The following is a 230,686-nucleotide window of genomic DNA, read 5'->3' as shown; positions in this document are numbered from 1 at the left end:
GCATTTCGGTCAGGCTGTCGCACTGAGCGGTTCTGAAACTGAGCAGAGGTGTTGCCTGGGGATCCACAACAATAAAATCCGCTTCTTTTCCAGGCAGAAAGTTGCCAATCAAATGATCCAGGGATAAGGCACGGGCACCACCCAAAGTGGCCAGATACAAAGACTGGTGCGGGTGTAAAGAGTGCTGTTGCAGCTGTTGAATCTTGTAGGCCTCAGCGAGGGTGCGGAACATGGAAAAACTGGTACCACCGCCGACATCTGTCCCCAGGGCATAGCGGATGCCCGCATCACTGATGCGTTGCATATCAAATAAGCCGGAACCCAGAAACAGGTTGGATGTGGGGCAGTGCGCCAGTACGGTAGCCGACTCGGCCAGGCGCTCACAGGCGGATTCACTCAGGTGGATACCATGCGCATAAACACAGCGAGATCCCAGTAGGCCCGCTTGTTCATAAGCATCCAGATAATCACGCGCCTTGGGGAATAGCCGGGCAACCCAGGCCAGTTCATCATGGTTTTCAGCCAGGTGGCTTTGCAGATAAACGTCAGGGTAGGTTTGCAGTAACTGGCCTGCACTATGAAGCTGTTCCGGCGTACTGGTGGGGGCAAAACGGGGTGTCACGGCATAGGATAAGCGCTGCTTGCCATGCCACTTTTCAATCAATTCAGCTGACTCGACATAGCCTGATTCTGCCGTGTCGCATAAATCAGCAGGCGCATTACGGTCCATCAACACCTTGCCTGCGATCATTCGCAGGTTCTGAGCGGCGGCGGCTTCAAAAAAAGCATCGGCTGATGCCTTGTGCACGGTCGCGAAGACCATAGCGGTGGTTGTTCCATTGCGCAGCAGTTCATCAATAAACAGCTCGGCGATGGACTTTGCATAGCTGGCATCAGAAAATTTGGCTTCAGTTGGAAAGGTATAGTTGTTCAGCCAGTCCAGCAGTTGTTTGCCATAGGATGCAATGATTTCCGTTTGCGGATAATGAGTATGCAGATCAATAAAACCGGGCATGAGGAGTTTGCCCGAGTAGTCCACCAGTTTGACTGAAGGCTCCAGCTTGTGGCGCAGTTCAGCATAAGGCGCGAGCGCCTTGATTTTGCCATCCTCGACCAGCAGTAGTGCATCTTCGATAAACTCACTGGCGTGTTCGGCATGGGTAAGAGGATCTTCCAGATAGTGCAGAGCAGATCCACGAAAGGCATGCAGGGTCATGTCTCAGGAACCTCGATAGGTGGTATAGCCAAACGGGCTGATCAACAGGGGAATGTGGTAATGATCGCCAGCACCACTCAGGTTACACTCTATATCGACCTGGGGATAAAAGGTGGGCTGATCCTGTGAGCTGAAATAGCCCTCCAGCATAAAGCGCATACGGTAACGGCCTGCGGCTAAAGTGATGCCATCCGCCAGCAGGTCGGCAATTCTACCGTCCTGGTTAGTGACTCCCTGGCTGATTTCAATCCAGTTGCCCTTGTCCAGATGAAAAAGGCTGATGGGAATGCCTGCGGCGGGGTGGCCTTTGGCTGTATCCAGTACATGGGTTGTTATTTGGCTCATACTTGTCCTGCTTGTCTAGATCAATTTTGAAGTAATTTTTGTAAGCGGATCTGAGTGATTTTGTTTTGCTCTGCAGCCGCCAGGTGAATTTCTGTTTCCGTATCGTTGTGTAATCGCTCTGTCAGTAGTGCCAGCATTTCCTCAGCTGACTTGCCTGTAGCACAGACAATAAAAATATAGCCAAAGCGGGCTTCATACTGCTGATTACCTTCAGCCAGTGCGTTGATCGTCGCTTCATTGGCACTGTCCACAGAGGATTGTTCGCCTGCAGCCAGCGCTTTGGTGTCGGCATATTTTGCTCGCAGAGAGCTGACGTCGCCAATTTTCGGGTGGCCTTCAAAGGCTTGTAGATAATCATTTCTTTCGAGTCCCGCCCAGATGCGCGAGGCCTCAGCAAACAATGATGCTTCACTGCTGAAAGGCCGCGCCTGAAGCATGCCCTGCACCCAGGCCTCACTGACGCAGCATTGACGGAAGCAGGTAGCCGCCGCCTGCGGATCGAGTTGATTGAGTTCATTCAGTGTCATGGTGGGTCTCTTGTAATTGCCTGTTCAGTTCGGCCTGCTCTGTTCTTGATAGACCTTGATGGATGCTCTCATCGGGTAATTGGCTGCGGTAGTGCTGAATGACACGTGCGGCAATGGACACCGCGACTTCCATGGGGCGCTTTCCCCCTATGCCAGTCACCCCGACCGGGCACTCGATACGGTTAACTTCATCGGTGCTAAACCCGGCATGCCTGAGGCGATGACGAAAGCGAGCGGCTTTGGTATCTGAGCCAATTAAACCGATAAACCCTTGATGCTGTTGTGTTAAGGCCGCTTCACACAGGCGGTAATCCAGATCATGCGAGTGGGTCATGATCAGCAGAGAGTCGTTGGGCCTCATCTGATTAAACACATCGGTGGGCGCTTCTGGGTGGTGCTGGATAATATCAGCCGCTAAATCGACTGGAAATTGCGCTGGACGATTATCAACCCAGTTAAGCCTGAGCGGCAGGTCTTGCAATATCTTGCTCAGGGCATGTCCGACATGACCGGCACCAAATAGCCACAGCGAGTGGCTGACGTGACAAAAGCACTCAAACAGCAGCGTGGCATGGCCGCCGCAACACTGTCCCAGCGCCGCCGCCAGTGGAAATTTCTGCAGGCGTTGAACGTTTTTTCCCTCAGACAAGAGTTGGCGCGCGTATTCCAGGGCATGCCACTCCAGATTGCCTCCGCCCAGGGTGTCTATCAAAGTGTCTTCAGTCACCAGCATTTTGCTGCCGGGGTTGCGCGGTACGGACCCTTCGGTACTGATGACACTGACCAGTACATGGGATTGACCAGTGCGCTGACATTCAGCCAGGGCATCGCTCCAACGGATCATCAGCTAGCCTCCTGTTGTTTTTTTAATGCCTCAATGGCAGCCAGTACCCGCTCCGGTGTGGCGGGGGTATCCAGATCCGGACTGATGCGGTAATCACTGAGACTGCTAATGGCATCGCGCAGCGCTGACCAGACAGAGATTGCCAGCATAAGTGGTGGCTCACCGACCGCTTTGGAGTGATAAATCGTGGCTTCAGCATTGGCTTGCTCAAACAGCCTGACATTAAATATTGGCGGGGTGTCACTGATCGCCGGAATTTTATAGGTAGCAGGTGAATTACTCAGTAACTGCCCCTCTGCATTCCAGACCAGCTCCTCGGTGGTCAACCAGCCCATACCCTGAATAAATCCACCTTCAATCTGGCCAATATCGATAGCCGGGTTCAGGCTCTTGCCGACATCATGAAGAATGTCAGTCTGAAGTAGCCGATACTCGCCGGTCAGGCTGTCGATAATAACTTCGGATACGGCGGCACCTGTGGCGAAATAAAAGAAAGGACGGCCTTGGGCTTTTTCCCGGTCATACCAGATTTTCGGGGTACGGTAATAGCCGGTAGCCGAGAGTGAGATTCTGGCCAGATAGGCCTGTTGCACCAGCTCAGCAAAAGTCACTGACTGATGATCATCCCACCAGACCTGATTGTCAGAAAAACGTATCTGCGACAGTGGTACAGCCTGTTGTTCGGCAAGAAAGTCACTCAGTCGCTGCTTGAGTGTCAGAGCGGCCTGTTCGGCGGCTTTGCCATTCAGATCAGAACCACTGGAGGCGGCGGTGGGTGAGGTGTTGGGGACTTTGTCCGTGCGTGTAGCAGTAATGCGTATCTGCTGCAGATCCACCCCCAGCGTACTGGCCACCACCTGGGCTACCTTGGTGTGTAGCCCCTGACCCATTTCTGTGCCACCGTGGTTAAGCTGGATACTGCCATCGGTGTAAATGTGTAGCAAAGCCCCCGCCTGATTCAGGTGCTGCAGGGTAAAGGAGATGCCAAACTTCACCGGCGTCAGTGCCAGTCCACGCTTGAGAATCGCGCTGCCGTTATTCCACTGGGTAATCGCTTTGCGCCGCGCCCAGTAATCACTGCTTTGTTCCAGTTCCGTCACCAACCGCTGCAGCGTGGCAAACTCCACCTGCTGATGATAAGGGGTCAGATCCCTTTTCTCAGCGTAGAGATTGCGCTTGCGGATATCCAGTGGGTCACAACCCAGGTGCCGGGCAATATCATCCATGGCACGTTCAATAATCAGCATGCCTTGCGGGCCACCGAAACCGCGAAATGCTGTATGCGAGACAGTATCGGTGGCGACCCGGTGGCCACGAATATCGGCATTGGGCAGGAAGTAGGCGTTATCGGCATGAAACATGGCACGATCGACGATGGCGTCAGTCAGATCGGGAGAGTGCCCCCCGTTTCCGATCACTTCTATATCGGCTGCCAGCAGTCGACCCTGCTCGTCACAGCCGATATGGTATCGGTTCACAAACGGATGACGCTTACCGGTCATGACCATATCGTCTTTGCGCGGCAGACGCAGCTTGACGGCCTGTCCGGTTTTAGCCGCCATCAGTGCGGCGAGACAGGCCCAAGGCGCCGCTTGGGTTTCCTTGCCACCAAAGCCACCGCCCATGCGGCGCATATCCACAGTGACCTTGTGCAGAGGTTGGTTTAATACCTCTGCCACCAGTTTTTGTACCTCACTGGGGTGTTGGCTGGAGGTGTAAATGAGCATGTCGCCATCTTCACCCGGTACCGCCAGGCTGACCTGGCCTTCCAGGTATAGATGTTCTTGCCCTCCAACCTGCATCTTGGCGCTCAGTTGAATAGGGGCCTGCTGCAAGGCGGTTGCACAATCCCCCAGTTGCATACGGTGGCTGGGCCTTAATAGCTGCTGGTTAGCCAGCGCGGTTTCAGCATCCAGTTGTGGTGTCTGGGCGTCGTAGTCAATCTGAGCCAGCAGTGCGGCCTGACGGGCGGCTTTTTCACTAATGGCAGCCACCAGTGCGATAGGCTGGCCAGCATAACGTATGTCACTCTGAGTCAAAATGGGATCGCCGGGGAATACCGGGCCAATATCGGTATGACCGGGTACATCATCCAGTGTCAGCAGAGCAACTACTCCGGGGGCTGCAGCAACCGCTTTCAGGTCGAGTGAACGGATACGCCCCTTGGCGATCCGACTGCCGATAACCGCTGCGTAAAGTGTGCCCTGGGGTTCAGCGATATCATCCACATAGCGTGCCGTTCCCATTACATGTTGTCGGGCACTGTCATGGGGTACCGTGGTACCTACACCGCCGAATGATTGTTCAGTCAGTGTTGTTGGAGGGGTTTCAGCCAGTGTGCGCATGATAACTTACCTCCAAAGATGAATGACCCTGATATTCCAGGACGGCCCGCAGCAATAAATTGCTGGCGCTACGTAACCGGTATTCGGCACTGGCGCGCACATCAGTGAGCGGGGTAAAGTCAGCAGCTAACGCCCTTTGCGCCGCGCGTATCCCTTCGGGGGTGAAAGGCTGGCCAATCAAGGCGGCTTCTGCCTGATACGCACGTGCCGGTGTGGCTGCCATACCACCCAAACCCAGTCGGGCGCTGACAATACGGTCCTGATCCAGTTGCAGATGCATGGCCAGGCACACTGCGGAGATATCATCATCCAGACGTTTCGATAATTTGTAGATACGCAAAAAACTGTCAGGCTGAAGGCGAGGTAGGATCAGCGCTTCAATAAAGCCTCCAGGTGGTAAGCGGGTTTGTCGATAACCAGTGAAAAATTCACGGATCGGCATGTCGATGACACCCTCGGCATCGCGGATACGTAATTGGGCATCCAGCGCCAGCAGTACCGGTGGCATATCACCGATCGGAGAGGCATTGGCAATATTGCCTCCCAGCGTGCCCTGATTACGTACCTGCAGAGAGCCCAGACGATGCAGCAGGCCAGCTAACGCCGGAAAGGCATGTGTCAGTATCGGCTCGGCTTCGCTGTAGGTAACGGCGGCACCAATCACCAATGCATCTTCCCGTTCACTGATCTGGCGCATTTCAGCCACGCGGCCGGTGTAAATTAATTGGGGCAGACTATGCAATTGCTGTGTGCTTTCCAGTGCCAGATCGGTGCCTCCCGCAACCAGTCGCGCTTGCGGATAGTGTGCTAAACAATTCAATAGCGCCTCACTGCTACGAGGACTGGCAAAGACACGGCTTTCACCCGCCTTGAGTGTTATGCAGCCGTCCTCGTTGATTGCAGTCCAATCATTGAGTTGGCGGTGTACATGGTCTTCCCGTTCATTGAAAGCATCTGGCAGCGGGACCGACAATAAGCTTTTGGCGGCATCGATGATAGGTCGATAGCCGGTGCAACGGCACAGGTTGCCGCCGAGCGCCTGATGAATCCGCTCGGTAGGTGTGGTGTCGTGTGGCTCTTGCGGCTGATGTGTGAGGGCGAACAGCGACATCACAAATCCCGGCGTACAAAAGCCACACTGTGAGGCATGTTGATCCACCATCGCCTGTTGCACCGGGTGCAACTGCCCAGACTGATGACTTAACCCTTCAACCGTAATCACCTGACAGCCATCGACAGCTCCCAGATAGGTAATGCAACTGTTGATAGCGCGGTAGCGCAAACCGTCTCCGCCTGATTCAGCCAATACCACCGTACAGGCGCCACAATCACCCGATGCGCAGCCTTCTTTGGTGCCGCGTTGCACCAGATGGGTGCGAAGATACTCCAACAGGGTGGTATCTGGTGCACACTCATCCAGTTGGATGTGTGTTTGATTCAGCATAAATTGCATATCAATGCTTCCTAAATGCGTGTTTTCTGGCCTTAAGTAACTGACTAACAATGGATTTGTGTGAATCAAATGCTAATAGTCTTTCCCGACCGAGGAAAAAGTCCAAGTGCTTTAATCAACTATAGATCAAATAAAACCTGACTGTACAGTCAAGAAATGCAGGAAGCTTGCCAAGTTTGCTATTTCAGCTATGGAATATCCAAGGTTAATCTACAAACCGAGTCAGTAGGGGATACTAGCGTTAGGTGTTTCAGGTGGATTAAGAAAAAGTGCGAAGCATCAGGGCTGCAGTCAGTCGTTGCCAGACTGCAGCCCGCGGGACTCAAGGAAAGAATATAAATTTAACCACAAAGAAGACTGCCAGCGCATAGACGCTAATGCTGACCTGCTTACCCTGTCCAGAGAAGAGCTTGATGGCGGCGTAGCTGATAAATGCCAGCGCTATACCATGGGCAATGGAGAAGGTCAGTGGCATGGTCAGGGCTGCAATCAGTACCGGGGCGGCTTCAGACACGTCGTCCCAGTCGACTTTGGATAGACTGCCTGTCATCAATACAGCCACGTACAACAGTGCACCCGCTGTGGCGTAAGCGGGAATGGAGCCAGCTAAAGGTGCAAAAAACAAACTCACCAGAAACAGTATCGCAACCACTACGGCCGTCAGGCCGGTGCGCCCACCCGCAGCAACACCGGCGGCGCTTTCGATGTAGCTGGTGGTTGATGATGTACCCAGTGAAGCGCCGACAACGGTTGCTGTAGAGTCGGCCAGCAGGGCTTTTTTGATCCGGGGTAGTTTGCCGTCTTCATCCAGTAATTTGCCGCGCTCGCCGACACCGATGAGTGTACCGGCTGTATCAAACAGATCGACAAACAGGAAAGCAAAAATCACACTGATCATGCCTACTTCAAAAGCACCGGCAATATCCATGGCTAAGAAAGTTGGTGCAATGGACGGCGGCATGGAGACAAGTCCGCCAAATTCATTGTGTCCTAAAATGATGGCAAGCACCGTGATGCTCAAAATACCGATCATGACTGCACCGGTTACCCTCAGATAAGCCAGCGCTGCAATCACAAAAAAGCCGAGAAGGCCATAGATGGCTGGTGGTGTAGACAGATCACCGAGCGTAACCAGCGTGGCCGGATGCTCAACTACAATACCGGCATTTTTCAGGGCGATGATCGCCAGGAACAAACCGATGCCGGCTGCAATACCGAGTTTCAATGAGGCTGGAATGGAGTTAATGATCCACTCGCGAATCTTGAAGATGCTGATAAAAACGAATATCACACCCGAAAGGAAGATGGCCCCCAGTGCGACTTCCCAGGAATACCCCATGCCGAGAACAACGCCGTAGGTGAAGAAGGCATTTAAGCCCATTCCTGGTGCAAGTGCGATCGGGTAGTTCGCATAAAGCCCCATAATTAAACAACCTATGGCGGCTGCAAGGCAGGTGGCGACAAAGACGGCTCCCTGATCCATACCGGCTTGCGCCAGCATCGCCGGGTTGACGAATATAATATACGCCATGGTCAGGAAAGTGGTTATGCCACCGATTATCTCGTTTCGAACCGAGGTATTGTGGGCTTCAAGTTGGAAAAGACGTTCAAGCATAAGGGTTACCTTTTCATGTTTAGCCAGCATAATTCATTTCAGAGACGTTAACTGTTGCTGACGTCTGAATAGAGTGTCACGGTACTATCACGAGACTTGGTGGCAAGTCTTGTGCCAAAAAATTGATCAATTGGTCAACTTAATGGTTTCTGCGCTGTAAGTATAATATAAAATAATAAATAATTGATTTGTTGATCGTCTTTGTCAAAATCGATCAATCCCTCTAACCTAAGTCGTCACAATTGCGACTCGGAGAATGCACCATGACTGAACACCACTACCGGATGGACTTTCCTGTCGGCTGGGAAGAGCTGCACCGTAATGCCCGCGCACTAGCCTGGCGACTCTTGGATAAGGGCCAATGGAACGGCATTATTGCGATTACCCGTGGTGGCCTGGTCCCCGCAGCAATATTGGCACGTGAGATGGATATCCGCATGATTGATACCATCTGTGTAGTGAGCTATCAGAAAAGTGACACTTACGGTACCGCCGCCGCCCAGGGTGATCTCACGGTGCTCAAGGGCGTTGCTGGTGATGGTGAAGGAATGATTCTGATTGATGACCTGGTGGATACTGGCAAAACGGCGCGTCATGTTCGCGAGATGTTGCCGAAAGCACACTTTGCCACCCTTTATGCCAAGCCAGCCGGAAAGCCGCTGGTGGATACGTTTATTACTGAGGTTAGCCAGGATACCTGGATACGGTTTCCCTGGGATATGGAGCATACCTTCTCTACGCCTTTGGCAGAGCGCCCTAAAATGCTTGGGTAAGGGGCATAGCCCTTTACTTCAACTCAGAGAGCTCTTCACTGAACGAGATTTTGCGCTTAAAACGAGGGTTTTTAGATGACATATCAATTTTATAGGGGTTAGCTTCCTGTTGTTGAACTTGGGGTAAGTTGAGAAGCGTAAGTAGCTCTTGCGCTAACCACTTTTCTACTTTTAAAACCACCATTTTTTTACGTAACCGCCCTTGTTCATCACGGTTCAAAATTGTTGGTAATGTATTCAGCGTTAAAATTTCATCAATAGTTGGGTGGGCCATACGTTCCCGCCCTTCGTCACTGGCATAAAAATGAGTGACAGCAAATACCATGCGTTGCGGCTTTATTTGCTGTAGAAATTGGCAGGATTTCACCACTGTAGATCCCGTCCGCACCATGTCATCAAATAATATGATACTGGAACCCTCTAAGCCGTCGAAGGTGTGTTCGCTTTCTTTATGCAAGGTGATTTCCACCTTTCGCTCAGCGGTACGCTCTTTGTCGAGCATGATAAATTTTGCTTTGCTTAAGCCCAGGGATTTATACATTTCTTTTACGAATTCACGCGCACCTTTATCCGGCGCGCAAAGCACCAGCCCTTCACCGTCATCGCCGTAGGTCAGTATGTTTGAATTTAACAGATAATGTGCATAGATCTGATAAGGGATTAAGTTATGAAAATCACCTTCAAACACATCGGAAAAGATTTTTTGCACTGACTCGGAATGGTTATGAACGGTCATGACGGTATCTACACCAGAAAGCTTCAGCACCTGGGCGTAAAGTTTGGCCGTAAAGGGTTGGCCGTCGAATTTCTTTATGTCATGGATATCTCGTTCAAGATGGGTTTGACCTGAATCCTGATAGGGGCCACGGTCCTGAGCACTGTAGAACAAGTCCGGCTCAACCAAAATCACCCGCTTCGCACCATTTTCTTTCGCAGCCCTCGCGATAATTAAATTTGCCATGGCCAATTCCTGCCGGCTTTTTATATGGCTCCCGGTACTGACAATGATGACACTCTTCCCCTTGAGGGTACGACCGATATGATCAAAATCCGCTTCGTCAGAAATAAATCGAGGGCAAAACTCAGTATTCATGAATTGCTTCATGCTGATCAGGTCGGCAATGTCTTCGCGTTGATTCATGGCATAAGCGACATCAATAGCAAAGGGATTATCTGAAGAATTGCTTACAACGATGACTTGCGTTGACTGTGTGGTCGGCAAATTCATGGATGATCCTTAACCAAGGGGTGAGTGATTGTAGATTTTAATAGGTGCGCTAGCATTTCGTAACAGATTAGTGAGTTTTTTATCACATAATGCAATAGTTTTCTCTTCAACGCTTATGCCAAACTCGTCAGAAGTCTTGAGTATGCCTCCGTAAATACCCTACTGGAGCATATTGCTCGCTGTCAGTTACGCTGGCTTTAGGCTACTCTGAGCGTTTATTAGACTTAATGCGGAGTTTTCAGTGAGCTTATCCCCTCATCCATTCGAAACCCTGACCCCGGATTTTATTCTGGATGCCATCGACGCGCAGGGCTTTCTCACGGATGGACGCATCCTGGCACTGAACAGTTATGAAAATCGCGTGTATCAGGTGGGCATTGAAGAAGAAATACCACTGATTGCCAAATTTTACCGTCCAGGGCGTTGGTCGGATACACAGATTCTGGAAGAGCATCAGTTTTGCTATGAGTTGGAAGAGCAGGAGCTTTCAGTGGTAACGCCGCTGAAAAATAGTCAGGGTGAAAGTCTGCTGCACTATCAGGACTTTCGACTGGCACTCTTTCCTCGCCGTGGCGGACGCGCACCGGATCTGGATAACCCGGACCATTTGTATCAGTTAGGGCATACCTTGGGGCGCATGCATCGTGTTGGTGCGGCGCGTCCTTTTATTGAGCGTCCGGTACTGGATCTGGCTTCATTTGGCTATAACAGTATCGAGCTGATCGCTCGGGATTTTATGCCAGCCTCTCTGCGTGAAGCTTACCTGTCGCTGACCCGTGATCTGATGCTGAGAATCGAAACTGCCTTTACCCTGTTCGATGATCTGAGCTATATCCGTGTTCACGGCGACTGCCATGGTGGCAACCTGTTGTGGCGTGATGATGTGGCTCATTTTGTCGATTTCGATGATGCACGCATGGCACCGGCGATGCAGGACTTGTGGATGTTGCTGAGCGAAAACGAGCGTCATTTGCGTGAGTTGCAACTAGCTGAGGTATTATCTGGCTATCAGGAATTTGCCGATTTTGATCCGCGCGAACTGCATCTGGTCGAGCCTTTGCGAACCCTGCGTATGCTACATTACAGTGCCTGGCTGGCGCGTCGCTGGCAGGATCCGGCGTTTCCACTGAGCTTTCCCTGGTTCAACACCGAACGTTACTGGGGCGAACACATACTACAACTGCGCGAACAGCTTTCTGCCCTGCAAGAGCCGGTGTTGCGCGTGCTGTAACCAGGATGATGGGACGATGTCATTCAGTAAAACCCTTGAACATCCGGTAGAAAGTGATTTTGAAATTAAGAAATCACGCTTTATCGGACGCATCGAAAGTATATACAGCCAGGAAGAAGGCCTCGCTAAAGTGGCGGCCCTTTGGCAGCAGCATCCGGAAGCGCGGCATGTTTGCTACGCCATGCTGGTAAACGGACAAGTGCGTCAGTCCGATGATGGTGAGCCATCCGGCACGGCTGCGCGCCCCATGCTTAATGTGTTGCAGCACAAAGGCCTGGATAATGTGCTGGCAACCGTAGTGCGCTATTTTGGTGGCATTAAGCTGGGCGCTGGTGGCCTGGTAAGAGCTTACAGTCAGGCGATCAGTGATCCGTTAAATACTGCCGAGTTGATTGAGGTACGTCCTCAATCCACAGCGGTTATCCATTTTCAGTATGAACATGAATCGCTTGTCAGGCATTTAGCAGATCAATATGGTGTAAATCTGGATGTTCAGTATGCACAGAGAGTCACCGCTCAAGTCACTGGAGAAACAGAGTGTCTTGAGCAGTTTCTGGAGATGACCAACAGCCAGTTACGGGGTGAGTTGATCCAAGATTCGGCTGAACAAACCTTCTAATTAGTACCCATCTATACATGACTCCCGCCATTACTTGCTGACTGCGAATGCAGCCATTAACGCTGCCTGATCAACTCCAACACCGCCTGGTTAGCAAAGCCGTCAGCCACTAACCCTTGGTCCTGTTGGAAGACTCCCAAACCCTTACGTGTATTCGGCCCCAAAATCCCATCGGGCTCGCCGACGCTATAACCCAGTGCATTCAGCCTTTGCTGAAGCTCACGCACATCGGCACGGGTTAAGGGTAGCTGATCACGCGGCCAGGGTTGTTGAATGCCTGCACGCCCGGCAATCGCATCACTCAAGGTGGCTACGGCCAAGGCATAACTGGTGGCGTTGTTATAGCGCAGGATAGTGCGGAAATTGGCTCCGACCATAAACGCTGGCCCCTGAGCACCTGCCGGGACGATCACGGCGGCACTGTCGAAGGTCGGCAGTGGGCCGTTCAAAGCCTGTACCCCTTGAGTGGCCCATTCGGCGCTGCTAAGACGCTCGGTTTGGGCATAGTCAAAGCCTGATGGTAACTTGACCTCTACTCCCCAAGGCTGTCCAGTCTGCCAACCGGATCGAGCCAGATAATTAGCCGTCGACGCCATCACATCGGCAATACTGCCCCAGATATCTCGACGACCATCACCATCACCATCCTGGGCATAGGTTTCAAAACTGGAAGGAATAAACTGAGTGTGGCCCATGGCACCTGCCCAGGAGCCAATCATCTCGTCTGCAGCAATATCACCACTGTCGATGATACGCAGCGCGGCCAGCAACTCTCCGCGGGCAAAGTCACTACGCCGACCGTCGTAGGCTAGGGTTGCAAACGAACTGAGTGCTGAAAAACTGCCGAAGTTGCCGCCATAATTACTTTCAATACCCCAGATAGCGACGATAATTTCAGCAGGCACACCATAACGTTGCTGCATTTGCATCGCCGTTTGACCATGCTCGGCCAACTTCTCTCGACCGTTGCTGACCCGGGTGGGGGATACGGCACTATCCAGGTATTCCCAAATGGGACGAACAAATTCAGGCTGGTAACGGTCGAGCTCGATCACGCGTTCCAGATAGCGCACATTATCCAGTGCCGAGAGTGCCCGGGGACTAATCCCTTGAGTCGCTGCATCACGACGGAATGCCTCGAGCCAGGCGTCAAAGCTTTCCCGCTGGTTGATTTGTTCTACCGCCTGTGGGATTCCCTGGCTGGTGTTAGATGCCATAATCGGTGAAGACTCTGATTGCGTCGAAGCGCAGGCCGAGAGCAGGGTAAGGGGCAGTAACAAACTAACACCCACCAACAGTGAACGGCAATGACGCAGTGTACTTGTATAACGTGTCATTCTAAATTCCTTTAAGAAGTCCAAGCCATTCTACTCTCCTGACGGCGCTGTTTGAATGCTGATTATCACAGATAGATAGGCATAAACTTCTAGTGAGATGGTTGCTTTAATGCTTTTGCTATGTCAGCTAGTTGCACTACAACCTGTTGGCCTGTATCTGAATCCGCCCCGCCAAAGGCATTGTTGCGAACAAAGTCCAGCTTTATCTGCTGCCATCGCTGAGCTTGTGCTGCAGTTAAAGTACCACGTAATTCAGCGAGCTTAAGTAAGTTTTCTTCTGCGCCGGTGGTTAGTAGCTGGGCTTCACCCTGGTAGAGGTCATCAATGGCTTGCTGTAACTCATCATCGTTCATTACCGCCGTAACTTTCTCAGCCAGTTTGTTCATGTTGCGATAAGAACCCTGCAGTCTGAATGGAGGTTCAGTTCGGTATTCATCAGCTTGTGCAGCACTGGCAATATATTGTTGATTCACTTTCAAAATGATCGTTTGAGCTATGCGTAACTTCTGCAACACAGATATCATTTCATTGAGCTCGGCATTGGAATAGCTGTGCTGAAGCTCCGCATTGGCAATTTGTTCTCCACGAGACATGGCGTCAATTTTGTAAAAGTCACTTAACTCTCGGGTCGCCAAGGGCGCTAATATTGGGTTCGAGGTCAGACAGTTTTCAATATACGACAGTTCAAACGCGTTTTGCTGGCCACCCAGGATATCACCCAGGTTATAAATATCCGCTCGGTTAGCCAGCATATCCGGGATTTTAAAGACTTCACCCGATTCCGTATAAGGGTTACCCGCCATGACCACACAAAACTTCTTACCGCGCATATTATAGGTTCTGGTGCGGCCCTTCCAGACACCTTCAATGCGCCGACTGCCATCACAGAGTGAGATGAATTTCTGCAAAAATTCCGGATGAGTATGCTGAATATCATCCAAATACAGCATCACATTGTTGCCCATCTCTAAGGCTAAGTTCAACTTATGCAGTTCCTGCTTTGCTGTTGCATTTGGGGCTTGCTGGGGATCAAGAGACAACACATCATGCCCTAAAGACGGGCAGTTAATTTTCATGAAAATTAATCCAAGCCGATTAGCAACATACTCCACTAGGGTGGTTTTGCCATAACCGGGTGGTGAAATCATCATCAATAGCCCCATCAAATCTGTGCGGCCACTATCTCCCACGGTACCCATTTGCTTAGCGAGGTTGTCGCCGATAATGGGTAGATACACTTCGTTAATTAATCGATTGCGAACGAAAGAACTCAGCGGTTGTGCTTTAAACTCATCGACACGTATGGTTTGACGTGCTTCACGAACGACCTCAGCCCGATCGAGAAGGTATTGTTGATAAGCCGGTAACCATTGCTGTCTAAAGGTACTTAAGCGCGCATTAAAATCATCAAGGCGCATTAGGAGTTGTTGCTCAGCAATACGCGGATGTTCACCTAACAGCTCAGTAACCCTGAAGCTGAGATCCACCTGCAAAGCCTTTATGGGTTCGCGGTCTTGGTTCAGTATCAGTAAAACAGCTTCGGGTATGTAGGGGCGTAATTCGTCAGCACCGCTATACTGAACCAGCGCACTTAGCCAGGCTTCAACCAGAGCCCATTGATCACCAATATCCCCGTCTAGCTCTGCTAATGCGGCTTGAAAACCTTGCCAGCTTTGATCATCTACACTGGCTTCAAGTTGTTTCGTTAATTGCTCTGCATATTTAGAGACCACATAGTCAATATGAGGGTGACTTAATGTCGCCACCAGAAACTCGGCACCCTGTCTGATACCCTGCTGCTGCAGGGGTAAGCGCTGCGCATCGACATAGGCACCTAAGTGTTGTGCTATTTCAGTTTCCAGCAATTGAATGGCTTGAGTGGTGTTAAACAGGCGACGCAACTGCGCCGCAGAGCGTGCTGATTGGGGCCAGCGTAGCTGGGCGGTTTCATGTTGAGTTTGCCACCAGAACAACAGTGTAATAGCACGTGCATCGGCGGGTAAGTACAACACCCCCGCGGCTTCACGGGCAGGGATGAGCTTATGTAAAATACGGGCCGCATCATGATCATGAATGCCTCGTTCATAGCCTTCTCTGTATCTGGACCCGCTGTACTCTCGAACCTTGGCCAGCAAGGTTTCAAATTGAGTGCTTGCTTCCACTAAGACGGCCCAACTCAAACCTTCTGTTTGGCTGTGTGCCGCGTGCAGAATGCTATCAGCCAAAAACTCTGCGCGATAAACCTGTTCATTTTCAGATTCCAGTGCTTGCTGCCAATAGGGTTTAGCTTTGACTAAACGCTGGTCATCGATAGTTTCGTAATAGTCAGTACCTGTCAGGTGTAAAACTAACGCATCACCTCTTGGAATTAGAGTGAGTTCGGGCTCTTGGGTATTAATACTGAAACGATGGCGAGGACCCAGTTTGATGACTGTTCCATTCTCTTCAAATAGATCTACCTGGTCGCGTAGTGCTCTAATGGCTTGCTCTTTTGCCATTTTAAGCCGGGATTCAATGTCGTCAGCCTTAACACTGTCATCCAGCTGGCGAAGCTCTTGAGCTAAGGTTATCAGCTTAAGCACCATGGGGTCAGATGCAAAATAGGTATTTAACTCATCGGCACGTTTAAACCGTGAAGAGCGTCGAGACAGGTTCACCAAAATACGGCTGCCCGCATCAAAAATTGACTGAGCGCGTTGGTTTCGTGAGTCAGTTAAACGTTGGCGGTGTGCTTCAAAGCTCTCTTGAATTTCCTCACGCTTGGTGAGAATGTCATTTAAAAATTCATTGTATTCCGAGAACTGTCCTTCAAGTTCTTCTAACTGAACAAACAGTCGAGACAGCTGCTCATCGCATTGATCCGGGGTTTGTGCCAAAGCGAGGGCATTGTTAATCGACTGGCTAAACAGTTTGAACTGGGCTGCAAATTGCGCCCGCGCTTCATCACTGCCAAAACTCTGTGCTCGGTTGCGTGCACGCGCTCTAATCTGGTTGGTTTGTGCGTAGATCTCACTGATTGAGTCAATGATGCGGGTGTGTTGATTGGCATCATCAATTTTTAACCCGGCAATTAACTCTGAAAGCAGATCCAGGCTTTCTGAGAGAGCTTTCAGCTCATTGAGTGTGGGTTGTAACTCGATGCTAGAGTTGGCCTGATCAACTGCTTCTGTCAGTAATTTGATTTGTGCGTAGTAAGGTTCCAGTGCCGTGTCTTGCTGCAGGAAGTTGGCAGTAGCATTTGTTATTCCTACTTCTGCCTGTATGACCTCCGCTTCCATTTCATCTACCTGAGCGACGTCTATGTAGCGTAACTCACGTATGGTTAACAGATGCCCGCGTTGCTGTCTTAGCTCCGATAAGGCTTGCACAAAAGGTTCTGGAGTTTGCCAGTTGTCAGGGCGCAAAGATGACAGTAATTGTTGCTGCCGTTGCTTGGCTTCTACTAAGGCCGCTTCAGCATGTGACTGAATGCTTTTAACTTTTTCATACTCATCGAGCACCAGCTCGGCTGTAGAGGAGACCTCTTTAAGTAAGCCTGCGATCTGCTCCAACTCAGGGCTGGATAACCAGTAAAAGTGATCAAATAAACGTGCAGCGGCTTGTGACAATGAATTGTAATGGTGGGCGCTGGCATCTTGTTGCAGGATTAAACGTATAGTCGAGTAGATTTCTGATATGCCACGTACCAGCTCGGGATTACCAATACGACCATAAAATGATTGGCTTGTAGGTTGCTGACTGGCGTAGCTTTCAGAGAAAAAAGGTGTGTGCCATACCTGCATGGGATGAGTGCGAGACGGCTCTTCTTCGGCGGTAAAGACAATTAAACGACCATCATCCGCCAAAGCATAGCCATGACTAATAATCGGGTTGCTCAAGGCTTTATTAATCATATTGTATGGGTATAAAGCTACGACCCCATCAGTCGCTTGGTAAAATACATAAAGCACATCCTCACCATTAGGTGAGCGAACAAATCGTTGGAAAACCAGTCCTTTTTGGTCATTGCTAAAGTAGCGCAAGCCGCCCTGGACTAAATAGCAGCCACCAGGAAAAATGATGCCATGGTTTTCAGGTAGTTGGATACAGGCTTCGCCTATATCATCAATACGTTTGACTTCCTGGTTAAAGCTGTTGAATACAAAATAACGGACGTGCGTTTCGCGATAGGGTAGTACACGTAGGAGTATAAGGTCGCCGAGCAAAGCATACCCTAGCTCAATATCGTTAAGCGATTGATTAGTTTCATCAACTGGCTCAGAGTATATCCCTTTCCCTGCTTCAGTATTGTTTTCAATTTTTACCGTCAGGTCTCCGCCCAGGGTATCAACAAAAATACGATCCAGAACTGAAAAATGAGGGTATTTACCATTCACCATGTGTTCGCGGCCTAGCATTGTCCACTCAAAATCCTGTGAGGGTGGTAGCTTAATGTCGCGTTCACCTCGATTGTCTATGTAGGTGACTGATTTAGCATCAGCACTTATCTGCCAACGAAAAACGCGTATATCGCTGCTGCGTTCACCTATCTGGAAAGAGGCTAATAAGCGGTTGTTGCGTACCTGTAATTGAAGCAGGCGCGCATTATTGTAGTAGGTGTACAGCTCGGTAAAGTCGTTTACAAAAGCGACTTCAGATAGAAATGTGCCCTCTAGCGCCACCTCTGCCATTTCAAACGAATCAGCTTCGGCATTGTGCCGATATAGAGCAAACACATCATTGACGGCAGTAGTGTTCTTTAATCCAATAAAGACGTTGTAACCAAATAGCAGATACTCTCCCACCTGAACAATGTCACGGGCAATGCAATTGTTCTCAGTTCGGACTCTAAATCGATGAGCCACTGCTAAATCAATCTGGCCAAACTCAGATAAGCGCGCTTGGTTGAGTGCCTCGACTTGTGATTGCAGTTGCTCTCCCTGCGTCAGCAATCGACTTCGAATCACATCATACGCTGCATTTTCAGTAACGCTTGGTGACTCGGCAGATGGGTCGAGTTCACTCTGAATGGAATCCTGAGAGTGGCTGGATTCTGACATCTTCACTATCCTTATGGTTTGCTAGATGAGCAGCGCTCAGCCTAAGCTAAGCGCTGTTTAATAAATTGATGCTATTTACGCCGCCTCAACTATCCGCTCTTTCTTTGCTTTCATTACCAGTTGGAAGCTGGCCGGATAAGAACTTGTTCAGTAAGGCCTGAATGTTAGGACTTTTTCCAGCCACGCCTTCGATTGCTTTACCCAAGGATAATGATTTAGCAAAGGTATCAAAATAATCACCCTGGCCACCGACAATATCAATGTTGGCATTACCCAGTGCGGAGGCGAGAACTGTGGCTTGATCGGCGGCGATGTCTTTATTAGCCGCAATAGAGGCCAATGCTTGCTCGAAATCCTTTTCAAGTTTCATGCGGAACTCTTCATGCTCGCGAGAATTTTCGGTCATAGAGTTCATCGCTGTAAACTTCTCAACCAGACCATCGGCTTCGGCTTTGAAGCGTTCTCGAATGACGGCCGCTTCGGCGAGACCTTGTTCTTTATTCGCTTTAGCACGTGCCATGCCTAATTGTTCTTCGCCTTGAGCCTCTGCTGTCAAACGCTCTTCTAACACATGGACCTCAACCAGACCCTGTTTTTCCGTTGCTTCGGCATTCGCTGTTTTAACGCGTGCTTCAGCCAATCCTCGCTGTTCCATACCCTGCGCATCGGCAAGTGCTTTTAGTTCTAATACACGCGCTTCAGCCGCACCCTCTTTTTCAATCGCCTGGGCATTCGCTATTTTGACTTTGGCAATGGCTAAGCCGCTTGCTGCTTCTTCTGCCTCAATCCCTTCGGCGAGCTTTTTCTTGGCTTCTGCGGTTTTGCTGGCTGATTCCAGTTCAGCCTGTGCCAAAATATTGACTTCCTGGCCACGATGTTTCGCTGTAATTTCAGCGGCTTCAGCCGATTTTACTTGTTTAACCAATTCTTCTTCTGCTTGAGCTGTCGCATGTAAGATAGTCACATCTTTCAGACGTTCAGCCTCGGAAATTGCCCGCACAGCTTTAGTAAGCTCTTCTTCCTCGGCAACGGTTTTTTCAACCGCGACACGTTCTCGTACCACAGCAGCAATGTTTTTCTTCTCAATTTCTAACGCTTTTTCTTTTTCAATTTGCTGTAGTGCCACCTCTTTTTCACGAGCGACTTGTTCTAGCTCTCTGGCTCTTTTTACTTTTTCTTCTTCAACGGCAATAGCGCGTTCTCTATTTTGTTGTGCAACTTCGATTTCACGTTGTTTGTTTTCTTCCTGGATACTCAAGCGTAAGTCAGTTTCAATTCGAGCGGTTTCAGCTCTTAGTCGTTCTTCCTCAACTGTTTTTTGTGTCTCAGCGGCTTCTCGTGCTTTGATTGTGTCGATTTCGCGCTTTTGTCGTGCTTCGGCATCGGCTTGTTGGCGTTCTAACGCCAGCATGGCTTCACGTGTTTCAACATCTTTTTTGGTTATTGCTAATTGTTTATTACGTTCTAACTCATTAGTAATAACATTTTGTCTGGCAGTTAACTCCGTAATCTTACGAATACCCTCGGAATCAAGGATATTGTTTGCATCAAGTGCTTCTCGTGGAGTTTGTTCCAGATAATCAATTGCCACATCTTCCAGCACATAACCATTTAAGTCATTACCAATGGTTTCGATAATTTTGTCGCGGAAAAATTGGCGATCCTCAAATAGCTTAACAAAATCTATTTGCTTACCTACAGTTTTTAATGCTTCTGAAAATTTAGCTGAGAAGAGCTCGTTAACGGCTAGACGATCAGATGCTCGATCAACACCAATTGCTTTAGCAACCTTCAAAACATCTTCGGCGGTTTCATTCACTCGAAGATAGAAATGAACATTAATGTCAGCCCTCATGTTGTCCGCACAAATTAAACCTTCTTTGCCCCGTCGATCAACCTCAAGTGTTATTAAAGATATTTTCATACCTTCTTTTTTATGTATTACAGGTAATACCATCCCGCCTGTAAAGTACACTTTGGGTGTTTTTGACATATCATTAATAATTAACGCCCAACCCTGAGGTACTTTGACATAAAATGCCTTGAATAAAGCAAGCACTCCAAGGATAAATATGACAAAAATTGCAACGCCTGTTAGTAAAGGCATCAAGAGTGACAAATCCATTCTAATTCTCCAATTTTTTAATAAAAGTCCCTTTCGGGGATTACCAGATAGACATGATCTTTTTCAAGGTATTCAAGTAGTATGACACGATCATTTTTTTTGAGCTGATTGGGTGTTTTTGCACGAATATTTAAGATCAAACCGGCTCCAGCATCGTTGAACTCAGCTTGTCCGAAATGCTCGTCAACGCGGGAGCTTCGTATGACAACAGCTTGGCCTAAAAAACTTCTCTTGCTTCTTGCTGTGTTTTTTCTAAATAGCGGCTTTAAAGGGATCACTAAAAATCGAGTGATCAAGAGCGCAAAAATAAAGGAAGTGATTAAGATGGCAGTGCCTAATACCAATTTCCAAATGCCATTTAAAGCAAAAGGAAGTAGCCAGACACAAAAATAGGAAGTCCACCAGGCTACCAGTGTCAGTAGACTCAATATAACCATCACCGGAATTCCCTGAAAGCCAAGCTTTATAAGAAAGCCCGCAACACCTGTTAACCCTTCCAGGCTATCAAGTTCTGCATCAGCATCGATCTCTGGGAGATCCAGAGTGTCAATATCAATTAATCCGAGAATTGCTATTAACCAGTAGATTACAACTACCAATAGGAGAGAAGTAAAAACTGCCACGGGATAGCTGGCAATAATTAAAATAAAAACGTCCATTGTTAATTACTCCTATTGAATGATCGCTTAATCTATATTTTAAGCATTATTCTGCTTGGTTTGTTGTTTTTCCTTTAACCGATTTAGAACATTGGTAGCGCTTGTTTCCTGTGGCGTAATACCGGCTGCTCGTAATTTTTCGGTTAACACATCGCCTCGACTTTCGGCTTCTAATTCCTGAGCAGATTCCATTCTGGCCGCATTTTCGGCTTGTTTCATTTTAATTCGCTCCAGCGAATCCATAGCGGTTTGTAACTTGGCTTGACCGCCGGCATAGCGGCTGGCAACGGCGGCTTGGGCGCGTTGAACCGACTCAGTAGCAAGCACCGTATCGGCTTGTTGACGTAAGCGCTTTAAGTTACCTTCTGCAGATTGGACAGCAGTGCGCAGTTGATCAACACTTTTACCGTAGTGATCGACGATTTCTTGCTGTTGCGCTAATTCAGTTTCAATATTGGCAATTTTTAGGGCCACTTCTTGTGCTAAGTCTTCTTTGCCTTTTTCCAGTGCGGCAAGTGCATAGTCTTCATACTCTGTAACCTGGCCTTTAAGCACCGTTAGCTTATCAGTTGCAACACGGTGCTTGGCCATGATTTCTGCTAAAGCGAGTTTGGCTTGATTAAGCTCTGTCCCGGCATTGCGAATCTCTTCATCCAGTATCACCATTGCCTGGCTGTCGACTATGGACTCACCGAGCGCATTAGCATTGCCACGCAAAGCTGTCATTAACTTACTCCATACGGCCATGCTACACCTCCACCATCATTTGACTAGGCAAGAATTTTGAATAGGCATCCGCTGCCTTGATGACATTGTCTGCTAATAACTCAATTTCAAAAACAACATCGAAGAGTGATGAAAAAGCACTCAGCGCGCCGAACATGGTGTAATAACGCTCACCTGTCGGTAAGGTATCCAGACTGATTGTCGATAGGGGGAAAATTTTATGGGTAACGAGAACTTCATCATTGAAGGCCACGACATCATTAACCATATCCTGGGGCCATAAAAGACTTTCAGCCAGAATCTGTTCACCGGCGACGGTAACATAAACAGGAAGATCTCCCATGGAATGCAATACCATGTGGATCGTTGCTTTTGTACTCTCTTCCAGCTTTATACTAGCTTGATTCGACGACACCATTTCTGTTTCAAGCAGGGCTTCAAACAGAGAATGTGTAGTCCATGTGTTCTTTTTGTTCATACTTACCTCTATTTCCTTAAGTTGGGTATTGCATGTTTTACCGCTAGTAATCAAAGGGTTGCGAAAAACCTGCTCGTATTGAGACAAAATCCTAGCGTGGTTCGGATGAATCCATACCTCCTTTTTAACTAGGCCTTGATCGCGTAGACGTTTGCGATACTCACGTTGGTAGTCGGCTGATGTTTTTGGTTTTTTCATGGTGATAATATTTAGTCATTACATGTAAAATGTCAAGCTTACATGTAATGGTTTTTCGTGTTAATGCATCATAGCAAAAGTGGTCGGCATGATGCTATTCGATTCTCATTTCTATTTGATGAAAAATTTCTTAGAGTCATGTACCAATCCATAGTGGGGCGAGTTAGCCTTGGGTTCCCCGGCCTCGTAGATGTGTTTTGCCACATTTTAGTGCGTAGATGCACCGATTGAATTCAGAATACTAGCCTAGATATTCGTCATACCGGCATAAGTTTTTTTCATTTAGTTGATCTTAAGCATATTTTCACTCTTTTTTCTTTGCGGTTTGGTTTTGGCACTTTTGTTGCAGAAGCTATTTTGTGTGAATCAAAAGTTGCAATAACGACCAACCTGACTGAGGATAGCTAGATGAAGAAAACCTTTAAAACATTTAAGCGCGGACTGCTCGCCAGTGTGGCGGCGGTGGCTGTAACCCTGTCGATCAGTGCCCAGGCAAACCTGCTGAGTGAGATTGAAGAACGTGGTGTGATTCGGGTGGCGGTACCCCAGGATTTTCCACCTTTCGGCTCTGTTGGTACCGATATGCAGCCGCGTGGCTATGATATCGATATGGCCAATTACATCGGTGAACAGCTGGGTGTGAGTGTTGAATTGATTACCGTGACCAGTGCCAACCGCATACCTTACCTGCAAACTGGACGTGCCGACCTGGTGATCTCCAGCCTGGGTAAAAACGAAGAGCGTGAACGGGCCATAGATTTCAGCGATGCTTATGCGCCTTTCTTTCTGGGCGTTTTTGGTAACCCGGACATCGCTGTAGCCGCGCCAGAAGATCTTAGTGGTCATGTCGTAGGGGTCACCCGCGGCGCGGTAGAAGATATGGAGCTGGAAAAAGTCCTGCCAGCTGATGCCACACTGCAGCGTTTCGAAGACAACAATACCACTTTGTCAGCCTATCTCTCCGGACAGGTTCAGTTGATTGCCACTGGCAACCTGGTAGCGGCAGAAATTGCCGAGCGTCGCCCTGAGCAAGCGCCAGTGACCAAGTTCATGCTGCGTGACTCACCTTGTTATATCGGCCTGAACAAAGGTGAAGCTGAGCTGCAGGCACGGGTGAATGAAATCATTGCCCAGGCATTGCAAGATGGCACCTTGAATAGTATTTCAGAAACCTGGTTGCGCGCGCCTTTGCCTGATGGCTTCGGTTCTTGAGGACGGATTGATGCTGAATTTCAGTGACCTGTTGCCCTATAGCAACCTGCTTCTGCAGGGGCTTTGGGTCACCGTGGTGCTGACCTTGTATGCCACGCTGGGAGGCGTGGCTATAGGTACGGCCTGTGCGGCAGGCCGTCACTACGGTGGCAAACTGTTACGCGGAGCGATTGGCAGCTATGTGGAATTGATCCGTAACACGCCCTTTATTGTGCAGTTGTTTTTTATCTTTTTTGGTTTACCTGCACTCGGTATCAAGCTGACCGCTTGGGAGGCGGGGTTATTGGCCATGTTGATCAACCTCGGAGCCTATAGTACCGAGATTATCCGTGCCGGTTTAGCGGCAACACCCAAGGCTCAGGTCGAAGCGGCTCGCGTGCTGGGGTTGAGTCCTCGCCAGGTGTTTTTTCGCGTGGTACTGATTCCGGCGTTTGAGAAAATTTATCCTGCGCTGACCAGTCAGTGCATCATCGTGATGTTGGGATCGGCGGTGGTGTCGCAGATATCTGTGATGGATCTGACCTACGCCGCGAATCTTATTCAGTCACGCAGTTTCAGAAGCTTTGAGGCTTACCTGGTCGTTGCCGGGATGTATTTGCTGTTTGCCATCCTGATGCGTCAACTATTTGAGTGGGTGGGGCGGCGCTTGTTTCGTCACCGGAGGGCTGCGGTATGATCGAATTTTCTAACTGGGATTTGCTCCGTAATCTGTTATTGGCAGCTCGGTGGACGATTGCGTTGTCACTGACGGCCTTTATCGGAGGAGCATTGGTTGGTCTGTTGCTGACAGCCTTGCGCTTGAGTGGCCGTCGACCGTTACAGTGGCTGGTGCGGTGCTATGTCGAGCTGTTTCAGGGAACGCCCTTGCTGATGCAGCTGTTTCTGGTGTTCTTTGGTCTTTCACTGCTGGGGTTTGATATCTCAGCCTGGGCGGCGGCCGCCTTTGCGCTGACCTTCTTCACCAGTGCCTTTTTGACTGAGATCTGGCGTGGCTGCATTGATACCTTGCCTCGTGGTCAATGGGAAGCGTCCCGTTGCCTGGGGTTGAATTTCAAGCAAACCTTGAGCCGGGTGATACTGCCGCAAGCGGTACGTGTGGCCTTGGCGCCCACGGTCGGGTTTTCCGTACAGGTAGTCAAAGGCACTGCTTTGGCCTCTATTATCGGTTTTGTCGAGCTGACCAAGGCCGGTACCATGCTGAACAATGCCACCTTTGAACCCTTTAAAATTTTTGCCATGGTTGCGTTGATCTATTTTGCGCTCTGTTATCCGCTGTCCCTGGCGAGTCAACGTTTGGAGAAAAAATTCAATGGCGCTGGTTAACATTGATCAGGTACATAAGTATTACGGTGACCTGCATGTACTCAAGGGTATCGATCTGAAAATTGATGCCGGAGAGGTGGTCTCCATTATTGGCCGCAGTGGTTCGGGAAAAAGTACCCTGTTACGTTGCATGAATGGACTGGAAGCCTATCAACAAGGCGTCATCACGGTAGATAATAAGGAGGTCAGCAGTGATGAAAAGCAGGTGCGCCTGCTGGCACGCAGTGTCGGCATGGTGTTCCAGAGCTTTAATCTGTTCCCGCATCTGACTGTAGGCGAAAACATCATGCTGGCACCCAAGCTGGTGTTGAAACTATCCACCCAGGAGGCGCGTGCGCTGGCTGAGGATAAACTGGCGAAAGTGGGGCTGGCTGAAAAAATCGACGAATATCCAGATTGTTTATCCGGCGGGCAGCAGCAACGTGTTGCGATAGCGCGCGCTCTGGCGATGTCACCCAAGGTGCTGCTCTGTGATGAGATTACCTCGGCACTGGATCCTGAACTGGTCGGCGAAGTGCTGCGAGTATTGGAACAACTGGCGGCAGAGGGTATGACCCTGGTACTGGTTACCCATGAAATGAATTTTGCCCGCGATGTTGGTGATCGGGTGGTGTTTATGCACCAGGGTAAGGTTTGGGAAAGTGGGCCAGCCAAGGCTGTTTTTGATCAGCCTTCTACACCGGAACTGCAAAGCTTTATCAACGCGGTATTATAACCAGGAAACAGCATGCGCCGGATTACCGAGACGATACGCCAGAACTATGATCAGCTCTCCCCCAGTGAGCGGCGGGTAGCGGGGTTTATTGTTGACCATCTGGATGATCTGGCGACCTATAATTCGGTTGAGCTGAGCCGTCAGTGTGATACCTCCAAGGCGACCATTAGCCGTTTGTTTCGCCGTTTGGGTTATGCCAGCTTCAAAGAGGCTCGAGAGGAATTGCGGCGTTTACGTCAGTCCGGCGTGCCCATGCCCGGGCCTAAGCTGCAAGCTGGAGGGAGTCTGATTGATCGCCATCTGGCCAGTGAATTACAAAATCTGCAACGGGTCACGAGGCTGGCGCAGTCGCCGCTCTTGGCCGATATCACCGAACATCTGGCTGATGCCGGGCGTATCGCCGTGATCGGTTTTCGCAACAGTTATCCGGTCGCTCTGCACCTGCGCCAGCAACTGATCCAGATTCGCTCAGCGGTTCAACTGCTGCCCCAGCCAGGGCAGACGCTGGGTGAAGAGCTGGCCGATCTGACACCACAGGATCTGGTGGTGTTGATGGCGTTTCATCGGCGCCCGGCTGGCTTCAAAGCCCTGGTGCGTACGCTGATACAGCGGCAGATTCCGGTATTGCTGCTGTGTGAGCAGGACAGTGGCCTGGCAACGCTAAAACCCAATTGGCTATTGGAGCTACCCCTGGACAGTGTCTCGGCGTTTGATAGTTATGCTTTGCCGATGAGCCTGGTCAGCCTGATCAGTAACCTGTTATTACACCACCAGTTGGATCGGGGGCGTGCACGGATTGAACAGATCAATCAGCTGTATGAGCAGACCGAAGAACTTGACCTGAATCTTAATGTGTAACATTTTGTAACTAATGATGAGAGACGATGATGCAAGCCGCTGATAATCCTTATAAACGCAGTATTAACCTCGCCGATGCCCGTTTGGGCACCCGGGCTGTTTTTGTCACCGATGACTGGTTTGCCGATGTTAACCGCATGCTGCAACCCGAGCCACCTGTGTGGAAAGATGGGGTGTTTGATGACAATGGCAAATGGATGGATGGCTGGGAAAGTCGGCGCAAGCGTTTTGAAGGCTATGACTATGCAGTCATTCGCCTGGGTGTACCGGGGTATGTTCAGGGTGTTGATATTGATACCTCCTTCTTTACCGGGAATTATCCACCGTCGGCCTCCTTAGAGGCTTGTTTCTGTGAGCGCGGTGATCCGGACGAACAAACACGCTGGACCCAGATTTTAGCGTCTGTTGATCTTCAGGGTAATAGCCATCATTTGCATGCCACCACACTTAACGATCAGGCATGGACGCACCTGCGCTTTAATATCTACCCCGATGGTGGCATCGCACGCTTGCGTGTTTATGGTATTCCCTACCGTGACTGGTCTTCTGTGAGTGAAGCTGAACAGTTAGATTTAGTCTCGGTATTAAATGGTGGTCGGGCACTGGCGTGTTCTGATGAGCATTATGGCAGTATCAGTAACCTGATCAATCCGGGTCGTGGTATCAATATGGGCGATGGCTGGGAAACCGCACGTCGTCGTACGCCGGGCTATGACTGGGTGATTCTGTCACTGGGGCATCCGGGTGTGGTGGAAAAAATTATCGTGGATACATTGCACTTCAAGGGTAACTACCCGGATAGCTGCTCGATTCAGGGTGCCTATGTTAAAGGCGGCACTGAAAGCCAGATTGAGACGCAAAGTCTGTATTGGAAGGAACTGCTACCCTCGCAAAAACTGGAAATGCATCAGGAACATGTTTTTGCAGCAGAATTGCAGGATCTCGGGCCCATTACCCATGTGCGGTTGAATATTTTCCCTGATGGCGGTGTCAGCCGATTACGCCTGTTAGGACACATTGCGAGGTGCTGAAGATGTCAATGCAACTGCAACCTACAGCGCTGACGGCTGAGAATTTTGCCGCCTTTGGGCAGGTAATTGACCGCCAGGTTCACAGCCATTTCCTCATCAATGGCGGTAGCACCGAGCGCTATCACCAAATGGCACAGGTCGAAACGGGTCCGGCAGATGGTCGGGCCATTATCAGTGTGTTTCGCAAACCCCTGGCGGATCAGTTCCCTCTGACGATTCAGATGCTGGAACGTCATCCACATGGCTCGCAGGCGTTTATTCCACTCAAGGGGCATCCCTTTCTGATCGTCGTCGCACCACCGGGCAAACAGCCTGATCCACAGCAGATGCGCCTGTTTATCAGTGATGGCTCTCAGGGTGTCAACTATGCGGCCGGCGTCTGGCACCATCCATTGATTGTCTGTGTGGATGGCGATGAATTGTTGGTGGTGGATCGCAGTGGTCAGCTCGCCAATTGTGACGAATATACCTTTGCGGCTGATCAGCTCCACTGGGTTGACCAGCCCTGAAACAGAACAGGATAGAACGATGCAAAATAACGCCGAGTATCCCCGCGATCTGATTGGCTACGGGGCCAATCCCCCTGATCCACGCTGGCCGGGCAAGGCCAGGTTGGCTTTGAATTTTGTCCTTAATTACGAGGAAGGCGCTGAAATGTCAGTGCTGCATGGCGATGCCCATGCGGAAACCTTCCTGTCTGAGATTGCGGGTGCATCACCTTACCCTGATCGCCACCTGAGTATGGAATCCATCTATGAATATGGCTCACGGGCGGGTGTCTGGCGGATATTGCGTGAATTTGAACGCCGTGACCTCCCCATGACTATTTTTGGTGTTGCTATGGCGTTGGCACGCCATCCTGATCTGTGTCATGAGTTCCAGCGCCTGGGGCATGATATCTGCTGTCATGGCTTGCGTTGGATACATTATCAGGAAATGCCAGAAGCCCAGGAACGTGCCCATCTTCAGGAAGCAATGCAGATCTTCAATACGTTGACCGGGAACCCACCACTGGGCTGGTACACAGGTCGTGACTCACCCAATACCCGGCGACTGGTGGTGGAGCAGGGTGGTTTTCTCTACGACTCCGACTATTATGGTGATGACTTACCTTTCTGGACTCAGGTGGATACGGCCAAAGGAGAGCGTAAATCCCACTTGGTGATTCCTTATACCCTGGACTGTAACGATATGCGCTTTTCGTCACCCACAGGTTTTGCAGATGGCGATAATTTCTTCACCTACCTGCGTGACAGTTTTGATGTGCTCTACGCCGAAGGCGCTGATGCACCGAAAATGATGTCAGTGGGTTTGCACTGTCGTTTAATCGGTCGTCCCGGCCGCTTTCGGGCGTTACAGCGCTTTCTTGATTATGTGCAGCAGCATGACGACGTGTGGATAACCCGGCGAGAGGATATTGCCCGTCACTGGATAGCTGAACACCCCGCGCCTTAAGCCGCGAGCTAGAGATAACAACATGAAACTGCGTACTAACATGACCGTCAATGGACGCTTATACCAGAAGGGTGATGAAATTCCCTGGTATATAGTCTATCCATTTTTTCTGTTTCACATGCTTATGTTTGGCGGCTCAGGTTTCTTTCTGGCCTATGCCGAAGACTCCCCTGATATAGTATTTCTGTATATGCATGGTGGTATCGCGATTTTGGTATACACCATTTTCTACCTGGTCATCTTTGGCCGTGATCAGGTCAAATGGATGTTCATCAATGCCGGACTCGGGCTACTGGGAATTTACACGCAAATGGGTTGGTTATTATCCTTGTTCGACCGGGATATCAGCGATTATCCGATCCAGGTACATGTCATCCCTTTTCTGTACTTTGTGCTTTATACCTTCCTGCTTCATCAGGCTGTGCTCGATATTACCCACTCCCGAGAAAGTGACATCAAACGCAGGCGAGTAGAGATGAGTTATCTTGTGATCCTCACGGGGGGCTATTTGATGTCTTACTTTCTAACCAAGTAGCATCACACAGAAGGTTGTTGCTCTGTTGGTTTGCGCATTAGATGCCAAGCCAACATCCCTGCCAATAATCCCCAGAAAGCACTGCCAATACCAAACAATGTCATCCCCGATGCGGTGGCCAGAAACGTGATTAAAGCTGCTTCTCGACCCTCTGTGTTCCCTAACGCGACAGCCAGACTGTTTCCGATCGTTGACAGCAAGGCCAGTCCGGCCAAGGTCAATACTAAGGCTTGCGGAAAGGCGAACATTAAGGTCGCCACTGAGGCTGCGAGCAGGCCACTGACAATATAGAAAATGCTGGCGGATACGGCAGCGGTGTAACGGCGCTGCTTATCAGGATGCGCTTCTTCACTCATGCAAATAGCGGCCGTAATCGCCGCTAAATTGAGGGCAAATGCACCCAATGGAGCCAGTAACAGGGTGGTGATACCTGTCCAGGTGATGATGGGAGATAAAGGTGGGTTATAACCTGAGGCTTTAATCACTGCGATGCCGGGCATATTTTGAGAGGCCATGGTAACGATAAACAATGGAATACCGACACCGATGAGGGCGGCAAATGAAAAAGACGGCGCGGTAAAAACAGGGATGGCAAACTGAAAAGCCAGTGTATCCAGATCAAATTCCCCCATCCAGGACACCATCGCCACCGCACCCGTTAATACGATTAAGATTGCATAGCGGGGTAACAACCGTTTGCTGATTAAATACACAAGAAACATGCTGATCACTAAGATCAGGTGAGTTTCGGCGGACTTAAAGGCCGCTAATCCAAACTGTAAAAGAACGCCTGCCAGCATCGCCGTTGCCAATTCCTGGGGTAAAAACTTCATCAAACGTTCAAACCAGCCAGTAATACCCGCAAGTGTGATTAAAGCACCGCAAAAAATAAACGCACCTGTCGCTTCAGCCATCGACAGTCCAGGTAGGCTGGTCACTAACAGTGCAGCGCCAGGCGTAGACCAGGCTGTTAAGATCGGGGTTTTGTAATACAGCGATAACCCCAGCGTGGACAGGCCCATCCCGATGCCCAGCGCAAAAAACCAGGAGGTTACTTCTGCTTGTGATGCCCCTGCAGCCGCCGCCGCTTGAAAGATGATCACGGCCGAGCTGGTGTAACCGACCAGCACGGCGACAAAGCCTGCCGTAATGGACGAGAGCGAAAAGTCTTTCATTAGTGCCATGGTCTGATCCTGATAGCTCTGGTTATGCGTTCTGTTTGTGCGTTATAGCGCATTATTTGGCGAGCATAGCATTGTGCGTTATAGTGCACAAATCATATTCTTGATAGCAGGCGGGTGGATGGAGAAGGTAACTGTGGCATTAGGTAAACGTCTGCGCGAATTGAGACGGTCACTGGGCTGGAGTCTGGATCACGCGGCAGCACAAACGGGTGTCAGCAAGGCCATGCTGGGACAGATAGAACGCGGTGAATCCAGTCCGACCATTGCCACCCTGTGGAAGGTTGCAACCGGTTTTCAGATCTCTTTCACCCGCCTGGTCGGAGGGTTATCTTTTAATCCGCTAGCCTTGGCTGACAATGAGCATTTACATGCGCTTGAATCTGATCCGGGTATTGAGGTGACGGTACGCTTTGCCTTTGATCCCAGTGTTAACTTTGAATGGGTGGAGCTACGACTGGCACCGGGCAGTGAATCACACTCAGATGCACACCAGACGGGGGTTACGGAGCGTTTACTGGTGCTGGAAGGTGAGTTGGAGTTGTGGCTGGCGGGTGAATGGCAGTGTTACCAGGCGGGGGAAACTGTGTGTTTTGATGCCGACCAACCGCATGGTTATCGCAATGCCGGTCAGGGTCTACTGGTGTTTGAGGATGTGATTCATTATGCGTGATGAGGGTCGAATTAATCCCAGCGAGCATCACTTTCCGAAAGTTTAAAGTACACATCGCGGCCGTCTGCACACAGTTGAGTGACAGCCTTCGGCGAGCCATCATCATTAAGCGAAACCAAGCCTATGCCTGACGCATTCAGGAGTCTTTCACCCTTATCGGCATGATCTGGTTTATGCGGTATGACGCGCATTCGACGGCGTCGAGTGAACCAGTTTAGTGGTGATTTAGGTGAGTATAGCCAGCGATTTAAGCGATCAAACACATCTAACAGGCGTTTGGGAAATTCGTTTTTAATACCACTGCTGGTGATTTGCCAGACATCAGGTCGGCTGTTGATCCCGCGTAATTGCACTTTATAGACAAACGAGTAATGCACATCGCCGGATAATATAATGAAATGTTTGGGTGTTTTAGCATGACGAAACATATTCAATAATGTAGAGGCAGATCCTGGGTGAGCCATCCAGTTTTCTGCATCTACCAGCAAGGGTTTACCAAACCAGGTGAATACGCGTTGAATATTCTCAATTAACTTAACGCCAAAAATCGGTGCGGGAGAGACCAGTACAACGGCATCCAGGTTCATCAGCTGTTGTTGCAAGTCAGTTAAGGCCTCCCAGTCCATCAGGCCAGACGGTTTAGCCAGGGACTCTTCCGAACGCCAGCGATGGGTGCGGGTATCGAGTACCAATAGCGTAGGGCTTGTTGGCCAAAGGTAATGCCATTGGGAAAAGGCTAATAACTCCTGTAACAAATGGTCATGCTGCTCTGATCCGGGTTTTTCCAGGGCATGTTGTACGCGATCCATTAACTCATCAGAAAAGTGCTCAGGGGCATTGCCCCAGCCCTGACAGAGTAAATAACCTAAAAGCGCATTACCAATAATGCGCGCTGAGAAGGGATGGCCATAGGCGGTCTGTTCCCATTCAGCGGTTAGATTCCAGTCATCAGTGACATCATGATCATCGAAAATCATGGCGACCGGCAGATGGGCCATGGCACGTCGAATCTGAGGTAAAGAGCGAATAAAACCCTCTAGCACTCGCCGTTCTCGACGAAATTGCTCTTCTTCAGTTGCACTTAAGCCATTCGGAAGTGCTTTTTGTGTGTCATTATTTAGTTTTTTCCAGCCTTCCGGCGACCACACCAGTAGATACATCGCAAGAACTTCTGCTATGGATATCAAGTGGTTATGTGCAGAAGCAGAGGTGAAAACTGGCTTGCGAGCACCGCCAAAAACTTGCGATAACATTTTTTGGCTGGCTTCGGTATTTGGCAGTAATGATTCTCGATAATAATAGCAAGGGGTATCATTGTGCAGACGTGAGGCTTGTTTAACGTCTACACAAGGTAAGGTTTCATCAGGCATTCCCAAATGTGGGATTAAATGATGTATAGCCCAGAGCATGGGTCCGGCAACATCATCGGCATAGATTTGATCACCGTTCATGATCAGTAAACTCGGCCATTCTTCGGTGGGCGTGGATGCTAACAGAGTGTCTACACGCACTAATCCATCACCAGAGTCATGGTGGGGTTTTCGACAAGAACCATGCAAGATATGGCTCAGTTTTGGCTTTATCACAAAGAATGGTTTTTTATGGCCGGGATAAACCAGATCTTCTGCCCAGTGATTCCAGCCTAAACCATTCAGACGCAAGTCATACTCAATTTCTTTGTCAGTTGGTAATTCGCGAGCCGGCGTGACTTTCAATAAATGAATATACAGGGAGTCACCGGCTTGCATTTGTTGATGCGCTAGAGTGCAGTCAACAGCTATTGCCGTGTTCGAATCAGGTGTCAGAGGAATAAGATTTAGGCTGGGCTCGGCTGGCGCATCTGTGACCCACCAGAATACCACCTCTGATGGTGTCGTGCGCCTTAGAATTGGCCCAGCTAATAGAGTAATAGTCTCGTGCACTCTTATCAAACTCCTGTGTTTCTTTTAATTATTGAGAACATCCCAGACAAAGAAGTTCCATTTCTATTAATTTTTATAGCTTGCGGTTTTTTACGCATCTACTCTATCTTACAGTGCTTTTTGGAGCACATTTGAACAATACAAATGATGATTGATTCCTGTAGCAAAATCTTTGGCAACTCTCTAAAAAGAGTATTCAGGTTATCTTAGCCTCTGATGTGCCGAATACCGAAGACAACAACGTGTTTCGTTTTCATGGCGAGAAACTCTGGTTCTACCAGCTAGGGTATTCGCAAAGACCCGCTGGGTATCTTTATTTTGGAGAGAGCCTGGCCCGAGCAGTTAATCACACTCAGATGCGCACCAGATGGTGTTATTGAGCGTCTGCTGATGTTGAAGGATGTAATTCATTACAAAGGCCTCTGGTCAGGAACTAGTTTTGTATCGTTATTCTCAGTCGCCTGACGTAGCTGAGAAGGGGGCATACCTCTTGATTGACGAAAGCGGTTTGAGAAGTGGCTGGATGAACTGAAACCACATTGCTGGGCTATCTCAGTCAACGAAAGCGGGCTATTCTGCAATAACTGTTCGGCACGCCGTAAGCGACGCTGTAAAACATATTGATGGGGCGCAATGCCGAGGCTTTGGCTGAACATTCTGGAAAAGTGGTATTCACTCAGGCAGGCCTGCTCAGCCAGATCGCGCAACAGCAGGGGTTGATCCAGATAGGTTTCGATATATTCCTGAATGCGTTTCAGCAGGCTGGGTGCCAGGCCGCCCGTCACACGTGGCAAGTGCCATTGGCACTGGGAAAAGCTCCGGAGCAGGTGTATCAGCAACAGGTTACTGGCGCTGCTAAGTGCTAACTGGTGACTGCGTTCTTGCCAGTCAAGGCTAAGCAGGAACTGCTGATAGAGTGCGGTAATGCTGGCATCTTCAGCAAAGTACTGCTCATTCAACTGCAGACTGGCGGGTGATCTATCCCATATCTGCTCTGCCAGACTGAGTAGATGCTGATCGGTAAAGTACAGATGCACAAACTCCAGCGGTCCCCGTACATCCCAGGCACTCTCCAAACCTTTGGGCATCAGGCAGAAGCGTCCCGGAGCTCCGCCATTCTTCCAGCCATTTTGGGTGCGTCGATAACACTCCAGCCCTTCGGCAACGTAGAGGCTCAGGGTGTGATGACTAGGACAGTCCAGTTCGATCAGGTCATGACTGTTGTACCAGCGAGCTAACCCCATGTCATTGCTCAGGCTGCCAGTGGCCCTGAGGTCTGCTTTATGCATAAGCATTTGTTCAACGACTTGGTAATGGGATGACATGCCGACTCCTGATAGGTATCTCTATGGATAGTAAGCAGCAATGCGGTGCTTGCCAAGCTGTGCAGACGCTGCCGTGATAAAAAAGCGCAAGAATGTGCAAGTGTTAACCGCTAATCTACAAGCAGTTTAGTCGTTATCTGGGCAAAATGAATGCATGAACCCGCTAGCTTAGCGCTCGGAGAGCCTTGATGAATGCCATACTCTATATCACCACTGTACTGATTTGGGGCACTACCTGGATTGCCATTGCCTTTCAACTGGGCGAGGTTCCTGTGGCCTTGTCGGTTTTCTACCGTTTTGCCCTGGCTGGTGCGACATTGCTAATCTGTCTGGTGCTATCAGGGAGGCTGCGACGCATTGGCACCAGGGATCACCTGTTTTGCCTGCTGCAAGGTATGTGTGTCTTTTGCTTCAATTTTTTGTTGTTCTACACCGCCACTCAGTACATCACCTCGGGCCTAATCTCGGTGGTGTTTTCCATGGCGGTACTGTTTAACGCGGTCAACAGTGCGTTGTTCTTCCGGGTAACGATTACCCCGCGTATCTATCTGGCCAATGGCCTGGGCCTGTCAGGTATGCTGCTGTTGTTCTGGCCAGATCTCAGTGGTGAGCAACTGGACCTGGAGGTGTTTTTCGGCATGGGATGCGCCTTGCTGGGTACCTATGGTTTTTCGCTGGGCAATATGATCAGTTTGCGTCACCAGCGAAAAGGCCTGGATCTGCTATCCACCAATGCCTACGCCATGAGTTATGGAGCCCTGACGCTGTTGTGTATTGTGTTGGTCAGCGGTACGCCCTTCGTGCTGGATACCCGTATGAGCTATCTGGGCGCATTGTTTTATCTGGCGATTTTCGGTTCGGTTATTGGCTTCGGTGCCTACTTTGCTCTGATAGGGCGGATAGGGGCTGGACCCGCCGCCTACGCCACCTTGCTGTTTCCGTTGGTCGCACTCGGTATTTCAACCTTCTATGAAGGATATGTCTGGACCCTCCCAGCCTTGGCCGGTCTGGTCATGATTTTGATCGGCAATGCGGTGATGTTTATAAAAACGACCCTGTGGCACCGCGCTGTAAAGCCGTCTGATATAAAAGCCTCGGTATGAAGACATGAATATGCTTGCGGTTGGCTGGCAACGCATTTCTGTGCTATCGAGTCGGTGTTTAAGATGCTCAGACGGCTCTGCTAAATTGAGTGAACTCATCGCTGCGCAGTTGTTCCCTGGCAAGGGCGGTAAGGAGACTGCATAGCGGGCTGCAATTCTGATGGAATATGCAGCTTGAGATAGCGAGCAGGATCATGTGATTGCCCAGCCGCCAAACCGTGCTGAAGGGCACCTAAGTTTTGCCTATTATCAGGTGGAGGCTCTTCACCAATATACAAATACACCACCGGGTTCCTTCGAAACGTTGTACCTAACTCAATGGCTTGAATGCCTGAACTTGTGAGATTGGTGCGATAGCGGTAAAGATAGGCAGACATCAACTCATCACCATCTTGAATCACATAACGAAAATTGAATTCATCGTTACTTCGGTCATACCCTGGCGACCTGTGAGAAAAATATCGAAAGCCACTGCGTACCAGCGCTTCTATACCATTATGTGTGCCTTCATCTTTGGGAAATTGCAGGTTCACGCTCGGTTCTAAATAGAGCTGCATCTGCATTTTGGGAGAGTCGGGAAAGTTAATCATCTCCGTCCAATACACTCTCACGGCCATCAAACCAGGGTCTAACTCAACCGCATCATCTGGCTCTAATGAAAACACCCGAGCAAATTCAGCGTTATATATCAGGCCGTCGTTAAATTCCTGGCAGGTCGTTGTGCTTACTGCTGCATTGTGGTCGGTAGTAGCAACGGCAAGATCAGGCTCAGTACTTGCCTCCTGGCAGGCACTGAGCAGGAGGGTAAGACAGTTTAAGATTAAAAGCCGTACAGACGGCTTTGCTAAATTGAGTAGGTTCATCGCTGCGCAGTCGTTCCCTGACAAGGGCGATAAGGAGATTGCATGACTGACTGCAATTCAGACGGGATACGCAGCTTTAAAAACTCATCAGGGTTATGCCGCTTTCCCTGAGACAAGTCATTCGCTAATAGTGAGTCTCGTCTTCGATCAACTGGCTCTTCACCAATATACAAATACACCACCGGGTTCCTTCGAAATGTTGTGCCTAGCTCAATGGCTTGAATGCCTGTACTGGTCAGATTAGTACGGTAGCGATAGAGATAGGCTGACATCAGCTCATCACCATCCTGAATCACATAGCGAAAATTGAATTCATCGTTATTATCAGGATAAGCATAAGGGCGATGTGAAAAGTATCGAAAACCACTGCGTATCAGCGCTTCTATACCATTATGGGTGCCTTCATCTTTGGGAAATTGCAGGTTCACGCTCGGTTCTAAATAGAGCTGCATCTGCATTTTGGGAGAGTCGGGAAAGTTAATCATCTCCGTCCAATACACTCTCACGGCCATCAGGCCAGAGTCCAGCTCAACCGCATCATCTGGCTCTAATGAAAACACCCGAGCAAACTCAGTGTTATACACCAGGCCATCATTAAACTCCTTACAGGCGGCACTTAAGTCCCCTGCAGAAACCCCAGGTTCAGTGCTGACTTCCTGACAGGCGCTGAGCAGAAGCGTAAGGCTGCCCAGCACCAATAGCCGTTTAAATTTTATGACCATTCGAGAGGCTCCTGATAGATGGGATCACGTTCAAGGACTTGCACCAGGTTACGGATGCTATGCGCGCACAGGGCTGTATAGGTTCTGAGTTGCAGTGTGGGAACCATGCCTAATTCTGAGCGATGACGATGGGTTTCGGGGAGCGTTTCTCGTGCTCTTGATTCACACGCCAGGTTTGGTAGAGTTAATAACTCCCGCATGGTCGGTGTACCAAAATTGGCAACTGGGTCGCCTTCCGTTTGTACATGCAGCGATTTTCGGTGGCTATTGTAATATGTGTCCAGCCCATTCATAACACGGTCTCGAGCAAAGCGCACAGAGCCTTTGCCCCACAAATGGCGCGCACTTCGCGTGACGCCGGGGGCATTAAACGTGACTGTTGGCAAATCGCGCCTGCCTCGACGCCATTTATCCACAGAACACAGGGCAGCCAAACCACCCCCTAAGGAGTGGCCAGTGATATAAAGCACATGACCTTCACTTCTTTCCAGCGCATCGCGTAGTGCAGCAAATGCATCGGGGAACTGCCTGACCATGCGCCCGCGGAGAATGTCACGATTGCTGGCCATATCGCCATCCAGAAGGCCATCTGTACCACGGTAGGCTAAAATATTCTCAAAAATACCATTGTCTAATTGTCGCCTGAAAAGTACGCCAAAAAAACCACTGGTTCGGGGGCCGTAACGCTGAAGTCTTGTCCATCCTTCAAGTTCCGGGATATTTTGATAACTGGCTTCACATGCTTTTGCGAGATCTAACAGACTGGGCATCTTTATTTCCTTATTCCTTGATGATTCACTCTGCTATACATCCTTGCAGAGGCTTTTAACTTCACTCCGGTTATCGATTCTAAAATAAACCCCTTTTTTTGTAAAATATCGCACCTGAATACAATATGAAGTGAGTTTGGTACCGGGTAATGAATCACAACAAGATGCGTATCAGGTAGGGGGGGCTGCGGGTGTTCGAGGAGGTGTTTTGTTATGGGCCAGATAGATAACTCAGGTTGCCCAGATCCGTGGCAGACAAGCCGGACGGCCCATAACGTTGGGTCGTACCGCCTGCCAGATAGCTATCATCTGCTTTAATAACGGTTCGGTTTGATGGCCCAGCAGACGCACCACGATCAGGCTGTCGAGTCGGGTGGCACCGGCCAGAATAGTGGCATCGGCTGATTGGGTAAATACCGCCCTGACCTGCTCCAGTAGAGCGTCATCAGCGGGATGGATCAGCAGGGTGGCTTGCATGGGGTAGCCTCTGAGGCCTGCTGACGCCTGCTGCAACTGGTCAGCCTCAGAGTTGAAGTGCTCAATCAGCAGTGGCTTTGCATCGATACTGAGCTTTAGCGATGAGCGTATCTGCCCTCGATCAAAGCATTCGTTGATCACCGGACGTCCCAGGCATTGCATCTCCCAGCCGATAAAGCGTGACTCGCTGTGCAGCTCAATGTGCGTCTGCATTGCCAGTCGGCTGTCCGGAAAAAAGATATTCTCCTGGGGCAGCCATTCAAGTGCGGCCTGTTCGGCGACCTGAAAATGCTGGCGATACTGTGCCAGACGTCCTCCGGAGCGATAAAACTTGGTCGCACCGGGGGTGGTGATCAGCGTATGGGCTTCGGGCTGTACATGCACCGCCACTTCCAGCCGGTCACCCCCGACAACCCCACCGGGTGGGTGCAGCAGATAGCTGTGACAAACCGGGCCTTCCGGATAGAACGCCCGCTGCACAGATAACGGCCCGATGCGCTGGCAGTGGATCAGCCGGGTACGCTCACGACGAGGACTGTAGGCCAGTGCAATGCGTGCGCGCCAGCCATCCTGGGTATCCGGTTCTATACTGGGCTGGCTCAGGTCGGTCATACAGGCATATCCTTATCAGGCCGCATCCAGCATGCCCTGTTTGATCACAAAATCGATAATCACATCCAGACCGATGCCTTCCTTGAGGTTGGTGAACACATAAGGGCGGTTTGGACGCATGCGTTGGGTATCGGCTTCCATCACTTCGAGACTGGCGCCGACATAGGGTGCCAGGTCGATCTTGTTGATCACCAGCAGGTCGGATTTAGTGATGCCGGGGCCACCTTTGCGCGGAATTTTTTCACCCTCGGCGACATCGATGACATAGATGGTCAGGTCGGCCAGTTCCGGACTGAAGGTAGCGCTGAGGTTATCACCGCCACTTTCGACAAACACCACATCCAGATCTTTATGCAGTCTGGCGAGCTCTTCAACGGCCGCGAGATTCATCGAGGCATCTTCACGAATCGCGGTATGTGGGCAGCCGCCGGTTTCAACCCCGACGATGCGATCCGCGGGCAGTGCTTCGGCACGGGTCAGAATCTTGGCATCTTCCTGGGTATAGATATCATTGGTCACCACAGCGATGCTGTATTGGTCGCGGATTGCCTTGCACAGTACTTCTAACAGTGCGGTTTTACCGGAACCTACCGGGCCACCGACACCGATGCGTAAAGGAGATTTGTAGTCACTCATGATGTGGTCCTGTTAACAGATTAGGAGCGAAATAAACGCGTATATTGTGTTTCATGGCAGGCGCTGGCGATGGCCAGTGCCGGGGTGCAACCGGCTATGGACTCATCGGTAATAGCCAGCGCTTGCTGTTGTAATTCGGGCAGGGTTTCAGACAGGCTGAGCAGTAGTTGCTGGCCGCTGGTTTGCCCCAATGGCACCAGTTTAACTCCCGCCATTACGCTGTTTTCCAGCCAGCTCCATAAGTAGCCACTGCAGAGCTCATCCAGCGGAATCTGCCAATGCTGTGCGGCCAGCGCCATACCCGCCAGCTGTGTCGACTTGACGGCATCGATACTGGATGGCGGAATTTCTATGCCCAGCGACGGTAGCAATACCGCTAACGCCTTACCGCGCTGCGACTCTTCCGCACGCAGTTCGGCTGTTTCCCGGCTGGCACAGAGGTACTGGCACCAGTAATCGATCTGCTGGCTATCGGCCTGTGCAAAACCCTGATGCAGCCGGATTAATACCGGTAACTCCAGGGTGCCGACACTGTGCTTGAGTACACTTTCCAGCCAGGCATACAGGCTTGGCTGATCTGTGACCCAGCCCGCCTCTATGGCCCACTCCAGGCCTTGCGAATAGGTGAATGCACCGATAGGCAAAGAGGGGCTGATGAGCTGATAGAGGCGCAGGCTGGGTAGCATGATATTAACCCAGCAGAGTAATCAACAATGCCGCTGCACCACTGCCAGCGCCCAGCCACTTGGGCTGAAAGGTCTTACCCAGGGCGAAGCCTGCCGCCAGGATCAGCGCCGCCATGATCAGCATGCCAGGCATAAAGGTAAAGACACCGCCTGCGGGCATTTCCAGTCCATGGGCCCAACCGTGGAACATTACCAGCGCCAGTGCAGCGATCATCGGCAGCAGGCCACGGGCGGCAAAGAACAGCGCAACAGCAATCAGGAACATGGAGGCTACAATCATCACTTCGATTCCGGTGCCAAACCCAGTCAGCAGTCCCAGCATCGCACCGGCAAACAGGATGCCTAAAGTGCCGGTATACAACTGGGTACGTTGTTTTACCGACTGCCAGGCGCCCAATGCGCCTATCCCCAACAGCATGGTCAGGTGGTCAAGACCGGTGAGCGGATGCAGCAGGCCGGAAATAAAGCTGCTGTGGCTGTGATCCTGACCGGAATGCGCCAGCAGCATGGGCGAAACCAGCATCAGAGCGGCCGTGATAGCGAAGGTGTAGGTGGTTTTCATGGGACGTTCCTTTATCAGTCAGATTAATGCGTATGCGAGTGGTCATGAGCATGGCTGTGACCATGATGGTGACCGCTCTCACTGCTATAAGCACCGGCTTCGGGTTCAAAGGGTTGTTGTTCGCAGATCACACTCACGCCCAGGCCCTCGACCATGGCATCCAGCACATGGTCATGCTGGTAGCGCACAAAACCAAGTGCTATCTGCAGGGGGACATGGCGGTTACCCAGGTGATAGCTCACGCGAGTTAACAGTAAAGTGTCGTCACAACGCACGGTTGAAACGGTTTCTGGTGAGGCTTTCACTAGCACTATGAGCCCACATTCGCTACGTAAGCAGTCTCCACCTCGCAGAATCAGACCGCGTGGCAGAAACAGTCCGGCATCACGGCCATCATCCAGCTGCACCTTGAGGCGGCTGCGGATACGCTGATCGATACTCAGGCTCAGGCTGACATCAGTCGGTTGCGGGCTGTCCAGTTTTTCAGTGAGTCGAATCATGTTCTGTCCGTTGAGTTGCTGTGGTGCGATTAAAAAAGGAAATAGCGCTGCGCCATCGGTAGCTCCGTGGCTGGCTCACAGGTTAGCAGTTGCCCGTCAGCCAACACCTCGTAGGTTTGTGGGTCGACACTGATCACCGGCTGATAGCTGTTGTGAATCATCTTGTCCTTGCTGGCTGTTCGGCAATCACGCACTTCACCTATCAGGCTTTTCAGCCCCAGCTGCTGAGGCACCCCAGCGCCAATGGCCGCTTTGGACAGAAACAGCATGGAGGTCTGCTGGCAGGCTTTGCCGTAGCTACCAAACATAGGCCGGTAATGCACAGGTTGCGGTGTCGGGATGGAAGCATTGGGATCACCCATCGGGGCCATGGCGATAAAGCCGCCTTTGAGGATCAGGCTGGGCTTGGTGCCGAAAAAAGCGGGTTTCCACAGCACCAGATCGGCAAGTTTACCCGCCTCAATCGAGCCGACTTCATGGCTGATGCCATGGGCGATAGCCGGGTTGATAGTGTATTTGGCGATATAGCGCTTAATACGGAAATTGTCGTTTTCGCCAGTATCTTCAGACAGTGCCCCACGTTGCACTCTCATTTTGTGGGCGGTCTGCCAGGTGCGCATAATCACTTCACCAACCCGACCCATCGCCTGTGAATCGGACGATATCATCGAAAAAGCGCCCAGATCATGCAGGATATCTTCAGAAGCGATGGTTTCACGACGGATGCGGGATTCAGCAAAGGCAACATCTTCAGCAATGGAGGGATCCAGATGGTGGCAGACCATCAGCATATCCAGATGCTCGTCTACGGTATTCACCGTATACGGGCGGGTGGGGTTGGTAGAGGAGGGCAGTACATTGCTTTCGCCACAGGCCTTGATGATATCGGGCGCATGGCCACCCCCGGCCCCTTCGGTGTGATAGGTGTGAATCACCCGACCGTTGATCGCGGCGAGGGTCGACTCAACAAAACCGGATTCATTCAGCGTATCGGTATGTATGGCGACCTGCACATCCATTTCATCAGCCACACTAAGGCAGCAGTCGATGGCTGCAGGTGTAGTGCCCCAGTCTTCATGCAGCTTAAGCCCCATGGCACCGGCCAAGACCTGTTCGCGTAGTGCTTCCGGCAGGCTGGCATTACCCTTGCCCATAAAACCGAGGTTCATCGGAAATTCATCGGCTGCTTCGAGCATGCGATGAATATTCCAGGGACCGGGCGTACAGGTGGTGGCATTGGTGCCGGTAGCAGGACCTGTCCCGCCACCGAGCATGGTGGTGACACCGGAGCAGAGCGCTTCTTCGATCTGTTGTGGGCAAATAAAATGAATATGTGCGTCGATACCACCCGCCGTGAGAATCTGACCTTCGCCAGCAATGACTTCCGTGCCTGGGCCAATGATGATATCCACCCCGGGCTGAGTGTCAGGGTTGCCGGCTTTGCCGATCTTCAGGATACGCCCTTCTTTAATGCCTACGTCGGCTTTGATAATGCCCCAATGATCGACTATCAGTGCATTGGTGATCACCAGATCCGCTGTTTTGGCGCTGGGACACTGAGCTTGGCCCATGCCATCACGGATAACCTTGCCGCCACCAAATTTAACTTCATCACCGTAGATCGTCAGGTCGTCTTCCACCTCTAACCACAGCTCGGTATCGGCCAGTCTAAGTCGATCACCCTTAGTTGGACCAAACATTTCGGCGTAGGCCTGTCGTGAAATCGTTGCCATGTGCTGCTCCTGACTTGGTTATAGATCGCCCTGTATTTTGCCCTGAAAGCCGAACACCCGTCGCTCACCGGCATAAGCCACCAGTTCCACGGTACGGCTCTGTCCTGGCTCAAAACGAACCGCTGTGCCAGCGGCGATATTGAGTCGAAAACCCCGTGTGGTTTCGCGATCAAATACCAAGGCGTTATTGGCTTCGTAAAAGTGATAGTGCGAGCCAATTTGAACCGGTCGATCACCGGTGTTCGCCACGCTGACCTGTCGCGTCTCACGCCCTGCGTTCAGTTCAATATCGCCTTCAGCAACTTTCATTTCTCCAGGAATCATATCGGGCTCCCTTAAACAATCGGGTCGTGAATAGTTACCAATTTGGTGCCATCTGGAAATGTCGCTTCGATCTGCACTTCCGGCAGCATATCGGGAATGCCATCCATAACGTCATCACTGGTTAGCAGGGTACGACCGAAGTCCATCAGTTCAGCGACAGTACGCCCATCCCGTGCACCTTCCATAATGGCGGCACTGATATAGGCAACAGACTCGGGGTAGTTGAGCTTTACGCCACGCTCCTTGCGGCGTTCGGCAACCAGTGCAGCGGTAAACAGTAAAAGTTTATCTTTTTCGCGGGGTGACAGTTCCATACTCAGTGTCTCTTGTTAGTGCCTGTCTTGGAGGCTGAAGCGCATTTAACAATCAGTGTCAGTTTGACAGGATTGCATGCCTTTGTTTAAAGACATTTTGCAAGGAGTGTGCCATTCATCAAATATCGAAAACTGTGCAGTGACGTTCGTTTGGAGTGCAGTCGAAGCACCAAATTGGTGCTTCGGAAATGGGAGGGCATTAAGTTGGTGCGATTATACTGGCGGCAAGCCAAGCTCTTTCAAATATTTGTTGTGTGTCTCGGCAGCCTTGGCAATACGCTCTTCTAAGTCAGTCAGTTGTGAATAAACAGCTGTCAGATCTATGTCTGGTTCGGTTTTGGCCGTGCTGACATAGCGGGTGATATTAAGGTTGTAGTCATTCCTCTCTATCTCCGCCATGCTAACTCGACGAGCATAGCGCTCTGCTTCTTTACGGTATTGGTAGGTATCTATGATTTTGTCGATATCTTCCTTCCGTAAATAATTCTGCCGTTTGCCTTTCTCAAAATTATCTTCGCTACTGGCATTAATAAAAAGCACATCATCCGGCTTTTTGCATTTTTTTAGTACCAGAATGCAGACTGGGATTCCGGTGGAGAAAAACAAATTGGCAGGCAAGCCAATTACTGTGTCGATGTGCCCATCCTTAAGCAATTTGGTACGAATTCGCGCTTCTGAGCCACCCCGGAACAATACGCCGTGGGGTAGGATGATCGCCATGGTGCCTTCGTCGCTCAGGAAGTGGAAGCCGTGCAGCAAAAAGGCGAAGTCTGCTGCAGACTTAGGTGCAAGACCGTGGCTTTTGAAGCGGAAGTCTTCAGCCATTACCTCGTTGGGTTCCCAACGGTAGCTGAAGGGTGGATTCGCCACGACAGCATCGCATTGGAGTTTCTTGGCCGGGTTCATCTCATTAAGAATGTCCCAATCGTTTTCCAGTGTGTCACCATGATGGATTTCAAACTCAGTATCCTTCATGCCGTGTAGCAGCATGTTCATGCGGGCAAGGTTATAGGTGGTGATGTTCTTTTCCTGGCCATAGATCATGCCGATGCCATGCGGTCCCATCTGTTTACGTACATTCAACAGCAGGGAACCAGAGCCACAAGCGAAGTCCAGCACACGGTTTAGCTTTTTCTTTTTACCCGTGGAGGGGTCTTGGCTATCCAGGGTGACAATGCGAGACAGAATGGTAGAGACGGTTTGCGGTGTATAAAATTCTCCGGCCTTCTTGCCTGAGCCCGCAGCAAACTGGCCAATCAGGTACTCATAAGCATCGCCTAGCATATCGCTGTCTGTTGAAAACTTAGCTATGCCTTCCGCGATCTTGCTAATGATAGTGCAGAGTTTTTTATTGCGATCAGTTGCACTTCTGCCCAGCTTTTCAGAATGTAAATTGATTTCCGAGAACAACCCCTGAAATGTACTGGCAAAAGACTCGTTTTCAATGTACTTGAAACCGCGTACCAGGGTTTGCAGCAATTCAGCATTTTGGGTGCGAGCCTGCTCGGCAATACTGCTCCATAAGTAATCCGGGTGGATGACATAGTGCATCTTACGGCGCATCTGTTTTTCAAATTCAACAACATCCTCAGCATTCTCTTGATACCAAACTACCAAGGGTGCACGACGGTCTTCTTTTTCCAGCTTAGGGTAATCAGACCCTAGTTCTTTTTTGGCAGCCGTTTCGTAATTATCAGACAGGTAGCGCAAAAACAGAAACGACAACATGTAGTCGCGAAAATCGTCGGCGTTCATTGCACCGCGCAGGTCGTCGGCAATACCCCAGAGGGTTTTGCCTAATTGGCTGAGCTGTTCTTTGGTCATGTATTCGCATTCTCTTGATCAGATACCGGAAAAAGTTCCGGGTTAAAGCGGTAGTTGTTCATAAAGCCCCGCAGAATTTTACGGAAGTATTCCTTGTTTTCAGACAACATCTGCTGCGGCTCATAAAGGGAATAATTGCCATGGCTTAACACATTCACCAGTCGTGTGTGAAGTATGCCATCAGAGTCATCGTTATCCTGCTTGATGCAATCTGAAAAATGTTTGAAGCCATGAAAAGTGGCTGTTTTCTCTAAAATACTTCGGAGTATGTTGAAATGGTAAGTGTAAATCTCGCCAGACTCAGCAACCTTGTGCAGCTGTTTTAGCAAAGCAATATGATGGTAGCGCGGTGTTTCACCGGTATTAGTCAAAAGGTAACTACTTGCTTCTTTGCTCAGGAAGTATTTTTCGGCTTTGCCTAACTCATTACACATCACATTAAAGAACAGGTGGTGATGGGAGGAAATGACAGTTCGAATCTTCTCATTGCTTCCCTTTAGCAACTGGGCCAAATGACTGGCAACCGCAATGGCATTGTTGTCGTCTAACGATGAAATGGGATCGTCGATATAGAGATACTTCACCCAATCATAGGCTTCTTGCTCGTCCACAGCCAATTGAGCGACAGCGAGAAAAAAGCACCAGATAAAGATATTTTCCTCGCCGCGTGAAACTTTAATGTGCTCAACCATTTCAGTACCTTCTACAGAGGGCACTTCACGAACAAAGTTCACCACATTCATTTCGTAATCGATGAAGAAATCAAAATCCGCATAGCGGCGTAACAGTGGGCGGATTCGGTTTTCCATTTCCAGCTCTTGAAGGCCACTAAAAAAACGTGAATCGGTATTCATGCGAAGCAATCGGTGTGAATTGCCATCCAGATCGTTATCCCAATTGAACAGGTCTTCAGTAAATGCGTTGAAGTATAAGGTATCGCGGGCTGCTGACTCCTCCTCGCCTTGCTTGCACTGATCCTTAAAAGCCATGGACAAGCGTGTTTTGCCTGTCCCGTTGTAAGCGAACAATAGAACATATTTCTTCTGCTCAAGCTTTTCACGTAGATGTTCAGCAACACTTGCCAAGCTGACAAATTCAAAGGTTTGGCTACTCATTTATCTCCCGGTCTGCGTTTGAGTTTGTCTTCCAGCGCTTTTAACGCAGTTTCATCTGTTTGATCAGCGACGATCGCTTCTTGTGCTTTTCGGCGTTGATCAAAGTCAGAGTAGAGTTCGCTGGTGGTTAGCTCCATCTGTGTATGGCTGATTGTTCCAGCATCTGTCAGTAACGGAAAGCCATTTTGACTAATAATGTCGCCAACACGTGCCTGCCAGAAAGCCATGCGAGTTTCGATACGACTCTTGGCACGCAGCTCGGCGGTTTCCAGGAAGATCACCACTAACCGGTTAAGGGTATCTATTTCATCTTCGTTCAAGTAATTCTTGGCAATCAGAATATCTTGTTTGCGCACTTTCGATCCCTTCCAGCTCAACAGGCCAAAATGTGAGTCATCAGGATTGGCGCGCTCAGTAATTAATTCGGCTGCGGTCTTCTGGGTAACAGCATAGAGCAACAAGTTCTGTACAGTAGCAAAAAACTGCTGGGTACTTTTATCTGTTTTATCGTAATCACTACTAAGGGCAAATAGTTCACGCACTTTTTGGTAAAAACGTTTTTCCGAGGCACGAATATCCCGGATGCGTGACAGCATTTCATCGAAGTAATCCGGACGGCCATCAGGATTCTTGAGTCGATCATCATCCATCACAAAGCCTTTGCGCAGGAACTCGCTAAGTACTGTGCTGGCCCAGCGGCGGAACTGCACTCCACGCGGTGAACGTACCCGATAACCTACGGCCAGAATGGCATCGAGGTTATAATGCGCAACGCGGTAGCTCTTGCCGTCAGCGGCAGTTGTCAACCAGTGGTTGACAACTGAATCCTGGATTAACTCTTCCTCGGAAAAGATGGCTTTAAGGTGCTTGGCAATGTTCTGCTTAGAGGTCAGAAATAATTCCGCCATTTCCAACTGAGTAAGCCAGACAGTGCCATTATCAGCCCGTAATTGTATTTGGCTTTGGCCGTCTTCGGTGGTGTAGAGGATCAGCTCATTCATAGGTTCACAGCTTCTGAACTGGGTAACGGTTGTAGCATCAGTTCTGTTATTGGGATCTTGTATTCGTTGATGTTGGAAAGACAATCCACCCTATCCCACAGGGTATTGCCTAATTTCTCTTGATCTCGACTGATCATGGTTTTACTCAATTCCTAATTTGTTAAATATAAAAATCAAGGTGTAACGCCAATAACGGTGCACATGGATGTGTAATGCTGGGGGTCTTTGTCTTTTAGAGCTTTAAGGACCTTCTTGACGGTGTTCTGTGCATTGGAAATGAAGTCTGGCTGTTGCAGTGCACGATTTAAGCCTTGCAGGTGTGATGCATCATCTGAGAATTTTTGTATTTCAGTCCGATTAATATCAGAGTCAAACAACAGATCCAATTTTCTGGACCACTGTGATATACACGGTTTTTTGAAACCGAGGTAGGCTTCAAGAAATTTGCGCAGCAAGTTGGGAGCAGTGTATGCCTCATGAAGCGAGGGAGCCTGAGATGATGAAAATTTATGTAGCTGTTCAAAAATAAACTGATATTCAGATTTGTATTTCCGCAGTAGATCAGGAGTATCTTCCAGCGTTGAGTTCCATTTGTGATTGGCGCTATCAAGGAATCGTCGTGTGTAATATGTGCAGGCATTATCTCGATTGGAAAACTGTTGCCTTGCTTCGAACCAGTGGTCTTTAAGTAGAGTGTAAAGCTCGTTGTTATGAGTGGCTACGAAAATTTGCAGGCACGGGTCCAGCCGCTTGGTGATCAACGCGTAAATGGCGTAGATATGATTTGAATCTAGGCTTGAGATAGGGTCGTCGATGAAGACGATGGTCTGACTCAATGATGAGCCATTGTTTTCAAGAGTAGTGAGAAAGTAAGCGAAGGTTATCGCAGTTTTTTCGCCTTCGCTAAGATTATTGGCTAGCGAGCTACCACGTCGGAACTCAAAGGAACCACCCTGTACTTCTGCAACTGAAATGTTATTGTCGGGTAAAAGAAACTGAACCGTTTCATCAATTTTTTGTGCAGCGATGGACTGCTGCTGAATCTGCACTTCGATTGCAGCCTTTTTACCGGCGATACGCATCAATAAATTTTGGGCCTTAGTTACCTTGTCATTGACCTTTTGGATCTCTACCTCTCTGTCTGAAATATTATTGTTTTGATAAAAACTCGCCGCTTGATGCTTTTCGATAGCATCTTTGGCGGCAACTTTTTCTTTTTCAATTTGCATGCACTTTTGATTGTGAGTTTTGACAAGCGAGTTAATGTCCAAAATGATTTGAGTAATCTCAGAGGCTCGACCAGTATCCACAGCACAACTAATTTGTGATTCAAGGGATAGCTGCTTGTGTTTAGCAAGTGTTGTGAATTCGGCGATGACAGTATTGGCCCAAGTAATCCAATCTGTAATTCTTGATTTGAGCAAAGCAAACGGCGCTTTGAGGTCAGGCATGAAATCACGTTCGTCAGGGAGTGTGATAATGAACTCTGTATTTTCAATCCTTGCCAATTGGGATGCCACTTCTGATGTCAAATCTTCATATGCTTTGGAAAAGTGTCTTTGCAAGGTCGACAGTCGCTCATCAGTGATAGCTGAACCACAAAACTCGCATTCTGCAGAATCCGTGTGGTGCGTCAGACCCGCACGAATCCAGGACTCCAGTTCACGATTCTCTTTTAGTTTAGCTATAGCCTCATTAGTGGCCGTCTTTTCCAGCACAACAGAGAGCTCCTGACGCAAAGCCTCTAGGTTGATTGCCAAGCTTGCTACCTGATTGATGCTTTTCCAATCTTGTGTACTGCGCAGCAGTGATACCTTGGCTTGGAGGCAATCCTCTGTCAGGATAAAAGTGTGGGGTGTTGCTTTGATCCGGTTTATTTCGACATTCAGTTTGGTGCGGTTATATGTTTTGTCGCCGGTCAGTGTGGCAACAGCACGGGCATGCGTTGTTCCAAGCGAATCAAGCTCCCTTATGAGCTGCTGGTAAGTATCGTTTCGCTTTTTTTTGATAGTGGTTGTTTTTGCCTCACTTTCGTTCAGGCGAGTAATGCGATTGCGCAAGTGGATGGTGTTTCCGCCCACGATGAATACAGCCGGCGCTTTGTGCTCTTGCTGGAAATTACTTTGGATGAAATCGCGGTTGAAGACTTTAACGCGCGGGGTGTTGGCAAGATTGCTTTGCGTCAATCTTCTACCGTCTTGAAGCTCAACATCGAATTGGCACCCCTGCCATTGAGATAGCTCGCCTGGATCTTCCAGAACTTGAAATAGCCTTGAAAGTGTTGTCTTTCCCGAATAGTTCCAACCGTAAATGAGGTTTCGTTTGGTAAAGTTGGTGTTGGCTCCCCATTGAAATTGTCGATAATTGGCAAAGTTGTTCAGTCGGTTGATTTTAGTGATCACGCTTCAACCTCATCCATAGAGGGAAAGAGCTGCTGCATCAGCCCTTTTTTGTGGGTTTTGAGAGCATCGATTTTTTCCGTCTGTGCGGTAATCAGAGCATCTAGAGATGATAGGCAATCGGCGATTTTTTGTTGTTCTTTTATTCCAGGTACCGCAACTTTTATTTTTTCGATATTTGCTTTAGACAGACTTGGAACACCGCCCGCTTCGTTGTGTTTTTTCCAATCAATATTTTGGAATATAGAATATACAAATCGCGGAAGGCATTTTTTAAATGCATACGTATAGAATAGTGTATCAACAGTCCAGAATTTACCTACAAGAAATACTGGCTTGTCGATTGTTCCTTTACGACCGATACATACGCTTTCACCTTCATAAAGATAGTCATTGACCGAGCGCATATAACCACCAGTTCCATAGACTGGAATATCACCATCAGGAAGGTGTTTATGATCTCGCCCGTTGCCTATAGATAACATATTTCCAAGAAGCTTCTCCTCCCACTCCTCCGTATCCCGAAACTCGGGAAAACGTAGGCGTGGGATGGTTTCGCCTTCGCGAGGGAAGAGTTGTTGCATCAGCCCCTTTTTATGGGTTTTGAGGACGTCGATTTTGTCTGACTGCGCAGCGAGCAGCTCATCGAGGGATGATAGGCAGTCGGCGATTTTTTGTTGCTCTTCCTTCTTGGACGGAACAAGAATTGATGAAGAAGAAAACAAAGACTTATTGATAATAGGTACTGCTTGCTTTCCAGCGAGCGCTGCTATCTTGGTAGAGTAAAAATATAACGCGTAGTAAATAAAGTTTTTAACATAGCCATTAAATGGAACAATTGAGTTAATTTGTTGATTTGTAGCGCAATAATTGGCGTTTTGCGCTACTTTTCCGATGGTCGATCCAATACAAACAAAAAGTATGCTGAGTGCAGGAATTTTGCGTGCATTGGCCAACCCATGACTCGAAAGTGTTTTTGATGTTTTAGAAACAAAACGGTGCTCCGATATATCTGCCGGAGAGGCAAACATAATATCTCCACCATAATATTCCCTGTTAGTCGTACTGGGTGTATTTCCAGTAACAACTTCACCAATATCCCCAATTGGCTTCTCCACCCACTCCCCCGAGTCCTGAAACTCAGGAAAGCGCAGTCGAGGCACTAATGCTTGCTTTTCACTCATTACTCTTCCAGTCCATCAGGGTTTTTAATCGCTTTTTTCTCTGTGGCGGCCAAACGTCGTTCTACCTTTTTAACATCTTCAGCGGATGGCAGGCTTTCTGGGCGAATGCCACGACTCAGCAGGGTCTGGCGCACTGCGTCATTGTTAGTGACGTGCTCATGTGAAATCTGCGGTTCGCTTTGCATCGCCTGTTCACGGGCATTGTGAATGGTGATCTCGGTGGCAAAATCTTTGGCTTTGAGAAGGATGGTGGGGGCAAAGTCTGCCAATGGCCGCTTATCTGGCACTTGCCACTGTACTTTCATCGCCTGGGTGCTTTTGCCAAATAGCGCTGTATCGCCTTTACTGCGGATCAGAGCAAAATTCTGATTGTCGCCAGTTTGATCAAAAATAATTCCTGAAAGTTCTTTCTCGGTAGCGGACAGTTTTTTGCGTGCTGAAACCCGTTCTGCTTCCAGTAAACGCTGTTCAATTAGCTCCGCCTTGCGAGTCTGCATGGCAAAGTAAGTTTGGGCGAAAGCAATCTCCTGCTTAACTGGATCACCGTTTTGGGCTATCAGATAGCAGGCTAGCCGAGTTAGCATGATATCGCTGATTTCTCGCTGGCTACCAGAGCCAAGTTCGACCATTTTCCTGACATCGGCAAAATGGTCGGCAATTTTGTGCTCCGATACTTCACAAGCCGTCTTTGCTTTAGAAATTACGTTGAGAAAGTTATCCCACTTCGTATAGCCCAGCAGGTGCTGCACATCACGCGCGAGCCAGTACTCCACGCCATTTTCCGTCTCTTGTGCGTGGCTTTCGAAGCTCTCTGTCAGGGTATGAACCAGTTCATTTTTCATATTGCGCTCCTTGCATATTATTCATAAGCAACCAATCCGGAAATCTCGCGCCCTTGTGCCTGCTTTTTCAAAAAGGGTACCAGTTCTTCCATTAATGCCAGCTCGGCTTTGCTGCGTGCTTTCCAACCCAGGTCCAGGGGGGCAAACAGATCACTAAGTTGTTCGCCATCGAAGATCATACGATCAAGAATGGCATCGACAAAGGCTTTCAAACGGGTGGCTTGCAAGCCATGCCTGCTAGCCATATCGCCCAATTCACCGTCGGCCTTTTGTGCTTTAAAGGATTGATAGCCGTTGCGGATTTCTTGCTCTTTTAAGCCTTCACCCGCTTTCAAACTATTGATGTATGCAATAATCTCGTCGCGTTCCTCTATGAGATTACTGTTGGAAGCAAGCATGTTGACCAACTGCTCACGACTCATGGTTTGCTTGCCAGGTTTGTTTTGGCTGTAGCGAGTGATCAGTCCCATGATGTAGTCGTAGTCGATCAGCGCCGAGGAGAAGAGCACAAATTCAAAATCAAGCTGTTCGATGGCTTCTTGGGCGTCACTGGCTTCTTCGCCAGTTTTACCTTGTTGGGCTTTGAGGCGTTGGGCCGTTTCCAGATAGGAACTTCTCAACGAAAGCAGCTCATCCTCAGGCAACAGGGTATTGATTTTATCCCTTTGTGCTTCGTCAAGATCAGTGTATTGATCTAGCTGTGTTTTAAGACGCTGTACTTCCTTAAAACGATTGATAAATTCGATGCGTGCTGTATCACCCTTTAGGTTGTAGACGCCTTGAGGTTCAGAAATCAAGCCACTTTGGGTCATAAACTCTGCCATGGCAGCCACCGCTTTTTCGTAATTCTCTATGACCTTGGGAGCCGGATCGACCAGCCAGATTTCGCGCGAACGGTTGGTGTCCTCACCAGAGAAGAGGGCGATGGCAGCATCTACGGCTTCTTCCTGCCCACGAAAATCAAGAATGTTGCCGTAGGGCTTGGTGTCGTTAAGTACGCGGTTAGTGCGTGAAAATGCTTGAATAAGGCCGTGGTGTTTGAGATTTTTATCCACGTACAGGGTGTTGAGATATTTGGAGTCAAAACCTGTGAGCAACATGTCCACTACAATGGTGATATCGATCTTGTTTTTATGCGGATAATCGCTGTTGGGGTATTGCTGATCTTTGATACGTTGTTGCACATCCTGATAGTAAAGATCGAACTCATTAATGTTGTGGTTACTACCATAGTGCGCGTTGTAATCGGCAATAATAGTTTTGAGCGCGGCTTTCTTTTTTTCCGGCTCTTGCTGATTGTCGGCCTTTTCTTGCGGCAGGTCTTCTTGCAACTGCTTAACGTCTTTGTTGCCTTCAGCGGGTGGTGAAAACACACAGGCGATATTTAGCGGAGTAAAGTCTGGGTTTTCGGTTTGTCGCTCAGCTTGCACCTGTTTGAACAGTTCATAGTAGGCAATCGCATGGTTGATAGAAGCTGTCGCTAAAATGGCGTTAAAGCGCCGTTGATTTGTAGCAGCATTGTGCTTGTTCAGTATTGCCTCGACCACGCCTTGCTGAGTGATGGTCTCATCGATTTTTAGCTTGGCTTGCTTGTGAGTAGCCTTGTCGTCAACCTTGTTATTATCTTCATTTTTCTGTGCAGCTTCAGGTTTAAAGTAATCGATATGAAAGCGCAGCACGTTGTGGTCATCAATGGCATGAGTGATGGTGTAGGCGTGCAGTTGTTTTTCAAAGATGTCTTTAGTGGTTCGGTAAGAACCGACCGTGCCATCGAATTGTTTGTACGTGGCGTTGTCGTCAAAAATGGGCGTGCCGGTAAAGCCAAAGAGTTGTGCTTTCGGGAAAAACGCTTTGATGGCCTTATGGTTTTCACCAAACTGCGAGCGGTGGCACTCATCAAAAATAAAGACGATACGTTTATTACGTAGCGGTTCAAGTCGCTCTTTGTAGGTGAGCTTGCCGTTTTCTTTGTGCTGCTGGTTGCGCTTGCTGTTTTCATCCAGCGCCAGGCCCAGCTTCTGGATGGTGGTGACGATCACCTTGTCGGCGTAGTCCTCGGAGAGCAGGCGGCGCACCAACGTCTCGGTATTCGTGTTTTCCTCCACACAGCCTTGCTGGAACTTGTTGAATTCCTCTCGGGTTTGGCGGTCGAGATCTTTGCGGTCTACCACGAACAGACACTTTTCAATGTCTGGGTTGTCTTTGAGTAGGGTTGAGGCCTTGAAAGACGTCAGTGTCTTGCCACTGCCGGTGGTATGCCAGATATAGCCGTTTCCTCGGTTCTGGTGGATGCAATCGACAATCGCCCTGACCGCATAGATTTGATAAGGGCGCATGACCATCAGCTTTTGTTCGCTGGCAACTAGCACCATATAGCGACTGATCATCTGGCCCAGGGTACATTTGGCCAAGAACTTGTCTGCAAAAACATCCAGATGGGTGATTTTGTTGTTGTCTTCACTGGCGAGTTGGTAAATGGGCAAAAATCGCTCATCAGCATTAAAGGCAAAGTGCTGGCTATGGTTGTTGGCAAAATAGTAGGTGTTACTGCGGTTGCTGACAATAAACAACTGCATAAAGCACAGCAGGGTATTGGCGTAGCCATTGCCGGGATCGTTTTTGTACTGAACAATCTGTTCCATGGCGCGGCGTGAGTTGATACCGAGGGTTTTCAGTTCGATTTGCACCACCGGCAGGCCGTTGATCAGCAGAATTACATCATAGCGGTGATGACTGTTGTCGGTGTTGATGCGTAGTTGGTTAATGACTTCGAAGTCATTTTTACACCAGTCCTTGAGGTTGACCAGCATGTAATCTAACGGTGTGCCATCTTCGCGCTGGAAGTGACCGTATTCGCGCAAGGATTTGGCGGCCTGGAAAACATCAGCGTTTATGATCTCATCGCGCAGTCGGGCAAACTCAGCATCGGTCAAACGGACATAATTCAACGCCTCGAATTTTTCGCGGAAATTTTGTTCCAGCGTTACCTTGTCACGGATGTCGGGGCGGTAGGTGTACTTAAGCTCTTCGAGTTTGCTGATTAATTTTTGCTCGATCTCGCTTTCTTTTAAGGCCATTAGAAGAACTCTTTTTCTGCATTCCTGCTCGATTGTGTTTTTCCAACAGTGAGTTTACCATCTTGTTCATGATTCTACAGTTTTAATGATCCATGACCATACTGTTTATCTTTACGCTGGCACAAGGATGTGGGCGGGGTAATGGTAGCGTTTTGGAGTGACCGTCTGCCGCCAAGGCCGAAAAATGCGCCTGCATTTTCGGCATTCCCGCCGCCCATGGCGGCAGTCGAGTGTGTCATGGACGACGAATAGCGTGTCACACCAAAGCGATACCACTACCCAGCATGGCACCAACGGTTGCCGTTAGTTCGGTTACTTTGGCGGTGTCGTAGGCTATTTACCCCTGTTACGAAACTTATTTAAAACTGGCTTTTCAAGAACTGTTATCCCTAATATTAATAACAATATTGTAAATGCATAGTTTTGAAAGTATGAGAAAAAAATCCACGCAAGCCCCGCACAAATCAATCCAGATATTAGAAGAAGCATATTGTTTTTCATTACCTGATTACCCATAAGTGTTAGCCATCTGCGGCGTTCTCGATGCCATCCAACAGGATGCGTAGATTAAATAGTTACTAACCCTGCTCTGCTTGTGTTTTTTGCTTTTCCCGCAAATACCGATGGGCCTCTTCAAGGATTAGCTGATTATTTTTGCCGTATTGCAACATGATTCGTTGTAGATGGTCGTCATAGCAATCTACCTCTTCTAGCACGAAGGCACCACGGAAACGATCTTTGAGTCTTAGGCTGCCGCAGTAGTAATAGCCTTTTTGTGTTATTTGATATTTGGTGAGAAAATGACCCCCAATTGTTATTGGGGCCATTAAAAAAAAAGCGGCTATAAAGCAAGCTACTAATATTTTTTCAGTTTTAACATAGAGAGCCATTTTATTACATTCAAAAACTTTCCATAGTGTAGAGTTAAGTAGTATTGAGGCTAATATAAAAATACCAAATGCACCAATTAAAAAACCATAAGTGGTTGTGTGTGTGATTAATAAAGGTTCAAGAGAGTTTGCTGCTTCATAATACCTATTGGTGTCATTGAGATAGATGTTAAAGCCCCACGAAGCCGTTAGAAAAAAAATTAGGGATGAGCATAGTCCTATTAAGAGAAAGTTAATAATTGACTTACCATTGATTAATCGAGGCTCTTTTGTCATTAATAGAACCTGTGAATTGGGTTAATATATGGACGAATAGCACGATTAATATTATCCTGTATAATGATATCTATTCTTTCAATTGCGGCGTCAGCAGAGCAAATTAAAATATCTTTGGCTCGTTCGCCTGTTTCTGTTATTACACCTACTGGATTTGAGATAGCACCATAAACCTGAACATAGGTTTGTGCTATATCTTGAGCCATTTGAGAAGACGCTTCTTGAATGCTTTCATTTGAAACCCTTCCAGCGCCATAACCTGCAACGAACCCAATGAATAAACCAGCACCTTTTGCTAAAATTACCCTGGAGGTGTTTATTTTAACAACATACATTGTGGCCACCCAAGCCAGCACCGCCAAGGCCGCCTTCATCAAATCAATTGAAATATTCGAAATAAAGTGCGTCCAGATATAGGTCTCATCAAAGATCCACTTGAACCCATTGCCGCTGCTAGAAATAATTAGCGTGATGTAAGCATTGTTTTTTGCAGCGCCTTTAAGCATTTCTGCTGGCGAGGCAATACCCAGTTGAATCATCAGGGGGTTGCTGACTAAATAACGGGTCCCTTTTACTAGGGTTCGGAGTTTGTGATTGCCTTTAAAAATGACATGGTAGCGTCCATTGCCTTGTGTAATACGATAATCACCCAATAGATTACCTGAGCGTCTGAAGTCTTCAATCATGACTCTCAGTACACGGCTGTCCATAGCCGTGCTTATCAAAGTTCCCAGATTGTCCTGAACCAGCTTATAGCCAGATGATTCAAAGATCAGCTGTGGTAAGGATGGATTGTTGGACTCTAATTGGGCGAAGGCTTCTGAGATTTGATCATTACTAAGCCCTGTTTGACGCTTGGATTCAACCCATACTGAAAGCATATGAGGCAGGTTCAGCACAATCAAGGTACTGGCATTCAGGCGAAATTCTTCAATGAGTTGACGTTCTAGCCGTTGCTGAATCGAGCGATGAAGTTGGCGTGACTGGGTGCAGGTAGCCATTGTATTAGGCATGGGTGTCAAACTCCTTATGACGACTTTGAAGGCCCAAATTCTTCCTGCATGGACCTGATTACGTGATTGCCAAACGATCTTAGCGTAGAAAAAAACTATACGTCAATAGCTATCTGGCCCTTTCTCCGCACCCCGCATGGCACCCAAGGGTTGCAGGTAGGTGAGGAGAATGAGCACTAGTAGAACATTTATACCGTCAGATACTGCTTGATCAGCGTATCATCCAGGCCATCCATAGCACCTTCAGCCACCTTACGTCCACGATCCAGGATACAAAAGCGATCACCCACCTTACGTGCAAAAGGCAGCTTTTGTTCAACCAGTAACACTGTCAGGCCCATTTCCCGGTTAAGCTTGCGAATAATGTCGCCAATTTCCTGCACCACATTGGGCTGAATCCCTTCGGTGGGTTCATCCAGAATAAGCAACTTCGGATCAACCACCAACGCGCGTCCGATTGCCAGCTGTTGCTGCTGTCCGCCGGACAGGTCGCCACCGCGACGGTGCATCATATCGGCCAGTACCGGGAAGAGCTCGAAGATATAGTCGGGAATCTTACGCTGTCCGCGGGGCAGTACCGGCAGACCGATCTGCAGGTTTTCTTCCACTGTTAACAGTGGAAAAATCTGCCGTCCTTGCGGCACATAACCCACGCCGAGGCGAGGGCGCTGTTCCACCGAGGTTTTCACCAGATCCTTGTTAACCGGATTCAACTGAATACTGCCGGAGGCCACTTTCTGGTGCCCCATAATGCATTGCAGCAAGGTGGTTTTGCCTACACCATTACGGCCCATTAATACCGTGCATTGCCCCTCTGGTATCTGCATATCAATATCCCAGAGGGTGTGACTCTCGCCATAGAACTGATTGAGTCCCTGTATACTGATCATGCTTATTCTCCCAGATAGACTTCAATCACTTTGCGGTTATTCTGTACCTGATCCATGCTGCCTTCAGCCAGTACACTGCCCTGATGCAGAACGGTGACAGTTCTGTCCTTGCCAGCAAGCTGGCGGACAAAATCCATATCATGCTCGACTACCACCACAGAGTGACTGCCAGACAGGGAAATCAACAGCTCGGCGGTGCGATCCATCTCCTGGTGGGTCATCCCGGCAACCGGCTCATCAACCAGCAGTAATCGCGGCTTCTGCATCAGCAGCATACCGATCTCCAGCCACTGTTTCTGGCCATGTGACAGGCTGCCTGCGCGAATCAGTGCCTGTTCTTTTAGCCCGACCTGAATCAGTACCTCCTCAATACGATCACGCTGCTCACCGTTGAGTTTGGCCAGTAACAGGCTGATCACGCTGCGCTCATCCGGCATGGCCAGAATCAGGTTTTCCTCCACGCTGAGAAACTCAAACACTGTCGGCTTCTGGAACTTGCGCCCGATGCCTGCCTGAGCGATGGCAGGTTCATCCAGCTCCAGCAGGTTAATGGTCTGGCCGAACCAGGCGGAACCGCTGTCAGGTTGTGTTTTACCGGTGATGATGTCCATCATGGTGGTTTTGCCAGCGCCATTGGGGCCGATAATGCAGCGCAGTTCGCCGTCACGGATATACAGGTTCAGCTCATTGATGGCTTTAAAACCATCAAAGCTGACTGACAAACCTTCCAGATAGAGCAGAATATCCTTATCTACATTCAACGCAGGTGAGGCTTGAGACTGCATAAAAGAAAACACGTGGTTTTTGTCTTTTACTTCGCTCAGCAAGCTTGTCTGGCTCATGCGCTACCCTCCCGACGACGCAGCAGACCTGCCAGGCCTTTGGGCAGGAATACCGTAACCAGAATAAAGATCGCCCCCAGTGCAAACAGCCAGACATCCGGCAGTTCGGTGGTAAACCAGGTTTTGGCATAGTTGATGAAAATTGCTCCTGCCACGGCACCATAGAGTGTTGCGCGCCCGCCTACGGCAACCCAGACTACGATCTCAATGGAGTTGAGTGGTGAGAATTCATTGGGGTTGATGATACCCACCTGAGGCACATAGAGAGCACCGGCAACACCGGCGATCATGGCCGACAGGGTAAACACCCAGAGTTTGACGTTTTCAACCCGATAGCCGAGAAAACGGGAGCGCGACTCGGCATCACGAACCGCTACGCATACCTTACCCAGCCGACTTTGTGTGATATAACGACACAGCAGGTAACCCAGTGCCAGGGCCACCGCGGAGGCGATAAACAGTCCGACACGTGTCTGCCGCGATTGCAGGTTAAAACCGAGGATATCCTTGAAGTCGGTTAAACCATTGTTGCCACCAAAACCCATCTCATTGCGAAAGAAGGCCAACATCAGCGCAAAGGTCAGTGCCTGGGTAATAATGGATAGATAGACACCAGACACCCGCGAACGAAATGCCAGAGCGCCAAAGATATACGCCAGTAAGCCAGGTACCAGCAGAATCAGGATGGCGGCAAACCAGAATTGATCCAGTCCGGTCCAGTACCAGGGCAGGCTGTCCCAATTGAGAAAGACCATGAAGTCAGGCAGTTCAGGATGACCATAGACGCCGCGATCACCGATCTGACGCATCAGGTACATGCCCATGACATAGCCACCCAGGGCAAAGAAGGCACCGTGCCCGAGGGTTAAAATACCCAGATACCCCCACACCAGATCGACCGACAATGCCAGCAGTGCCAAAGTCAGATATTTCCCCATGACCGCCACCATATAGGTAGGCAGGTGCAGCGGGTGGTCCGTGGGCAGGCCGTTGAGAAGGGGTACCAGAATGATTGCCAGAACCAGCAGTGCCAGCAGCACTTGTCCGCCACGGTCTTGTTTAATCAGATTCCATAACATGGCTTAATCCTCAGCGGCACGGCCACGCTGTGGGAAGAGTCCACGGGGCCTTTTCTGAATAAAGAGAATGATGAACACCAGTACCAGAATTTTTGCCAGTACCGCACCGGTGACAGGCTCAACCAGTTTGGTCGCCACGCCGAGTGTCATGCCGGCTACCAGGGTGCCCCAGATATTACCCACACCGCCAAACACCACCACCATAAACGAATCGATGATGTAGGCCTGCCCCAGGTTGGGCCCGACATTAGTGATCTGCGACAGTGCGACACCGGCAATGCCTGCAACGCCGGAGCCGAGGCCAAAAGTCATCATATCCACTCGTTCAGAGCGCACCCCCATGGCTCGGGCCATGGCGCGGTTTTGAGAAACGGCACGCACCTGCAAACCCAGTGCGGTGCGCTTGAGGATCAGCAGCAGTGCAAAAAAGACCATGAAACAAAACAGGATGATATAGAGTCGGTTCAGGGTGATGGCAAACACCGGGTTAAATTCCAGCATGCCGCTCATCCAGGAGGGTGTTTCTACGCTGCGGTTTAGTGGCGAGAAAATCGAGCGCACCGCTTGCTGCAGCACCAGACTGATACCAAAAGTGGCCAGCAGTGTCTCTAACGGACGACCATAGAGAAAGCGGATTACCCCGCGTTCAATCGCAATACCGACCAGACCTGAGACCACAAAGGCAGCTGGAATGGCCACCAGAATCGACAGGCCGATATGCTCAGGCATAAGTTGTTGTATGACAAAGGTGGTGTAAGCGCCGATCATGATCAGCTCACCGTGGGCCATATTGATCACGCCCATCACACCAAAGGTGATGGCCAGGCCTATAGCCGCCAATACCAGCACCGACCCCAGGCTGAGACCAAAATAGAGCGTTTCCAGTCCCTTGTAGAATTTTATCTTCTGATCAATTTTTACCAGTGCGGCATCAGCCTGAGCTTTTAGACCGTCATCATCAGTTGCATCGCTGAACTGCATCAGCGCATTACGGGCGCGAGGTTCAAGTGATCTACTGAGGGTGTCAATCGCATCACTTAGGCTGGCTGCATCGTCCTGGCTCAGGGTGTCGATTGCCAAGGCAACAGCCATCAATTCGCGTACTTTCGGGTGTGTCTCGTCGGGATAGGCATCGCGAACCAGGGATAAGGTCTCTTCATCGAAATCCCGCATTAGCTGTTTGACCGCGGCTAAGCGTTTTGCGGACTGGTCTGATGATAGAGCGGTCAATGCCATCACCTGGCGGATTTGTGAGCGTTGGGCATTGTTGACGACTACCCGGCGAAAGTCACGGCGGCTCTCGATAATTCGGCTGTCATCACCCAGCAGGCGTTCGGCCGGTTGACCTTCTTCGTGCTGCTTAAGCTGATAGAGTCGGTCATCATCGCGGTTGCGGTACAGGTTGCCTTCCAGCAACAGTGACAGCAGTGTCAGTTGTTCCGGGTGTTCAGATGCCGCGAGCAGTTCAATGGCTCTGGCGGTATCGTTTCTGTCTGAAGAAACCAGCATGGCTTCAAATTCGAGTAATAACGGCTCCTCATCGAAAGCTGCTGCCGTTTGCACAGCACTGAAGAGTAACAGGGTTATCAGCCCCATGATGCGTAACTTACGCACTATCCGGCTTTTCATGTTGGTGTTCCTGACGCTTGGCTGGGAGGGGCCGGTCTGGACTCAGTCCGGGACCGGCATTTGCAGCGAACAGCTGTTACTCGAAGTTCTGACCTGAACAGGTCTTGGTGACTACGTTGTAGTTACCGCACTCCAGCGGCTTGCGCCAGTCAGAGATGATATCTTTGGAGCCTTCCAGATAGTCAGACCAGGCGTCACCGGCAACTGTCCCCGGTGTCTGCCAGACCACATAAAACTGCCCGTCATCCTGGATTTCGCCAATCAATACTGGTTTGGTAATGTGGTGGTTAGGCATCATCGCGGCATAACCGCCGGTCAGGTTAGGGACAGTGACACCGATAATGGCTTCCTGAACCGCTGACGGGTCAGTTGTGCCGGCTTTGTTAACGGCTTCAACCCACATGTTAAAGCCGATGTAATGGGCTTCCATCGGGTCGTTGGAAACACGGTCGGTATCGCCGGTAAAGTCATGCCATTTTTCGATAAAATCATCGTTAACGTCTGTATCAACGCTCATAAAGTAGTTCCAGGCAGCCAGATGGCCGACCAATGGCGTGGTATCAATACCGGAGAGTTCTTCTTCACCTACCGAAAAGGCAATAACCGGGATGTCTTCAGCTGAAATGCCCTGTGAGCCCAGCTCGCTATAAAAAGGTACGTTGGCATCACCATTGATGGTGGAGACAACCGCGGTTTTCTTGCCAGCTGAGCCGAAGGTGCGGATATCCGACACAATGGTCTGCCAATCAGAGTGACCGAAAGGCGTGTAGTTGATCATGATATCGGCTTCAGCGACGCCTTTTTGTTTCAGGTAGGCTTCCAGAATACGGTTGGTAGTCCGTGGATAGACGTAGTCGGTGCCTGCCAGCACCCAGCGTTCAATGCCGAGGTCATTCATCAGGTAATCCACCGCCGGGATGGCCTGCTGGTTAGGTGCGGCACCGGTATAGAATACATTCTTGGATGATTCTTCACCTTCATACTGAACCGGGTAGAACATCAGGCCATTGAGCTCTTCAACAACCGGTAAAACGGATTTACGTGAAACCGAGGTCCATGAACCAAAAATAGCGGCTACCTGATCACGCTCCAGCAGCTCCCGTGCACGCTCCGCAAATAACGGCCAGTCAGATGCCGGGTCAACCACAACCGCTTCCAGCTGTTTGCCCAACAGCCCGCCCTTGGCGTTCTGCTCTTCGATCAGCATCAGCATGGTGTCTTTCAGTGTGGTTTCACTGATCGCCATGGTACCGGACAGTGAATGCAACACACCCACTTTAATGGTCTCTGCTGCCTGAGCGGTAATGGCGGCTATAGACAGAGCCAGGGCACAGGAGGCGGTAGCGAGCTTGGTTTTGATCTGTTTCATTGGTCTGATCCTATTTGGTTTATACGTCAAACCAGTCAGGAGCAGAATCTATGCCAACTTATAAAAACAGCTGTTTTATCATAGAGTAATTTATGTCGTACAGACTTTCACCGGAGTCGTTTTTAGCTATTTTGTATTGTATATGCGTGATAAGGGTGCGTAGAAAAATAGTTGAGGCAGCCTGTGTGCACCCTATTGGTGCTTTAAGGTAGGCGGGGTCGGAGTTGCTGTCCAATCTCGACATCGTGTTGTTCAAACCAGCCCTGATTGACTTCCAAGGCAAAGCTGGAGGGTTGATCAGCACAGTGGAGTTCATCCGAGAGTGGTTGCATGTCGCTTAATTGCAGCAGGGTGAAGTTTTCATCCAGATAGGCCAGTGTCAGCGGAATATAAGTGTTGCGCATCCAGAAGCATTGGCGCGGTTGTGGATCGAGAATAAACAGCATGCCCGCATCGGCTGACAGCTCCTGACGATGCATCAACCCCCGAGAGCGCTGTTCTGGACTGAGCGCGACTTCAACTACAAGTTGCTGTTCCTGAATATCAAACAGCAGATATTCAACGCCTGTATCAGCCAGAAGCTGGATGGGAAGGCAGAGTAGGCAGGTCATTATCCAATGCTGAAACAGGGTGCGCATGGTTAATTTTTCCGTTTTTCAGCCACTTTGCGTGCGTGTTTTTCAGCTCGGTGCTGTTCAGCCGCTTTGACGGCATCTGTGCCCAGGTGTGCTTCGCCACGCTCACGTGCCAGTTTGATCTGCTGCTGTCTGGCCGCATAGCGCTGACGCTGCTCTGGTGTTTGAGTGTCGTAACAATGATGGCAGCTAACCCCTTCTTCATACTGAGGGTGCTGCTTGTCAGCGTCAGACAAGGGCATACGACACCCGGCGCAGAGTGAATAATGGCCTGGCTGCAGGTCATGGTCAACGGTGACGCGATTGTCGAATACAAAGCACTCTCCTTGCCAGAGTGACTCGGTTTCAGGCACTTCTTCAAGGTATTTTAGAATACCGCCATGCAGGTGGTAGACGTCTTCAAAACCTTGCTCTTTCAAATAGGCGGTGCTCTTTTCACAACGTATGCCGCCGGTACAAAACATGGCGACTTTCTTGTGCTTCTGGCTGTCCAATTGGCTTTTGACGTAAGCTGGAAATTCGCGAAAGCTGTCGGTTTTCGGGTTGATAGCACCTGTAAAGGTGCCCAGACCGATTTCATAATCATTACGGGTATCGACCAGCAGTACATCGGGATCACTGATCAAGGCATTCCAGTCGGCCGGTTCAATATAGGTTCCGACAACCTGTTTCGGATCTATGCCTTCAACACCCAGCGTTACGATCTCTTTTTTCAGCTTCACCTTGGTACGGTAGAAGGGCTGTTCGTCAGCAAGCGATTCTTTGTAATCTATGCCTTGAAAGCGCGTATCGGCGGCAAACCAGTCTTTCAGCGTGTCTATCGCCTGTCGGCTCCCCGCCAGGGTGCCGTTAACACCTTCTTGCGCCAGTAGCAGGGTGCCTCGAATCTGTGCGTTTTCCAGCAGCGCCTGCAACTTCGGTCGCAGCTGCTTATAGTCGTTCAGGGACACAAATTTATACAGGGCACAGACAACAATCGTGGACATGGAGCTACCGTTGGGTTAACGACCTTGGTTCGACGAGGTGGTCAATTAAAAGGTCAAATAGTTGATTAAATCGATCCGGTATTATATCACGCTTTGGGCTTTTTGCGCGGCCTGCCACAGGCTGTCCAGTTGCGTCAGCCAGCGGCCCATGACCTGCCAGGGATCATGGCATGCCAAGTCGGGTAGCTGGGTTTCTAATAGCTGGCGTTCAGCAGGACTCAATTCCAGCATACGCTGCAGTGCCACGGCATCTATCCAGGGATTACCGCGCATGGCGTATTCCCAGTCGATCAACTGAATGCCTTGATCGGTGATTAACAGGTTTCCTGGGTGCAGATCCTGATGAATCAGGCAAAAGTCCTCAGGTTGCCAGTGGCAACAACCATCCAGTAGCTGTTCGGCCAAATAGTCATAGGTGGGTCCCGCTAGTGCCGCATAGTCGTGAATCAACTGGATATAGTCATTCGGTGCCGCATTAAAGGGATGTTGCCAAAGTGCCAAGACGGCTTGTAGCAGTTGCTGGCGCTGTTGCGGATTCAGCGTGTTTGGCATCGGCACGGCGTTAGCGTCTGCCACAAACAACACGCCTTCAGGCAGGCAAAGCTCTAGTTGGGGTGCCCAGGGTTTTGACTGCAGGGTCTGCAGTACCTGTAACTCCAGTTGTCGGTTGGCTCCCGGTGGAGTTACACCAAACTCACGCCAGATATACACCTGCTCTGCAGTATGCAGTCGCCAGTGGCGGTTACGACTGCCTTGACCCAGAAACTGCATCGATTGAATAGGGGCTAAATGGTCCTGAACTGCCAGGGGTAGTTCAGTTGAAAGGTGGTGACTTAAGTGGGTCATGGTATACTCAGGTTATCTCATCGGGGTGCCAATAGGCTGAGAGTTTACCCGCTGAACCTGATCCAGTTAATACTGGCGTAGGAATTGAGATATCAGCGTGTTGCTGATCCTTTTCTGAGCCGGTGTCGAGTCTCCGGAGTCCTGTTGTGAAAATCCAGATAAATACCCGCAAATTGATGGCCGCTGTATTACTGTTGTTGATAACAGTGCATGTGCAAGCGCGTGAGTTAACTATTTATACGTACAGTAGTTTTACCACTAGCTGGGGTCCGGGGCCGGCTTTGAAAGAGATGTTTGAAGCCCAGTGTGATTGCGAGGTAAATTTCACCAGCAGTGATGATGGCGTATCGCTGCTGAACCGGTTGCGACTGGAAGGCGACACCACCCGGGCCGATGTTATTGTGGGTCTGGATGATCTGCTGATGCCCCAGGCGCGTCGATTAGGCATAGTGCAGGCGCATGATTTAACGCTCTCAGACTGGCCGTTACGTGAATCATTGAATTGGCAGGATAGTCATTTTATTCCGTTTGATTACGGCTATTTCGCCTTTATTTACGATAGCCGCAAGGTCAGTCAACCTGCGACCTCGTTGCAGGCGCTGATTGACAGTGACGCCAGTATTATCTATCAGGATCCGCGCACCAGTACGCCAGGTCAGGGCTTGATGCACTGGATGCAGGCTGTTTATACGGATGACGCCGCGCAGGCCTGGCAGCGCCTTGCCGAGCATACCGTGACGGTCACCAAAGGCTGGTCAGAGGCTTATGGCATGTTCTTGCAGGGTGAGGCCGATTATGTGCTGAGTTATTCTACCTCTCCGGCTTACCACCAGCTGGTAGAAGAGACGGATGCCTACCAGGCCACCCGGTTTGCAGAGGGGCATACGGCACAGATAGAAGTGGCGGCGCTGTCGGCTTATAGCCGTGAGCCTGAATTGGGACAGGCGTTTTTAGCTTTTTTGCTGAGTAAAGAGGCGCAAGCATTATTACCCCAGACCAACTGGATGCTGCCGGTGCGCAGTGATATCGATCTGCCAGCCGCTTTCACAGACGCTGAGCGTGAGGTTATCGGCTATAGCCCGGACGAAGTCGATGCGCAGCGTCGCGAATGGATCACTATCTGGCGCAACGCTGTTAGTCGTTAATATGGCTGTCGCACACTTTTCATCAGCAAGGCCATTATCACTGGCTCAGTTACCTGGCTGGTTGGCTGTCAGTCTGGTTGTGGGGATCAGCCTGTTGGCTTTTCTGGCCCTGGCAGGCTGGGGGCATGCTGCACCTTACGGATATTTATTACAGGAACGCTGGTTCTGGGAGTTGCTGCGCTTTTCACTTTGGCAGGCATTGCTGAGTGCGGTGCTTTCGACCCTGCTGGCTCTGCCCTTGGCACGTAGCCTGGCACTCGATCCCAGACTGCCGGGTAAACCCTGGTTTCTGAGCTGGTGTTTGCTGTGTTTTGTCATGCCTTCACTGATACTGATTACCGGGCTGGTGGCACTCTTCGGTCGATCAGGCTGGCTGACCCCTTGGTTGGGAGAAAGCTGGCGTTTGTATGGCCTCAATGGCATTTTGCTTGCGCATGTGTTTCTTAATCTTCCCTTCGCTATCCGTGTCTTAACCTTTCAATGGCAAAGTGTTCCGGCGAACACCTGGAAACTCTCGGCTCAATTGGGTATGACCGGGTGGCAACGTTTCAGAATGATTGAGTGGCCGGTACTTAGAGGCGTTTTGCCTGCGGTCGGTGGATTTATTTTTTTGCTCTGTTTTAACAGCTTTGCTGTCGTGTTGGCACTGGGTGGCGGGCCAGCAGCGAGCACCTTGGAAGTAGCGATCTTCCAGGCATTGAAATATGATTTTAATCCGTCAGAAGCATTGTTTCTGGCTTGGACACAGCTGCTGGTCGCCGGTAGTATTTATCTGATTTTCAGTCGCATGGGCCGGTTTCAATGGCTGGCTCCCGCGCAGGCGGGGCCCGTCTGGTTGCCTAGGCTGGGCCCTATGTTTCGCTGGTCCGGGCGGTTGGGGTATTTACTCAGTGTGTTGTTTCTTACATTGCCGATTCTGGTGTTGCTGCCGCTGGCCTGGCAGGCCGATTGGGCCTTTTTGCAGCAAACCCAATTGACCGCAGTGATCATGCGCTCACTGGTATTAGCTGTGGCCGCGGCGCTGCTGGCAGTCTGTCTGGCACTGGCGCTGCTGTCACTCTGGCGTGCCGGGCGGCGAGAGCATTTCCGCCAGTGGGTTGCGGGTGTGGCGCTCTATCCCTTGGTCGTGCCAGTGATGGTCGTATCGGTGGGACTCTATATTCTGCTGCTACCCTGGGTTGATTGGCAAGCTTATGGCTGGATCGCAGTGATTCTGATGAATGCGGTGATAGCACTTCCCTTTGCGTTTCAGCAACTGCGTCCGGCTGTATCTGATTATGATGCCAGTTATGCCCGACTCTTGGCAGATCTGAATCTGTCTCGACTTACGCACTGGCGCTGTGTGTATCTGCCCTATCTAAAACCCTTGCTACGGCGGGTGCTGGCGATCAGCTTTGTGCTGGCGCTGGGAGATATGTCGGTGTTTGCTATTTTTGGCAGTGATGACTGGCGTACCCTGCCTTGGTTAATCTATACCCTGGCTGGTGGTTATCGACTCGCCGAGGCGGCAATGGTCTCTGTTTTGTTGCTTGTTCTGGCGTTGGTGGCGTTAAGATTATTGGAGTCATCCTATGACTGATACTACAGTCGGACTGCGTTCAGTCGGGCTGCGCTCAGTCGGGCTGCGGGTGGATAGCTTGCAGCTGTCGCGTGGGCATATATCCTGGTCGCATCACTTTTCGGTCAGGCCGGGAAATCTACTGGTATTGATGGGTGAAAGCGGGGCAGGCAAAAGCTCTTTGCTGGAGTGTATTGGCGGGTTTTTGCCAGCTGATGCTGGTGAGATCTGGCTGAATAATCAGCGTATCGATCAACTGGATGCCTCGCAACGTCCGGTGTCCTCGCTGTTCCAACAATACAATCTGTTTGAACATATCAGCGTCGCAGAGAATCTTCGCTTGGGGTTTTGTCGAGCGCAGCCGAATACAATGCAGTGGCAGCAGGTCCTGCAGGCTTGTGAGCATCTGGGAGTGGCTGATTTGTTGCAGCGCCTGCCGGGTGATCTTTCCGGAGGGCAGCGTCAGCGTGTTGCTTTGATTCGGACAGTGTTACGCGACAAGCCGCTGTTGTTGCTGGATGAGCCGTTCAGTGCACTGGATGCAGTCACTCGCCAGATTGCCGGTGACTGGATTCGTACCGAGCTGAATAAAGCCAACAAAATAGCTATATTGGTCACTCACCAGCAATCAGACAGCGATGGCTGGGCCGATCAGACCTTGATGATCTGATCGGCTGTCAGGGGTTTACTTAAGTTCAACACCCATACCAAGCTCAATGCCGCCGGCATCAATGCCGATCCAGAACTCGGTTTTTTCATACACTTCAGCCAGACGTTTCAGCTCATCGGCATCGGGTGCCTGAGCGCCGGGCAGTTGACTGCCGATCTCGGCCAGGGTGGCATACAAATCGCTACTGATGTGACCATAAGTCATCAGTGAACGTGGGTCAGCTTCAACTGTCAACTCGGACTTCAGTTCGGTGGGCTTGTCCAGACCTACACCAAGCAGGATAGCTTCCTGTGACATGGCGGCATGTACAGTGGGCATGTCCGGGGGCAGGAGATCCGGCTGAATTTTCTTAATCTCACCATCAGCCTGCAGATTCAGGCTGGCGATCTGTGGGATAAACATGCTGGCTGCTGAGAGTAAACTCTGTGCATTCGGTGATGAAAAGGCAATCAGCCCGGTGCCTGTCGGCTGGCGCTGATCCGTTTCCAAGCTGTCAATACGCAGGTTGACACCATGGAGTGCCGGGCTAAGCATTGTGGTCATAGGGTGATTGGTCAGTGTACCTGATTCAGCCCAGGCTTCATTGATGCCCTGAAGTTCGGGGCAGGTAAAGGGCGTCGTATGCACATGACGGGAATATTTCTGCAGCATGCTGGTCAGCGCCTGAACATCCAGGGCCATTCCCAGGCTGGCAACGCCCTTGCCGCTTCCAAGACCGGGTACGGTGGCCGTCAGGCTGCTCATGTCGGCTGCCAGCTCAGAGCTAGTGGCAAGACGTAGACTGCCAGCAATGCGTTGGCTATCTAGCTCATGTATACCCATAACCAGGGCCGGAAAAAGGCTGGTGAGGCGGTCAATATCATCTCGGCAGGCTTCAAGGTCTGCTGGGTTGGTCTCATCCAGTTGCAACAGTGCCTGGCTGGCGGGATGCTGGGGTGAAATAAATTCACTGACTAAGCCCTTGGATGAGATGCGACCACTACCATAAGGGGAGTAATGATAGCGTTGTTCCAGATGCAGCATTTCACCACTTTCAAGCAGACTGACCAGCGGCGGTGTAATACCGAATAACTGCTCAACGACCGTTTCACCGGCCGTGGATGGAAGCAGGCCGATGATGACCTGGTCATCGCGAATAGCAATCAAGGTCTGCAGCATTTCATCAGCAGAGGTGTGCCAGTAATCCGTATCGCCCAGCGTAGCTTGTTGTAGCTCTACATTCATGTCACTGATCAGGCCTTCGAAAAAGGCACGGAACAGCTCTTCATCATGCAGCTCCATGCGCGCTGCGGGTAACAGACCAAGACCATATACGGCTGAGCGAGCATTCGGCATCAGACCGATCTGGTGATAATCTTCGAGTGTTTTCACATCTTCAAAGGCTTTCAATACAGTGATCATGATGCCCAGAAATTCCTGCATTCCCGGTTCATCAGTGGTGGCTTGCAGCTGTTCGAGTTCTGCCAGTTGGCTGTCAATCTCTTCTATCGTGCCGAGCTTTTCTATCAGTGCCATGGACTCTTCTTCAGACAGACGCTCGCGGCTGGCAAAAAAGTAAGGTGTTTCAGCCGGGATCTGGCTTAATAGCTTATCCTGTATGGCTGACGGAGCAGTATCCGTTTGCTGTTCATTGTTGTCTGGTTCATCACTGCCACAGCCACTGAGAAGTGTGGCACTGAGCAGCGCGGTTGCGGCAAGAGTAGCGAGTTTTGTGTTCATATTTGAGGTCTTCCTATGATCCCTGTCCGTCAGTTCGTATTTAAGGGGCTAAGTAAATCATCTATAAGCATATCTGGCAATCAATGTTACTAAAAAGGGGCCAGTATGAACCTCCCCTAGTTTAACTTCAAATTAAAGGGTAAAGACCCCTTTTCTACCTTTTAAGTGCTGGACAAGCTTTTTTCATTCACGGATTATGCGGGCTGATTTAGCCTAGGAGTGAGCGTGGTGCTATGACGATTTTGTTATCGATCAGTTTTAAGTTTATTTTTCTATTTGCGCCATTTTTTGTGGTGTCGATGTTTTTGTCTCTGACACGTACCGATACGCGCAAAACACGACAGTCGATTGCTAATCGGGCTGTGTTTGCGGCCTTGTGCATCAGTTTGATTCTGCTATTTTTTGGGTCTCAATTATTCGAAGTACTAGGCATTACCCTGGACTCTTTCCGAATCGGTGCCGGTGTTCTTCTATTCCTGTCTGCAGTGAGCTTGGTGCGTGATGGCGTTCGTGCCAATGCTGAGGTGCCGCAGGATGATCGTGATGATATATCGGTTGTACCGCTGGCTATTCCGACCATAGTAGGTCCGGCGTCAATTGGTGCGATTTTGGTATACGGCGCTGAGTTGCAAGGACTGGATTTAATATTTGGTGTGATTGGGTTGCTGCTGGCGCTGTTGTTTTTACTGCTGTGTCTGCATTTGTCATCCTGGTTGGAGAAAATCCTCGGACGTACTGGTTTAAATGTATTGAGTAAAATCACTGGCTTGATTTTGGCAGCGATGGCATCGCAGATTATCCTGACAGGTATTCATGGTTTTATGGCGAGTGTGAACTAAGTAATAAGGAACCTCTATGCGATTGGGTGTGTTGGGCGTAGGCGCGTTGGCTGAAGCGCTGATTCGTGGGGTGCAGCAATCTGAATATCCGTTTGAATGGTGCCTGTCACCGCGTTCGGCCGAACGGGTAGCACAGTTGCAGGCATTGTCGGGCATTTCAGTTGCAGCCGATAACCAGAAGGTTGCAGACCAGTGTGACGTACTGCTGGTGGGTGTACGCCCGCAGCAAGTGGAGCAGTTGGCTGCCTCCGTGCAGCTCACTCCGGAACATCATCTGATCTGTCTCTCTGCGGGAGTTGAGCTGCAGGTATTGCAGCAAGTGTTTAATCCGGCACGTGTTACCCGAATGACGGCAAGCATTGCGGTTGAGTATCCGGGTTCCAGTGTGTTTTTATATCCAGCCAATGATGAGTTGTCGGCAAAATTTGTGGCTGCAGGCTATGGAGTGCAAAGCTTTGCGACAGAAGTGCAATTTGAAGCTTCGATGCTGAGTGTCTGCGTCAATGCCTGGTGGCTGGAGCAGATCCAGGCTTTGGCAGAAACCTTGGTGGCAAAAACAGGGATGGCCCTACCTGAAGCGGTGGCGCTGCTGGCACGAGCACAGCAGGAATCAGCTGTCTTGCTGCAACAACGCCCTGAATCAACACCGGTTGCTCTGGCCCGGGAGATCGGCACCCCCGGCACCTTCACCGCCAGGGGCTTGGACCATTTAAAAGCAAATCAAGCCGAGCGACCCTGGGTCGAAATCCTCAGCCAGCTACTAACTGAGCTAAAACGCTCCTGAAATGCTCCCTTTTAGTTGAACAGGAAGTTGCTGATGAGTTCTTTGCCGCCTTCGGTGGCGAAGGATTCCGGGTGGAACTGGATGCCTTGAATCGGATGGTCTTTGTGGCGTACGCCCATGATTTCGAAATCACCGCCCTGGTGGATCTGGGCGTGATCTTTGAAAGCGCTAGCCGGCAGATTGCCAACGCTAGCTGTAACTTCCAGACAGCTTGGCAGGCTTTGGGGTTCAGCAATCAAGGAATGGTAACGCATGATCTCCAACTGATCCGGAATCTGACGGAACATGTCCTCGCCATTGTGATTGATCGGGCTGATTTTACCGTGCATCGGCAGGGCGGCTTTGACCACCTTGCCACCGAAGACATGCACGATACCCTGCATGCCGAGGCACACACCGAGTAGCGGGGTGGTGGGTCCGAGTTCACGAATAACAGCGGCACAAATACCGAAGTAGTGTTCATCATCCGGTGAGCCGGGGCCTGGTGAAATAATGATCCGGTCAGGGCTGAGCTCACGCACCTGTGCCAGGGTGATTTGGTCGTTGCGTTTGACCTGTATATCAAAGCTGTCCAGTTGCCCGTGAATCTGTGCCGTGGACAGAATTTCACCTATGTACTGGTACAGGTTGTAGGTGAAAGAGTCGTAGTTATCGATAATTAAAATTTTCATGCCTGCGACTCCTTTTCGCTGACCAGGAATGGCTCCAGCGCCTTGCGCGTACCGGCAAATTTGCGCCGTATCTCCTCATACTCGTCATCCGGATTAGAGTCATAGACATTGCCGCCACAGGTCTGCACATAGGCCTGATCGCCCTTGGCAAACACCGTACGAATCGGGATGGCAAAGGTGCAGTCACCATTGAAGGAGAAGTTGCCTACGGCACCGCCATAAGGGCCACGACCATCCGTTTCCAGCGCATCGATAATTTTCATCGCTTCAATTTTAGGTGCGCCGGTGAGCGTACCGGCTGGAAAATTGCTTGCCAGCGCTGAGAACATATCTTCTTTTTCAGAGATGATACCCACGATTTCACTGGAAATATGCTGTACATGGCTGAAGCGTTTGATATCCATCAGACTGCGGACTTTGACTGTGCCAAAACGAGCCACCCGACCAATGTCATTGCGGTGCAGGTCCACAATCATATTGTGTTCAGCGATCTCTTTGGGGTCATTCAACAGTACACGCGCCAGTTGGGTATCTTCCTGCGAATCCTTGCCGCGTCGGGTGGTGCCTGCCAGCGGAAAGGTCTCCATCTCACCCTGACGCAGACGGAACAACAGTTCCGGGCTGGCGCCAATCAGTTTCTGATCAGCAAATTTCAGGTAGTACATTTGCGGTGAGGGGTTCACCTCGCGCAGTTGCTGATAGATGTTTAAGGTGTCGCCTTTCAGGCCAAGGTACTTTTTGAAGCCGACCTCACACTGAAAGATTTTGCCGTCGATGATGTCCTGTTTTACTTTCATCACCGCGTCGGCATGCTCTTCGCGGGACATGGTTTCACCTGTGTAGGTGATTGCTAGTGATCCATTGTCCGGGCGGGGGGCATTGATCAGTTCTGTGACCAGGTCCATGCGGTTTTCAGCATAGTAAAAATAGATGATTTCACCGGTCATCTTGTCCAGGATCAGGCCATCTTTGTACAGGCCGAAACGAAAGGCATCAAACCAGTCGCTGGTTTTCAGCTTTAGCGTCGGTTCGAAATAGCTCATGGCGTCGTAGCCGAGGTAGCCGGTCAGTCCGCCGGCGTATTTTCGCGAAATGATGTTCTGCGGCATGATTTCGCGCAGCAGGTAATAGGGATTGTCACTTTCATAATGCTCGCACTGGCCGTCACGTGATTCGATGGTGAGCTGTCTACCATTGGCATAAATTAACTGCTCAGGGTCAAAGCCGATGATGGAATAGCGGGAAATATGGCTGTCTTCGCCCAGTGATTCCAGCATAAAGCACACATCAAAGCGCTTTTCGATTTTGCGGAACAGCTCAAAAAAATCACAGTCGGTGGCCAGGGTGACATAATGCGGTTTGCGCGGCAGCTCTATTTTTTCAGGTCTACGGGTCATGGTGAACTCTTAAAGGTCGCGTTTCAGGGCACGTGCGCCGCGGGATACAGTAGCGATACCCACACCCAGGTCTTCGGCGATCCGACGCTGGGGTTCGCCCGCCTGCAAGCGTTTGAGAATCTGCAGACGTTTGGGGATTTCACTCAGCTCGGCTGGCGTCAGCAGGCTTTGCAGCAGCAACAATAGCGCCTCGCGATCTTCAGCGGCCAGCAGCGTGTCGAGCAATTCTTGAGTATGGGGATCGAGTGTATTCATGTACTAGTACGGTATCATGTTTGAACTTGAAGTCAACCCTCCAGCGAACAGGTCTATTTGGCAAACACTTGGTTCATGTCCTTGAAAGCCTTGAACTCCAGGGCGTTGCCGCAGGGGTCAAGCAGAAACATGGTGGCTTGTTCACCCACCTGTCCTTTAAAGCGGATATAGGGCTCTATGACAAACTGAATACCATGGGATTTCAGTCGTTCCGCCAGGGCTTGCCATTGTGACCATTCCAGGATGATACCAAAGTGCGGTACCGGGACGTCATGGCCATCGACTGGATTGGTATGAGCGTCTGTTTGTGCGTCTGTTCTCGGCTGCTCATGGATCACCAACTGGTGACCATAGAAATTGAAATCAACCCACTGCTCGCTGGAGCGACCTTCTTCAAGACCAAAAACCTCGCCGTAAAAACGCCGTGCTGAAGGTAAATCATAAACAGGAATTGCCAAATGAAAGGGTGATAAGCTCATCGTTACACTCCGGTTGATCTGTTAGGTAAGGATTCAATCGGTTTCAGTATAACTGACGATAACGCTGATGCAGAATGGCGACGCGTTCGGTATAGGCCTGGGTCTCGGCAAAGGGAGGAATGCCGCCATATTGCTGTACAGCACCGGGGCCTGCATTGTACGCAGCGGTAGCCAGGCGAGTATCACCATTAAAGCGTTCCAGCATCCAGGACAGATATTTTACTCCGCCATAAATGTTCTGGCTGATATCCATGGCGTTGGTGACACCCAGGTCAGCCGCTGTGGGCGGCATCAGTTGCATTAGCCCTTGAGCACCTTTGGGAGAGCGGGCTTGGGGGTTGAAGGCAGACTCTGCATGAATGACAGCACGAACTAATGCCGGATCGACGTTGAAACGTTGAGCCTCACGTTCAATTTCATCTTTATATTGACTGGCAAAGAGTCGGGTGTTGTGCCAGTTAATTGTTGATCCGGGCTGACAGGCATAGCAGTCAAAGCGCAGGGTTTCATAACGGATACCCGAGGCAGGGCGCTGATCGGAGAATGCCATCGTACCGCCGGGAGTGCGATAGCTGTAAATTGTCTGGATGGACGTGGTCGGGGTTGCATTGTTGGCAGGAGTACTGCCAACATTGGTGAACTCCACTCGGCCATCCGGGTGGACAATACGGCGAATACCCGAGTCGGCCTGGCTCAGGCTAGACTGCATCAAGCTGACAATCAGACCAGCTAAAAGCAGGGAGAGCGGTGCTCGCATAGGGTTTTACCAGAGTATCGAATTGCCTCTATTATGGCACAGCTTTGCCATGGTCGTTAAGTCCTGTCATTTAACGTGGCATTACCCGCACGCTGTTGAGAGATTCCAGTGGCTCTGGCCGTGACAGGTAAAATCCTTGAACATAATCCACACCGATCTGACGCAGGATATTCAACGTGGCGGCATCTTCAACAAATTCAGCAATGGTCTTCAGCCCCATAATATGGCCAATATTGTTAATCGAGGCCACCATAGCCTGGTCAATCCGGTTATTGGCTAGCTCTTGAATAAATATGCCGTCTATTTTCAAGTAGTCGACCGGCAACTGTTTTAGATAGCCAAATGAAGACAGGCCGCTACCAAAATCATCCAGGGCAAACTGGCAGCCTAAGCGTTTCAGTTCGGCAATAAAACGACCGGCATTGGCTGGATCAGCAATGGCTGCAGTTTCTGTGATTTCAAAACAGATGTTATGTGCGGGGACCTGATGTTTTTCTAGTTGTTCTCTAATCACCTTGAGACAGTCTTCACGACCGATGGAGGCACCCGACAGGTTTATGGAACAAAAAACCGGCTGCTTATTCTGGCGCAGTTGATCACCCATCCAGGCCAGAGTGTTGCGGATCACCCATTTATCGATTTTTGGCATCAGTCCAAAACGCTCTGCCGCCGGGATAAAGGCGCCGGGTGGAATGAGCTCCCCTTGTTGGCTGATCATCCGCGCCAGAATTTCATAATGTGGCATCAGGTTGTTGCTGTTTTCCAGCGGGACAATGGTTTGAAAATAGAGCCGGAAAAGGTCTTTATCTAGCGCTTCCTGCAAGCGGCTTGCCCATTGAATCTGCCCCTGGCGCTCTTGTGCCTGTTTGTCATCCGGTTGGAATAGACATACCCGGTTTCGCCCTAGATCCTTGGCGGTATAGCAGGCCGCATCGGCATGGCTGAGCACTTCATCCAGGCTACCGCAGTCCTCTGTAATGCTGACCAGGCCAATGCTGACGCCAACCGAGAATACTTGTCCTTCCCAGGAAAAACGAAATGCCGTCACGGTTTTACGTAATGCTTCGGCAATTTCCAGTCCTTTCTCAATTGGGCAGTGGCTGAGCAGTACGCCGAATTCATCACCGCCCAGTCGTGCCAGAGTATCGCTCTGGCGTAGCACCGGTTTGAGCAGGTTTGAGAGTTGTTTTAACAATACATCACCGGCTCTATGGCCACAGGTATCATTCACCAATTTGAACTGGTCCAGATCCAGATAACATAGCAGATGATCGGCTTTATCCTGGTGGGCTTCGTAGATCAGTGATTCTAAGCGCTTCTCAAACTCACGTCGGTTGATCAGTCCGGTGAGGGTGTCGTGCACAGCCTGAAAGGTCAGCAGTTGCTGGAGTCGGTTATTTTGGGTGATATCCTGTAGTGCAATCACCCAGCCCATGCTTTGGCGATTCGTATCAAGCAGTGGAGCGCAGTTTAGCTGTACTTCAAACTCATCACCTTGTTTATTCTTTAGCTTAAAGAGGCGTTTGTGATCAGCTGCATCCCTTCTTTCTGATTGTTCCAGACAAAGTGTTGATACTTTTATTTGGGCTGTGTCAGAGTCTTCGATCAGAATGATGTCATCTATGGGTAGTCCGAATACCTGTTCTGCTGTGTATCCCAGAAGTTCACTGGCCATAGGGTTAAGGTAGACGGTGTTATAGGCCGCATCGCAAGTGACAACGGCTTCAGTAATCGCTTCCAGGGTAACCTGAGCCAGCTCGGAATGTCGGTGCAGACGGGCTTCCATTTTTTTTCGCTCACTGATATCCCTAAGCATGGCGCTGTATTGCACCCCTTCATCGGTTGGGCTGGCGGTCGTGGTGACTTCCAGGGTGAAGGCGCTACCCTGACTGTCTTTAGCAATGATTTCATAGGGTCCAGGTTGTTGACTACTTGCCAGGGTGACAAATAAACGTTCCGGTGGTGTGGCCGAAAAAGTTTGTTGGTTATTTTCGTGAAGTAACATATCAGTAGGCTGACCCACCAATTGGTGGGTGGGGCGGTTGAACAGAATTTCGGTACCTGGGTTGGCGCTGGTGATAATGCCCTGGTCGGAAAAGGTGATAACTCCGTCACGCATATCACGCACAATCAACCGGGTGCGGGTAACCATACGGTTTAAGTTTGCAATAACCCGATTGTACTGTAACGCAATCTGGCCAACTTCAGTAAAGGGTTCAACTGGCACCCGTTGTTTCAAATCACCGCTGCGCTCTTGGGTTTGCATAGCTGAAAGTAGATCACCTAGTTCCGTTTTAGCACCATGTTCAGAGACATTCAGACCCATTTGTTCGGCTTCGGCACTGACTCGCAACGGAATGAAGCGATTTAGCAGTACCAGTAACGTCATCGACAATGGGAAAATAAACAGCGCGCAAGCGAATATACCCAGCAGTTGTACCTGCAATTGTTCTGCACGGCCTAAGCCTGTATCAAGCAGTTGCAGATCGCCGAACAGGGCGACTGCCAATGTGCCCCAGATGCCTGCGGCCAGGTGTACGGGCACGGCCGAAATAGCATCATCCAGTTGCAGTCGGTGCATCTGTTTTTCAGCCAGAAACATACATAGCGCGCCCAGACTACCAATTATTGCCGCTTGCGGTGTTGACACGACATGGCAACCGGCTGTGATAGCGACTAGTCCGGCCAGGGTGCCGTTAATGGTGAGCGAAGTGGTTTGGCTATTATCCTGTTGAGTCAGTGACAGCAGAATAGCAGTGATGCCCCCAGCCGCGGCTGCAATAATGGTATTGACGATGATGCCAGCAATAGCCGTGGTGAAGGCCAGCGTGCTGCCACCATTGAAGCCTATCCAGCCAATCATAAAGAACAGCATGCCGAGAATAGCCAGGGGTAGGTTGCTGCCAGGAATAGACTGTACTTTGCCTCGATAGAAGCGCCCGGTACGTGGGCCGATGACGATTACAGCTGCCAAGGCTACCCAGCCGCCAACACTGTGCACCACGGTGCTGCCAGCAAAATCGGTGAATCCCATGGCTTCCAGCCAGCCAGGATGCTCATTGACGGCACTGCTCCAGGCCCAGTGACCAAACACTGGATAGAGCAGCAGGCTGATGATGGCGGTGATAATAATGTATACCAGAAAACGACTGCGTTCGGCGATGGCTCCGGAAACAATCGTGGCAGCGGTGGCACAAAAGGTCAGTTGGAAAAAGAAAAAACTGGCGTGCCAGAATTCATCTCTGGAAAAGTCGGCAATAAACCAGTGGGTGTCGAGTTTAAGGCCCTCATGAGCACCGAACATGATACCGAAACCGAACAGCCAGAAAAGTAGTGCTGCCACGATTAGATCGAACGCATTTTTGAGCGCTACATTAATGGCATTTTTACTGCGGGTCAGGCCAGATTCCAGGCAAAGGAATCCACCCTGCATAATCAGGACCAGCATGGCAGCTATTAATAACCACAATGAATCCAGTGCACTTATATCTGGCATTGGCAGTCTCCGGTGATAATGTCTGCACTCTATCGGTGCGAAAGATGTGCTGTTGCTGGCTAAGCTAGTGCTAACTCTCGTTGTGCAGAGTGTCGTTAGCTAATAGCCAGCAGAAATTGTGCCAGTTCATCGAAGAATAATTAAAACAAAAGTTTAGATGGGGAGGAGTTGTCATAACTAAAACGCAAATAGAGTGTATATAAATTGAAGGCTGGCTTTAAACGATGAGGGTGATTGGTGGTTTTGAGTGCCCTGTCTTAGTTCAAAGGTTCATAAACCCAGCTGTGAATTAGTCGGTAAAGCTTTTTGCGGCAAAGCCGTGCGCCCTCGCCATCCATACAACGAATAGTGCAGCTACCAGCAATATGAGTAAAGCTGGTGAGAATGAGCTGACTCCAAGCTGTTCAAGCAATACACCACCGACGATGCCACCACCTGCGATAGCCAGGTTCCAGGCGGTAACCAGCATAGACTGAGCAACATCGGCGGCCACTCCGGCCGCCTTAGCGAGGCCCGTTTGAAACAAGGTTGCCGCGCCACCAAATGCAAGCCCCCAGGCAGCTACTGCGCAATAAACTGCCACCGGCACGTTGCCAGCAAGGCCCAGTACCAGTGCAGCCAAAGCAAACAGCGCTATGCTGGCAAGTGTCAGAGTACGCAAATGTCGATCAATTAACACACCAATCACCCAAATTCCAAGCAGCGCGGTCATTCCAAATACCAGCAGAACCAGATCGGTTCGCTCTGCCATGCTTGCGGCCGACAAGAACGGGGCGATATAGGTGTAAAGAATGTTATGTGCGAGCACAAAGGCCAGCACCACAAACAGCACCGGGCGAATACCCGGCAGTGTAAATACCTGTCCAATTGACAGTCGTTTACCGGTGGCTTGCCCTGCAAAGTCCGGTATCTTCAGCCTAACCCATACAATCAGCATCAGTGCTAACAGACTCATAATTCCGAAACAGACACGCCATCCGAACAAATTACCGAGCAGGGTACCCGCTGGGATCCCTAAAGAAAGCGCTAGCGGTGTACCGACCATCGCTATCGCGATAGCACGCCCCTTAAGATGCTCAGGCACCATGCGGCTGGCGTAACCTGCGAGTAAGGCCCACAATAAACCTGCCGCCACACCTGCCAGAAAGCGAGCCACCAGGGTTAAGGAGTAACTGGTGGAAAACGTTGTCACTGTATTGGCGACAGCAAAGCCGACTATGGCCGCCAGCAACAAAGGCCTGCGCCGTACACCTTGTGTGATTGTCATCAGTGGAATAGCCGCCAGCAGAGAGCCAATGGCATAAACAGTTACAAGCTGACCGGCAAGCGCTTCTGAAACACCCAATTCTGAGCCTATTTGTGGCAAAAGGCCTGCGGGTAAAGCCTCGGTCAGGATGGTAACAAAACCAGCTAAGGCCAGCGCCAGCAGTGCGGCCAGTGGCAGTCGATCTGATGTCGTGGGGTTCATCGCTGCACCACCTGATAACTGGTTGGGCGGCGTAGCCTTCAGCTGCTGAAATGGAAGCTTTGTCACGGTAAATTCCTTGATTAAATGGCTGTGCCCAGATCATATAAAGCCTTCGATTAAAGAAAAAGTAGGGTATATTTCCGTTATATGCGGATCTTTTTGTCCGTAATTGTGGAAATAAAACGGAGGTAACATGGATAGCTTGAATGGTTTTATGGTGTTTGTGCAGGTCGCCGAGCAGCGCAGCTTCGTTGGTGCTGGTCGCGAACTTGGTGTGTCGGCCTCTGCCGTAGGTAAGAGCGTGGTACGGCTGGAAGAAAAACTGGGCGTACGTCTGTTTAACCGCAGCACCCGCAGTGTCACGTTAACAGCCGAAGGTTTGTTGTTTCTGGAACGTTGCCGCCGCATTCTGGCTGAGATTGAAGCCGCACAACTGGAATTATCGCAAGCCACAGGTGCACCGCGCGGACGCCTGCGCGTAAGCCTGCCGCTGGTCAGCTCGTTGGTGTTGCCTGTGCTCGGTGAATTTATGCGTGAATATCCGGAAATTGAACTGGATCTGGATTTCAGCGACCGTATGGTGGACGTGATTAAAGAAGGCTTCGATGCCGTAGTGCGCACCGGCGAGCCGCAGGATTCGCGCTTGTCAGCCCGTCGTTTGGGCAACTTTCAGATGAGGCTAGTTGCCTCACCTGATTACCTGGCACTCAGAGGTACGCCGAAAATGCCGGCCGACTTGCTACAGCACAGTTGTCTGCACTATCGTTTTCCCAACAGTGGTAAACTGGAAACTTGGGCGCTGCAACAGCCACCAGATGAACCCAAATTGCAACTTCCCACTTCAATGATTTGCAACAATATTGAGACGCGTGTGTGTTTTGCGCTACGGGGACTTGGCGTCGCCTACCTGCCGGACTTTTCTATACGTGAACCGCTAGCTGATGGAAGGCTGCAACCCATTCTGGCCGACTATGTACAGCACAGCGGTTCCTTCCATATTCTCTGGCCAGCAAGTAAGCATCCATCGCCCAAAGTGCGTGCCTTGGTAGATTTTCTTTGCGCAAGGGTGTTCCCAGCGGATGAAGCCAAGTGATAAAGGGGTATGCTGCTATGGTCGAGTACACCTGTTCTCGCCAGAACATTATTACCCCTAATCCTCCAGTCGCACCCTGAATCGCTGGTTTCCTATCACAAGATCATTCCAGCGTGTGGGCACAACCTCAATGTCTCCGGCTAATGACTCCTGGTCAACGCTTTGAGAGGTTCCAATGTACAGTGACGTCCATTGTCCACCTTGCTGGAAAAAAAGTTGTATTTCTGTGTGTTCTTGCCGTTTTTTAATCCACAAATACTCCTGGTTGCCATCCAGGTCGAGATCCAGAGCGCGTAAATAATATTGCCGGGTTTGCTGAATGCTCCAGAATTGGTTTACTTCCTGGTTATAAATCGCGGTCAGCAGCGCCTCGGGTGGGTTGTCAGATAGCAGGGTGATGGCGGCAATAAATTCATCTCGGGTAGAGCTGGCTTGTTCTTGGTTTCTGTCGCTGTACAGGGCATTGATCCTAACCACTAAGCCTGGATGGGCCTCACCATATTGTGCTTTGAGCGTTTGTAATCCTTCGTACCCTGGCCGAGCCAGGTGGCGACGAAAATAGTTGAGATCGAAGTCATCACCCTTGATCTTGTTGTCGGCCAAGCGTTGCAGTTGGTCTGCCACTGTCATTTTTCTGAAATCCAGCATTGGCGAGTTGACGATAAGCATGGCCATTAGTACCACCAGACCTATGGCAAGGTTAGTGCGACCGAGTTGGAGTGTCCAACGATCCCGATATTTCGCTATGCCCCACCAGTAGCCCAGCGGAAACAGTGCCAGTAAAAACCAGATCAGAAAAGCCCAGTAACGACTGAGGCTCCAGCCATACTGGTCGATACGCAGGCTCAGGCCGTAGCAGCTAATCAGACTGTATATAGGCAGTACAGCAACGCCAATATAAATAAAACGGTGCAACCACAAGGGGTAGGGCCAGGTGTCCGAGTCATGCTGATAAACAGCATTGACGAAAAACAGCATCAGTGCCTGCATCCATAAAATCAGACTGCTGCCTCCGCTCTCCCATAAGGGATCTAAGCCGGTAAAAGGTAGGGCACTGAGAAATAGCAGCGAGACCAGCGACAGCACTGCCAGTAGAAATTTCATCAATGCCTGCTGTAGCCGGGTAATGGTATCAATAATGCGAGTCAGGTTGCGGAAGATGATAATGCCGAAACCGTTGGCTAGGGCGATGGCGGGATAATAAAACCAGCGCTCCTCAAACAGGTCACTGAAAAAGTCGATATTAATGGCTTCAAACAGAGCGCCCCACAACATCAGCACCAGCCAGAAGCTACCGGCAAACAGCAGTGCCAAGGACAGGGTGAGAAAGTTGCGCCAGGACCAGATAAACAGCGCGCTGTAGGTGACTTTCTCACCACTCGCCCACTGTTGGCTGTACATCAGGGCCTTAAACGTGGCGATGGTCATGGTAAACACAAAGCTGTACAGCAGTGCATTAAAACGTATATGTTCGATGGGGGTGACTTGATGGCCGATATAATAGCCCAGCAGCCCGCTCAGTAGTGCAAAAGGCAGCGTGAGCTTTACTATGGCACGGCCGTTATTGTGATTCAGACCGAGTAACAACATCGTCGGCCAGATAAACACCAGGCTATAGAACGCAAATAACCATTGTGGCTGCTGGTGTGGCCAGTAGTGTAGTTCGATGGCCTGATGCAGGTAGAGTAAACCCAGGCCCTGTAAAAGTGAGATTAGAGCCATCAGTTTGACAGGTAGTTGCTTGGGTTTATCCGCTTGATTCCATTCGGTCATCGAGATCATTGTCCTTATTATCTCTCCGCACATCTGCGGGAGTGAGTTTAGATACGTCTGGCGCGAAACGTACGCCCTTTAATTTTTCCCAACTTTAACTGTTCCAGTGCATCCGCCGCTATACGGCGATGCACGGCCACATAGCAGGCATGATCGGTGATGTCGATTTTGCCAATCTGCTTAGCGTCTATGCCACCGGCACGTGTCAGAGCACCGAGAATATCACCGGCCCGCAGTTTATCCTTGCGTCCGCCGGCAATGCAAAGCGTGGTCATCTCAGCCGGTGCTGGATTGCGATCGGGTGTAGCTGTTGGCAGGTTATCTATCGCTATGATGGGCTGGGACTGCAGGGCTTCGATACGCTGTAATCGGTGCTTATCGCGTTCACCACACAGGCAGATAGCAATACCCTTGCGACCGGCACGTCCGGTGCGGCCTACCCGATGAGTATAAACGGCTGGGTCCTGAGGCAGGTCGGCATTGATCACCAGATCCACTGCATCGATATCCAGTCCGCGCGCAGCAACATCAGTAGCCAGCAGGTAGCGGCTACTGCCATTGCTGAAGCGGATCAATACCTGGTCGCGTTCACGTTGTTCCAGGTCGCCGTGCAGAGACAAGGACTTTAGGTCATAGTCTCGCAGGGCGTTGGCCATGTCGTTGCAGCCTTGTTTGGTGTTACAGAAAATAATTGCCGCTTCCGGGGCAAAGTGCTGTAACACGGCCGCTACGGCAGCGGCTTTGTGTTTGCTGTCACAGTACCAGACCTTCTGCTCGATAGTGGAGTCATCGTGCTGGGTGTCAATGCTGACTCTGACGGGGTCATATTGATAGGCGGCACTGATGGATTCGATCTGTTCCGGGTAGGTGGCCGAAAATAGCAGGGTCTGGCGTTTTGCGGGTGTGGCGCCAATAATAAAACGGATATCCTCTTCAAAGCCCATGTCGAGCATGCGGTCGGCTTCATCCAGCACTAGCATGCTGAGGCGATCCAGTTTGAGTGTTTCCTTGCGCAGGTGATCGCGCAGACGTCCCGGAGTCCCCACAACGATATGCGCGCCATGTTCCAGCGAGCCGATTTGTGGACCGATAGGTTGGCCGCCACACAGGGTAATGATTTTGATATTGTCGAGATAGCGTGCCAATTTGCGCAGTTCGCCCGCCACCTGTCCAGCCAGCTCACGGGTAGGGCAGAGCACCAGTCCTTGTACCGCAAACAGACGAGGATTAAGCGTTTCCAGCATACCGATACCAAACGCCGCGGTTTTACCGCTGCCGGTCTGTGCCTGGGCGATCAGGTCACGACCCGACAGTACCAGGGGCAGGCTCTGTTGCTGAATCGGCGTCATCTGTTCATAACCCATCTGGGCGAGATTGGTCAGGGCGGCGGCTGGGAGGTTTAGGTTGCTGAACAGAGAGGTCGTCACGGGTCATCCACAGATCAAAAAGAAAAACGCATTATACCATGGCTTGCCGTAGATGGGTTTGACAAGTTATACAACTGCCGCTAATCTGCGCAAACTCTTGGGGGAGTAATCGCCCGACTCAGGTCGGGGTATCAGCCAACATACTTGAGCCTCATGCTCATGGTTGATACACCCTCTGCATCCAAATCTACTGCAGAGCGGCTGATGAGACCTAAGGTATAGAAGCACAGACCGGGGTGGGATGTGTGGCTATGCCTTTGGTTTTTAACAGTCCTGCCCCGGAACACTTCAATGGATGCATTCTTCCTGTCAACACTGGCGGTGACTATCGCTGAAATGGGCGATAAGACCCAGCTTTTATCTTTGTTATTGGTTGCTAAATTTCGTCGTCCCTGGGCGATTATTTTTGGTGTGACCTTGGCTACATTACTGAACCATGGACTTACCGCTGGCCTGGGTGACTGGTTGGGTGGTTATCTGTCGGGTGATCTGTTTCAGTGGCTGCTGTCACTGAGTTTTTTGGCAATGGCGATCTGGGTGTTGATCCCGGATAGTGATGATGACCTGAATGGTCGTTTGGTGAAATACGGTGCTTTTGTCACCACGCTGGTGCTGTTTTCTCTGGCTGAAATCGGTGATAAAACCCAAGTGGCTACACTGATGCTGGCAGTTAAGTTTGAATCGCTGCTGTTGGTCACTCTGGGCACGACGCTGGGCATGTTGCTGGCCAATGTGCCGGTTATTTTTGCCGGCGAGTGGGTGCTTAAACGCATCAATATGAATATGTTCCGTATTGCAGCGGCGGTGTTATTTGCTGGCTTCGGCTTATGGGGGCTAGGGGATCTGCTAATATAGATTGTTTATAGTTCTTATACTCACAGTTCAATTGATTGAGGTGGTGTGATGAAACGGTGGCGGATGTTGGCGGGTGCCTTGTGGGTGGCGGTATTACTGGTGGGGTGTGGCGACCAGGCCGAACCAGACAAGGGAGCAGAAGAGGCGGCATCCAAGGCTAAGGATAGGGTTGTACTCGAAGATAAGGGTACGGCTCAGGCCGCCCTGTCAGTGATGGATGTGTCCGAACTCGACGTTGCTGGCGCCAGTGCCCTGGTGGTGTCGTTTTCGGCGCCGCTCGACCCGGATCAGCGCTTCGATACGTTGCTGATGCTCGCCGATGCTCAAGGCGAGCGCCTTGAGGGGGGGTGGATCCTGTCCGATAACCTCCAGGAGCTACGCCGCCAGCCAATTGAGCCGGAGCGCACACTCAGCCTGCAGATCTCAGCCGATATCCGCAGTGTGACCGGTGTGCCGCTGGGTAAGAACGAAACGCACCAGCTCACCACACGCGCTCAACCGCCGTCGCTCGGGTTCGCCAGTCGTGGCTCGCTGCTGCCGATGCGGCTGGCGGATGGCTTACCGGTGATCGCTGTCAATGTCGACAAGGTTGATGTGGAGTTTTTCCGCATCCGGCCGGAACGCCTGCATGGCTTCCTGTCCGAGTGGAACCGCCAGTCTGCGATGGATCTGTGGCAACTCGAGGATATGCCCACTAACGCGCAACTGGTCCATACCGCACAGTTTGCACTGAACCCGCCCGCCAATACGCGCGAACGCTTGATGTTACCGCTCGATGACATTGCCGCGCTGGCCGAGCCGGGGGTGTTTGTGGCGGTGATGCGTCCCAGCGGGACCTTTGCATACAGTCTGCCGGTGACGGTGTTCAGCCGTAGCGATATTGGCCTTAGCCTGCGCCGCAGTGCCACTGGGCTTGATGCCTTCGTGCAGTCGCTGGATGAAGGGCTACCGCTTGCTGAGGTCAGGTTGGAACTGCTTGATGCGAAAGGTCTCACCCTCGCCGAGGGCCGCAGCGGCAGCGATGGCCATGTGCGCCTGCCGACGCATAAGGATGCCCGCTTGCTGCTCGCCACGCGCGAGCGCGCGACCACACTGCTGCGCCTGCAGGATGCTGCCCTGGATCTGGCCGAGTTCGAGGTCAGTGGGCCGCAGGCGGCGGCGCTCAATTTGTTCGCCTTTGGTCCGCGCGACCTCTATCGGCCCGGTGAGACTGTGCCAGTGAATGCGCTGTTGCGTGATGCTGATGGCCGTGCCCAACCGCCACAGCCGATTCCGACCCGCATCCTGCGGCCCGATGGCGAGGTGGTGCGTAGTTTTGTATGGCAGGCCGATGCTGAGGGGCTGTATCAGTATCGCTACCCCCTCTCCGAGAGTGCCCAAACCGGACGGTGGCGGATGCAGATGGATCTGGGGGGCGAGACTCCAGCGGTGTATGAGTTTCTGGTTGAGGATTTTCTGCCTGAGCGTCTTGCGCTCGAGATCTCACCAGATGCCGCTGGACCTCTTGCGCCACACGACGATGCACACTTTACCCTTGAGGGGCGCTATCTGTACGGCGCGCCTGCGGCGGGCAACCGCCTGATCGGGCAGCTGTTTGTTGAACCACTTCGCGAGGCGGTGCCTGATTTGCCTGGTTTCCAGTTCGGCGACACCACTGAGACAGAGCCGGATCGGGTGATTGAACTGAGTGAGAGCTGGCTGGACGACGTTGGTGTAGGCGAGTTGAGTGTGCCCAGCGAATGGGCCGAACGACGCTCACCGCTGTCGCTGACCCTGCAGGCGAGCGTGCAGGAATCCGGCGGTCGGCCAGTAACGCGGCGAGCGATAGTGCCGGTGTGGCCGGGTGAACGCCTGCCTGGAATTCGCCCCCTGTTCTCTGATGGGCGCGTCGATGCGTCGAGTGAGGCACGTTTCGAGATCCTGGTGGCCGATCCGACTGGAGCACGCTTGGCGGTGAGCGGGCTGACTGTGCGCCTGGTGCAGGAGCGACGTGACTATTTCTGGCAGTTCTCGTCCAATGAGGGCTGGCGAAGCAGCTTCAATCAGAAGGATCTGGTCCTGTCGGCGCAGCGCCATGACATTGCCGCCGGAGATCAGATCGAAGTGGGTGTGCCGACCGATTGGGGTTGGTACCGTCTTGAAGCCGAGGACCCCAAAACCGGGCTGGTTTCCAGTGTCCGCTTCCATGCTGGCTATAGGTGGCAGGAGAACGCCGAAGAGGGCAACGTGCGCCCTGACAAGGTCCGCCTCACCCTGGATAAGCCGCGCTACCGCGCCGGCGAGGTGGCGAGCGTTGGAGTCGAGGCGCCTGCTGCCGGGCAGGGGTATCTGATGGTGGAATCAGCCGAAGGGCCCTTGTGGTGGCAGCCGATAGATGTGCCCGCCGAGGGCGCGCATTTCGAACTGCCGATTCCGGAATCCTGGGCGCGCCATGACCTCTACGTGAGCGCGCTGGTGGTGCGCCCCGGTGAACGCGCTGCCCATACCGTGCCGCGCCGCGCTGTGGGGCTGTTGCACCTGCCGCTCGATCGCGAGGATCGACGCCTCGCGATCGAGCTCGACGTACCCGAGAAAATGCGTCCTGGCCGTACACTGCCGGTGCGGCTCAGCCTGCCGGAACAGGCGGGTGAAACGGTGCGGGTCATTGTATCGGCGGTTGATGTTGGCATTCTCAATCTGACTCGCTTCGAGACCCCTGATCCCTTCGCGGCCTTTTTTGGTCGACGTGGCTACGGCATTGATCACCTTGATATCTATGGACAGTTGATCGAAGTGGGTGACACCCGCCGTGCTGAACTCAATTTCGGTGGCGATCAGGACAGCGATCGAGGTGGTGTCGCACCGATTACCTCCATTGAACTGGTGGCCCTGCAATCGGCTCCGGTGACGGTGGCAGCCGACGGGTCGGCTGAAGTGAGTCTGGAGATTCCTGATTTTAACGGTGAACTGCGCATCATGGCGCAGGCCTGGAGCGACAGTGCCTACGGCATGGGTGAGGCGCATACCATCGTTGCCGCACCGCTGGTCGCGACCCTTGCCGCCCCGCGTTTTCTGGCGGGTGGCGACCGAACTGAAGTGGCTATCGATCTGACTAATTTGACCGATCAGCCGCAGACGTTGCAAGCGCAGTTACAAGTGGGTGGCCTGTTGACGGCGTCCGGTACTTGGCCCGATAGTATTCAGCTGGCACCCGGTGCACGCACCACGCTGCGTATGCCTGTCGAAGCCGGTGCGGGTCTCGGCGAAGGCACGCTCAGCCTCGTGGTGGCTGGCCTTGCCCTGCCGGATGAGACCTTTGCACCGCTTGAGCAGCATTGGCAGATCGGCGTGCGGCCCGCCTGGCCAGCGCAGACGGTGAGCTTCGTTGCGGCCCTGCAGCCCGACACCAGCGCCTGGTCACTGCTGCAATTAGCCCCTCAATATGATCAGTTGGATGCACGCCGTGTTGCGGTATCCCTGTCCGCTCGCCCGCCACTGGACCTGGCCGAGCATGTACGCGAGCTGTTCGCCTACCCCTATGGATGCGCCGAGCAGACCACCAGCGGGCTCTATCCGTCTCTCTATGCTCGGCCGGAACTGCTTGCCAGTCTGGGTATTCGCGGGCAGGACGCGGAGACTCGCCGCGCCCGCATCGAGATCGGCATCGAACGCTTGCTCGGGATGCAGCGTTACAACGGCAGCTTTGCGCTCTGGAACAGCGATGGCGAGGAAGAGTTCTGGTTGACCGCCTACGTCGGGGACTTCCTCCTGCGTGCGGTGGAAGAGGGCTTCGCCGTACCCGAAGCGGCATTGGAGTCGCTGCGTAAGCGCCTGCTGGTGTATCTGCAAAACCCGGCCCAGATTGAGGCGCGTTATACTGACAATGCCGAACGCACCCGCTTCGCGGTACAGGCCTATGCCGCTTATGTGCTCACCCGCCATGGTCAGGCGCCGCTAGGCAGTCTGCGTCAGCTTGCTCAGCGTCGCGAACACGCGCCATCCGGACTGGCCCTGGCACAACTGGGCTTTGCCTTGCAGCGCATGGGTGACGGCGACCGTGCCGATACGCTGCTCGATGCTGCGTTGCAGCACCAGCGCGACCCTGGTCGTCGCGGCTGGATTGGCGACTACGGCAGTCCCTTGCGTGATATGGCGTTGACTCTGGCCTTGTTCGAGGAGCACTCCCTGCAGGTGAGCGTGCGTGACCAATTGCACCTGATGCTTAGCGAGCAGTTGCGCGAGCGCCCGTGGTTATCGACTCAGGAGCGCAATGCCCTGTTCCTCGCCGGTCGCCATGGCCTGTCGCGTGCCGGTGAGACCTGGCAGGCACAAGTCACAGCGGCGGCCACCAATCGTGTCGAGGGCGATCGTCCGCGCGCGCTACGTTTTGGCGAAACCGAGTTGGGGGATGATTTTCAACTGAGCAACCCTGGCACCTCGACGTTGTATCAGCGCACCACCCTGACAGGCTATCCTCGTAGCGCGCTGCCAGCAGACGAACACCAGATCGCAGTCAGTCGTCGTATGTTACGACTCGATGGTAGCGACGTCACTGGGGAGCTCGATAGCGGCGAGCTGGTACTGGTACATCTGACACTGCGTGCCCGTACCCGTGTGCATGACGCCCTGGTGGTTGATCTGCTTCCGGCCGGGCTGGAACTCGAAAATCAGCGTCTGGACGGCTCCGCACGCCTGCCCAGCGCCAGTACTGAAATCAATGAGCTGTTGCAGCGCCGGGGTGAGCAAACGCCCCGACACGAAGCCTGGCTGGGTGATCGGTATGTTGCCGCGGTAGACCTTCATGAGGGGGTGCGCACCGATCTGCTCTATCTCGCCCGTGCGGTCACGCCCGGTGTCTATCGCGTTCCGCCGCCGCTGGTTGAGTCGATGTACCGGCCATCGCTACAGGGCCGTGGAGCGACCCCACCAGACCTGCGCGTGCTGGCGCGCTGAATTGGCAGGTGGGCGTCAGTACGATAGAAAGGGATAGTGCGAGGGTCGGTCGGGGTTGCGAACGCTGGCGCCGTCTGATCGTTGCTACCCTGCTGGTGCTATTGCTGAGCGTGATGTTAGCCTGGGTGGCCGATCGCCTGTGGCCGCTGCCCCTCCCTGATGAGGACAGCGCCCGCATCGTGCTCGCGCAGGATGGCACGCCGCTATGGCGTTTTCCCGATGACCAGGGGGTGTGGCGCCATGCCGTGCGGCCTGACGAAGTGTCGCCCTTATATCTCGAAGCCTTGCTCGCTTACGAGGATCGCTGGTTCTATCGCCATCCGGGTGTTAATCCGGTGGCACTGGTGCGGGCTGCGTGGCTCAATCTGCGCGCCGGGCGCATCGTTTCCGGCGGCAGCACCCTGTCGATGCAGGTTGCGCGCCTGCTCGACCCCCACCCGCGCACACTGCCTGGCAAACTCCGCCAACTGGCGCGTACGCTGCAGCTTGAATGGCATCTGAGCAAGGACGAAATTCTTACCCTGTATCTCAATCGTGCCCCCTTCGGCGGCACCCTCGAAGGGGTCGCAGCGGCAAGCTGGACGCTACTGGGTAAGCCTCCCGGCACCCTTACCCATGCAGAGGCCGCTCTGCTGGTGGTGTTGCCTCAGGCGCCCAGCCGTCTGCGTCCGGATCGTTACCCCGAGCGTGCAACCGCTGCACGCGATAAGGTGCTGATGCGTATGCGCGACGGCGAACGCTGGTCACAACAGCAGGTGGATGAGGCTCTCCAGGAGGCTATCATGTTGGCGCCGCCTGATCCGCCCGGGTTGGCACCTCTATTTGCGCGTCGGGTAGTTGGTGAGCGTGACGGCGCACGCCTGCTCACCACGGTGGATGCTCGCTTGCAGCGCCGGCTTGAAGCGCTCGTGGAAGGCTGGCGCGGTCGTCTGCCGCCGCGCACCTCGGCGGCGGTTGTGGTGGTCGAACACGAAAGCATGGCGGTACGCGCCTATCTCGGTTCGGCTGATTTTAACGATAATCAGCGATTCGGCCATGTTGATATGGTGCGTGCGCTGCGTTCGCCCGGATCGACCCTCAAGCCGTTCCTCACCGGCTTGGCTCTGGACGCGGGCCTGGTCCATTCGGAGTCATTGCTGCAGGATGTGCCACGCGTCCATGCCAGCTATCGTCCCGGCAACTTCGCCAGCGGTTTTTCCGGTCCGGTGTCGGTAGCCGAAGCGCTTGCGCGCTCGCTCAACTTGCCAGCGGTACAGTTGCTCGAAGCCTATGGAGCGCGGCGCTTTTACGCCGAGTTGGTGCAGGCGGGTGTGCCGATGGCATTGCCAGCTCATGCGGCCCCTAATCTGGCGGTGATCCTCGGGGGAACCGGCACCCGTCTGGAAGACTTGCTGGCTGGCTATCGTGCCTTTGCGCAGGATGGACGTGTCGCTCCGTTACGTTGGTTTGAGGATGACCCCTTGGTCGAGCGCCGGCTTATCTCTGAGGGGGCCGCGTGGATTGTGCGCCAGACCCTGCTGGGTCGGCGCGCGTCGGGCCAGCCGTTATCGATGGATGCCGCTACACATCCGACCCTGGCATGGAAAACTGGCACCAGCTATGGCTTTCGTGATGCCTGGGCGATCGGGGTTGGGCCACGCTATTTGATCGGCGTGTGGATCGGTCGTCCCGATGGCACACCGGTGGCCGCGCAGTTCGGAGTGAGATCGGCGGCCCCTTTGCTGTTTCAGACCCATGATCTGGTGCGCGGGGGTGTTCCCAACTGGCGCGAAGCCGCGCCTGCTGAAGTTGGAGTGCGTGACATCTGCTGGCCGGGAGGCCAGGTGCTCGCTCCCGACCATCCGGATTGCCGTCAACTGCGCCAGGCCTGGGTGCTCGATGGCGTCGTGCCGCCCACGCTGCCACTGGCCGATCACCCGACCGGTGGTGCACAGCGCCTGGTGCACTGGCTGGATGGGGAGGGACAGCGGGTGGCACCCGACTGCGCCAACGCGCGTCGCGTCGAGACCCTCTTGTGGCCAGCCGCGCTGGATGCCTGGCTGCCGCCGCAGGAGCAACGTGCACACCGCTTGCCACCGGCTTCGTCGACCTGTCCACCGCCACCCGATCCGCGTGCTAGTGCCCCACTGCAGATCATCGGTCTGCGCGATGGCGACATGCTACGGCGGGTCGGTGGCCGCAAAGGGCCTGTGCCGGTCAGTCTTAGAGCCAGCGGCGGAGAGGGGCTGAGACGCTGGTTCCTGAGTGGCGAGCCGGTAGGGAAGAGTGTCGGTGAAGCACCTTTGGCGCTGAGCCTCGACAGACCTGGCGAGCACCAGCTAAGCGTAATTGACGAAAGTGGTCAGGTGGGTCGGGTAACGATCAGGGTACAGGGAGATTAAGTACCAGGGGGATCAGGTAGGAGGATCTATCTGGGCATTCAACGAGTTATTTACCCGGAACCAACCGGCAATACTGTATCTGTCCCGTTGGGTAGGGAGCACTTCATGCGGGAAACGGTCACTCAGAAAAACCAGCAAGGTACCCGTCTCGGGTAAGACTTGTTCCAGCAGGTGGTCACCCTCGTCATTGTAGAGCAGTAGTTCACCGCCCTGATCCTTTTGCCAGTGGTCATTTAAATAAAACACGGTGGTTAATACGCGGTTGGTGCGTCCTTTGAAGGCATCCAGGTGCTGTTTGTAGAAAGCACCGACCGGGTAGTGAGCAAAGTGACATTCATAGTCGAACAGGCCCATAAATAAACGCCGGTTAATTCCCTGGCGCAGGCCATCCATCCAGTCTAAATAGGCGGCTTCTGCGGCATTGCTGTGGCGTAACCAGCGGATCTTATCACGGCGTATATTGCTGTTGAGTTGATGATCCTGATCACGCCCGATACCGGCGCGATGCATAGCATCTTCGGCATCCAGTTGCTGTATGCGTTGCTGCAGGGCGGCAGTCGGCAAGTCTGGCTGTGCCGTTGAGGTGAAATAGTAACCTTGATCAACGAGTGCATCGGCAATGGTGTCATAAAGCGCAGAGCAGGTATCAGACATGCAGCCCCTCGGATCAGGCGAAATTTTGTGCTTTATACACGGAACAGGACGCCGGGTCACGCAGATTAATCATTCATTACGCAAACCGCTGTCGATTGCCTGGCTGACCAACCAGCGGCGTAGGCGCTGGATGCCGACTTCATGGCGTCGCGCCAGTTTCCAGGCAAAATAAAATTCATCACCCGTCCAGAGCTGATGGCAGGGCAGGCGTACAAAACCTTCACTATCATGCTGTGGATTCAGCATGTAATCATTGGTCAGTGCAATGCCCTGATGAAAGCGTGCCGCTTCCAGGGCTAAGAGTATATGGCTGAAATGTTGAACACGTTGTTGGCTTGGCAAACTCAGGTTGGCTGCTTGGTACCAGGCTTCCCAGTCCCCGGCTGGACGATCAAAAATATTATGCGTGGAGAGCAGCGGGTAAGCCGCTAGCAGTTTGGGATCCAGTTGGTCTAGGGTGGGTTCCAATTGCTGTTCCCGACAAATTTTTTGCCAATACTCCTGGCTGCAAACTGGAAACAGACGTTCGGTGTACAACAAGTCATAGGCATAAGCCGCTGAGGTTTTACGGATGGTGATAAAACAGTCCGCAACCCGGTCAGACAGTTGTGGGGTTTCACCGATCATTTCCAGGGATAGATCCAGTTGCGGGTGCTGTCGGCTTAGCTCAGGCAAGCGTGGCACCAGCCAGCGCACGGCGAAAGAACTGTATACAGATAGGCGTAAACGTGCAGCTTCTTGCCCCAATAGTTGCTCACTGGCGCGCTCTATTTGCAACAATGAAGAACTGATTGCCTCATGGTATTGGCGTCCCTCTTCGGTCAGGGATAAATAGCGACCGGTACGTTGAAATAATAGCTCACCCAAATAGGTTTCCAGCTGCTTGATTTGATGACTGACTGCGCTCTGACTGACAGCCAGTTCATCGGCCGCCAGTGAAAAGCTGTTTAGGCGTGCAACCGCTTCAAATACAGGTAGTGCTTTGAGTGGAGGAAGTTTCATTATCGAATTATCTAATAGTTATTTAATAAACATCATTTTATCAGATAAACAATAAAGTTTAGACTCTACACAGATTTTTTAGTCAGCATTTGAGTTATCAAGGTCGTCCCATGTCAGGTAAAACAGTTAATAGCGCCATTTTTTTGCTGGTGATCGGTAATGCGATGGCGTTGATCTCGGATGTGTTTGTCAAACTGGCGGAGCCGGGTGAGGCTGTGTTTCTGTTTGCGTTTCTGCGCAGTCTGATCACTCTGCTGTTGTTATTGCCCTTTTGTCTCAGCATTAAACCTCAAGGGTTTTTTAAGGGTGCCCGGGTACATTTCCTGCGTGCCCATATTCATTTTGGCGGTATGCTGTGTATGGTGGTTGCCCTGTCACATTTGCCCCTGGCAACAGCGAATGCGCTATTTTATGCAGCTCCGATTCTGGTGATGGTGCTGTCGGCGGTACTGTTTGGCGAGCGCCTGAAACGCTTGAGTTTGCTGGCGGTTTTCAGCGGCTTTGCCGGTATCCTGGTTATTCTGCGTCCGGTGGAGTTCAATTGGGCAGCATTAGCGGCCTTGGGTGCTGCGCTGGCGCTGGCATTGGGGGCGCTGTTGGTGCGCAAGCTGCCAGAACAACAATCCACCGGGCATAAACTCCTGCTTAACTACCTGCTGCTGTTGCCTGCTGCCGGGTTTATGGCCTGGTGGGAAGGGGCTGAATGGACGACACAACTGCTGCTGAATGCCCTGGGGTCTGCTGTGTTTATCCTGGGTTATAATATCAGTGTGTTACTGGCCTATCGTCAGGTTGACGCCAGTCAGGTGACCAGCGCTGAATACACCGGGTTGATCTGGGCGGTAGTGCTGGGCTGGGTGATGTTTGCCGAGCAGCCGGACCTGTGGTTCTTGACCGGCAGCGCCATGATTGTCATTCCGTTAGTAATGATTGGCATACAGCAGGGGCGTCGCAACCGGCATCGAATCCACGTCTGAGTTAATTGCGGATCAGGTCTAGCGGAAACTGCCGACCCTTGAGGTCATCTTCAATCAACTGCATCACCAGGTCACTGCGCAAACGGCCTTGCTGTTGCAGTTGGGTGATTTCGGCCAGGGTGAGCCAATGGCAAGCGATGATGTCACTGTCCAGTTGTTCTGTAATTTGCTCCAGCGCCTCAGCCTTGAAGCCAAAGCGGTAGTAGATTTTTTCCTTGTGCTGCAGGTTGAGCAGATAGATGCCAATCAGGTGTTCTGGGCGGGCTTGCCAGCCAGTTTCTTCAAGAACCTCTCTGATACAGGCCTCAACAGGTGTTTCTCCGGCTTCGATATGACCGGCCGGTTGATTAAACACCGGGTTGGCAGGATCACCCTCTTCAACAAGCAGATAGCGGCCCTGGCGTTGGATTAAAGCGGCAACGGTAACATGGGGATGAAATGGCATAGCTGGTAGCTCCTGATCAGATCCTGTATGAGTCTAACCCATACGGGCCAGATTCATACATGGATGACACAGATACTACTGAGGTCGGCAACTTCAGGCAAACCCGCGTTACTCCTCAGGCAGCAGTACTTTGCTCAGTGCGCAGCTGCTGTGCCGCCTGTACCAGATTTTTCAGTGCCGGAGCCACTTCGTTCCATTGGCGTGTCTTGAGGCCACAGTCCGGGTTAACCCACAAACGCTCGGCGGGAATCCATTGACTGGCTTTACGCATCAGCGAGACCATCTGCTCCACGCCGGGCACATTGGGGCTGTGAATATCATACACACCCGGTCCTATCTCATTGGGGTAGGCAAACTTGGCGAAGGCATCCAGTAGCTCCATATCTGAACGTGAGGTCTCGATGGTGATAACATCGGCATCCATGTCCGCAATAGCATCGAGAATGCCGTTGAATTCGGAGTAGCACATGTGGGTATGGATCTGGGTTGAATCCAGAGCACCGGAACAGCTCAGGCGAAAGGCTTCAACCGCCTGTTGCAGATAGGTTTGCCAGTCGTTACGACGTAGCGGCATACCTTCACGGAAGGCTGGTTCATCCACCTGGATCATCTGAATCCCGGCGGCTTCCAGGTCCTGGACTTCATCGCGCAGTGCCAGGGCTATCTGTAGAGCGGTCTGGTGGCGTGGCTGATCATCACGCACGAACGCCCACTGCAGCATGGTAACCGGTCCTGTCAGCATACCTTTTACCAGTTTCTGGGTCAGTGATTGGGCATAGACTGTCCAGTCAACGGTCATTGGGACTGGGCGTGAGACATCACCATAGATAATCGGTGGCTTAACACAGCGGCTGCCGTAGGATTGTACCCAGCCAAAGCGGGTAAACGCATACCCCTGTAACTGTTCACCAAAGTACTCAACCATGTCGTTGCGCTCAGCTTCGCCATGCACTAAGACATCCAGACCATAGTGTTCCTGTTCCTGGATGGCATAAGCAATCTGCTCGCGTATGGCGCTGACATAGTCATCTGCCGATAGCTGTTTCTGCTTGTACTTCAGACGTGTCTGGCGTATCTCCGCTGTCTGTGGGAAGGAGCCAATAGTGGTGGTCGGGTAGAGGGGTAAACGAAAACGCTCATGTTGCAGGGCCGCGCGTTGCGGGTAGCTGGACTGGCGTTGTAACTGATCCGGTTGAATACTGGCAAGGCGCTCTTGTACCGGGCGTTGCGTGACCTGTGCTGAACGGCGGCGGCTTTCGATGGCGCGTGCGTTGGCTTCGAGCTCGGGCAGCACGACGTCAGGTCCCTGTTCGAGTGCACGCCCAAGCAGTGCCAGTTCATCCAGCTTCTCACTGGCAAATGCCAGCCAGAGCTTATCGCTACGCGCCGCATACACTGGCGCCAGCTCATTCAGCAGTACGTTAATATTGCTGCGCCAGATATTACGTCCATCAATCACGCCCAGTGACAGTACTTTGTCTGCTGGCCAGTGCTCCAGTAGTTTGGGTAGCTCGGCTTTTCCTCTAACAGCATCGATATGGAGTCCGGCAACCGGTAAAGATACAGCGGTTTCCAGGTTGTCGAGCAGTGGGCCGAAGTAGCTGGTTAGCAGCAGATTGGGGCTGTGCCCAACCAGTTGGTCATATACACGGCTAAAGGCGGCTTTCCATGAACTCTCCAGATCCAGTGCCAGAATCGGCTCATCCACCTGGACCCAGTCGATACCCAGGTTTTTCAGCTCGGTCAGGAGTTCAGCATACACCGGCACCAGACTTTGTAGCAGATTGAGTTTGTCCAGCGACGCCTCTTTACACTTGCCCAGCCAAAGATAGGTGAGGGGGCCGAGTATCACCGGTTTAACGGCACAGCCAGTTTGTTTGGCACGTTCAATCTGTGCCAGAAGTTTTTCAGCGTGCAGGCTGAAGTGGGTATCGGTATCGAATTCAGGGACGATGTAGTGGTAGTTGGTATCAAACCACTTGGTCATCTCGCCAGCACTGACCGGCTCGCCCTGGCGAGAGCGGCCACGGGCTACGCGAAAATACTGATCCAGTTCCTGGATGGGTTGGTCGGTATGAAAACGCTTGGGCAGATTGCCTAGCAGGAAGCTGGTATCAAGCACATGGTCATAAAGACTGAAATCACCGACAGGTAACAGGCTCAGGCCACTGTTTTTTTGATGTTGCAACTGTGCATCGAGTAATTGGTTGGCTGTGTCAGTCAGGGAATGGGCATCCAGATCGCCATGCCAGTAAGCTTCTAAGGCAAACTTGAGTTCGCGCTTGGGCCCTATGCGGGGAAATCCCAGGTTGTGTAGTGTTATCATGAATATATCCCTATTTAATTAGATTGTTGATAAATTAAATTCAGGATAACTCTAGCAGTGATTTAGTATTAGTAAAATTGATTTATATTTATAAATTCATGAATTTTTTGCACTTTAAATGACGCCGCTCCTGCGCATCCATGCGCTCGTGGCATACCGTACATCCTGTACATAAAAAGCCCGCCAATAGGCGGGCTTAGGTCACTCAGAAAGTCAGGAACAGGTTTGGCTTAAGCGCCGAACTTGGCCTTGGCTTCGATACGACGACGGTGCAAGACTGGCTCAGTGTAACCACTGGGTTGCTCACGGCCTTTGAACACCAGCTCACACGCGGCCTGGAAGGCGACGCTGCCGTCAAAGTCTGCAGCCATGGGGCGATAGAGTGCATCACCGGCGTTCTGGCGATCAACCACGGCGGCCATACGTTTCATGGTTTCCATCACCTGTTCTTCCGAGCAGACGCCATGATGCAGCCAGTTGGCGATGTGCTGGCTGGAAATACGCAGTGTAGCTCGGTCTTCCATCAGCCCTACGTCGTTAATGTCAGGTACTTTTGAACAGCCGACACCCTGGTCTACCCAGCGCACTACGTAGCCGAGAATACCTTGGGCATTGTTGTCCAGCTCCTGACGTATCTCTTCAGCACTCCAGTTGGGGTTTTCCGCTACCGGGATAGTGAGGATGTCATCCAGGCTGGCGCGCGGACGCGACTTGAGTTCGTCCTGACGGGCAAATACATCGACCTGGTGATAGTGCAAGGCGTGTAGTGCGGCAGCTGTGGGTGAGGGTACCCAGGCAGTGTTGGCACCCGACATGGGGTGAGCAATCTTCTGCTCCAGCATGGCGGCCATCAGTTCCGGCATGGCCCACATACCCTTACCAATTTGTGCACGCCCCTGCAGGCCACACATCAGGCCGGTATCAACGTTCCAGTCTTCATAGGCTTTGATCCAGGCGGTGGCTTTCATATCACCTTTGCGCAGCATTGGACCCGCTTCCATTGAGGTGTGCATTTCATCACCGGTACGATCAAGGAAACCGGTATTGATGAAGACTACGCGCTCTTTGGCTGCGCGGATGCACTCTTTCAGGTTGACGGTGGTACGACGTTCCTCGTCCATAATGCCCATCTTCAGGGTGAAGCGCTCAAGCCCGAGAGCGTCTTCGATACGGGCAAACAACTCGTTGGCAAACGCCACTTCTTCCGGCCCGTGCATTTTCGGTTTTACGATATACATGGAACCAGTAACGCTGTTGCGGAACTCACTGTTGCCTTTCAGGTCATGAATGGAGATTAGCGAGGTCACCAGGCCATCCATCATGCCTTCAGGGATTTCGTTGCCATCTTTGTCCAGTACCGCATTGATGGTCATCAGATGGCCGACGTTGCGGACAAACATCAGGCTGCGGCCTTTCAGTGTCACCTTGTTGCCATCTGTTCCAGTGTATTCGCGGTCAGGGTTCATTTTACGGGTGAAAGCACGGCCGCCTTTGGTGATCTCCTCAGTCAGCGTGCCTTTCATCAGACCCAGCCAGTTGCGGTAAACCACCACTTTATCATCCGCATCAACCGCGGCAATGGAGTCTTCACAGTCCATGATAGTAGATAGAGCCGCTTCCATCAGTACATCTTTGATGCCTGCTGCATCGGTTTTACCAATCAGGCTGTCGCGATCAAACTGGATTTCGAAATGCAGACCATTCTGCTTCAGGCAAACGCTGGTCGGGTTGTCAGCGTCTCCGGTATAGCCGACCAGTTGCTGTGCATCGGCCAGACCTGTCTGGCTGCCATCTTGCAAACTGACCAGCAGTTTGCCGTCAACCACAGCATAGGCAGTGGCGTCTTTATGTGAACCCTGGCTCAACGGCGCGGTATCATCAAGGAAGTTGCGTGCAAATTCAATAACTTTGGCACCACGCACCGGATTGTAGCTGTTGCCAACTTCAGCGCCATCAGCGTCAGAGATGGCATCAGTACCATAGAGTGCATCATAAAGACTGCCCCAGCGTGCATTGGCCGCGTTCAGCGCGTAACGCGCATTCATCACCGGGACAACCAGCTGTGGTCCGGCCAGGCTGGCCATTTCCGGATCAACATTGGTGGTGGTGGCACTGAAATCTTCACCCTCGGGTAGGAGGTAGCCTATTTCCTGCAAAAACGCTTTGTAAGCGTTCATGTCCAGCGGCTGACCTTTATGTTCAAGGTGCCACGCATCGATCTGAGCCTGAATCTGCTCACGCTTTTCCAGCAGTGCACGGTTACGCGGTGCAAGATCGTGGACGATTGCATCAAAATGTTGCCAGAAACTCTGTTGATCGACACCTGTGCCGGGCAGGGCTTCCTGATTAATAAAGTTGTATAGATTCTCTGCGACCTGCAGGCCGCCTATCTGAACCCTCTGGCTCATGGTTATGCCTCAAGATTTTTATTGTCCCGAACTGGCACCAGGCAGGCGCTTCGGGTAACGGTTAATAACAAAAATGCAACGGTACCATACCGCAAAATGGCGGGTTTGTCCCTAGGCGAAGGGTCTAAGACTGACTGTAGTGAAACTGTCATCTTTGGGTGCAATCATTAGATAGACAATTTAGAATAATGCAACGCAACATGGATATGACACCGATAAAAAGTATGGATAGGCTCTTGGAACAACCCCCGGTTCTGGATGAGGATTGGGTGCTTGCTTTGCAAAATGAACTTGAAGCATTCGATCCGGAACAAGTCACTCTCTGTGATGTGCATCTGCGCCAGTATTATGCCCATTATGGCTTTACTTGCTTACCTGATGAGGTTGAATATTCTGCAGGTACTGAATGGATAGTGGGCACACGTCTGTTTCTACAATATTTTCGGCGGCGCTTTGCGCGAGGCACCGTTGTGCTTATGCACGGTTATACAGATCATTCCGGTATGTACAGTGGGCTGATTGATCACCTGTTGCGGCGCGGTTGGAATGTCCTTACCTATGATCTTCCGGGGCATGGTTTATCTGCTGGCGAACCCTTGGGTATCAATGGATTTGATCAGTATGTGCGCCAATTGCAGCAGGTGTTGAATAACTATACACCGTTATTTAAGGGGCCTGTAGTGATGATGGGGCAAAGCACCGGAGCCGCTATCATTCTGACGCTTTTGATTCAGTCGGATCGGGAGCAAAAGCGACGCTGGGCGCTTGCTGGCTCGGTATTTCTGGCTCCACTCATCCGGCCAGTGGATTATTATTATATCCGCAGTGTTTATAAAACGATGCACTGGTGCTTGCGCCGTGTGCGTCGACGCTTCAGTAGCAATTCACATGATGCCGATTTTCTACACTTTCGTGAGTCTCGTGATCCATTACAGCATCGCTATATGGCGATCAGTTGGATAGGCTCCATGCTCAAGTGGGTGGCCGATATTGAAAAGGTTGGCCCCTGCTCAGACCGCCTGATGGTTATTCAGGGAACGGACGATAAAACAGTGAACTGGCGTTACAATGTAGCGGTGCTGGACCAGCTCTGTCCGGCGGCTGAATTGCGTTTAGTGCGTGATGCCAGACATCAATTGGTGAATGAGTCCGATGAGTACCGGGATAAGGTGTTTGCCCATATTGATGAGTTTCTGGGCTCATGCAGGACATATAAAGCAGCCCCTTCAGCAGCCGTAATACGGCGCTGAAGTGGCTGCTATCAGAGCAGCGATCAGAATAAACGGCGGCAGCGAATTGTGCCTTCGATGCTGGCGAGCTTATCCAGTGCCAAGGCCGAGTAATCGGCATTTACATCGATAACTACATAACCAACGCTTTCGTTGGTTTGCAGATATTGCCCTAGTATATTGATGTCGTTGTCTGAGAAAATGCTGTTGATTCGTGACAAAACACCGGGAATGTTCTGATGTACATGCAGCAGGCGGTGGCTGTCTGGGTGACCTGGCAGTGCCACTTCCGGGAAGTTGACTGAGGTGATTGATGAGCCATTGTCGCTGTAAGTGATCAGTTTTTCGGACACTTCATAGCCGATGTTTTCCTGAGCTTCCATGGTGGATCCGCCCACATGAGGTGTCAGAATCACATTGTCGAAACGACGCAATGGGCTGATGAATTCATCATTGTTACTGCGGGGTTCAACTGGAAATACATCGATAGCAGCACCTAGCAGTTTACCGGATTCCAGTGCCTCACACAGGGCATCGATATCAACAACATTGCCACGTGAGGCGTTCATAAATACGCTGCCCTGTTTCATCTGCGCAAACTGGGCTGCACCCATCATGTTACGCGTTGAAGGTAGCTCGGGAACATGCAGTGTGACGATGTCGCTGATGGAGAGCAGCTCAAACAGTGAACTGACCGGTTTAGCATTGCCGAGTGGTAGTTTGGTGATCACATCATAAAAGTACACATCCATCCCCAGGCCTTCAGCCAGAATGCTCAATTGTGTACCGATGCTGCCATAGCCAACAATGCCTAGTTTTTTGCCACGAGTTTCGTAGGCGTTTTTAGCTGTTTTTTGCCATTCTCCCCGATGTGCGCAGGTATTTTTTTCCGGAACACCTCGCATCAGCAGGATGGCTTCAGCCAGAACCAGTTCAGCAACAGAGCGGGTATTGGAGTAAGGTGCATTGAACACCGCAATACCGGATTGAGTTGCCGCTGCGAGGTCTACCTGATTGGTACCTATACAGAAACAGCCTACCGCAACCAGTTTTTCAGCGGCTGCAAAAACCTTTGCGGTTAATTGGGTACGAGAACGGATGCCAATAAAGTGCACATCTTTGATACGCTCGATCAACTCATCTTCCGAGAGTGAACCGCTGTGCGTTTCAATAGTGGTATAGCCGTTGGCATTAAAGGTGTCGACGGCAGACTGATGCACACCTTCAAGTAGCAGAATTTTGATCTTGCTTTTGTCCAGAGACGTGGTCTTACTCATGTTGGCAACTCACAGAATTTTGCGAAAAAAATATCGCCATTTAATGTCAGGCGACGCATATTATCACATTAGCGACAAAGTGTGGGCGTTGATCTGCATAGATGAATCATCTAAATATTCATCGCATGTTGAATCAGACTGATGCAGGTTCGGGCAGAAAAATCCCTGTTAAGAGTGCTGTTTTTAGCTTTTTATTCCGCGATGCAGTAATCTGAAACTATGCATGCCAGCCGGGTTGAAGTAACAGCCCGAGCCAGCTTCCGAAGGAGAGCGTAATGTTGAGCAATATCAGCGTGTTATGTCAGCGATTATCAGCCTGTATTATTGTGGCTGTGCTGCTGCTTCCCACATCACTGGTTGCTCAGGATAACCACCTGAGACTAGTGTATGTCAGTGAAATGACTGAGATGGACAGTGAGGAGAAAGGCAGTTATCCAAGGTTGGCTGGCTTGCTCAACCACTACCGTGCGGAGCCTGTGCCTGTGTTGTTTATCTCTGGTGGAGGTGGGCTGGCACCCAGTGCCATGTCATCTCTGGATAGGGGAGCGCATATCATTGATTTGCTCAACTCGCTGGAACCGGTGGCGATGGTCGCTGGCAAACGTGAATTCAGCTTTGGTGAAGATGAGCTATCTTTGCGCGCCTATGAGGCAGCCTTTCCAGTGATAGCGTCCAATTTGTATGACCCACTGACGGGCAATAATCTTGATGGCATCAGTAATTCCTTATTGGTGCAGCAATATGGGATAACTCTGGGTTTTATTGCTGTGATCCCACCGATTACCCATGAAGAATATAACCTGCAACGGGTAGAGGTACTGGATCCTGTTCAGAGTATCATCACGCGGGCTGAACAGTTACGGGCGGCGGGAGCCGACCGGATCATTTTGACCTACTCCTGCTGCTACCGAGACTATCTGGACTATTTTACTGAACTGGATCAGTTGCTGCATGACGGCGTGATTGATCTGGCACTGGGCAAAGATGAGCATCTTCTGCTGGCTGAGAATCGACTTGATAGTATGCACCCAAACCATATCTGGGTGACGGAAGGTGATCAAGTAGCTGTGGTTGACCTGAATCTGGCGGCTGCTTCAGGAGAGTCGATGTTGTTGGAATGGCATGCAGAGAGTATGAATGGCTATGAGCCTGATTCGTATGTGACCCAGCAAGTGGGTGATTATCATCAACGTCTTGAACTCCTGCTCAACGAAGAAATCGGCCAGGTAATGACGTCCTTTGCTACCTATCAGGCTGATGTCAGGACGGCAGAAAATCCATTGGGTAATCTTCTGGCTGATGTAATTCGTGCTCATGCAGGCGCTGATATTGGCCTTATTAATGGCGGTTTTATTCGCGGTGAGCGGCGTTATGAAGTTGGTGACCGCCTGACACGCCGGGATATCATGCGTGAAGTGCCGTTTCGTGATCGGATCGTATTGATCGATGTGAGCGGTGCTACGTTGCTGGCTGCACTGGAAAACGGTTTCAGTCAGGTCGAGGAGATCAAAGGCCGTTTTCCGCATGTCTCCGGGATGCAGGTAACTTATGATTTCAGTCGCCCAGTAGGGCAGCGAGTCCAACAAGTGAATATTGCCGGACAGCCATTAGCTATAAACCAGCAGTACCGTTTGGCTACACGCGAATTTCTTGCTACGGGTGGAGACGGGTTTGAAATGTTCATTGATCAGCCGCATTTACGTTACTCGGGTCAGATGACACGCTTAGTCGCGGATATTCTGATGGATCATGTACAAGAAACACACAAACTGGCACCCACTGTTGAGGGGCGATTGGTAGATGTTCAGTAGTCATGAGTTTGCCTGCGATGCGCCTTGGTCATAGTATAGCGATCCGGCTGACGGCGGCATTAATCATCTTTCTGATGCTGTTTCTGGTTATGGCAGCTATTGCATTTTATCGATCTACAACCTTTGAAAATTTGCTCACCAGTATTGTTTCTACGGCCTTACCTGAAATACGTCAGTCTGCCATGCTGGATACCCAGGTAAAAGAACTGCCTTATCTGACAGAGCACCTATCCAGAGCTGAAAGTCAGGCTATGCGTCGTTTGGCATATGGTGATATAGAGCAGAAAATCCGAGATATCCAGCTCTTGATTAGTGAACAGCAGAATCAACAGTTAGCGCTTAAGTTTGATGTCATCCAGCGTGAAGTCCGGCACCTGAATGAGTTGATTGAGCAGCACTTATACTATCAGCAGGCCATCAGCCATGTATCGCAGGAAATTTATCGCTTTTATGATCAGGCGGAAGTCATCGCACGTGATTCGCATGCTTTTCCAGAATGGGCGCTAAACTTTTCCAGTATTATAGTTCGTGCCGGACAGGTGCAAAGTGTGAATCGACTGGATGACATGCGTCAATTGACTGAGTTGATCCGTAGCGATCTAAGCAAACAAGGGGCCCTGCTGGACACCTTGGATGTTAGTCTGCGCACCAATGCGATGACGCTGCAAGACAGTTTATCCTTGTTGTTGCTGGATGAAACCGGTTTGATTGCATTACGTTCAGAGCAATTGCGTATTAATGGACGGGTAACGGGGCGGACCCGTTTTATCCGCAGCATGGTGCAAGATTTTGGTTCTGAGGCTGAGTATACCACCTTACAGAAACAAACCCGGTTGATACAGAATGTAAACGCTATGTCGGAAACACTGGAACGTCAGACCTACTGGGTTGGCGTTTTGTCATTACTGGTTCTGGTGTTTTTGCTTGCTATGATCTGGTGTATCAAAATTCAGGTAATCAACCGCTTGCAACGTTTGAAAACCTTGGTAATGGATCAGGTTGGTAGCCAGCCTGAGCAAATCCACATCGATGGACGTGATGAAATTACCGAATTGGCTAAGGCATTTAATTTCTATGCCAAGCAGGTTAGTGAGCAGAATAACCGTGTGGAGGCACTTTCACGCACAGATGGACTGACAGGCATTAGTAACCGACGCGGATTTGATCACCAGTTGGAGCGTTTGGTGAACTTGTGTCGTGAGCGTAACCTGCCTTTGTGTGTATTAATGATTGACGTGGATTTCTTCAAGAACTATAACGACTTATATGGACATCAGGCGGGTGACGAGTGCTTGCGGCAAGTGGCTGACTTGCTGCGGAGAGTGGTGGGTCGTAGCCAGGATTTTGTGGCACGTTACGGCGGTGAAGAATTCGTGTGTATTTTGCCGGAAACAGATATTACCGCAGCACGACTTCTGGCTTCGGAAATATTGGCAGAAACCAGTGCATTGGATATTGAACATAAAGGGAGTTTGGTAGCTGAATACCTGACTCTGAGTATAGGTATTACTGGGTGCGATGGTGAGAATATGCCCTCGGCAGATATTCTGATAGGGTTGGCAGACGCTGCGCTTTATGAGGCTAAAGCCAAAGGACGTAACTGTATGGTGGAAAAACAATGTGGCATAGATGCCTAGTGCAGAAGTGGATTGTGTTGTTATGTCTCTGCATCCTTGCTTTGTTGGGCAGTCAGTTACAGGCCCAGGTCAGCCAGATGCCAGAGGAATCAGCTAAGCAAGTCTATCGGATCGGCATGCCACTGGTGGATGACCAGGACATTATGGCTCGTCGCTGGCAGCCATTGATTGATTATCTCAATCAGCAGTCCTCGTCAGCACTATCGTTTGAACTGGTTGTGCTGGATCTGCAGGCTTTGGATGCAGCACTGGATAAAGGGGAGCTGGACTTTATCTTTACCAATCCATCGCTTTATGTGCTTTACAGTTATCGTTATGGTTTGTCATCACCGTTGGCGACGCTACTGAACAATGAACAGGGCCAGATTGTCAGTCAGTTTGCCGGTACTATCTTCAGTCGCGCAGACCGTTCCGACTTGAGTCAGCTATCTGATCTGAAAGGAAAGCGTATAGCGGTTGTGTCGCGTCAGTCATTAGCCGCCTTTCAGATGCAGGCGGTTGAGCTGAAACACTTAGGCATCAGCCCAACTGATGATATCGAATTGTTGGAAACCGGGCTGCCGCTACATTCCGTCATCAATGCAGTGATGTCACGTGAGGCTGATGCCGGTTTTATGCGTGCGGGTGTGTTGGAACAGTATCAGGCTGAAGGACTGCTTGATGTTGGCAGTTATAAACTGATTGGATCCCAGCAGCAGCCGGGCTACCCATTAATGACATCGACGAGTCTGTATCCAGAATGGCCCGTTGCGGCATTGCCGCATACGGCGCCGGACGTGGTGCGCCAGGTAACGGCTAGTTTGCTCAGTCTGCCTGCAAATAGCGAGGTTGCGCGGCAGTTGGGGATTGCCGGCTTTACCATTCCTGGCGATTATCGCGGGATAGACCGGCTGCTGCGTGATTTGCGACTGCCACCTTTTGATCAGCAACCGACTTTCACGCTGCAGGAGATTTGGGCGCAGTGGCAGCTATATTGGGCACTGATGTTAACTGGGGCCGCCGCTTTTCTCATTGCCAGCATTCTAATTCTTCGACATAAAAATCAGCATTTGGCCGTGACTCAGCAACGCAATCAGCAAATTACAGAGCAGTTGCGTGAGAATGAGTTGCTGTTAAATCATGCCCAGCATGTCGCTTGTATCGGTAGTTGGGATTATGATCCTGAATCGGGACTGTTTAACTGTACTGAGCAAATGCGTCTGATGTTTGGTCTGTCTGAAGACCAAAGCATACGTATTGATGATTTTATGGCGCAGATTATCCCGGAAGATATAGACGAAACTCAGCAGTCCTGGGATCTGGCTCTGGCCGGGCAGGACTACGAGCTGGATTACCGGGTACGCTTGGGTAGTGATGTGCGTTGGCTGCATGAAAAACTGCATGTCATTCGCAACTCTCGCGGAGAGATGGTGCGTTTGTTGGGTACTGTTCAGGATGTGACAGAAAAGGTCGAGTATGAGCAACATATTGAGTCGCTGGCTTTTAATGATGCACTGACAAAAATTCCTAACCGCGCCTGGTTGCAGGAGCAGCTTCAAGATGTGTTGCAGGACAGTGCTGAGCAACCCTATTCAGCATTACTGATTCTGTTGAATATTGATCGCTTTAAAACCATCAATAATGCGCGAGGTAGCCGTTTTGGCGATGCATTGCTGATTGCAGTTGGGCAGCGGCTCAGTCAGTGTCAGTTCTTTGGTGTTCAGGTACAGGTTGCCAGAGTCGCGGGCGATGAATTCGCCATCCTGGTGCAGTCTGAACGCTTGCCTGAGATGCCGGTTACCGCCCTGGAAATAACCTTGGCCGATCTTTGCAATCAGATTTTTGAAGCTCCTTTTCTGATCGATGATGAACCCGTCAGTATATCCATCAGTTCCGGTGTGACACGTTTTCCGGAAGAGGATGACTCGATTACCGCTGAGTTAGTGTTTCAGCGCGCCAGTATGGCGCTGACTCACTCACGCCTGGAAGGGGGAGGACAACTAATCTTTTTTGAATCCCCCATGAGTGAAGCTGCCGGATACCGTTTCCGTCTGGAGCGTGACCTGAGTCGTGCTCTGGAACAAAATCAACTGCGCCTATTCATGCAGCCGCAGTTTGATGGCCAGGGCAGTAAATGTGCAGCGGAACTGCTGTTACGCTGGGAACATCCGGAACTGGGTATGATCTCACCGGCTGATTTTATTCCTATCGCCGAATCATCCAATCTGATAGTAGATCTGGATATTTGGGTAATGGACCAGGCCTGCAGTCTGATACAACAAGCTAAAACTTTGGGAATAACGTTGCACCTGGCCGTTAATATCAGTCCGCGGCATTTCTGTATTCAGGGCTTTGTACCCTGGATGAAAATGGTGCTGGAACAGCAGGATGTTAACCCGGCACAACTGATGCTGGAAGTTACAGAGGGCCTGTTTCTTAATAACATTGATAGCGTATCTGCCAAAATGCAGGAGCTAAGGCAGTTAGGGTTGCGCTTCTCTATTGATGATTTTGGTACTGGTTATTCATCGCTGGCCTACTTGAAGCGCTTGCCAGTCAGTGAAATTAAAATTGATCGCAGTTTTGTCCAGGATGCACCACAAGACCCTGACGATGCTGCATTAATAGAGGCCATTCTGGCGGTAGCTGACAAGATGCATCTGCAGGTGGTCGCTGAGGGTGTAGAAACACTTGAACAGGCTGAGTTTCTTAAGGCCAGAAGCGAGACTATTCTGTTTCAGGGTTATTTCTACGGTCGACCCGCGCCAGTTCAGGATTGGTTGATGCGTTGGCAGGAAAGCGCTCTACTACCCTGTACTTAATCCCGAATCTGATCGGCCAGAAATTCGATAAAGGTCTGGTTGGCACGGGATAAATACCCACCTTTGCGCCAGGCCAGCGACAGATCCAGTAATACCGGCTGAGAAAAGGGTCTGGCAACCAAGGCCGGCTCATCCCGGATGACCATCTGCAGTAGTGTCGAAATACCAAATCCCTGTTTGACGATCTGTTTGATTAATGGAATTAGATTGGTCTCGAAACCGATATGCGGCTGTAATCCTGTTTCTTGTAGTAGCCGGTTGATCACTTCACGATGAAAATACCCCTCTTTAAACAACACCAGCTCCTGAGCAAAAAAATCTTCGGATGTTATGCTCTCACAGGCTGCAAGCGGGTGATCATCTGCCATCACCACCATCATTTCTTCATTTAGAAATGGGCAGAGCTCTAGTTCATTGGTCGGTGAGTCCTCAACGATCACACCGATATCAATTTCGCCACTGAGCAGCATCTGTTGCAGCTTGCGTGTACCCGCTTCAATGACAGAGATTTGCAGATCCGGATAGCGGTGGCGAAAGGCCATTAGAATCGGGGGAAAGTAATAAGATCCCAGCATACCGGGAATACCAATGCGAACTTCCCCACGTTTCAGGCCACTGAGTTCCTGCATGGCCAGTTCGGCTTCATCCGCAGCCATCAAAACTCGACGTGCGTGCAGCAGCAGTTCTCTACCCTCGTCAGTTAAGCTGATTTGGCGATCATGGCGATGGAACAGAGAGATGGACAGGGTTAGCTCCAGTTTCTGGATCGCCATGCTGACCGCCGGCTGGGCCAGGTTCAGCTGCTCGGCAGCCGCTGTAAAGCTGCTCAGCTCGGCGACCCGGACGAAATAGCGTAGGTGTTTTAGATTCATTATCAATTTCTCTTATCGTATTTATCATTAGTATATATTTTTATGATGTCATTGCCACTGCTAAGCTAGATCTAGATTAATACAGGTAAGCATCATGATCGAAACTACTAGTCCTCACTTTTGGCGTGCAACGTTGGCTTTGTGCCTCGCCTCCTTTATTGTGTTCGCCAATTTACATGGCATGCAGCCACTACTGCCGATGCTGGCAGACAGTCTTGGCCGAACTGAGCTGGAGATCAGCCATGCCTATACTATTGCTACGCTGGTGCTGGGCTTGTCGTTATTGGTGTATGGGCCGGTATCGGATGTTCTGGGTCGTCGTGGCATCTTGTTGTTGACCCTGGCGGGTGTTGCCCTGACAACCTTGGGGCTGGGGTTTGTCGATAACTATAGCTCGCTGTTTTGGCTGCGTGCTCTGCAGGGCTTTTTTCTGGCTGGGGTGCCTGCGGTGGCCATTGCTTATATGGGCGATGAATTTAGTCGACCGGCATTGCTGACCGCTGTTGGTCTTTATATTGCCAGCAATTCACTCGGTGGTGTGACCGGAAGATTGTTGGCTGGCGCTGTAGGTGATTGGTTGGGCTGGTCTGAAGTTTTTCTGTTATTGGGGGTAATCAGTACATTGGGCCTGTTGCTGGTTATCCGTTTATTGCCGTCGTCCAGCCATTTCAATCCAGTGGCATTTCGGCCTCAATCCATGCTGTTGGACTTGCTGGGACATCTGCGTAATCCCGTACTGTTTATTGCTTACCTTGTGGGGGGATTAAACTTCCTGATTTTTTTGAATCAGTATACTTATATTACCTTTGTGCTGGCAGCAGAGCCGTTTAGCCTTTCAGCCACCTGGATCGGGTTGCTGTTTCTGACCTATCTGACCGGAACCTTTGGCTCGCTGATTTCCGGGCGTTTGAGTCGGCGCTTTACAGCACCTCTGTGTATGGCACTTGGCATAGTTGTACTCATGCTGGGCACGTTGCTGACCCTGGTTGGCAGCTTACCCGCTATTATTTGTGGTTTTTTTATTAATAGCTTTGGATTCTTTTTAACCCATTCCGTAGCCAGTAGCTGGGTTAGTCAGCAGGCCGTCAAGGCACGGGCCAGTGCATCGGCACTTTATCTGGTGTTTTATTATGTCGGTGCCAGTGTGGGGGGCTTTTATCTACATCCTTTCTGGCAACTGGCGGGCTGGACAGGCATTGTAGTTGGCTCACTATTGATCTTTTTGATCACCTTGGGTTGTGCGATGATACTGCTTTATTGGCAGCGCTCAGGGCGTGTTTCAGCGTTTGCTGGATAAACTAACACACAGGAGAACCCATGGATTATCAACATCAGTTTCTTGAAGGACAAACTCATCTTCCGGCCGGAAAGGTGGTCTGTATTGGTCGCAACTATGCCGAACATGCCAAAGAGTTGAATAACCCAGTACCAGACGAGCCACTGCTGTTTATTAAACCCTCCACGGCCATTATCCCTTTATCGCAGCCGATTGCTTTACCACAGGGGCGAGGCGGCTTGCACTATGAAACTGAGGTGGCGATTCTTATTGGAGAGCGTTTAACACATGCCAGTGAAGCCGATGTAGTGACGGCTATAGCGGGAGTGGGCTTGGCTCTGGATTTAACTTTGCGTGATTTACAGTCGACCCTCAAGGCGAAGGGCTTGCCTTGGGAGAAGGCCAAAGCATTCGATGGCAGTTGCAGTTTATCGGCCTTCGTTGCTCCAGCAGGCCTCGATCTGACGCAGTTGGAGTTGACCTTGCGGATTAATGATCAGATACGTCAGCAGGGAAATACAGCGCAGATGCTACTGCCCGTTACTGCCTTGCTGGCTTATATCAGTGCATGGTTCACTTTGTTGCCCGGCGATGTCGTGTTAACCGGTACGCCGGCAGGTGTGGGGCAATTAAACTCTGGCGATAAGCTGAGCTTGCAGTTGGATCAGGTGATTACAGCTGAAACTCGGGTGGTTTAAATAATTAAACGTAAAACCACTACTAATTGCATAGAAATAATAGATTAACAGCTGTCTTTAAAACTGCTATGGTGCGATAAAAAAGCGGAGTGGCACGTTGGGACAGCTGAAAACAACGCATTTACAGCAAAAAATTGTACGCTTTGTAGCCGTTGGTATCTTACTGACCGGCCTGTTGCTGAGTGGGGTTGCAGTATTTCAAATTTATTATGAAACGCAGCGTATTACCACGCAGTTAAGCTCGGGGATTATGAACCGCTTACCGCAGGCTACTGTCCTACTTGAGACGGATATAACCCTTTCTGCTTATCGGGTTTTTGCAAGCTCTATCCTTATGACGCTGGTTATACTGGTCGCTGGAACCTTTTTTATCACCTACAAAATACGTCCTTTGCTGCGGCAACTGGATCAGTCCAATCAACGGCAGCAGCTTTCTGAACAGCGTATCCATTATCTTGTACACCATGACCAACTGACGGGTCTACCTAACTGGTCACAGCTTTACGACAGTTTGTGTGAACGTATGAGCCAGGTGGCGCAACAACAGGATCAGCAATTGGCGATTTTGTTTATTAATCTGAGTCGTTTCAAGGTGGTTAATGAAAGCCTGGGCCATGATGCGGGTAACCAGGTGCTGATGCTGATGGCAGAACGTTTAAAGCTGTTAGCGCGGCCAGATGACTTACTGGCACGGGCTGGTGGTGATGAGTTTCTGCTGTGTGTCAAAGTAACTCAGGGTGAACCACCCATAGAGGTGTTAGCGCAGCAGATCCTGGATAGCCTGAAACAGCCTTTTGAGCTGGAGGGTAAGACAATTTATCTGGAATCGACCGTAGGTATCAGTTTATTTCCGGATAATGGTATTCATGCTGATGCGCTGTTGCGCCATGCTGATGCTGCTTTGACACGTGCACGACGCCTTGGGCAGGGTAGATATCAGTTCTATGAAGCCGATATGACTGAGCAAAACCGTGAGAAATTTGAACTGGAAACGGATCTGCGAGGTGCACTGGAGCGTGAAGAATTTGAAGTCTACTATCAGCCTCAGATTGATCTGCAGAGTAACTGTATTTCCGGGGCTGAAGCCCTGATCCGTTGGAATCACCCGACACGAGGCCGAGTCCCACCGGATCAGTTCATTCCTATAGCTGAAGAAACCGGATTGATTCATGCCATAGGTCACTGGGTGCTCGAAGAGTCCTGCCGTCAGGCGCGCATCTGGCAGGAGGAAGGCCACTTCCTGAAAATGTCCGTTAATCTGTCAGCACTACAACTAAACAGTGGCGATATTGTTAATGTCGTACGTATGGTGTTGGACCAGACTGGGTTGGAGTCACGCTGGTTGGAGCTGGAGTTGACTGAGAGTTACCTGTTTGAGAACTTTATTCGCAGTGCTCGGGTATTGAAACGCCTGCGTTTGTTAGGGGTTACTCTTGCATTGGATGATTTCGGTACGGGCTATTCTTCGCTCAGCTACTTGCGTCGTTTAACTCTTCATCGTCTGAAAATTGACCGTAGCTTTGTCAAAGGCCTGCCCGGCGATCCGGGAGATCTGGCGATCGTTAACACCATTATAGCTATGTCGAAAAGCCTCGGACTGGAAGTGGTTGCTGAAGGAGTGGAAACGCCTGAGCAGCGCCAAAGCCTGGCCAAGTTAGGCTGCCATACCTATCAGGGTTATCTTTATGCGGCACCTGAGTCGGCTTTTGCTTTTCGTACCCGACTCTCTGATTTTAAACTTGCGAAGCAGTACTAAAGTACTGCTTTTTCGGTGCTGATGCAGAATAGTCATCTACCGGTCTGAGCCGCTAGTATCAAAGTTTCTAAACGTGATTGCTTCAGTCACACCTATAAAAACAAGAGGCTCTATCATGATATACGCACAGCCTGGGCAGGAAGGCGCCCTTATCTCTGTAAAACCCCGCTACGAAAATTTCATTGGTGGCCAATGGGTGGCCCCGGTTAAAGGTCAGTATTTCAAAAATATTTCTCCAGTGACTGGTGAAGCTTTCTGCGAAATCCCTCGCTCTAGCGCAGAAGATATTGAATTAGCCCTGGATGCCGCGCATGCCGCCAAAGCCGCCTGGGGGAAAACCTCGGTCACTGAACGTTCCAATATGTTGCTGAAAATTGCAGACCGACTGGAACAGAATCTAGAAAAAATAGCCGTGGCTGAAACCTGGGACAATGGTAAAGCGGTTCGCGAAACCCTCAATGCCGATGTACCCCTGGCCGTAGATCACTTTCGCTACTTTGCCGGTGCGATTCGTGCTCAGGAAGGCTCTATTGGTGAGATAGATCATAATACCGTTGCTTACCATTTTCACGAACCTCTGGGGGTCGTGGGTCAGATCATCCCTTGGAACTTCCCACTGTTAATGGCTGCCTGGAAACTTGCGCCTGCACTTGCCAGTGGTAACTGCATTCTTCTCAAACCAGCTGAACAGACACCCTGGTCAATCCTTGTGGTAATGGAGCTGATTGCCGATCTGTTACCACCCGGCGTGCTCAATGTGGTCAATGGTTATGGGGCTGAAGCCGGTCAGGCGTTGGCTACCAGTAAACGTATTGCCAAAATCGCCTTTACCGGTTCGACGCCGGTGGGTTCGCATATTCTCAAGTGTGCCGCCGAAAACATTATTCCGTCTACCGTTGAGCTGGGCGGAAAATCACCTAATATCTTCTTTAAAGATGTCATGGATTTTGAAGACAATTACCTGAGTAAATGTATTGAAGGTGTCGTACTGGCATTCTTCAATCAGGGTGAAGTCTGTACCTGCCCATCACGCTTATTGGTGCAGGAAGATATTTATGATGAGTTCATCGCCAAAGTCATTGAACGTACACAGATGATTAAGCGTGGTAATCCACTGGATACCGATGTCATGGTGGGTGCGCAGGCCTCGGAAGAGCAGTTTAAAAAGATCATGGGTTACTTCGATATTGGTCGTGAAGAAGGTGCTGAAATCCTTATTGGTGGTGGTAAGGAACAACTGGATTCCAGTCTGAATCAAGGCTTCTATATCCAGCCGACCTTGATCAAGGGGCATAACAAAATGCGCGTATTCCAGGAGGAAATCTTTGGCCCTGTCGTATCCGTGACCACCTTTAAAGATGAAGCGGAAGCTCTGGAAATTGCCAATGACTCCGAATTTGGCTTAGGTGCCGGTCTATGGACCCGCGATATGAACCGTGCCTATCGTATGGGACGGGGTATTGAAGCAGGTCGGGTATGGACCAATTGCTATCATCATTATCCGGCTCACGCTGCTTTCGGTGGTTATAAAAAATCCGGTGTCGGACGTGAAAATCACAAGATGATGCTGGATCATTATCAGCAGACCAAAAATATGCTGGTGAGCTATGATACCAATCCGATGGGTTTTTTCTGATCTGAGATTTGTGTAAAACGCTATACTAAAAGCGCCTGCCGGTTTTGCCGCCAGGCGCTTTTGTTTATAGGAAGTCAGATATGTTAGATCCACATGTGAAAATACCGGTGTTGACCGCCATGTCCGACGCCGCCGATGTCAGCCTAGCGGCTAAAACTCTGGCGACTGCCTTGTGCCATGCTGAGCTGGAGTGTGTGGTGTTTTTTTGTTCAGCCGAATACCCCTTGCCCGAACTGGCTGCTGCGCTGAATAATGCCTTTGGCGAAACGCCATTGGTCGGTTGTACGACAGCCGGTGAAATTACCCCTCGTGGCTATGACCGTGGCAGCATCGTTGCCCTGGGTTTTGATCGTCGCTGGTTCAGCATCGAAACTGCATTGATTGCAGCCCTGGATGATTTCAGTTTGCCACAGGCACAGCAGCAGGTGGATCAGCTGATCAGTCAAATACACCAACGACACGCGGTAGTTCAGCCTGGACGTTTTTTTGCCATGACATTACTTGATGGCTTGTCGAGTCAGGAAGAGCTGGTATTAGTGGCGTTGGATTCAGCACTGGGCAGTATTGCCCATTTTGGTGGCTCCGCGGGTGATGATATCCAGCTGGCTGGGACCCATGTTTTCGTAAACGGAGCTTTTCATACTCAAGCCGCCGCGCTGACATTAGTACGCACTTCTCTGGATTTTGAGGTATTCACCACCCATCACATGCAAAGCCTGGCACATAAACTGGTTGTTACTGCCGCCGACCCGGATAGCCGTTGTGTCTATGAACTGAATGCTGAGCCAGCCGCTCAGGTGTATGCCGATATGCTGGGCTTACATCCGCAGCAGCTCAACCCAGATGTGTTTGCCCTGCATCCGCTCGCCGTGAAACTGGGGCAGGAGTATTACGTACGCTCGATTCAAAAGGTTAATCCAGACTTAAGCCTGACCTTCTATTGTGCCGTGGGTAATGGCATGGTGCTCACGGCGATGCAGCCTCAACCGATTCTGCCGGATCTGGAGAAACGCTTTGCCGATATAGAAAGCCGTATTGGCAAGCCTCTAATTACTCTCGGTTGTGATTGTTTTTTGCGGCGCCTAGAAACTGAGCATCTGGATAGTTTGGATGAGGCTTCCAGCTTTTTTCGTCACCATCGTGTGATTGGCTTCAACACCTACGGCGAACATTTTGATGGTGTGCATATTAATCAAACCTTTACCGGCGTTGTTATTGGCGAGGCATAAAGCTGATGGACGATAGCACACTGCCAGACCAGCAAGCGGTGCACAGCTTGCAGCTTGAGAATCAGCGTCTGAGGAAAATTAATGCGGCATTGATTGAGCGTGTTGAAGCCGGTAGCGCATTTAATGCAGCGCCTTATGCGGCTTTTGAGCATTCGGCTGCCCTGGCCGAGCAGGTACGGGAGCGTACTGAAGCGCTTTCGGTGGCGATGGCTGAGCTACGGCAGACTAATCAGGCACTTATACAGGCCAATGTTTCTCGCACTAAGTTTTTGGCCGCCGTCAGTCATGATCTGTTACAGCCGCTGAACGCTGCGCGACTGTTTACCGGTGCCTTGCTGGAGCGGCCCTTGTCAGAAGAGCTGGAGCCCCTGGCAAATGCCATCCACCGTTCGCTGCAAGATGTCGATAGTCTGTTAGGTACGCTGGTAGATATGTCTAGGCTGGATGCAGGTGTAATCAAACCGGATATCAGTGTTTTTCCATTATCGGATTTGCTGGACAACCTGGCGACCGAATTTCGCCAGATCTGTGAAGCGGAAGGGCTGTGCTTTGACTATGTAAAAAGTTCTGCGGTGGTCTCAACCGATCTAGTACTGCTGGCACGCATACTGAGAAACTTTCTCACTAATGCGGTGCGCTATACTCCAGCAGGTGGGCGAATATTGCTCGGATGTCGCCGACGATCTAACGGTGTACAGATACAAGTCGCCGATACTGGTTTTGGTATCCCTGCTAATAAATTAGATGATATTTTCCTAGAATTTCAACGTATTAAACCCAATCCAGCCCTGCAGGATCGTGGTCTGGGTTTGGGGCTGGCGATAGTGGACAAAATTGCCAGCATGCTTGAGCATCCGGTGGCAGTCAGTTCAGACGAGGGCAAAGGGTCGGTGTTTGCTGTATTACTGCCATTATCGCAGTTTGAGTACCAGCCGTATTTGCCCGACCGCCATCAAGGCAGTGATCAACAGGTGTTGCAGAGTAGCCGTGTCTGGGTGCTCGATAATGATCCCGCTATCTGCACGGCGATGCAGTCATTACTACAGGGTTGGGGTTGTCAGGTATACACCGCCGAAAGTAGTGTAGCGTTGCAAAAATATTTTGAATCAGAGCCACAGGGACCCGACTTGTTGATTGCTGACTACCACTTGAATGAATCCAGCTCAGGCCTTGCTCTGGTGGAAAAATTACTGCACCGCTATGCTGCCAGGTCGGCTGTGCTGATGATTACAGCTAATCATACCAGTGGGCTGCGCCAGCATGTACGCAATGCAGGTTATCGAATGCTGAACAAGCCTGTGAAACCGTTGAAACTGAAAGTTACTGTTGCACACCTGCTTAGGCAGGCAAAAGATTCAGCGACGGATGATGGTTGAAAAATCCAGGTCATTGGCAGCCAGAATAGCTTGTACCCTGTTGTTGACGCCCAGCTTTGCCAGAATTGCCGATACATGCGCTTTGACAGTCGTCTCGGCAATGTTCAGGTGGGTAGCAATCTGCTTGTTGGATTCACCCTTGACCATGCGCTCCAATACTAGCAATTGTCGTCGAGTCAGACTGAATAGCAACTCCATTGATAGACTCGGGCGCGTTTGCGCTGGTAGCGGGCTTTCCTGGGTTTTGCGCATAATACTGGCCGGTAGGTAAACTTCGCCCTGAAGAATTTGCTGTAACGCTGTGGCCATCTCATCACGTGCCGCCGATTTGGCAATAAAACCCGCTGCACCCTGGTCCAGTGCCTTCAGAACTGTCTGTTTATCTTCTTCAGCTGAGATGATCACCACTGGAATGGTAGGCGCTTCGCGACGTAGCGCTGAGAGCCCTTCCAGGCCATGCATGCCGGGCATATTAATATCCAGCAAGATCAGATCCATATCCTCGTGCGCTTGGGCCAATACCAGAGCATCGTCCAGTGTGCCTGCTTCGATAATTTTCGGGTCGCATAGCGCAGCGTTTATGACATTGATCAGCGCCTCTCTGAATAAGGGATGATCATCTGCAATCAGTAGTTTAATCACGTACTGCATCCTTTTTTATGCAGTACTTTACACCAATTTAATGGGATTAGGCTAAAAAATGCGAGGAAGAAATATCTTCTTGGCAAAGGTTACGCAGCGCCTGCTTCAGGCAAGCTGCGTAGCTTTGTGATTCAGGAAAGTGAGCAGAGTTCGCTGCTATAGTCTGGGTATTCCTGTTCAAGGCGTTCTGCCAGTGCCGTACCGGCAGGTGTGATAAAAATACCCCGGGATTTGCCCGCTGCAATTTTAAGATAGCCTCTGTCTTGCAATACAACCATGTGTTGAAAAAACTCGTTGTATTCCAGCTCGCTGAACTGGTTTCTGAGTGTTAGCATCACCGGCGGGAAGATGCCGTTGCGTTTGCCCAATCGCTTCAGTGCAATCAGAATATTCATTTCTATCGTGCTGATCATAGGTAATCACCCGTATAATTGATCAATGTATAACCAATTATATACGACTTATGTTGCAGTGCAACATATTTTTAGCTTTTTCTGACAAAAATACTCGGATAAAGGATGGATTAGACTTTAGTTGAATATTTTAGCGTATTTTTAATCAGACTTTTACCCCTTTTGGGGCTGTTAAGGGTAGAATAAAAAGTAATATCAAATGTTAATAAAAGGCATATTGACGATGTTTTTATGGATTAAACTGTTGCATATCCTGGCTATGACCAGTTGGATGGCTGGTATTTTCTATTTACCTCGAATATACGTGCATTACGTAGAGGGTCGCGTTGCCGGACAGGATGTTGCACGGCTGGAAATCATGGCGCGGAAGCTGTTTGGTTTTATGACATTGATGGCATTGTTGACACTGATTTTTGGTTTATGGCTGTGGTTGGGTTATGGTTTTCGCGGTGGTTGGATACATGCAAAACTTCTGTTTGTTGGTTTTTTGATTGGATACCATGGCTGGTGTTTTAGCTATCTTAAGCGCATGCAAGCAGGTAAGCTGACTCAGAGTGGTCGCTATTTCCGTTTATTCAATGAGCTGCCGCTGCTGATTTTCATACCGATTCTTTATTTTGTGTTGATGAAGCCGTTTTAGGGTTTGGTTGCGGGTGTTGACGGATGATCCGGTTGCGTCCGGAGGCCTTGGCCAGGTAGAGGCGTTCATCAGCCAGACGTAACAGGCGATCCGGGTGGATCTCGTCTGGAAGGGGGATTTCTGAGGCGACCCCGATACTCAGCGTGATCCACTCACTACAGCTGGAGTAGGCGTGCGGCAGATTTAATCTGGCAATATTTTCCTGTAGTCTGCATGCCAGTTTATAGGCGCCGTGCAAATCTGTTCCAGGTAGAATGCAAACAAATTCCTCCCCGCCATAGCGAGCTACCAGGTCATTAGGTCGGGTTACGGTTGCCAGCATAGTGCTGGCAACCTGTTGTAAGCATTCATCGCCCGCAGCATGGCCATAATTGTCATTAAAGGGTTTAAAGAAATCGATATCCATAAAAATCAATGCCACCGGCTGTTGTTGCTCAAGTGCCTCTTGCCATAGCTGTTCCAGTTGGGTGTCGAAGTGACGCCGGTTCGCCAAGCCGGTTAGTCCATCAATGCTTGACAGTGTATGCAGGTGATCGCGTTGATCCAGGCCCGACTGAAAAGCTTTCAGCAGATTATCAAGGCCTTTGACCAAGTGATCCAGTTCATCACCCTTGTTGTATTTCAGGTGTGGGCGATTCCATTTGCCAGGTTTTTCCGGATTGATTGTTTGCAGTGCATTATATACACGTAGCAATGGGCCCGTAATCAGAAAGGCGAAAACCCAAACCATTAATAACACAATACCCAATGTTTTAAGCAAGCTGAGCGAGAAGATTAACAGGCTGCGTTGGCTGAAATGTTGTCCCAGTGTTTTTAGCGCCAGTGTCAACTCCAGTTCACCTACGAGTCGTCCTGAATCGCCAGACTGGACTCGATACTCCAATGATTGCTGGTAGCTGAGGATGTCGCCGAATAGGCGTTGGTAGAGTGGATTTGCTACCTTTTCGACTTCTCCCAGACTGTACATTACTCGGCCAAAATCATCTCGTAGCTCTACTTTGGCTACTGTTTCACCAGAAAAAAGGCCGGTAACTACCTGTTCGGCTAGCTCCGGATTCAGTTGAAAGGCGGCTTCGGCGGCCGTGGCTTCTACTAACTTGAGCATTTGGCGGGTTTGATTCTGTACCTCGCCGCGCATGCTGCGGACATCAATAATCAGCTCAATAGAGCCTGCAATTAAGCTGAGCGTCAGGCCTGCCAGCAGCGTGGCCAGCGCCTGCTTGGTCGTCAGGCTGCGACGACGGGATACACCCGTCGGGCGCTTGTAGGCCTGCCCCCCGCTGCTTTTGAGGTTCACTCAGCTACTCCTTGTCCAGAGTGGGAGCTGGTAGTTCGCCTTGTTCTTTCAGTATGGCCTCCAGGGTACTTTGCATTCGTTGTTGAAGGTGCGGTGACAGTGTCTTATGGCAGGCTAGATACAGAGGAACTTCATTAAAAACAAATAATCTGTTCAGCGCAGTGCCTTGTTGCTCAGCCAGGTATTCAGCCGAGGCAACGCCCGTGACCCAGACATCAATCAGATCGGCGCTCAAGCGGTCTAGGTTTTCGCGGTCAGTGGTTGCCAGAATCAAGCTGTGGCCTTGGTCTTGCACATAATTGCCTACAGCATCTTGACGAAAACTGCCAATGCGCAATCCTGACAAATCATCCAGATTACCCGCATCAAGGGGAGAAGATGCCAGTGAAAAAGCGCCCCACTGAGTGCTCAATAACGGACCTATCCACATAAACTGGGATTCTCGTTCAGGTGTGCGCGTGGTTGAGTATACGCAGGTATTTTCGCGCATTTGGGCCTCGGTCAGTGAGCGTGCCCAGGGTAATAACTGAAATTCAGCCTCAAATCCGCTTCGCTGCAGCACCTTTTTAAGTAGCTGAGTTGCTGTACCCTGAATTTCACCCTGGTCATTTATGTGGTTATAGGGTGGGTACTCTTCTGTAACTAGCCTGAGTGACGGCATAGCATCTTTTGCGCTGTCTATGCTGGCTTGCAGTTGAGCTGTCAAGTTCGGATCTGTATCAGCATTAAGGGCAAAATACAGGGATGCTTCACTGAGGGTATAAACCGCTTCAAATTCCTGTCGGTCGTAGCCTCGGGTATCCATCAACCAAAAAGCAACGTCTTCACCATATGCCCATAGATCGACACGATTCGCATCCAGCATTGTCAGCGCACTGGTATTGTTAAAAGCGGTATGAATTCGAGTCGGATCAACACCCAGTTCCTGCAAGCGCTGAGCACCTATGTCCTCATGAATGACGGCAATCTGCAGGTCAGACTGATTCAGGGCATCAATACTGTCAATCTGAATGGCATTGGCTTTTCGCGCCATGAGGACCACTCGTGCTGCCGAAATTGGGCCTGCCCACTGAAACAGTGATTCACGCGTATCAGTGCGAGTGGTAGAGAAAAGCACACTATTGGGGGTGTTGAGCACTGTTTCATAGCCACGGGCCCAAGGCTGCACTTCTATGCTGTCTCGATCTAGTTGTCTGCCGTCAAGCAAGAATGCACGTTCCAGCAACTCAACAGCGATGCCCTGCAGCTTGCCGTTTTCGGCATAGTTATAGGGTGGGTACTCTTCCGTTATGAATCTGAGTTTATCCAGGTCAGCATGTGCCGGTAGAGTCAGTATCAAAGCCAGTAGAAACAACCAGTTGCGCATAGGCTATCCATACCTGTGATAATGAGCGTGGTGATTAGTAAAGCTACTAATAAAGTTATTATTGTCGTTATATTAGCGCTTTTTTGTGTAGCTATTGTTTAGAAAATACACAATAGCGTTCGGATATACAAGCACTTCTACTAAGCTGGTTGGAGAGATTTTGTTTTAATCAGACTTGTGACGAAGTGCGCTAATACGAGCTTCAAGGCGCTCAGTGGCATCGCGCAGTTGGTCAACGTCTTCCAGAAAGCCTTCTATCTCAGCGCGTGGGGGAAGAACACCCAGCTCTTCCTGCAGGTATTCAACACTGTTGGCTGTCAGGCTTTGTTGCATGAGTCCAAATTGCTGCCGTTGGTTGCGTATAAAACTAGCCAGAGGGTGAGCAACCGTGTCGCCAAGTAGGTCTCCCAACCAGTTTTCCCAGTCAAGGCTAAAAGTTTTTAAAATAGTGCTGAAAGCTGTTGCTAGCCCGGTATCACCACTGATTGAGATGCCCTTGCCAAAGAGTTTATCGTTAGAGCTTTCTGCGCTGGCCATCTGGATAAAATCCTGGGCTTTACCCGTTAGGGTGAGGTCAGCAGGACTCTCGCTATGCAGAAATAGGTCAAGGCCAGAGTTTCCTGGGAGTAGTGTCAGGCTAAACGTTGGTTGGCTGATCTCAAGACGAATGACCTTTCCTGACAGTGCGGCAAGACGTTGTAGGGTTCTGGGGTCCTGTTGCAGTAGTTTATTCAGGCTGGTTTCGGCGCTGCCCAGCAGGGCAGCAGACAACATCTGCACAGACATAGCGACTCCCTTAGGGTTTGATGCCGGTATGCAGGGCAACCACACCGCCAGTCATGTTTTCATAACGGCAATTGACCAGCCCGGCTGTTTCCATCATTGTTTTCAGCGTTTCCTGATCCGGATGCATGCGGATGGACTCAGCCAGGTAGCGATAACTATCAGCATCATTGGCAATTATTTTGCCCATTTGCGGCAGAATATTGAACGAGTAAAAGTCATACAGTTTAGTCAGGGCCGGATTCTGCGTTTTGGAAAACTCCAGAACCATCAGTTTACCGCCAGGTTTCAGTACCCGCTGCATGGAGCGCAGTGCAGCATCCTTGTCGGTGACATTACGCAGGCCAAAGGCGATGGTGATGATATCGAAGGTATTGTCGGCAAACGGCAGGGCTTCGGCATTGGCCTGGATGTATTCTACATTACCGGCTGTTCCGCTATTGATCAGCTTATCCCGCCCCACCTTTAGCATGGAGTCATTGATGTCGGCCAGCACAACCTTCCCGCTTGGGCCGGTGATTCGGGAGAATTTTTTCGTCAGGTCGCCAGTGCCGCCAGCTATGTCGAGGATGCAGTGACCTGTACGAGCACCACTACGTTCAATGGTGATACGTTTCCACAACCTGTGTACACCACCTGACATCAGGTCATTCATGAGATCGTATTTGCCCGCGACAGAATGAAAAACATCGGCCACCTGGCGCACTTTTTCTTCAGCGGGTATTTGCCGAAAGCCGAAATCGGTGGTGTTATGCTGATTTTTCTCGTTCATGCTGTCTCTGCCTGTTGAGTTAAGTTGGCATTGTAGCGCTGACAAGCGGGTTTGTCCTGTTATTAACTGCGTGAATATTAACCACGGGAGTTAGCTACGGGCAATCAACCCGCCATCACGTGAACCACCGCTTTCAGCTAGCTTGGTCAAGTAGCGCTGCCAGTAATCGGCGTGATTATGTGCCAGGTCATGTAGGTATTCCCAGGTATACAGACCTGAATCATGACCATCGTCAAACACTATTTTCAAGGCGTAATTGCCACTGGGTTCAACGGAGCGGATAGCCACTAGCTTTTTGCCGGTTTGCAAGGTTTCCTGTCCTATGCCGTGTCCGCGAACTTCGGCAGAGGGGGAGTGTACCCGCAGGTATTCGGCGGTCAGTTCGAAAGTGCCATCTGCATAAACCAGTTCCAGCGTTCTGGATTTAAGGTGCAGACGGACATCTTTGGGTAGTGGGATCTGAATCATAACCGCTCCAGAAAGTTAAGGGTCCAGACGGCCAAGGCCGTCCGGTGGGTTTACAGAATGTAGTGGCTGAGATCTTCATTATGGCTGAGTTCGGCCAGTTGTAGATCAACATAGGCGGCATCAATCAGAATGCTGTCACCTGCACGATCCGATGCCGCGTAGGATAACTCATCCAGTAGTCGTTCCATCATCGTATGCAGGCGACGTGCGCCGATGTTTTCGGTTTGTTCATTCACCTCGAAAGCCAGTTCAGCAATACGACTGATACCGTCTTCAGAAAACTCCACTTTCACTCCCTCGGTTGCCAACAGTGCTTTGTACTGCTCGGTCAGAGAGGCGGTGGGTTCGGTGAGTATGCGACGGAAATCGTCCGGCGTGAGTGCCTGAAGCTCCACGCGGATAGGCAGACGCCCCTGGAGTTCGGGAATCAGGTCTGAGGGCTTGGCCAGATGAAACGCACCGGAAGCTATAAACAGGATGTGGTCAGTCTTTACCATGCCGTATTTGGTGGTAACAGTGCAGCCTTCAATCAGTGGCAGCAGATCACGCTGCACCCCTTCACGGGATACATCGGCACCGCCAGACTCACCACGTTTACAGACTTTATCGATTTCATCCAGAAACACTATACCATTCTGCTCTACCTTGTAGACAGCTTGCTGCTTGATGTCATCTTCTTTAATCAGACTGGCGGCTTCTTCATCGGTCAGCAGTTTCAGTGCTTCTTTAACCTTGATGCGGCGCGACTGTTTGCGCTGCTGGCCCATGCTTGAGAACATGCTCTGCAGTTGGCTGGTCATCTCTTCCATGCCAGGGGGTGCCATGATTTCCACACCCATTTTAGGCTGTGCTACTTCAATGTCGATCTCTTTATCATCCAGAAGCCCTTCCCGCAGTTTTTTACGAAAAATCTGACGGGTGGCGCTATCAGTTCGAGACTCGTCGTAGGGCTGGGGCTGGCTGTCGCGTGCCTGGGGTAGTAGAGCATCCAGAATACGCTCTTCGGCCAGGTCCTCAGCTTTGATACGCACTTTGTCCATGGCTTCTTCACGGACCATCTTTACAGCCATTTCAACCAGATCGCGGACAATGGTTTCAACATCGCGTCCGACATAACCTACTTCGGTGAACTTGGTAGCTTCGACCTTGATGAAAGGGGCGTTCGCCAAGCGCGCCAGGCGTCGGGCGATTTCAGTTTTACCCACACCAGTGGGGCCGATCATCAGAATATTCTTGGGGGTGACCTCTGGACGCAGCACATCATTCAGCTGCATACGGCGCCAGCGATTACGCAATGCAATGGCTACGGAGCGTTTGGCCTGTTCCTGACCGACAATATGACGGTTCAGTTCGTGGACGATTTCACGGGGAGTCATGTCAGACATCAGGCTGTTCCTCCAGCGATAGATTCCAGCTGTTCAATAGTCAGGTTGTTGTTGGTGAATACGCAGATATCGGCGGCAATATGCAGGCTTTTTTCAACTATCTCCCGCGCATTCAACTCGGTGTTGTCCATCAGCGCTTTAGCCGCTGCCAGTGCGTAGTTACCACCAGAGCCTATGGCGACGACACCGTCTTCCGGTTCAATCACATCACCATTACCGGAGATCAGGAAGGTTTTGTCCTTGTTGGCGACCAGCATCAGGGCTTCCAGTCGTCGCAGTACGCGGTCACTGCGCCACTCGCGGGCCAGATAAATCACCGCATTGACAATATTGCCCTGGTGTTTGTCGAGTTGTTGCTCAAATAGGTCCCGGAGGGTGATGGCGTCGGCCGTACCACCGGCAAACCCGGTGATAACCTGGTGCTTTGCCAGTACGCTGACTTTACGTGCTGTACCTTTCATGACGGTGTTGCCCAGTGAAACCTGGCCATCACCTCCAACGACCACCTGATCACCGCGGCGGACAGAAACAATAGTTGTCATAGTAAATCCATTCTCTAGTGCGTTAATGCAGTTGATATGGATGCACAGACGGGTATTTCAAGTGAGAAACACCTTCGTCTGCAGAAATTTCCGTCCACAGCGCCTTAATCCAGCGGAATAGGTAAGGGGGAAATTCCCAGATTAGCTAGTTGGTTGCGTGCCCGGTTTAGTTCGGTGCGAGTGTTGAACGGGCCGGTTCTGACGCGATACCAGATGCCATTGTCACCTTCGACGCGGGAAGTGTGCACATTGGGCAGGCCACTTAACAGCAGCTCTGCGCGCATGCGTTCAGCATCAGTTTCGGCACGGAAAGAGCCGGTTTGTAGCAGGTAACGGGATTGGTCAGGCGCATCACGCGGGGTCGAGTGGTAGACGTTCTGCGGCCCCTGTACTTCCGATCGCGGCAGTATGTCGTAGAAATCGAACCGAGCCTCCGGTGCATCCGGTGGCGGAGGTATCTCCGGTGTTACCACTGCAGGCTCCGCCGGTAGGGCAGGTTCAACCTGTATTGACTCAGCTGGCCTGGCGGGAGCGGGTGACTGAGCCGGGGTGCGTGCCGGCTGAGTTTCCGTGCCGGTCTGAGTCTGCGGGCCGGTGGTTATGAGTATTTTTAACAGGTAGATGAGGCCGACCAGCGCCGCTAGCGTAAGCAGGGCCTTAGGCCACCAGGGTTTGCGCCGAACTGGAGGCTTTGGCGGCTGACGTTTGGGTGTAGAACGGCTCGCGGAAGTTCCGCGACGCCGCTTCTGGGCATAATCCTGTCGAGCCATGGATTACATCTGCTCCGGTGCAGAGGCGCCGAGCAGTTCCAGGGCATTGGCAAGCACCTGACGTACCGCGACACTGAGTGTTAAACGAGCGTTGCGCAGTTCGGCCTCATCAATGAGCATTTTATGGCCGTTGTACCAGGTGTGGTAGTCACCTGCCAGTTCGCGCAGATAATTGGCCAGCAGGTGTGGCTCATAATTCAGCGCCGAGTTCTGCAGTACTTCCGGATAGAGTGACAGCTTGGTAATCAGATCTTTTTCAGCTTCGCTGTCCAGACGTTTCAGCTCTGTCAGGCCTTGCTGCTGATCCCATTGCTGCCCTTCAGCTTCCAGCTTGCGTAGCACTGAGCAGACACGGGCATGGGCATACTGAATATAGTAAATGGGGTTGTCTTTAGATTCTGACTTGGCCAGTTCCAGATCAAAGTCCATATGCTGCTCGGCCTTACGGGTGACGTAGAAGAAGCGACAAGCATCTTTACCGACTTCGTCACGCAACTCGCGCAGGGTGACGAAAGAACCTGAGCGGGTGGACATCTGTACGCGCTCGGTACCCCGGTAGAGGATGGCGAACTGCACCAGTTTTACGATCAGTTTTTCAGGGTCGTAACCCAGTGCGGAGATGGCGGCTTTGACGCGGGTAATATAGCCATGATGGTCGGCACCCCAGATATTGATGACCTGGTCAAAACCCCGGTCAAACTTGTTCATGTGGTAGGCAATATCCGATGCGAAATAGGTCGTCTGACCATTGGCACGGCGCACAACCCGGTCCTTGTCGTCACCAAAAGCGGTGGAGCGAAACCATAAGTTGCCTTCCGCTTCGTACAGGTGGCCCTTATCCTGAAGAATGTTCAGCGCTGTATCGACATCGCCACTATGGGTCAGTGATCGCTCAGAGAACCATACCTGATAATCCACGCCAAATTCGCTCAGATCCTGACGTATATCACCGAGGATGGCATCCAGGCCGGCATTGAAAATCAATGTGTAATCATCACCCAGCAACTGCTGCGCACGTTCAATCAAGGCATCGATATGCTGATCCTTGTCACCCCCCTGGGGCTCGTCAGCCGGAAGGTCTGCAAATACTAGCTCGGTCGGTTGCTGGAAGCGTGGGCCATGATCCTGCAGCAGGCGGTGAGCAATATCGCGTACATAATGTCCCTGGTAGCCATTGCTGGGGAAGCTTAACTCAGCCTCCAGTTCTTCCAGGTAACGCAACCAGACGCTGGCGGCGAGAATATTCATCTGCCGTCCGGCATCGTTCACATAATATTCTCGTTCAACTTCAAGGCCGGCAGCCTCAAGCAGATCGGCGACTGTGGCGCCATAGGCGGCTCCACGACCATGACCTACATGCAAAGGGCCGGTGGGATTGGCAGACACAAATTCAACTTGAACGCGTGGGCCAGAGTTAGGTCCGGCGCGGCCAAAGGCTTTACCCTGACTGAGAATGTCGCCGACAACGGTGTAAATGGCATCCGGGTTGATAAAAAAGTTGATAAAGCCGGGGCCCGCAATTTCAGTTTTGACCACCTGATCGGACGCAGGGAGGGCGGCACAGATTTTTTCGGCCAGTTGCCGAGGGTTGCTGCGAGCGGCTTTTGCCAGCGTCATTGCCAGATTGCTGGCCAGGTCACCATGGGCTTTATCACGGGTATTTTCGATATGAATTTCCGCTTGGGCATCTGGCGGCAGGGTGCCCGCCTGAATCAGTGACTGAATCGCTTGGTTAAGCAGGTCGGCTAAATGTGCTTTCATGAGTCTTCCGTTGGGTGGCAGTATTCCGTACCGGACAGCGGTCGGATTGGACTAAGCCAGCATTATAATTCGTCCGGTGGTCTGAATGCCAATCTCTGAGCGCATCCTGTTACCGGTTTGTGGGTCTATTCAGCCATAACCTCAATAACTGTCTAGTGGATCGACATCAATTGACCAGCGCACCTTGTTGCGCGCTTTGTGCTGAATTAAAAATGTCAGTATGCGCATAAGTAACTGGTGCAGGTCACTGCGCTGGCGGCTTTGAATCAGTAATTGCGCCCGGTACAGCCCGGCACGCTTTTCCATTGGCGACGGAAACGGACCGGACCAGTGGCTGCCCGATGGTGCGGCCAGTTGCTCTTCCATCATTTCTCGTATGTCGCGCAGAAAGCCTTCTGCCCAGCCCTGACGTGTCGCCTCGGCACGAATCAATGCGTGAAAACTGAAGGGAGGCAGGCCTGCTGCTTTGCGCATCTGCAGCTCAGAGGCGGCGAAAGCACCATAACCGTCACGAATCAGGGCGTTAAGCATGGGGTGATCCGGGTGGCGAGTCTGCATAACCACCTCACCTGGGTGGTCGGCCCGTCCCGCCCGCCCGGCTACTTGTAAAACTAACTGCGCAGTTTTTTCCATACCACGAAAATCAGCGCTGAATAACCCGCTGTCTGCATCTAATACAGCCACCAGAGTGACGCGGGGGAAGTGGTGACCCTTAGCCAGCATCTGCGTACCAATCATAATGCACGGTTTGCCCGTATGGATCTGAGCCATCAGTTGGCTCATGGCATTTTTGCGTGCGGTGCTGTCACGATCAATTCTCAGTACGGGGGTTTTGGGGAAGCGATGACACAGGAAGTCTTCGGTGCGCTCAGTGCCCGCACCGGATGGTCGTAAGTCTTCGCTGCCACATTGATTGCAACGCATAGGTATGGGAGTCTGGCGGTCACAGTGGTGGCAATGCATGTGCGGTGGTGAGCGGTGCAGTGTCATGCGGGCATCACAACGGGTGCATTCATTCACAGCACCACAATTGTGACAGATGAGTGAGGGCGAAAAACCACGGCGATTGAGAAAAATCAGTATCTGGGTGCCCTGTGCCAGATGGGTTTCAATACGTTGTGTGAGGCTGTCGGACAAGCCGCAATTGAGGGTTTCACCACGAATATCCAGTAGTTCAAAAGCGGGTGGCATCGCCTTGCCAGCCCGGGTAGTCAGCAGGCTGTGACGATAACGACCACTGAGTGCATTGTGCAGACTTTCGAGTGATGGTGTGGCACTGCCCAATACCAGCGCAATGTCTTCATGTTTGGCACGCAGCACGGCCAGGTCGCGGGCTGAGTAACGAAAGCCATCCTGCTGTTTAAAGGATTGGTCATGCTCCTCATCGACAATGATCAGACCTGGGTATCGCATCGGGGTAAAAATGGCTGAGCGGGTGCCAATTAGGATGCGAGCGCTGCCCTCTCGTGCCATCAACCAGGCATCCAGACGTTGTCGGTCAGTCAGCCCGGAGTGCAGGGCGATTACTGGCACCTGAAAGCGGGCTTTGAAACGTGCCAGTGTCTGCGGAGTCAGGCCGATTTCAGGGACCAGAATCAGTGCTTGCTTGCCTTCTTTGAGTACTTGCTGGATGGCTTGCAGGTAAACCTCGGTTTTGCCTGAGCCGGTGATCCCTTCGAGTAACAGTGTATTAAACCCTGATCCGGCGGCAATGTTCTGTAACGCTTGGTGTTGCTCAGTATTCAGTGTTAGCGGGGCTTCTTTTAATATCTCGCCCTCTTCACGCTCATCGGCATGCAGAGGGGTAGGGTGATGAATGAACGTTTCAGCCAGGGCTTTGTCCTTAAGGGTTTTCAATAAGGGTACTGGCAGAGATTCAACTCTCAACAAGTCAGTGCTGACCCCTTTGGGGTTGCGTAGCAGTAGGGCTAGCAGTTCACGCTGACGCGTAGCCGATTTCGATAGCGCATCCAGGCTGGCGCCCGGTGTGGCCCGCCAGAGGGTTTCATGGGTAAATTCGGCAGGTTCGCCTTTGCGCAGCAACGCCGGTAAGGCCTGAGACAGGGCGTCACCTTCCGGATAGGCATAATAACTAGCGGCCCAGCGGGCTAAATAAAACTGCAGGCCGTCGAGCACTGGTGCGGCGTCCAGAATGATATGCGCAGGTTTGAGCTTGTCCAGGGGTAGCTCTGAATGCTCTGGCAGTGCCGTGATGATGCCAATCACCTTGCGCTGGCCAAACGGTACACTTACGCGGCATCCGACCTGAGGTTTCAGAGTACCGGAAAGGGGAGGCCGGTAGTCAAATAGCCGGTGTAAGGGGGTGGGGATGGCAACTCTAAGAATCAATCAGGGCTCTCATTTTGGCTGAAGGTTAGATGCTAACAGTCTAGATTCTTTTGGCTGGTGATTAAATAGCCTTTTTAGGTTGCGGGAAGTACGGCCTGGCCGTATAATTTCCGCCCTTGTAATTGTACGGGTGGGTGTTGCCCTTTTCAGCGGAGCGTAAAGTCTCAGCGGAGCGTAAACCTGTCCAACCCTTGTTAGTGCGGTGCCTGGCAATTTGAAGCATACAGATCCTTCCGATCAGGTGGCGGCACATCAATAACTCCATTGAGGTTCAAAATGAAAGCTGGTATCCATCCCAAATATACTGACATTACCATCACCTGTTCTTGTGGTAACGTCATGCAGACCAAATCTACTTTAGGCGATAGCACTATGCTGGTTGACGTCTGCAGCAGCTGCCATCCTTTCTACACAGGTAAGCAGAAAGAAGCGACTACTGGCGGCCGTGTGGACCGTTTCAACAAGCGTTTTGGTGCCCGTTCACTGAAAAAGTAACGGTTACGCTGATCACCAGGTTTTTCAAAAGGCATCCTTCGTGGATGCTTTTTTGCTTATTTGGCACAGTGATTGTGCAAAGCAGGGTGTTTATGCACCCTTAAAGGGCGGTTGTTGTCAACATGGCTTTTGGTTATGATGCAAGACCGTTTAACTACAACCTTAGTTGGAATCTGCAACCATGTCTCAAGATTTTAAGCAAGCGGCTCTAGATTACCACGAGTTTCCTCGTCCCGGTAAAATCAGTGTTGAGCTATCAACGTCTGCAGAGACGGCTCATGATCTCGCATTGGCTTACTCCCCTGGCGTAGCGGAGCCGGTGCGTGAGATCGCCAAAGATCCTGAAGCGGCCTATCGTTATACAGCGAAGGGTAACCTGGTTGCCGTCATTTCCAATGGGACTGCCATTTTGGGCCTGGGTGATCTGGGTCCACTGGCATCCAAACCTGTCATGGAAGGCAAAGCACTGTTGTTCAAGCGTTTTGCCAATATCGATTCTATCGATATTGAAGTAGACGCTGAAAGTCCACAGGCGTTCATCGATACGGTCGCCCGTATTGCTGAAACCTTTGGCGGCATCAACCTGGAAGACATTAAAGCACCGGAATGCTTTGAGATAGAGCGTACGCTGATTGAGCGTTGTAATATCCCGGTATTCCATGATGATCAGCACGGTACCGCCATCGTGACGGCTGCCGGTATGATCAATGCGCTGGAACTGGCCGGTAAAAAGCTGGAAGAAGCGTCGATTGTCTGTCTGGGTGCCGGTGCTGCTGCCAGTGCTTGTATGAAGCTGCTCATTAACATGGGCGCGAAAGTCGAGAATGTATATATGATCGACCGCAAGGGTGTGATCCACTCTGGTCGAGCTGACCTGACTGCCGAAAAAGCGGCATTCGCAACTGAAACAGATAAACGTACCCTGGATGATGCCATCGAGGGTGCTGATGTATTTTTAGGTCTGTCTGGTCCGGACCTGCTGTCACCTGAGCAGCTTAAGAAAATGGCGGATAACCCCGTTGTCTTCGCCTGTGCCAACCCTGATCCCGAAATTCGGCCGGAAGTTGCTAACGCCGCCCGTCCTGATGTGATCATGGCCACAGGTCGTTCTGACTTCCCCAACCAGGTTAATAATGTACTGGGCTTTCCTTTCATTTTCCGTGGTGCGCTCGATGTGCGTGCCTCGGCAATCAATGAAGAGATGAAAGCTGCTGCGGTGAAAGCTCTGGCCGGTTTGGCTCGTGAGCCTGTCACTCAGGAAGTACTGTTAGCTTACGGTTTGCAGTCCCTGGAATTCGGCCGTGAATACATTCTGCCAAAAGCAACTGATTCCCGTCTGCTGGGCCGCATCTCTTTTGCGGTTGCACAGGCTGCGATCGATAGTGGCGTGGCGCGTTTGCCTATGCCGGAACACTACCCGATTCATTGTGAATCTGAGTTGTATTGAGCAGGACGCTTAAATAGGAGACTCTTAACAAGAGTCACAAAAAAACCGCTAGGGGTGATTAAACGCCGTTAGCGGTTTTTTATTGGCCGATAGTGCAGTTGATAGCGCCAGGGCATCAGTGTTTCTGTACAGCAGGAGCCGCTGTGTGCTGTGTGGGTTGTTCCACATCCAGCTGTGCTCGAATGGTCAGATTGTTAGGGGTGTCTTTTTCCTGTGGCAATCGGTGGCTGCCGTCAGGGTTTAAGCCAACATCTTGCAGCAGGCGTGCATCCAGGTGGGCAATATGCTGCCGGGTAAGTGCACGGGTAAAGCATCTCTGCAGTTGGTGTAACAGATCCAGTGGGAACATCTCTATCTCCTTTCAAAAAGGGCCGGAGATATCTTCAAAGTCTGGGGTGGGGAAAGTGCACCGGAGGCCGCGAAGATATCGCGGCCGGTAAATAAATCAGATCACAGCACGCGAGACACGGGAAATCGCCATCAGCCAGCGATTGGCGACGGAAATTCGGGTGTTCGGGCGTTTGTTGATCTGAGTCATGCTAGTATCTTCAAAGTAAAAAAAGGCCTGAATAATTTCAGACCTTCTTTTTCTAATATTCCAGCGTTGCTGTCAACCACTTAATTGTCGTGATGACACTTAACGCCATGGACGGCGTGTATGCAGAAAACGCAGGAGCAGTTTTCTGCGAATGCCAAGGACGGCGTGTATGCAGAAAACGCAGGAGCAGTTTTCTGCGAATGCCAAGGGCGGCGTGTATGCAGAAAACGCAGGAGCAGTTTTCTGCGAATGCCATGGACTAGCCGTTTGCTGCTAGCGCTGCAGCAAGGGCTTCAGGAAGCGACCCGTATGTGAGGCTTCCACCTCGGCTACCGCTTCGGGTGTGCCAGTAGCAATGATCTCGCCGCCCCCTGTGCCTCCCTCTGGGCCCAGGTCGATAACCCAGTCAGCCGTTTTGATCACATCCAGGTTGTGTTCAATCACCACAATGGTATTGCCATGATCACGTAACCGATAGAGTACATTCAATAATTGCTGAATATCATAGAAATGCAGACCGGTGGTCGGTTCATCAAGAATATACAGCGTTTTGCCGGTATCGCGCTTGGACAGCTCGCGTGACAGCTTCACCCTCTGGGCTTCACCGCCTGACAGGGTTGTCGCGCTTTGGCCTAAGCGAATATAGCTGAGCCCGACATCAATCAGAGTTTGCAGTTTTCGCGCCAGTGCAGGAATGGCATCGAAAAATTCACGCGCATCTTCCACGGTCATGCTCAGTACTTCATCAATGGTTTTGCCTTTGTAGCGTACTTCCAGGGTTTCGCGGTTGTAGCGTTTGCCGTGGCAGACATCACAAGGCACAAAAATATCCGGAAGGAAGTGCATTTCCACCTTGATGACACCATCCCCCTGACAGGCTTCACAACGGCCACCTTTGACATTAAAACTAAACCGTCCTGGCTTGTATCCGCGTGAGCGGGCTTCCTGCGTACCCGCAAAGAGTTCACGCACCGGGGTAAAAATGCCGGTATAGGTGGCCGGATTGGAGCGTGGTGTCCGTCCTATCGGGCTTTGATCTATATCGATAACCTTATCAAAATGATGCATCCCCTCGATGCGATCATATTCTGAGGCATCCAGGGTGGTGGCGTGGTTCAGTTCCGTGGCCGTAATCGGATACAGGGTGCTGTTAATCAGCGTGGATTTGCCCGAACCTGACACCCCGGTAACGCAGGTGAGCAGGCCAACAGGAATTTCCAGGGTAACATCCTTCAGGTTGTTACCCCGTGCACCGATCAGGCGGAGAAACTTTTCAGAGTCAACCGGGTAGCGTTGCGCAGGCACTTCAATACGGCGCACTCCTGAGAGGTACTGGCCGGTAATGGATGCCGGATTATCCATGACCTCCTGTGGCGTGCCTGCGGCGATCACTTTACCGCCATGCACACCCGCTCCCGGACCGATATCGATGACATGATCGGCTAAGCGTATGGCATCTTCATCATGTTCTACCACGATCACGGTATTCCCCAGATCACGCAAGTGGCGCAGTGTTTCCAGCAGACGGTCATTGTCGCGCTGGTGTAAACCTATGGAGGGCTCATCCAGAATATACATCACCCCGACCAGTCCGGCGCCTATCTGACTGGCTAAACGTATACGCTGGGCTTCACCACCGGACAAAGATTCAGCGCTGCGCTCCAGGGATAAATAGTCCAGTCCGACATTGACCAGGAAGGATAAGCGCTGACGAATCTCTTTAAGGATTTTGTCAGCAATCTCACCCTGCTTGCCACTCAGCTCCAACTGATCAAAATAGGCTTTGCTGTCACCTATGGCCATGCGTACGATTTCAGGCAGGGTGCGCCCATCAATATACACATGCCGTGCTTCGCGGCGCAGGCGCGTACCATGGCAAGAGGGGCAGGGCTGCATGTTCAGGTATTTGGCCAGGTCCTCGCGGACCATATCGGATTCGGTTTCTTTATAGCGCCGTTCCAGGTTGTTCAGCACTCCCTCAAAGGGATGGTGCTTGCTAACACGGGTGCCTCGATCATTGGTATAGCTGAACTCTATCTGCTCTGTGCCACTGCCGTGCAGAATCACTTTCTGCTGCACCTGGGTCAGATCACAGAAGGGAGTATCCATATCAAAGCCGTAATGATCCGCCACCGCTTTCAGTTGCTGGAAATAGTACAGGCTGCGTCTGTCCCAGCCACGAATGGCACCTTCCGACAGTGTTAGTGAAGGATCATGTACCACCTTGACCGGATCAAAGTACTGTTTGACACCCAAACCATCACAGGTGGAGCAGGCACCGTGTGGATTGTTAAACGAAAACATCCGCGGTTCCAGTTCCTGAATGCTGTGACCACAGACGGGGCAGGCAAACCGGGCTGAGAAGATCAGATCATCCTTGCCCTCATCGTCCATCCAGGCGACCCGGGCGATGCCATCGGTCAGATTCAGTGCGGTTTCAAAGGATTCCGCCAGGCGTATCTGTAGGTCATTACGTACCTTGAAGCGGTCAATCACAACTTCAATGGAGTGTTTCTTGTTCTTATCCAATGCGGGTGCACTGTCCAGATCAACAATAATGTCGTTGATGCGTGCGCGGACAAATCCCTGTGAACGCAGCTCGCTGATGGTGTGTAAGTGCTCACCTTTGCGGCCTTGTACCACCGGTGCCAGTAGCATCATTTTACTGCCTTCCGGCAGGGTCAGCACCTGATCCACCATCTGCGACACCGTTTGTGCTGCCAGGGGCAGATCATGATCCGGACAGCGCGGCTCACCTGCGCGGGCATAGAGTAAGCGCAGATAGTCATAAATTTCGGTGATGGTGCCGACAGTCGAGCGCGGGTTATGCGAGGTGGATTTCTGTTCAATGGAAATGGCCGGAGACAGCCCTTCAATATGGTCTACATCCGGTTTTTCCATCATCGATAGAAACTGACGGGCATAGGTGGATAGCGATTCTACATAGCGACGCTGTCCTTCGGCATAGAGGGTATCAAATGCCAGCGAGGATTTGCCGGAACCTGACAAGCCGGTGATGACGATCAGCTTGTCCCGGGGAATATCCAGGTCGATATTTTTCAGGTTGTGGGTGCGCGCACCCCGTACCAGTATTTTATCCATTACCGCTCCGGTGACAGTGCAAAAACGAGCATTATAAGCCTTTAGTCCGAATTTTACATGAACGCGCTGAGTTCAATGGCGTGATGTGTACTAACAATCTGCATGAATATTGATTAACTCAGGCTAACCCACCCTGAGAGGCAATCGGTTGATATTTGACAAGCTTATGATTGAGTCATAACCTTTCAAATATTGTTGAAATACATAGTGGCAAAATTGCATATATGCTTCAGTGCACCTGCAGGAGTTTTCTTCTATATAAATGATTCATAATAAGAGGGTCTGAAGCATTGATGAGCTCATTGCGGAATCGCCTTTCGCTGTTGGTAGGTCTGATAACACTGCCCGGTTATTTGGCTATCTCTGCTGATATGCTGGAGAACCGAAAACAGGCGTTATTAAATCTTGAGCATCAAGTCGAGGTGACGGCCAATGATCTGGCTGCCCTGCAGCACAAAATTCTCATCGACACTGAAAGCCTATCTGACCCATCTAGCGCAATTACCTGAAGTGCAGGATCCAGCAGCACCTGTCTGTGGTGAGTTTCTGGCAAAAATACTCAAATTCAATACATAGTTTGTGAATCTCGGTGTTCCTCTGGCCAGTGGTGACCTGCTGTGTAACACGCATCCACTGAATCGTCATATCAATGTGTTTGATCGGCCCTATTTTCAGGATGCGCTGACCAACAGGCGCTTCTCGATCGGCACCTTTCAACATGATCGTGCTGCCAATACAACCAGTATCAATTTTGGCTACCCAGTCACTGACCTCACCACTGATGAGGTGCGCGGCGTTGCCGTTGCTGTGGTTTCGCTGGCTTGGTGGACCCACTACCTTGAAACCAGTAACTTGCCGGAGTCGAGTACGGCCTTCATTACCGACAGTCAGGCCACACTCATAGCTAACTACCCTGCTAATCCGGATGAGCTGGGTAGAGTCGTCACGGAAATCAACGGACACTCTCAGGCAGAGCAGTTGATGGGTGCGGATGGCATCAGGCGGATGAAGTATTCCATTCCACTGCTGCATAACACCGATGAGGAGTTTTTTGTTCTGACCATCGGTGTGCCAACGGATGCTGTGTTACAGCGAATCAATCAACGCTTTTATATCTTACTACTGCTGTTTTCGCTGGTTATGTTGGGTCTCTACCGGATCAGCACCCGGTTGCTTAAAAATGGAGTGCTTGCACCGATCGAAGCCCTCACAGACGCCAGTCGCAAACTGCAACGCGGCATTTTCGAACCGAACAAAGCCCATGAAGGTGTTGTCGAACTGGTACAATTAAAACAACAATTTGAACATATGGCAGAAACGCGGTTGGAAGCCGAGCGGCAGATATGGCTTCAGGCCAATGTTGATACTCTGACGGCGCTACCTAACCGCTATATGCTTAACTACCAGTTATCCCAAGCACTCGAACGTGTAAAACATGAAGACCAACAACTGAGCCTGTTGATGCTTGATCTGGATAACTTTAAGGATATTAATGATACCCTTGGTCATGATGCTGGTGACAAGCTGCTGCGTGAAGTTGCTGGAAGGCTAAAAAGCGTAATCAGGGAGCCAAATCTGCTGGCCAGACTTGGAGGCGATGAGTTTACTGTTGTTCTCACTGATTTCAGACGTCTCACCAACCCTATCGATGAGCTCTGCGAACAGATCCTTAAACTGCTCGCCGAACCGATACAAGTAGATCAGCATCGACTCTTTATCACTACCAGTATCGGGGTGGCCATCTACCCTGCTGATGGCAAAACCGTGGAGGAGTTACTCAAATCCGCAGATCAGGCGATGTTTGCTGCCAAACAGGAGGGTCGTAACCGGCTCAAGTACTTTGACCCGATAATGCAAGAAGCGATTCTGCATAAACGTGAGCTGATCAGCGATCTACGCGATGCTATCGACACAGAGCTTGTCGTATATTATCAGCCTATACTCAACTGCGAATCACAGCGAATCACAGCGAATCACAGCGAATCACTAAAGCAGAAGCTCTGATTCGGTGGCAGCATCCGGAAAAGGGTTTGATCAGTCCTGCTGAGTTTATCCCGCTTGCCGAAGAGAGCGGGCTGATCATCGCTATCGGACAAAAAGTATTTGAGCAGGTGTGTAGGGATATCCCCACACTGAAGCAGGCATACGGAGAGAGTCTTCAGGTCAGCATCAACGTTTCTCCGATACAGTTTGCCCATGAGAAAACGCAACTGACTGGGTTCACCGTCTCGATGCTCAACATTTGCTATGTAGTGATATTATTATCGAGATCACAGAGGGAGTCATGCTGGACCCCAATTGTGAGACCATCAAAAAACTGATGGTGTTTCGAGATCATGGCGTGCAGGTGACATTGGATGACTTCGGCACTGGCTATTCATCTATGGCTTATATCCATCGATACGATATCGATTATCTGAAGATAGATCGCTGCTTCATCGCCAATCTCAGTGCTGACTCGGATGCATTGGCACTGTGTGAGGCGATGGTGCTTATGGCACATTCAAGGCTACCTGATATCGAAACCACGGCCACTGGAGGTGCTGATTTCGAATCATAAGGGAACGAGGGTCGCTTTGACTTAGCTACAAGTTCTGAATAGCGAATCTACTCGGCTGGTTCCTTAGAACCTCCATGAAAAATTAGCCTTTGGTGTTCAGCCTAAACCTAAGCTTGTGTTATTCTCATCCAACCTACAAAGGTTGGATGCAGGGAGCACCAACATGTAGAACCTTTTACGATTTGGAGAGAATAATGGCACGCGGCATCAATAAAGTAATCCTGATAGGCAACCTGGGCCAGGACCCTGAAGTTAAGTACATGCCATCAGGCAATGCAGTTACCAACCTGACTCTGGCAACTAGCGATACATGGAAGGATAAGCAGACCGGACAGCCACAGGAAAGAACCGAGTGGCACCGGGTGGTATTCTTCAATCGCCTTGCTGAAATTGCCGGTGAATACTTACGCAAAGGCTCGAAAGTGTATATCGAAGGCGCTTTGCGTACGCGTAAATGGCAGGATCAGAGTGGTCAGGACCGTTACACCACTGAAATCGTTGCCAGTGAAATGCAAATGCTGGATAGCCGTGGTGGTGAAGGCGGCGGTGGTAATCAGGGCGGTTACGCCGGTAACCAGGACCCGATGGGTTATGGTCAACAACCTCAGCAGCAAGCGTCACGTCCTGCCCCACAACAGTCTCGTCCACAAAACCAGCCTGCGCCACAGCAGCAGCCCGCCCAGCCGGCACCTGGTTTTGATGATTTTGATGATGATATCCCGTTCTAACGAACGCTTAGTCTTAGCATTTTGTAACGTTTATAAAGCAAAAAGCCCCATAATAGGGGCTTTTTGCTTTTATATGTAAAGGATATGCGCTATGTCGTGGAGGTATAGGTTGTAAACAAGTGTGTAGCTTATTGCACCTTATGCCACATTTGACTTGCTGCATGGAAGCTATTGACCATGGCTGCGAGGGTTTCTCCATCGATGGCTTTACAGACTTTATTTGCCGGTTGTTTAAAGGTGGGTGTGTCTTCTGCTGCTACCATGGCATTGATGATGGACTCTTCTGTTGCTTCTACAGTAGCCATGTAAAATTCGTCAAAGACTTCATCGTTCAAATAGTCCATGGCACAAACAGGTGCTGAGAATTGTGGTAAATCCTGCTCATTGGCGGTGCTAAAGGCGAGGAAAATATCGCCAGAGTTATTGCCCCCCGGAGAACCATTTTTGCCGACGCCAAGGGCGGCACGTTTGGCAAGGCGTTTGAGTTGATGGGGCAGCATCGGTGCATCTGTGGCAATAATGACAATGATAGAGCCTTGTTCATGCACAGGGTGAATGCGGTCGTGTGGCATCAGCTTTCCAATCGGAGCCCCCAGCACTGTAAACCAGGGTCGAATACCATGGTTGGCCTGAACCAGGGCGGCGACAGTGTAGGTTGTGTTTGCTATTTCGACCAGTCGAGAAGCGGTTCCAGTTCCGCCTTTAAAGTCATAGGCGATCATCCCTGTTCCACCGCCGACGTTACCTTCTGCCAGGTGACCTGACTTGGCATTGGCTAATGCATCGAGTACGTCCTGCTCGGTAACATGCATGGCGTTGATGTCATTGAGTACACCATCATAGGTTTCTGCAACGACTGGCATGGCCCACAGGTGGTTGTTATGCCAGGTATCTTTGTATTGCGCTACAGTCCATTTAACGGCGGCGTGGTGGGTAATGCCAACGGCATGGGAATTGGTGATCATAATGGGACCAACAAAATAGCCACCATCCTGAATCCAGTGAGTGCCTGTCATTTCACCATTACCATTGAGTGCGTACATGCCTGCCCATACTGGTTGTGGTGTGGTGTTTCGTCCCCGGGGCAATATGGCTGTAACGCCGGTTCTGGTGGGCGAACTTGAGTCATCGTTTATCAGCGTTTTGTAACCTACTTGAATTCCGGGAACATCCGTAATGGCATTGAAGGGGCCTGTGGTTCCAGGGAAAGGTAGCCCCAGTGCACGTGCGCGTAATTTGGGCATAGTTCAGCCTTTTGTTCTTTAGTGTGTAGTGGTGTTTTTAGATTTGAAGTAAATACCCGCCGAGGCGACGACCACGGAAAATAGCAGCATCAGTGTCGCAATGGCGTTAATCTCGGGTTTAATACCGCGGCGGATCATGCCAAGAATGAAAACAGGTAGCGTGGTTGAGTCGACGCCACTAATAAAATAAGTAATGACCAGATCATCCATGGAAATGATAAAGCTTAATAACGCACCGCCGATCACGCCAGGCAAAATTAATGGCAAAGTAACGCGTCGGAAAGTCTGCCATTCATTCGCCCCAAGATCCGCAGACGCCGCTTCTGTGAGGGGGTTCATGCCAGCGAGTCGAGCACTGACGACTATAAATACATAGCTGGTAAGAAACGTACAATGACCGATAATGATAGTGTTGCTGCCTAGAGTAAAACCGGCACCAACGAAGAAAATCAGCAGGGCGATGCCCAAAACGATATCGGGCATGACCATAGGTACAAACAGTAACAGACGATAAAACGAATGCAGTTTAAAGCGATAGCGTGCCAGGGCGACTGCAGTGCTTGTTCCTAGCAACGTGGCAATAAGGGTAGCGCTGGATGCAACAATAAGACTGTTCAAAAGCGCATTGAGCAGTTGACTGGTTGAGTCCACATAGCTGGAAGAATCGGCTAAGCTAGTTTCTGCGCCAAAAATACTACGGTACCAATCCAGGGTGAAACCATCCCAGATCATAATGTTAACTGGATTGGCGTTAAATGAATAAATCACAATCAGCATTACCGGTGCGTAGAGGAAGACAAAAAAGAACACACTGTAAACGGATAGTAAGTGACCTAAAGGCGTTTGTTTTTTCATCATGAGCTCCTACAAAGCGGCTTGGCTTCTTGCTGATTTGTATAAATAAAATGACAGAATGATTAGCATCATGAATATGATCACCATGGAAAGTGTCGCCCCAAATGGCCAGTTGCGAGCATATAGAAATTGTTGTTCAACCATATTGCCTATCATTAATACTTTGGCACCACCGAGCAGATCAGGTACGACAAAGTTGCCAACGCTGGGGATAAAAACCAAAATACAGCCAGCCACAATACCAGGTAGCGTTAAGGGGAAAATAACTTTTCGAAAGGTAGTTAAAGGTGTAGCGCCTAGGTCTTCAGAGGCTTGAAGTAGATTTTTATCGAGCTTTTCAACACTGGAGTAAATGGGTAGAAACATAAATGGAATGAAAATATAGATCATACCAATGATAACAGCCGTACCTGTAAACATAAGATTCAAGGGTTCAGTGATAATACCCGTTGCTTGTAAGAACTGATTTGCGAAGCCCGAGTTACGTAGTATCAATACCCAAGCATAGAGTCGAACTACCATGCTGGCGAAAAATGGTAAGGTTATCAAAAATATACATAGGGACTTTTTTCTTCTTGATAAGGTTGAAACCCAAAAAGCCACGGGGTAGCAAATGCATAAAGTACAAATTACGGTGATAAGTGCCAGACCGATTGATCGTAACAATATTTGTAAATATACAGAGTCAAACTCTTCGTAAAAACCATCCGCCCAGCCAAAGATTCTGCCATAGTTCCAGTGATAGAAATTCCATTCAATACCCCCATATAAACCGGGTTGTAAAAAGCTATAAGTGAACATGATCAACAAGGGACCAATAAAGAATATCAGTAAAAATAGGCTGGTTGGTGCAAGTAAAGCGAGCAGCATTAACTGCTTCCGAGAGGCCTTCAATAACTTCATATCCGCCCCTTATTATATTTATTTTCTGGTGGTATCGTGTGTAATGCACTGATTTGATAATACAGCGATATTTCATTACCTTTTATTAAAGGTTGATTGGTTTTTCTGGTTAAAGCGGAAAGTGCTATGCCATTTTTAAGTACACCATGCAACTGGTAATCGCTGCCGATAAACACAGTCTGAGTCAATTTCATGGTCAGTTGTGCTTGAGGACTTTCCTGATCAGTAATTGGGGTTAGAGATAGGTGCTCAGGTCTTAATAACAGCTCAACATCATCACCAACTTCATGGGAAGTGTCTTGGCTGTGGATGACTAAACCGTTACAGTTTACGTCTATGCCATTTTCGGTTTTATTGATTACAGTGCCTTCAAAGAGATTACTTTCGCCGATAAAATTAGCCACAAACTGCGTCTGTGGGGTATGGTATATTGCATCGGGTGTACCTACTTGTTCTATTTTTCCACCATTGAGCACCACAATTCGATCAGACATGGTCAGTGCTTCTTCCTGGTCGTGGGTGACAAAGATGAAACAGATACCGAGTTCGGTTTGTAGGTTTTTGAGCTCAAGTTGCATTTTTAGACGCAGGTTTTTGTCTAATGCGGAAAGCGGTTCATCCAGCAGTAGTAATTTAGGACGATTAATAATGGCGCGAGCCAGGGCAACACGTTGTTGCTGACCACCTGAGAGTTGTGAAGGAAGGCGTTTTTCGATTCCTGCTAACCCCACCATATCAAGTGCTTCTGCAACGCGTTTATTGCGTTCAGTTTTATTGACTCTAGCGATGTCTAAACCGTAACCGACGTTATCTCCAACGGTCATATGCGGGAAGAGTGCGTAAGATTGAAATACGGTATTAACTGGACGCTTGTGAGCGGGTTGGTGAATAATCGACTGTCCATCCAAAAGAATATCACCGCTGTCTAGTGATTCAAATCCAGCTACGATTTTTAATAAGGTTGTTTTGCCGCATCCTGATGGACCTAATAAGGTAATAAACTCGCTTTGTGCAATCGATAAACTAATATCATCCAAGGCGTTAATAGAGCAGCCTTCAGGTGTAGTGAACTGACGATGCGCATGACGAATTTTTATATATTCAGGTGATGAAGTGGGTGCTGGCATAACAAACCTCAAAAAAAGGAAAAATGGCGGGCGAACCCGCCTAAGATCTAAGTTATTAAAAGTATTTTTACGATGTGCGTATTCTGGTCCACACACGGTCATACAGCCTGATGCCTTCACCTAACTCTTTGAATAGTTGCAGCTTGGCTTTAACGTCTTCAGGTGGGTTAATGCTTGGGTTGTTACGCAAGCTATCTGGCAATAGTTCGATGGCCTCGGTATTCATAGTGCCATTGGTTTGTTGTCTGGTATTTAAAGCAGCAATTTCAGGTTGGGTAAAAAACTCCATAAATTTCTTGGCATTGGTTTTATTAGGCGCTCGTTTCAAGACGCACATATTTTCCTGATACATGGTGGCGCCTTCTTCAGGAATGACGTAAGCCAATTCATCTGGGTTATCGAATACATAGAGCATTGCTCCGACATACCATTGGGCGGCAGCAATATCACCGGATTGCACCATGGGGATACTGTCGTAAGTAAAAGCAGAAATGTTGTCTTTTTGCTGAATGATATATTCCTGAGCAGATTCTAAATCATCGCGATCGGTTGTGTTTACGCTTTTTCCATTCGCGATCAATCCGACACTGATTACTTCTCTCATATCATCCAACATGGCGATATTTTTGCCTTCACCTGGTAGTTCAAAAAAATCTTCCCATGAGCTCAAATCAGGTGTTAGATTTTTGTTGTACAGTATTCCTACTGTTCCCCACGCATAGGGTAGGCAGTATTCACCATTCGGGTCAGACTCTGCAGTTAAAAAGCTCCTGTCAATATTTTCAAAACCTGAGTATTGATTTATATCGGTTTTTTCAAGCAGGTCTAGCTTTGCCATAATGTCTTGCATATGCACAGAAGGGAAAACAATGTCGTATCCCGTTGCACCCGCCTGTAGTTTGGCAAGCATTTCCTCGTTTGACGAGTAGGTGTCTAATTTAACCTGGATGCCGGTTTCTTCGGTGAAGCGTGTTAACACCTCTGGATTTATGTATTCCCCCCAGTTATAGATGTTAAGTGTTTCCGTGGCCGAAGCCGTGTGAACAAAGCCGAGAGAGGTGATTGCAATGCTTGTTAAAGCCACTGTTATTTTTACCTTGTGACGACTTTTTAAAGAAAATAACTGTTTCATAGCCTTGCCTTCCTGATGATGTCTAAAAGAGTTTATTGCCTGTCAAAGCGCCGTTATTTCATTCTAGATGATAGTATCTTTCTTTCAATATCAATATATGTTATGTTTCTAACAATTTTAAAGTCTATATTTATTAATGGTTTATATTTAAAAAATACCTTTTGTATGAAAAATAATTGATAAGTATGCACCTTTTTGGTTTGCTTTGGATTGAAAGTGCACCAGATGATGGCAAAAAACTCTTGAAACAGAGGGTGGATGATAGAATGAAAAATACGTTTTCTTCAAAACCGGAATACATCGCGACGACGACGGCACAGAAGATTCAGGAATGGATTCCTCAAGTGTCTAAATCAGAGGCTCGAGTAGCACAGTTTATATTGCTTAACCTGGATCAAATTAGTTACGAAACGGGGGCTTCAATTGCTGAAAAAGCGGCCGTAAGCCAAATTACAGTCAGCCGATTTTTAAAGCGGGCTGGCTATCAAGGGATTTCGGCGCTCAAAGAGGAGCTGCAAAAAGAGTTCATTCCGATTGAAGCTAATGAAAGTCAGCGATTGTCATCAGACTTTTTTTATAAAGACAATCTAAAGCAAGAATTAAAAAGTATGGTGCGCTTATACGAGCAATTTGAAACGGAACACTGGGAGAGTCTGGTGAGTTGCGTTAGCGCGGCAACCCGAGTGTATGTAACTGGTTTTCAGTCTATACGTGGAACCGCTGAAGATTTTTCACGGCGTTTATCACTGGCTCGTGATCGAGTGCAGTACCTATCCCCACATGACGGCATGCTGGGGGAGTGGTTGGAGGATAAGAACCGAACGCGAAAAGGATACGATACCCTGATTATTTTGGATGTTGTCCCCTATGCCTCAGAAGGTAGAAAGTTGTGCGAGGTCGCTGTCGAAAAAGGCATTCAAATCGTGATACTAAGTGATGAATTTTGCCATTGGGCGAGTGAATACAATGCCCATGTCATTTATTTTAAGTCCAAATCAGGATTGTTTTTAGAATCGACCTGGGGACTCGTATTAACAACAAACATGTTGATTGATGCAGTTTCTCGGCGCAACCCAAACAGCGATGCCCGAATTAAACGTTGGCAAGATATGGCAAAGCGTTTAGATCTTTTTTAGTCGTTATTTACCAAGTTATTCATCAATCCAACTGACTCTCATCAGTCTGCAGGGCCAACAAATGCGACTTATTCCGTACTATTCTGATTCGCCTTTGGTTTCTTCATCCTGCGGCTTGTCCTGACCTTTTGCGTAAACCCGCGTGATCTGACGCAGGTCACGCATCTGTCAAGCAACAGGGCAGGGTTGCAAAAGAAGTGGATGCGTCAGGTCTCCAGCAGCATCAAACAACATCATCGGCCAGCTGCCAATCGGGTATATGGAAAAATTACATTTATTGTAATGCCATCTGAAAAAAAACGACCAAGGCCTTATTAACTATAAAAGGGTAAGGATGATGATCACTTCCGCTTTTCAGGTGGCCTTATTGCTATCGGTGTTGCTGGCTGTTGCAGGGATGAGTTGGTGGGTGGCTCCCCGAGTTACTACTGCAGAGGGTTTTTTTCGAGGGCAGGAGCCGGGGTATGTGCCCGGTGTCTGGACCCTGACGTTGTCACAGGTAACTACCTGGATTTTTGCGCGCTCACTGATGAATGCCGCTTTGCTGGGGTACTTTTTCGGCATAGCCGGTACCCTGGCCTATGCGGTCTATTATGGCTCGTTTCTGACGGGTTGGTTGATTATCGACCGGCTGCGTTTTGTGCACGGCTATTCGAATATTCAAGGGTTTTTCAGTGAGCGTTTTGGGCGTATGGGGGTGGTGTGTTACAACCTGCTGGTGTCTTTGCGCCTGTTGTCAGAGGTGTTTGCCAACCTGTTGGTGGTGGGTATTGTATTCGGTGTCGCCGGTTCCGGTGCTTATAATCTGGCCATACTGGCGGTAGCAGGAATTACGCTTGTGTATTCACTCAAGGGTGGTCTAAGCGCATCGCTGAAAACTGATGTACAGCAGATGCTGATTTTACTGGCTGTGCTGCTGGTGCTGCTGGTCATGCTGATCAGTCATTCGCAGTTTGATCTACCGGCATTGCTGGTCAGTTCACCGGGGTGGGGCAGTCCTGGCTGGATTTTGCTGTTGGTGGCGCTGTTGCAGGTGATCAGCTATCCCTTGCATGACCCGGTGATGATGGATCGAGGCTTTCTGGCCGATCGTGATACGACTCGCAAGAGCTTTATTCAAGCCTTCTGGATTTCCACAGCATTCATTATTTTATTTGGGCTGCTGGGCGTGTTTGCCGGGTTACATCGCCAGGGTGAAGAGGAGTTGATGGTTACCATGCAACGCTTGCTGGGTATGCCTGCTATCTTCCTGCTGGGGCTTGCACTGATTGTTTCAGCGGCCTCGACCCTGGATTCGACGCTTTCCAGTGCCTCAAAACTTGCCATTGTTGATATGGGGATGGGGAGAATCCATCCGAACAGAGGGCGTGTGGCGATGCTGCTGTTTATGCTGGGTGGGCTGTTTATGGTCTATTTTGGCACCCGGGATCTATACGCTGCGGTTGCCGTCAGTGGAACCGCCTCCCTGTTTCTGACCCCCATCATTATTTTCTGTATCTGGATGAACCGGCGGGTTGCCCAGTGGAGTTTTCTGATCAATTTCCTGTTTGCTGTGGGCGGGTCGGTGATTTATTTCCTGGAAACTTCCGGTTATGTGAACTGGATCGGCAGTTGGACGGGGGTTGAGCATGATTACAGTAAACTGTTGATACTGACACTGGTGATTTTAACGGTCGGTCTGGTCAGTTTCTGGTGGGGGTTGGAGCGTGAATAACCTGGTTGCCGGGCGTAGCTGTCCGCTGGATTATCGCTACCGCCCTGAAGAAATTGCGGCAATGCCTGCGGCGTTTTCCTGTAAGGTGCTTTATGTAGTGGGGGGCCTCTATGGTAATCCGTTTGCACTCAAGGCCTTGAAACAACTGGTGGCAAAGGAGCCTGGCGCCCGTGTGGTGTTCAATGGTGACTTTCACTGGTTTGATGCAGATGCATACTGGTTTACCACAATTCAGCAAGGCGTACAGGCTTTTGATGCGCTGGCCGGTAATGTGGAAAAAGAGCTGGCAAGAATCGAGAACCTTGCTGGCTGCGGGTGTGCTTATCCAGAGTCAGTGGATCAGGCCTTGGTAGAGCGCTCCAATCGTATCTTTCAACGCCTTAAGCAACAGATGCCACAGGAAGGCACTATGCGTGATGCATTGAAGGCGTTGCCCCTGTTTATGAAAGTACAGGTGGGTGGTCGTCCGGTAGCACTGGTACATGGTGATGCGACGTCCCTGGCTGGCTGGGGGTTTGCTGTTGATGGCATAGATGAACCTGAACGCCAGGCCAGGATTCAGACTTGGCTGCAGGCGGCTGGTGTGGATGCGTTTGCTTCGTCACACACCTGCCAGCCGGTATGCAGGCGTTATCCTGAAGGTGTGGTTATCAATAATGGTGCGGCGGGTATGCCCAATTTTGCCGATGGGCTGTATGGCGTAGTGACGCGGATCGCTACGCGGTCAGGCCTGCTTGACCCTTTATATCAGTCAGAATACCAGGGGTTGCGCTATCAGGCCGTTCCGCTGCATTTTGATGCCAAAGCCTGGCAGGCGTGGTTTCTTTCATATTGGCCAGAAGGCTCTGATGCTTATGTGTCCTACTGGAACAGGATTAGCCAGGGAACGTCACTGTCCCGGGAAGGTGCGGATCTATGGGTATGAGAGTGCTTTAGCTGTTGTCCGGAGGTGCTGTCGGGCAGCCAGGATGCTCGGCACTGGTGCTGAGCACAAGATCAGAATACCCGGCACTGGCCTCCAGTCCGGCATTATCAGCATCGGTCATCAGTGCCAGCGCCTGAATCTGCGGATCCGGGTTGTCAAAGTAACGCTTGAAGTCGTCGATCAGATGGCGGCTTTCAGCAACCCAGCGATGCAGCTGTGCATCACCAGACTGCAGGGCCAGCAGACGGGCGCGTGACGTAAAGGCATTAGGCCAGTCACTGCCCTTAGGTTGCTCACTGGCCCAGACATAGTTGATAGCCTGTACCTGCCAACGGAAAAAGCCTGTTGAGGCCACGGCATATACTCTGGCCGGATAATCATCACCGGCTTTGCGGGTTTCATCAACACCGGGATAGGTATTGCTAACCCACCAGCACCAGTGCAACCAGGGTGTGCGTTGCAAGTCAGGTTCACCTTCCCAGCCCAGCCCTGACGCAGTTTGTCGGGCCTGGGCATAGAGCACCGGCTGATCACCGGCCCGCACTATCTGATAATCCGTCTGACCTTGAAAGCTTTCTGTCTCCCAGCCATTCAGCCCGGTCTGGGAAAAAGCGGGTGGCTGTTCACTGGCGAATAACGGGCTGATTAGAAGGCTGAGTGTCAGTATTGCTATGGGTGGCTGGAGTGCAAAAGTCGACATGGTATCACCTGGTTTCAGTTAGATAGGCGTTAAGTCGTTTGCCAGGGGAATATCTTACACCTCGCGGTAAAATCAAGGAAATCAAGGAGAAATCAAGGGGTCAGCCAACTCGATCGACTATGATCGAGTTGGCTGACCCCTTGATGGGGCTTTACTCCACATCCTCTGCCAGAAACCCACCCGACTGTCGTGCCCATAACGAGGCATAGATGCCGCCTTGTGCCAGCAGTTCAGCATGGCTGCCTGTTTCAACAATACGACCCTGGTCCATCACGACTAAGCGATCCATGGCGGCAATGGTCGACAGGCGGTGGGCGATGGCGATTACGGTTTTGCCTTCCATCAGCCGGTAGAGATTTTCCTGAATCGCAGACTCTACTTCAGAGTCGAGCGCCGAGGTGGCTTCATCCAGAATCAGAATAGGGGCATCCTTGAGCATCACGCGAGCAATGGCGATGCGCTGGCGCTGGCCACCGGAGAGTTTGACACCGCGCTCGCCAACCTGGGCATCATAGCCAGTGTGACCTTTGGCATCGCATAGGGCTGGAATAAACTCATCGGCTTTAGCGCGTGTAGCGGCTTGAATCACCTCAGCATCACTGGCCTCGGGACGGCTGTAGGCGATATTGTCACGCACCGAACGGTGCAGCAGGGAGGTGTCCTGGCTGACCATGCCGATATTGGCGCGCAAGGACTCCTGCTGCACATCGGCAATGGATTGACCATCGATCAGAATGCGTCCGCTTTCCAGATCATAAAAACGCAGCAGCAGATTCACCAGTGTAGATTTGCCTGCTCCGGAGCGGCCGACCAGGCCCACTTTCTCACCAGCTTTGATCTCCAGCGACAGTGCGTCGATAACGCCCGATTGCTGACCATAGTGAAAGCTGATCTGATCGAAACTGATAGCCCCTTTATCAGCTTTAAGTGCGGGTGCAGCGGGTTTGTCCTGCACTTGCTGGGGTACGGAAATGGAGCCGATACCATCACGGACCGTGCCGATATTTTCAAACAGGGCGGCGACCTCCCACATAATCCATTGAGACATGCCCGATAAACGCAGCACCAGCCCCAACGCTACAGCCAGCGCTCCGATACTGATCAGTTCATTCAACCACAGCCAGATGCTCAGCCCGGATACGGCCAGTAGCAGTAGCGAATTGAGCAGGTAGAGGCAGGTGTTAAACAGGGTGACCAGGCGCATCTGCTGGTGTACCGTTCCCAGAAAGCCATCCATGCTTTCGCGGGCATAGGCCGATTCACGCTGGGCGTGAGAGAAGAGTTTGACGGTTTGAATATTGGTATAGGCATCTACCACTCGCCCGGTCATGATAGAGCGGGCATCGGCCTGGCGCTGAGACACCTTGCCCATCAAGGGCACAAAGTAGCGTAGCATCAAAATATAGCCGATCAGCCAGACCACCAGTGGGATTACCAAGCGGGTATCCGCACTGCCCATGATCACCAGAGTGCCAATAAAGTAGACGCCAACATAGTTAAGTACGTCGATCAGTTTAATCACACACTCACGTACCGACAGCGCTGTCTGCATCAGCTTGGTCGCTATGCGGCCAGCGAACTCTTCCTGGTAATAGTGCATCGACTGTTTCAGCAGGTAGCGGTGTATTAGCCAGCGGATACGCATCGGGTAATTGCCCATCAGTACCTGGAAACTCAGCAGTGAATGCAGCAATACCATCAGCGGCAGGCCCATAATCACCGCCGCCATACCTGCCAGTTTCCAGCCCTCGGTGGCTAGAAAAGAATCCCGGTCTTGCTCAGCCAACCAGTTGACCAGATTGCCCATAAAGCTGAACAACCACACCTCAACCAGAGCAACACAGGTCATCATCAGCGCTGCAAGTAACAACCAGGGCGCTATCCCGCGTGAGAAATAAACACAAAAGGCAATCAGCCCCTGGGGTGGTTGTCCCGGTTCTTCATCGGGGAAGGGATTAATACGCTTTTCGAACCACTGAAACAGATTAACTCTCTTCATCATCTTTAACATATTTGGCTGGAATTGTGTTTAAATTCAGTGAACAGGAATCACTCATTCGACATAACAATATCAGGAGTCAACCATGATCTCACTGCGCAACCTACTGACTGCCGCTGGTGTGGCATCCTGCATGACGCTGCTGTCACTGCCAGCCTTAGCGCAGGATTTTCGTTTAGGACTGATTACACCGCCGTCACACCATTGGACGCAAGCCGCCGAGCGTTTTGCCGAAGAAGTGCAGACGGTATCAGAAGGTCGGCATAGTGTAACAGTGTTTCCGGCTGCGCAGCTCGGTAATGAAGCACAAATGGTACAGCAACTGCAGACGGGTGCGCTGGACATGGCTTTCCTGACTGTTGCAGAGATTTCCAATCGCGTACCTGAGTTCGGTGCGTTGTATGCGCCTTATCTGGTTGATGATATAGATGAGGCCGCTGCTTTGCTGCAGTCTGATGCCGCTGTGGAGATGTTTGATCTACTACCACAGCAAGCTGGCCTGGTAGGTATAGGCTATGGTATGGCGGGGATGCGTCAGATGATGAGTCGCACGCCGGTGAGCACGCCAGCGGACCTGCAGGGCAAAAAGCTGCGCATTACGCCCTTTGATCCGATCCGGGATTTTTACAGTGCTTTGAATACAGCGCCAACCCCACTACCATTACCTGCCGTATATGATGCCTTGGCAAACCGCCAGATTGATGCCATCGATATGGATTTTGATTCAATTCTGATCTTCCGCTTTTATGAGCGGGCTGAGCATCTACTGATTTCCAATCACATGATGTTTCCAATGGTGGGAGTGGTATCAGCCAAGGTATGGCGCAACCTGGACGAAAAAGATCAAGCACAACTGGCTGGCTTGATGAAAGCCCAACTGGATGACGTGGTAGAGACCTTCCGTTTACAGGAGCGTGATCAGGAAGCAGAGTTGCGTGCGCTGGATATCACCATTACTGAAGCTGACCGGGAAGACTTTGCTGAGAGTATAGCGGCCTGGGAAGCTATCTGGTCAGAAAAAACCAGCAGTCTGGGTGCCCTGCGGGATGCTGTGGAAAGTAATAGAAATCCTTGATTTCAATGAATGGCAGCGGTGCACCGGCCGTTGCCAGCAGGTTTATTGATGGCATGTATGCGTAAACTATCCGATTGGCTGGTCACTGCTGAAATGTGGTTAGCGGCATTGTTGGCTGCTCTGGTTACTGTGTTGATTTTGCTCAATGTTGTCAGTCGTGCGTTGGGTATGGCGATTTATTGGGTGGATGAATTGGCAATCTATGCCATGGTGTGGATGACGTTTCTGGCTACCTCGGTAGTGATCAAGCGCCGCCAGACCCTGTCGGTCACGCTGATTATTGACTTGTTACCCGCACAGGGGCGGCTTTGGCTGGGGGTATTCAGTGATTTGATGGTGCTGCTGTTTGCCGGTTTGCTGTTACTGTTTTGTATCCGCTGGTTTGATCCCTTCACCCTGTATCAGCACGGCTTTGATGACGAAGCATTTCAGATGCAAACTTTCAATTTTATCTATGCTGAAACCACCAATACGCTGGGCTTGAATAAATTCTGGATTTGGCTGATATTGCCGTTTGTCGCCGTTACTTTGCTGTTACATGCCTGGGTTAATTTTCAAGGGCGCTGTGTACAATTGCTTAAAAGAGATTATGCCGATGCTCAGGGGTAACAGGTAATGACCCTGATGGCGGTGTTCTTTGTATTGCTGTTTGCGTCGGTACCGATTGCACTGGTGCTGGCGCTGTCTGCGGCCTTTTATATTGCCACGTCCGATAATTCAGTGCTGTTTGATTCCTTCGCACAGCAGTTATTTGGCTCTATCGAGAACTACGGTCTGCTGGCAATTCCGTTGTTTATGCTGGCGGGTGAGTTGATGAATGAAGGTGGGCTTACACGTCGATTAATCAACATGGCGCGTATCCTGGTGGGTGGTTTTCGGGGTGGCATGGCCTACATCAACTTGGTGGCTAATATGATGATGGCGGCCATTATGGGCTCTGCCGCTTCTCAGATTGCCATTATGTCACGCGCCATGGTGCCGGAGATGGAGAAGGAGGGCTACAATCGTCCCTATGCGGCGGCTATTACTGCCGCGGGAGGCCTGTTATCACCTATTATCCCGCCTTCGATGCTATTTGTGCTGTACGGTGTGTTGGCGCAGGTACCGATTGCCGATATGTTTATCGCTGGCATCATCCCGGGTTTGATTATGTCGGCACTGTTTTTTGTTACTATCACCCTGATGGGGCTGGTACACCAATACCCTCCTGGTAAATGGCTGACGTTTGCTGAATCCCGTCAGGCTCTATTGCTGGGTTTGCCCGCGTTGGCTATTCCGGTACTGATTATTGGTGGGATCCTCTCTGGCTTGGTTACGCCGACCGAATCAGCGGCGTTGGCTTCGTTGGGGGCGTTGTTAATTGGACGCTTCGTGTATAAAGAGTTACGCTTTTCTCATCTACCTGAGCTGTTAAAACGTACCGCATTGAACTCTGGCATGGTGATTGTCTTGATTTCAGCTGCGGGCGTTTTTGGCTGGGTGCTGGTGTATGAACATGTACCCCAGAATGCGGCAGCCTGGATAGTGCAGCAGACCGCTGACCCGTTCGTGTTTTTATTAATGGTGGTGGCGGCACTGTTGCTGGTGGGTATGGTGCTGGATGGTATAGCTGCCTTGATTCTGGTCGTACCTATTTTATTACCGGTAGCACAGGCAGATTTTGGTATCAGTCCGTATCAGTTTGGCGTCGTGGTGTGTCTGACGCTGGTGATGGGGCTGTTGACACCACCAGTAGGTGCAGGTCTGTTTATTAGCGCGGCGATGACCGGTGAGTCACCGATGCGCATCTTCAAAGCATTATTGCCTTTTTTGCTGATGACGTTGGTGACCCTGGTGTTGCTGAGCTGGAAGTCTGAGTTGGTGTTGATACTGTTGTAAATTTAACCAACACATGACTTTACTTTTAACTGGCATCATGGCTTTCTATATATTATGAGTGTACTTACGTATAACTGTTTCCATTGAAATATAATGGGTTTTTTAAACTATTCTGTTACTTTTCGGAGATCCATGATTGTTGTCTGATCCGGTTAAAATTTTGATTACAGGTGCTGATGGTCAATCAGGCTCAGCGATCGTCAGGCTTGCTGAAGCTGATGCATTTTTTTCTGTAGTGGCCCTGAGCCGCAAACTACTGGATGTGACTCAGCCCGCTAAAATCGTGGAGGCGCTTGATAAGCATCTGCCAGATTATGTGATTAACTGCGCCGGGCTGAATAGCGCAGACCGTGCTGAGCGTGATCCGCAACGGGCTATGTTGCTGAATGCAGAAGCGGCACGCAATTTGGCGGTAGCTTGTGGTGATTTGTCTATTCCATTGATTCAGTTATCGACGGATTATGTGTTTGATGGTCATTATGCCAGTGGTTATACCGAAGAGGACGACACCCGCCCTCTGGGTGCCTATGGTGAAAGTAAATTAAGCGGCGAGGAATATGTACGCCAACTTCTGCCACAGCATATTATTCTAAGAACCAGTTGGCTGTTCAGTGACCGTGGTGATAACTTCATGCTGCGTTTGCTGTCGGAAGCCCGTGAGCATGCGCTGATGTATGCCGTGGATGACCGCCGGGGTTGTCCAACCTCATCATTTGATCTGGCGCGCGTCATCCTGGCGATTATCAAACAGCTGAGCTGCGGTGCTGAAGCTTGGGGAACCTACCATTATTGCGGTGCAGAAGTGACAACGCGTTATGGCTTCAGTGAAGCGGTAATTGCTGCCGCGCGCCAGTATGAAGACCTGAAAGTCGACAGTATTCAGCCAGTGGCTTCAAAGGATTACGTCACTGAAGCGCAACGCCCGGCCACATCAGTATTAAAATGTGGCAAGGTGTTGAATGCTTTTGGTATCAGGCAGCGTCCCTGGCGCCTAGAGCTCCAGCGTTTAATTCGGGATTACTATGGCCAGGTGCGCTTATAGCCTTTTTCAGAATAACCCAAGCGTAGGTGTCTGGCGTACGGCCACCATGGCAATGTAAGCCAGAGTCGCTCCTGCCAGTAGTACACCCAGCAATCTTGATGGCAGAGTGCTAGCAATCTTGAAGGCATAAACCGAGAAACCAATATAGGCCAGCAAGCCGATAATTTTTGCCAATACCCAACTGACATGGATCGGATTCATGTTCATCACCACCAGCAAGGCGATGGCAGAAAGGATCAGCAAAGTATCCACGCCGTGCGCCAGAATTTTCATCCAGCGTTTGCGAATGCCAGCAGGCCAGACGATGACAAACCCAGCTCGGGCAATAAAGAGCAGGATAGTCAAAGCGACCATTGTCAGGTGAAGGTGTTTAAACGCCATGTACATAAAGTCAGTTTTCCATTAGTTCAGTTAACAGGTGCGGACTGTGGCATAAGCCTTGTTTGCACACAACTAGTCCAGCGCGATTTTTCGGGTAAAGGATGCAAGCTTGAGCATGTCTTGGTCATACCAGCTCCAGTTTTCGCCTTCCAGGCTGCTGTAACTGGCCTTCTCTAGAATCTGCAAAAATGTATTTTCTATCTGCGCTGCTGACTCACAGTACATGCGCGTGCTGGCTACCTGGCTGAGTTGCAGGCGCTCGCCCTCCAGGTTGAACTGGCCTGCCATGGCATTACAGCCGGTATGGCCGGAAAGCTGCTGGCCACTGAACTTAATATAGGGGCGTGTTTGTAAAGCCTCCAACTGTTCCGGTTGAGTGTTCTGCAATTCGACCAGATCCCATTCATAATTTTCCAGTGCCTCAATCGGACTGCCACAGGTGGTGGCTGGCAAGGTTTGTTGCAGATGATTGAAGTATAAGTGGTGACGAGTGAGACCCTCTTCCGGGGAGGTCCATTTAAAGGTGACGTCAGCCAGGGTGTTCAGGTAGCTGCCGCCAGCACTGCTGGATGCCAGGTAAGCACGTTCAACCGGTAACCAGCCCTCGGTCATAATGACCGGGAAGCGTTTGCCGGTCGAACACTCAATAAAAGAGGCCGCATCCGCCATATAGGTCAGCATACCCTCAACCGAACCTGTCACCTCGGCAGGATTCCAGCCTTGAGGTTCAATGCTGTAATTAAGTTCGGACACAATTGGGCGGCCCTGTATATCGGCCTGCAACCAGCCACCACTGTCTGTTGCGAAGTAAATCAAGACCCTGTCTTTGCCTTGGAGTAACAGTCGGTCATCTTCCCGCGTCCAGCGCCCTAACTGACTGACGTTGCCGTCGGGGCTGTCCTGGTAGGTTTCGGTCAGAAAATAGCTGCCATCGGCCAGTAGGTCCAGATGGGTATCAATGCCAGGACAGCTGGCGCAGGGGAGTACACCGAAATAGCTCTGATTTTGTAGAGCAACTGCTGCACCCTCCGTGGTGTCGGCCTCTGGTTGGGTGGTTGTTTGACTGCAGCCGCTGATCAATAAGGCGGCTGCAATACAGGGTGACAGACTGAGTAATAACTTCTTAGGCATAATAGATTCTCGTTAATATGTTGCCAATGCCTTATCAGACACGCGGCTTGTTGACCAATATAGCTGGACGTAACTGAATGCACCAGCGGCTTAGCCGGAGACGTGCTGCCACTGTAAACTCATTAACGCTCCGGCCAGACCTGCCAGGCCTAGCAGGATTAACGTACCCTGTACAGAGATTAGGGCGGCGAGTGCCCCTGCCAGGCCAGTCAGTAATAATACCGCGCCGATCACCGAGTTGCTGACCGCCACATAGTCAGTGCGCTTGTTACCTGATGCCATGTCCACCATATAGGTTTTGCGCCCTAACCGGACACCGGCATGGGCAACACCCAAGCCAAAAAATGCCAGTAAATAGACAGCCATGGCTAGCGTAGGGCTTAAGGTGAGCCATGAGATAACGGCAACAGCAATAGACAGTAAACCGGCCAGGGCACTGGCTATAGCAAACACCTGGCGACTGGAGTGATCTGCCCAGCGCCCCCAGACGGGAGAGCTGACCAGCCCAGCCAAGCCTTCAATAGCAATGAATAATCCCAGCAAGCTGATGGCGCTGCCCAGATCATCGCGGGCCAGGGCTATATAAAAGGGTGCTGCAAGCCCTGAACCCATGGCCAGTGCTCTGGCGATGACAAAACGCCGGAAGGGCTTATCGTCCCGCAGTAGATTGAGTTTTTTTAACGCTGCTGCCAATCCATTGGCGCCACCGTCTGTTGCGCCTGGAAATTCAACAATGCGGCTGAACCTCCAGGCGGCTAACAACCAGCACAGTGCGGCCAGCAACAGCAAGCCGACGTAGAGTCGTTGTGAAGTATCCGTCTGGATCAGGCTCAGTAATATACCCACACCGAGTGCCGCCAGTCCGGATACCGCACTGATCCAGCCGGATAAACGCCCACGGCGTGTTTTTGGAATGGTCTTGCCCTGTACATCCTTATAGGCAACAGAGCAGGCCCCGCGAGCCAAGCTAAAAAGAACTAATAAGAATAATAGAACAATACCTGCCGTGGCTCCTTCAAGGGTCAAGGCTGTCCAGCCCATCGCCATAAGACTGAGACCTTGAAGAGTACCACCCCAGACCCACACCCATTTGCGTACAGGTTGACGTCTGACCAGTTCGCCTATGAGCATTTGTGGCAGCATAGAGCCGGATTCGCGAATGGGAACCAGTAAGCTCAACATCCAGGCAGGTGCGCCCAGGTGCAATAACAGCCAGGGTAAGGTGGTTTTAGCGCTGGCCAGTTTGTCGGCAAGGCTGCTCAGGGTATTGGCTATCAGGGTGTGGATGAAGTTCCCGGGTGTTTCATAACAGGCGTCAGCGGATATGTCTTTGCACACCCGGCCTTCATCATCTTCAGCAAGACGTGTGTAGAGGGTGTCCTTCCAGTTCGGATGGAGGGGCTTCATGGTTGGTTCCTGTGCTTCAACGGCGTAGGGCGATAGTCTGTTGACGCTGATCATCGGACTGGCGGGCACAAAACTCCTGTGAATCACCACCAGCGTAGCGCACACTGACATTAAATCCCAGACCGGGATCATGATTCAACAGCAGCAAACGTTGCTCACCAGGAGCCAGTCGCAGTGTTAACAGATCTGACTGACCATTGGCGTTGCCAAAGTTCAGCTGAATCGATTCAATCATGACACTATCCTGATTTTCAAAAGTGACATACATCCCGGCACTGGGTTGTTGCAGGTAGTGATTCAGCCCTGAGCCCATGACCAAGCCAATGATCAGAGCGGGCAATGAAAATAGCAATAGTTTTTTCATCAGGAGTCCATATCGAAGGTGTTTGGCAGGGTGAGTGAATCCCTGTCGGTTTTCAGGCAAGCCAAGTGAATATATATAAAGTCATACTAATATAATAAAACTGATCGGTCTATAAGCGTTTTTGAGCTGAACTTTCTGATATTACGGGTTAAGCTTTGCGATCGTCTAAGGAGAAACTTATGCAGGGCTTGTTGTTGGCATTGGCTGCCTACACTATCTGGGGATGCTTCCCACTGTTTTTTAATTTGCTAAGTCATGTGTCATCCGTTGAGGTGCTGGCCAATCGTATTATCTGGTCGATGCTGGTCACGATGCTGGTGATCCTGGTGTTGGGTAAATGGAATTCATTTGTACGTTTGCTGAAAGATCCGGTGCTGATGCGCTGGCTGGCGCTGACCTCCTTGCTAATTTCGACTAACTGGCTGATTTTTATCTGGGGGGTAGCACAGCACCGGGTCATGGAAACGAGTCTCGGTTACTACATGACGCCTCTGGTCAGTTTGCTGCTGGCGCGGGTGTTACTCAAAGAAGCCTTGCATCCGTTACAGGCTGTTGCCGGTGGTCTGGCTGCAGTGGCGGTAGGCTGGGAACTATACAGTCTTGGTAGTTTCCCCTGGGTATCCTTATCTTTGGCATTGAGCTTTGGCTTTTATGGTCTGGTACGCAAGCGCTTCCCGGTAGACGGGCTTAATGGGTTAACCGTTGAAACGATGCTGATTTTCCCGCTGGCTCTGGGTTGGCTGGCATGGCAATTCATCAGCCCAGCCTACCAGCTGGATTTTGGCAGTAATCTGTCGACCACCCTGTTGCTTGTGGCTTCCGGTGTGATGACAGCCATCCCGTTATTATTGTTTGCAGCCGCCGCCAAACGGCTGGATCTGTCAGTGGTCGGCTTTGTTATGTATATTAACCCGACCATGCAATTTCTGATTGCTGTGCTGATTTTTAAAGAGGACTTTCCGCCGCAGCGCTTGGTGACTTTCCTGTTTATCTGGACAGCCCTGGTGTTGTTTATGTGGGGCATGTGGTTGTCCAATAAAAAATCAGTCACTAATGACAAGGTGAAGATTGCGACAGAATCCCGGTCAATAGAGTGACAAGTAGCGACAGAGTAACTACTCTTTGCACCATATTAACTACGACATAGCGGAATAGGGCAAGATGATTTTTCCAGCTCGTTATCAGCGCATTGTGTTCACTTTCATGATGTCGATTTATATGGTGTTTATCATGACATGTTTAATTACGCTGATAAACACCGGTTTTTCTGATGGCTTTTTCCTGCGCTGGTTTCATGCCTTTATTGTAGCCTGGCCAGTGGCCTTTGTGCTTATTCTAGTGGGCGCTCCGCGACTGCAAAACTTGTCGGCGAAGCTGATCCGTCAGGCATGATCGTCATGCCTGACGGCTGTGGCCAGTTAAAGCGAAAACTCTGTGGGTCCGTATAATGCCTGTGTGGCCCCAGTGTAACTGGCCCAGAGTTGATCACCAAAATCATAATGCCACCACTCACTGGGCAGATTGGTAAAGCCTTGCCGGGCCATGGCATTGAACAACAGTCGCCGACGATCACGCGCAATTTGTTCAGCACTGCCATCATCAAACTGTTCAAAATAATCCGTGTGGGAAGCCGGTGAAACCTCATCAAATCGTGTTCCCATATTGAGCATCAAGCCATCCGCATCGCAAAGCGTGACATCGACAGCGCCACCAGTAAGGTGTGGACTAGGTGCTCGTGGATCTCGACTTGCGATGGATACAAACTCACGGGTCATAGTGACCAGTTGTGCTTCATTGGCATCAGGATGCTGGTGATGCAAGGTTTCATAGAGACTGTCGAACAGGTGCTGCTGTACTCTCCAAGGCCGCCAGCCGTCCAAAATTACCAGGTTGTAGCTGTCTGGGAGTGAACGTGCTACCGCCAGCAGGCGACGATAGACACCCTCACGGATAAAGCAGTCAGTCACAGCACCGGGTATTCCCAACCGCTTATAGACTGGAAAAATCTTGATGAAATCTGGAGCGAGTGACAATGGAACCAGCGGTTCATCTGATTCATGGATCGGAATTCGGCTCACTTGGCTCCAGTTGGGCTCTGCCTGGTGAGGGATGGGTTGCAAAAGAAACTCATTTTTCAACGTTTTCATATTATTCAATATCAGCTTATCCGAAGGTGGTTGGCAGCCAGAGCGTCAGCGCCGGGAAAAATATCAACAGGATCAGTACCAGCACAGCAGTCAGCACAAAAGGCCAGATACTCTTAAACAGTTCAATAATTTCTATTTGGCTGACGGCTGCAGCAACGAATACACAGGCCCCCATAGGCGGTGTAATCAAAGCAATGGTGATATTCAGAGTGATGATGATGCCCAGATGTACCGGATCGATACCGGCCATCATGGCAATTGGGGCTATAATCGGGGTCAACAGCATCAGAGTGGAGACTTCTTCCATGAACATGCCGGTAATAAAAGTGATCAGACTGATGATCAGCAGAATCATCACGGGTTTATCCACAAAGGGAGCCAGCAGTTCGACAAACTGAGCGGGAACCTGTGCATATGACAGCAGCCAACTGATGGTTGCAGAAGCCGCCATGATTAGAAAAATCGCTGAGGTCAGCCGGGCTGTATCGATAATCGCTTTCCAGAGATTGAGTAGTTTCAATTGCCCGAGCAGCATGCCACACAGTGCTACATAGGCCGTGATCAGTGCACCGGACTCTGTTGGAGTGACAAACCCCAGCACGATGCTCGCAACAATGATAAAGGGCGCGACCAGCGCTGGCATGGCACCCAGTATAGCCATTGCCAGCATCTTCATAGAGGGGAGACCTCCCTGTTTCTGTAACTGATGTTTCCAGGCATACCAGGCATTGAGTCCCATAAAGGCAATGCCCATAATCATTCCTGGGATTACCCCTGCGAGGAATAGACTGCCCACAGATGTGTTGGTCAGTGACGCATAAAGAATCATGAAAATACTGGGAGGGATGATCGGCCCGATCAATGAACTTCCTGCTGTCAGACCGGCGGCAAAAGCCGTAGAGTACCCCTCTTTTTTCATTGCGGGTACCAGCAGAGACCCCAGCGCGGAAGTATCTGCTACGGCCGAACCATTGACGCCGGCAAAAAATACGCTGGAAACCACGTTGACATGGCCGATACCGCCACGCAGGTGGCCGACCAGCATTTTAGCCAGGTGCATTAGGCGTTCAGTCATACCACTGGCATTCATCAGGTTGCCCGCCAGAATAAACAGCGGTATCGCCATCAGAGAAAACACATTGATACCGCCGAAAAACTGTTGCGGCATAATGCGGCCGATCATGGATGGATCGACGAACATGAAGCCCACAACGGCCGTGGTCAGCAGCGCCAGAAATAGCGGCAGACCCAACAGAACATGGATCAAAAAAACAAGCAGCATTATCAGGGTCATTCTGGGTTCTCCGACATGACAGGCAGACGTTTAGGGCCGTGGAGCAGCACCTGAAGTGCCAGCAATCCGAAGCCAATCGGCATTGACAGCAGTGGCCAGGTTCGACTGATGCCCAGTCCCGGGGTCTGGAACATTCCGACCGATTGGGCATAGCGATAGCTGAACACTGCAGCAACAACTGCCAGTGTCAGTGTCAGCAGCCATTGATAGAGAACCAGTGCCTGAGACAGGCGTGTCGGCAGGCTTGTTTCCAGTAGGGCAATACGCATGTGGCCACCTTCCACCCATACAGCGCCGGCAGCAAGAAAGGTGCAGCCAATGACCAGGAATCGTGCGGCCTCATCGGTCCAGATTGGTGCGCCGCCTACCAGGTAGCGAAGCATAACCGCATAGAGAATGACCAAAATGTTGGTCAGTAATAGTGCACTGGCCAGCATGAGTGTTGTTGTCTTGACGAAAGACAGAGTGTTTAATCGAAACGTATTCATAGAATATCCATCGCAAACAGGCAGGAGCAGCGCTACGCACTGCTCCATCGAATGGAGCGACTGACGAAGATCAGTGGGCGAGTGTTTTGGCGTCTTCCAGTGCCATGTCGATCAACTGCTGATCGATACCACGCTCTTTCAACCAGCTCAGGAAAGCGGGCTGACCCATATCACGGAAAGCATCTAGATCTTCACGGCTGGGGTGAATAACTTCCATCCCTTGCTCTTCCAGATAAGCAATGCGTGATTCTACCTGTGCCTCATTGTGGATGCGTGCGGCGGCAGTTGCTTCGACAACGGCTTCCATAAAGGCAGTGCGGGTAGATTCATCCAGGCTTTCCATCAAGGCGCTATTGCCTACCAGGAACTGCATGGAGTAGTTGATGTTTGCCAGGGTCAGGTACTGCTGCACCTCATACAGGCTGCCCAGAATGATGTACATAGGTGGATTCATCTGACCATCGGCGACCCCAGTGCGCAGTGACATATAAACTTCTGTCCAAGGGATCGGCGTGCCTGAAGCACCAAAGGCCTCATACAGTGCTACCTGGCTGGGGTCCATCGCACGGAAACGCAGCCCCTCAAAATCAGCGGGTGAGTAGATAGCACGTTTGTTGTTGGTGAAGGCCAGGAAACCCCCTTCTTCAACCACTGCCAGCATCTCTACACCAGCACGTTCCTGCAGTTTGCTTGAGACTTCTTGCCAGTATTGGCCTTCATCAAAGAAAGCGCGTGCGGATTCAAAATTATCAAACAGGAAGGGGGTGGCACTGATGAAGACCTCGTCTACCAACGGCGATACACCGGCAAAAGAGGCGATGTTCAGACTCGGTGTATTCATAGTCTGTTCCATGCGTTCCTCTTCGGTACCCAGCATGCTGTTGGGGTAGAGTACCAGCTCAAGCTGCCCCTGGGTTTTTTCTTCCACCAGTGTTTTTAGCTGGGTGGCAAAGGCGTGTACGGCATTCTTCTCCGGATCAGGAGCGCCGTTGTAACTCAGGTTGACGCTGGTAGCCGCTTGGGTATTGCCGGTCAGTGCGGCAACACACAGAATACAGCTGACAGCCAGGGATTTCAGGGAAAAACGTTTATGTCTCAACATAATTATCTCCATTGTTGTTATTCAGGATAGCCGGTGGACCGGTTAATTTGATCTTAGGAGTTGATGTGTTGACTATGCAATAGGCCAGGTGTTGTTATTATATCAACACCTGGTAACCGCTTAAACGGGGCGCATCTGCACGAAAAAAGTGCATCCCCTGGCGCAGATGTGCGACACAGGCTTTCGCAGAAAGGGTCAATTCATGCCCAGCCAGGCTGACGATTTGTGCGCGAGCGCCATTCAGAATGCTATGTTCCATGGGTAGGGCGTGTATCTCCCCGCGCTGCAGTTCTGCGGCCACTGTCAGTTCCGGCATGAAGGTGACGCCGATGCCCGAGCGGACAAAGTTTTTCAGTACCGTAACCGAATTAGTGTGCAAACGCGCATGCAGGTGAACGCGCTCTTGTTGGGCAACCATATTGACCATTTGACGCATACCGAAGGGGTTGTCCATCAGTCCTAATGGCAAGCCTTGCAGATCACTCAATCGTATCGGCCGTTCTAGTAATAGCAGCGGATGCTGTGGTGGCACGATCAGGTCCAGCGGTTGGCAGGTTTCTACATGGCAGGCCAATAAGGGGTCGACTGGAGGGGCATACAGCAGAGCAATATTCACCTCCATCTCCTTGACCAGCGCAATGGCTTCATTGACTCCCGCCATGCGCACTTCAATCTCTATGCCTTCGAATGCTGACATAAAGGATTGCAGTGGGGCCGCAATCAAGTCGCTGAGGAAGCCTTCACCCACGGCGATACGCACCTCACCGCGGGCCAGTCCCTGAATTGCCATGATCTGCGACAACACCACCTCTTCAGCGCTACGCTGGGTGTGATAGTGGCGTACCAGCAGGCGCCCGGCTTCAGTAGGGCGCATACCATTGCCTTGGCGTTCGCACAGGACTACACCAAGCGTTTCTTCCAGGCTTTTGATATGGCGACTGAGTGCTGACGCATCAATATGCAAGTGAACAGCGGCACGGCGAATCGATCCCCGTTTGACTACTTCATTGAGGCAAGCCAGTGCACGCTGATTCAGCATCGACTACTCCAGAGAGGGCTTGGCATCAGTTTGCCAGCTTCCAGCGCAAGGTTTCCCCGGCACGAAGCGGTATAATAATATCCTTGCCAAAGGGCATTTCTGCAGGCACCTGCCAGGCTTCTTTAATCAGCGTGATCTGATCAGTGTTGCGCGGCAAACCATAGAAGTCAGCCCCGTTGAAACTGGCAAAGGCTTCGAGTTTGTTCAGCACACCCAGATCTTCAAATATTTCGGCATAGAGTTCAATAGCGGCGTAGGCGCTATAACAACCGGCGCAACCACAGGCGCTTTCCTTGGCCCCCTTGGCATGAGGAGCGGAGTCAGTCCCTAGAAAAAACTTGTAGCTGCCGCTGACTACAGCGTCCTGCAGGGCTTGCTGATGCACATTACGTTTCAGAATCGGTAAGCAGAACAGGTGAGGACGAATGCCGCCTACCAGCATGTGGTTACGGTTATATGCCAAGTGTTGCACGGTGATGGTCGCACCGACCTGGTCATGATGCGCTTGAACAAACTCAACAGCATCCCGGGTGGTGATGTGTTCCACCACCAGTTTCATCTTCGGATGGCGAGCAGCCAGAGGCGTTAGAATTTCATCCAGAAATTGTTTTTCACGGTCAAAAATATCTACTTGGTTGTGGGTTACTTCACCATGTACCAGCAGCGGCATATCAGCTTCAGTCAGTGCCGCACAGATGTCGTCCAGTTTGCCGAGATCAGTGAGCCCGGAATCAGAATTAGTAGTGGCGCCGGCAGGATAGAGCTTCACCGCTTTGACATGCTTGCTGGCAGCTGCTGCCGCAATCATCTCGGCGCTGGTATTGTCGGTCAGATACAGAGTCATTAAAGGGTCGAACTGACTGCCCGGCGGTACATGCGCCAGAAGGCGCTCACGGTAAGCTAGCGCCTGTTGCACATCGATGACCGGTGGATTCAGATTTGGCATCACCACAGCTCGCCCCATCTGAGCAGCGGTGGCGGGAACAACATGCTGCAGCACCTCACCATCACGCAGGTGTAGGTGCCAGTCATCAGGGCGGGTAATCGTCAAGCGGTCAGTCATGGTCTTGTGCGTTCCGTAAATTGAGTTGTTGCAGTTTATCACAGACATGCAAGGCTGCAGATATGGCAAATAATATTAAGACTCGCTTAAGAATGAACGCCTATGCTTATGCCTCAATGCTTAATTTTGGTGGGTGTATGAAATCCAATGAAAAGGGGCTTCGCCGCTTGTTTTTTGCCGGAAAGTACTCGTTAAAGGGACTTTGTATTAGTTTTAAATCTGAGTCTGCATTTAGGCAGGAATTGTTTTTATTAGCTATCCTGCTGCCTTTGGTATTTTATTTTGAATTAAGTTCTGTTGAACGGGCGCTCCTTGTTTTTTCACTATTAATCATACTAATCGTTGAGTTGCTTAATACGGCTATAGAAGTTGTCGTCGATCGTATAGGAGCGGACTATCATGAACTGAGTGGCAGAGCTAAGGATGTTGCCTCAGCAGCGGTGTTCATTAGTTTGTTTAATGCATTGATAATATGGGCAGTGGTGTTATGGTAGTTAAGCGGTTTTTTATAGATAAAACGGTGCTTATTATATTGTTGTGTTATTCCGTTGCATGGCTAATTCTTGACGTGGGAGGCGGCGATGTTTATTTTGCATCTAAACTATACTTTCTTCAAGGACAACAATGGTTGTTACGTGAACATTGGTTGATGGAAGAGGTGTTGCACACAGGTGCAAGAAAACTGGTTACGTTTTGTGTTTTAGGTTTAATTTTAATTACTTTGTATTTTTCCTTTTATGCTAAATCGCATCGTGTATTAGCTAAAGCTTTATTCGCTCTGAGTATTTCGGTTATTTTTTCATTAGTAATTGTTGCCTATTTTAAGTCAATAACTAATGTAGCTTGTCCGTGGAACTTGAGTCTTTTTGGCGGCTCTGAACCATATTATCATCTGTTGGAACCTCGTCCGTCATTTCTGCCCTATCATCGCTGTTTTCCGGCAGGTCATGCAAGTGCTGGATATGCATGGGTTGCGCTGTATTATTTTTTAGCATGCTTAGTGCCGAAATGGCGATTTTTGGGGTTAGGTTTTGGTATTTTCTTTGGGGGGCTGCTAGGGTTTGTACAGCAGATCAGAGGTGCACATTTTTTATCGCATGATATTACAACGTTGGTTTTGTCTCTGTTGATTGCAAAGTTATGTTTTATGTTATTATATAAAGAGTTTGATCAGCCAATAGTTAAGGTAAAAAGATAATGCGGATCTTGCTGGTAGAGGACGACATCTCCTTAGCTAAAGGTATGGCGTTTAGGCTCAAAAAAATGGGATACCAGCCGGAACACTGTATTAATGGCAGTCAGGCCAAATCAGCCCTGAAAACCAGCCATTTTGATTTGATGATACTGGATTTAGGCTTGCCAGATGGTTTTGCAACCCGCCTTATCAGGTCAATACGCAAAGAGGGTGGGCTGGTTCCTATCCTGGTTCTGACAGCTCAAGATGAGCTGGCTATAAAGCTGGACGCTCTAAACAGCGGCGCTGATGATTTTCTGGTTAAGCCAGTCGATATACTTGAGCTGGAAGCGCGTATCAGAGTTTTATGCAGGCGCAGCACTAACCGTCGTGATGACCTTCTGCAGGTGGCTGACATAGAGATTGATCTCAACAGAATGTTCTGTCATTTTCAGTCCAGGACCATTGAGCTGACGAGGCGGGAATTCATGTTGCTGAAAGCCTTTATGTTAAATGCTGACCGTATTCTTTCCCGTCAGCAACTCGATGAGCTTAGCCATGGCTGGGGTGGTGAAACTGAAAGCAATGCGATCGAAGTGCACATTCACAGCCTGCGCAAAAAACTTACGCCGACGATCATTAAAACAGTTCGAGGTGTAGGCTATAAGCTTAACAGTCGCTATGCAGACAAATAGCATTCGATTTTGGCTGTTGATAGCCCTCAATAGCATCGTATTAGCTAGCCTCAGCTTTACAGCATATGTGTCCTATCAGGATGCACTGCATGAGCTGGATGAAATGTATGATGCACAGTTGGTACGAAATGCGCGTTTGATCGGCGCTCTGGTGGAGAGCGCCGATCCTGCAGCACAAACACACTATCCAATAGTTATCGCTACGCTTGAGCTACCGGCTAATGGGGAAACTTTGTCCTCCGCTCAGGAGAGAAGCTTTTCAGGTCACAAATATGAGCAAAAGTTGGCATTTCAAGTATGGCGAAATAACGCTTTATTGCTGCAGTCTGAAAACAGCGTTAACTTCCCTGAATTGGTAAAACTAGACGGATTTCATGAGATCGTTTATCAGCACACGCTGTGGATAGCCTATGTTACCTTATTGAGTGATGGCGAGACTTGGGTGATGACGGCTCAGCGTGAAGATATTCGTGAAGAGATGAGCGCTTACCTTGCTCTTGCTCAGATCAGGCCGATTCTGGTCGTGATGATTCCGCTGAGCGTGTTTATCTATTTAATCATCGGTCTGACACTTCGCCCTCTGCGTTTACTGGAACAAACAATTTCCACTAAGTCTCCGGAGCAGCTTTCTGAAATTACCCTGCCACTGCCTACAGAATTGCAACCCATTAAACTTGCAATTAACCAACTGATTAACCGTGTGTCGCACTATGTGACACAGGAAAAGCGTTTTGTTTCTGATGCAGCACATGAGCTAAGGACTCCTATCAGTGTATTACAGTTGCATGCAGAAAATTTGCAGGAGGCAACGAAACCGGAAGAAACCGCTATCGCTGTAGACTCAATACTGGACGGTAGCAGGAAAATGACGCATTTAGTCAATCAGTTACTGCAGTTGAATCGAATAGAGTCTCTTGCTGAAACTTCCTACTCAACTATAAATCTGACTGAATTAATTCAGAATAGCTTGTCGTTGTTGCCCTTTATTATGTTGGATAGGATTAAATGGAAGCTGGATATTCCAGAGAATATCAATATTAAAGGTGATGAGTTTTTACTAGGATTGGCGTTAAGAAATTTGCTTGAAAATGCAGCCAAATATGCAGTGCCCGAAAGTGAGGCTGTCGTTAAAGCGCAATTGGAAGATGATAGTGTTTTACATATATCTATTTCCAATAAAGCGCAGTCTTTACCTGACACTGACAGAATGGGAGACCGTTTCTTTCGTCATCAGGTGCATCAGCACATCGAAGGATGTGGCCTGGGTTTATCTATTGTTGAACATGTTGCTAAATTGCATGGTGGGAGTGTTTTTTATCAGCTAGATAACCAAATTTTGTCGGTCAACATTATCTTGCCTCAATAAAATATGATGATAGTGATTGATAACTTAAGTCTGTCTTAATGTAATGAAATCATACTAACCCCTTAGTTATTATTGTAAGGGGTTTGGTGATGGTTTTTTCTGGTTATAAATCTTATTTACTTAGGCTGAATAAGCTGTTTTCAACCCCACTTGCCCCTTGGCAGTTGACGGTTGCTTGTGCTTTTATTCTTACTGTTTTTTATAATAAGCCCGCGATGTCCAGTGTTACTTCTCTTGATAGTACAGGTTTGTTTTTTGCAATACTGTTTATGTTGTTTCTTATAAATTTGTTTATTTGTCAATTGTTTAGTGTTAGATATCTTCAAAAAATATGGCTTGTTTTTTTGATTGCAATAGGCGCTGTTGGTCAGTATTTTATGCTTCAGTATGGTGTCGTTCTAGATAAAACCATGCTCGTTAATGTGATCGAAACGGATGTCCGAGAAGCGACGGGTTTGCTTAATGTTGGGATGATTAAATATTTTTTATTATACTTGATTTTTCCGATGATTATTATTGTTTTCTTGAAAATAAAGCCTCTGAGTTTTAAGCTATTTTTGAAGGGATATGTTGTAACGCTTGCCGGTAGTCTGGTTATGTTGTCTCTGCTTTTATTTAGCCAGTATCAAAGCTATGCTGGGGTATTTCGTGAGCATCGCTACTTGAAGCATCAGGCACTGCCGCTGAGTGTTATATCAGCTACGACCAGTATAATGCATACAGAATCAGCTGATTCTGAGCCATTCCAGGTTTATGCAACTGATGCAAAGTTAATTCAAAGTAGTTCTGTTAAACCGAAATTGGTCATAATGGTGCTGGGTGAGACAGTTCGTGCCGATCATTTAGGTATTAATGGTTACTCACGTAATACAACGCCTAAGCTTAGTTCCAGGGATCTCATTAATTTTGGTGCAGTTGAGGCTTGTGGCACAACCACGGCGGTGTCCGTACCTTGCTTGTTCAGTTACCTGCAACGATCAGAGTTTGATGATAATAAAGCTAAAAACTCTGATAATCTGCTGGATGTATTGCAGCGGGCGGGTATTAAAGTCATCTGGCGTGACAATAACTCTGGCTGTAAAGGCATGTGTAATCGCGTTGAGCAGGACCCTCTGTTTGCTGAAAATAGTGATTTTAGTTGTAAAGCTGGAGAGTGCCCTGATATTGCCATGTTACACGCACTGCCACAGACAATTACTACGCATAGCACGCCACAACAAAATGTTTTAGTGGTATTGCATCAATTAGGAAATCACGGTCCGGAATACTACAAACGTAGTCTGCCTGAGCAGAAAGTTTTTATGCCTGAATGTCAGACTAATTTACTGGGAGAGTGTGAACAAGAGCATATTATTAATGCTTATGATAATGCTATTGTCGCGACAGACAGTCTGTTAGACGATACCATAGAAATGTTGATGGATTTGAATGAGCAATATGATACGGCGTTGCTGTATTTATCGGATCATGGTGAATCGCTGGGTGAAAACGGTGTTTATTTACACGGTCTGCCTTATTGGATGGCACCTGAGGCACAAACAAGAGTGCCCATGTTGTTATGGTTGTCTGATGGCTTCAAGCAACGGGCTGAGTTTGATGTTGGCTGCTTAAGTCGTTCTGAACATGTTAGCCATGACAATATATTTGCTTCTATGCTCTCATTGTTTTCTGTCCAGACTGAGGCTAAGCAAGCACCACTTGATCTGATAGGGCTATGTAGTTAATAAAAGCGTAAATTTTATTTAAGAGACACCGACTTTCTGGTTTATTCAGCGAGTCGGTGTGGTTTTTAGAGGTTATGCAACCACTCCAAAAACGCTACCCACTCCTGCAGTTATTGCCATGGCAAGGCTTCCCCAAAATGCAACCCTGATAGCGCCGATCATCATCGATGCACCGCCTGCCCGTGCTGCAAGGGCGCCAAGAAGAGCGAGCAATATCAAAGAAAATAATGCAACAAGAATAATCAGCAGATGGAGAGGTACCGCCCATGCCACCACTAATGGCAGTGCCGCCCCAATAGTAAAAGTACCTGCCGAAGATAACGCCGCCTGAATTGGCCGTGCATTCCCCGTCTCCGAGATGCCTATTTCATCTCTGGCATGTGCTCCAAGGGCATCGTGTTCCATAAGCTGCTCAGCAACTTGGCGTGCTAACAACGGTTCAACGCCTCTTGCCTCATATATCTCGGCAAGCTCCTTTTTTTCGAATTCAATATCTTCTTCCAATGATTTTTTTTCAATTGCAAGGTCAGCACTTTCAGTATCAGCTTGAGAACTTACAGATACGTACTCACCAGCCGCCATAGACATAGCACCTGCGACTAATCCAGCAACACCAGCCAGGATAATACTGTTATGGGTAGTGCTGGCTGCGGCAACACCAATAATAAGACTAGCAGTAGAAACAATGCCATCGTTTGCTCCAAGTACAGCAGCGCGCAACCAGCCAACACGATGTGATCTATGCATTTCAATATGGCTCATATAATTTCCTTACCTGAATTCGAAGCGTTCCTGATGAAAACGTAATGAAATAGACATGTCTTTCAGACCTTCACGTAGAGCTGTTGCCAATCCTTGAGGACCACAGAACCAGATATCGACCTTAGCGTGATGGAGCTGTAATTGATCTGCCGTCAGTCGTTGGCCCTGTTGGCTTTGGTGAAACTGTAAGGTTATTTCTGGCAGCTGTTCCACTAAGGTTTGCAAGCGCGCCACATTGGGGTCATCGGTTGCGAGATGAATAGCATAATGTAAGGTCACGGCCGGGTAGGTTTTGTCAGTATAGACCAGTCGACTTTCCAATGCCGCCAGGAATGGGGTAATGCCAATGCCGCCTGCTATCCAGATTTGCTGCGCTTTGGCTCTGCCTTTCTCCGGATTAAAACAGCCATATGGGCCTTCAACGGTAACCTTGCTACCACTGTGCAGCCGGTGCGGCAGCGTGCGGGTATAATCACCTAATGCCTTGATTTGAAAGCTGAGTAGACCATTGTTCTGATCTGTAGAGGCCAGGGTGAAAGGGTGTGCACCTTCAGTCCGGTCGAACGTCACGAGTGCGAATTGTCCTGCTCGGTGACCTGGCCAGTTTTTTCCCATCTCACAGACCACTTCAGTAGTGTTGTGGGATACTTGCTGAACGGCGCGAACCAGACCCTGCCAGCGGCGGCTCTTGCCGATCTGCCCTGTCAGTGATTGCAAGGCCGCCACTATACCCCCGAGTATGAATACAGCCATCAGCCACCCCGTAGGCTGTTGCCACCAGTGCAGTGGAGCCAGCAACAGTGCATGGGCGGCCAGTGCCAGGTAAATCAATGGCATGATTCGATGCAGGTAACGCCAGAAGCGGTAGGGTACCCAGCGAATCAGGGTAATGGTAACTAACGCCAGCAACAGATAAAGCCCAGGCTCTCCCAGATCTTCGGCCATCTCCTGTAGACTGTCAAGAAAGCCTGAAAAGTGGGCTTCTTTTAAGCCCCGCTCCCTCCCAAATAAATGCTGGATGGGATCATCTGCCATTTCGATTAGCCAGTGCCCTATCGCAAAAATGGTACCGAGAATACCAGTCCATTTATGCAGGTGATACATCTTATCCAGGCCGCCCAAAGGTGACTCCAGCCATCTTGGGCGCATTGCCAGTAGCATGGTGAAGGACATGAAATTGATGGCAAGGAAGCCGCTTAGTGTGAGTAAATGCTCATAGCTGAGCCCCCATTGCCAGACACTTAACTGTAAAATCAGTAGTGTTAACAGGCTCAGGGGCAAACGTAGATTTGACATAAATACACTCCTTTAGGTTTAAAATCCATTCTGCACGGCCTTTCTGACGTGAACCTTAAAGAGTGTATATTTTGGTTAATAAGGGAGAGTTTCTTTAACGAGTGACTGCACTTCTATCCAGGTAATCTTCGGCTGAACCCTGTTCGTTGAATTTTATCTCCAGTTCCCGTATTTCCAGGGATGCGGGTGAGTATATTGCTTCGAATCGGTTGCCTAGCGTGTCAACACCCTTAACCTCATAGCAGCCATCATCGATCTTGATACGATCAACTTGCCAGCCGTTACTCTCTAAATTCTGTTGCAGGTTTTCTTCTGGTTGCCAGGTATCAACTGGGTCATAGCAATCATCACTGGCGAATGCTGCTCCACTTGTAAGTAAAGTGGCGATAAGCAAGGGACGTAATACTTTTTTCATGGTGACTCTCCAATTTTGCGTTGCTTCTTAGCGTCAGGTAACTTTACTTCACTTTCCTGACAAAGGCCTGAATAGCTAAGCTTATATAGGGTAAAAAAATAATAACGATTCAGGTGCTTGTCAGAAAAGCGGGTTAAGATGGTTTTTTTGGGAAGATATTATGCGAATACTTCTGGTAGAAGACACACAAGGTCTTGGCGAAGCGATCCGTGATCAACTACAGGATGAGGGCTATGCCGTTGACTGGGTGATGTGTATAGAGGCGGCTGCAAGTTGTTTGCGCAGCACGGACTATGATCTGTTACTACTGGACTTGATGTTACCTGACGGTTCCGGGCTGAGTTTTCTGCAGCAATTAAGAAAAACGAGCAGCTTCCTGCCAGTAATCATTATGACAGCCAAGGATCAGATAGCTGACCGTATCAACGGACTCAATGCTGGTGCCGATGATTACTTGGTAAAACCCTTTAATCTTGATGAAATGATGGCGCGCGTGGCAGCAGTAGCACGGCGTTATAGCGGTAACCCCAATCCGAATATCGTGTTGGGCGACTTGCAGGTCAATTTGGCAGATAAAACTGTTTATCATTCAGAACGGTCTGTTGAGTTAACCTCGCGGGAATGGGCCATCTTCGAAACCTTTTTGCAGCACCCCGGACAACTCTTAACCCGCTCACGCCTGGAAGATGCCCTGTATGCCTTTGGTGCTGAAATTGAAAGTAATACCATTGAGGTGTATATCAGCCGTTTACGCAAAAAATTAGGTAAAGGGCACATCGAAACCGTGCGTGGCATGGGCTACAGGATGCCCAGGGGATGAAATCGATCAGCCTGCAAAAGCAACTTATTTTACGTCTGCTGCTACTGGTGACCTGCTTATGGTTGTTAGGGCTATTCCTGGCCGGTGTCCAATTAAAGAGAGAACTGAATAAAACCTTCGATAGTGCCTTGCAGGAAACCGCCGAGCGCATTTTGCCCCTGGCATTGGTGGAAATTTTTAACCGGGAAGAGGCAAAATTGCTGCAGCAGTTACCGGCACTGAGCGCTCATGAAGAGCGCCTGACCTATCAAGTGCGCGATGCAGACGGTGAAGTGTTATTGCAGTCGCATACGGCCCGGCAAAAGTCTTTCACTACCCCGCTGAGGAATGGTTTTGACAGTCAGGACGGCTATCGAATTTATACTGTGTCAGCTATACAAAGTACCTACTTCATACAAGTGGCTGAGCCACTTGCCAAGCGTCGTGATGCTGTGCTGAACACCTTACTGATTATGGCTATGCCCTTGTTATTGTTATTACCTCTGTGTCTGCTGATGGCCGTTTTTCTGGTACGGCAGGTGATCAGGCCTGTCAGGCAATATGGTACGCAATTAGCCCAGCGAGGCGCCGGCGACCTGACCCCGGTTGCGCATGGCAATTTGCCCCATGAGCTGGAGCCCATGAGACAAGCCGTTAATCAGTTGATGCGGCGCTTACAAAGCGCTCTGGAGGCTGAGCGTCATTTTACCGCCAATGCAGCACATGAATTGCGCACGCCGCTGGCGACAATGATGGCCCAGACTCAACGCCTGGAAAAAACACTGAACGATGAAGCTTCGCGGTTAAAAGCGGGTCAGTTAGTCACGACACTCAATCATCTGGTAAACCTGTCAGACAAACTGTTACAACTTGCCAAAGCCGACAGCAGCGGGCTGTTGACCGATACCCCTCAGGATTTAAGCTTACTGTTGTCTCTGATTGCCGACGAGTATCAACGGTCAGGGGTGCAAGACCTGCAACTGCAGCTTCCTCAGCAAGCGGTAAAAGCGTGTATCGATGCCGATGCCTTCTCAATTTTGGTCAAAAATCTGATTGAAAATGCCATAAAACATGGGGAAGCGAATAGCAGGATCACTGTGCAGTTGAGCGTGAAGGGTGAACTACGGGTTGTGAATGCCTGTGAGCCCTTAAATGCAGAGCAGTTGAAGCGTCTGCATGAGCGTTTTTTTCGTGCCAGTGTGACTACGCCCGGTTCAGGCTTAGGGCTAGCCATAGTAGATGCCTTGGTAAAAGGGATGGGCGGACAAATACAGCTATTGTCGCCAGCGAGTGATTCTGACAAGGGCTTTGAAGCAGTCGTTCAGCTGCCTATTCAGTCATAATTTAGACTGCTGTGGCACCTCACCATCGAGCAGGGCAGGTGCCAGATAGCAGGCAGTTCAAGTTTTCAGGGTTTTCTTCTTCCAAATAGCAGCAGTAGGCCACCTATAGCTATAGATCCCACGCCAGCCCAAACGGGTACGTTAACATTTTGCTTCTCTTGTATAGAAAACTCAATGGGTCCTACTTTGGCCTCATGACTTTCTTTGGTGTAGCTGAAATTTCCATAGACTAATCCCAGTACACCGGCCACGATCAGTGCGATTCCGACAATCTTAATTGCATTCATTTTATTTTTCCTAGGTTACAAACGCCGACCTCGAATGACACGAATCAGTATTACCACCACAGCAATAACCAAAAGGATATGTATGAAACCGCCAAGGGTATAAGAGCTGACAAAACCCAGTAGCCAGAGAACAACTAGGATGATCGCAAGGGTCTCAAGCATGAATATTTTCCTGTAGGTAAGAGCTTAGCGAACTTGGGATGCTGTTGTCGAACAGCCAGTTTGCTATAGAGCCTTCACCATATAGTGTATTGAGGTAGGAAGATATACATTACCAATTGAGCCAAGACCCGGGATGGTGGTGATGAGCGGCACCTAGCATATAAATGAACACCAGCACGGCGAGAAAGGCCGCTATCAGCCGGACTCTGGGCGTGGAGCCACGCTTGATCGCCACGGTGCCCAATAGAATATAAATGACCAATCCCACTAGTTTTGCGCTCAACCAGTTTGGCAGGGGCCATAGACTCATTAAAACAGCCAGAGTGACACCCAGTGTCAGCAGCAGGGTATCGAGAAGGTGAGGTGTGATCTTAACCCAGGATGATTTCAGCAGTTTGTCTTCACGAATCGACCAGATGGCGCGCAAAATAAAGAATGCCAGGCTGGCATAAGCGGCGGTGATATGCAGATGTTTCAGTAGAGAATAGTGTTCAAGCATCGGTCATCAGTAGAGTTGAAAACGCCAGGTTCTATTAGGCTGGTATCAGGGGGATACTAGGCTCAAGACGGCGGGTTTGCAAGGGGAGGGTAGCGGTTTAAAGGCCCTTGGTTTGATTTCCAAGGGCCCGCAAGATCAGCTAAAAGTATCTGATATCAACGCATTGCTTCGAAGTTTGCAGCCGCGGCATCCAGCACCGCGCGAGCTGAATCTGCATCTTCAAAGCCAAGTCCTTGCATGCCACCATCTGGGCCTTTGTAGTTAGCGAACCAAAGATCAACAATCTGGCTTACACCAGCGAACTCGGCATCCAACTGCTCTATGCTTTCAATATGAGCAAAAGGAGAGTCCTGTGTCATTACCGCGATGAGTTTGTCATCCTGCTCGCCGTCATCCAGCATTTTCAGAACACCAATCACCCGCACATCAATAACTTCGCCACGTGGAACTGCTTGTCCCAACACAATGACATCGAGTGGGTCGCCATCACCACCTAATTCTTTGGGTAGAGCTGTACCCGGAATCGCACCGTAGTTGCCTGGGTAGCCCAGATAATTTACAACGCGTGGTTTACCCTTTTTGTATTCCCAGTAGACAGCGTTAGGATCTTCTTTACTCATTTCCCATTTGGCTGATGTGCCTGTCGGTATTTCGATAACTGCTCGCACGCTGCCATCCTCATTGATAGCGCCCATAGCCATCAGATCCTCAGTGCCGACGAGGGTAAAATCGTCCGAAGGGGCCATGGCCGCGGCATAGGGTGTGGTTTCGGAGAAGGCCAAACCGCCAAGCGCTTCGGCTTGAGTAGCAGAGGAAAAAATCGTAAAACAGGCAACGCCAGTTAACATTAAAATCTTTCGCATGGTGGAGCTCCTTGAATAGTGATGCGCATAAGCTATCAAGGAGAAATGACGAATGGATTACAGTGGATGATAATCGGTGTTTACCGACACTGTATGGCTAATAAGTCCATCACGTTCACTCCACAGGTGCATCAGGTATTGCGCTGGTTCATGGCTGAAACGGTAGGGTTCTTTTTCACGCAAATCAAAAGCGATTTGGTGTGAAGCTGATGGTGCAACCTGAACAGGTACCCCGGCAAAGCGTCCGAAAATTGAGCGATGCATATGACCGCACAAAATCGCCTCTACCTTGCCATGCTGTCTGACTAGTTCAGAGAGCTGGTCTTTTCCTTCAACTAGCCCCATACGATCCATTGCATCAAGGCCTGTGGTAATCGGCGGGTGATGCATGAAAATCACCACAGGCCGATCTTTAACCCGCGCCAACTTATGCTCAAGCCAGTCAAGTCGCTCCGGACAAAGATGTCCTGACGGTTGACCTTCCTTGCTGGTATCCAGACCAATAATCGCAATGTCAAAGCCATCATCGAACAAGCACAAATGGTTTGATTCGATACCTGTCATATCAGGTAACTCGGCCTGCATCACCTCGCGGGCATCATGATTACCGGGGACAATTCGTACCGGAATTCCTAGAGCTCGCAACGCATTACCCACCGTACGATATTCTTCAGGAGTGGCTCGTTCACCCACGTCACCACTGAACAAAATCAGATCAGGCTGCATTGGTTGTTGTGCTATGGCTTTAATCAGTTGTGTAAAGGCGGCCGCGGTATTGAATTGATTCGCAAGAGTGGTGCCATCGGTCAGGTAATGCGTGTCGCTGATCTGGGCAATTAGCATGGTTTGTGTCTCATGAAATGATGCGATTCAGGGTGTTTTTATCCAGTGTTGAATTCAGACATATTTGTGCAGGTATTGGGATAGGTTATCGCTCAATTCACGAAAAGTTAATGGGAATGACACAAAAAAGCGACTTTGGTGTGGCAGTATTTGCATGAAATCATCAAAAACCACAAATATCCCACAAACAAAGCAGGCAGGTTGTATGGCCTGATGAAGCAAGGAGAGATCGCGCATGACGGATTCAAAGTTTACTCTGACTCGACGTAAGTTCTTGGCCGCAAGTGCTGCCATTCCGGTGATAGGGTTTGCACCGGGACTCATCAGCTCCGCCCGTGCCTCTGGGCAGGTCAATTTGCAGTTTATGTATCCGGTTGGTGTATCGGGTGATATCAACAATATAGTTTCTGGCATGGTTGCCGAGTTCAATGCTCAACACCCTAATATTAATGTTGAGCCCATTTATGCCGGTAGCTATGACAATACTGAGCAAAAAGTGATTACCAGCCTGGGGATTGACGAACCCCCTTCCATGTGGCTGCCTATCAACTCAGCACTACAAACCTTTCTTGGGCTTGATGCCTTGGAAGATATTACGGACCGCGCCAAGGCCGATGATATCTATGATGACTTCCTGCCGGGCTTCCTCAACACCTGCATTTCTGAAGATCGCCTGTACGGACTGCCGTTCCAGCCGTCAACGCCGGTTTTGTACTACAACAAGGATGCCTTCATGGCCGCCGGTATCAGTAAAGCACCTGATACCTGGGATGAATTGTTTCAGGTGGCACAGGCTCTGACCATTCGTGATGGCAGCGAACTCAAACGCTGGGGACTAGTGATCGGCGGAGGCTGGCATGACTGGATGTTTGAATGTTACTGCCGTCAAAATGGACTTGTACCCTGGCAGAAAGACAGGGTGCTGTTTGACCAGCCAGAAGCGGTTGAAGCGCTGGAGTTCTGGAATACGATGGTCAAAGCCGGGGTGATGGCACCCGCGTCTACTTGGCAGGGGTCTGCCAATGACTTCATGGCTGGGCAGACCGCCATGCTGTATCACTCAACCGGTTCTTTGACCAATCTGCGCACTTCGGCGCCATTTGAAGTCGGTGTGGCGTTTATGCCGAAGAACAAGGCCTATGGAGCGGCTCAGGGTGGCGGTCCGATCATGATTGCCAAGAATCAGTCGGATGAGAAAAAAGAGGCCAGCTGGACCTTTGCCCGTTGGATGACCAATACTGAGAATCAGGCTAAGTGGAGTCGTGCAACGGGTTATCTGGCGGTACGAAAATCCTCCTGGGAATCGGCCGAAATGCAGCGCTATTTGACCGAGGTACCTCAGGCTAAAGTCGCACTGGATCAGGCGGCCTATGCTGGAGCCTTCCTGCAGGTGCCCGGTTATCATCGTGTGCGCGAAAACCTCAAAAGTGCACTTGACCGTACGCTGGCGGGTGAGATCGAGCCCGCTCAGGCATTGCTGGAAGCGAATGACAACTCAAACCGTGAGATTCAGCGTCTGTTGCGTCGTCAGCGCAGCTAAGTCGTTGTATCTGCCAGCCCCGGCACGACTCCGTGCTGGGGCCTCTTTTGAGTTTCTATTTGCGGGTATTCGTTCATGTCCCATAGTTACAGACTTGCGCGGCGCAAGGAAATGCTTTTGGCCTATGCACTACTGCTGCCGTCGCTGGCTTTCCTGGCTGTGTTTACTTATTGGCCCATTGTTCGGTCCATCTGGTTCAGTCTGCACGATGTTATGCTAGGTGATCCTAAGGTTTTCTGGATGGGGGCTGAGAACTATCTGCGCCTGCTGGATGATGGTCTGTTCTGGAAAGCCCTGGCCAATACAGCCTTTTATACGCTGACGACCATTCCCTTGTCGATCATCGCGGCTCTGCTACTAGCCGTCGCGCTGGACAGCAAATTACGTGGGCTAGCGATCTATCGCTCGGCATTTTTTTACCCTGTGATGATTCCCTCGGTAGCCGCCGGTATGGTTTGGGTGTTTTTGTACGCTCCTGGTTATGGTCCGATCAACGAAGGCCTTGACCTGCTTGGGCTGCCGAAACTGGACTGGCTGTATGACAGTCAGTGGGCACTGCCAGCGATCGTATTTATGAGTATCTGGAAATACTCGGGCTACTTCATGTTGATCCTGTTGGCGGCTTTGAAGCTCGTGCCGTCTGATCTATATGAAGCGGCAAGGCTTGATGGTGTTGGACCAATAAACCGTTTGCTGCATATTACTATTCCACTTATTTCGCCGACGCTTTATTTCGTCATAATCATCGGTCTGCTGCATAGCTATCAGATATTTGATTACGTTTATGTAATGACACAGGGTGGACCCGCTGATTCTACAAATGTTTTGACCTACTACATCTATCAGAATGGCTTCCAATACCAAGACATCGGCTATGCCTCGACCATCGCCAATACGTTGCTGCTGTTTGTTCTCGGCCTGATTGGCATCGTTGCGCTTACGCTGGGTCGACGTGTTCATTACCTTGGAGAACGATGATGAGTACTACTGCTGTTGAAATTGTGCCAGCCGAGAACACTCAGCGCAGGCTACAGTTAAAACGCTGGCTACAGACTCGTTGGCAACATATCGTGCTGGCGCCACTGGCACTGCTTTGGCTGAGTCCTATGATCTGGATCGTGCTGACGTCCTTGAAAACCAAGGCTGAAGTATTTGATCCAAATGCATCGATGATTCCCAAGGTGCTGAATTTTGCTAATTATCCAGCCACTTTGGATGTGGCACCTTTTGGCACCTACCTGATCAATTCGTTGCTGGTCACTGGCTCTATCTTGATCAGCCAGTTGGTAACTATCACTCTGGCGGCCTATGCATTTGCCCGACTTGAATTTCCATTCAAACGGGTGCTGTTTACGCTGTTTCTGTTGCAGATTATGTTCCCTATCTATGCAATTTTTCTGACTAACTTTGTCACCCTGCATGAGTTAGGCCTAATCAATACACTCCCTGCGATGATTGTTCCGTTTGTTGCCTCTGGTTATGGCACCTTTATGCTGCGCCAGTCGTTTCGGCAGGTGCCTTCAGAGTTGGCAGATGCCGCACGACTTGATGGCTGTGGTCATTTCGGAACCCTCTGGCATGTCTATCTGCCATTGGTTCAGCCCACTCTGATCGCATTTGGGATTATTTCGGTCGTTACGCATTGGAACGATTACATGTGGCCTCTACTGGTTACTAACTCTGATAGCGTACGTACGCTGCCGATTGGACTGGGCTTGCTGGCAAAATCTGATAGTGGCGCAGACTGGACCCGGCTGATGGCTGGCACCACTTTAGTTGTTTCACCCTTGCTGCTGGCATTCATTGTTTTCCAGCGGCGCTTCATTGACAGTTTCATGCATACCGGCGTCAAGTGACGCTCACTGGAGAACCTTAAATGGCAACCGTTACATTGCAAAATGTCTTCAAGTCCTACGGTGATCGTGACGCTGTGCAAGACTTGTCCCTGACCGTCGAAAATAAAGAGTTCATGGTACTGGTCGGCCCCTCTGGCTGTGGTAAGTCGACCACCTTGAGAATGGTAGCCGGCCTGGAAGAGATCAGCGCCGGCCAGCTTTTTATCGATGGTGTTAACGTTACCCATGCTGCACCGCAGCAGCGAGATATCGCAATGGTGTTTCAATCTTACGCGTTATATCCTCATATGACCGCCTATCGTAATCTGGCGTTTGGATTGATGAAAACCACCAAACTATCGAAAGCCGAGATTGATCATCGTATCCGTGAGGCCGCCGAAATTTTGCATATCACTGAGCTATTGGAACGTCGCCCTAAAGAGCTATCTGGTGGTGAGCGTCAGCGTGTGGCTATTGGCCGTGCGTTGGTGCGCAAACCCAAAGTGCTGCTGTTCGATGAACCACTTTCCAACCTGGATGCCAAGTTGCGCAGTCGCATGCGAGGTGAACTTAAACGCTTGCATCGTGAGCTTGGCCTGACTGTGATTTACGTAACCCACGACCAGATTGAGGCGATGACGCTGGGCACACGAGTGGCAATGATGTCAAAAGGGGCGCTGCAGCAAATCGGTGCGCCGATGGAGATATACATGCGTCCTGCCAATACCTTTGTCGCAACTTTTATCGGCTCGCCAGAGATGGCCCTGATACCCTGTCAGGTTACAGACAGAACAGTCTTGTCTCATCCCGCATTTAGTAGCCCACTGGTAACAGGCCATGCTGACCTGCCAGAAAGGTCGGTGTTTGGTGTGCGGGCCGAAGAGGTGCGTATAACACTTGAAGGTGGCATGGCTCGAGGACGGGTCGAGCGTACCGAACTGCTCGGTGCTGAAGCTCTGGTTGAACTGGTATTAGGAAGTGATCGGTTAACCGTACGTACTTCTGTGGCGGATGCACCTAAGCCGGGTGCTGAAGTTGGAGTTGATTTTGACCTGGCACGTGCCAGACTGTTCCATGGTGAAACGGGGCAGGCAATTATCATGAATGGTTGGGCTGGATAACACGAATAATGGCACCTACAACACGACAGCAACAGATACTTTCAATGTTGGAAAATCAGAGTGTAGCTGGGATCAGTGAGTTGTCCGGGCAATTGAATGTCTCTGACGAAACCATACGGCGTGCGCTTAAAGGATTGTCGGAAAGAGGCATTGTGGAAAAATTTCACGGCGGGGTGCGTTTGTCTCGTCCCTCAGCAGAGCCACCGTTCGAGAAGCGTCTGAACGAAGCCTCTGAGGTAAAGGCCCGTATCGCGGCACGTGCAGCACAGTTTATCTGTGAGGGGGCAACCGTTCTGCTTGATAACAGCTCAACGGCCTGTTATCTGGCTCGCGAACTGGTGCATCGGGAGCGCATGTCAATTCTGACGATCTCCCTTGAAGTGGCGCGCATCTTTGCTGCCGCCAACAGCCGTCATCGGGTCATTATACCAGGTGGTGAGTTAAGGGCAGAAGATCAGACCCTGACCGGGCTACAAACGATCGAATACCTAAAGCGTTTCACGCCAACCTACTTTGTGACCTCTGTAGTAGCCGGAACATCAAAGGGATGTCAGGACTTCGATCTATTCGAAGCTGAGTTCAAGCAGGCAATGATCCCGCTGGCGGCTCAAACCATTGTGCTGATGGACTCAAGCAAGTTCAGTAAGACCGGATTGATTCATGTCTGTGATTGGGCTGAAGTAGATGTATTGGTGTCGGATAAGGTACCCGATGAGGTCATGGTACAGTTCGAACATGGGCACGTTTTACTGGCTGAGGATGCATGTAGGGAGTACCAGGACAGATAGTATGGAAACAGAGCCCCTGCCAAATGGCGAGGACTCTGTCTCCAAAAGCAAATGAGTATACAGTTCATTCAGCTATTTTTACGCAAACGGTGTTTCTTCAGCAGTGAGCAAGTTAATCTGCTGTACGTCGCATTCGGGTTCTCATAATCGGCCCCATAATAGCGGGTAAGATTAGTCCTGCCAGAGCAATACCCCATAGGCTAATAGACAGACCGCTATCCCAAAGCATTAGCCAGTTACCATCATATATCTGCATTACATGGCGTAGATTTTTTTCCATTTCTGGCCCAAGCAACATGCCTAGAATAATAGGTACCAAGGGAATTTCAGCCTTACGGAAAATATAGCCCATGACACCAAAGGCGATCATGAAACAGAGGTCAAACGCCGAACGGCTGATGGCATAAATACCTACAAAAGCTACCATTGTAACGATGGGTAATAGGTAACGCGGGGGAATCGATAGAAGTCGTACGAAAATTCCCACTAGTGGAATATTAAGCAACAACAGTAGGATGTTGCCTAGCAGTAAAGCCGCAATGACTCCCCAGACAATGTCTGCATTCTGTGTGAACATCAAGGGGCCCGGTGTAATATTGAATGACACCAACATGGCAAGCAACACAGCCGTGGTTGCACTGCCAGGAATACCCAAAGTCAGCATGGGTACCAGGGCACCAGAAGCCGCACCATTGTTACCGGCTTCAGGAGCTGCAATACCACGAGGATCACCTTTACCAAAATGGCCTTTGGCTCCAATGATACGCTTTTCAAGAGTATAGCTAACGAAGCTACCCAACGATGCACCGGCTCCCGGAAGAACGCCAGCAATGAACCCCAGAATACCGCCACGAAATGAGGATGGTAAAATCTGTTTAACACTGGCAAAGCTCAGACGTAGTGGGTTAATTTTTATTTCTTGATGCGGAGCTGACCCCTTTCTTGCTTCAATAAAAAGGAGGAGTTCCGAGACTGCGAATAGGCCAACGATAGCAACAATAAAGTCTATACCTTCAAAAAGTTCGAGAAGACTAAAGGTATATCGTTGAGTACCTGTTGATAAGTCAATGCCAACCGTTGCGATGGCTAGGCCGATGCCCGCTGCCAAGGCAGATTTGACTGGATTTTTGCCGGTAACGCCCCCTAGGGTGGCAAAAGCTAACACAAAGAGAGCAAAATATTCGGCAGCACCGAAACTGAGTGCAAAGCGAGCCAGGATTGGAGCTAGAAAAATAAGCCCGATAGTTCCAATTAGGCTCCCGAAAAAAGAGGCCAGAGCTGAAAGCGCTAGAGCTTCTGCTGCTTTTCCTTGTTTGGCCATCGGGTAGCCATCGAGACATGTCATCATGGCTGGCTCATCGCCGGGTATATTCAACATAATCGAGGATATACGTCCACCATACATGGCACCAGCATAGACAGAGGTTAGCATAATCAACGCTGTTTCTGGGGGGATACCTAGTGTGAAAGCCAATGGGATCATTATGGCAACGCCATTGGCTGGTCCCAATCCAGGTAATGCGCCAATTAGGGTACCTATAAAGCAGCCAATCAGTGCGAACAGAAGGTTTTCCAGGCTCAATGCAGTCCCGAAACCATCCATCAATAAGCTTAAAGTATCCATTAAACCTCCCAAGGTCCGATGGGCAATGGTAACGCCAGCCCAAAATGGAACAACAAAAATACAAATGAACTAGCAACTACACCTGTCAGCATGGCAGGCAGAGGTTTAACTCCCATACGCCAGCAAAGTATCGAAACCATTAGTGCTGTGGCGACGATAAAGCCTATAGGCTCCATCAAGAAAACATATAGCACCAAGACCGTCAGGGTTATCGCTAGTTCTGGTAGAGCCCGCCACTCGAAGCCTTCTTGCAGATCGTCAGGTTTGACCATCATGTAGAGACTACAGGTGGCGACAATCACTGAGAGTATTTTTGGAAAAGTTGAAGGTCCGACACTTTCCGGCCCAGCAAATGCGACCGGAAAGTGAAAGGCACCCCAGCCATAAGCAATAGCCAGGGTAAACAATATCAGACCCAGAATGCGGTCCAGTTTAATCATTGGATCATTCCAATTTCTTTAGAAATGAAATTCAGAGAATCGATCTGATGGCTAACAAACTGATCAAACTCTTGACCAAATAAACCAAAGGGCTCTAAACCGTTTTGTACCATGGTTTCCTTCCAGGCGTCGGTTTGACTTGCAGTCCTGAGGGTATTAACCCACCACTGATATTCTTCTTCGGAAACATCTTTAGGCATATAGAAACCACGCCAGTTGCTGGCTTCTACATCTACACCCAGCTCGAAAGATGTTGGAATATTGTCCAAAGGTGCGCTTAGATGATCCTGGCCGAGGACAGCAAGAGGCTTGAGATCTCCAGATTCGATAAACCCCTTGGATGAAGACGCAACACCAACAAGAACATCAATATGACCACCTACTACTTGAGTTACGGCAGCGCCTCCGTTGTTGTAGGAGAGGTATTTTATTTGATTCAGATTGGGAACCCCAGCCGCATGCGCGGTCATAAGAATTTTTAGGTGATCCCATCCCCCAATGGCACTTGCTCCTGCAAAAGTAACGGAACCTGGGTCTTGTTTGAGTTTGTTAATCAAATCGGCAAGAGAAGTAATATCGGAGTTCTGGTTGACTGCGATGATACCTGGGTCAGTACCTATCGCGCCTACCCAACGTACCATGTCAGCATCCATACCGGGGAACTGGTTCTGCGCCAGGCGAGCGGTAGTGGCAGTACTGGCTGCAGCTAGCACCTTGGCATCATCACTGCGTTTGGAGATGATGTGCGCGAAACCGACGCCGCCTCCCGCGCCCGGCATGTTGAGGGTCTGAACCGTGATCTGTCCATCAGTGTAATTACTGAGTAGCCGGCCTATACTCCGGCAAGTAAAATCCCAGCCACCACCAGGTCCTGCTGGAGCTATACAGTCGACCTTACCGTCAATGATGGGGTCTGCTGATAGAGCTGGAGCTGAGATAACTCCCAATATAAGTGAGGCAAAAGCAAGTTTTGTTTTAATTTTCATTTGTTTATCCTTGTTGTAGCTATTGGGTTGATTTTTCTTTTTTTGATTCAAGGTATGACTTGAATAGTGCTGCACCACGGTAGAACCCGTGCGCAAATTTGCTAAAAGGCATAGTCAGAAAGAAAGCCATTACGAAGCCTAAGTGCAGTGCCAGCATGAGCGGCATCAATGCAGTCTCTCTTAATCCCAGTAGAAGTAAGCCAGTAAGGCTGATCATGAATAGAAGTGCAGTAAAGGCACGGTCCATAGGACGTTGGTCACTATCACCATGTTCAGGATGACGTTTATAGTTGAGGTATAGTAGTCCAGCAGGTCCAATCAAAAGGCCCACGCCACCGATAATACCTAACATGACAGGTAAACTGAGAATAGGATAGGGTGCTCCCCAGCCCATGACATAGTGGTATAGGGTAGCCACTGAGGTAGCGGCAAAGCACAGCATAAAACCGTAGAAGGTAAAATGATGAAAAATACGACGTGACTGCGTATAGGCATCATCTTGGTTATTGCAGCCTTGGCCGTGTCCACCATCAAGGTATTTTAGTGTCAGTGCCGATTTCCCGGCTTGAATAAGCGCTGGTGTGTTCTTTTGAGTTCTATTTTCCCCCGGCGTGATTTGGCGCCAGAAATAAACAACACCTATCACCAGCGCAACAGTCGAGAAAGCAAACACGGACCCGAACATAGAGACTAGCGTGTTATGAGGAAATATTTGATAAAAATCCCCCCCTTCAATTACGCTAAATAGTGTGCCCTGAACTATAAGAGTTAGAATCAAGAACAGCCCTAACGCCAAAGCAGTAGATAGCGTTAGTGTAAGTCCATTGCGTTGGTATAAGGCTCCTAATTTTCTGGGCCAAGCATACTCAGTGTAGGTTTGCAGGCGAACCTTGGCCATGGACTTGGGGATATTGACGTCAAACTGATGGGGTAGTGCGTATTGACAGGCATGCAGACAGGCACCGCAGTTATGGCATAGGTTAGCTAAATAATGAATATCTGACTTGCTAAACTCCAGCCTTTGGGTCATGGCTGGAAAAACGGCGCAAAACCCCTCGCAATAACGACAAGCGTTGCAGATTTGTAGCTGCCGGTTGACTTCCTCTTCTTCTGCGTTGAGAAGAGGTATCAGATTATTGTTTGCGTTCATGTAATAGTCGCTTTAATTGTTTTATTTTCAGTAGGTCTGTCAGGCGGCTGATTTTGGTTGCTTACCCATGCTGGCTAAAGCAGCGTTGTGGCCAGCGATTCGGCCGAAAGCCGTACCAATCGACATGCCGACACCAGCGGTATAGCCTTGGCCGAGCACATTGCCAGCCATCATTTCACCTGCGACAAACAGGTTTTCGCTAGGTTGATTGGAAAATCGTATGGCTGCTGTTGCATCAGTTTTAAGGCTTAAATATGTGAAGGTGACACCGGGCCGGAGTGCATAGCCGTAGAATGGAGGTGTATCAATAGGGCGTGCCCAATGAGTTTTGGCTGGCGTAACCCCTTCAGTAACACAGTCGTCCAGTAGCGTGTGGTCGAAACGGCCCGCACAGCATCCTTGATTGAAATTGTCTAAGGTGCGAAGAAAAGTTTCTCGGGGTAGGTCAAGTTGATCTGCCAGTTCTTCAAGAGAGTTTGCCTTATTGCCTGGAAAAACCGGGGGCATGAAGTGTCCGATCGCTTTGCTATCAATAATCGAGTAACCAATCTGGCGGGGTTGTTGTGCAATCAGACGTCCCCAAATTGCATAACGTTTAGGCCAGAAGTCTTCTCCTTCATCATAGAAGCGCTTGCCGTCTTTGTTAACTACAACACCAAGAGATACGCAGTCGATACGAGTACAGATGCCACCATCATAGAGAGGGGAGCGTGCATCTATGGCTACCATGTGTGCCTGAGTGGGGTCACCTATACAATCGGCCCCCAGGTTGATCATGCACTTCAGTAGTGTGCCCTTGTTAAAGCGTGTGCCACGGATTAGAAAATTATCTGATGGATACTCGCCTCGTTCATTATTACCCCAGGCTTCACGTAACCATTCACGGTTGGACTCAAATCCACCGGCTGCCAATACGCAGCTTTTAGCTTCAATACGTTCAGCAGGGTATAACTGTCCGTTGATTTGCCGCTCTGGTATGACGGCTGCCACAAATCGACCATCCTGAACTTCGATATCCTCAACTGGGGAGTTGTAGCGAATTACTACCCCCAGCTTCTCTGCACTACGATAGTAAGCGTTGACAAGGGCCTTGCCACCACCCATAAAAAAAGCATTGGTGCGAGCAACATGGAGAGCACCGGAGAGGGGGGGCTGAAAATGCACCCCATGATGACGCATCCAGCTACGGCAAGTAGATGACTCGCGAATCACTAACCGTGCGAGGTTCTCATTGGTATTACCCCCAGTGACTTTCAGTAGGTCCTGCCAAAACTCTTCTTCGGGATAGGCTTCTACCAATACATCTTGTGGTGCTTCATGCATACATCTCAGGTTACGAGTGTGCTGTGAATTACCACCACGCCATTCGCGAGGCGAGGCCTCGATAAGCATGACGCTTGCGCCTGCCTCACGTGCCATCAATGCGGCACACAAGGCAGCATTGCCACCACCAATTACTAGAACATCAATCATAGGTTCTCCTGTTACAGGAAAGGCCTTATGGCTTTTCAGTGATTTCCAGGGGAGTCTATTAGCTCTATTCAGCTGGCGACAGGGTGTTTTACCAGGTAGGTGTTTAGAAAAAATAAATACTTTGAGTGGCTGTTATTCAATCCATCGAGCGCCTGGCCATGTGTTGTTCTGCACCAGGTGTTTGGCTACGTTAGTCATGACAAGACGGGTTGCAAGAGCGCTAGGGGACAGATCATCATCGGGTAGACTGACCAAATAGTTACGGCGAACGATCAGTTTGTCATTAATGCGACGAATTAATAAACCACTCTTTCCTAAGCGAGAAGCCGCAGCGCCAGGCTGAATGGTTGCTCCATAGCCCTCTTTTACGGCATCCATCAACAATGTTAACCCATCAATTTCCATAACAATATTTGGCTGGATGTTGAAGCGTTCGAATGCAGCCATCAAGTTAGTGCGCAATCCATGTAGGCCGCTCGGCATAATCAACTTTATTTCGGATAAATCTTTAATTTCCAGTGACTGTAGATGGGGGTTACTCTCTTTTGTCGAAGGTGCTGAAATCAGGAAGAGTTCCTCGTCTAAAAGCGCCTTGGTACTCCAGCGGTGTGCGTTATCTGCGTGGAATACAAGCGCTAAATCCAACTGACGAGCATTCAGCATGTTTGTAAGATGACCGGACAGAGTTTCCACAATATGAAGTTGAATGTGCGGGTAATGCTCATTCATCGCCTGAATAAGAGGGAGTGCGAGTACAGTCGCGGTAGTGGGAGGAAGACCAATACTGACATAACCACTGGTGCGTTCTTTTTGAGCTGCGATTTTCGCTTGCTCTGCTTGACGAAGGGCAAGCTGTGCATGGTGCATAAATGCAATGCCAGCATTGGTTGGGAGTGCACCTGTAGATGTACGATTCAACAAGCGGGTTGATAGTTCATTTTCTAGTTTTGATATTTGCTGGCTAAGTGCTGAAGTACCTACCTCCAGTTCCAAGGCAGCTTTACCCAAACTGCCGCACTTAACTACTTTAAGAAAATATTTTAGCTGTCTGAGTTCCACGTTTGTTTTTACTCCAGATTAGGTGTGAGAGTCTATTCAATCCGAGCTTGAGTGATTGGTAGGCTAGCCGACACATATCATAAAAGTATAAACAATAACGGTTGAAAGCCCTACATCTACTGGTGTCGTAGAAACGTCAGCAGATCAGCGGGCAGGACAAAACGGGCAAAGAAATTACCTGTCGAAGATCGGTAGGTGTAGGGTTGGGTTAAATTCATTGAGAACCCCCAGTGTCATACCGTGAGTGTCAGGAAGAGCTACAGTTTATTCCAGCTCAACTGAAGGTACGTGAAATCTCGCAGGAGCTTGCTATTGCTACCTTTACGGTAACGCTTATGCCCTTGCAGAAACCTGTAGAGCTTATTACCACCCAAGACCTTATCTGTGGCGACATGACGGTAGATCTACTCGTGACTCACTGGCAAACCAATGAGCTTGCTGACGTCGCTGCACCGCCTGTCGAATGTGCTCACCAATCTCTTGCATGAATACCCTCATCCGCTTGGTATGTCGCAAATCCGGATGGGTGAGCAATCAGATCGGAACAGAAAGCTCCGGTATAGGATGTGTTAATCGAGGCAGTGTGGAGTCTGAATCTCCTAGGTAGCAGGGTAGCACTGCCAGGCCAGTTCCATGCCGCACCGCCGTTTGCATCCCTAGTATGGAATTAACACAGTAATGGCAGTGTTTATCCAGTCCTTGCTGCGTCATCCAGACCTCAAGGGCGAAGGGCACTTAGTCGACGTTGAATACTTTGCACCCCTGAAGGATACTTTAGCCACATCTCGAATAGAGTCATTTTGGTCGACTACCAGCTGTACTGCTTCGAGCCTAAATTCAGGGCTGAAATTGCGCTTTGGTCTTCTGGTCTTCTGGTCATATTGTCACCTAATTATCTCTTGGTGCATGATAGCAGCTCTAATTAGGTGGCTAAATTAACTATGCCACTACAGGGCGATCAGTACGAAGGATTGTGAGGAGTATCCTATGTCATTGCAGAAGATGCGATACCTGGATTTGTTGAGAGGATTTGTTACTGTCTGCCGTACTCAGAATATCAGTAAGGCAGCAGATGAGCTTTGCCTTACACAATCCGCGGTAAGCAAACAGATCATTGCTCTCGAGCGTCAGCTTGGGTTTTCTCTTTTTGTGAGGGGACATCGATCGGTAACTTTGACGGATGACGGCGTCAAGCTATTCAGGGTTGTTGACGAAGCTTTAGAACAGATCCTTTCTGCGGTTAATCAATTGCAAGAAGAAGGCAGGAGTCGACCGGTAACCCTGACCGCTACGGTCGGAATAGCTGGCCTGTGGTTACTGCCCCGGCTAGCCCGGCTCCATGCCACACACCCTGATCTCGATGTGAAGGTGGCAGCAGACAATCGCCTCATGCAGGATCTTTGCCGGGAACAAGTGGATCTGGCAATCCGGTATTGTTCTGACCATGCGGCCCCTGAGGGGGCCGTGAAGTTGTTTAGCGAAACTGTCGTGCCGGTGGCACATCCGGCTCTCGGCATTTCGCAGCTTTCAGAACCAAAACAGTTGAGCGACTACTCCCTTCTGGAGTATGACGACCCCAAGACACCGTGGCTGCAGTGGTCCAGTTGGTTGGAGCATCGAGGGTGGCCTAAAGCCAACTCACTGCGCATACTCCGGTTCAATCAGTACGACCAGGTTATTCAGGCAGCATTGGCTGGTCAGGGGCTGGCGCTGGGGCGAGTGGGACTCATAAACGATCTGATTCAAAACAGCCAACTGCTTCGAGTCAGTGACGTTTGCTTGACCAAGCGTAATCATGCTTACTGGCTTCTAATGGCAACACCAGAACCCCGGGAGGAGCTGCAAGCGGTTGCCCAATGGATCAGGACAGAAGCGCAACGTATCGGGTTGCTAGATACTTGAATACCGACGCTGGCATTCCTCCATGGAATAGTAGAGGGGATGACATTTCGTTTGAACTCGGGGCTTGATTCGCTCAGTTTAATACCTCCTGGCAACACACTCAGCTATCGGCTGCAATGTTGCGAGTTCTACTTGGAGGAGACCTCATGAACACAACCCTGTTTAAACCAATTAACCATCAGCGCACCTTAGGTTCAACCCAGAATTCTGGCCCAATTACTGGAAAACTGAACTACCTCGTACCTGACACTGAAACGCCCACTCACTACACATTTACGCCACCGGAAGGTATACCTTGGGAGAACGTTGAATATGAGGCACGGGAAGTCGAAATTCGCGACGCAAGATTGGCATCCACTCAGCTGGACGTCCAAGGGTTTGAGCTGTGGGAAGCGCCAAGCGAGGTCAGAAATTTCGATAACGTGACAGAAGTACGCAGCGGTTATTACCCAGAAATCGAGCGGCTTGTGAAGCTGGCTACTGGTGCGAATAGAGCGATCGTTTTTGACCACCTGGTGCGTCAACGTCGCACAGAAAGTGAACCTCTGGACTTTGGACGACGAGAGGAAGGTGTCTCGGTTGTGCCGGCCAACGGTCGGATTCACAATGACTACACTGAAGCGTCGGGATCTCGCAGACTAGAAATGGTGATCGATGAGCTTCAAGCCCGACAATCGATCTACCGATTCAGTATTGTTAATGTTTGGCGATCAATCGGAGATCCAGTCATTGATACGCCGTTGGCGGTGTGTGATAGCCAGAGCATCTCCACGCTCGACCTGGTTCAAGCAAGAGTGATCTATCCAAAGCGCGAGGGAGAGATTTACGTACTAAAGCACTCTTCACGGCACCGTTGGTATTATTTTCCGGATATGTCCCACACTGAAGCGTTGATCTTCAAGCAATACGATTCAGAATTGACGGGTGTATCTCGGTTCACTCCGCACGCGGCATTCCAGAACCCGTTAGGCGTTGCGCATCAAAAACCAAGAAAGAGTATTGAGGTACGGTGCCTGGTTGTTCATGACATGGAGTTGCCACAATGACTGATCTCGAGAAAAAATCCGGCGCGGTCGAAGTGCCTTTGGAATTTTGGTTCGATCTAAGCAGCAATTACAGCTACCTCTCGTTGATGCGTGTGGAAGATCTAGCCCGGGGGCGCGGAATAGACATCCAGTGGCGTCCGTTCCTGTTGGGTCCTGTTTTTGCCTCCCTGGGTTGGAATAACTCACCTTTTGTCGTTCAGAAAGCGAAAGGGGCTTACGTCAAACGGGACATGGAGCGTCAATGTGCCAAGTATTCCCTGCCATGGTCATGGCCATCAGAGTTTCCACGCCGGACCCTTTTACCTATGCGCGTGGCGGTATACGGTCAGGATCAGCCTTGGCTGGCTGACTTTTGCAAACGCATAATGCTTTTGAACTTCGCAGAAGATCAAGAAATAGACTCACCTGAGGTTGTTGGCGATGTATTATGCAGTATGGGCCTCCCGGCTTCGGACATCATCGACGCCTCGCAAAATGAGGCGTTCAAGCAGGCTCTCAGAATTCAGACGCAACAGGCGCAGGAAAAGGGCATATTTGGTGCGCCCATGTTTGTGGTCCATCGGGAACTGTTCTGGGGTAATGACCGACTGGAAGATGCGATCAATTACTGTGCGGAGGTGAAGTCACAATGAGCTTGCTAACAGTGTTAGATACCAACGCGCTGGATTTTGTCGGACCGCCCAATGTTGATGCGTTCGACCAAGAACACTTTAACGTGATGGCCCACGGCCCTTCATTTTCCAATCTGGACATGCCCGCTCTGTTAGCCTAGTTGTCCAGTTGGCGATTTAGCCAAATTTAATCCCTGAGCGGGTGGAATGAGAGCTTGTATGCCCCGTTATTCCAATGAACGTAAGACGGCTGTGCTGAAGAAGCTATTGCCACCGATCAATCGCTCTGTGCCGTCTGTTTCCACAGAGAAAGGCATTTCTGATGTGACCCTGTATAGTTGTTAAAACAGTGCCGACAACAAAGAGTACCTGTGCCAGGTAATCGTAATACCGCTGATGATTGGTCCCCCGAATCCAAGCTGGCTATCGTGATCGAAACAGCCAGTCGTTCCGAAGCTGAACTGAATTGCTATTGCCGCGAAAAAGGCTTGTATGTAGAGCAGGTTCAATGCTGGAAAGCCGCTTGCCTTCAGAGCGCATCACAGCAAAAAGGCCAAGATCAGGCGACTCAAAAGCAGCCGCGCAGGATAAAAAACCTGCAGGCCGAAGTACGCCGTTAAGATCATGTGCTGGCATAACACCACCGGTGTTGCACTTAGATAATGGAGCACCGATGACGTCTTATACACTGCGTACACGCTTAACTGAATTAGGGATGCTGATGTCGCATAGCCGCCCACGGGTGAGTAACGACAATCCTTATTCTGAGTCACTCTTTAAGACGGTCAAGTACTGTCCGCAATGGCCATCAACTGGCTTTGCTTCGTTGCAAGCTGTACGTGAATGGATGCTCACCTTAGAGCGGGCCTACAATGACTGCCACCTGCATAGTGGGATTAACTTCGTGACTCCAAATAGCCGTCATCAAGGTGATGACTCAGCGCAGCTAAGCAAACGCAAAGCGGTGTATGAAGAAGCAAAGAACAAAAAACCGGCTCGTTGGTCAGGCGAAACCAGAAACCGGACGCCCAAAGGAGCAGTATCATTGAATCCGGCAAAACTGGAGGAAATGGTGATCAATAAACTAGCTGCTTAAACGCAGCTTTATGGACAGTTGGGTTGAAAATTACCGCTATAATGAAATTAAAATTATGATTGTAATTAATTTTAACGGTGTTTGTTGTTTTTTAAAACCACATTAAAGTTATTTGTAAATCAGTGTGGTTTTAAAAAAATATGATAGTTGTGGTATTGTTTATGAGCCTTATTTGTCTATTTCTAGCATTACAAGGTCATTAACAAGAGCTTCAATATTGACTCTTATAGCTCCCTCATTAGCAAGTCTTAATCTGCTAGCGCCAGAAAGTGCATCTGAAAAAGCAGCTGTATATGGTGTTGTAATGGTTCGATTATAAATAGTTTGGCCAGTTTCTCTATCAATTACTGTGTAGTGTATACGTGGAGTCACTGTCATTGATGTACCAGTCAGTGGTTGCTCTAATTCTACCATGTGGGCGATTAAATAATACTTGCCCATATTGCTCTTTGCGAAAAGTCGTACATGTCTTAGTGACTCCTGCAGAGCTAGAGTTAAACTGATATTGCTAACCTGAGATGTGCCTACCAGATTAGTTTCTTTGCCTCCGGTTACGTCAGCAACCGAAATATTCTCTCTCAGAGGTGTTGCTGTGCTTCTTTGTTCTGGTGAACCGACGGCTAACATGTTCTCAAATCTTGCCGGAGATGCGCATCCAGACAAAATTATACTAAGTAATAAAATTCCTATAAGTGCATTGTTTTTCATATTTTTTAATCCTTAGTTAATTTTTTGCGGTTTCAATTATTCCATTGCATAGCTGATTAATCCTTTTTACGTTTTTTGTTCCTCTAGGGTTAGATGATCAAAATTTTGATTTGGGGTGCATCGTTGATTTCATAAGAAGTTGCGGCTATGTCTTTAGAGACGGTAGAGCAGCCGTAATCTATCAATGCTCTGACTTCAACAGCTAGAGCTCCATGTATTCATGGCTTTCCATGCATGACATTCGTGTGTTTCAAAACTTTTAAGCTTAATATAATAGCTTGAGATTTACGTGCAGTCATCAATATATTTAAATTAATCAATAAGATGGTTTGAGTTTGCTGTAGATGTGTAGTGTTACTATCAAACACTAGGTGGTAGAGAGTTTTTCTTGCCCCTTACGTTCCTATTCCGATAGACGAGTGCTTACAGCCATATCTTCAGAGTTACACTTAGAGTCGCTTGCATTGTCAAATAGCGGGCACGACAAAACGGGCAAAGAGATTACCTGTGGAGGAGCGGTAGGTGTAGGGTAGGGTTGAAGTCATTGAGAACCCCCAGTGTCACCTGTGAGTGTCACCAATCGGATAGGGGATGTTCTCTTGATAAGAAAATGATTGTGAATTAATCATTTATTGCAATTTGGTGGAGGTGGCGGGTTTCGAACCCGCGTCCGCCAATCCTCTGCCTTAAGATCTACATGCTTAGGCTTCTCTATTCAATTAACCCATCACGACCCGAGAGCCAGGGTGTTTAGGGCGAGCTCTTTTAGTTTTAACCGTTCAGCTTAGAGCAAAGCATCCGGGCGATTCTGTCTCATATGACACCGCGAACCTCTGAGTTACAGACACCTTAGAGTGCGGCGCTAGCCGACTTAAGCGGCTAGAGCGTAGTTATCGTCGTTTGCAACTATAACTGTGTGATGAGGGATTTACGAGAATCATCACGTTCTCGGCATGCACCCAAGGGTTCGTAATCGGCGTCGAAGCCATGTCACCCCCAGATAACGGCTGTAGTATATAGCATGGCAGTGAAAAGCTAAAGCGCCACTGCCTGCTGTTTTTATACTTTGAACTGCTCGACTTCGGCTTTCAGACGCTGGGCAAGTTCGGCCAGCTGCTGGCTGGCTTCGGCGGTCTGATCGGCGCCACTAACCACTTCGCTGACAATCTGCGCTACGTTGTGGACATTCTGATTGATATCATTGGCTACGGCGGTTTGTTCTTCCGTCGCTGAGGATATCTGTACGTTCATGTCAAGAATGGTGCTGACGGCGGCGCTCATGGCCTCGAAGGTTTCGCCATTGGCACGTGCATTATCCACGCCATCACGAGCAGCTTGGGTGGATTTCTGCATCTCTTTGACGGACTCCTTGGCAACGCTTTGCAGATCGCTGATGCTTTTCTGGATGCGTTCAGTAGATTGCTGGGTGTTGCCTGCCAGGTTGCGTACTTCGTCGGCGACTACGGCAAAACCACGGCCCGCATCGCCAGCTCGAGCTGCCTCTATCGCCGCATTAAGGGCCAGTAAGTTGGTTTGTTCGGCAATGGATTCGATGACATCCAGTACTTCGGTTATTTTGTCAGCCTGTTCATTCAAATTGCCAATGCGCTCAGCGGAGCTTTCAATGCTGCTGGCTAGCGACTCAATGGCTGTGCGCGTCTGGCTTGAGCGCTCCATACCTGCAGTAGATAGCTCATTAGCCTGTTCGGCTGAGGTAGATGCATTCTGTGCATTGGTGGCGACTTCAGCAATAGCGGCCGTCATTTCATTGATGGCTGTCGCAATCATGGTGGTTTGTTGCTCCTGGTTACGGGCTCCGCCACTGACCTGGGTGCTGATGGCGCTCATCTCTTCAGCGGCCGCTGCTAACTGATCGGTAGCATTACCCAGATTGCGGATCAGTTGTTGGAAGTGAGCCATCATGGTGTTGAACTGGGTGCCTAATTTTGCCAGTTCGTCTTTGCCTTCCACAGGAGCACGTAGGGTCAGGTTTGAATTCGTGCCTATTTCACTGACGACATCAACCAGTTTTCGGATAGGTCGCTGTATGGAGAGGGAGATGCGCCAAGCCAGTAAGCTGGAAATAACAACGGCCAGAATTCCGACAATGAAAAGCATATTGCGATCATTCTGATACTGGGCATCTGCCTGGTCCCGGAGGGTAGCGGCTGCATTCAGCTGATAATCGATCAGTTCGTTTAATGTTTCTGATAGGGGGTCATAGGCGCCAAACAGGCTGGTATTGAAGGTGGGTAAGGCCATTAGGCGCAGGTGGCCTGAGGCGGCCTTTTCCAGAAAATCATTCTGTGTATTCAATACTGTTTGCAGATGTGTTTCGGTTTGGCTGACGAGCGCTTGTTCAGCGTCACTCATCTCGCTTTCAAGAAACAGTGCCCAGGCTTCCTGGCCTTCTTTTTCGGCAGCTTCAATTTCGGCACGCAATTCAGGTTCCAGAATAACGCCCGCGCGAAATTTCTGAAAAGCATCGGCTCCGGTAACGGCAAAAGCATCGGATGTTATTTTTAACTGGCGAAGGGGAACGACGGCATTCTCAAAGAGGCTGTGTGTATTCTGATTAAGCAGGCGCATGTCGTTCACTGCTAAAGTGAAACTTGCAATGATTACGAGTATTGGGAAAACGCTGAGAATGATCAGTCGAGTTACTACGTTCAGCTGAGTCAGCATAATGGCACCTTAATATTATTATATTGGGTTACTTTTATTATGCTGATTTGTGCCTTTACTACAAGCTTACGAGTCTTTAGTCGTAGAATTGATGCAAAAAAGTAGGGTTATTGTTGCAATCAGGCCGGTGCGGCCATGATGCGCTGTTTCTGTCGTGCCCAGTCTTTCTCTTTTTCTGCCGCACGTTTGTCGTGTTGTTTTTTACCCTTGACCAGTGCGATTTCGCACTTGACTCGCCCTTGTTTCCAGTAGAGTGCCAGTGCCACGCAGGTGTAGCCTTTGGCTTGAGTCGCGCCCATGAGCCTGTCGATTTCACGTCTGTGCAACAGTAGTTTGCGGTCACGGCGAGGGTCAGCCAGAACGTGAGTGCAGGTGGAAATGATCGGAGTGAAATGAGCGCCTACCAGCCAGGCTTCATCATCTTTGAGGACAACATAGGAATCAACCAGTTGTGCTCGGCCAGCACGCAGGCTTTTTACCTCCCATCCGGACAGCGCTACGCCAGCCTCGAACTTCTGTTCAATGCTGTATTCATGGCGTGCCTTTTTGTTCTGGCAGATAGTTGAGCTGGTCGGTTTTGCTTTCTTTTTTGACATGTGCGAATTATATAGACGAGACAGAGGCTTTGAAAGCTGTTTTACTTGAGCTTTCATATAGCTGATACGTTCAGGTTAGAAACTTCATACCGATGGCTGAGCGTAAATCAGGAAGTGTATTTATGCATACAGGTAAAAAAGCTGAGGAGTTATGGTCTCATCGCAGTGTCTTTATTCTGGCGCTGCTGGGCTCATCGGCGGGGTTGGGAAATATCTGGAAATTCCCCTATCTGACGGGTGAGCAGGGCGGCGGTACTTTTTTATTAGTCTACCTGTTTTGCGTGCTGCTGGTGGGTGTGCCGATTATGATGGCCGAGGTGCTGCTGGGTCGCCGAACCCGCAGTAATCCGGTGCAAGCGTTTCAGCATTTGAGTGAAGAGGCGGGAGCTTCACCACGCTGGGTCTGGATTGGCTGGTTGGCTATATTGACGGGTGTGTTGATTTTTTCGTTCTATGCAGTGGTTGCTGCATGGATATTTTACTATGTATTCTCCCTGTCGACCGGGTTGTTGGCTGATATTGGCGTTGATCAGGCGGGGGAGTATTTTGGCGCCATGCTAAAAGATCCCGGTTCTCTGCTTATGAGTCACAGCCTATTTATGTTGCTGATATTGGGGATACTGGCGGCGGGTGTACGCCGAGGGCTGGACCGTGCTATCCGTTATCTGATGCCCTTGCTGTTTCTGTTACTGCTAATTCTGTTGGTCTATGCCTATAACTCCGGTCACTTCATGCGGGCATACTATTATCTGTTTGCATTTCACCCTGGCCGGGTGGATGCCAGTATGTTTATTGCCGCGCTGGGGCATGCTTTTTTTACCCTGTCATTAGGTATGGGAGCCGTGATGACCTATGGGGCCTATCTGAGCAGGAAAGAATCTATCGGGCAGACAGTAGCCTGTGTTGGCATGCTGGATACTGTGTTGGCACTGTTGGTGGGTATGGTTGTATTTCCAATAATTTTTGCGGCTCAGATGGAGCCGTCGTCGGGACCAGGCCTGTTATTTATCACCTTACCGGTAGCGTTTGGGCAGATGGATGCCGGGCAGGTGTTGTGTGTGATTTTCTTCCTGTTGGTGGGGGTTGCAGCAGTCACGTCAGCCATATCTTTGATGGAGCCGGCGACAGTTCTGTTGGAGCAGCGCTATGGGCTAAAAAGACCAGCGGCTGCACTGGGTAGTGTGGGGCTGGCGTGGTTGCTAAGCCTGGCGGTGCTGTTTTCCTTCAGTCATTTTTCTGGAATAACGCTGCTTGAAATGAACTTGTTTGAATTACTGAACTTTGTAACTACTTATCTACTGCTGCCGTTAGTGGGTCTGGTGATTACCCTGTTCACAGGTTGGGTGTTGTGTCGCCGAATTACCCAGGATGAATTGAGTCAGTCACTGGTGTTGTATTATTTGTGGCGTTTTTGTTTACGTTACCTGGCCCCACTGGCTATCGGACTTATTTTTGTGACAAACCTGTATAATGTGTCCTTTTGATCTTAACCGGGCAGGAGCCGTATGACCGAAATCCATAAAAGTGCTCTGGTGCTGCACACGGCCGAGCAGATGTTTGACCTGATCAATGATGTTGGTCGCTATCCTGATTTTGTGCCCTGGTGTTCCAAAGCCCTGGTGATTGCTGAATCAGAAGATGAAATACAGGCTACCTTGCATGTTGCCAAAGCTGGATTACACTATAGTTTTACTACGCGTAACCGTAAGCGACGCCCGGTGTTTATGGATATGACCTTGGTTGAGGGGCCTTTTACAACGTTTAGTGCAGTCTGGAATATTACGCCGTTAAGTGATGATGCCTGTAAAGTTGAGTTTGTGATGCGTTATGATTTTTCTGGCAAGCTAGCCAGTATGGCGTTGAATAAGGTGTTTAAATCTGTGGCGACCACCATGGTGGATGTGTTTGTAGAACGGGCGGATAAACTCTATGGCTGAGGGTGATGATATGATTCCGGTCGAAGTGGCTTATGCTTTACCTGATGAGCAAAAAATTATTGCGTTAAATGTGCACGAAGGAACGACTGTGCACGAAGCTGTTGTACTGTCACGTATGAACGAATATTTTTCCGATATTGACCCTGACAAGGATCCGGTAGGCATTTTTGGTAAAGCAGTCAAGGACCCACATTCCACCGAGTTGCGCGCCGGGGATCGTGTTGAAATTTATCGTCCGTTACTGGCCGACCCGAAAGAGATACGGGCGAGAAAGGCCGCCGAAAAAGCAGCAAAGGCCAAGGCTGAAGCCTGAAGGCCTTTGTTTGCTTGATTTATTCTGATGGTGTGGCTGCTGTGGGTTTGAAATCACCGCTAAAGCGACTGAGCTTGCCCTGAGTGAAGTACAGGGAGATGCGCTCTTGAGTGCGTTGCTTTCCGCCCTCCTGAAAACTGTACAGGTAGTCCCAGCGTTCATCTGAGAAGGTGTCGGTGATCAGCGGGGTTCCCATAATAAAACGGACCTGGCTGGGTGTCATGCCCGGACGTAATTGGTCTATCATGTCCTGAGTGACGACATTACCTTGAGGTATGTCTATTTTATGGACACCGGGGAAACAGCCGGAAATAAAAAAACTGGCCATTAGAACGATCAAAATCTTTCGCATCTGTAAATAACTTCCACTTTGTCGCGTAAACATTGATAATGAAGTCTACCACTGCAGATCCCAAACCGCATAGCAAATAGAGATAGATTATGGCTTTAGAGAATCAAGAACTCCGGAAAGCAGGACTTAAAGTGACCTTGCCGAGGGTGAAAATATATCAGTTGCTGGAAAGAGCAGGCGAGGGAGAGCATTTCAGTGCAGAAGATATTTATAAATTGTTGATGGAGTCCGGAGAAGATGTCGGGCTGGCAACAGTGTATCGAGTGTTAACGCAATTTGAATCGGCTGGTCTGGTGTCACGTCACCACTTTGAAGGTGGTCACTCAGTATTTGAGCTAGCGCGTGAAGATGAGCATGATCATATGGTGTGTGTAAAAACCGGCCGTGTATGTGAGTTCACTGATCCGCGTTTGAGTGAGTTACTGGACGAGATTGCTGAAAAGAATGGCTTCGTTATCGCCGACCGCACCCTGTATTTGTACGGTCAGTTTAAAGATAAGCTCTGAGTTTGTTGTCTTGGGCAGCCAGCCGGTGAGTCCGGGGCTGCTGTCATCCCTCCAGCATCTCTCTGGCGTGTGTTAACGTTGCATCGGTCACCTGTATACCACCCAGCATGCGGGCAATTTCCTGTAGGCGCGCCTCTGGCTCAAGTTGGGTGATTTGCGTGCGCGTTTTTTGCTTCTGGTTGGCTTTGCTGACAAACAAATGTTGATTGCCCTGAGAGGCTACTTGCGGTTGATGGGTGACGCAGAGGATTTGTGTGCGCTCGCCAAGCTCCCGCAATAAACGTCCCACCACTTCGGCAATGGCACCACCGATACCTACATCCACTTCATCGAACACCAGTGTGGGTGTGCTGGATGTTTGTGCAGTAATGACCTGTATTGCCAGGCTGATGCGTGACAGTTCGCCCCCAGAGGCTACCTTGGCCAAGGGACGGGCAGTCTGCCCTGGATTGGCGGCGATCAAAAACTCTACCTCTTCCATGCCATTCGCATTCCATTTGGTTTCTGCTAGCGCGTTTAGACTGACGTTGAAGTGAGCGGCCGTCATGCCCAGGCTGTGTAGTTGCATATCTACGGCTTTGCTGAGCTTGCTGGAATGCCGTGTACGCGCCTTGCTCAAGCGTGTTGCCATTTCAATGTAGTTTTCTCTGGCTGCCTGGACATCCTGGTGAAGCTGGTCCAGAGCTTCGTCTGAGCGGTGCAGACTGTCCATTTCCGCTTGCAACTCAGCTTGCAAAGTCGGTAATTGCTGCGGCTGAATGCGGTGTTTGCGCGCTATATCAAAAATAGCGGTGAGGCGTTCCTCGACGGTTTGTAGGCGCTCTGGACTTATCTCAATGTGATCCAGGTAGTGGCGCAATTCGTGGCTGGCTTCTTCTATCTGAATCTGGGCATTGTTAAGCATCTCGCTCACCTGAGTGAGTGTGGGTGTATTGACGGCCAGTTGCTGTAACAGGTGTTGGCACTGGTTAAGCAGGTTGACGCAGTTCTGCTCTTCGCCCTCAGAAGTGATCTCTATCAACTGGTGGCCTGTTTGCAGTAGATGGCCAGCATTTTCCAGCGTTTTCTGTTCGTTCTCCAGTTCGGTCAGTTCGTCTGGCTGTAGATCCAGTTGTGCCAGTTCTTCCAGTTGATAGCTGAGTAATTGTGTTCGTGCGGTTTTCTCGGCACTGTCGTCAGTCAATTGTCGCAGGGATTGGCTGAGCTTCTGCCAGTGGCTGTGTTGCTGGCGAACCTGCTCTGCTAAGGTGGCTTGTTGCGCATAGTCATCCAGCAGTACGCGATGATATTCACGGTGCAGCAGCCGCTGGTGTTCATGCTGACCATGGATGTCGACTAATAGCTGACCCAGCTCACGCAACTGATTGAGTGGAGCGGGTTGGCCATTAATATAGCTGCGACTGCGCCCTTCCCGGGTGATAATGCGGCGGATCTGGCATTCCTGTTCTTGTTCCAGATCTTGTGCTTTGAGCCAGGTCAGAGCATCAGGAATTGCGCGGAGATCAAAGCTGGCGGTAATTTCAGCACGCTCCTCGCCGTCTCTGACGGTATCGCTGTCGGCGCGATCACCAAGCGTCAGGCCGAGAGCGTCCAGCATGATCGATTTGCCTGCACCGGTTTCGCCGCTGATGACAGTCATGCCATCTTTCAGCTCCAGTTCCAGCAGGTCAACAAGGGCAAAGTTTTTGATCAATAAGTGTGTGAGCATAGTTGTCATACATGGTTATTTATACAGTGGTATGTATAAGGTATTTTTGCGCTGTCTGCAAGTGATGTTGAAAAGATAGTTGATACCGGTTGAATCCGTTTTTTTTGGCCCCATTAATCTGTCAGTCTCAAGATTTAGAAACATGACAGGAGAGAGTGGATGGCTAATGATCAGCAGAAACCGTCGGATGAAGCACTTGATGTCACTGAGGAGGTTCAGTCCGCAGGTGAGGTAGCTCCTGACAGTGCGTCTGCCGACGTGGTTGAGGGCGTGATTGATGAAAGCGGCCAGACTCAGCAAGCGAATGATGCACAGCAGAGTGACCTGGCGTTGGCGCGTGATGAAATTGAACGTCTGAAGCAGGATGTGCAGGATACCCAGTTGCGTGCGCAGGCCGAAATACAGAATGTGCGTCGGCGTGCCGAACAGGATGTCGAGAAGGCGCATAAATTTGCGCTGGATAAGTTTGCTCAGGAGCTGCTGCCGGTTATAGATAGTCTTGAACGTACCGTAGATGCCTGTCCTGTGGATGATGAGGCAACTAAAGCCTTACGTGAAGGCGCGCAAATGACACTGGATCTTTTTATCAATAGTTTGGCCAAGTTCAATCTGACGTCAGTTGATCCAACTGGGCAGGCCTTCGATCCGGCGTTGCACCAGGCGATGTCTATGGTCGATGCGCCGGATGCTGAGCCCAACACCGTGGTGGGGGTGATGCAGAAGGGCTACACCCTGAATGGTCGTCTGGTGCGTCCGGCCATGGTCATGGTTGCTAAAGCATAAAATACTTGAAATAACCTTAGGCAGCCCCATATAGGTTGCATCGGTAAATTACAGAATTCACACCGCAGAGCGGTAAAGATTACGGAGAGTAAAATGGGAAGAATTATTGGTATTGACCTGGGTACAACTAACTCTTGTGTGGCCATTCTGGATGGTGACAAGACCCGAGTCATTGAAAACGCCGAAGGCGATCGTACCACTCCATCCATCATTGCATTTACCAATGATGGTGAAACCCTGGTAGGGCAGTCAGCTAAGCGTCAGGCTGTGACCAACCCGGATAACACCCTGTTTGCTATCAAGCGCCTGATCGGTCGTCGTTTTGAAGACGATGTGGTTCAGAAAGACATCAAGATGGTGCCTTACAAAATCATTAAGGCCGATAATGGCGATGCCTGGGTTCAGGTGCGCGACAATAAAATGGCACCACCACAGGTGTCAGCTGAAGTGCTGAAAAAAATGAAGAAAACCGCTGAAGATTACCTGGGTGAACCGGTAACTGCAGCCGTTATTACCGTGCCTGCTTATTTCAATGACTCGCAGCGTCAGGCGACTAAAGATGCCGGTAAAATCGCCGGTCTTGAAGTTAAACGTATTATCAACGAGCCGACAGCTGCGGCGCTGGCTTACGGTATGGACCAGTCCAAGGGTGATAAAACCATCGCCGTTTACGATTTGGGTGGTGGTACCTTTGACGTATCTATCATTGAAATTGCTGATGTAGATGGTGAGCACCAGTTTGAAGTGCTGGCGACTAACGGTGATACCTTCCTGGGTGGTGAGGATTTCGACCTGTCGATCATCAACTATCTGGCGGATCAGTTTAAGAAAGACTCAGGGATTGATCTGCATAATGATCCATTGGCACTGCAGCGCCTGAAAGAAGCCGCTGAAAAAGCCAAGGTTGAGTTGTCTTCTTCACAGCAGACTGATGTTAACCTGCCGTACATCACCGCTGATGCATCCGGTCCTAAACACTTGAACGTCAAGCTGACCCGGGCCAAACTGGAGTCGCTGGTTGAAGAGCTGGTTGAACGCTCACTGGAGCCTTGCAAGATCGCACTGAAAGATGCGGGTCTATCCACCTCTGAAGTGGATGAAGTGATTCTGGTCGGTGGTCAGACACGTATGCCGTTAGTGCAGAAACGTGTCACTGAATTCTTTGGTAAAGAGCCGCGTAAAGATGTTAACCCGGACGAAGCTGTGGCAATTGGTGCAGCGATTCAGGGTGCGGTATTGTCAGGTGATGTGAAAGACGTGCTGTTATTGGACGTTACCCCGCTGACACTGGGTATTGAGACCATGGGGGGTGTGGCTACACCGCTGATTGATAAGAACACCACGATTCCAACCAAGAAATCACAGGTGTTCTCAACGGCTGATGACAACCAGACCGCTGTAACCATTCACGTGGTACAGGGTGAGCGTAAGCAGGCGAATCAGAACAAGTCACTGGGACGTTTTGATCTGGCGGATATTCCACCGGCACCACGGGGTGTTCCTCAGGTTGAAGTCACTTTTGATATCGACGCCAACGGTATCCTGAATGTGTCTGCTAAAGACAAAGCGACCGGCAAGCAGCAGTCTATTGTGATTAAAGCTTCTTCTGGCTTAAGCGATGAAGAAGTCGAACAGATGGTACGTGATGCTGAAGCCCATGCGGATGAAGATCGCAAGTTCGAAGAGCTGTCACAGGCGCGTAACCAGGGCGATGCCATGGTACACACCGCCAAGAAGACGCTGAAAGATGCGGCTGACAAAGTGACCGAAGACGAAAAAACCAAGATTGAAGCAGCTATCACTGAGCTGGAAGAAGCGCTCAAAGGTGATGACAAAGCGGCGATCGAAAGCAAAACAGAAGCACTGACCGAAGCCGTGTCTGGTGTGGCGCAGAAGATGTATGCTGATGCTGCCGCCGCTGAACAGGGTGAAGCCGGTCAGAGCGAAGAAAAACCCGCAGAAGATGTAGTGGATGCTGAGTTTGAAGAAGTGAAGGATGACAAAAAGTAATCCTTCATGCCTGCATGAACTACTGAAATGAAGGCGACGCGGGCACCAGCCCGCGTTGTCGTGTCCGGCTCCCGCAGGAGTCATCGTTAACCGGATCAGATTCGGACTATGTCAAAAAAAGACTATTACGAACTACTGGGTGTCCCGCGCGATGCCTCAGACCTCGACATTAAAAAAGCCTACCGTCGCTTGGCGATGAAGTATCACCCGGACCGTAATCCGGATGATAAGGATGCGGAAAATAAATTCAAAGAGTTCAGCGAAGCTTACGAAGTGCTGTCTGATGCCCAGAAAAAAGCTGCGTATGATCAGTTTGGTCATGCCGGAGTTGATGGGCAAGGGGGGGGCGGAGGCTTCCACGGCGGCTTCGAGGGTAATTTCTCCGACATCTTTGGTGATGTATTCGGGGATATCTTTGGCGGCGGTGGTGGTCAGCGTCGTAGCAGTGTGCAGCGCGGTGCCGATCTGCGCTACAACCTGGATCTAACCCTGGAAGAAGCGGTGCGTGGCTGTGAAAAAAGTCTGCGTGTGCCTACTCTGGTAAGTTGCGAGACCTGCCATGGTAGCGGTGCCAAACCTGGAACCAGTGCCAAAACCTGTGGTACTTGTGGTGGTATTGGTCAGGTGAGAATGCAACAGGGCTTTTTCTCAGTACAGCAGACCTGTCCTTCCTGTCACGGCAGTGGCAAGGTGATCTCTGATCCCTGTGGTAGCTGTCATGGACAAGGGCGTGTTGAAAAGGTTAAAACTCTGCAGGTTAAAATTCCGGCAGGTGTGGATACCGGTGACCGTATCCGCTTGTCGGGTGAAGGTGAAGCCGGTGCCAATGGTGGACCGGCTGGTGATCTGTATGTGCAGGTCAGTGTCCGTGAACACCCGATCTTTCAGCGCGATGGTAAACACCTGTATTGCGAAGTACCCATCAGTTTTGTGGATGCGGCGCTTGGGGGCGAATTGGATGTGCCGACCCTGGAAGGGCGCGTGAAACTCAAAGTGCCAGCCGAAACCCAGTCAGGCAAACTGTTTCGCTTGCGAGGCAAAGGTATCACCCCGGTTCGCGGTGGTGGTGTCGGTGATCTGATGGTTAAGGTGATCGTGGAAACTCCGGTTAGTTTGAACCATCGTCAGAAAGAGCTTCTACGTGAGTTTCAGGATGCCACTGAAGAGGGTAAGCACAAGCACAGCCCTAAACGTCATGGTTTCTTCGATTCAGTGAAGAAGTTTTTTGAAGATATGACCTGATTCAAGGTCGGCTGGTTTGGGTAGGTAAGGTAATGATCAGAATAGCAGTGACTGGTGCGGCTGGCCGCATGGGTAAAACCCTGATAGAGGCAGTGCAGCAAGCTGAAGGTGCATTGCTTACCGCCGCTATCGTTGAACCTGGTAGTTCGCTGGTGGGCGTCGATGTAGGTGAGCTGGCCGGGCTAGGCAAGCTGGGTGTGAAACTGAGTGGTTCACTGGCTGAGGTTAAGGACGATTTTGATCTGTTGATTGATTTTACCGCCCCCCAGGTGACCATGCAGAATCTGGCGTTTTGTCAAGCACAGGGCAAGCAACTGGTAGTCGGCACTACCGGGCTGGATGAGGCGCAAAAAGCGTGCTTGCAACAGGCGGCTGAGCAGATTGCTATCGTGTTTGCACCCAATATGAGCGTTGGCGTTAACCTGTGCTTTAAACTGCTGGAAGTAGCGGCTAAAGCGCTGGGCGATGATGGTGGTTACGATATTGAAGTGATTGAAGCGCACCACCGTCATAAGGTCGATGCGCCTTCGGGTACCGCCTTGCGTATGGGTGAAGTTCTGGCTGATACGTTGGGGCGTGACCTTAAAACCTGTGCAGTGTATGGGCGTGAGGGCCAGACTGGCCCGCGTACAGCTAAAGAGATCGGCTTTGAAACCATTCGTGCCGGTGATGTGGTGGGTGATCATACCGTGCTGTTTGCTACTGAAGGTGAGCGTATCGAAATTACCCATAAAGCTTCCAGTCGCATGACTTTTGCCAAGGGCGCTGTGCGTGCGGCGGTGTGGTTAGCGGCTAAACCCCGTGGTCTATATGATATGCAGGATGTACTTAGCCTTAAGTAACTTAGGGGTTTGTATTGTAAATGTAACCTAAGCATGGCTTAATCTTCTTGTGTCATCTATACAGGAAGTGTGTCGTGTCCCAGTTGCTTTTGTGTTACTCGAAAATTCTTGAAATTGTGGGTGATCTGGTCAAAGTTTATGTGCCGGAACCTGATCGGGATAAAACCGGCAGTGTGGGGTTTGGTGATCTGGCACTGATTGAAAACCCGCTGGATCCTTCACAGCTACCTTGTCTCGCTCAGGTGATTGAGCTGGGTAGTGATACGGTATCACTGCAGGTGTTTTCCGGTACCAAAGGCCTATCAACTAAAGCGACCATCCGTTTTCTCGGGCACTCGATGCAGGTGGCTTTTTCTACCAATATCCTTGGTCGGGTATTTTCTGGTGCTGGTGTACCTATTGATGCCGGTCCGGATCTGACTGAAGAGCCGCATATCGAAATTGATGGCCCTACGGTTAACCCGGCACGCCGGGTGCTGGCCTCCCGTATGATTCGCACCGATGTACCCATGATCGACGTCTTTAACTCGTTGGTCGAAAGCCAGAAAATCCCCATTTTTTCCGTTGCCGGAGAGCCCTATAACCAATTGTTGGCACAGATCGGCGCTAATGCGGATGCCGATGTGGTGGTATTTGGTGGTATCGGGCTGATCTTCGATGACTATCATTTCTTTCGTTCTGCTTTTGAAAAAGCCGGCGTGCTGGCCAAAACCGTGATGTATGTGCATCTGGGTTCTGATCCCACGGTCGAAGCATTGCTGGTGCCGGATATGGCGTTGGCGGTGGCCGAACGCTTTGCGGTTGAAGAGGGTAAGCGTGTACTGGTACTGCTTACCGATATGACAGCCTATGCCGATGCTTTAAAAGAAGTCGGCGTGGCGATGGAGCATGTGCCTTCCAATCGTGGTTATATAGGTGATCTCTATTCACAGTTGGCACGTCGCTATGAGAAGGCCTGCGACTATAAGGGTGCTGGTTCGGTTACGATTCTTTCAGTGACCACCATGCCTGGTGATGATGTCACCCATCCGGTGCCGGATAACACTGGTTATATCACCGAAGGGCAGTTCTACTTGCACGATGGCGTGCTTGATCCATTTGGCTCTCTGTCGCGTTTGAAGCAGCATGTCATTGGTAAGGTGACGCGCGAAGATCATGGTCAGATCATGAACACTATGGTGCGTTTTTATGCCTCTGCACAAGATGCACAGCAGAAACAGGCGATGTCATTTGAGTTGACGGAATATGATCAGCGCCTGTTACGCTTTGGTGATCTGTTCCAGCGTCGATTTATGGATATTAAGGTATCTTTGCCACTGGAAAAGGCGCTGGATCTTTGTTGGAAAACCTTGGCCGAATGCTTTGAGGCGGAAGAACTGTTGATGAAGCAGGATCTGATAGATAAATATTTTCCGCATACCGCAAGTGTACGAGTGTAAGTCATGGGGCGGCTGGCACTGAACAAAAGTACCCTGAACAAGGAAGGGCGCAAGGTCAAAGCCTATCAGAAATTTGTACCGGCTTTGGATTTGAAGCGTAAACAACTGCTTGCAGCCCGGGTGACAGCACAACAAAAGTTGCTGGAGCATGACCAGGAGCTTGTGGATGTGGAAGCACGTGTTAAGCAGCAACTGCGTATGCTGAGTAACTATCAAGGGCGTGCCGATGAGTTGGTTCGGATCAAACACATAGAGCTGGTAGAAGTGAATCTGGTGGGTATACGTTTACCGGAACTGCGTTCGCTGGAGCTGGTGATTAACCCCTATTCCTGTTTAGGTACGGAGCATTGGCTGGATAAGCTGGCGGCACAGTTACAACAAGTGGTGGAAATCAAAACCCGGCGCCAGGTACTGAACAAGCGCCTGGAGCTTCTGAATCAAGGCTTGCAGAAAACCACGCAACGGCTAAATCTGTTCGATAAAGTTCTGATTCCAAAAGCACAGACTAATATCCGTAAGATCCGGATTGCACTGGCTGATGCAGAACGTGCCGGTGTGGTGCGTGCAAAGATTGCCAAGAATAAACGTCAGGCGTTACCTTCATGAGTATTCTGCAACTGAAAAAAGCCGCATTAATCGGCTTGGCTGAAGAAAAACTGCAGATGCTGGATGCCTTGCAGGCACTGGGGCTGATGCATATCATCCCGTTGCAGGATCCGCAGGCACCTGCGCAAATCGATGACACTGTGAACCCCGAGCGTTTGAAGCGTGCATTACAGTACTTATTAAGCTGCCGTGAAAAGCGCCGACAGGTGGTGCGGACACGCCAGTTCAGTCTGGTTGAAATGCTGGATCGTATTGATCATAGCCGTTCTCGACGTCTGGACTTAATGGCACGTCGTGATTTTCTGGAAAAACGTATTGCTGATTTGACTCCCTGGGGTGATTTTAGCTTTCCGGAGCCCGATGCGCTGGCATACCAGAAACTTTGGTTCTATCTGGTGCCAAACTTCCAGATGCACCAGGTAGAACGCTCCGGATTGATTTGGCACTGTGTTCACCGGGATAACCGCCATGCCTACGTAGTGGTGGTGTCGGAGCAGGAGCCGGATGCTAACCGTATGCCCGTAGCACGGACCCTGACTGGCAATGTCCCTCTGAGTCAGTTAGAGCAGGATCTTGAAGATATTGAGATAGAGCTGGAATCAACGGAAGCAGAGCGCCAGGCCCTGACCCGTTGGATCTATCAACTGCAACGCTGCGTTGCAGCTACCCAGGATAGTGCGTTTTTATCTGAAGTCGCAGATCAAACCCTCGATTGTGGCGAGATTTTTGCGCTGCAAGGCTGGGTAGCAGCATCACAACTGGATGAGCTACAGACCTTCGCTGAAAACCAGGGGTTGGTGTTGTTGATTGAAGAGCCAGAGCGGCAAGAGGTGCCCCCGACATTGCTGGAGAATAGCGAGCAATTGGGTGGTGGTCAGGAAGTGGTCAGCTTTTTTCAGACCCCTGGATACCGCAGTTGGGACCCTTCAAGAGTGGTGTTCTTCTCCTTCACCGCTTTTTTTGCCATCATCATGTCCGATGCGGGTTACGCGCTGTTACTGGGCGCTATTATGGCCTATTACTGGAAATCGATGCAGGCCACTCGCACTCAGCGCCGCTTACGTTCACTCGGGTTGACACTGAGTCTTGCCAGCTTTGTCTGGGGAGTCGCTGTCGGTAGCTATTTCGGTGCACCCGCCCCCTTTGATTGGTTGCAGCAGTTAAAAGTTATTGATATTAATGACTTTGATTACATGATGCGGCTATCCATTGGTATCGGTGCCTTGCACCTGCTATTGGCCAATCTGATGATGGCCTGGGTTCGGCGTCAGTCATTACAGGCCTGGGCATCGGTAGGCTGGGCGCTGGCGGTACTGTCGGCCTTACTGGGTTGGCTGCAGGGCTTTCATCTGTTGCATTGGCTGGTTTTTGCTCTTGGTCTGATAATGGTACTGGGCATGAGTGGTCAGGAGGAACGCTGGCAGGTACGCGGCTTGCTGCAGGGTACCCTGGCGTTGACCAATATCACCAAAATTTTCGGTGATGTGTTGAGCTACTTGCGCCTGTTTGCACTGGGGTTAGCCAGCGCATCCCTGGCGATCACTTTCAATCAGTTATCGACCGATGTGGCGATGGCTTTGCCAGGTATCGGCATGTTTCTTAAAGTTTTGATCTTATTAGCCGGGCATATGCTGAATTTTGTATTGACCGTAGTCAGTGGGGTAATCCACGGGCTGCGTCTGAACCTTATTGAATTTTATAACTGGAGTCTGGCAGATGAAGGCTATGCCTTCCGGCCTTTCTCGAAACAGGAGGTTACACCTTGGACAACCTGATTATGGCCCTGGGTTGGGCGGGGCTTTATGGCCCGATGGCGTTGGGAGCAATTGGCAGTATGATCGGCTGTTCTCTGGCAGGTCAGGCGGCAGTGGGAGCATTGCTGGAAACAGAGACTGGGCATGGACGTTATATTGGTATTTCAGCCATGCCGTCTTCCCAGTCGATTTATGGCATCGTGGTAATGTTTGCGCTGAATCGTGATGTTACCCCGGAGAATGCAGCGGGGCTAGCCGGTATCGGATTGCTTTGCGGACTGGCGCTGATGTTCAGTGCGATATACCAGGGGCGCAGCTGTGCATCGGCTATCAATGTTTCTAAAATTCGCCCTGAAATATTCGGGATGTCACTGGCGCCAGCAGCGATTGTCGAAGGCTTCGCGGTATTTGCCTTTATATTTGCTTTGGTCATCAGTGCAGGCGTCCCTGCTTAGGAGTGGCGTATGAATCAGCAGGAAAAACACCAACCTTCATCCGGTGTTGAAGCCCTGATCGAGCAGTTGCGCGATCAAGGCGTACAGAAAGGGCGTACCGAAGCCGATAAGCTGCTGCAAGAGGCACGCCAGAAAGCGGCTCAGATAGTTGAAGACGCACGCCATGATGCTGACACCATCCGCCAGACGGCGCAGCGTGATGCTGAGCAGACGCGAAAGGCCGGTGAGGATGCTCTGAAAATGGCGGCGCGTGATCTGCTGCTGGAATTGAAAGAGAGTATGGCGCTGAGTTTTGCTGATCAGGTGGAACGCCTGGTTGAGCAACAGATGGATAATGCCGAATTTATGCGGCGCCTGATATTGGAGCTGGTTGGTAAGGTCCGGGATCAGTCGCATCTTGATGGCCACAGTGTGGAAGTGATGTTGCCGGATGAGTTTATCGGACTAGATGAACTGCGCCGCAATGCACATGAGTATCGTCAGGGGCGTTTAAGTCAGTTTGTACAGTCCTTGTCGGCCGAGTTGCTGCGCGATGGCATCAGTTTTGATACCCATGCCGGCCGTGGATTGCGCATACGTTTGAGTGGTAAAGACGTAGAGATCGATCTGACTGAGGTGGCGATAGCACAGGTATTACTAAAACATCTGCAGCCGCGTTTTCGTGCCTTGCTTGAAGGGGTGATCCGTTAGTGGTGGCGGACTATTACACACTGGTAGTTGCTCTGCCCTGGCTGCATGAGCAGATGGAGAAGTGTACCCAGTTGCCCTTGTCTCGTATTGCGCTGGAAAAGCGCCTGAGCTTGCTCAGCGATGCGGATTTGCAATTGTTGCGTTTGGCTGAGCAGCTCTATCACCCGGTTGCCAAGGGTGATACATCGCTGCCGGACCGAAATCGGGTGATGCAGTGGCAGCAGCAAGTAGACCGTTTTCCATCTGAGGCCTTACGAGCAAACATAGGTTTACGTCTGGAAATGCAGACTTTACTGGCAGCGCTGCGCTACCGGCGGCGTCCTGATACCTCAGCGGAGCACTTTTATGGGTTTGGACGCTGGGCGCCATGGATTCGTCGTCACTGGCAAGAGCCTTATTTTGGTCTGGAGTCTCAAGTCGATTATCTGGAAGAGTTGGCGTTGTTATTTGAGCAAGGGCGCACCGGTGAACTGCAAAATCGGATGGATCAGTATCTGTGGCGGGACCTATTGGCAACAGAGCGCAGCCATCACTTCACTCTGGAAACCGTAATCTGCTTTGTACTGCGCTGGGGAGTAGCAGAACGACGTTTGAGTGGTGATGCTGATGCGGCACTGACGGCCTTTGAGGCCCTGAGCGGTGAGCTTATGCAAAGCAGCGGTATTCAACAGCAGTTAGAGCAGATGTTTGAGGAATTTAACGCATGAATGGAACACCGATAACCGCACGTGTTGCGGGGGTACGCGATGATATAGTCACCATTCGCCTGATGAAAGATGACGAAGGTGAATTTTTCGCTTTGGTCAAAAATGAGGTGGTATACATCTGCCCTGGCCGGTTGCCAGCCGATGGGCGTCAGGAACGCTTACAGGCTGAGGTGCTACGAGTCCGTCACGGTGAGGCCGATGTACAGGTATTTGAAAACACCCGTGGTGTCTCGATTGGCGATGTGGTAGTTCAAAGCAGCCGTCTGCTTTCGGTTGCCCTGGGACCTGGACTATTGGGACAAATCTATGATGGCTTACAGAATCCGCTGGAACTGATTGCAGGGCAGCATGGCTTCTTCTTGCCGCGAGGCCTGGATGTTGATGGCATTGATCAGCAGCAGCACTGGGCTTTTCAGCCCCTGGTCAAAATCGGTTCCCGGGTTAAAGCCGGCGATGTGCTCGGTAAGGTGCAGGAACGGCGTTTCAACCATAAAATCATGGTGCCATTCAATATGCGCGGTGAGGCTGAAGTCACCTGGGTTCAGGAAGGCAGTTTCACCGTCACCACACCGGTAGTGCGCCTGCGTGATCAGCAGGGACAGGAGCATGAAGTGTGTATGCAGCAGTTCTGGCCGGTGCGTGTTCCAGTCAATCGTGATCTGTTGCGAGCCGGTTATAGTGAACGTATGTACCCACATGAACCGATGCTCACTACGATCCGTTTGATTGATACCTTTTTCCCGGTAGCGAAAGGCGGAACCGCTTGTATACCTGGCCCGTTTGGTGCGGGTAAAACGGTACTGCAAAGCTTAATCTCTCGCTATTCGGATGTCGATATTGTGATTATCGTCGCCTGTGGTGAGCGTGCTGGTGAAGTAGTGGAAACCATCACTGAATTTCCGAAAACACCGGACCCTAAGGGCGGCACGTTGATGGATCGCACGGTGATCATCTGTAACACTTCTTCTATGCCGGTGGCAGCGCGTGAAGCTTCAATCTATACCGGCATTACAATTAGTGAGTACTACCGTCAGATGGGTTATAACGTGCTGCTTATCGCTGATTCCACCTCACGCTGGGCTCAGGCCATGCGTGAAACTTCTGGTCGTTTGGAAGAGATACCCGGTGAAGAAGCGTTTCCGGCTTACCTGGATTCTGCTGTTCGTGCGCTGTATGAACGTGCTGGCCTGATACGTACCAACGATGGTTCTATGGGTAGCCTGACGTTGATTGGCACAGTATCCCCGGCGGGTGGTAACTTTGAAGAGCCGGTGACCCAGTCTACCCTGCGTACGGTGAAAACCTTTCTGGGTTTGAGTGCTGAGCGCGCTTATAAGCGTGCTTACCCTGCAGTGGATCCATTGATTTCTTGGTCACGCTACCTTGAGCAGCTTGAAGCCTGGTTTGCTGAACATATGGATAAAGACTGGGTGCCTCAGGTGCGTGAGATGCTGCTATTGCTAAGAAAGGGCGAAGAAGTACAGCAGATGATGCAGGTGACCGGTGAAGAGGGCGTGACGCTGGAAGATTATATGCTCTGGCAGAAGTCTCAGTGTCTGGATCAGGTGTATTTGCAGCAGGATGCCTTTGATGCGGTGGATATCTCTGTGCCGATCGCCCGGCAGCGAGACTTGTTTCGTTTGTTGACTCGTAGTCTGGAAAATTTGCCAGCGTTAACTACTAAAGAGGCGGTGCGCAAACACTTTGTGCATCTGACCAGCTTGTTCCGTAACCTTAACTACACCCGTCAGGACAGCCCCGAGTATCAGCGTTATTGGCAGGAGATAGAGGCGCTGGGCGCGCCATCTCACTGATGGGTGCCCAGCTCACAACATAGCTCCCCTTCGTCGCTGCGACTCATCGCTAGATGGCGCAGCGGGAAGTGACCGGTTTTTCGGTCGCTGAAATAAAACTTCAGCGCGTTGGTGATTGTCGGAAAAGCCAGCGCGTCCCAGGGTATCTGGTCTTCACGGAACAGCTCCACCTCGAGGGATTCATCACTGATGCTGAAGCTTGGCTCCGGCATATCTGCCAGATAGATCATCTGTACCTGATCAACATGTAAAATGGACGTCATGGTGTAGAGACTGCGAATGATTACCTGTGCATTGGCTTCTTCCAGTGTCTCGCGCAACGCGGCCTGTTCGGTTGACTCACCATTTTCCATAAATCCGGCAGGCAGGGTCCAGAGACCATAACGCGGCTCAATAGCGCGCTTGCACAGCAATACCTGATCCTGATAGACCGGCAGGCAGCCTGCAATAATGCAGGGGTTTTCGTAATGGATGGTATGGCAAGCGTTACACACATACCGGTGACGGTTATCACCCGCAGGTATTTTTTGCTCAACCGCCGCACCACAATTCGAACAGTATTTCATTGGGCTGGTTCCTTGTTGCTTCCCGGTCATTGTAGTCAGATGCAGATAGGCTAGTCGACCCGTTTTTTTAGCGTTATGATCAACGGGATAAGGAGGCACTATGCTCACACAGGCGATTCAGCGGATCAGCACCCATCAACCTTGGCGATTACGTCGTAAAGGACGGCAAGCGGCTGTGCTGATTCCGGTAACCCGGTCTGAACACGATCCTGAGTTGATTCTGACAGTGCGGGCGTCTCATCTCAATACGCATAAGGGAGAAGTTTGCTTTCCTGGGGGTAAGCGTGATGAATCTGATAGCTCTCTGTCATACACGGCGCTGCGTGAGGCTGATGAAGAGATCGGGCTCCATGCAAAGGATGTGGAGTTATACGGTCCTCTGGGTCAGGTGGTTTCTAAACATCATCTTCAGGTCACCCCCTGGGTGGGTGTGATACCAGAGCACTTGCCATTGCAGGCAAACCCGGGGGAAATTGCACGTATCTTTAACGTGCCGGTGCGTTTTTTCCTTGAACAGGGGCCGCCACATCTGGATCAGATAGTGGTGGGAGATCAGATCTGGGATGTGCCCTCCTGGCAATATGAGGGTGAGGTTATCTGGGGGCTTACGGCTTATATCATCTGTGAGTTGCTAACGATCGGGTTTGACATGCCCTTGACTATGCCGACCCGACCGGAGCGTGGATTGTGCTGATCAGTGCGATTTATCCTTGCGGATCTGGATTAAGCGGACGGTCTGGATGAACTTGTCCTGGATCTGCAGAGTTTCAACACGGTATTCACCGATGACCAGACAGATATTAGCGTCCGGCAGTGATTCCAGCGTTTCGGTAATCAGGCCATTCAGTGTTTTCGGGCCATCGGTTGGCAGTTGCCAGTGGAGTGCCCGGTTAATGTCACGTACATAGGCGCCGCCATCGATAAAATAACTACCATCATCCTGTGGATGAATGTCTTCGACCAGATCATTGTGTTCTTCAGACAGTTCGCCAACGATCTCTTCAAGGATATCTTCCAGCGTAACTATCCCTTCGACATCTCCATATTCATCGACTACGATTCCGATACGTCGGCTCTGCTTTTGGAAATTAAGCAGTTGGGTCTGTAGTGGAGTGCTTTCCGGTACAAAGTAGGGATCGCGGGATACTTGTAGAATGGCGTCTTTGGTTACTTCGCCCCGTTGAATCAGTTGTGCCAGGTTGCGCATATGCAACAGACCGACGACTTTGTTGATATCGCCATGATAAATCGGCAAACGCGTATGCAAGGTGTTGGAGAGCTGTTCCAGGATCTGTTCAAGCGACTGATCCATGTCGATGCCTTCTACTTCATTGCGGGGAATCATGATGTCGTTAACGGTAACATCATCCAGCTCCAGCACGCCAAGAAGCATTGACTGGTTGCGCTTGGGAAGCAGGGCTCCGGCTTCATGCACCAGTGTGCGCAGCTCCTCAGTACTCAAATGATCATTGCCATGCAGGCTGGGTTTAACGCCAAAGGCTCGCAGTAGGTTGTTAGTGATGGCGCCTACAAGCCAGACCAGCGGGTAAAATATCTTCAGCAGTGGATGGAGAATGAAACTCGCCGGAAAGGCAATGCGCTCCGGGTGTAAGGCGGCCAGGGTTTTCGGCGTCACCTCGGCAAAAATCAGAATCACCAGCGTTAACACGCCGGTAGCGATAGCTATACCGGCATCTCCCCAGAGCTTGACCGCAATAATCGTAGCAATCGCTGACGCCAGTATGTTAACAAAGTTATTACCAATCAGGATGAGGCCTATAAGGCGGTCGGGATGTTCCAGTAGTTGGCTGGCTTTAATGGCACCACGATGGTGCTTTTTCACCAGATGCCGCAACCGGTAACGGTTTAGTGACATCATTGAGGTTTCTGAGCTGGAAAAGAAAGCTGACAAAGTAATCAGAAAGCCAAGCAGAATCAGCAGGGAGCTTATCGACGCGTCTTCCAAAATAAAAACCTGTGTTATAAATAGGGACAGCCATTTTCAGAGCAGAGCCTGGCTGTGTCAATAGCTATGAAAGGCTAGAGGATGAACTCCATGACCAGTTTTGAACCGAAGTAACCCAACATCAATAGTAGAAAGCCGCCGATGGTCCAGCGGATAGCGGTGATGCCGCGCCATCCCAGTAGTTTGCGGCCAGCCAGAAGCGTGGCATAAATCAGCCAGGCGGCGATGGATAGCAGGGTTTTGTGGACCAGATGTTGTGCAAACAGATTATCAACAAACAGCCAGCCGCTGAGCAGTGAAATACTTAGCAGAATAAATCCGACCCAGAGCATTTCAAACAGCAGTCTTTCCATGATCTGAAGGGGCGGTAGGCTGGTTACCAGGCCCCGCGTATGGTGCTGCTTCAGTGCCAGTTGCTGGCGCCAGAGCAGAATGGCCTGCAGGGCCGCCAAAGTAAAGATGCTGTAGGCCAGCACTGATAGGAGAATATGTAGAAACAAACCACTGCCATAGGGTTTTAGAGTCTCCGATGTTGGCATGACGGCTGCCAGTAGTACCGCAAGGGCCGCCATCGGGAAGACCCCGATGAACAGATTGTCGATACGTTGGCGCAGACTGCTGCCTATCACCAGTGCGGCGACCAGCCAACTGATCAATGAGCCCATGCTGAACAGGCCAAGATCTATACCTGCTTCATGGTGAAGGGTGTGGTACACCGATACACCGTGGGCTACAAACCCAATAAACCCCGAAATAAGCACCGTGGGGCGAACTTCCAGTCGCTGGCCCGTGGCACGCTGCCATTGCAGCCAGGATGCGATGGCGTAGCATAGAACTGCAAATAATGAGATGAAAATCAGCATCCAATGAATCTCCTTTCAGGCGCATAAGTTTGGCATAAACTCTGTAAATAAGAAATATAGGGTGCAGTGCAAGTGCATGGATCTGTATAATGTCGAGCAAAGTTTGTTCAGTGGTTGTACAGAGTTGCTGAAGACAAGGCCTCCGCTGGCCACAGATGATCCGATCAGAGGCAAAAGATGTTTGATAATCTTACACAACGATTAACACAGACGTTACGTAGCGTCACCGGTCAGGCGCGCCTGACGGAAGAAAATATTAAAGGCACCCTGCGTGAAGTGCGTATGGCGCTGCTTGAAGCGGATGTGGCTTTGCCAGTTGTTAAAGAATTCATTAACAATGTCAAAGAGCGTGCGGTGGGGCAGGAGGTTAGTAAAAGCCTGAGTCCCGGGCAGGTCTTCGTCAAAATAGTCAACGAAGAGCTGATCAAGGTGATGGGCGAGGCTAATGCCGAGCTCGACCTGAGTACTACACCTCCAGCAGTGGTGATGATGGCTGGTTTACAGGGCGCGGGTAAAACCACCTCTGTTGCCAAGCTGTCCCGTTTTCTGAAAGAGCGCAAAAAGAAAAAAGTGCTGGTGGTATCGGCTGATATTTATCGACCGGCCGCTATACGTCAGTTAGAAACACTGGCGGCTGAAGTGGGCGTGGAGTTTTTCCCCTCGGATAGCAGTCAGAAGCCAGTAGATATCGTCAATAGCGCTATTCGCCATGCGCGCCTGCAACACCATGATGTGCTGCTGGTGGATACCGCCGGTCGTCTCGCCATTGATGAGGCGATGATGGCTGAGATTCGTGATCTGCACGCTGCGGTTAAGCCGGTTGAAACCCTGTTTGTCGTCGATGCCATGACCGGTCAGGATGCTGCCAATACCGCACGTGCTTTCAATGACGTGCTGCCATTGACTGGTGTGATTCTGACCAAAACGGATGGCGACGCACGTGGTGGTGCAGCTTTGTCGGTGCGTCATATTACCGGTAAGCCGATCAAGTTCCTTGGCGTGGGTGAAAAAACCGATGCACTGGAGCCTTTCCATCCCGATCGTATTGCCTCGCGTATCCTTGGTATGGGCGATGTGCTTAGTCTGATCGAAGAAGCTGAGCAGAAGATCGACAAGGTTAAGGCTGAGAAGCTTGCCAAGAAAATGACCAAAGGCAAGGGCTTTGATCTGGAGGATTTCCGTGAGCAGATCCAGCAGATGAGTAATATGGGTGGCATGATGGGCATGCTGGAAAAACTGCCGGGTATGGGGCAGATGGCACAAGCGGCTCAGGCAGCGCAGGCTGAAAAAGGCATGCAGCAGTTTGAAGTGATCATCAACTCCATGACACCCAAGGAGCGGCGTAACCCGGATATTATTTCTGGCTCGCGCAAGCGTCGTATTGCTGTGGGTTCGGGTACCCAGATTCAGGATGTAAACCGTCTGCTGAAACAGCATAAGCAGATGGCTAAAATGATGAAAAAATTTGGCAGTAAGTCAGGTATGACCAAGCTGGCGCGTGGTATGAAAGGCATGATGCCACCCGGTATGGGCGGCGGCGGTGGCTTTCCGCGCTTCTGAGCGATGAATAGCTTTTATTTATTGGTTGTTTGACGTACAATTCGCGCCTTGATTTTTAGATTGGCCCCCGTCTTGCCGGCTGGCATAGCGAAGAGATGGGGATTATTAACGATGGGCGATCCTAAAACCCATCCTTGCGAAATAAAGGGGTCCAGCGCATGGTCACTATTCGTTTGTCTCGAGGCGGCGCCAAAAAGCGTCCGTTTTATCATATCACCGTTGCCGATTCACGCTTTGCGCGTGACAGCCGCTTTATTGAGCGGGTGGGCTTTTTTAACCCTGTAGCCCGGGGTCAGGAAGAGCGTCTGCGCATTAACCTGGAACGTGTTGATTACTGGATCAGCAAAGGCGCTCAGACCTCTGAGCGCGTTGCTAATCTGGTTAAAGACGCACGTAAAGCCGCACAGTAAGTTTGGCGGACCTGACAGGTATGGAGCAAATGCAAGCAGAGAAGCTCACCGTTATCGGTAAGTTGACTGCACCCTACGGCGTTAAGGGTTGGATCAAAATCCACTCCTATACAGACCCGATAGATAATGTATTTTGTTATTCCCCCTGGCAGGTGAAGCGTGGCGAGCAGTGGTTTCAGGTAAAACTGGAATCCAGTAAACGTCACGGTAAAGGCTTGATTGCCAAGTTGGCAGGTATTGATACCCCTGAACAGGTCAGAGACTGGAGCAATGCGGAGATTTATGTCGCACAGCATCAGTTGCCTGAGCTTGAAACAGGTGAGTACTACTGGAGTCAGCTTGAAAATCTTTTGGTTTATACCGAATCCGGCGAGTTGCTGGGACGGGTGGACCACCTGATTGAAACCGGTTCGAATGATGTGTTCGTCGTCAAAGCGACCGCGAACAGTCGCGACAAAGTTGAACGGCTTATTCCTTATTTACCGGAACAGGTGGTTAAAGAGATAGATCTTGAAAAAGGAACGATGCGGGTCGATTGGGACCCGGAGTTCTAGTTGATGTGGTTCGGAATTGTCAGTTTGTTTCCGGAGATGTTCGAGGCTGTTACCGGCTACGGCATCACCGGGCGCGCAGTGCGCAGTGGTTTGCTAGAAGTTGAGTGCTGGAATCCCAGGGATTTCACACTGGACAGGCACCGTACCGTGGATGACCGACCTTATGGTGGTGGCCCGGGTATGTTGATGAAGGTGCAGCCTCTGCGGGATGCCATACAGGCCGCCAAACTGAAAGCGCCGGGGCAGGCCAGGGTGATTTACCTGTCACCCCAGGGGCGTCGGTTGGATCAGGCCGGTGTGTCAGAGCTTGCCACAGCAGACAGCCTGATTTTGGTGGCTGGGCGCTACGAGGGCATTGATGAGCGTCTGCTAGATACTGACATTGATGAAGAGTGGTCGCTGGGTGATTTTGTGCTCAGTGGAGGCGAGTTACCTGCCATGGTGATGGTGGATGCTGTCTCCCGGATGTTACCCGGTGTGTTGGGGCATGAAGATTCGGCAGCAGAGGATTCTTTTGCTGCAGGCTTGCTGGATTGCCCCCACTATACCCGACCCGAAACACTCGATGAGAAGCAGGTACCTGCGGTGCTGCTGGGTGGTAACCATGCTGATATCAAACGCTGGCGTTTGAAGCAGCAGTTGGGGCGAACCTGGCAAAGGCGGCCGGATCTGTTGGAAAAGATTGAACTCAGCCCGGAACAGCAGGCGCTGTTAAGCGAATATATCCGCGAAGCCGAATAGGCGTGCGGTCGAAAATACAGGAGCGAGCGATGAGCAGCAAAAGTAATATTATTCAGCAGATTGAAGCTGAACAGATGAGTAAAGAGGTGCCTGCATTTGCACCCGGTGATACCGTTGTAGTCCAGGTTAAGGTTGTTGAGGGCGAACGTAGCCGTCTGCAGTCTTTTGAAGGTGTAGTGATCGGTAAGCGCAACCGCGGACTGAACTCAGCTTTCACAGTACGTAAAATCTCTCACGGCGTGGGTGTTGAGCGTACTTTCCAGACTTACAGCACGATCATTGACAGCATCAGCGTCAAGCGTCGTGGTGATGTACGTCAGGCTAAACTTTACTACCTGCGTGAGCGTAGTGGTAAGTCTGCACGTATCAAAGAAAAGCTGGGTTAATTGCCCCACATCAAAAAAACGGCCTACGGGCCGTTTTTTTTCGTCTGCACATTCGCGTAAAGGCTAAATTGTGCATAGAATGCAATATCGGGAAACATTTAGCTGAGAAAAGACGGATGTGGATTGTTAAACTGTTTTCAAAGGTAGTGTTGTTGCTGTTTTTGTTGCTGCTCATTGCTTACGGCTTGTATTACTATCAGGTGAAATCGGCCATCGATGCGCAGTTGCAGCAAATGCGCCCATTGATTGAAGCTGATTATGGCGCACTGTATGTTAATCCTCTGGGCGATATCCAACTGAGTACCGTTACCTTGACACCCATGGGGCAACCCACTGGGTTTATCGTCGATAAGATTCGTCTGACTTCAGATCCGCTATTTTTTCTAGACTTTGAATCGCGCATGGCTATCGGTGACTGGCCGGAAGAGCTTGCTTTAGCTATAGAAGGCTTGCATGTCGACTTCAATATGCCTTTGTTTATTATGCTTGCTGAGTTGGCTCAGCAGACAGAAGAGGGTACTCAGCCTGCGGCGCTGGGGTGCGGCACGGTTCGTTATTTTGATATGTCGGCAATGCGCATGATGGGAATGCGCCAGGGGCGTTTTGATTTTCATGCAAACTTGCGACAAACCGCTCAGGATAGACTGGGACTGGAGTTGCTTGGTCATATGTATGGTTGGGCTGAGATAGGTGTTGATCTGAGCCTTCAGGCAGACATAGTTTCCCCGCAAACCTTGTCGCAACTCGGTCCACAGTTGCAGCGTATGGATATCAGCTATCAGGATAAGGGCTACAATCAGCGCAAAAACCAGTTCTGTGCCATGCAGTCAGGATTGAGTATTGCTGAATACCGTGAGCAGCATCTGAACTTGATTCAGGGCTGGTTAAATGATCAGGCTCCTGAGTTGACGGCGGCGCTGATGCCTGCGTATCGACAGTCGGGTGAACCAAACGCCCGAATGACAATGAGTCTGAATCTGCAAGGTGTGGATTTACAGGCAGTTGATGCGCCTGGATACCTCGAAGACGTGTTGACTAACGCACTGTCAGTCAGTGTGAATGATCAATCCCTGACGCTGGATTCAGAGCAAATGCAGTCACTTCTGGCCGTGTTGCAGGAGCCTGTGATTCAGGAGCAGCCTGTGCCGGAAATACCAGAGTTATCTGAGCTGGAGACTTTGCCTCGTAGTATGCCCGGTGTGGCATCGCCGCCGATCGTACCAGTCCCGCCCTCGGCAGAGTCTCAGAAGTATCGTCGAACTGATCCGCTTGAATTGGTAAATTATATCGGTCATCCGGTGCGTTTTTATACCTCGTTTGGAAAGCGAGTTGATGGCATACTGATGAGTGTTGATGATGGCAGTGCACGTGTAGCTGAGCGAGTGCAACATGGTACGGCAGAGTATCCAGTTGAGCTGGAAACGCTTCAGGCTACTGAGGTTTTTCGTTGACCCTGGATCGTCGTTTCACTGCTTTGGAACCCCAGCCTCAGGATCAGCATCTTATTCGTGAGTATGTGCAGTTAGCCTGGTTGGAAAAGGGCTTGAGTCGTAATACACAGCTATCCTATCAGCGCGATCTCAAGCACTTTGCCCTATGGCTTAATGATCGTTCTCTCTATTTACTGCAGGTTCAGCGGCATCACCTTCAGGCTTACCTGGACTGGCGTGTTGGGCAGGCGTTCAAAGCGGTTTCCACAGCAAGGGTGTTGTCCTGTCTGCGTGGTTTTTACCGTTTTCTGCTGCGAGAGGGGCGGGTAGAGCAGGATCCAACACTCAATATTGCCAGTCCTAAACCGGGACGCCCTTTACCTAAGACCTTGACTGAAACCGATGTTGAATGTCTACTTGCCGCACCTGATGTGACGGATGTGCTGGGGCTGCGTGACAGAACCATGCTGGAACTGATTTATGCTTCTGGTTTGCGGGTCACAGAGTTAGTGGGTTTGCGCACAGAGCAGATGAATCTGCGTCAGGGGGTGATCCGGGTTGTCGGTAAGGGAGATAAGGAGCGCCTGGTGCCAGTTGGGGATGAGGCGTTGGAGTGGATGCGCCGCTACTTGAAAACGTCCAGGCCCTTGCTTGCCGTTGACACCTCGCAGGATGTGGTTTTCCTGAGTCGTCGGGGCAATCAGATGACACGTCAGACGTTCTGGCACCGAGTGCGCTTGCATGCGGGGCAGGCAGGCATCGATAAAGCCTTGTCGCCACACGTGCTGCGCCATGCCTTTGCAACCCATTTGCTCAATCATGGGGCTGACCTGCGTGTTGTGCAGATGCTACTCGGTCATGCCGATCTGTCAACAACACAAATTTATACACACGTAGCAACACACAGATTACAGTCACTGCATCGGGCACATCATCCGCGGGGATGAACTTTTGTGGGTGTGGTTACTCAGATAACTAAGTGTCATTAATTGGATGAGGAAACTATGAAGAAGTACGCCGGTTGGGCCGTTTTATTAGTGGGATTTCTGCTCAGCTCGCAGAGTATGGCTGATGCCAAAGATCTGATCCGCGAGCAGTTGCGCAAGGCGGATTCAAGAATTCCGATCAAGAGTATCGAGGCCGCACCGTTAGAGGGTATGTACGAGGTGTTGTTGGAGAGCGGTGAGTTACTTTACGCGCATGAACAGGGTGAATATTTTTTTGTGGGTCATCTGTTCCGCATTGATGATCAACAAGGTTTGGTTAACGTGACTGAGCAAAGTCAGAATCAGATGCGTGTTGCAGCGCTCGCTGAGGTAACGCAGGATCAGATGATCACTTATCCAGCCAGGGGGGAGAAACAAGCCACCCTGCGAGTCTTTACCGATGTGGACTGCCCTTACTGCCGTCAATTGCATGAAGAAGTGGAAGCATTGAATGAGATGGGGGTTGAAGTCAGTTATCTGGCCTTTCCACGGGGTGGCCCTAATACGGCAACCTACAGAACAATGGTTACTGTCTGGTGTGGCGAAACAGCGGAAGAGCGTGCTGCTCTGCTGGATCGGGTGAAATCGGGTGGTACCATTGAAAATAAAACCTGTGAAAACCCCGTGGTTGATCAGTTTATGTTGGGGCAAAAAATAGGGGTGACGGGAACGCCAGCGATGGTGCTGGAAGATGGCACTTTGATTCCGGGCTATATGCCAGCTGAACGGATTGCTCAGATGTTAGGGGTGTCGCAATAAGCCAACCGGTATTTTCACCGGGCTGGGCTGGGTAAAACGGGGGCTTGCGTAGTGCAATGCCCCCGTTTTAGTTATACTAATCACCATTTTATTTTTCCGCGGCAGCAACGCGGGATTTTGTCGTAAACTGGAATTGTGAGGTGTGGTTTGAAGCCTGTAAAAGTCGGGATCTGTGGACTTGGAACTGTCGGTGGCGGTACGTTCAATGTACTGATGCGCAATGCGGATGATATTGCCCGGCGTGCAGGTCGCACCATTGAGGTGGTTGCGATCGCTTCGCGTCGTGAGAATCCAGCATGCGACACCTCTGATTTCAACATTATCAACGACGTTATGGCAATTGCCCGCGATCCCGACATAGATATTGTTGTTGAACTGATTGGCGGTTATGAAGTTGCACGTGATTTGGTGATGCTCGCTATTGAACAGGGTAAGCATGTGGTAACTGCGAACAAGGCGTTGATTGCGGTGCATGGTAATGAAATCTTCGCGGCCGCCAATGAAAAGAATGTCGTGGTAGCCTTCGAAGCGGCTGTGGCGGGTGGCATTCCAATCATTAAAGCCATACGCGAAGGGCTTGCTGCTAATAAAATCAAATGGTTGGCTGGTATCATTAATGGTACCGGTAACTTTATCATGACCGAAATGCGTGAAAAAGGCCGTGCGTTTAACGATGTGCTTGCCGAAGCACAGGCGCTGGGCTATGCCGAGGCTGACCCTACCTTTGATGTGGAAGGCATTGATGCGGCACACAAACTGACCATTCTGGCCTCAATCGCTTATGGTATTCCGTTACAGTTTGAAAAAGGCTATACCGAGGGGATTAGTAAGATCACCCCGGAAGATGTGCAATATGCTGAAGAGCTGGGCTATCGTATCAAGCACCTGGGTATCAGCCGTCATACTGAACAAGGTATTGAATTGCGTGTGCACCCGACACTCATTCCTAAATCCGCGTTGCTGGCGAATGTAAATGGTGTCATGAATGCCATTCTGGTCTCTGGCGATGCGGTAGGCCAGACGCTCTATTATGGTCCGGGTGCTGGCGCTGAACCGACCGCTTCCGCTGTGGTGGCTGATCTGATCGATGTGGCACGTTTGCTGGATACGCCATCTCACGGGCGTGTGCCACCTCTGGCATTTCAGTCTCACCAGTTATCTGAAACACCGGTGTTGCCGGTTGAACAGACGGTCAGTGGCTATTATTTACGTTTGCAGGCTGTTGAACGTCCTGGGGTGCTGGCCCATGTCACCCGTATTTTGGGTGAGAAAGGTATCAATATTGAAGCGATCGTGCAGAAAGAAACCCGTGAAGCCCAGGTGCCGGTAATCATGCTGACTCAGCGTGTTGAAGAGCGGATGATGAATGAAGCCATACGTGAAATCGAAGCGCTGCCGGATATTCTGGGCGATTTAATCCGTATCCGCATAGATCACCTGGAAGGTTGAGGGGGCAGCAATGAAATATATCTCTACCCGTGGAAAAGCACCTTCATTGAGCTTTTCTGATGTGCTGCTGGCCGGTATGGCCGAGGATGGTGGGCTGTATGTGCCGGAGCAACTGCCTGTATTCAGTCAGGCTGAAATTGCTTCCTGGTCAGGCCTGCCCTATGCGGAATTGGCCTTTAAGGTGATACAACCCTTTGTTGAAGGCTGCATCAGTGATGCAGATCTTAAACAGATGGTGGATGAAACCTATGCCGTATTTGATCACAGTGGCGTAGCGCCGCTGGTTCAACTGGAACAGAACGAGTGGATATTGGAACTGTTTCATGGTCCGACCCTGGCGTTTAAAGACTTTGCCCTGCAGTTGCTGGGACGGCTGATGGATCATGTGCTGGCCGAACGTGGCGAGCGCTTGGTGATCATGGGGGCGACTTCCGGTGATACCGGCTCGGCAGCGATAGAAGGCTGCCGTCACAGTGAGCATCTGGATATCTTTATCATGCACCCCTACAACCGGGTGTCTGAAGTACAGCGTCGTCAGATGACCAGCATTCTGGCTGATAATGTGTTTAATATTGCCCTGGAAGGCAATTTTGATGATTGTCAGGAGATGGTTAAAGACAGCTTTGCGGACCAGAGCTTCCTCAAGGGCATGAAGCTGGGCGCGGTGAATTCGATCAACTGGGCGCGCATTATGGCTCAGATCGTTTACTATTTCTCCGCCTCACTGGCGGTTGGTGGTCCGCATCGTCCGGTTTCCTTCTCTGTGCCTACGGGTAACTTCGGTGATATTTTTGCCGGTTATCTGGCCAAACAGATGGGCTTGCCAATTGAGCAGCTGGTAGTTGCGACCAATCGCAATGATATCCTGCACCGGGTTATTTCCGGTAATGATATGTCCAAAGGGGCGCTGGAGCATACCCTGTCTCCGTCTATGGATATCATGGTGTCGTCAAACTTTGAACGTCTGTTGTTTGATGTCTATGGCCGTGATGGTGCTGCCGTGGCGGATCTGATGCAACGTTTCAAAACCGAAGCGGTACAGCTGGAACCGGCGCGCTGGGACAGCGTACGTGCACTGTTTGACAGTTACGCGGTTGATGATGCGACCACTTGTGAGGTGATCCGACAGGTGCATGCTGAAACCGGCTATCTGCTCGATCCGCACACGGCGATTGGCCTTAAAGCGGCACGCGAGTGTTGGAAAAATCGTAGTGTGCCGATGATCACTCTGGCGACAGCGCATCCGGTAAAATTCCCGGAACCGGTAGTAAAAGCCGGTCTGGAGGCACCCCAGCTGCCAGCCCGGCTGAGTGATCTGATGGAGCGTGAAGAGCGCTTCAGTGTGTTGCCGAAATCCCTTGCCGAGGTGCATGCGTATATTGCATCGCACGTGCACCGCGATTGATTCCTGTGGGCATCCTGGCTGTGACCGGGTGCCCAGTGTTATTCTGACTGACGCTGCCTTCCCTT

209 protein-coding genes, 1 other RNA gene, 3 pseudogenes and 1 riboswitch (1 of these 214 only partly in view) are annotated in these 230,686 nt (G+C 50.4%); of the genes and pseudogenes, 96 read left to right on the top strand and 117 right to left on the bottom strand.

Going from position 1 to position 230,686, the window contains the following annotated elements:
- From guaD to F5I99_RS16940, 7 genes are all read right to left on the bottom strand, one after another.
- A protein-coding gene (guaD, locus tag F5I99_RS16970; RefSeq protein ID WP_151058078.1) for a guanine deaminase crosses the window boundary here: on the bottom strand, positions 1 to 1,216 show its 5' portion. The gene continues 86 nt to the left of window position 1, outside the view; only the first 1,216 of its 1,302 coding nucleotides appear in the window; its start codon is at positions 1,214 to 1,216; its stop codon lies off the left edge, out of view.
- A gap of 3 nt (positions 1,217 to 1,219) precedes the next feature.
- Complete coding sequence (uraH, locus tag F5I99_RS16965) at positions 1,220 to 1,561, bottom strand: hydroxyisourate hydrolase (RefSeq protein WP_151058076.1); 342 nt, start codon at positions 1,559 to 1,561, stop codon at positions 1,220 to 1,222.
- A 20-nt stretch (positions 1,562 to 1,581) separates the two neighbouring features.
- The gene (uraD, locus tag F5I99_RS16960; RefSeq protein WP_151058074.1) at positions 1,582 to 2,088 is read right to left on the bottom strand and encodes a 2-oxo-4-hydroxy-4-carboxy-5-ureidoimidazoline decarboxylase; all 507 of its coding nucleotides are present in this window, start codon (positions 2,086 to 2,088) and stop codon (positions 1,582 to 1,584) included.
- Positions 2,075 to 2,932: a xanthine dehydrogenase accessory protein XdhC gene (gene xdhC / locus F5I99_RS16955; RefSeq protein ID WP_151058072.1), complete on the bottom strand. Its 858-nt coding sequence runs from the start codon at positions 2,930 to 2,932 to the stop codon at positions 2,075 to 2,077. The genes uraD and xdhC overlap by 14 nt, the downstream gene beginning before the upstream one ends.
- Positions 2,932 to 5,277, bottom strand: coding sequence for a xanthine dehydrogenase molybdopterin binding subunit (gene xdhB, locus F5I99_RS16950; protein ID WP_151058069.1), 2,346 nt, complete (start codon positions 5,275 to 5,277; stop codon positions 2,932 to 2,934). Before xdhB ends, xdhC begins: the two co-directional genes overlap by 1 nt.
- Positions 5,261 to 6,730 carry a xanthine dehydrogenase small subunit gene (gene xdhA, locus F5I99_RS16945; RefSeq protein WP_151058067.1) on the bottom strand — a complete coding sequence of 490 codons (1,470 nt, stop codon included), beginning with the start codon at positions 6,728 to 6,730 and terminating at the stop codon, positions 5,261 to 5,263. Before xdhA ends, xdhB begins: the two co-directional genes overlap by 17 nt.
- Positions 6,731 to 7,052: 322 nt before the next feature.
- Positions 7,053 to 8,345 carry an NCS2 family permease gene (locus F5I99_RS16940; RefSeq protein ID WP_151058065.1) on the bottom strand — a complete coding sequence of 431 codons (1,293 nt, stop codon included), beginning with the start codon at positions 8,343 to 8,345 and terminating at the stop codon, positions 7,053 to 7,055.
- Between the two features lie 263 nt (positions 8,346 to 8,608).
- Here F5I99_RS16940 and gpt point away from each other — a divergent pair, with 263 nt between their 5' ends.
- Positions 8,609 to 9,118 carry a xanthine phosphoribosyltransferase gene (gpt, locus tag F5I99_RS16935; RefSeq protein WP_151058063.1) on the top strand — a complete coding sequence of 170 codons (510 nt, stop codon included), beginning with the start codon at positions 8,609 to 8,611 and terminating at the stop codon, positions 9,116 to 9,118.
- A gap of 13 nt (positions 9,119 to 9,131) precedes the next feature.
- Here the strand turns inward: gpt and F5I99_RS16930 are convergent, their stop codons facing one another.
- Positions 9,132 to 10,346 (bottom strand): phosphoribosyltransferase family protein, encoded by a 1,215-nt coding sequence (locus F5I99_RS16930; protein ID WP_151058061.1) that lies wholly within the window; start codon positions 10,344 to 10,346, stop codon positions 9,132 to 9,134.
- 241 nt (positions 10,347 to 10,587) lie between these two features.
- Here F5I99_RS16930 and F5I99_RS16925 point away from each other — a divergent pair, with 241 nt between their 5' ends.
- Both F5I99_RS16925 and F5I99_RS16920 read left to right on the top strand, forming a co-directional pair.
- On the top strand, positions 10,588 to 11,577 hold the full coding sequence (locus tag F5I99_RS16925) for a serine/threonine protein kinase (RefSeq protein ID WP_151058059.1): 990 nt from the start codon (positions 10,588 to 10,590) through the stop codon (positions 11,575 to 11,577).
- 16 nt (positions 11,578 to 11,593) lie between these two features.
- Positions 11,594 to 12,196: an IMPACT family protein gene (locus tag F5I99_RS16920; RefSeq protein WP_151058057.1), complete on the top strand. Its 603-nt coding sequence runs from the start codon at positions 11,594 to 11,596 to the stop codon at positions 12,194 to 12,196.
- A gap of 56 nt (positions 12,197 to 12,252) precedes the next feature.
- On the opposite strand, the gene F5I99_RS16915 is transcribed toward F5I99_RS16920, so the two are convergent.
- From F5I99_RS16915 to F5I99_RS16890, 6 genes are all read right to left on the bottom strand, one after another.
- Positions 12,253 to 13,533, bottom strand: a complete 1,281-nt coding sequence (locus tag F5I99_RS16915) for a lytic murein transglycosylase (RefSeq protein ID WP_151058055.1) — start codon at positions 13,531 to 13,533, stop codon at positions 12,253 to 12,255.
- An 89-nt stretch (positions 13,534 to 13,622) separates the two neighbouring features.
- A complete protein-coding gene (locus F5I99_RS16910; RefSeq protein ID WP_151058053.1) occupies positions 13,623 to 18,572 on the bottom strand; it encodes a DNA repair ATPase in 4,950 nt (1,649 codons plus the stop codon).
- 85 nt (positions 18,573 to 18,657) lie between these two features.
- Positions 18,658 to 20,697, bottom strand: coding sequence for a hypothetical protein (locus F5I99_RS16905; RefSeq protein ID WP_225307455.1), 2,040 nt, complete (start codon positions 20,695 to 20,697; stop codon positions 18,658 to 18,660).
- Positions 20,698 to 20,714: 17 nt separating this feature from the next.
- Positions 20,715 to 21,356 (bottom strand): hypothetical protein, encoded by a 642-nt coding sequence (locus F5I99_RS16900; RefSeq protein ID WP_151058051.1) that lies wholly within the window; start codon positions 21,354 to 21,356, stop codon positions 20,715 to 20,717.
- A gap of 39 nt (positions 21,357 to 21,395) precedes the next feature.
- Positions 21,396 to 22,103, bottom strand: a complete 708-nt coding sequence (locus tag F5I99_RS16895; RefSeq protein ID WP_151058049.1) for a PspA/IM30 family protein — start codon at positions 22,101 to 22,103, stop codon at positions 21,396 to 21,398.
- A 1-nt stretch (position 22,104) separates the two neighbouring features.
- Complete coding sequence (locus F5I99_RS16890; protein ID WP_151058047.1) at positions 22,105 to 22,758, bottom strand: YjfI family protein; 654 nt, start codon at positions 22,756 to 22,758, stop codon at positions 22,105 to 22,107.
- Positions 22,759 to 23,166: 408 nt separating this feature from the next.
- Here F5I99_RS16890 and F5I99_RS16885 point away from each other — a divergent pair, with 408 nt between their 5' ends.
- The 9 genes from F5I99_RS16885 to F5I99_RS16845 are packed head-to-tail and all read left to right on the top strand — an operon-like array spanning position 23,167 to position 29,887.
- Positions 23,167 to 23,970, top strand: a complete 804-nt coding sequence (locus tag F5I99_RS16885; RefSeq protein ID WP_151058045.1) for a transporter substrate-binding domain-containing protein — start codon at positions 23,167 to 23,169, stop codon at positions 23,968 to 23,970.
- Positions 23,971 to 23,980: 10 nt separating this feature from the next.
- A complete protein-coding gene (locus tag F5I99_RS16880; RefSeq protein WP_151058043.1) occupies positions 23,981 to 24,646 on the top strand; it encodes an amino acid ABC transporter permease in 666 nt (221 codons plus the stop codon).
- Complete coding sequence (locus tag F5I99_RS16875) at positions 24,643 to 25,293, top strand: amino acid ABC transporter permease (protein ID WP_151058041.1); 651 nt, start codon at positions 24,643 to 24,645, stop codon at positions 25,291 to 25,293. Before F5I99_RS16880 ends, F5I99_RS16875 begins: the two co-directional genes overlap by 4 nt.
- Complete coding sequence (locus F5I99_RS16870; RefSeq protein WP_151058039.1) at positions 25,280 to 26,008, top strand: amino acid ABC transporter ATP-binding protein; 729 nt, start codon at positions 25,280 to 25,282, stop codon at positions 26,006 to 26,008. Before F5I99_RS16875 ends, F5I99_RS16870 begins: the two co-directional genes overlap by 14 nt.
- A 12-nt stretch (positions 26,009 to 26,020) precedes the next feature.
- Entirely contained in the window at positions 26,021 to 26,866 is an 846-nt protein-coding gene (locus F5I99_RS16865; RefSeq protein ID WP_151058037.1) for a MurR/RpiR family transcriptional regulator, read from the top strand.
- 26 nt (positions 26,867 to 26,892) lie between these two features.
- Positions 26,893 to 27,897, top strand: coding sequence for an allantoicase (gene alc, locus F5I99_RS16860; RefSeq protein WP_225307453.1), 1,005 nt, complete (start codon positions 26,893 to 26,895; stop codon positions 27,895 to 27,897).
- 2 nt (positions 27,898 to 27,899) lie between these two features.
- Positions 27,900 to 28,406, top strand: coding sequence for an ureidoglycolate lyase (locus tag F5I99_RS16855; RefSeq protein WP_151058035.1), 507 nt, complete (start codon positions 27,900 to 27,902; stop codon positions 28,404 to 28,406).
- Positions 28,407 to 28,425: 19 nt separating this feature from the next.
- Positions 28,426 to 29,352 (top strand): allantoinase PuuE, encoded by a 927-nt coding sequence (gene puuE / locus F5I99_RS16850; RefSeq protein WP_151058033.1) that lies wholly within the window; start codon positions 28,426 to 28,428, stop codon positions 29,350 to 29,352.
- A gap of 22 nt (positions 29,353 to 29,374) precedes the next feature.
- Entirely contained in the window at positions 29,375 to 29,887 is a 513-nt protein-coding gene (locus F5I99_RS16845; protein WP_151058031.1) for a hypothetical protein, read from the top strand.
- 2 nt (positions 29,888 to 29,889) lie between these two features.
- Here the strand turns inward: F5I99_RS16845 and F5I99_RS16840 are convergent, their stop codons facing one another.
- The gene (locus F5I99_RS16840; protein ID WP_325062998.1) at positions 29,890 to 31,071 is read right to left on the bottom strand and encodes a benzoate/H(+) symporter BenE family transporter; all 1,182 of its coding nucleotides are present in this window, start codon (positions 31,069 to 31,071) and stop codon (positions 29,890 to 29,892) included.
- A gap of 118 nt (positions 31,072 to 31,189) precedes the next feature.
- On the opposite strand from F5I99_RS16840, the gene F5I99_RS16835 reads away from it, so the two are divergent.
- A complete protein-coding gene (locus F5I99_RS16835) occupies positions 31,190 to 31,741 on the top strand; it encodes an XRE family transcriptional regulator (protein WP_151058029.1) in 552 nt (183 codons plus the stop codon).
- 11 nt (positions 31,742 to 31,752) lie between these two features.
- Here the strand turns inward: F5I99_RS16835 and F5I99_RS16830 are convergent, their stop codons facing one another.
- Both F5I99_RS16830 and F5I99_RS16825 read right to left on the bottom strand, forming a co-directional pair.
- Entirely contained in the window at positions 31,753 to 33,663 is a 1,911-nt protein-coding gene (locus F5I99_RS16830; protein ID WP_151058027.1) for an alkaline phosphatase D family protein, read from the bottom strand.
- 410 nt (positions 33,664 to 34,073) lie between these two features.
- Positions 34,074 to 34,988, bottom strand: a complete 915-nt coding sequence (locus F5I99_RS16825) for a helix-turn-helix domain-containing protein (RefSeq protein ID WP_151058025.1) — start codon at positions 34,986 to 34,988, stop codon at positions 34,074 to 34,076.
- A 188-nt stretch (positions 34,989 to 35,176) separates the two neighbouring features.
- Between F5I99_RS16825 and F5I99_RS16820 the strand changes: the two genes are divergently transcribed.
- Complete coding sequence (locus F5I99_RS16820; protein ID WP_151058023.1) at positions 35,177 to 36,091, top strand: DMT family transporter; 915 nt, start codon at positions 35,177 to 35,179, stop codon at positions 36,089 to 36,091.
- Positions 36,092 to 36,186: 95 nt separating this feature from the next.
- On the opposite strand, the gene F5I99_RS16815 is transcribed toward F5I99_RS16820, so the two are convergent.
- The 28 genes from F5I99_RS16815 to F5I99_RS16680 all read right to left on the bottom strand — a co-directional run bounded on the left by F5I99_RS16815 (position 36,187) and on the right by F5I99_RS16680 (position 66,187).
- Positions 36,187 to 36,978 (bottom strand): hypothetical protein, encoded by a 792-nt coding sequence (locus tag F5I99_RS16815; RefSeq protein WP_151058021.1) that lies wholly within the window; start codon positions 36,976 to 36,978, stop codon positions 36,187 to 36,189.
- Positions 36,951 to 37,676, bottom strand: coding sequence for a hypothetical protein (locus F5I99_RS16810; protein ID WP_151058019.1), 726 nt, complete (start codon positions 37,674 to 37,676; stop codon positions 36,951 to 36,953). The genes F5I99_RS16815 and F5I99_RS16810 overlap by 28 nt, the downstream gene beginning before the upstream one ends.
- A complete protein-coding gene (locus tag F5I99_RS16805) occupies positions 37,667 to 38,446 on the bottom strand; it encodes a lipase family protein (protein WP_151058017.1) in 780 nt (259 codons plus the stop codon). The genes F5I99_RS16810 and F5I99_RS16805 overlap by 10 nt, the downstream gene beginning before the upstream one ends.
- 231 nt (positions 38,447 to 38,677) lie before the next feature.
- Complete coding sequence (locus F5I99_RS16800; protein ID WP_151058015.1) at positions 38,678 to 39,535, bottom strand: urease accessory protein UreD; 858 nt, start codon at positions 39,533 to 39,535, stop codon at positions 38,678 to 38,680.
- Between the two features lie 15 nt (positions 39,536 to 39,550).
- Entirely contained in the window at positions 39,551 to 40,171 is a 621-nt protein-coding gene (gene ureG / locus F5I99_RS16795) for an urease accessory protein UreG (RefSeq protein ID WP_151058013.1), read from the bottom strand.
- A 20-nt stretch (positions 40,172 to 40,191) separates the two neighbouring features.
- Positions 40,192 to 40,857 (bottom strand): urease accessory protein UreF, encoded by a 666-nt coding sequence (locus F5I99_RS16790; protein ID WP_151058011.1) that lies wholly within the window; start codon positions 40,855 to 40,857, stop codon positions 40,192 to 40,194.
- Positions 40,858 to 40,861: 4 nt separating this feature from the next.
- The gene (locus tag F5I99_RS16785; RefSeq protein ID WP_151058010.1) at positions 40,862 to 41,419 is read right to left on the bottom strand and encodes a HupE/UreJ family protein; all 558 of its coding nucleotides are present in this window, start codon (positions 41,417 to 41,419) and stop codon (positions 40,862 to 40,864) included.
- Positions 41,420 to 41,442: 23 nt separating this feature from the next.
- The gene (gene ureE / locus F5I99_RS16780) at positions 41,443 to 41,919 is read right to left on the bottom strand and encodes an urease accessory protein UreE (protein ID WP_151058008.1); all 477 of its coding nucleotides are present in this window, start codon (positions 41,917 to 41,919) and stop codon (positions 41,443 to 41,445) included.
- A 29-nt stretch (positions 41,920 to 41,948) separates the two neighbouring features.
- A complete protein-coding gene (ureC, locus tag F5I99_RS16775) occupies positions 41,949 to 43,652 on the bottom strand; it encodes an urease subunit alpha (protein WP_151058006.1) in 1,704 nt (567 codons plus the stop codon).
- 18 nt (positions 43,653 to 43,670) lie between these two features.
- Positions 43,671 to 43,976, bottom strand: a complete 306-nt coding sequence (locus F5I99_RS16770; protein ID WP_151058004.1) for an urease subunit beta — start codon at positions 43,974 to 43,976, stop codon at positions 43,671 to 43,673.
- A gap of 11 nt (positions 43,977 to 43,987) precedes the next feature.
- Positions 43,988 to 44,290 (bottom strand): urease subunit gamma, encoded by a 303-nt coding sequence (gene ureA / locus F5I99_RS16765; RefSeq protein WP_151058002.1) that lies wholly within the window; start codon positions 44,288 to 44,290, stop codon positions 43,988 to 43,990.
- 213 nt (positions 44,291 to 44,503) lie between these two features.
- Entirely contained in the window at positions 44,504 to 46,114 is a 1,611-nt protein-coding gene (locus tag F5I99_RS16760; RefSeq protein WP_151058000.1) for a type I restriction-modification system subunit M, read from the bottom strand.
- Positions 46,111 to 47,229 carry an AAA family ATPase gene (locus tag F5I99_RS16755; RefSeq protein WP_151057998.1) on the bottom strand — a complete coding sequence of 373 codons (1,119 nt, stop codon included), beginning with the start codon at positions 47,227 to 47,229 and terminating at the stop codon, positions 46,111 to 46,113. Before F5I99_RS16755 ends, F5I99_RS16760 begins: the two co-directional genes overlap by 4 nt.
- The gene (locus F5I99_RS16750; protein WP_151057996.1) at positions 47,226 to 48,230 is read right to left on the bottom strand and encodes a virulence RhuM family protein; all 1,005 of its coding nucleotides are present in this window, start codon (positions 48,228 to 48,230) and stop codon (positions 47,226 to 47,228) included. The genes F5I99_RS16755 and F5I99_RS16750 overlap by 4 nt, the downstream gene beginning before the upstream one ends.
- Before the next feature lie 173 nt (positions 48,231 to 48,403).
- Complete coding sequence (locus F5I99_RS16745) at positions 48,404 to 50,632, bottom strand: AAA family ATPase (RefSeq protein WP_151057994.1); 2,229 nt, start codon at positions 50,630 to 50,632, stop codon at positions 48,404 to 48,406.
- On the bottom strand, positions 50,629 to 51,813 hold the full coding sequence (locus F5I99_RS16740; RefSeq protein WP_151057991.1) for a restriction endonuclease subunit S: 1,185 nt from the start codon (positions 51,811 to 51,813) through the stop codon (positions 50,629 to 50,631). The genes F5I99_RS16745 and F5I99_RS16740 overlap by 4 nt, the downstream gene beginning before the upstream one ends.
- On the bottom strand, positions 51,813 to 52,655 hold the full coding sequence (gene dinD, locus F5I99_RS16735; protein WP_151057990.1) for a DNA damage-inducible protein D: 843 nt from the start codon (positions 52,653 to 52,655) through the stop codon (positions 51,813 to 51,815). Before dinD ends, F5I99_RS16740 begins: the two co-directional genes overlap by 1 nt.
- Before the next feature lie 17 nt (positions 52,656 to 52,672).
- Positions 52,673 to 55,732: a type I restriction endonuclease subunit R gene (locus F5I99_RS16730; protein WP_151057987.1), complete on the bottom strand. Its 3,060-nt coding sequence runs from the start codon at positions 55,730 to 55,732 to the stop codon at positions 52,673 to 52,675.
- Between the two features lie 578 nt (positions 55,733 to 56,310).
- On the bottom strand, positions 56,311 to 56,898 hold the full coding sequence (locus F5I99_RS16725) for an MFS transporter (RefSeq protein ID WP_151057985.1): 588 nt from the start codon (positions 56,896 to 56,898) through the stop codon (positions 56,311 to 56,313).
- A complete protein-coding gene (locus tag F5I99_RS16720) occupies positions 56,898 to 57,911 on the bottom strand; it encodes a hypothetical protein (protein ID WP_151057983.1) in 1,014 nt (337 codons plus the stop codon). Before F5I99_RS16720 ends, F5I99_RS16725 begins: the two co-directional genes overlap by 1 nt.
- Positions 57,912 to 58,099: 188 nt before the next feature.
- On the bottom strand, positions 58,100 to 58,801 hold the full coding sequence (gene urtE / locus F5I99_RS16715) for an urea ABC transporter ATP-binding subunit UrtE (RefSeq protein ID WP_151057981.1): 702 nt from the start codon (positions 58,799 to 58,801) through the stop codon (positions 58,100 to 58,102).
- A 2-nt stretch (positions 58,802 to 58,803) separates the two neighbouring features.
- Complete coding sequence (gene urtD / locus F5I99_RS16710) at positions 58,804 to 59,643, bottom strand: urea ABC transporter ATP-binding protein UrtD (RefSeq protein WP_151057979.1); 840 nt, start codon at positions 59,641 to 59,643, stop codon at positions 58,804 to 58,806.
- A complete protein-coding gene (gene urtC, locus F5I99_RS16705) occupies positions 59,640 to 60,722 on the bottom strand; it encodes an urea ABC transporter permease subunit UrtC (RefSeq protein WP_151057977.1) in 1,083 nt (360 codons plus the stop codon). Before urtC ends, urtD begins: the two co-directional genes overlap by 4 nt.
- A gap of 3 nt (positions 60,723 to 60,725) precedes the next feature.
- The gene (urtB, locus tag F5I99_RS16700) at positions 60,726 to 62,351 is read right to left on the bottom strand and encodes an urea ABC transporter permease subunit UrtB (RefSeq protein WP_151057975.1); all 1,626 of its coding nucleotides are present in this window, start codon (positions 62,349 to 62,351) and stop codon (positions 60,726 to 60,728) included.
- 76 nt (positions 62,352 to 62,427) lie between these two features.
- Positions 62,428 to 63,720 carry an urea ABC transporter substrate-binding protein gene (gene urtA / locus F5I99_RS16695; RefSeq protein WP_151057973.1) on the bottom strand — a complete coding sequence of 431 codons (1,293 nt, stop codon included), beginning with the start codon at positions 63,718 to 63,720 and terminating at the stop codon, positions 62,428 to 62,430.
- Positions 63,721 to 63,923: 203 nt separating this feature from the next.
- Positions 63,924 to 64,358: a DUF192 domain-containing protein gene (locus F5I99_RS16690; protein WP_151057971.1), complete on the bottom strand. Its 435-nt coding sequence runs from the start codon at positions 64,356 to 64,358 to the stop codon at positions 63,924 to 63,926.
- 2 nt (positions 64,359 to 64,360) lie between these two features.
- The gene (trhO, locus tag F5I99_RS16685; protein WP_151057969.1) at positions 64,361 to 65,341 is read right to left on the bottom strand and encodes an oxygen-dependent tRNA uridine(34) hydroxylase TrhO; all 981 of its coding nucleotides are present in this window, start codon (positions 65,339 to 65,341) and stop codon (positions 64,361 to 64,363) included.
- 81 nt (positions 65,342 to 65,422) lie between these two features.
- The gene (locus tag F5I99_RS16680; RefSeq protein ID WP_151057967.1) at positions 65,423 to 66,187 is read right to left on the bottom strand and encodes a phosphotransferase; all 765 of its coding nucleotides are present in this window, start codon (positions 66,185 to 66,187) and stop codon (positions 65,423 to 65,425) included.
- A gap of 11 nt (positions 66,188 to 66,198) precedes the next feature.
- A riboswitch (TPP riboswitch) is annotated at positions 66,199 to 66,288 on the top strand.
- A gap of 45 nt (positions 66,289 to 66,333) precedes the next feature.
- Here F5I99_RS16680 and thiB point away from each other — a divergent pair.
- From thiB to F5I99_RS16665, 3 genes are read left to right on the top strand one after another with little or no spacing between them, the layout of a single operon-like run.
- On the top strand, positions 66,334 to 67,332 hold the full coding sequence (gene thiB / locus F5I99_RS16675) for a thiamine ABC transporter substrate binding subunit (RefSeq protein WP_225307452.1): 999 nt from the start codon (positions 66,334 to 66,336) through the stop codon (positions 67,330 to 67,332).
- Positions 67,280 to 68,911 (top strand): ABC transporter permease family protein, encoded by a 1,632-nt coding sequence (locus F5I99_RS16670; RefSeq protein WP_151057965.1) that lies wholly within the window; start codon positions 67,280 to 67,282, stop codon positions 68,909 to 68,911. Before thiB ends, F5I99_RS16670 begins: the two co-directional genes overlap by 53 nt.
- The gene (locus tag F5I99_RS16665; protein WP_151057963.1) at positions 68,904 to 69,560 is read left to right on the top strand and encodes an ATP-binding cassette domain-containing protein; all 657 of its coding nucleotides are present in this window, start codon (positions 68,904 to 68,906) and stop codon (positions 69,558 to 69,560) included. The genes F5I99_RS16670 and F5I99_RS16665 overlap by 8 nt, the downstream gene beginning before the upstream one ends.
- Positions 69,561 to 69,575: 15 nt before the next feature.
- Here the strand turns inward: F5I99_RS16665 and F5I99_RS16660 are convergent, their stop codons facing one another.
- On the bottom strand, positions 69,576 to 71,279 hold the full coding sequence (locus F5I99_RS16660; protein ID WP_151057961.1) for a hypothetical protein: 1,704 nt from the start codon (positions 71,277 to 71,279) through the stop codon (positions 69,576 to 69,578).
- A 233-nt stretch (positions 71,280 to 71,512) separates the two neighbouring features.
- Here F5I99_RS16660 and F5I99_RS16655 point away from each other — a divergent pair, with 233 nt between their 5' ends.
- The gene (locus F5I99_RS16655; RefSeq protein ID WP_151057959.1) at positions 71,513 to 72,118 is read left to right on the top strand and encodes a MarC family protein; all 606 of its coding nucleotides are present in this window, start codon (positions 71,513 to 71,515) and stop codon (positions 72,116 to 72,118) included.
- Positions 72,119 to 72,134: 16 nt separating this feature from the next.
- The gene (locus F5I99_RS16650; protein WP_151057957.1) at positions 72,135 to 72,902 is read left to right on the top strand and encodes a pyrroline-5-carboxylate reductase family protein; all 768 of its coding nucleotides are present in this window, start codon (positions 72,135 to 72,137) and stop codon (positions 72,900 to 72,902) included.
- A gap of 11 nt (positions 72,903 to 72,913) precedes the next feature.
- Here the strand turns inward: F5I99_RS16650 and F5I99_RS16645 are convergent, their stop codons facing one another.
- The 7 genes from F5I99_RS16645 to F5I99_RS16615 form a co-directional block, all read right to left on the bottom strand.
- Complete coding sequence (locus F5I99_RS16645; RefSeq protein WP_151057955.1) at positions 72,914 to 73,573, bottom strand: anthranilate synthase component II; 660 nt, start codon at positions 73,571 to 73,573, stop codon at positions 72,914 to 72,916.
- The gene (locus F5I99_RS16640; protein WP_151057953.1) at positions 73,570 to 74,970 is read right to left on the bottom strand and encodes an anthranilate synthase component I family protein; all 1,401 of its coding nucleotides are present in this window, start codon (positions 74,968 to 74,970) and stop codon (positions 73,570 to 73,572) included. Before F5I99_RS16640 ends, F5I99_RS16645 begins: the two co-directional genes overlap by 4 nt.
- A 9-nt stretch (positions 74,971 to 74,979) precedes the next feature.
- Positions 74,980 to 75,225 carry a Trp family transcriptional regulator gene (locus F5I99_RS16635; RefSeq protein ID WP_151057952.1) on the bottom strand — a complete coding sequence of 82 codons (246 nt, stop codon included), beginning with the start codon at positions 75,223 to 75,225 and terminating at the stop codon, positions 74,980 to 74,982.
- A 53-nt stretch (positions 75,226 to 75,278) separates the two neighbouring features.
- Positions 75,279 to 75,704: a VOC family protein gene (locus F5I99_RS16630; protein WP_151057950.1), complete on the bottom strand. Its 426-nt coding sequence runs from the start codon at positions 75,702 to 75,704 to the stop codon at positions 75,279 to 75,281.
- A 43-nt stretch (positions 75,705 to 75,747) separates the two neighbouring features.
- On the bottom strand, positions 75,748 to 76,461 hold the full coding sequence (locus F5I99_RS19910; RefSeq protein ID WP_151057948.1) for a lytic transglycosylase domain-containing protein: 714 nt from the start codon (positions 76,459 to 76,461) through the stop codon (positions 75,748 to 75,750).
- A 70-nt stretch (positions 76,462 to 76,531) separates the two neighbouring features.
- Positions 76,532 to 79,957 carry an ammonium transporter gene (gene amt / locus F5I99_RS16620; RefSeq protein ID WP_151057946.1) on the bottom strand — a complete coding sequence of 1,142 codons (3,426 nt, stop codon included), beginning with the start codon at positions 79,955 to 79,957 and terminating at the stop codon, positions 76,532 to 76,534.
- A 289-nt stretch (positions 79,958 to 80,246) separates the two neighbouring features.
- Positions 80,247 to 81,491: an MFS transporter gene (locus tag F5I99_RS16615; RefSeq protein ID WP_225307451.1), complete on the bottom strand. Its 1,245-nt coding sequence runs from the start codon at positions 81,489 to 81,491 to the stop codon at positions 80,247 to 80,249.
- A gap of 127 nt (positions 81,492 to 81,618) precedes the next feature.
- Here F5I99_RS16615 and F5I99_RS16610 point away from each other — a divergent pair, with 127 nt between their 5' ends.
- Positions 81,619 to 82,518 (top strand): LysR family transcriptional regulator, encoded by a 900-nt coding sequence (locus tag F5I99_RS16610; protein ID WP_151057943.1) that lies wholly within the window; start codon positions 81,619 to 81,621, stop codon positions 82,516 to 82,518.
- A 57-nt stretch (positions 82,519 to 82,575) separates the two neighbouring features.
- Here the strand turns inward: F5I99_RS16610 and F5I99_RS16605 are convergent, their stop codons facing one another.
- Together F5I99_RS16605 and dbpA are read right to left on the bottom strand one after the other, a co-directional pair.
- The gene (locus tag F5I99_RS16605; protein WP_191905880.1) at positions 82,576 to 84,291 is read right to left on the bottom strand and encodes a DUF4153 domain-containing protein; all 1,716 of its coding nucleotides are present in this window, start codon (positions 84,289 to 84,291) and stop codon (positions 82,576 to 82,578) included.
- Between the two features lie 47 nt (positions 84,292 to 84,338).
- Positions 84,339 to 85,718 (bottom strand): ATP-dependent RNA helicase DbpA, encoded by a 1,380-nt coding sequence (gene dbpA / locus F5I99_RS16600; RefSeq protein WP_151057939.1) that lies wholly within the window; start codon positions 85,716 to 85,718, stop codon positions 84,339 to 84,341.
- Positions 85,719 to 86,009: 291 nt separating this feature from the next.
- Between dbpA and F5I99_RS16595 the strand changes: the two genes are divergently transcribed.
- From F5I99_RS16595 to pbpC, 3 genes are read left to right on the top strand one after another with little or no spacing between them, the layout of a single operon-like run.
- Positions 86,010 to 86,573, top strand: coding sequence for a TMEM165/GDT1 family protein (locus F5I99_RS16595; RefSeq protein ID WP_151057937.1), 564 nt, complete (start codon positions 86,010 to 86,012; stop codon positions 86,571 to 86,573).
- Between the two features lie 48 nt (positions 86,574 to 86,621).
- On the top strand, positions 86,622 to 91,505 hold the full coding sequence (locus tag F5I99_RS16590; protein ID WP_225307450.1) for an alpha-2-macroglobulin family protein: 4,884 nt from the start codon (positions 86,622 to 86,624) through the stop codon (positions 91,503 to 91,505).
- 8 nt (positions 91,506 to 91,513) lie between these two features.
- Complete coding sequence (gene pbpC / locus F5I99_RS16585; RefSeq protein ID WP_225307449.1) at positions 91,514 to 93,886, top strand: peptidoglycan glycosyltransferase PbpC; 2,373 nt, start codon at positions 91,514 to 91,516, stop codon at positions 93,884 to 93,886.
- Between the two features lie 12 nt (positions 93,887 to 93,898).
- Here pbpC and F5I99_RS16580 read toward each other — a convergent pair whose 3' ends face one another.
- Positions 93,899 to 94,540, bottom strand: a complete 642-nt coding sequence (locus F5I99_RS16580; RefSeq protein WP_151057935.1) for a 2OG-Fe(II) oxygenase — start codon at positions 94,538 to 94,540, stop codon at positions 93,899 to 93,901.
- 69 nt (positions 94,541 to 94,609) lie between these two features.
- On the bottom strand, positions 94,610 to 95,542 hold the full coding sequence (locus F5I99_RS16575; RefSeq protein ID WP_151057933.1) for a LysR family transcriptional regulator: 933 nt from the start codon (positions 95,540 to 95,542) through the stop codon (positions 94,610 to 94,612).
- A 110-nt stretch (positions 95,543 to 95,652) separates the two neighbouring features.
- Here F5I99_RS16575 and F5I99_RS16570 point away from each other — a divergent pair, with 110 nt between their 5' ends.
- Complete coding sequence (locus F5I99_RS16570; RefSeq protein ID WP_151057931.1) at positions 95,653 to 96,519, top strand: DMT family transporter; 867 nt, start codon at positions 95,653 to 95,655, stop codon at positions 96,517 to 96,519.
- Between the two features lies 1 nt (position 96,520).
- Here F5I99_RS16570 and F5I99_RS16565 read toward each other — a convergent pair whose 3' ends face one another.
- The 3 genes from F5I99_RS16565 to F5I99_RS16555 all read right to left on the bottom strand — a co-directional run bounded on the left by F5I99_RS16565 (position 96,521) and on the right by F5I99_RS16555 (position 101,698).
- A complete protein-coding gene (locus F5I99_RS16565) occupies positions 96,521 to 96,964 on the bottom strand; it encodes an NUDIX hydrolase (RefSeq protein WP_151057929.1) in 444 nt (147 codons plus the stop codon).
- 115 nt (positions 96,965 to 97,079) lie between these two features.
- Positions 97,080 to 99,290 carry a 5-methyltetrahydropteroyltriglutamate--homocysteine S-methyltransferase gene (gene metE / locus F5I99_RS16560; RefSeq protein WP_151057927.1) on the bottom strand — a complete coding sequence of 737 codons (2,211 nt, stop codon included), beginning with the start codon at positions 99,288 to 99,290 and terminating at the stop codon, positions 97,080 to 97,082.
- 230 nt (positions 99,291 to 99,520) lie between these two features.
- Entirely contained in the window at positions 99,521 to 101,698 is a 2,178-nt protein-coding gene (locus F5I99_RS16555) for a malate synthase G (RefSeq protein ID WP_151057925.1), read from the bottom strand.
- Positions 101,699 to 101,934: 236 nt separating this feature from the next.
- On the opposite strand from F5I99_RS16555, the gene F5I99_RS16550 reads away from it, so the two are divergent.
- Positions 101,935 to 102,948, top strand: a complete 1,014-nt coding sequence (locus F5I99_RS16550; protein ID WP_191905879.1) for an alpha/beta hydrolase — start codon at positions 101,935 to 101,937, stop codon at positions 102,946 to 102,948.
- A 23-nt stretch (positions 102,949 to 102,971) separates the two neighbouring features.
- Here the strand turns inward: F5I99_RS16550 and serA are convergent, their stop codons facing one another.
- Positions 102,972 to 104,204, bottom strand: a complete 1,233-nt coding sequence (gene serA, locus F5I99_RS16545; RefSeq protein ID WP_151057921.1) for a phosphoglycerate dehydrogenase — start codon at positions 104,202 to 104,204, stop codon at positions 102,972 to 102,974.
- Positions 104,205 to 104,479: 275 nt separating this feature from the next.
- On the opposite strand from serA, the gene F5I99_RS16540 reads away from it, so the two are divergent.
- The 3 genes from F5I99_RS16540 (at position 104,480) to F5I99_RS16530 (ending at position 110,453) form a co-directional block, all read left to right on the top strand.
- Positions 104,480 to 106,015: a bifunctional metallophosphatase/5'-nucleotidase gene (locus F5I99_RS16540; protein WP_151057919.1), complete on the top strand. Its 1,536-nt coding sequence runs from the start codon at positions 104,480 to 104,482 to the stop codon at positions 106,013 to 106,015.
- Between the two features lie 2 nt (positions 106,016 to 106,017).
- Positions 106,018 to 107,652 (top strand): GGDEF domain-containing protein, encoded by a 1,635-nt coding sequence (locus tag F5I99_RS16535; RefSeq protein ID WP_151057918.1) that lies wholly within the window; start codon positions 106,018 to 106,020, stop codon positions 107,650 to 107,652.
- A gap of 77 nt (positions 107,653 to 107,729) precedes the next feature.
- Positions 107,730 to 110,453: an EAL domain-containing protein gene (locus tag F5I99_RS16530; RefSeq protein ID WP_191905878.1), complete on the top strand. Its 2,724-nt coding sequence runs from the start codon at positions 107,730 to 107,732 to the stop codon at positions 110,451 to 110,453.
- Here the strand turns inward: F5I99_RS16530 and F5I99_RS16525 are convergent.
- Positions 110,450 to 111,325, bottom strand: coding sequence for a LysR family transcriptional regulator (locus tag F5I99_RS16525; RefSeq protein ID WP_151057914.1), 876 nt, complete (start codon positions 111,323 to 111,325; stop codon positions 110,450 to 110,452). The genes F5I99_RS16530 and F5I99_RS16525 overlap by 4 nt on opposite strands.
- Before the next feature lie 94 nt (positions 111,326 to 111,419).
- On the opposite strand from F5I99_RS16525, the gene F5I99_RS16520 reads away from it, so the two are divergent.
- The 6 genes from F5I99_RS16520 to F5I99_RS16495 all read left to right on the top strand — a co-directional run bounded on the left by F5I99_RS16520 (position 111,420) and on the right by F5I99_RS16495 (position 119,296).
- Positions 111,420 to 112,622, top strand: a complete 1,203-nt coding sequence (locus tag F5I99_RS16520) for an MFS transporter (RefSeq protein ID WP_151057912.1) — start codon at positions 111,420 to 111,422, stop codon at positions 112,620 to 112,622.
- Positions 112,623 to 112,642: 20 nt separating this feature from the next.
- Positions 112,643 to 113,299 (top strand): fumarylacetoacetate hydrolase family protein, encoded by a 657-nt coding sequence (locus F5I99_RS16515; RefSeq protein ID WP_151057910.1) that lies wholly within the window; start codon positions 112,643 to 112,645, stop codon positions 113,297 to 113,299.
- Between the two features lie 97 nt (positions 113,300 to 113,396).
- Positions 113,397 to 115,055, top strand: a complete 1,659-nt coding sequence (locus tag F5I99_RS16510; RefSeq protein ID WP_151057907.1) for a putative bifunctional diguanylate cyclase/phosphodiesterase — start codon at positions 113,397 to 113,399, stop codon at positions 115,053 to 115,055.
- 115 nt (positions 115,056 to 115,170) lie between these two features.
- On the top strand, positions 115,171 to 116,691 hold the full coding sequence (exaC, locus tag F5I99_RS16505) for an acetaldehyde dehydrogenase ExaC (protein WP_151057905.1): 1,521 nt from the start codon (positions 115,171 to 115,173) through the stop codon (positions 116,689 to 116,691).
- An 80-nt stretch (positions 116,692 to 116,771) separates the two neighbouring features.
- Positions 116,772 to 117,920 (top strand): nitric oxide-sensing protein NosP, encoded by a 1,149-nt coding sequence (gene nosP, locus F5I99_RS16500; RefSeq protein WP_151057903.1) that lies wholly within the window; start codon positions 116,772 to 116,774, stop codon positions 117,918 to 117,920.
- A gap of 5 nt (positions 117,921 to 117,925) precedes the next feature.
- Entirely contained in the window at positions 117,926 to 119,296 is a 1,371-nt protein-coding gene (locus F5I99_RS16495; protein ID WP_151057901.1) for a hybrid sensor histidine kinase/response regulator, read from the top strand.
- Here the strand turns inward: F5I99_RS16495 and F5I99_RS16490 are convergent.
- Positions 119,276 to 119,947, bottom strand: a complete 672-nt coding sequence (locus F5I99_RS16490; protein ID WP_456093914.1) for a response regulator — start codon at positions 119,945 to 119,947, stop codon at positions 119,276 to 119,278. The genes F5I99_RS16495 and F5I99_RS16490 overlap by 21 nt on opposite strands.
- 122 nt (positions 119,948 to 120,069) lie before the next feature.
- Complete coding sequence (locus F5I99_RS16485) at positions 120,070 to 120,351, bottom strand: hypothetical protein (RefSeq protein WP_151057897.1); 282 nt, start codon at positions 120,349 to 120,351, stop codon at positions 120,070 to 120,072.
- Between the two features lie 223 nt (positions 120,352 to 120,574).
- Here F5I99_RS16485 and F5I99_RS16480 point away from each other — a divergent pair, with 223 nt between their 5' ends.
- On the top strand, positions 120,575 to 120,991 hold the full coding sequence (locus tag F5I99_RS16480; RefSeq protein ID WP_151057895.1) for a CopD family protein: 417 nt from the start codon (positions 120,575 to 120,577) through the stop codon (positions 120,989 to 120,991).
- On the opposite strand, the gene F5I99_RS16475 is transcribed toward F5I99_RS16480, so the two are convergent.
- The 10 genes from F5I99_RS16475 to F5I99_RS16430 form a co-directional block, all read right to left on the bottom strand.
- A complete protein-coding gene (locus F5I99_RS16475; protein WP_151057893.1) occupies positions 120,951 to 122,288 on the bottom strand; it encodes a diguanylate cyclase in 1,338 nt (445 codons plus the stop codon). The two genes, F5I99_RS16480 and F5I99_RS16475, sit on opposite strands and share 41 nt — an antisense overlap.
- A 4-nt stretch (positions 122,289 to 122,292) precedes the next feature.
- Complete coding sequence (locus tag F5I99_RS16470; RefSeq protein ID WP_151057891.1) at positions 122,293 to 123,654, bottom strand: substrate-binding periplasmic protein; 1,362 nt, start codon at positions 123,652 to 123,654, stop codon at positions 122,293 to 122,295.
- A 165-nt stretch (positions 123,655 to 123,819) separates the two neighbouring features.
- Entirely contained in the window at positions 123,820 to 124,440 is a 621-nt protein-coding gene (locus F5I99_RS16465) for a ubiquinone biosynthesis accessory factor UbiJ (RefSeq protein WP_151057889.1), read from the bottom strand.
- A gap of 10 nt (positions 124,441 to 124,450) precedes the next feature.
- Positions 124,451 to 125,209 carry a bifunctional demethylmenaquinone methyltransferase/2-methoxy-6-polyprenyl-1,4-benzoquinol methylase UbiE gene (ubiE, locus tag F5I99_RS16460; protein ID WP_151057887.1) on the bottom strand — a complete coding sequence of 253 codons (759 nt, stop codon included), beginning with the start codon at positions 125,207 to 125,209 and terminating at the stop codon, positions 124,451 to 124,453.
- A gap of 90 nt (positions 125,210 to 125,299) precedes the next feature.
- Positions 125,300 to 125,677, bottom strand: a complete 378-nt coding sequence (locus tag F5I99_RS16455; protein WP_151057885.1) for a gamma-butyrobetaine hydroxylase-like domain-containing protein — start codon at positions 125,675 to 125,677, stop codon at positions 125,300 to 125,302.
- Positions 125,678 to 125,727: 50 nt separating this feature from the next.
- A complete protein-coding gene (gene hslU / locus F5I99_RS16450; protein ID WP_151057882.1) occupies positions 125,728 to 127,062 on the bottom strand; it encodes an ATP-dependent protease ATPase subunit HslU in 1,335 nt (444 codons plus the stop codon).
- Positions 127,062 to 127,604: an ATP-dependent protease subunit HslV gene (gene hslV, locus F5I99_RS16445; protein WP_151057880.1), complete on the bottom strand. Its 543-nt coding sequence runs from the start codon at positions 127,602 to 127,604 to the stop codon at positions 127,062 to 127,064. Before hslV ends, hslU begins: the two co-directional genes overlap by 1 nt.
- A 104-nt stretch (positions 127,605 to 127,708) precedes the next feature.
- On the bottom strand, positions 127,709 to 128,374 hold the full coding sequence (locus tag F5I99_RS16440; protein WP_151057878.1) for an SPOR domain-containing protein: 666 nt from the start codon (positions 128,372 to 128,374) through the stop codon (positions 127,709 to 127,711).
- Between the two features lie 3 nt (positions 128,375 to 128,377).
- On the bottom strand, positions 128,378 to 130,135 hold the full coding sequence (gene argS, locus F5I99_RS16435; protein ID WP_151057876.1) for an arginine--tRNA ligase: 1,758 nt from the start codon (positions 130,133 to 130,135) through the stop codon (positions 128,378 to 128,380).
- Positions 130,136 to 130,276: 141 nt separating this feature from the next.
- Positions 130,277 to 132,484 carry a primosomal protein N' gene (locus tag F5I99_RS16430; RefSeq protein WP_151057874.1) on the bottom strand — a complete coding sequence of 736 codons (2,208 nt, stop codon included), beginning with the start codon at positions 132,482 to 132,484 and terminating at the stop codon, positions 130,277 to 130,279.
- A gap of 276 nt (positions 132,485 to 132,760) precedes the next feature.
- Here F5I99_RS16430 and rpmE point away from each other — a divergent pair, with 276 nt between their 5' ends.
- Positions 132,761 to 132,979, top strand: a complete 219-nt coding sequence (rpmE, locus tag F5I99_RS16425) for a 50S ribosomal protein L31 (protein ID WP_151057872.1) — start codon at positions 132,761 to 132,763, stop codon at positions 132,977 to 132,979.
- A gap of 181 nt (positions 132,980 to 133,160) precedes the next feature.
- Positions 133,161 to 134,426, top strand: a complete 1,266-nt coding sequence (locus F5I99_RS16420; RefSeq protein ID WP_151057870.1) for a malic enzyme-like NAD(P)-binding protein — start codon at positions 133,161 to 133,163, stop codon at positions 134,424 to 134,426.
- 115 nt (positions 134,427 to 134,541) lie between these two features.
- Here F5I99_RS16420 and F5I99_RS16415 read toward each other — a convergent pair whose 3' ends face one another.
- Together F5I99_RS16415 and uvrA are read right to left on the bottom strand one after the other, a co-directional pair.
- Positions 134,542 to 134,775 (bottom strand): hypothetical protein, encoded by a 234-nt coding sequence (locus F5I99_RS16415; RefSeq protein WP_151057868.1) that lies wholly within the window; start codon positions 134,773 to 134,775, stop codon positions 134,542 to 134,544.
- Between the two features lie 462 nt (positions 134,776 to 135,237).
- Positions 135,238 to 138,066, bottom strand: a complete 2,829-nt coding sequence (uvrA, locus tag F5I99_RS16410; protein WP_151057866.1) for an excinuclease ABC subunit UvrA — start codon at positions 138,064 to 138,066, stop codon at positions 135,238 to 135,240.
- 293 nt (positions 138,067 to 138,359) lie between these two features.
- Here uvrA and F5I99_RS16405 point away from each other — a divergent pair, with 293 nt between their 5' ends.
- From F5I99_RS16405 to ssb, 5 genes and pseudogenes are all read left to right on the top strand, one after another.
- The gene (locus F5I99_RS16405; protein WP_151057864.1) at positions 138,360 to 138,575 is read left to right on the top strand and encodes a hypothetical protein; all 216 of its coding nucleotides are present in this window, start codon (positions 138,360 to 138,362) and stop codon (positions 138,573 to 138,575) included.
- 70 nt (positions 138,576 to 138,645) lie between these two features.
- Complete coding sequence (locus F5I99_RS16400) at positions 138,646 to 140,070, top strand: diguanylate cyclase domain-containing protein (protein ID WP_151057862.1); 1,425 nt, start codon at positions 138,646 to 138,648, stop codon at positions 140,068 to 140,070.
- Positions 139,992 to 140,387, top strand: a complete 396-nt coding sequence (locus F5I99_RS20000) for an EAL domain-containing protein (RefSeq protein WP_151059292.1) — start codon at positions 139,992 to 139,994, stop codon at positions 140,385 to 140,387. Before F5I99_RS16400 ends, F5I99_RS20000 begins: the two co-directional genes overlap by 79 nt.
- Positions 140,294 to 140,626 (top strand): annotated as a pseudogene (locus tag F5I99_RS19860) (EAL domain-containing protein); the annotation flags it as partial. The gene F5I99_RS20000 and the pseudogene F5I99_RS19860, both read left to right, overlap by 94 nt.
- Before the next feature lie 194 nt (positions 140,627 to 140,820).
- Entirely contained in the window at positions 140,821 to 141,354 is a 534-nt protein-coding gene (ssb, locus tag F5I99_RS16385; RefSeq protein WP_325062997.1) for a single-stranded DNA-binding protein, read from the top strand.
- Between the two features lie 128 nt (positions 141,355 to 141,482).
- Here the strand turns inward: ssb and F5I99_RS16380 are convergent, their stop codons facing one another.
- The 5 genes from F5I99_RS16380 to F5I99_RS16360 form a co-directional block, all read right to left on the bottom strand.
- A complete protein-coding gene (locus F5I99_RS16380) occupies positions 141,483 to 142,598 on the bottom strand; it encodes a DmpA family aminopeptidase (protein WP_151057858.1) in 1,116 nt (371 codons plus the stop codon).
- A gap of 18 nt (positions 142,599 to 142,616) precedes the next feature.
- Positions 142,617 to 143,456, bottom strand: coding sequence for an ABC transporter permease (locus F5I99_RS16375; protein ID WP_225307448.1), 840 nt, complete (start codon positions 143,454 to 143,456; stop codon positions 142,617 to 142,619).
- A 6-nt stretch (positions 143,457 to 143,462) separates the two neighbouring features.
- Entirely contained in the window at positions 143,463 to 144,356 is an 894-nt protein-coding gene (locus tag F5I99_RS16370) for an ABC transporter permease (protein ID WP_151057856.1), read from the bottom strand.
- On the bottom strand, positions 144,353 to 145,483 hold the full coding sequence (locus F5I99_RS16365; RefSeq protein ID WP_151057854.1) for an ABC transporter ATP-binding protein: 1,131 nt from the start codon (positions 145,481 to 145,483) through the stop codon (positions 144,353 to 144,355). The genes F5I99_RS16370 and F5I99_RS16365 overlap by 4 nt, the downstream gene beginning before the upstream one ends.
- A 67-nt stretch (positions 145,484 to 145,550) precedes the next feature.
- Positions 145,551 to 146,615 (bottom strand): polyamine ABC transporter substrate-binding protein, encoded by a 1,065-nt coding sequence (locus tag F5I99_RS16360; protein ID WP_151057852.1) that lies wholly within the window; start codon positions 146,613 to 146,615, stop codon positions 145,551 to 145,553.
- Positions 146,616 to 146,881: 266 nt separating this feature from the next.
- On the opposite strand from F5I99_RS16360, the gene F5I99_RS16355 reads away from it, so the two are divergent.
- The 3 genes from F5I99_RS16355 (at position 146,882) to F5I99_RS16345 (ending at position 150,390) form a co-directional block, all read left to right on the top strand.
- A complete protein-coding gene (locus F5I99_RS16355; RefSeq protein WP_151057850.1) occupies positions 146,882 to 147,751 on the top strand; it encodes a MurR/RpiR family transcriptional regulator in 870 nt (289 codons plus the stop codon).
- Positions 147,752 to 148,085: 334 nt separating this feature from the next.
- On the top strand, positions 148,086 to 149,465 hold the full coding sequence (locus F5I99_RS16350; RefSeq protein WP_225307447.1) for a sodium:solute symporter family transporter: 1,380 nt from the start codon (positions 148,086 to 148,088) through the stop codon (positions 149,463 to 149,465).
- A complete protein-coding gene (locus tag F5I99_RS16345) occupies positions 149,458 to 150,390 on the top strand; it encodes a metallophosphoesterase family protein (RefSeq protein WP_151057848.1) in 933 nt (310 codons plus the stop codon). The genes F5I99_RS16350 and F5I99_RS16345 overlap by 8 nt, the downstream gene beginning before the upstream one ends.
- A 7-nt stretch (positions 150,391 to 150,397) precedes the next feature.
- On the opposite strand, the gene F5I99_RS16340 is transcribed toward F5I99_RS16345, so the two are convergent.
- Both F5I99_RS16340 and F5I99_RS16335 read right to left on the bottom strand, forming a co-directional pair.
- Positions 150,398 to 151,090 carry a DUF3047 domain-containing protein gene (locus F5I99_RS16340; RefSeq protein WP_151057846.1) on the bottom strand — a complete coding sequence of 231 codons (693 nt, stop codon included), beginning with the start codon at positions 151,088 to 151,090 and terminating at the stop codon, positions 150,398 to 150,400.
- Positions 151,091 to 151,241: 151 nt separating this feature from the next.
- Entirely contained in the window at positions 151,242 to 153,092 is a 1,851-nt protein-coding gene (locus F5I99_RS16335; RefSeq protein ID WP_407670307.1) for an ABC transporter ATP-binding protein, read from the bottom strand.
- A gap of 82 nt (positions 153,093 to 153,174) precedes the next feature.
- On the opposite strand from F5I99_RS16335, the gene F5I99_RS16330 reads away from it, so the two are divergent.
- The 4 genes from F5I99_RS16330 (at position 153,175) to rfbD (ending at position 157,084) form a co-directional block, all read left to right on the top strand.
- Entirely contained in the window at positions 153,175 to 154,164 is a 990-nt protein-coding gene (locus F5I99_RS16330; RefSeq protein ID WP_151057844.1) for a TRAP transporter substrate-binding protein, read from the top strand.
- A gap of 57 nt (positions 154,165 to 154,221) precedes the next feature.
- Positions 154,222 to 154,773, top strand: a complete 552-nt coding sequence (locus F5I99_RS16325) for a TRAP transporter small permease (protein WP_225307446.1) — start codon at positions 154,222 to 154,224, stop codon at positions 154,771 to 154,773.
- A 6-nt stretch (positions 154,774 to 154,779) separates the two neighbouring features.
- Positions 154,780 to 156,042, top strand: coding sequence for a TRAP transporter large permease (locus F5I99_RS16320; RefSeq protein WP_151057840.1), 1,263 nt, complete (start codon positions 154,780 to 154,782; stop codon positions 156,040 to 156,042).
- A gap of 139 nt (positions 156,043 to 156,181) precedes the next feature.
- A complete protein-coding gene (rfbD, locus tag F5I99_RS16315; protein WP_225307445.1) occupies positions 156,182 to 157,084 on the top strand; it encodes a dTDP-4-dehydrorhamnose reductase in 903 nt (300 codons plus the stop codon).
- Positions 157,085 to 157,090: 6 nt separating this feature from the next.
- Here the strand turns inward: rfbD and F5I99_RS16310 are convergent, their stop codons facing one another.
- The 4 genes from F5I99_RS16310 to F5I99_RS16295 all read right to left on the bottom strand — a co-directional run bounded on the left by F5I99_RS16310 (position 157,091) and on the right by F5I99_RS16295 (position 160,367).
- Positions 157,091 to 157,471 (bottom strand): SirB2 family protein, encoded by a 381-nt coding sequence (locus F5I99_RS16310; RefSeq protein ID WP_151057836.1) that lies wholly within the window; start codon positions 157,469 to 157,471, stop codon positions 157,091 to 157,093.
- Between the two features lie 66 nt (positions 157,472 to 157,537).
- A complete protein-coding gene (locus tag F5I99_RS16305) occupies positions 157,538 to 158,596 on the bottom strand; it encodes an META domain-containing protein (RefSeq protein WP_151057834.1) in 1,059 nt (352 codons plus the stop codon).
- 90 nt (positions 158,597 to 158,686) lie between these two features.
- Positions 158,687 to 160,003 carry an MFS transporter gene (locus F5I99_RS16300; protein ID WP_151057832.1) on the bottom strand — a complete coding sequence of 439 codons (1,317 nt, stop codon included), beginning with the start codon at positions 160,001 to 160,003 and terminating at the stop codon, positions 158,687 to 158,689.
- Positions 160,004 to 160,019: 16 nt separating this feature from the next.
- Positions 160,020 to 160,367, bottom strand: a complete 348-nt coding sequence (locus tag F5I99_RS16295) for a hypothetical protein (RefSeq protein ID WP_151057830.1) — start codon at positions 160,365 to 160,367, stop codon at positions 160,020 to 160,022.
- 179 nt (positions 160,368 to 160,546) lie between these two features.
- On the opposite strand from F5I99_RS16295, the gene rarD reads away from it, so the two are divergent.
- Both rarD and F5I99_RS16285 read left to right on the top strand, forming a co-directional pair.
- Positions 160,547 to 161,464, top strand: a complete 918-nt coding sequence (gene rarD, locus F5I99_RS16290; protein ID WP_151057828.1) for an EamA family transporter RarD — start codon at positions 160,547 to 160,549, stop codon at positions 161,462 to 161,464.
- Positions 161,465 to 161,528: 64 nt separating this feature from the next.
- Complete coding sequence (locus tag F5I99_RS16285; protein ID WP_151057826.1) at positions 161,529 to 161,759, top strand: DUF2798 domain-containing protein; 231 nt, start codon at positions 161,529 to 161,531, stop codon at positions 161,757 to 161,759.
- A gap of 26 nt (positions 161,760 to 161,785) precedes the next feature.
- On the opposite strand, the gene F5I99_RS16280 is transcribed toward F5I99_RS16285, so the two are convergent.
- From F5I99_RS16280 to pyrC, 6 genes are all read right to left on the bottom strand, one after another.
- Complete coding sequence (locus F5I99_RS16280; protein ID WP_191906016.1) at positions 161,786 to 162,514, bottom strand: M15 family metallopeptidase; 729 nt, start codon at positions 162,512 to 162,514, stop codon at positions 161,786 to 161,788.
- A gap of 16 nt (positions 162,515 to 162,530) precedes the next feature.
- Positions 162,531 to 163,808, bottom strand: coding sequence for a TRAP transporter large permease (locus tag F5I99_RS16275; protein WP_151057824.1), 1,278 nt, complete (start codon positions 163,806 to 163,808; stop codon positions 162,531 to 162,533).
- A complete protein-coding gene (locus F5I99_RS16270; RefSeq protein WP_151057822.1) occupies positions 163,805 to 164,296 on the bottom strand; it encodes a TRAP transporter small permease in 492 nt (163 codons plus the stop codon). The genes F5I99_RS16275 and F5I99_RS16270 overlap by 4 nt, the downstream gene beginning before the upstream one ends.
- Before the next feature lie 70 nt (positions 164,297 to 164,366).
- Positions 164,367 to 165,398, bottom strand: a complete 1,032-nt coding sequence (dctP, locus tag F5I99_RS16265; RefSeq protein ID WP_225307444.1) for a TRAP transporter substrate-binding protein DctP — start codon at positions 165,396 to 165,398, stop codon at positions 164,367 to 164,369.
- Between the two features lie 97 nt (positions 165,399 to 165,495).
- Complete coding sequence (locus F5I99_RS16260; protein WP_151057818.1) at positions 165,496 to 166,437, bottom strand: LysR family transcriptional regulator; 942 nt, start codon at positions 166,435 to 166,437, stop codon at positions 165,496 to 165,498.
- A gap of 25 nt (positions 166,438 to 166,462) precedes the next feature.
- The gene (gene pyrC, locus F5I99_RS16255; RefSeq protein WP_151057816.1) at positions 166,463 to 167,500 is read right to left on the bottom strand and encodes a dihydroorotase; all 1,038 of its coding nucleotides are present in this window, start codon (positions 167,498 to 167,500) and stop codon (positions 166,463 to 166,465) included.
- 62 nt (positions 167,501 to 167,562) lie between these two features.
- Here pyrC and F5I99_RS16250 point away from each other — a divergent pair, with 62 nt between their 5' ends.
- The 5 genes from F5I99_RS16250 to F5I99_RS16230 all read left to right on the top strand — a co-directional run bounded on the left by F5I99_RS16250 (position 167,563) and on the right by F5I99_RS16230 (position 172,459).
- Entirely contained in the window at positions 167,563 to 167,994 is a 432-nt protein-coding gene (locus F5I99_RS16250; RefSeq protein ID WP_325062996.1) for a diacylglycerol kinase, read from the top strand.
- Positions 167,973 to 168,698, top strand: a complete 726-nt coding sequence (locus tag F5I99_RS16245) for a phosphatase PAP2 family protein (protein WP_151057815.1) — start codon at positions 167,973 to 167,975, stop codon at positions 168,696 to 168,698. The genes F5I99_RS16250 and F5I99_RS16245 overlap by 22 nt, the downstream gene beginning before the upstream one ends.
- Positions 168,698 to 169,369 (top strand): response regulator, encoded by a 672-nt coding sequence (locus tag F5I99_RS16240; RefSeq protein WP_151057813.1) that lies wholly within the window; start codon positions 168,698 to 168,700, stop codon positions 169,367 to 169,369. The genes F5I99_RS16245 and F5I99_RS16240 overlap by 1 nt, the downstream gene beginning before the upstream one ends.
- 103 nt (positions 169,370 to 169,472) lie before the next feature.
- Positions 169,473 to 170,735, top strand: a complete 1,263-nt coding sequence (locus tag F5I99_RS16235) for a histidine kinase dimerization/phospho-acceptor domain-containing protein (protein ID WP_233282108.1) — start codon at positions 169,473 to 169,475, stop codon at positions 170,733 to 170,735.
- Between the two features lie 89 nt (positions 170,736 to 170,824).
- The gene (locus tag F5I99_RS16230; protein WP_151057807.1) at positions 170,825 to 172,459 is read left to right on the top strand and encodes a phosphoethanolamine transferase; all 1,635 of its coding nucleotides are present in this window, start codon (positions 170,825 to 170,827) and stop codon (positions 172,457 to 172,459) included.
- 72 nt (positions 172,460 to 172,531) lie between these two features.
- On the opposite strand, the gene F5I99_RS16225 is transcribed toward F5I99_RS16230, so the two are convergent.
- The 3 genes from F5I99_RS16225 to F5I99_RS16215 form a co-directional block, all read right to left on the bottom strand.
- Positions 172,532 to 173,221 carry a VIT1/CCC1 transporter family protein gene (locus F5I99_RS16225; RefSeq protein WP_151057805.1) on the bottom strand — a complete coding sequence of 230 codons (690 nt, stop codon included), beginning with the start codon at positions 173,219 to 173,221 and terminating at the stop codon, positions 172,532 to 172,534.
- A gap of 9 nt (positions 173,222 to 173,230) precedes the next feature.
- Positions 173,231 to 174,517, bottom strand: coding sequence for a ferredoxin reductase family protein (locus tag F5I99_RS16220; RefSeq protein WP_151057803.1), 1,287 nt, complete (start codon positions 174,515 to 174,517; stop codon positions 173,231 to 173,233).
- A gap of 94 nt (positions 174,518 to 174,611) precedes the next feature.
- A complete protein-coding gene (locus F5I99_RS16215; RefSeq protein ID WP_151057801.1) occupies positions 174,612 to 174,932 on the bottom strand; it encodes a PepSY domain-containing protein in 321 nt (106 codons plus the stop codon).
- Between the two features lie 160 nt (positions 174,933 to 175,092).
- On the opposite strand from F5I99_RS16215, the gene F5I99_RS16210 reads away from it, so the two are divergent.
- Positions 175,093 to 175,752, top strand: coding sequence for a response regulator (locus F5I99_RS16210; protein ID WP_151057799.1), 660 nt, complete (start codon positions 175,093 to 175,095; stop codon positions 175,750 to 175,752).
- A complete protein-coding gene (locus F5I99_RS16205; protein WP_151057797.1) occupies positions 175,749 to 177,074 on the top strand; it encodes a sensor histidine kinase in 1,326 nt (441 codons plus the stop codon). The genes F5I99_RS16210 and F5I99_RS16205 overlap by 4 nt, the downstream gene beginning before the upstream one ends.
- A 65-nt stretch (positions 177,075 to 177,139) precedes the next feature.
- Here F5I99_RS16205 and F5I99_RS16200 read toward each other — a convergent pair whose 3' ends face one another.
- The 5 genes from F5I99_RS16200 to F5I99_RS16180 all read right to left on the bottom strand — a co-directional run bounded on the left by F5I99_RS16200 (position 177,140) and on the right by F5I99_RS16180 (position 179,728).
- Positions 177,140 to 177,361: a hypothetical protein gene (locus F5I99_RS16200; RefSeq protein ID WP_151057795.1), complete on the bottom strand. Its 222-nt coding sequence runs from the start codon at positions 177,359 to 177,361 to the stop codon at positions 177,140 to 177,142.
- A gap of 15 nt (positions 177,362 to 177,376) precedes the next feature.
- Positions 177,377 to 177,523, bottom strand: a complete 147-nt coding sequence (locus F5I99_RS16195) for a lmo0937 family membrane protein (RefSeq protein ID WP_151057793.1) — start codon at positions 177,521 to 177,523, stop codon at positions 177,377 to 177,379.
- A gap of 109 nt (positions 177,524 to 177,632) precedes the next feature.
- Complete coding sequence (locus tag F5I99_RS16190; protein ID WP_151057791.1) at positions 177,633 to 178,022, bottom strand: SirB2 family protein; 390 nt, start codon at positions 178,020 to 178,022, stop codon at positions 177,633 to 177,635.
- A gap of 155 nt (positions 178,023 to 178,177) precedes the next feature.
- Positions 178,178 to 178,885, bottom strand: a complete 708-nt coding sequence (locus tag F5I99_RS16185) for an inorganic diphosphatase (protein WP_151057789.1) — start codon at positions 178,883 to 178,885, stop codon at positions 178,178 to 178,180.
- A gap of 57 nt (positions 178,886 to 178,942) precedes the next feature.
- Positions 178,943 to 179,728, bottom strand: coding sequence for a phosphodiesterase (locus F5I99_RS16180; protein WP_151057787.1), 786 nt, complete (start codon positions 179,726 to 179,728; stop codon positions 178,943 to 178,945).
- 235 nt (positions 179,729 to 179,963) lie between these two features.
- Here F5I99_RS16180 and F5I99_RS16175 point away from each other — a divergent pair, with 235 nt between their 5' ends.
- The 5 genes from F5I99_RS16175 to F5I99_RS16155 all read left to right on the top strand — a co-directional run bounded on the left by F5I99_RS16175 (position 179,964) and on the right by F5I99_RS16155 (position 185,012).
- Complete coding sequence (locus F5I99_RS16175; protein WP_151057785.1) at positions 179,964 to 181,268, top strand: ABC transporter substrate-binding protein; 1,305 nt, start codon at positions 179,964 to 179,966, stop codon at positions 181,266 to 181,268.
- A 75-nt stretch (positions 181,269 to 181,343) separates the two neighbouring features.
- On the top strand, positions 181,344 to 182,246 hold the full coding sequence (locus F5I99_RS16170) for a carbohydrate ABC transporter permease (protein WP_151057783.1): 903 nt from the start codon (positions 181,344 to 181,346) through the stop codon (positions 182,244 to 182,246).
- On the top strand, positions 182,243 to 183,124 hold the full coding sequence (locus F5I99_RS16165; RefSeq protein ID WP_225307443.1) for a carbohydrate ABC transporter permease: 882 nt from the start codon (positions 182,243 to 182,245) through the stop codon (positions 183,122 to 183,124). Before F5I99_RS16170 ends, F5I99_RS16165 begins: the two co-directional genes overlap by 4 nt.
- 20 nt (positions 183,125 to 183,144) lie before the next feature.
- The gene (locus F5I99_RS16160) at positions 183,145 to 184,224 is read left to right on the top strand and encodes an ABC transporter ATP-binding protein (protein ID WP_151057781.1); all 1,080 of its coding nucleotides are present in this window, start codon (positions 183,145 to 183,147) and stop codon (positions 184,222 to 184,224) included.
- 8 nt (positions 184,225 to 184,232) lie between these two features.
- A complete protein-coding gene (locus F5I99_RS16155) occupies positions 184,233 to 185,012 on the top strand; it encodes a DeoR/GlpR family DNA-binding transcription regulator (RefSeq protein ID WP_151057779.1) in 780 nt (259 codons plus the stop codon).
- A gap of 112 nt (positions 185,013 to 185,124) precedes the next feature.
- Here F5I99_RS16155 and F5I99_RS16150 read toward each other — a convergent pair whose 3' ends face one another.
- The 7 genes and pseudogenes from F5I99_RS16150 to F5I99_RS16120 form a co-directional block, all read right to left on the bottom strand.
- On the bottom strand, positions 185,125 to 186,636 hold the full coding sequence (locus F5I99_RS16150) for a tripartite tricarboxylate transporter permease (RefSeq protein WP_151057777.1): 1,512 nt from the start codon (positions 186,634 to 186,636) through the stop codon (positions 185,125 to 185,127).
- The gene (locus tag F5I99_RS16145; protein WP_151057775.1) at positions 186,636 to 187,076 is read right to left on the bottom strand and encodes a tripartite tricarboxylate transporter TctB family protein; all 441 of its coding nucleotides are present in this window, start codon (positions 187,074 to 187,076) and stop codon (positions 186,636 to 186,638) included. Before F5I99_RS16145 ends, F5I99_RS16150 begins: the two co-directional genes overlap by 1 nt.
- Positions 187,073 to 188,062 carry a Bug family tripartite tricarboxylate transporter substrate binding protein gene (locus tag F5I99_RS16140; RefSeq protein ID WP_151057773.1) on the bottom strand — a complete coding sequence of 330 codons (990 nt, stop codon included), beginning with the start codon at positions 188,060 to 188,062 and terminating at the stop codon, positions 187,073 to 187,075. Before F5I99_RS16140 ends, F5I99_RS16145 begins: the two co-directional genes overlap by 4 nt.
- A 19-nt stretch (positions 188,063 to 188,081) precedes the next feature.
- On the bottom strand, positions 188,082 to 189,212 hold the full coding sequence (tcuB, locus tag F5I99_RS16135) for a tricarballylate utilization 4Fe-4S protein TcuB (RefSeq protein ID WP_151057771.1): 1,131 nt from the start codon (positions 189,210 to 189,212) through the stop codon (positions 188,082 to 188,084).
- A gap of 39 nt (positions 189,213 to 189,251) precedes the next feature.
- On the bottom strand, positions 189,252 to 190,685 hold the full coding sequence (gene tcuA, locus F5I99_RS16130; RefSeq protein WP_151057769.1) for an FAD-dependent tricarballylate dehydrogenase TcuA: 1,434 nt from the start codon (positions 190,683 to 190,685) through the stop codon (positions 189,252 to 189,254).
- A gap of 132 nt (positions 190,686 to 190,817) precedes the next feature.
- Positions 190,818 to 191,744 carry a LysR family transcriptional regulator gene (locus F5I99_RS16125; protein ID WP_151057767.1) on the bottom strand — a complete coding sequence of 309 codons (927 nt, stop codon included), beginning with the start codon at positions 191,742 to 191,744 and terminating at the stop codon, positions 190,818 to 190,820.
- Between the two features lie 308 nt (positions 191,745 to 192,052).
- Positions 192,053 to 192,172, bottom strand: a pseudogene (locus F5I99_RS16120) (IS30 family transposase); the annotation flags it as partial.
- Positions 192,173 to 192,731: 559 nt separating this feature from the next.
- Between F5I99_RS16120 and F5I99_RS16115 the strand changes: the two are divergent.
- The 7 genes and pseudogenes from F5I99_RS16115 to F5I99_RS20015 all read left to right on the top strand — a co-directional run.
- Complete coding sequence (locus tag F5I99_RS16115; protein WP_151057766.1) at positions 192,732 to 193,646, top strand: LysR substrate-binding domain-containing protein; 915 nt, start codon at positions 192,732 to 192,734, stop codon at positions 193,644 to 193,646.
- Between the two features lie 146 nt (positions 193,647 to 193,792).
- The gene (locus F5I99_RS16110; RefSeq protein WP_151057764.1) at positions 193,793 to 194,692 is read left to right on the top strand and encodes a CmcJ/NvfI family oxidoreductase; all 900 of its coding nucleotides are present in this window, start codon (positions 193,793 to 193,795) and stop codon (positions 194,690 to 194,692) included.
- The gene (locus F5I99_RS16105; RefSeq protein ID WP_151057762.1) at positions 194,689 to 195,324 is read left to right on the top strand and encodes a 2-hydroxychromene-2-carboxylate isomerase; all 636 of its coding nucleotides are present in this window, start codon (positions 194,689 to 194,691) and stop codon (positions 195,322 to 195,324) included. The genes F5I99_RS16110 and F5I99_RS16105 overlap by 4 nt, the downstream gene beginning before the upstream one ends.
- Complete coding sequence (locus F5I99_RS19475; RefSeq protein WP_191905877.1) at positions 195,321 to 195,464, top strand: hypothetical protein; 144 nt, start codon at positions 195,321 to 195,323, stop codon at positions 195,462 to 195,464. The genes F5I99_RS16105 and F5I99_RS19475 overlap by 4 nt, the downstream gene beginning before the upstream one ends.
- Before the next feature lie 58 nt (positions 195,465 to 195,522).
- Positions 195,523 to 195,648 (top strand): hypothetical protein, encoded by a 126-nt coding sequence (locus F5I99_RS20025; RefSeq protein ID WP_456093913.1) that lies wholly within the window; start codon positions 195,523 to 195,525, stop codon positions 195,646 to 195,648.
- Positions 195,649 to 195,674: 26 nt separating this feature from the next.
- Entirely contained in the window at positions 195,675 to 195,923 is a 249-nt protein-coding gene (locus F5I99_RS20020; RefSeq protein ID WP_456093921.1) for a hypothetical protein, read from the top strand.
- 20 nt (positions 195,924 to 195,943) lie between these two features.
- A pseudogene (locus F5I99_RS20015) lies at positions 195,944 to 196,399 on the top strand (integrase core domain-containing protein); the annotation flags it as partial.
- A gap of 168 nt (positions 196,400 to 196,567) precedes the next feature.
- Here F5I99_RS20015 and F5I99_RS16095 read toward each other — a convergent pair.
- The 4 genes from F5I99_RS16095 to smpB form a co-directional block, all read right to left on the bottom strand.
- Positions 196,568 to 197,107 carry a hypothetical protein gene (locus tag F5I99_RS16095; protein ID WP_151057760.1) on the bottom strand — a complete coding sequence of 180 codons (540 nt, stop codon included), beginning with the start codon at positions 197,105 to 197,107 and terminating at the stop codon, positions 196,568 to 196,570.
- A 640-nt stretch (positions 197,108 to 197,747) separates the two neighbouring features.
- Positions 197,748 to 198,105: a transfer-messenger RNA gene (gene ssrA / locus F5I99_RS16090) on the bottom strand.
- A 61-nt stretch (positions 198,106 to 198,166) separates the two neighbouring features.
- Positions 198,167 to 199,792: a methyl-accepting chemotaxis protein gene (locus F5I99_RS16085; protein ID WP_151057758.1), complete on the bottom strand. Its 1,626-nt coding sequence runs from the start codon at positions 199,790 to 199,792 to the stop codon at positions 198,167 to 198,169.
- Positions 199,793 to 199,911: 119 nt separating this feature from the next.
- Positions 199,912 to 200,388, bottom strand: coding sequence for an SsrA-binding protein SmpB (gene smpB, locus F5I99_RS16080; protein WP_151057756.1), 477 nt, complete (start codon positions 200,386 to 200,388; stop codon positions 199,912 to 199,914).
- 122 nt (positions 200,389 to 200,510) lie between these two features.
- Between smpB and F5I99_RS16075 the strand changes: the two genes are divergently transcribed.
- Genes F5I99_RS16075 through F5I99_RS16065 form a run of 3 tightly spaced genes read left to right on the top strand, consistent with a single transcriptional unit; the run spans position 200,511 to position 202,638 of the window.
- Positions 200,511 to 201,872: a sodium-dependent transporter gene (locus F5I99_RS16075; RefSeq protein ID WP_151057754.1), complete on the top strand. Its 1,362-nt coding sequence runs from the start codon at positions 200,511 to 200,513 to the stop codon at positions 201,870 to 201,872.
- A 21-nt stretch (positions 201,873 to 201,893) separates the two neighbouring features.
- Positions 201,894 to 202,325 carry a type II toxin-antitoxin system RatA family toxin gene (locus F5I99_RS16070; protein ID WP_151057752.1) on the top strand — a complete coding sequence of 144 codons (432 nt, stop codon included), beginning with the start codon at positions 201,894 to 201,896 and terminating at the stop codon, positions 202,323 to 202,325.
- On the top strand, positions 202,318 to 202,638 hold the full coding sequence (locus F5I99_RS16065; RefSeq protein WP_225307442.1) for an RnfH family protein: 321 nt from the start codon (positions 202,318 to 202,320) through the stop codon (positions 202,636 to 202,638). Before F5I99_RS16070 ends, F5I99_RS16065 begins: the two co-directional genes overlap by 8 nt.
- A 19-nt stretch (positions 202,639 to 202,657) precedes the next feature.
- Here F5I99_RS16065 and F5I99_RS16060 read toward each other — a convergent pair whose 3' ends face one another.
- Positions 202,658 to 202,990 carry an outer membrane protein assembly factor BamE gene (locus F5I99_RS16060; RefSeq protein WP_151057750.1) on the bottom strand — a complete coding sequence of 111 codons (333 nt, stop codon included), beginning with the start codon at positions 202,988 to 202,990 and terminating at the stop codon, positions 202,658 to 202,660.
- 89 nt (positions 202,991 to 203,079) lie between these two features.
- On the opposite strand from F5I99_RS16060, the gene fur reads away from it, so the two are divergent.
- A complete protein-coding gene (gene fur / locus F5I99_RS16055; protein ID WP_151057747.1) occupies positions 203,080 to 203,496 on the top strand; it encodes a ferric iron uptake transcriptional regulator in 417 nt (138 codons plus the stop codon).
- A gap of 43 nt (positions 203,497 to 203,539) precedes the next feature.
- Here fur and recN read toward each other — a convergent pair whose 3' ends face one another.
- A complete protein-coding gene (recN, locus tag F5I99_RS16050; protein ID WP_151057745.1) occupies positions 203,540 to 205,204 on the bottom strand; it encodes a DNA repair protein RecN in 1,665 nt (554 codons plus the stop codon).
- A 159-nt stretch (positions 205,205 to 205,363) separates the two neighbouring features.
- On the opposite strand from recN, the gene grpE reads away from it, so the two are divergent.
- The 11 genes from grpE (at position 205,364) to F5I99_RS15995 (ending at position 217,546) form a co-directional block, all read left to right on the top strand.
- The gene (grpE, locus tag F5I99_RS16045) at positions 205,364 to 205,987 is read left to right on the top strand and encodes a nucleotide exchange factor GrpE (protein ID WP_151057743.1); all 624 of its coding nucleotides are present in this window, start codon (positions 205,364 to 205,366) and stop codon (positions 205,985 to 205,987) included.
- Positions 205,988 to 206,080: 93 nt separating this feature from the next.
- On the top strand, positions 206,081 to 207,997 hold the full coding sequence (gene dnaK, locus F5I99_RS16040) for a molecular chaperone DnaK (RefSeq protein WP_151057741.1): 1,917 nt from the start codon (positions 206,081 to 206,083) through the stop codon (positions 207,995 to 207,997).
- Positions 207,998 to 208,105: 108 nt separating this feature from the next.
- On the top strand, positions 208,106 to 209,239 hold the full coding sequence (gene dnaJ, locus F5I99_RS16035; RefSeq protein ID WP_151057739.1) for a molecular chaperone DnaJ: 1,134 nt from the start codon (positions 208,106 to 208,108) through the stop codon (positions 209,237 to 209,239).
- A 32-nt stretch (positions 209,240 to 209,271) separates the two neighbouring features.
- Complete coding sequence (dapB, locus tag F5I99_RS16030) at positions 209,272 to 210,081, top strand: 4-hydroxy-tetrahydrodipicolinate reductase (RefSeq protein ID WP_191905876.1); 810 nt, start codon at positions 209,272 to 209,274, stop codon at positions 210,079 to 210,081.
- A 74-nt stretch (positions 210,082 to 210,155) separates the two neighbouring features.
- Positions 210,156 to 211,520, top strand: coding sequence for a V-type ATP synthase subunit B (locus tag F5I99_RS16025; RefSeq protein WP_151057737.1), 1,365 nt, complete (start codon positions 210,156 to 210,158; stop codon positions 211,518 to 211,520).
- 3 nt (positions 211,521 to 211,523) lie between these two features.
- The gene (locus tag F5I99_RS16020; protein WP_151057735.1) at positions 211,524 to 212,126 is read left to right on the top strand and encodes a V-type ATP synthase subunit D; all 603 of its coding nucleotides are present in this window, start codon (positions 211,524 to 211,526) and stop codon (positions 212,124 to 212,126) included.
- Positions 212,123 to 213,901: a V-type ATP synthase subunit I gene (locus F5I99_RS16015; protein WP_151057733.1), complete on the top strand. Its 1,779-nt coding sequence runs from the start codon at positions 212,123 to 212,125 to the stop codon at positions 213,899 to 213,901. Before F5I99_RS16020 ends, F5I99_RS16015 begins: the two co-directional genes overlap by 4 nt.
- Complete coding sequence (locus tag F5I99_RS16010) at positions 213,889 to 214,335, top strand: ATP synthase subunit C (RefSeq protein WP_036520543.1); 447 nt, start codon at positions 213,889 to 213,891, stop codon at positions 214,333 to 214,335. The genes F5I99_RS16015 and F5I99_RS16010 overlap by 13 nt, the downstream gene beginning before the upstream one ends.
- A 9-nt stretch (positions 214,336 to 214,344) precedes the next feature.
- Positions 214,345 to 215,025, top strand: a complete 681-nt coding sequence (locus F5I99_RS16005; protein WP_151057731.1) for an ATPase — start codon at positions 214,345 to 214,347, stop codon at positions 215,023 to 215,025.
- Between the two features lie 2 nt (positions 215,026 to 215,027).
- Positions 215,028 to 215,732 (top strand): DUF2764 family protein, encoded by a 705-nt coding sequence (locus F5I99_RS16000; protein WP_151057729.1) that lies wholly within the window; start codon positions 215,028 to 215,030, stop codon positions 215,730 to 215,732.
- Complete coding sequence (locus F5I99_RS15995; RefSeq protein WP_151057727.1) at positions 215,729 to 217,546, top strand: V-type ATP synthase subunit A; 1,818 nt, start codon at positions 215,729 to 215,731, stop codon at positions 217,544 to 217,546. The genes F5I99_RS16000 and F5I99_RS15995 overlap by 4 nt, the downstream gene beginning before the upstream one ends.
- Here F5I99_RS15995 and F5I99_RS15990 read toward each other — a convergent pair.
- The gene (locus F5I99_RS15990) at positions 217,540 to 218,112 is read right to left on the bottom strand and encodes an NUDIX hydrolase (RefSeq protein WP_151057725.1); all 573 of its coding nucleotides are present in this window, start codon (positions 218,110 to 218,112) and stop codon (positions 217,540 to 217,542) included. The genes F5I99_RS15995 and F5I99_RS15990 overlap by 7 nt on opposite strands.
- A gap of 100 nt (positions 218,113 to 218,212) precedes the next feature.
- Here F5I99_RS15990 and F5I99_RS15985 point away from each other — a divergent pair, with 100 nt between their 5' ends.
- Positions 218,213 to 218,806 (top strand): CoA pyrophosphatase, encoded by a 594-nt coding sequence (locus tag F5I99_RS15985; protein WP_151057723.1) that lies wholly within the window; start codon positions 218,213 to 218,215, stop codon positions 218,804 to 218,806.
- Here the strand turns inward: F5I99_RS15985 and F5I99_RS15980 are convergent, their stop codons facing one another.
- Both F5I99_RS15980 and F5I99_RS15975 read right to left on the bottom strand, forming a co-directional pair.
- A complete protein-coding gene (locus F5I99_RS15980) occupies positions 218,807 to 220,081 on the bottom strand; it encodes an HlyC/CorC family transporter (RefSeq protein WP_407670360.1) in 1,275 nt (424 codons plus the stop codon).
- Between the two features lie 71 nt (positions 220,082 to 220,152).
- Positions 220,153 to 220,941, bottom strand: coding sequence for a cytochrome C assembly family protein (locus tag F5I99_RS15975; RefSeq protein ID WP_151057719.1), 789 nt, complete (start codon positions 220,939 to 220,941; stop codon positions 220,153 to 220,155).
- Between the two features lie 177 nt (positions 220,942 to 221,118).
- Here F5I99_RS15975 and ffh point away from each other — a divergent pair, with 177 nt between their 5' ends.
- From ffh to thrC, 10 genes are all read left to right on the top strand, one after another.
- Positions 221,119 to 222,501 (top strand): signal recognition particle protein, encoded by a 1,383-nt coding sequence (ffh, locus tag F5I99_RS15970; RefSeq protein WP_151057717.1) that lies wholly within the window; start codon positions 221,119 to 221,121, stop codon positions 222,499 to 222,501.
- 158 nt (positions 222,502 to 222,659) lie between these two features.
- Entirely contained in the window at positions 222,660 to 222,911 is a 252-nt protein-coding gene (rpsP, locus tag F5I99_RS15965; RefSeq protein WP_151057715.1) for a 30S ribosomal protein S16, read from the top strand.
- Positions 222,912 to 222,940: 29 nt separating this feature from the next.
- Positions 222,941 to 223,465, top strand: coding sequence for a ribosome maturation factor RimM (gene rimM / locus F5I99_RS15960; RefSeq protein ID WP_325062995.1), 525 nt, complete (start codon positions 222,941 to 222,943; stop codon positions 223,463 to 223,465).
- Positions 223,466 to 223,468: 3 nt separating this feature from the next.
- Positions 223,469 to 224,206, top strand: a complete 738-nt coding sequence (gene trmD / locus F5I99_RS15955; RefSeq protein WP_151057711.1) for a tRNA (guanosine(37)-N1)-methyltransferase TrmD — start codon at positions 223,469 to 223,471, stop codon at positions 224,204 to 224,206.
- A 29-nt stretch (positions 224,207 to 224,235) separates the two neighbouring features.
- Complete coding sequence (gene rplS, locus F5I99_RS15950; RefSeq protein ID WP_151057709.1) at positions 224,236 to 224,592, top strand: 50S ribosomal protein L19; 357 nt, start codon at positions 224,236 to 224,238, stop codon at positions 224,590 to 224,592.
- Between the two features lie 116 nt (positions 224,593 to 224,708).
- On the top strand, positions 224,709 to 226,043 hold the full coding sequence (locus F5I99_RS15945) for a hypothetical protein (RefSeq protein ID WP_151057707.1): 1,335 nt from the start codon (positions 224,709 to 224,711) through the stop codon (positions 226,041 to 226,043).
- Positions 226,040 to 226,969: a site-specific tyrosine recombinase XerD gene (gene xerD / locus F5I99_RS15940; protein ID WP_225307441.1), complete on the top strand. Its 930-nt coding sequence runs from the start codon at positions 226,040 to 226,042 to the stop codon at positions 226,967 to 226,969. The genes F5I99_RS15945 and xerD overlap by 4 nt, the downstream gene beginning before the upstream one ends.
- A gap of 57 nt (positions 226,970 to 227,026) precedes the next feature.
- Positions 227,027 to 227,767 (top strand): DsbC family protein, encoded by a 741-nt coding sequence (locus F5I99_RS15935; protein WP_151057705.1) that lies wholly within the window; start codon positions 227,027 to 227,029, stop codon positions 227,765 to 227,767.
- Positions 227,768 to 227,914: 147 nt separating this feature from the next.
- Complete coding sequence (locus F5I99_RS15930; protein ID WP_151057703.1) at positions 227,915 to 229,216, top strand: homoserine dehydrogenase; 1,302 nt, start codon at positions 227,915 to 227,917, stop codon at positions 229,214 to 229,216.
- 10 nt (positions 229,217 to 229,226) lie between these two features.
- Positions 229,227 to 230,621: a threonine synthase gene (thrC, locus tag F5I99_RS15925; RefSeq protein WP_151057701.1), complete on the top strand. Its 1,395-nt coding sequence runs from the start codon at positions 229,227 to 229,229 to the stop codon at positions 230,619 to 230,621.
- The last annotated feature ends 65 nt before the right edge of the window (positions 230,622 to 230,686 follow it).

The sequence above is a fragment of the Nitrincola iocasae genome (assembly GCF_008727795.1).
Taxonomy (GTDB): domain Bacteria; phylum Pseudomonadota; class Gammaproteobacteria; order Pseudomonadales; family Balneatricaceae; genus Nitrincola; species Nitrincola iocasae.
This window is presented reverse-complemented; position numbering and strand designations above follow the sequence as displayed.

What these genes read in the sequence shown, in the direction of transcription:
- uraD (WP_151058074.1), bottom strand. Translation starts at nt 2,088, where the DNA reads ATGACACTGAATGAACTCAATCAACTCGATCCGCAGGCGGCGGCTACC.
- dinD (WP_151057990.1), bottom strand. Translation starts at nt 52,655, where the DNA reads ATGAAAAATGAACTGGTTCATACCCTGACAGAGAGCTTCGAAAGCCAC.
- F5I99_RS20025 (WP_456093913.1), top strand. Translation starts at nt 195,523, where the DNA reads ATGCCCCGTTATTCCAATGAACGTAAGACGGCTGTGCTGAAGAAGCTA.
- F5I99_RS16095 (WP_151057760.1), bottom strand. Translation starts at nt 197,107, where the DNA reads ATGAAAAACAATGCACTTATAGGAATTTTATTACTTAGTATAATTTTG.
- xdhC (WP_151058072.1), bottom strand. Translation starts at nt 2,932, where the DNA reads ATGATCCGTTGGAGCGATGCCCTGGCTGAATGTCAGCGCACTGGTCAA.
- thrC (WP_151057701.1), top strand. Translation starts at nt 229,227, where the DNA reads ATGAAATATATCTCTACCCGTGGAAAAGCACCTTCATTGAGCTTTTCT.
- F5I99_RS16165 (WP_225307443.1), top strand. Translation starts at nt 182,243, where the DNA reads ATGATGAGTACTACTGCTGTTGAAATTGTGCCAGCCGAGAACACTCAG.
- ffh (WP_151057717.1), top strand. Translation starts at nt 221,119, where the DNA reads ATGTTTGATAATCTTACACAACGATTAACACAGACGTTACGTAGCGTC.
- F5I99_RS16325 (WP_225307446.1), top strand. Translation starts at nt 154,222, where the DNA reads ATGCGTAAACTATCCGATTGGCTGGTCACTGCTGAAATGTGGTTAGCG.
- F5I99_RS16005 (WP_151057731.1), top strand. Translation starts at nt 214,345, where the DNA reads ATGAATCAGCAGGAAAAACACCAACCTTCATCCGGTGTTGAAGCCCTG.
- F5I99_RS16520 (WP_151057912.1), top strand. Translation starts at nt 111,420, where the DNA reads ATGATCGAAACTACTAGTCCTCACTTTTGGCGTGCAACGTTGGCTTTG.
- dnaJ (WP_151057739.1), top strand. Translation starts at nt 208,106, where the DNA reads ATGTCAAAAAAAGACTATTACGAACTACTGGGTGTCCCGCGCGATGCC.
- F5I99_RS16465 (WP_151057889.1), bottom strand. Translation starts at nt 124,440, where the DNA reads ATGTCTGTGCAGATGTTGTCTGCTGCCCTGCTGGGCAGCGCCGAAACC.
- F5I99_RS16590 (WP_225307450.1), top strand. Translation starts at nt 86,622, where the DNA reads ATGAAACGGTGGCGGATGTTGGCGGGTGCCTTGTGGGTGGCGGTATTA.
- F5I99_RS16280 (WP_191906016.1), bottom strand. Translation starts at nt 162,514, where the DNA reads ATGAAAACGTTGAAAAATGAGTTTCTTTTGCAACCCATCCCTCACCAG.
- F5I99_RS16105 (WP_151057762.1), top strand. Translation starts at nt 194,689, where the DNA reads ATGACTGATCTCGAGAAAAAATCCGGCGCGGTCGAAGTGCCTTTGGAA.
- F5I99_RS16805 (WP_151058017.1), bottom strand. Translation starts at nt 38,446, where the DNA reads ATGCCCAGTCTGTTAGATCTCGCAAAAGCATGTGAAGCCAGTTATCAA.
- F5I99_RS15990 (WP_151057725.1), bottom strand. Translation starts at nt 218,112, where the DNA reads ATGAAATACTGTTCGAATTGTGGTGCGGCGGTTGAGCAAAAAATACCT.
- F5I99_RS16205 (WP_151057797.1), top strand. Translation starts at nt 175,749, where the DNA reads ATGAAATCGATCAGCCTGCAAAAGCAACTTATTTTACGTCTGCTGCTA.
- F5I99_RS16680 (WP_151057967.1), bottom strand. Translation starts at nt 66,187, where the DNA reads ATGACCCACTTAAGTCACCACCTTTCAACTGAACTACCCCTGGCAGTT.
- F5I99_RS16670 (WP_151057965.1), top strand. Translation starts at nt 67,280, where the DNA reads ATGCGCAGCGTCGCGAATGGATCACTATCTGGCGCAACGCTGTTAGTC.
- F5I99_RS16640 (WP_151057953.1), bottom strand. Translation starts at nt 74,970, where the DNA reads ATGACCCGTAGACCTGAAAAAATAGAGCTGCCGCGCAAACCGCATTAT.
- F5I99_RS16320 (WP_151057840.1), top strand. Translation starts at nt 154,780, where the DNA reads ATGACCCTGATGGCGGTGTTCTTTGTATTGCTGTTTGCGTCGGTACCG.
- F5I99_RS16150 (WP_151057777.1), bottom strand. Translation starts at nt 186,636, where the DNA reads ATGGATACTTTAAGCTTATTGATGGATGGTTTCGGGACTGCATTGAGC.
- F5I99_RS16660 (WP_151057961.1), bottom strand. Translation starts at nt 71,279, where the DNA reads ATGAACACAAAACTCGCTACTCTTGCCGCAACCGCGCTGCTCAGTGCC.
- F5I99_RS16065 (WP_225307442.1), top strand. Translation starts at nt 202,318, where the DNA reads ATGGCTGAGGGTGATGATATGATTCCGGTCGAAGTGGCTTATGCTTTA.
- ubiE (WP_151057887.1), bottom strand. Translation starts at nt 125,209, where the DNA reads ATGAACGAGAAAAATCAGCATAACACCACCGATTTCGGCTTTCGGCAA.
- F5I99_RS16075 (WP_151057754.1), top strand. Translation starts at nt 200,511, where the DNA reads ATGCATACAGGTAAAAAAGCTGAGGAGTTATGGTCTCATCGCAGTGTC.
- trmD (WP_151057711.1), top strand. Translation starts at nt 223,469, where the DNA reads ATGTGGTTCGGAATTGTCAGTTTGTTTCCGGAGATGTTCGAGGCTGTT.
- gpt (WP_151058063.1), top strand. Translation starts at nt 8,609, where the DNA reads ATGACTGAACACCACTACCGGATGGACTTTCCTGTCGGCTGGGAAGAG.
- F5I99_RS16470 (WP_151057891.1), bottom strand. Translation starts at nt 123,654, where the DNA reads ATGCGCAACTGGTTGTTTCTACTGGCTTTGATACTGACTCTACCGGCA.
- F5I99_RS16240 (WP_151057813.1), top strand. Translation starts at nt 168,698, where the DNA reads ATGCGGATCTTGCTGGTAGAGGACGACATCTCCTTAGCTAAAGGTATG.
- F5I99_RS16340 (WP_151057846.1), bottom strand. Translation starts at nt 151,090, where the DNA reads ATGTCGACTTTTGCACTCCAGCCACCCATAGCAATACTGACACTCAGC.
- F5I99_RS16210 (WP_151057799.1), top strand. Translation starts at nt 175,093, where the DNA reads ATGCGAATACTTCTGGTAGAAGACACACAAGGTCTTGGCGAAGCGATC.
- ureA (WP_151058002.1), bottom strand. Translation starts at nt 44,290, where the DNA reads ATGGAACTGTCACCCCGCGAAAAAGATAAACTTTTACTGTTTACCGCT.
- xdhB (WP_151058069.1), bottom strand. Translation starts at nt 5,277, where the DNA reads ATGCGCACACTGGCTGAAACCCCTCCAACAACACTGACTGAACAATCA.
- urtE (WP_151057981.1), bottom strand. Translation starts at nt 58,801, where the DNA reads ATGATCAGTATACAGGGACTCAATCAGTTCTATGGCGAGAGTCACACC.
- rarD (WP_151057828.1), top strand. Translation starts at nt 160,547, where the DNA reads ATGCAGGGCTTGTTGTTGGCATTGGCTGCCTACACTATCTGGGGATGC.
- F5I99_RS16220 (WP_151057803.1), bottom strand. Translation starts at nt 174,517, where the DNA reads ATGTCAAATCTACGTTTGCCCCTGAGCCTGTTAACACTACTGATTTTA.
- smpB (WP_151057756.1), bottom strand. Translation starts at nt 200,388, where the DNA reads ATGTCAAAAAAGAAAGCAAAACCGACCAGCTCAACTATCTGCCAGAAC.
- F5I99_RS16115 (WP_151057766.1), top strand. Translation starts at nt 192,732, where the DNA reads ATGTCATTGCAGAAGATGCGATACCTGGATTTGTTGAGAGGATTTGTT.
- F5I99_RS16870 (WP_151058039.1), top strand. Translation starts at nt 25,280, where the DNA reads ATGGCGCTGGTTAACATTGATCAGGTACATAAGTATTACGGTGACCTG.
- F5I99_RS16350 (WP_225307447.1), top strand. Translation starts at nt 148,086, where the DNA reads ATGATGATCACTTCCGCTTTTCAGGTGGCCTTATTGCTATCGGTGTTG.
- ureG (WP_151058013.1), bottom strand. Translation starts at nt 40,171, where the DNA reads ATGAGTGACTACAAATCTCCTTTACGCATCGGTGTCGGTGGCCCGGTA.
- F5I99_RS16915 (WP_151058055.1), bottom strand. Translation starts at nt 13,533, where the DNA reads ATGACACGTTATACAAGTACACTGCGTCATTGCCGTTCACTGTTGGTG.
- F5I99_RS16310 (WP_151057836.1), bottom strand. Translation starts at nt 157,471, where the DNA reads ATGTACATGGCGTTTAAACACCTTCACCTGACAATGGTCGCTTTGACT.
- F5I99_RS16365 (WP_151057854.1), bottom strand. Translation starts at nt 145,483, where the DNA reads ATGCCAGCACCCACTTCATCACCTGAATATATAAAAATTCGTCATGCG.
- F5I99_RS16570 (WP_151057931.1), top strand. Translation starts at nt 95,653, where the DNA reads ATGTCAGGTAAAACAGTTAATAGCGCCATTTTTTTGCTGGTGATCGGT.
- puuE (WP_151058033.1), top strand. Translation starts at nt 28,426, where the DNA reads ATGCAAAATAACGCCGAGTATCCCCGCGATCTGATTGGCTACGGGGCC.
- F5I99_RS16580 (WP_151057935.1), bottom strand. Translation starts at nt 94,540, where the DNA reads ATGTCTGATACCTGCTCTGCGCTTTATGACACCATTGCCGATGCACTC.
- F5I99_RS16490 (WP_456093914.1), bottom strand. Translation starts at nt 119,947, where the DNA reads ATGCAGTACGTGATTAAACTACTGATTGCAGATGATCATCCCTTATTC.
- F5I99_RS16605 (WP_191905880.1), bottom strand. Translation starts at nt 84,291, where the DNA reads ATGACCGAATGGAATCAAGCGGATAAACCCAAGCAACTACCTGTCAAA.
- F5I99_RS15975 (WP_151057719.1), bottom strand. Translation starts at nt 220,941, where the DNA reads ATGCTGATTTTCATCTCATTATTTGCAGTTCTATGCTACGCCATCGCA.
- F5I99_RS16720 (WP_151057983.1), bottom strand. Translation starts at nt 57,911, where the DNA reads ATGCCTAATACAATGGCTACCTGCACCCAGTCACGCCAACTTCATCGC.
- F5I99_RS16155 (WP_151057779.1), top strand. Translation starts at nt 184,233, where the DNA reads ATGGCACCTACAACACGACAGCAACAGATACTTTCAATGTTGGAAAAT.
- F5I99_RS16070 (WP_151057752.1), top strand. Translation starts at nt 201,894, where the DNA reads ATGACCGAAATCCATAAAAGTGCTCTGGTGCTGCACACGGCCGAGCAG.
- tcuA (WP_151057769.1), bottom strand. Translation starts at nt 190,685, where the DNA reads ATGATTGATGTTCTAGTAATTGGTGGTGGCAATGCTGCCTTGTGTGCC.
- F5I99_RS16285 (WP_151057826.1), top strand. Translation starts at nt 161,529, where the DNA reads ATGATTTTTCCAGCTCGTTATCAGCGCATTGTGTTCACTTTCATGATG.
- F5I99_RS16635 (WP_151057952.1), bottom strand. Translation starts at nt 75,225, where the DNA reads ATGAATACACTCGATCCCCATACTCAAGAATTGCTCGACACGCTGCTG.
- amt (WP_151057946.1), bottom strand. Translation starts at nt 79,957, where the DNA reads ATGCCAGATATAAGTGCACTGGATTCATTGTGGTTATTAATAGCTGCC.
- F5I99_RS16140 (WP_151057773.1), bottom strand. Translation starts at nt 188,062, where the DNA reads ATGAAAATTAAAACAAAACTTGCTTTTGCCTCACTTATATTGGGAGTT.
- F5I99_RS16880 (WP_151058043.1), top strand. Translation starts at nt 23,981, where the DNA reads ATGCTGAATTTCAGTGACCTGTTGCCCTATAGCAACCTGCTTCTGCAG.
- F5I99_RS16160 (WP_151057781.1), top strand. Translation starts at nt 183,145, where the DNA reads ATGGCAACCGTTACATTGCAAAATGTCTTCAAGTCCTACGGTGATCGT.
- F5I99_RS16820 (WP_151058023.1), top strand. Translation starts at nt 35,177, where the DNA reads ATGAATGCCATACTCTATATCACCACTGTACTGATTTGGGGCACTACC.
- F5I99_RS16895 (WP_151058049.1), bottom strand. Translation starts at nt 22,103, where the DNA reads ATGGCCGTATGGAGTAAGTTAATGACAGCTTTGCGTGGCAATGCTAAT.
- F5I99_RS19475 (WP_191905877.1), top strand. Translation starts at nt 195,321, where the DNA reads ATGAGCTTGCTAACAGTGTTAGATACCAACGCGCTGGATTTTGTCGGA.
- recN (WP_151057745.1), bottom strand. Translation starts at nt 205,204, where the DNA reads ATGCTCACACACTTATTGATCAAAAACTTTGCCCTTGTTGACCTGCTG.
- F5I99_RS16300 (WP_151057832.1), bottom strand. Translation starts at nt 160,003, where the DNA reads ATGAAGCCCCTCCATCCGAACTGGAAGGACACCCTCTACACACGTCTT.
- F5I99_RS16370 (WP_151057856.1), bottom strand. Translation starts at nt 144,356, where the DNA reads ATGAAGTTATTGAAGGCCTCTCGGAAGCAGTTAATGCTGCTCGCTTTA.
- F5I99_RS16405 (WP_151057864.1), top strand. Translation starts at nt 138,360, where the DNA reads ATGAGCTCATTGCGGAATCGCCTTTCGCTGTTGGTAGGTCTGATAACA.
- F5I99_RS16810 (WP_151058019.1), bottom strand. Translation starts at nt 37,676, where the DNA reads ATGGTCATAAAATTTAAACGGCTATTGGTGCTGGGCAGCCTTACGCTT.
- F5I99_RS16565 (WP_151057929.1), bottom strand. Translation starts at nt 96,964, where the DNA reads ATGCCATTTCATCCCCATGTTACCGTTGCCGCTTTAATCCAACGCCAG.
- F5I99_RS16270 (WP_151057822.1), bottom strand. Translation starts at nt 164,296, where the DNA reads ATGAATACGTTTCGATTAAACACTCTGTCTTTCGTCAAGACAACAACA.
- F5I99_RS16245 (WP_151057815.1), top strand. Translation starts at nt 167,973, where the DNA reads ATGGGCAGTGGTGTTATGGTAGTTAAGCGGTTTTTTATAGATAAAACG.
- alc (WP_225307453.1), top strand. Translation starts at nt 26,893, where the DNA reads ATGATGCAAGCCGCTGATAATCCTTATAAACGCAGTATTAACCTCGCC.
- F5I99_RS16175 (WP_151057785.1), top strand. Translation starts at nt 179,964, where the DNA reads ATGACGGATTCAAAGTTTACTCTGACTCGACGTAAGTTCTTGGCCGCA.
- dctP (WP_225307444.1), bottom strand. Translation starts at nt 165,398, where the DNA reads ATGTTGAGACATAAACGTTTTTCCCTGAAATCCCTGGCTGTCAGCTGT.
- serA (WP_151057921.1), bottom strand. Translation starts at nt 104,204, where the DNA reads ATGAGTAAGACCACGTCTCTGGACAAAAGCAAGATCAAAATTCTGCTA.
- F5I99_RS19910 (WP_151057948.1), bottom strand. Translation starts at nt 76,461, where the DNA reads ATGCGAGCACCGCTCTCCCTGCTTTTAGCTGGTCTGATTGTCAGCTTG.
- F5I99_RS16355 (WP_151057850.1), top strand. Translation starts at nt 146,882, where the DNA reads ATGAAAAATACGTTTTCTTCAAAACCGGAATACATCGCGACGACGACG.
- F5I99_RS16380 (WP_151057858.1), bottom strand. Translation starts at nt 142,598, where the DNA reads ATGCCCAAATTACGCGCACGTGCACTGGGGCTACCTTTCCCTGGAACC.
- ureC (WP_151058006.1), bottom strand. Translation starts at nt 43,652, where the DNA reads ATGGCAACGATTTCACGACAGGCCTACGCCGAAATGTTTGGTCCAACT.
- uvrA (WP_151057866.1), bottom strand. Translation starts at nt 138,066, where the DNA reads ATGGATAAAATACTGGTACGGGGTGCGCGCACCCACAACCTGAAAAAT.
- F5I99_RS16655 (WP_151057959.1), top strand. Translation starts at nt 71,513, where the DNA reads ATGACGATTTTGTTATCGATCAGTTTTAAGTTTATTTTTCTATTTGCG.
- F5I99_RS16540 (WP_151057919.1), top strand. Translation starts at nt 104,480, where the DNA reads ATGTTGAGCAATATCAGCGTGTTATGTCAGCGATTATCAGCCTGTATT.
- urtA (WP_151057973.1), bottom strand. Translation starts at nt 63,720, where the DNA reads ATGAAACAGATCAAAACCAAGCTCGCTACCGCCTCCTGTGCCCTGGCT.
- hslU (WP_151057882.1), bottom strand. Translation starts at nt 127,062, where the DNA reads ATGTCTGACATGACTCCCCGTGAAATCGTCCACGAACTGAACCGTCAT.
- F5I99_RS16085 (WP_151057758.1), bottom strand. Translation starts at nt 199,792, where the DNA reads ATGCTGACTCAGCTGAACGTAGTAACTCGACTGATCATTCTCAGCGTT.
- F5I99_RS16260 (WP_151057818.1), bottom strand. Translation starts at nt 166,437, where the DNA reads ATGCTGAATCAGCGTGCACTGGCTTGCCTCAATGAAGTAGTCAAACGG.
- F5I99_RS16725 (WP_151057985.1), bottom strand. Translation starts at nt 56,898, where the DNA reads ATGACAAAAGAGCCTCGATTAATCAATGGTAAGTCAATTATTAACTTT.
- xdhA (WP_151058067.1), bottom strand. Translation starts at nt 6,730, where the DNA reads ATGCAATTTATGCTGAATCAAACACACATCCAACTGGATGAGTGTGCA.
- F5I99_RS16295 (WP_151057830.1), bottom strand. Translation starts at nt 160,367, where the DNA reads ATGAAAAAACTATTGCTATTTTCATTGCCCGCTCTGATCATTGGCTTG.
- F5I99_RS16525 (WP_151057914.1), bottom strand. Translation starts at nt 111,325, where the DNA reads ATGAATCTAAAACACCTACGCTATTTCGTCCGGGTCGCCGAGCTGAGC.
- F5I99_RS16750 (WP_151057996.1), bottom strand. Translation starts at nt 48,230, where the DNA reads ATGAATGAGCTGATCCTCTACACCACCGAAGACGGCCAAAGCCAAATA.
- dapB (WP_191905876.1), top strand. Translation starts at nt 209,272, where the DNA reads ATGATCAGAATAGCAGTGACTGGTGCGGCTGGCCGCATGGGTAAAACC.
- uraH (WP_151058076.1), bottom strand. Translation starts at nt 1,561, where the DNA reads ATGAGCCAAATAACAACCCATGTACTGGATACAGCCAAAGGCCACCCC.
- F5I99_RS16905 (WP_225307455.1), bottom strand. Translation starts at nt 20,697, where the DNA reads ATGGATTTGTCACTCTTGATGCCTTTACTAACAGGCGTTGCAATTTTT.
- F5I99_RS16595 (WP_151057937.1), top strand. Translation starts at nt 86,010, where the DNA reads ATGGATGCATTCTTCCTGTCAACACTGGCGGTGACTATCGCTGAAATG.
- F5I99_RS16890 (WP_151058047.1), bottom strand. Translation starts at nt 22,758, where the DNA reads ATGAAAAAACCAAAAACATCAGCCGACTACCAACGTGAGTATCGCAAA.
- F5I99_RS16535 (WP_151057918.1), top strand. Translation starts at nt 106,018, where the DNA reads ATGAGTTTGCCTGCGATGCGCCTTGGTCATAGTATAGCGATCCGGCTG.
- urtD (WP_151057979.1), bottom strand. Translation starts at nt 59,643, where the DNA reads ATGAGCCAGACAAGCTTGCTGAGCGAAGTAAAAGACAAAAACCACGTG.
- F5I99_RS16630 (WP_151057950.1), bottom strand. Translation starts at nt 75,704, where the DNA reads ATGAGCTTATCACCCTTTCATTTGGCAATTCCTGTTTATGATTTACCT.
- F5I99_RS16110 (WP_151057764.1), top strand. Translation starts at nt 193,793, where the DNA reads ATGAACACAACCCTGTTTAAACCAATTAACCATCAGCGCACCTTAGGT.
- F5I99_RS16865 (WP_151058037.1), top strand. Translation starts at nt 26,021, where the DNA reads ATGCGCCGGATTACCGAGACGATACGCCAGAACTATGATCAGCTCTCC.
- F5I99_RS16200 (WP_151057795.1), bottom strand. Translation starts at nt 177,361, where the DNA reads ATGAATGCAATTAAGATTGTCGGAATCGCACTGATCGTGGCCGGTGTA.
- F5I99_RS16360 (WP_151057852.1), bottom strand. Translation starts at nt 146,615, where the DNA reads ATGAAACAGTTATTTTCTTTAAAAAGTCGTCACAAGGTAAAAATAACA.
- F5I99_RS16185 (WP_151057789.1), bottom strand. Translation starts at nt 178,885, where the DNA reads ATGCGAAAGATTTTAATGTTAACTGGCGTTGCCTGTTTTACGATTTTT.
- F5I99_RS16190 (WP_151057791.1), bottom strand. Translation starts at nt 178,022, where the DNA reads ATGCTTGAACACTATTCTCTACTGAAACATCTGCATATCACCGCCGCT.
- F5I99_RS16940 (WP_151058065.1), bottom strand. Translation starts at nt 8,345, where the DNA reads ATGCTTGAACGTCTTTTCCAACTTGAAGCCCACAATACCTCGGTTCGA.
- F5I99_RS16730 (WP_151057987.1), bottom strand. Translation starts at nt 55,732, where the DNA reads ATGGCCTTAAAAGAAAGCGAGATCGAGCAAAAATTAATCAGCAAACTC.
- F5I99_RS16060 (WP_151057750.1), bottom strand. Translation starts at nt 202,990, where the DNA reads ATGCGAAAGATTTTGATCGTTCTAATGGCCAGTTTTTTTATTTCCGGC.
- F5I99_RS16225 (WP_151057805.1), bottom strand. Translation starts at nt 173,221, where the DNA reads ATGAGCCATATTGAAATGCATAGATCACATCGTGTTGGCTGGTTGCGC.
- grpE (WP_151057743.1), top strand. Translation starts at nt 205,364, where the DNA reads ATGGCTAATGATCAGCAGAAACCGTCGGATGAAGCACTTGATGTCACT.
- F5I99_RS16645 (WP_151057955.1), bottom strand. Translation starts at nt 73,573, where the DNA reads ATGAAAATTTTAATTATCGATAACTACGACTCTTTCACCTACAACCTG.
- F5I99_RS16275 (WP_151057824.1), bottom strand. Translation starts at nt 163,808, where the DNA reads ATGACCCTGATAATGCTGCTTGTTTTTTTGATCCATGTTCTGTTGGGT.
- F5I99_RS16495 (WP_151057901.1), top strand. Translation starts at nt 117,926, where the DNA reads ATGGACGATAGCACACTGCCAGACCAGCAAGCGGTGCACAGCTTGCAG.
- F5I99_RS16800 (WP_151058015.1), bottom strand. Translation starts at nt 39,535, where the DNA reads ATGACCGACCTGAGCCAGCCCAGTATAGAACCGGATACCCAGGATGGC.
- rpmE (WP_151057872.1), top strand. Translation starts at nt 132,761, where the DNA reads ATGAAAGCTGGTATCCATCCCAAATATACTGACATTACCATCACCTGT.
- F5I99_RS16885 (WP_151058045.1), top strand. Translation starts at nt 23,167, where the DNA reads ATGAAGAAAACCTTTAAAACATTTAAGCGCGGACTGCTCGCCAGTGTG.
- F5I99_RS16650 (WP_151057957.1), top strand. Translation starts at nt 72,135, where the DNA reads ATGCGATTGGGTGTGTTGGGCGTAGGCGCGTTGGCTGAAGCGCTGATT.
- F5I99_RS16415 (WP_151057868.1), bottom strand. Translation starts at nt 134,775, where the DNA reads ATGTTCCCACTGGATCTGTTACACCAACTGCAGAGATGCTTTACCCGT.
- F5I99_RS16015 (WP_151057733.1), top strand. Translation starts at nt 212,123, where the DNA reads ATGAGTATTCTGCAACTGAAAAAAGCCGCATTAATCGGCTTGGCTGAA.
- F5I99_RS16910 (WP_151058053.1), bottom strand. Translation starts at nt 18,572, where the DNA reads ATGTCAGAATCCAGCCACTCTCAGGATTCCATTCAGAGTGAACTCGAC.
- F5I99_RS16180 (WP_151057787.1), bottom strand. Translation starts at nt 179,728, where the DNA reads ATGCTAATTGCCCAGATCAGCGACACGCATTACCTGACCGATGGCACC.
- F5I99_RS16575 (WP_151057933.1), bottom strand. Translation starts at nt 95,542, where the DNA reads ATGAAACTTCCTCCACTCAAAGCACTACCTGTATTTGAAGCGGTTGCA.
- F5I99_RS16330 (WP_151057844.1), top strand. Translation starts at nt 153,175, where the DNA reads ATGATCTCACTGCGCAACCTACTGACTGCCGCTGGTGTGGCATCCTGC.
- dnaK (WP_151057741.1), top strand. Translation starts at nt 206,081, where the DNA reads ATGGGAAGAATTATTGGTATTGACCTGGGTACAACTAACTCTTGTGTG.
- fur (WP_151057747.1), top strand. Translation starts at nt 203,080, where the DNA reads ATGGCTTTAGAGAATCAAGAACTCCGGAAAGCAGGACTTAAAGTGACC.
- F5I99_RS16760 (WP_151058000.1), bottom strand. Translation starts at nt 46,114, where the DNA reads ATGACCAAAGAACAGCTCAGCCAATTAGGCAAAACCCTCTGGGGTATT.
- F5I99_RS16235 (WP_233282108.1), top strand. Translation starts at nt 169,473, where the DNA reads ATGTATGATGCACAGTTGGTACGAAATGCGCGTTTGATCGGCGCTCTG.
- F5I99_RS16845 (WP_151058031.1), top strand. Translation starts at nt 29,375, where the DNA reads ATGAAACTGCGTACTAACATGACCGTCAATGGACGCTTATACCAGAAG.
- F5I99_RS16170 (WP_151057783.1), top strand. Translation starts at nt 181,344, where the DNA reads ATGTCCCATAGTTACAGACTTGCGCGGCGCAAGGAAATGCTTTTGGCC.
- F5I99_RS16515 (WP_151057910.1), top strand. Translation starts at nt 112,643, where the DNA reads ATGGATTATCAACATCAGTTTCTTGAAGGACAAACTCATCTTCCGGCC.
- F5I99_RS16195 (WP_151057793.1), bottom strand. Translation starts at nt 177,523, where the DNA reads ATGCTTGAGACCCTTGCGATCATCCTAGTTGTTCTCTGGCTACTGGGT.
- F5I99_RS16770 (WP_151058004.1), bottom strand. Translation starts at nt 43,976, where the DNA reads ATGATTCCTGGAGAAATGAAAGTTGCTGAAGGCGATATTGAACTGAAC.
- F5I99_RS16480 (WP_151057895.1), top strand. Translation starts at nt 120,575, where the DNA reads ATGTTTTTATGGATTAAACTGTTGCATATCCTGGCTATGACCAGTTGG.
- ureE (WP_151058008.1), bottom strand. Translation starts at nt 41,919, where the DNA reads ATGATTCGACTCACTGAAAAACTGGACAGCCCGCAACCGACTGATGTC.
- F5I99_RS16485 (WP_151057897.1), bottom strand. Translation starts at nt 120,351, where the DNA reads ATGATCAGCACGATAGAAATGAATATTCTGATTGCACTGAAGCGATTG.
- nosP (WP_151057903.1), top strand. Translation starts at nt 116,772, where the DNA reads ATGTTAGATCCACATGTGAAAATACCGGTGTTGACCGCCATGTCCGAC.
- F5I99_RS16875 (WP_151058041.1), top strand. Translation starts at nt 24,643, where the DNA reads ATGATCGAATTTTCTAACTGGGATTTGCTCCGTAATCTGTTATTGGCA.
- F5I99_RS16555 (WP_151057925.1), bottom strand. Translation starts at nt 101,698, where the DNA reads ATGAGCCAGAGGGTTCAGATAGGCGGCCTGCAGGTCGCAGAGAATCTA.
- F5I99_RS16840 (WP_325062998.1), bottom strand. Translation starts at nt 31,071, where the DNA reads ATGGCACTAATGAAAGACTTTTCGCTCTCGTCCATTACGGCAGGCTTT.
- F5I99_RS16530 (WP_191905878.1), top strand. Translation starts at nt 107,730, where the DNA reads ATGCCAGAGGAATCAGCTAAGCAAGTCTATCGGATCGGCATGCCACTG.
- tcuB (WP_151057771.1), bottom strand. Translation starts at nt 189,212, where the DNA reads ATGAACGCAAACAATAATCTGATACCTCTTCTCAACGCAGAAGAAGAG.
- F5I99_RS16455 (WP_151057885.1), bottom strand. Translation starts at nt 125,677, where the DNA reads ATGATTCAGATCCCACTACCCAAAGATGTCCGTCTGCACCTTAAATCC.
- exaC (WP_151057905.1), top strand. Translation starts at nt 115,171, where the DNA reads ATGATATACGCACAGCCTGGGCAGGAAGGCGCCCTTATCTCTGTAAAA.
- F5I99_RS16855 (WP_151058035.1), top strand. Translation starts at nt 27,900, where the DNA reads ATGTCAATGCAACTGCAACCTACAGCGCTGACGGCTGAGAATTTTGCC.
- F5I99_RS16440 (WP_151057878.1), bottom strand. Translation starts at nt 128,374, where the DNA reads ATGGCTCGACAGGATTATGCCCAGAAGCGGCGTCGCGGAACTTCCGCG.
- F5I99_RS16785 (WP_151058010.1), bottom strand. Translation starts at nt 41,419, where the DNA reads ATGAAAACCACCTACACCTTCGCTATCACGGCCGCTCTGATGCTGGTT.
- F5I99_RS15995 (WP_151057727.1), top strand. Translation starts at nt 215,729, where the DNA reads ATGAATGGAACACCGATAACCGCACGTGTTGCGGGGGTACGCGATGAT.
- F5I99_RS16690 (WP_151057971.1), bottom strand. Translation starts at nt 64,358, where the DNA reads ATGCGCACCCTGTTTCAGCATTGGATAATGACCTGCCTACTCTGCCTT.
- F5I99_RS16790 (WP_151058011.1), bottom strand. Translation starts at nt 40,857, where the DNA reads ATGCTACCCAGCCTGCGCCTCTATCAGCTCATCAGCCCCTCTTTGCCT.
- urtB (WP_151057975.1), bottom strand. Translation starts at nt 62,351, where the DNA reads ATGAAAAGCCGGATAGTGCGTAAGTTACGCATCATGGGGCTGATAACC.
- F5I99_RS16305 (WP_151057834.1), bottom strand. Translation starts at nt 158,596, where the DNA reads ATGCCTAAGAAGTTATTACTCAGTCTGTCACCCTGTATTGCAGCCGCC.
- F5I99_RS15945 (WP_151057707.1), top strand. Translation starts at nt 224,709, where the DNA reads ATGTGGATTGTTAAACTGTTTTCAAAGGTAGTGTTGTTGCTGTTTTTG.
- rpsP (WP_151057715.1), top strand. Translation starts at nt 222,660, where the DNA reads ATGGTCACTATTCGTTTGTCTCGAGGCGGCGCCAAAAAGCGTCCGTTT.
- F5I99_RS16375 (WP_225307448.1), bottom strand. Translation starts at nt 143,456, where the DNA reads ATGATGAAAAAACAAACGCCTTTAGGTCACTTACTATCCGTTTACAGT.
- F5I99_RS15985 (WP_151057723.1), top strand. Translation starts at nt 218,213, where the DNA reads ATGCTCACACAGGCGATTCAGCGGATCAGCACCCATCAACCTTGGCGA.
- F5I99_RS16420 (WP_151057870.1), top strand. Translation starts at nt 133,161, where the DNA reads ATGTCTCAAGATTTTAAGCAAGCGGCTCTAGATTACCACGAGTTTCCT.
- F5I99_RS16900 (WP_151058051.1), bottom strand. Translation starts at nt 21,356, where the DNA reads ATGGACGTTTTTATTTTAATTATTGCCAGCTATCCCGTGGCAGTTTTT.
- argS (WP_151057876.1), bottom strand. Translation starts at nt 130,135, where the DNA reads ATGAAAGCACATTTAGCCGACCTGCTTAACCAAGCGATTCAGTCACTG.
- F5I99_RS16740 (WP_151057991.1), bottom strand. Translation starts at nt 51,813, where the DNA reads ATGAGTGAAAAGCAAGCATTAGTGCCTCGACTGCGCTTTCCTGAGTTT.
- F5I99_RS16665 (WP_151057963.1), top strand. Translation starts at nt 68,904, where the DNA reads ATGACTGATACTACAGTCGGACTGCGTTCAGTCGGGCTGCGCTCAGTC.
- metE (WP_151057927.1), bottom strand. Translation starts at nt 99,290, where the DNA reads ATGATAACACTACACAACCTGGGATTTCCCCGCATAGGGCCCAAGCGC.
- rplS (WP_151057709.1), top strand. Translation starts at nt 224,236, where the DNA reads ATGAGCAGCAAAAGTAATATTATTCAGCAGATTGAAGCTGAACAGATG.
- F5I99_RS16610 (WP_151057943.1), top strand. Translation starts at nt 81,619, where the DNA reads ATGGATAGCTTGAATGGTTTTATGGTGTTTGTGCAGGTCGCCGAGCAG.
- F5I99_RS16250 (WP_325062996.1), top strand. Translation starts at nt 167,563, where the DNA reads ATGGCAAATAATATTAAGACTCGCTTAAGAATGAACGCCTATGCTTAT.
- hslV (WP_151057880.1), bottom strand. Translation starts at nt 127,604, where the DNA reads ATGACAACTATTGTTTCTGTCCGCCGCGGTGATCAGGTGGTCGTTGGA.
- F5I99_RS16920 (WP_151058057.1), top strand. Translation starts at nt 11,594, where the DNA reads ATGTCATTCAGTAAAACCCTTGAACATCCGGTAGAAAGTGATTTTGAA.
- F5I99_RS16930 (WP_151058061.1), bottom strand. Translation starts at nt 10,346, where the DNA reads ATGAATTTGCCGACCACACAGTCAACGCAAGTCATCGTTGTAAGCAAT.
- F5I99_RS16755 (WP_151057998.1), bottom strand. Translation starts at nt 47,229, where the DNA reads ATGAGTAGCCAAACCTTTGAATTTGTCAGCTTGGCAAGTGTTGCTGAA.
- F5I99_RS16825 (WP_151058025.1), bottom strand. Translation starts at nt 34,988, where the DNA reads ATGTCATCCCATTACCAAGTCGTTGAACAAATGCTTATGCATAAAGCA.
- F5I99_RS16215 (WP_151057801.1), bottom strand. Translation starts at nt 174,932, where the DNA reads ATGAAAAAAGTATTACGTCCCTTGCTTATCGCCACTTTACTTACAAGT.
- urtC (WP_151057977.1), bottom strand. Translation starts at nt 60,722, where the DNA reads ATGTTATGGAATCTGATTAAACAAGACCGTGGCGGACAAGTGCTGCTG.
- F5I99_RS16020 (WP_151057735.1), top strand. Translation starts at nt 211,524, where the DNA reads ATGGGGCGGCTGGCACTGAACAAAAGTACCCTGAACAAGGAAGGGCGC.
- F5I99_RS16145 (WP_151057775.1), bottom strand. Translation starts at nt 187,076, where the DNA reads ATGATTAAACTGGACCGCATTCTGGGTCTGATATTGTTTACCCTGGCT.
- F5I99_RS15935 (WP_151057705.1), top strand. Translation starts at nt 227,027, where the DNA reads ATGAAGAAGTACGCCGGTTGGGCCGTTTTATTAGTGGGATTTCTGCTC.
- F5I99_RS16230 (WP_151057807.1), top strand. Translation starts at nt 170,825, where the DNA reads ATGGTTTTTTCTGGTTATAAATCTTATTTACTTAGGCTGAATAAGCTG.
- trhO (WP_151057969.1), bottom strand. Translation starts at nt 65,341, where the DNA reads ATGTCCACGATTGTTGTCTGTGCCCTGTATAAATTTGTGTCCCTGAAC.
- ssb (WP_325062997.1), top strand. Translation starts at nt 140,821, where the DNA reads ATGGCACGCGGCATCAATAAAGTAATCCTGATAGGCAACCTGGGCCAG.
- F5I99_RS16835 (WP_151058029.1), top strand. Translation starts at nt 31,190, where the DNA reads ATGGAGAAGGTAACTGTGGCATTAGGTAAACGTCTGCGCGAATTGAGA.
- pyrC (WP_151057816.1), bottom strand. Translation starts at nt 167,500, where the DNA reads ATGACTGACCGCTTGACGATTACCCGCCCTGATGACTGGCACCTACAC.
- F5I99_RS16335 (WP_407670307.1), bottom strand. Translation starts at nt 153,092, where the DNA reads ATGATGAAGAGAGTTAATCTGTTTCAGTGGTTCGAAAAGCGTATTAAT.
- rimM (WP_325062995.1), top strand. Translation starts at nt 222,941, where the DNA reads ATGCAAGCAGAGAAGCTCACCGTTATCGGTAAGTTGACTGCACCCTAC.